Genomic DNA, 224,676 nt, shown 5'->3' on the forward strand with positions numbered 1-224,676 from the left:
GATGACTACTTGGGCAAAGAAATTTCCTACTTAGAAAGCTTTTTGCACAACAACTATGCTGAGTTTCGTGTTAGAGGTGAGTGGTTTGAACTAAATTATGGACACTTATCAGATATAGCAATGTTCTTAGAACTAGATCGTGAGCTAGCATTCAGAGTTTGTTCTGCACCAGAGTTCGCTTGCTACTACAACAGGCAGAATAATTGGGGCGATGTTGATGACTAGCATTTAACTATTTTTAATAGAAATTCGCAATGCGTGGCACTTTCACCATTTATTTAATTTATCGATTAATGTGGTATTCGGCTAGTTCTATAATACGTCGTCCCCATTAATAGTGAATCAAATATTTTTTGGAGTATCGATGTTCAATTTTTTAGTTGGTTGTGTCATAGGCTTCTTTGTTGGCTTCGTATCATTCGTATTGTTTCTTGTTAACGATACTAAATTTGATATGTCGGTGGTAACAAATTTGATCATCGCTGCGGCGACAGTGATGGCGACTATCATCCACTTCAGCTCTATTCGGCAACAAAGGAAAGATAGGCTTTGGGATATTAATAAACCAATCTTACTTGGATTAAGTGAATCTCTATCTGCGGTAATAAAAGCTTCAGAGTACTATCTTCAGAATGAATACGCACGTCAGCATCTAGACGATCCCCCAAATCCGAATGACCAGCCTGAACATAACGTTTATAGGGAATTTGATAAAAAGCGGGAATATGCGCTGCAAGTGTACAAAGAACTTATGGACAAAGAGTTAACTGATGCATTGGAAAAAGCAAAAAAGACTAACGAAAAAATAGTTCGAGACGTCGTTGAATATGGTATCGATAACATTTCAGCATACGAACAATCAATTTCTGCAAATGAAAATCTACAGAGAAAACTTAGTTTTTTTATTGCAAAAATGTCGGGATCCAATGATATATAACAAATTGCTAAATTGTTATTTAGCAGACGTTGGATTTTACTATGTAGAGATTTTAGCCCGTAGGTTCGATTAGCGAAGCGTAATCGGACATTCGCGAAAACAATATTTCTTGATAGTACCAGTTGTCTTTGAGACCGACTTTTATACGGTCACTTTATCCACCTGTAGCTTTGCTTGCGTAACACCCTCCAAGGAGATAAATGAAGGCTGACTTAACCGGCACTCGGATTGTACTGCGCACCATTGGCCCGCAGGATGCCGCCGATCTGTTCGAGATTTATGGCAATCCACTGACCATGGAGTTTGCCTCTGATCCCTGCTTTACCTCTCCCGCCATGGTGGCGCAGATGATGGCGAGCGTGGTGCGGCTGGAACAAACCGGTGAGTCGCTGGAGTGGGCGATTGTCGAGCGGGAGGGCAATAAGGTGATCGGCACCTGCGGCCTGCACAGTTTCAGCGAGGCGGGTCGCTGCTGCGAGGTGGGTTGCCTGCTTAATACGGCCTATTGGCGCAGAGGGTTTATGTCGGAAGCGCTGGGATTGCTGTTCGCCTACGCCAACACACTGGGAGTCACCCGCCTCACCGCAGATATCGATGCAGATAACGTCCGCTCTATCGCCCTGTTTGAAAAGCTGGGCTTCAAGGCGCATGCAGGGCGCTATCAGCGCACGCTCCCCTTTATCTGACCCGAGACCAGAGGCACAACCCCCTCGCCTCTCAGGCCGTTTTGGCAATGTTCAGGCATAAAAAAACCGGAACCCAAGGGTTCCGGTTTTTTTCATTCCAGCCGAGGCTGGCAAACCAGCAAATTAAGCCTGGTTTTTAACTTCTTTCAGACCGCGGAAAGGAGCTTTGGCACCCAGAGCTTCTTCGATACGGATCAGCTGGTTGTACTTGGCAACACGGTCAGAACGGCTCATGGAACCGGTCTTGATCTGGCCAGCAGCGGTACCAACAGCCAGGTCGGCGATGGTCGCGTCTTCGGTCTCACCGGAGCGGTGGGAGATGACGGCAGTGTAGCCAGCGTCTTTGGCCATCTTGATGGCAGCCAGAGTTTCGGTCAGGGAACCGATCTGGTTGAACTTGATCAGGATGGAGTTGGCGATGCCGTTGTCGATACCGCGCTTCAGGATCTTGGTGTTGGTTACGAACAGGTCGTCACCCACGATCTGGATTTTCTTGCCCAGTTCAGCAGTCTGGTAGGCGAAGCCTTCCCAGTCAGATTCGTCCAGGCCATCTTCGATGGAGACGATCGGGAACTTGGTGGTCAGGTCAGCCAGGAAGTCGGAGAAACCGTTGGAGGTGAAGACACGACCTTCGCCTTTCAGGTTGTACTCTTTCTTCTCTGCGTCGTAGAACTCGGAAGCAGCGCAGTCCATAGCCAGGGTGATGTCGGTGCCCAGTTTGTAACCGGCAGCGGCAACGGCTTCAGCGATAACTTCCAGCGCTTCGGCGTTGGATTTCAGGTTCGGAGCGAAACCACCTTCGTCACCAACTGCAGTGTTGTAGCCCTTGGACTTCAGCACTTTGGCCAGGTTGTGGAACACTTCTGCGCCCATGCGAACGGCTTCTTTCAGGGTCTTGGCGCCAACCGGCTGGATCATGAACTCCTGGATGTCGACGTTGTTGTCGGCGTGCTCACCACCGTTGATGATGTTCATCATCGGCAGCGGCATGGAGTAAACACCCGGGGTGCCGTTCAGCTCGGCGATGTGGGCGTACAGCGGCATGCCTTTGGCAGCAGCGGCAGCTTTGGCGTTAGCCAGGGAAACAGCCAGGATGGCGTTGGCGCCGAACTTGGATTTGTTCTCGGTACCGTCGAGGTCGATCATGATCTGGTCGACAGTGGCCTGGTCCTTGGCATCTTTACCCAGCAGAGCTTGAGCGATCGGGCCGTTTACGGCTTCGATGGCTTTCAGCACGCCTTTACCCAGGAAACGGCTCTTGTCGCCGTCACGCAGTTCCAGCGCTTCGCGGGAACCGGTGGACGCGCCAGACGGAGCGGCTGCCATACCAACAAAACCACCTTCCAGGTGAACTTCGGCCTCAACGGTCGGGTTACCACGGGAGTCGATGATTTCACGACCGATCACTTTAACGATCTTGGACATGTGTATTTCCTCAGGTTTCGTAAAAAAACAACAAAAATATGCCAAAAAAAGCGGCTGTGGCACAGTGCCCCAACCGCATTTATTTTCAATTACTTCAAATTACGCTTCTGATACTCGCCTGCCGCCTTCACAAAACCGGCGAACAGAGCGTGGCCATCACGAGGAGTAGAGGTGAACTCCGGGTGGAACTGCGCAGCCACGAACCAGGGGTGATCCGGGATCTCGATGATTTCCACCAACTTCTTGTCGGCGGAGAGACCGGTCACTTTCAGACCTGCCGCTTCAATCTGCGGCAGCAGCTTGTTGTTGACTTCGTAACGGTGACGGTGACGCTCGTAAATGGTCGGGCTGCCGTACATCTGACGCACCTTGGAATCTTCGACCAGGTGGCAGAGCTGGGAACCCAGACGCATGGTACCGCCCAAATCGGACTTCTCGGTACGGGTCTCGACGTTGCCCTCTTCATCCACCCACTCGGTGATGAGGCCGACGACCGGGTACGCGCAATCTTTCTTGAATTCGGAGGAGTGAGCCCCTTCCATGCCCGCCACGTTGCGAGCGAATTCGATCATGGCAACCTGCATGCCGAGGCAGATACCCAGGTAGGGGATCTTGTTCTCGCGGGCATACTGGGCAGCCAGAATTTTGCCTTCCACACCGCGCTCACCGAAGCCACCCGGCACCAGGATCGCGTCCAGACCTTCCAGCAGCTCGGCGCCACGGGTCTCGATATCCTGAGAGTCGATGTACTTGATGTTGACAGAGTGACGGGTCTTGAGACCACCGTGCTTGAGCGCCTCGTTGACGGACTTGTAAGCGTCCGGCAGGGAGACGTACTTGCCGACCATACCGATGGTCACTTCACCAGTCGGATTGGCCTCTTCGTAGATAACCTGTTCCCACTCGGACAAATCAGCTTCTTTGCACTCCAGACCGAAACGCTCGGTGAAGTAGGAGTCCAGGTTCTGGGACTTGAGCAGTGCCGGGATCTTGTAGATGGAGTCGACGTCTTTCATGGAGATGACGGCGCGCTCGGGCACGTTGCAGAACAGGGCGATCTTGGCGCGCTCGTTGGCCGGAATGGCACGGTCAGAGCGGCAGATCAGCACATCCGGCTGGATACCGATGGAGAGCAGCTCTTTGACGGAGTGCTGGGTCGGCTTGGTCTTCACTTCACCGGCAGCAGCCAGGTAAGGAACCAGCGTCAGGTGCATGAACATGGCATTGTTGCGGCCCACTTCGGCAGCCAGCTGACGAATGGCTTCGAGGAACGGCAGGGACTCGATGTCACCTACGGTACCGCCCACTTCGACGATGGCAACCTGATGGCCTTCGGCACCGGCAATCACCCGCTCCTTGATGGCGTTGGTGATGTGCGGGATAACCTGAATGGTGGCGCCCAGATAGTCACCACGACGCTCTTTACGCAGTACGTCGGCGTAGATACGGCCGGTGGTAAAGTTGTTGCGACGGGTCATCTTGGTGCGGATGAAACGCTCGTAGTGGCCCAAATCCAGATCGGTTTCGGCCCCGTCCTCGGTTACGAACACTTCACCATGCTGGGTCGGGCTCATGGTGCCCGGATCCACGTTGATGTACGGGTCCAGTTTCATGATGGTCACATCCAGACCACGGGCTTCCAGAATGGCTGCCAGAGAAGCTGCGGCAATGCCTTTGCCGAGGGATGAAACAACGCCACCAGTAACAAAAATATATTTGGTCGTCATGCTGAACCTGAAAGAAGTTTAGGGAATTTTAAGGGGTGCTTCGGGGATGAAGCAGGACGGGGAAACAGTATACCAAAAACCCCTCTCCCAAACAATGAGCAAAAATCTATCAGGCTCACCGCCCCCCCATCTTGCGCCAAATCAACTTTGCTCGGTTTCCTTCGCCTTATCCCAGGCGGCATCGAGCTTTGCGAGGGTGCAATCGGTCATTTTCAAGCCTTCTGCGGCGATTATCTGCTCAACCTGACGAAAACGACGTTCGAACTTTGCGTTGGCACCTCGCAGTACCTGCTCCGGATCCTTGCCCAGATGACGCACCAGATTGACGGTGGCGAACAAGAGATCGCCGAGCTCGTCGCTCACCCTCGCCTCGTCCACATCGGCCATCAATGCCTCTTCCATCACCTCGTCGATCTCTTCGTGGATCTTGTCCACCACAGGCCCCAGCGTCTTCCAGTCAAAACCGACGGTGGCGCAGCGTTTCTGAATTTTGGCGGCGCGGGTCAGGGCAGGCAGCGCCTGCGGGATGTCATCCAGCACGCTCTCTTTGTCGAGGGCCGCCCGCTCCTTGGCTTTTTCCGCCTCCCAGTTCGCTTTTACCGCCTGCTCGTTGGAGAGGTCTGCATCGGAAAAAACGTGGGGGTGACGACGAATGAGCTTCTCGCTCACCGTATCGACGATATTGGCAAAGTCGAACAAGCCCCGCTCCTTACCCAGCTGGGCGTAAAACACCACCTGAAACAGCAGGTCCCCCAACTCCCCTTTCAGCCCCTGCCAATCTTCGGTCTCGATGGCATCGGCCACCTCGTAGGCCTCCTCCAGGGTGTGCGGCACTATGCTCTGGAAGTCTTGTTTCAGATCCCAGGGGCAGCCGTTTTGCGGATCACGCAAACGAGCCATGATGTCGAGCAGTTGAGGCAGATCGTAACGTTGGGACATGGGATATTCGCTTTCAATTCGTTCAAAAAGGGTCGTAAATACAGACCGGCCACTGGGGCCGGTCGGTTCGCTATCAAAGCCGCTTGGCGCTAATTACGTCATTGAGCTGACTGAGCTTGGCCAACGCCCGGTTGAAGGCGTTGATGTTGTAAATCTCCAGCTCCATGTCGATCTCGGCGGTCTGCTCGCGCACGTTGGAGCGTGAGCGCACCCCCATCACATTGATCTTCTCGTTGGCCAGCACGGTGGTGATGTCCCGCAGCAGGCCGGAGCGATCGTTGGAGATGATCCGGATGGTGAGGCCATAGCCGCCGGAGTAGTTCTCCCCCCACACCGCATCGATCAGCCGCTCCGGGTTGCGCCGTGACAGCTCCTTGAGCTGCTCGCAATCTTCCCGGTGAATGGATACGCCGCGCCCCATGGTAATAAAGCCCTGAATGGAGTCCCCAGGGATCGGCTGGCAGCAGCGGGCAATATGGGTCATCAGGTTGCCGACCCCTTCCACCACGATGTGGTCTTTGGGCTTGTGGCGCATCGGCGCATTGGCCTTCTGCTCCAGCTTCTCCAGCAGGCGGCGATCTTCCTCTTCCGCCGTCGGCTTGTTGTAGCAGGTGTCGAGATAGTTGAGCACCTGGTTGATGCGGATATCGCCGCTGCCGATACCGGCCAGCAGATCGTCGGTGCTCTCCAGATTGAAGCGGCGCAGCATGTTGCCCTTGTCGATCTTGGACATGCTGAGATTGTGGCGATCCAGCTCCTTCTCGAACAGCTCGCGACCGGCCACGATATTCTTGTCCCGATCCAGTTTTCTGAACCAGGTCGCCACCTTGGCCCGCGCCCGGCTGGAGCGCAGGAAGCCGGCGTTGGGGTTCATCCAGTCGCGGCTCGGGTTCGGCTCTTTCTGGGTGATCACCTCCACCTGATCGCCGGTCTGCAGCGCATAGGTAAACGGCACGATGCGGCCATCAATCTTGGCGCCGATGCAGCGGTGGCCGATCATACTGTGGACGTGATAGGCAAAATCGAGCGGGGTGGCGCCTGCCGGCAGGTCGATGACATCCCCTTTCGGGGTGAAGACGTAGACCCTGTCCTCGAACACCTGACTGCGCAGGTCTTCGAGCAGGGAGCCGCTCTCGGAGAGATCTTCCTGCCAGGCGAGCAGCTTGCGCAGCCACTCAATCTTGTCTTCGAAGGTGTTGGCCTTGCCGCCAGCCTGTGCCCCTTCCTTGTAGCGCCAGTGCGCCGCGACGCCGAGTTCGGCATCCTGATGCATCTGGTCGGTACGGATCTGGATCTCGACAGTCTTTCCCTCCGGCCCCACCACGACGGTGTGGATCGACTGATAGCCGTTGGGTTTGGGGTTGGCGACATAGTCGTCAAACTCGCGAGGAATGTGGTGGAACTGGGTATGCACGATACCGAGCGCCGCATAGCAATCCTGCAGCCGCTTGGTCACTACCCGCACCGCGCGCACGTCGAACAACTCGTTGAATTCGAGGTGCTTCTTCTGCATCTTGCGCCAGATGCTGTAGATGTGTTTCGGCCGACCGTACACCTCGGCGTCAACTCCCGCCTCTTTCAACCCATTACGCAGGGATTGCACAAACTCGCGGATGTAGCGCTCGCGGTCGAGCCGCTTCTCGTCGAGCTGCTTGGCGATCTGTTTGTAGGTATCCGGGTGCAGGTAACGGAAGGCGAGATCTTCCAGCTCCCACTTGAGCTGGCCGATGCCCAGACGGTTGGCGAGCGGCGCATAGATATTGGTGATCTCCTGGGCCATCAGCACCCGGGTCTCTTCATCTGCCGTCTTCGCTTCCCGCAGGCAGGCGATCCGCTCCGCCAGCTTGATCACCACGGCGCGCACATCCTCGACCATGGCAAGCAACATGCGACGCACGTTGTCGACCTGCTCCGGCGAGGTTTCGCTGCGATGGAGGGTTTGCAGGGAGCGGATGGCTTCCATCTCCAGCACCCCTTCCACCAGCTTGGCAATCTTGGAGCCGAAGTCCTCGTCCATCCGCTCCTGGCTGATGAGACCGGCTTCGACGAAGGGGTAAATGATGGCCGCTTTGAGAGTGCCGATATCCATGCTGAGCATCTGCAGGATGCCCACCATTTCGATGCCACGCACCAGCAGCTTGCTGGTCAGCGCCTCGTCACCGAGCGTCAGACAATACTGGTAGACGGTTCGCAGCTGATCCTTTTCACTGTCACTCAAGGAGAGCGAGCTGACCCACTCTTCCAGGGTGAAGTTGTCTTTCAAATGAATATCGCGAACCGCAACCATGGTATCAATCCTTTAAATTATCGGGCCGAAAGCTGTCACTTTCCCCCCCTCATGAGATTGCCTCAAATGGGGATATCCAGCGCACTTTTCAAGGCATATTGTCCAGAAAGACAATAGAGCGCGCCAACAGGCCCTGCCGAACGACAAGGGTCTAGATTACCCCAATCACACCCGCTCAAACAGCCGCAGACATGCCAGATTACATATCTGCATCGCCGTACTGATGAGCAGGATTACTTCATATACACACCCGCTCAAACAGACGCAGACATGCCAGATTACATATCCGCATCGCCGTACCGATGAGCAGGATTACTTCATATACACACCTGCTCAAACAGTAACAAACATGCCGGATTGCACATCCGCATCGCCGAACTGATGAGTCATTTACTCCCGTTCAAACAGCGCCATGGACTCCAGATGACCGGTGTGAGGGAACATGTCGAGCATGCCGAGGCGCACCAGACGGTAACCCCCTTTCACCAGCACCTGACTGTCCCGCGCTAGGGTGACCGGGTTACAGGAGACGTAGACCACCCGCTTGGGTGAAAGTTTCACGACGTGTCCCATCACTTCCAGCGCGCCAGGACGAGCCGGATCCAGCAGTACCAGATCAAACCCTTCCCGCGCCCAGGACATGCCGACAATGTCATCGCTCAGGTCGGCTTTGTAGAAACGGGCATTGGTGATGCCGTTGCGACGGGCGTTCTCTTCGGCCCGCTGCACCATGGCCAGTTCACCTTCCACACCCACCACTTCGCGAGCCTGACGGGCCAGCGGCAGGGTGAAGTTGCCGATGCCGCAGAAGAGATCGAGCACCTTGTCATCCTTGCTCGCCCCGAGCCATGTCAGCGCCTGCTCGACCATGTTCTGGTTGATGGGGCCGTTGACCTGAATGAAATCACCGGGAGCAAATGCAAGAGACAGGCCATCCAGCGAGTAGGATGGGGAAAATTGTTGCTGCAGTGCTTCGATGCGATCATCGGCCGCCTGCAGATAGAGGTCGATCCCCTGCGCTTTTGCAAACTCCACCAGCAGGGCGCGATCCGCCTCATTCGGACGGCCGGTGTGGCGCAGCAGCATCATGATCCCCTGCTCGGCCTGGATAAGCTCCGCATGGCCCAGCTCGCGCTGGCTCTTGAGGCGATTGAGGCACTCACGCAGCGGGGCAATCAGCGCAGAGAGCGGCTCGGCCAGCACAGGGCACCCTTCGATTTCCACCAGATCGTTGCTGTTGCGACGGCGGAAACCAACCCGGGTGCAGCGACCGTTCTTGTCAAATTTGATGGCCAGACGACAGACCCGGCGGTAGGCACGATCTTCACCGGTCAGTACCGGCTCCAGCGCCGGCGCCTTGATGTTGCCCAACCGCTCGAACAGGCTGACCAGTCCGGCCGCCTTGGCGGCTTGCTGATCGGCAACCGACATGTGCTGGGCACTGCAACCGCCGCACTCGCGATAGTGGCTGCAGAAGGGGGCGATACGGTTGGCTGCCGGGCTCACCACCTGTTGCAAGGCGGCGTGACCATACTGCTTTTTCTCTTCGGTGATACGTGCCTTGACTGTCTCGCCGGGCAGTGCCCCTTCGACAAAGATCGCCTTGCCCTGATGGCGACCGATACCGACGCAGTGGTGATCGAGGGTGTCTATCGTAAATTCAATGCGTTGGAGCTGGGTGGACTTCTTTTGGGGCTTGAAAAACTGGGCCATAAAACTTGGTGCCTATAGGTGGCTATGTCATGATTGTGGAATCTGCTGCCGGGTATTGTCCCACAAGAATAATAGTATGACCAAATACGGCCACAGAGCCCGTGTATTGCCATCAACCCTATCGCCAACCCTGTTCACTGGTGGCCTGTTCGTATGACCAAATATGGCCTGAGAGCACGCGTTCTCGCCTTTACCATCCTGCCGACCCTGATAATCGGTGGCCTGATGGCCGGTTACTTCACTTTCCACCGCTACCAGCAGCTGGAAAACAACCTCATTGATCAGGGGATCAACATCATCGAACCGCTGGCGATCGCCAGTGAATACGGGATGACACAGCACAGTCGCGAATCCCTCAAGCGGCTGATTGGCCTGACCCACCGCAAGAACTCCCCCTTCATCAAGTCCATCGCGGTTTTCACCCAGGACAACCAGCTGTTCGTCACCTCGAACTACCACCGGGATTTCACCCGGCTCAGGCTGCCCGATGGCGAGCCCATTCCGGATCTGACCAGCGTGACGTTTCAGGGGGATGACATCATTTTGCGCACCCCAATCCAGGCTGAAACCAGTCTGGATGGCTTCCCACTACCCAGCGATGTAGAGCCGCCGATGATCGGCTACATCTCGATGCAGATGGCGACCGACAGGGCCATGCTGCTGCAATACCGCGACACCTTCTTTGCGGTGATCATGGTGCTCATCGGGGTCGCCTTCAGTACCCTGTTTGGCTTCCGGCTGGTCAAGAGCGTGACCCAGCCCATCACCAACATGGTGCAGGCAGTGCACAAAATCAGGGAGGGGCGGCTCGATACCCGGGTCAGCGGCCAGCTCACCGGCGAGCTGGATATGCTGAAAAATGGCATCAACGCCATGGCCAAGGCGCTCTCCGAATATCACGAAGAGATGCAGCAGAATATCGATCAGGCCACCTCTGACCTGCGCGAAACCCTGGAGCAGATCGAGATCCAGAACGTCGAGCTCGACATGGCCAAGAAGCGGGCGCAGGAGGCGGCGCGGGTCAAGTCGGAGTTTCTGGCCAACATGTCCCACGAGCTTCGTACACCGCTCAACGGGGTCATCGGTTTTACCCGCCAGCTGCTGAAAACCAGCCTGACCCCGAGCCAGACCGACTACATGCAGACCATCGAGAAGTCGGCGCGCAACCTGCTTGGCATCATCAACGACATCCTCGACTTCTCTAAGCTGGAAGCGGGCAAGCTGCAGCTGGAACATATCCCGTTCAGCCTGCGCGACACCCTCAACGAGACCATGCACCTGCTCGGCCCCAGCGCCCACGACAAACAGCTGGAGCTCTCCCTGCGGGTGGATGCCGATGTACCGGACTACCTCACCGGCGACCCCATGCGTCTGCAACAGGTGCTGACCAACCTCACCGGCAACGCCATCAAGTTCACCGAGCAAGGCAACGTGGATGTCCATATCGAGCAGACCGGCAGTGGCAACCACAAGGTGAGGCTCAACGTCCAGATCCGCGATACCGGCATCGGCATCTCCCAAGAGCAGCAACATCAGCTGTTCCAGGCCTTCAATCAGGCCGACTCCTCCATCTCCCGCCGTTATGGCGGCACGGGCCTGGGCCTCGTTATCACCCAGAAGCTGGTGCAGCAGATGGGCGGCCAGATCCGCTTTGAATCGGAGCTCGGCAAGGGCTCCATCTTCTCCTTCAGTCTGGATGTAGAGGTCTCCCCCCTGCCCCAGACCGATCAATTGCCACTGGATCGGATCCGTGGCAAACGGCTCTGGCTGCTGGAACCGGATCCCTTCGCGCAAGCCTCCCTGCTCGCCCTGTTGGCGGAGTGGCACCTCGACGTGCACCCACTGACCAGCGATGATCCCTGGCCCGAGATGAGCGAGCAGGAGATGGTGATCATCGGCAGCAGCACCCTGCATACGCCGCAGCAGGTGCTCGGCCGTCTCGACAAACTGAACGGCCAGCAGCAGAACACCATAGTGCTGCTCAGCAGCCACGAGCCGTCGCTCTATGAAGCTATGCTGGCCCATGGCGCCCAGCACTGTCTCTCCAAACCGGTCAACCACCGCAAGCTGCTGCACGCCCTGCTCTCGCCGGAATCGAGCCGCCAGAAGCTGCCTGCTCAGCCTGCGCCGCGCCAGTTGCAGCCGATCAAGGTGCTGGCAGTGGACGACAACGCCGCCAACCTCAAGCTTATCGCCGCCATGCTCAAGGAGATGGTGAGTCAGGTGGTGGTGTGCAAAAACGGCAAGGAGGCGGTCAAGCAGGCACAGAGCCAGCCGTTCGACATCATCTTCATGGATATCCAGATGCCGATCATGGATGGCATCAGCGCCACCCAGGCGATCCGCAACCAGTCCCTCAACACCACCACCCCGATCGTGGCGGTGACCGCTCACGCCATCCCCGGCGAACGGGAGCGGCTGATCCGGCAGGGGATGGACGACTATCTGGCCAAGCCCATCGACGAGAGCATGCTGGCCCAGCTCATCACCGACTTTGCCCATCGGCGCCACCAGAATAATGGTGCCCAACAGATCGACTGGGCACTGGCGGTGCGGCAGGCGGCGGGGAAAGAGCATCTCGCCAGAGAGATGCTGACCATGCTGCTGGCCAGTTTCGACGAAGTGGAACCAGTGCTGGATAGCGCGCTGGCTGGCGAAATTGAAGATAGCGAGGTGCTGGCCCAGCTCCATCGCCTCAACGGTGGCTGTGCCTATTCCGGGGTGCCTGGGCTGCAACGGCTGCTCTCCCAGCTGGAGCAACAGCTGCGTGACGGCGTGCCGGTGAGCGAGCTGGAACCCGAGCTGCTGGAGCTGCAAGATGCGCTGGAACTGGTGCGCCAGGAGGCGCCCCGCTATCTCGGCAAGGCTTGATGAGCTTGACCTGAACTGTATCGGCCCCCGCTTTTTCTGACGCGAGGGCCACCAGATGGTAAAGTTGCGCCGTTTACACAGGAGTCAGCATGACCAACAACGATATTCTGCGCCGTCTGCGCTACGCCCTCACCATCAGCAACGACCAGATGGTCGAGATGTTTGCCAAGGGCAACCTGACGGTCACTCACGCCCAGCTGCACAGCTGGTTGATGAAAGAGGCGGCGGAAGGTGAAGAGCAAGAGGCAGGCTATGTCGCCTGTCCCGACTCGGCCCTGAGCCAGTTCCTCGACGGTTTCATCATCGCCCGCCGCGGCGTGCGGGAAGATGCACCGGCCCAGGTGATCCCGAACCGGATCAACAACAACATGATCCTGCGCAAGCTGCGCATCGGTCTCAACTTCAAGGAAGAGGATATGCTCGGCACCCTCAAGCTCGCCGACTTCAACCTCTCCAAGTCCGAGCTCAGTGCCCTGTTCCGCTCCAAGGATCACAAGCACTATCAGGATTGCGGGGATCAGATCCTGCGCAACTTCCTGATCGGTCTTACGGCCAAATACCGCGGCTAACCAGCCGCGCGACTGACCAGACCGGGCCTTCGACATGTGCCAGCGACTCACTCCTCCCACGCTCAGCAGCTTGGCTGCAGCAAGGGGATGGCGCTGGCGCTGTTTTCTTCCCCTCTTCTTTCTGCCACTGGTTCTGCTGCTGGGTGGTTGTACTCCGTCCGAGTACCAGCTCTCGACCCGCTATCAGAGCGCCAACCAGAACGAGCGGATCGCCTTTCTGATCCTCCACTACACCGATGAAGATGATGCCAATTCCCTGCGCCTGCTGACCGAGCCGGAGCACAAGGTGAGCGCCCACTACCTGATCCCCCGCGACAGCCACGAGAGACCGCTCACCGTCTATCAGCTGGTGCCGGACAGCGCGCGCGCCTGGCATGCCGGACGCAGCCGTTGGCACCAATATGCCGGGCTCAATGCCAGCTCTCTTGGCATCGAGATCGTCAACCTCGGCTATCCAGCAGAAGATGAGCCGCTGGCCCCCGATGCGCGGCGCTGGCAACCCTATACCCCGCAGCAGATTGCTGCCGTCGGCGCCCTCAGCCGGGAGCTGGTCGCCCGCTACCAGATTCCACCGACCCAGGTGCTAGGCCACAGCGATGTCGCCCCCGAGCGCAAGCAGGATCCCGGCCCCCACTTCCCCTGGCGCCAGCTCTATCTGACGTACGGAGTCGGCGCCTGGCCCGATGAAGATCGGGTGGCCGAGATACTGGCCAGCCCTTTGCCCGACTGGGATGCGGCCATGTGGCAGCAGCAGCTGGCCCGCTATGGCTATGGCCTGTCCCGGAGCGGCCAATGGGATGAGCAGAGCCGCGCCGTCATGGGCGCCTTTCAGCTCCACTTTCGCGCCAGCAAGGTCGATAGCAAACCGGACCGCGAGTGTCAGGCCATCCTGATGGCGCTGCTCGAAAAATACTTCCCCTAATCCTCATCCATTGCCCCCGTTGCTGCGTACTGTTTGATAGCCGTTAGCTATCAAACAGTTAGGCACAAGCAATTGTCCCTGCATTTTGCAAGGCGTTACTCTGACTGCGTTCCGAAAGAAAATTTAAAACCGATTTCCAAATCTGGAGGTGAATGATGAAAAGCCCGATTGGTCTTGATACTGCTCAATCACAAACCCTGGCAGCCGAGTTGAATAAATTGCTGGCCAGCTACCAGATCCTCTACATGAACGTACGCGGCTTCCACTGGAATATCCGTGGCAACCAGTTCTTCGAACTGCACCTGAAATTTGAAGAGATTTACAACGACCTGCTGCTGAAAGTCGATGCACTGGCCGAGCGGATCCTGACCCTGGATGGCGTGCCGATGCACAGCTTCAGTGAATACCTGAAAGTCTCTGCCATCCCGGAGCAAAAAGGGCTGCACGATGGCCGCGCCTGTGTCGAATCCCTGCTGGATAGCTTCCGCGAACTGCTGGTCGCCCAGCGCCGTATTCTGGGTCAGGCCGCCGAAGCTGGTGATGAGGGCACTGCCTCCATCCTCTCCGACTATGTGCAGCAGCAGGAAAAACTGGTCTGGATGCTGCGCGCTTATCTGGCCTGATAGTGAACCAAGCCAGCTACAGCGTACGTATGCTGGCTTGAGTAAGTACCGGGCCGAAAGCTCCTGACCAGACCACGGCCCAATCCGTCTGATTGTTATGTTCTGTTGCAAACCTGAGTTGTCTCTCCTTTTATCCACCCGCTTGCCGCCCTGTTTGGGCGGCTTTTTTTGTTTTTGATCTGCATCAAGGGAATCTTAATTGGCAAATTGAATGCCTATTAAGTTTTTCGCGAGAGGAATAGAATCGCCACAAAACAGACAACTGAAATGTCCAATTAGGAGAGACATGATGTTTTGTGTGCAATGTGAACAGACAATTCGTACCCCGGCAGGCAACGGCTGTGCCTACGCACAAGGTATGTGCGGCAAGACGGCGGAAACCTCGGATCTGCAGGATGTACTGATCTACACCCTGCAGGGGCTCAGCGCTTGGGCGCTGGCCGCCCGCGAGCAGGGCATCATGGATCGCGAGGTCGATGCTTTCGTGCCCAAGGCCTTCTTCGCCACCCTCACCAACGTCAACTTCGACTCGAATCGCATCGTGGCCTACGTCAATCAGGCCCTCGCCTATCGCCAGCAGTTAGCCGATCGTCTGACCGCCATGGCGGTGCAGGTCAACGACTTGCCACAGTCCGCTTACTTCGAACCCGGTGCCGAACTGCTGGAACAACTTGCCCATGCCGCACCAGCCGCCCCCAATCGGGGCAAGAGCGAGGTGAACGAAGACATCATGGGGCTGCGCCTGCTCTGCCTCTACGGCCTCAAGGGCGCGGCCGCCTATATGGAGCACGCCCGGGTGCTGGATCAGCAGAGTGACGAGGTGGCCGCCGAATTCCACCGCATCATGAGCTGGCTCAGCACAGACCCGAGCGAAATGGGTCGGCTGTTCAGCTGCGCCATGGAGATCGGTCAGCTCAACTTCAAAATCATGGAGATGCTGGATCTCGGTGAAACCAGCGCCTTCGGCCACCCGGAACCGACCCAGGTACGCGTAACACCCATCCCCGGCAAGTGCATTCTGGTCTCCGGCCACGACATGATGGATCTCAAACTCATTCTGGAGCAGACCAAGGGAACCGGCATTCATGTCTACACCCACGGCGAGATGCTGCCCGCGCTGGCCTACCCCTTCTTCAAGCAGTACCCCCATCTGGTGGGCAACTACGGCTCCGCTTGGCAAAACCAGCAGAAGGAGTTTGCCAACTTCCCGGGCGCCGTAGTGATGACCTCCAACTGCATCATCGACCCGAATGTGGGCAACTACTCGGATCGCATCTTTACCCGCTCCATCGTCGGCTGGCCGGGCGTAACCCATCTGGAGGGAGATGATTTCTCCGCCGTGATCGCCAAGGCCCAAGCGCTGGAAGGCTTCAAGCACACCGAGCTCGAGCACTTCATCACCATCGGCTTTGCCCGCAACGCCCTGATGCAGGCTGCGCCCGCAGTGATTGAGAAGGTCAAAGCCGGGGAGATCAGCCACTTCTTCCTGGTGGGTGGCTGTGACGGCGACAAGGCCGAGCGCGCCTATTTCACCGAGTTTGCCAAAGCGGCGCCGCGCGACAGCCTGCTGCTCACGCTGGGCTGCGGCAAGTACAAGTTCAACAAGCTCGACTTTGGCGACATCGGCGGCATTCCGCGTCTGCTGGACGTGGGTCAGTGCAACGATGCCTACTCCGCCATCCAGTTGGCGCTGGCACTCTCCGAGGCGTTCGAGTGCGGGGTCAACGATCTGCCGCTGACGCTTGTGCTCTCTTGGTTCGAGCAAAAAGCCATCGTCATTCTGCTCACCCTGCTCTCCCTCGGGGTGAAGGACATTCGTACCGGGCCGACCGCCCCCGCCTTCCTCACCCCGGCTCTGCTCAAGGTGCTGGAGGAGCAGTTTGGCCTGAAAGGGACCACCACGGCCGAGGCTGACTTGACCAAGATCCTGACGGCCTGATCGGCACCTCATGTTGTAAGCGTTTGGCGAGCCGCCCGGCTCGCCTTTTTTCTGGATCCGGCTTTTTCATCAGACGTTTTTCAAACCGTTTCAAACCTAAGGAGCCTTGTGATGACCTCTCTCACGCTCACCTGCATTGGCCGCCAACAGAACACCCACGACGTCGTGAGCTGGCAGCTGGCGCCGCTTTCCGGCTGCCTCCCTCCCGTACTGGCTGGCCAGTGCATCACCCTGCATACCGAGATTGACGGCCAACCGGAGTGCCGCGCCTATACCCTCTCCTCCAGCCCGCAGGATGCATGCTGGCAGGTGACAATCAAAGATGTGGGACGGGTCTCTAGCCATCTGCACCAGACCCTGCAGGTGGGAGACAAGATCCGGGTGGATGGTCCCTTTGGCGATTTCAACCTGACCGCCCTGCCTTGCGAGCGGCCACTGCTGCTCAGTGCCGGTTCCGGCATTACCCCCATGTGGGCCATGCTGCGGGACGAGCTCGCCAAACGGCCGGATGCCGATATCCGCTTTATCCATAGCGCCCGCTCGCCAGCAGATGTGATCTTCGCAGATGACTTGGCTACGCTGGCTGCGGCTCATTCAAGCGTGCGCCATGCCCTGATACTGGAAGAGGCCCCTGCAGATCACCCCTGGATTGGCCGACTCACCCCCGCCATGTTGGCCGAACTGGCCCCGGATCTGCGCGAACGCCATGTCTATCTCTGCGGCCCGGCCCCCTATATGGCGGCGGTCAGCACCATGCTGGCAGAGCTGGGATTGCCGCCGGAGCAGCTACATCAGGAGTCCTTCGGTCTTCCTCCCGCAGAGCCCATCAAGACCACCAGCGACCACTTCTGGCTGACCCTGAAAAAGAGCGGCAAAAAGGTGAAGATCCTGCCGGGTCAGACCCTGCTGGCGGCACTGGAAGCTGCGGGCGAAACCATGATGGCGGCTTGTCGCGCCGGAGTATGTGGCAGCTGTCGTTGCACCACCACAGGTGACATCGAGCGACAGAGCGTGATGACCTTGAGTGCGCAGGATCTGGAGAGCGGCGTTGCTCTGGCCTGCTCCTGCACCGCGAAAGGGGATATCAGTCTCGATTATTGAGATACACAAAGGGCTTCATTGGTATCTCAACCTTTTCCCGAGCGGGCAGGACAGGTAGACTCTGCCCCAGTTTCACCAGAACACGGGATAAAAAATGACAATACTGGTCACAGGCGGCGCCGGCTATATCGGCTCCCACACCCTGGTTGAGCTGCTGGGCGCGGGGCAGCAGGTCATGGTACTCGACAACCTCTCCAACTCCTCACCGGAGTCACTCAAGCGGGTCGAGCAGATCACCGGCAAACCGGTCACCTTCGTCGAAGGGGATGTGCTGGACAGAGCCTGCCTGCAGCAGCTGTTCGCCAACCACCAGATCGAATCGGTCATTCACTTCGCCGGCCTCAAGGCGGTCGGAGAGTCGAGCCAGATCCCGCTCACCTACTACCAGAACAACATCAGCGGCACTCTGGTGCTGTGCGAAGAGATGGCCAAAGCTGGCGTTTTCCGGCTGGTATTCAGCTCCTCGGCCACCGTCTATGGCGATCCCGCCTCGGTACCGCTGCGGGAAGATTTCCCCACCAGCGCCACCAACCCCTATGGTCGCTCCAAGCTGATGGTGGAGGAGATCCTGCGCGATCTCGCCAAATCCGATCCCCGCTGGGCTATCGTACTGCTGCGTTACTTCAACCCGGTCGGCGCCCACGAGAGCGGCCTGATTGGTGAAGATCCCAACGGCATCCCCAACAACCTGCTGCCCTATATCAGCCAGGTGGGTGTCGGCAAGCTCAAGGAGCTGGGGGTATTTGGCAACGACTACCCGACCCCGGATGGCACCGGCGTGCGCGACTACATCCATGTGGTGGATCTCGCCATCGGTCACCTGAAAGCACTGGCGCGCATCAAGAGCGACACCGGCGTCTTCACCTACAACCTGGGCACAGGTCAGGGCTACTCGGTACTGGAGATGGTCAAGGCGTTTGAAGCGGCCAGCGGCCGACCCATTCCCTACCAGATCAAACCCCGTCGCCCGGGCGACATCGCCGAGTGCTGGGCAGAGCCGACGCTGGCCCGTGCCGAGCTGGGTTGGCAGGCTGAGCGCGGTCTGGAGCAGATGATGGTCGATACCTGGCGCTGGCAAAGCAACAACCCGAACGGCTATCAAGGCTGATCTCTCGCGGGTGGATGACAAAACGCCCCGACATTTTCATGTCGGGGCGTTTTATTTTGCGACGTTCAATCAGTGGGTCTGACTGCGCAGCAGCGGCACACGGGCCAATCGGGGGGCAATGCGGTCTATCAGCCGATCCGCCAGCGGGGTCAGCAGCAACCAGGGCAGACAGAGGGTCGCCAGCCCCAGTGCGCCGACGTAGACATCGGTAAACCAGTGGGCGCCAGCCAGAATGCGCGGCGCGGAAAAGATCGGCACCATCAGCAATGCGGTGACTCCCGCCCAGCGCGGTAGATAGCGCAAGGCGTAGCCGGCGAAGATCATCAGGAACAGGGCGTGATCGCCGGGGAAGCTGTCACCGGAAGAGTCCTTGGTCGGAATACCGCTGATCTGGGTCACCCGCAGCGCATCAGCCACCATCAGAGTCGGGCTGGGCCGCTCCACCGGCAATCGGTGACCAAGCTGGTTGATCACCAGTGCGCTCAGCAACATCACTATACCCATCGCCACCAGTTGGCGACGACCCGCCAGATCCCGTGCAAAGAAACATCGGGCCAGGATCAACCCCATACAGGCCAACACCGCCAGATCGAACAGCCGATTATTGGTGATGGCCACCAGATCGGCCCACAGAGCCGACTGCCCGAGCCAGCCGTTGACGGTATGAAAAATCGCGAGGTCCCACTGATCCCAGGGACCGTGAGCGGGCAGCGCAGCCCAACTGATGGCCACCAGACCACCGACCAGATAGCAAAGCAGGAACTTGCCCATGGGGACTCTCCTTTAGAAAAGGGCGATATCGTAAAACTGTAGCGTGCGTCACAAAACCGAAGAATTGTAAGAAAGTGCGACACAATATCAAGCCTCAAATAAAGCCCACCAGCCTATTCCAATCTCGCATATCCCAACAGCGCCAAGATTTCTGCCTCCAGTGCTGTATCTGTGGGCCTCTCACCATGAGTGCGGCTTGTGCCACCACCGCAACACCCCCTAGAATGCGCACTTCCCTTTACTGCGAAAGGAAGCGGTATGCATATTCACATTCTCGGGATCTGCGGCACCTTTATGGGTGGTCTGGCGGTGTTGGCAAAACAGCTTGGTTACCGGGTGACCGGTTCGGATGCCAACGTCTATCCCCCCATGAGTACCCAGCTCGAGCAACAGGGCATCGAACTGACCGAAGGCTATGACCCCTCCCAACTCGATCCGGCGCCGGATCTGGTGGTGATCGGCAACGCCATGAGCCGCGGCAACCCCTGTGTTGAATATGTGCTGGACCGTAATCTGCCCTATATCTCCGGCCCCCAGTGGCTGCTGGAGCACGTGCTGCAGGATCGCTGGGTACTGGCCGTTGCTGGCACCCATGGCAAGACCACCACCGCCAGCATGTTGGCCTGGGTGCTGGAGTACGCCAAGCTGGAGCCCGGTTTCCTTATTGGCGGCGTGCCGGGCAACTTCCCGGTCTCCGCCCGTCTCGGCTCCGCCCCCTTCTTTGTCATCGAAGCGGACGAGTATGACTGCGCCTTCTTCGACAAACGCTCCAAGTTCGTCCACTACCATCCGCGCACCCTGGTGATGAACAATCTGGAGTTTGACCACGCGGACATCTTCCCGGATCTCGCCGCCATCCAGCGCCAGTTCCATCACCTGATGCGCACCGTGCCGAGCAACGGCCGGGTGCTGTTCCCGCAAACCGATGACAACCTCACCGCCGTGCGCAAGATGGGCTGCTGGAGCGAAGTAGAGCTGGTAGGTCAGGACGACGCCAAGTGGAAGGCGGTCAAGCTGGCCGATGACGGCTCCGCCTTCGAGGTGTGGCTGGATGGCGAGAAAGAGGGCGAGGTGCACTGGGAGTGCATCGGCGAGCACAACGTCAACAATGGTCTGATGGCTATCGCGGCCGCACGTCATGCTGGCGTGATGGTGGAGCACGGCATCGCCGCCCTCTGCCAGTTCAAATCCCCCAAGCGGCGGATGGAGCTCAAGGGCGAGGTGGCTGGCATCAGTGTCTATGACGACTTTGCCCACCACCCCACCGCCATCGAGACCACCCTCGGCGGTCTGCGCGCCAAGGTGGGCGAGGCCCGTATTCTGGCGGTGCTGGAGCCACGCTCCAACACCATGAAGCTGGGGGTTCACAAGGAGGAGCTGGCTGGCTGCTTCACTGGCGCCGATGAAGTGTTCTTCTTCCAGCCACCCAACATCGGCTGGGATCTCGGCGAGGTGACGGCCCATATGACCCGACCCGCCAAGGTATTCAACGATCTGGAGACCCTGATCAACCGGCTGGTGGCCGAGAGCCGCGATGGCGACCATATTCTGATCATGAGCAACGGCGGCTTCGGTGGCATTCATGACAAGCTGATCGCCCGCCTCAAGGATTACCACGGCGAACTATGAACAAAGCGATCACACTGGCGCTGACCGGCGCCTCCGGCGCCCCCTACGCCCTGCGCCTGCTCCAGTGTCTGGTGCAGGCGGACTATCGGGTCTATCTGCTCGCCTCCTCGGCAGCTCGTGTGGTACTCAAGACCGAGCAGCAGCAGGATTGGCCCGGCTCGCCGAAAGAGCTCTCTGCCTATCTTTGTCGCCAATATGGCGCCATCGATGGGCAGATTGTCGCCTGCGGCAAGGAGGAGTGGTTCTCGCCGGTGGCCTCCGGCTCGGCCGCCCCCAAACAGATGGTGGTCTGCCCCTGCTCCATGGGCACCGTCTCGGCCATTGCCAACGGTACCTCGGACAACCTGCTGGAGCGGGCAGCGGATGTGGTGATCAAGGAGCGCGGCCAGCTGATCCTGGTGCCCCGAGAAACCCCCTTCTCGGCGATCCATCTGGAGAACATGCTGAAACTGGCGCGGCTCGGGGTGACCATCATGCCTGCCGCCCCCGGTTTCTATCATGAGCCGAAAAGCATCGCCGATCTGGTGGACTTTATGGTCGCCCGCATCCTCGATCATCTAGGTGTCGAGCATGAGCTGACCCACCGCTGGGGCTATGGCCACCAGTGAGGTGACCGCCATATCCGGCCATAAAAAAACGGCGCCACTCAATGAGTGACGCCGTTTTTTCGTTAAGCCGTGTTAGCGAGCCTGAATTGGCGCCGTCACGTACTTGAACAGGAAATCAGTCACCTCTTGGCGCACCGGGCGCTGAGGTTGATTGATCATCTGCATCATCACATAGCCAAAACCGGTCAGAGAGCGGGCCAGATCCTGTGCTGACAGCACGCTGGTGATCTCCCCTGCATCCATGGCGGTTTGCAGCTCGCTGGCGATCAGCTCAAGGCACTGATCGAGCAGCCGGGTATAGCGGGGCCATACCTCTTCCCGAACCGATGAGCTCCACTCCAGCCAGATACCGGCATAATCCGGTTGATCGTAGGCGGCATCGACAGAGAGGCGTACATGACGCTGGATCTTGTCGAAAATGGAGCCCTGGTCACCGTATGCCTGCGACAGCATCTGGTTCACAAAGCGTTCGATCTCGGCCAGCACCTCATCTACCAATTCCTCGCGGGTGTTGAAATAGTTGAAGACGGTAGCCACAGAGACCTTGGCCTGTTCGGCTATCTCGGCGTGACCTGCACGGCCAATGCCGCGACGGGAGAACACCTCGATGGCACATTCCATCAATTGGGAGCGACGAGCTTCCGGCGACAGCCGGGTACGACGTCTTATTTCTGCGCGTGGTTCCATAGTTTTTATCATCTAATAGTTATTGATTATGGTGTTTATAGTATTTTAACTAATCATGCCTGAGTGCCTGCTAACTCTATCAATTAAAATAAGCCGATAAAAGCACCACGTATCTCTAGCACCCTTCAACATGAGTGGTAGAATCATCGGTTTTGATATTCATGAACGGCCAAATCCCCTTTGGCCTTATGGGAGTAAGTGATGAAACACACCGTCGAGGTGATGATCTCCGAGGCTGAAGTAGCCGCCCGGATCGCCAAATTGGGTGAAGAGATCACCGCCCGCTATCAGGGTTCTGACGAAGTCGTGATGATTGCGCTGCTGCGCGGTTCCTGCATCTTCCTGGCCGACCTCTGCCGCCAGTGCCAGCTGCCCATCACCCTGGACTTCATGACCGCCTCCAGCTACGGCTCCGGCATGCACAGCACCCGTGACGTCCGCATCCTCAAAGACCTGGACGATGACATCAAGGGCAAGGATGTGGTGATCGTGGAAGACATCATCGACACCGGTTACACCCTCAACAAGGTGCGCGAGATCCTCTCCCTGCGCGAGCCGAAATCCTTGGCCATCTGCACCCTGCTGGACAAACCCTCCCGCCGCGAAGTGCAGGTGCCGGTCGACTGGATTGGCTTCGCCATTCCGGACGAATTCGTGGTCGGTTGTGGCATCGACTACGCCCAGAAGTACCGCAACCTGCCGTTTATCGGCAAAGTGGTACCCCAGGAGTAAGCCAGGTTCAGGAATATCACGGGTGAAGCGGCCTTGCGCCATTTACTCTGTGCAGGCGGCCTTGGCCGCCTTTTCTGTATCGAGCCGGATTCAACCATCACAGAGGTTGCAATGAACGCACTGGAAATCAGCGGCCTGAAAAAGACCTATCAGGGGGGCGTCGAAGCCCTTAAAGGCATCGATCTTACCGTCAGGCAGGGGGATTTCTTCGCCCTGCTCGGCCCGAACGGCGCGGGCAAGTCCACCACCATCGGCGTCATCAGCTCGCTGGTGAACAAGAGCGCCGGCAAGGTGAAGGTATTTGGCTACGACATCGACAGCGATCTGGAACAGGCCAAGGCCCAGCTCGGGCTGGTGCCGCAGGAGTTCAACTTCAGCCAATTCGAGAAGGTGATCCAGATTGTCACCCATCAAGCCGGTTTCTACGGCGTGCCCAAGGCGGAAGCCAAGATCCGCGCCGAGAAGTACCTGCGCCAGCTCGATCTGTGGGAGAAGCGCGACATGCCTGCCCGCACTCTCTCCGGCGGCATGAAGCGCCGCCTGATGATCGCCCGCGCCCTGATGCACGAGCCCAAGCTGTTGATCCTCGATGAACCGACCGCCGGGGTCGATATCGAGATCCGCCGCTCCATGTGGACCTTCCTCAAGGATCTCAACGAGCAGGGTGTCACCATCATCCTCACTACCCACTATCTGGAAGAGGCGGAGATGCTCTGCCGCAACATTGGCATCATCGACAAGGGTCGTCTGATCGAGAACACCAGCATGAAAAACCTGCTGGGCAAGCTGGGTCGTGAGACCTTCCTGCTCGACCTTGCGCCAGGTTCTGCCGTACCTGAGGTACCAGAGTTCAACGGCCGCATGCCGGATGAACGCACCCTGGAAGTGGATCTCGACAAGAGCCAGTCACTCAACAGCCTGTTCGAGCAGTTGTCGAACCAGCAGGTGCAGGTCGTGAGCATGCGAAACAAAGCCAACCGGCTGGAAGAGCTGTTCGTCAATCTGGTCGAAGAGGGGAGAAAAGCATGAATCTGGCCATCTACTACATCGCCTTCAAGAGCATTCTGGCCAAGGAGGTGAGCCGCTTTACCCGGATCTGGATCCAGACCCTGGTGCCACCGGCCATCACCATGAGCCTCTACTTCGTCATCTTCGGCAACCTGATCGGTTCGCGCATCGGTGACATGGGCGGTTTCACCTACATGGAGTTCATCGTGCCCGGCCTCATCATGATGTCGGTGATCACCAACTCCTACTCCAACGTCGCCTCCTCCTTCTTCAGCGCCAAGTTCCAGCGCAATATCGAGGAGATGCTGGTCGCACCGGTGCCCAACTACGTCATCATCGCCGGTTACGTGGGCGGGGGCGTGGCACGCGGCCTCTGCGTTGGCCTTATCGTCACCCTGGTATCGCTGTTCTTCGTGCCGCTGCAGATCCACCACCTGTTCAGCGTCTGCTTCACCGTGCTGCTGACCGCCATCCTCTTCTCGCTGGGTGGACTCATCAACGCGGTGTTTGCCAAGACCTTCGACGACATCAGCATCATCCCCACCTTCGTGCTGACGCCGCTCACCTATCTGGGCGGAGTGTTCTACTCCATCAGCCTGCTGCCCCCCTTCTGGCAGGGTGTCTCCCAGGTGAACCCCATCATCTACATGGTGAACGCGTTCCGTTACGGTTTCCTCGGTATCTCCGACGTGCCGCTCGGCACCGCCTACCTCATCATCATCGGCTTTATCGTGGCCCTCTACGGTATCGCCTGGTGGCTCATCTCCCGCGGCACCGGCCTGCGCCACTGATTGCCAAAACGGGCACCTCGCGGTGCCCGTTTTTTATTCCCCCTGTAGCCCCTTCAACCTGCCAGCCCCCTTCCCAATAACCAGCCTGTTATTAAGGATTTACCTGACGCCTTGTGATCCACCGCAATTTTCGAATTACCCCCAAAGGTATAATTCTCGCGGTTGGATGTGCCGTCACGGATGGCTCGTCCGTCTCTTCATTTCTCTCATCAGGGCAGGATCGCCTATGTCACTTATCACCGAGTTGCCAGCCATATTCGATAGTTTTTCAGATGCCCGTCGTCAGGGCTTTCTGGCTGTAATGGCACTCAAGGAGCGACAGATCCCCCTGGTCGGTACCTACTGCACCTTTATGCCGCAGGAGGTGGCGATGGCCGCCGGCGCAGTGGTGGTCTCGCTCTGCTCCACCAGCGACGAGACCATCGAGGAGGCCGAGAAAGACCTGCCCCGCAACCTCTGCCCGCTGATCAAGAGCAGCTACGGGTTCGGCAAGACCGACAAGTGCCCCTACTTCTACTTCTCCGATCTGGTGGTGGGGGAAACCACCTGCGACGGCAAGAAGAAGATGTACGAGTACATGGCCGAGTTCAAACCGGTGCATGTGATGCAGTTGCCCAACCGGGCCGATGACGAGGCCTCCCGCACCCTGTGGCGCAGCGAAATCGTCCGCTTCAAGGAGTTGCTGGAGCAGCAGTTCGGCAAGCCCATCAGCGAGCAGGCATTGCGAGACGCCATCGTGCTGAAAAACCGCGAGCGCCGCGCGCTGGCCGATTTCTACCGGCTGGGCCAGCTCAATCCGCCGGCACTCAGCGGTACCGACCTGCTCAAGGTGGTCTATGGTGCCACCTTCCGCTTCGACAAGGAGCAGCTCATCAGCGAGCTGCAGGAGATGACCCGCCGCATCAAGGTAGAGTATGCCGAGGGCAAGCGGCTCGATGCCCGCCCGCGCATCCTCATCACCGGCTGCCCCATCGGCGGCGCGGCCGACAAGGTGGTGCGTCTCATCGAGGAGCACGGCGGCTGGGTGGTGGGTTACGAGAACTGCACCGGCGCCAAGGCGACCGAGCAGTGCGTCAGCGAGGAGGGCGATCCGTTCGATGCGCTGACCGACAAGTATCTGGCCATCGGCTGCTCCTGCATCTCCCCCAACCACCAGCGCATGAATCTGCTGAGCCAGATGGTGGAGGAGTATCAGGCGGACGGAGTGATCGATGTGATCCTGCAGGCTTGCCACACCTATGCGGTGGAGTCGCTCGCCATCAAGCGCCATGTGCGCGAACGCCACGGCATCCCCTACATGGCAGTCGAGACCGACTACTCCAGCGCCGACAAGGGACAACTGGCCACCCGGCTGGCCGCCTTTATCGAGATGCTGTAAGGAGGCGCCGTGTCACTCTCCATCGGGATTGACTCGGGCTCCACCGCGACCAAGGGGATCCTGTTCGACAGCCGGGATGGCGGGCGTATCGTCCGCCGTTTTCTGGTGCCGACCCCCTTTCGTCCGCTGGCTGCCATCGAGCAAGGCTGGGAGGAGCTCTCGGCCGATTTTCCCCAACGACCTTATCTGACGCTGACCGGCTATGGCCGGGATCTGGCGTCGTTCGCCGATCGCCGGGTCACCGAGATCTCCTGCCACGGGCTGGGCGCTCGCCTGCTCTGCCCATCGGTACACACCGTCATCGACATCGGCGGGCAGGACAGCAAGGTGATCCAGCTCGATAGCGACGGCAACCTCACCGATTTTCTGATGAACGACAAGTGCGCCGCCGGCACCGGTCGCTTTCTCGAGGTGATTACCCGCACTCTGGGAGCTCGGGTCGAGCAGCTTGACGAACTGCTGCAAGGGGCCGAGCCCCACGACATCAGCAGCATGTGTACCGTGTTTGCCGAATCGGAGGCGATCAGCCTGCGCTCGGCGGGCATTCCGGCCGAGTCAATCCTGGCCGGTATCGTCTGCTCCATGGCCCGGCGCAGTGCCAACTTTATCGGCCGCCTCGGCGCCCGACCGAGCGTACTCTTTACCGGCGGCGTCAGCCACTGCGCCACCTTCCGCCACTATCTGGCCGAAGGGTTGGGCTGCGAAGTGGCCACCCACCCGGATGCCCAGTTTGCCGGTGCGCTGGGTGCCGCCCTGTTCGGCGCGCGCGCCAGCACGGGAGGCAAATCATGAATCAGGAGTTTCTCTACCTGTTCCACTCTACCCTCGGCACGGTCAGACTACGCAAGCGGCTGGAGCAGCACGACCAGTCGTTTCGGGTCTGCGACGTGCCGCGCCTGCTCAGCGCCGGCTGTGGCCTCGCCATTCGCCTCCACTGCCCGCCAGACGAGTGGTCACAGTGGTGCCAAAGCGGTGAAACCGCCGCCGTCTTTCGCTGCGAAGCGGACGGCGACTATCAGGAGCTGGCCCGCTATCCGGCCGATAGCCCGGACATGGCGAAGCAAACGCCAGTGGTTGGCAGTCGGAGTCATGGATGATAAAGAGCTATCCCATGGCTGTTTATCTGCGCATGCTGGCCAATCTGGCGCTGGGGGGATTCTTCCTCGCCTCTGCCGGGTTCAAGCTGACATCCCCCGCCCTGTTTGTCGAACAGATCGCGGCCTTCGGGCTGATCTGGCCGTCACTGATCCCGCCAGTGGCCTGGGGGCTGATCGCCCTTGAGCTCTGTGCTGGGCTTGCGGTCATCGCCAACCGGCGCTGGGGACTCTGGCTGGTGATCGGGCTGCTCGCCCTGTTTATTCCGGTGTTGGGCTATGGCGTTGCCATCGGGCTCGACATCTCTTGCGGCTGTCTGGGCAGGGCTGATCTCAGCTCGTTGCCGGAGGCCATTGTGCGGGATCTGCTGCTACTGACGCTTGCGGGCGCCCTGCTGCGAACTTTCCGCCCCGTTTTTCCCGTTCTAAAGGAGTAGTGACATGATGACATTGCGATCCCGCCCCCTGCTGGCCTCGCTGATCGCCGCCAGCTTTGCCCTCGGTGGCTGTGGCGACAACCAGTTCGAGCAGGAGGTGAAGCTGGAGCAGTCGGCAGTGCAACTGGCACAGGAGGCGCAGCAGGGGGGCTATCAGCTGCTGACCGTAGCCGAGCTGAAGACCCGCATGGACAAGGGCGAGGAGCTGGTGATCATCGACACCATGCCCTATGAGGACTCCTACAAGAAAGAGCACATTCCGGGCGCCAAAAACTTTGTCTTCGTGAAGGAGGCCAAGTCCGGCGATAACTGGAGCGAAATCGTCGAGGGGAGCGGCACGGCGGAGCAGTTCCAGGCGCTGTTGGGTGAAGACAAGTCCCGTCCTGTGGTGATCTACTGCGGCTTCGTCAAGTGCGGCCGCAGCCACAACGCTGCCGCCTGGGCGGTGACTCAGGGCTATCAGCAGGTCTATCGGGTGCCGGGCGGCATCTTTGCCTGGAAAGGGGCCGGTTACCCCGTATCTGCCGAATGACCGCGTCTGCTCACAAGGCAATACAGTCGACATAAAGAAGCCCGCAACTGCGGGCTTCTTTCATATTACGTGGCACTCAGGGTTAGCTGGCGGCCTGCTCCTGCGGCTGCTCCGCTTGGGCCAGCTGCTGCTTGCCCAGCAACCGCTTGGTGATCATGGCCGCCATGATGGAGCCGTTGACGTTGAGGGCGGTGCGGCCCATATCCACCAGCGGCTCGATGGCGATCATCACCCCCACCAGTGCGATGGGGAAGTTGAGGGTGGAGAGCACGATCAGCGCGGCGAAGGTGCCGCCACCGCCGACGCCGGCCACCCCGATGGAGCCCAGCGCAATCACCGGCAGCAGAGTCAGCAGGAACAGGGGATCAAACGGGTTGATACCGAGCATGGGAGCAATCATCGCCACCATCATGGCCGGATAGATGCCGGCGCAGCCGTTCTGGCCGAGGTTGGCACCGAACGAGGCGGCAAAGTTGGCGATGTTGGAGGGCACGCCAAGACGTTGCTGGGTCTCGATACTGAGCGGGATGGAAGCCGCGCTGCTGCGGGAGACAAAAGCGAAGGTGAGCACGCCCCACACTTCCCGCAGGTAGTGCAGCGGGTTCTGACCGATCAGCAGCAGGATCACCATGTGTACCGCAAACATCGCCAGAATGGCGACGTAGCAGACCAGAATAAAGCCGAGCAGACTGAGGATCTCGCTCAGTGGATAGTGAGCCACCACCCGGACGATCAGCGCCATTACGCCATAGGGGGTGAGCGCAATCACCACCCGCACCATCTTCATCACCCACAGTTGCAGGGTGTCGATGGCCACGGCGGCGCGAGCACCGGCCTGTGGATGCTCCGCCTTCAACTGCAGCAGGGCAACCCCCGCCAGCACGGTAAAGATCACCACGCCGATCACCGAGAGGCCGCGGCTACCCGCCATATCGGCGGCAAAGTTGGTGGGCACCAGCGAGAGCAGCAGGGCAGGCAGGGTCTGGGCACTGTCGATGGTGCTCATACTCTGTTGCAGGGCTGCCGTGTCGCTGCCGTGACTCAACAACCCGGCTGCGGTGAGACCGCTCAGGTGGGTAATGGTCATCCCCACCACACCGGCGATCATCACCAACGTCAGCATGGAACAGATCAGCACGGCGCTGATCTTGCCAAGGGACTGGGCCTGCTCCAGCTTGTTGATGGCGGAGAGGATGGAGGTGAACACCAGCGGCATCATCACCACCTTGAGCAGGCTGACATAGCCGCCACCGACGATATTGACCCACTCCAGGGTCTGCTGGACGCCGGCATCATCGGCGCCCCACCCCAGTTGCAGCGCCAGCCCGAACAGGGCGCCAAGCAACAGACCCGCAAGCACCTTGCGCGAGAGCGGCAAACCGGTAGGCAACCGGGTGAGAGCAAAACAGAGCAGACAGAAAACAAGCGATGCAATCAGGACAAACATCATGAATACCTGTAGTGGCCATCAGGCCGAAAGTGGATAGAAACGAAGGGAGATGCGGGCTGGGCCGCAGAACAAAACGCCGGAATGCAGGAGAGTGCAGGCGTGAAAAAGCAGCGGACGCCCGAGGGGCGTCCGCTGGCAATCGGGGGAATTACTTCTTTACGGGGGCGTCGTACTGTTCGGGTTCGTCGCTATAGACGCAGACATTCCACTTGGCGGCCAAACCATCTTCCGCCAGACAGTAACGCTCGAAGAAAGCCTTGATCTCCGCGCGCTGGCAGTGCGCCTCGAAAGAGGCCATATCTTGCCAAATCTCATTGAACACGATGGGGAAACTCTCCCCCTCGGCAAAGGGGCTGGCGATGTGGCGGGTCACCCGATATTGCAGGCAGCCATCCTCACGCAGGGTGTTGGGCTCGAGCGCCTGCAGCACCTGAAACAGGGCTTGCTCCTGACCGGGTTTGGGCAGGAATTGGGCAATGCAGTAAACCTTCTTGGACATGGGATCCTCCTGGTTGTGGCGGGCTCAGGCTTGCTGCAGCGTGACCACTTGATTGTCGATAAGGCGGGCCTTGCCAAGATAAGCGGCCATCAGGATCACCAGCTGCGCGCTCTCGTCAGTGGCGGATTCGAGGGTGGCGGCATCGACGATGTCGATGGCATCGGTACGAAAACCGGCGTTGTCGAGGCGTTGGCTGGCCTGCGCCACCAAGGAGGGCAGGTGGTGGTCACCCGCTTCGATCTGCTCGGCGATCCAGTTCATGGTGCGCGCCAGCTCGGGGGCGATGGCCCGCTCGGCAGCCGTCAGATAGCCGTTGCGGGAAGAGAGTGCCAGCCCGTCTTCGGCCCGCACGGTGGGCACGCCGACGATCTCGATGGGCATCGCCATATCGGCCACCATCTTGCGAATAAGCGCCAGCTGCTGGTAATCCTTCTGGCCAAAGCAGGCCACATCCGGCTGTACCAGATTGAACAGCTTGGTGACGACGGTACTGACACCACGGAAGTGACCCGGGCGCAGCGCTCCCTCCAGCAGATTGGAGAGACCCGGCACCTCGACGAAGGTCTGGCTCGCCAGCCCCTGCGGATACATGATCTCCGGGGTCGGGGTGAACACCATATCGACACCGGCCGCTTCCAGCGCAGCGCAATCCTGCTCCAGAGTGCGCGGATAGTTGGCAAGATCCTCGGCCTTATCGAACTGCATCGGGTTGACGAAGATGCTGACCACCACTTTCTCGGCGTGGCTGTGCGCCTCTTTCACCAGCGTCAGGTGGCCCTGATGCAGATTGCCCATGGTGGGCACGAATGCGATGGCACGCCCTTCACGGCGCCATTGGCTGATCTGCTCACGCAGAACGACGGGATTATTTACGACCAACATCAGCAGTTCACCTTCCGATAAATCAAAAAGAGAGACGGGTTGCATCTACCGGTAGCGCTCGGGCTGGATAGGGCACGAACATGGCTATCAGCAGTTCACCTTTAGATGAATCAATAAGATACGGATTAGCTATACGGATTAACTGTGCAAGGCTGATAAGCAGAGACGGGGGCCGCAGCCCCCATCATGCAACCGCCAGGATCAGTTGAAGCAGTGCTCCGGGCCGGGGAAGCTCCCCTCGCTCACCTGCTGCACATAGAGGCGGATGGCGGCACGCACATCGCCGGTCTCGGCCAGGAAGTTCTTGGTGAACTTGGGCACATAGCCGGAGGTGACGCCAAAGGCATCGTGCATCACCAAAATTTGACCGTCGGTCGCGGGGCCGGCACCAATGCCGATCACCGGGATGCGAAGCGCCTTGGTGATGCGCTCGGCCAGCGCAGTGGGCACACACTCGAGCACCAGCAGCTGGATACCGGCCGCTTGCAGTTCGAGGGCCTGACGGTAGATCTCCTGCGCCTGAAACTCATCGCGCCCCTGCACCTTGAAGCCGCCAAAGACATGAACGGATTGCGGAGTGAGGCCGAGGTGACCGCACACCGGCACCCCGTTGCGGGTGAGGTGGCGGATGGAGTCACACAGCCAGTCGCCCCCTTCCATCTTCACCATGCGGGCACCGGCCGCCATCAGGCGGGCAGCGTTCTGGTAAGTCTGCTCGGGGGTGGCGTAGCTCATGAACGGCATGTCGGCGACCACCAGTGCCTTGCTGGCACCGCGCGCCACACAGCGGGTGTGATAGACCATCTCATCCATGTTGACCGCCAGGGTATCCTGACCCCCTTGCAGCACCATGCCCAGCGAATCGCCGATGAGCAGCACGTGGGAACCCTCGTCGTCGAACAGCTTGGCAAAGGTGGCGTCATAGGCGGTGATGGCGGTGAACTTTTGACCTTCCTGCTTCATCTTCAGCAGGCTGGCGGTGGTGATCTTGCTCATAGAGGCTCCTGTACGTCTGCACGCGGGGCAATGATGGCCAAATCATTGTGCGGGCAGCGGGCAACCAGTCGGGCGAGCGGGGTGCCGCAGGGCAGCACCAGAGCAGGCGCAATTTCGGCAAGGGGCAGCAGCACGAACTCCCGCTCCTTCATGCCGTAGTGGGGTACGATCAGGCGCTCATGGTTGATCACCTGATCCCCATAGAGCAGCAGATCGAGATCCAGAGTTCTCGGCCCCCACCGCTCATCTTTGCGCACACGTCCCTGTTCCAGCTCGATTTTTTGTAATTGATCCAGCAGCGCAAGGGGCGCGAGCCGGGTATTGAGCCGGGCCACGGCATTGACGTAGTCCGGTTGGTCAGCAGGCCCCATGGGGCGGCTGCTGTAAAACGACGAGGCCTCCACCAGCACAGATTCCGGCAACCTTGCCAACGCGGCAACGGCGCGACGAGCCTGACCCAGCGGATCAGACAGGTTGGAACCAATGGCGATGAAGACCTCGGTCATCACGTCTGTTGTCACTCGGCCACTTTCGGTTTGCGGCGACGGGGGCGACGGCGGTTGCGGCTGTTGCTGCTGCGCTTCTCGCCATCGTGGCTGCGAGCCTCGCCGCGCTCACCGCTAGCCGGGCGACGGGTCGCTTCACGCTGCAGTTGCGGGCGCACATCCGGATTGGAGGCAACATAGCGCTCCCACCAGCTGGCCAGCTCACCGAGACCGCGCTCGACCCGGTTGCGCAGCAACAGGAAGTCGAACGCCGCGCGGAACTTGGGATGCTCCATGGCGCGCTCGGGGTGCTTGCCCTGACGACGGGTCAGCCGCTGTTGCAGTGCCCAGATGTCGCGGACATCTGTGGTGAAACGGCGTGGAACGGCGATGATCCGCACCTGATTGTCCAGTACCTCGTTGATCGCCAGCATGAAGGCGTCATACCAGGGCAGGCCGCTCTCGTTCTCCAGCACCCGACCACGGGCCTCGACGCAGCCCCACAGCAGGGTGGCGTAGAGGAAGGCGGGGGTGACGCGCTTGTCTTCACGAACGCGTGTGTCGGTATCGATCAGCGCCTGCTCGATAAACTGTTCGTAAGGCGAGTTGCCATGCGGGGTAAACAGCGCCGCCACTTGCGGGAAGAGCTGTTGGAACAGGCCATACTCGCGCAGCAGTTTGTAGGTCGCCAGACCGTCGCCAGCCAGGAACAGCTTGAGGGTCTCCTCAAACAGGCGGGCAGCAGGGATGTCTTGCAGCAGTGGCGCCAGCTCCTTGATGGGGGCGGCGGTACGCGGGCTGATGGTCATGTCCAGCTTGGCGGCAAAGCGCACGGCGCGCAGCATCCGCACCGGATCTTCACGATAACGGGTCTCGGGATCGCCGATCAGCTCAAGCTTGCGCTCGGCCAGATCTTCCAGACCCCCTTCGAAATCGTGCAGGGTGAAATCTTTGGCGCTGTAGTAGAGGGCGTTGACGGTAAAGTCGCGGCGCTCGGCATCCTCTTCGATGGTGCCGTAGACGTTGTCGCGCAGCAGCATGCCTTCATCAGACTGGGCCGACACATGTTTGCTGGTATTGACCTGATGGTGGTGACCCCGGAAGGTGGCCACTTCGATCACGTCACGACCAAAGACAATGTGGGCCAGGCGGAAACGACGGCCAATCAGGCGGCAGTTGCTGAACAGCGCCTTGATCTGCTCCGGCGTCGCATCGGTTGCGATGTCGAAATCCTTGGGCGTCTTCCCGAGCAGCAGATCCCGGACTCCGCCGCCGACCAGGTAGGCCTCATAGCCCCCTTTGTTCAGGCGATAGAGCACCTTGAGTGCATTCTCGCTGATCTCTTTGCGCGAAATAGGGTGCTGATCACGGCTTAAGGTACGACGTTGACCGGCGACACGGGCTGGAATGGGGGATTCCACCGACTGCTCGCCGTCTTCCTTGCCGAGCACCTTGCGGCAAAAGTTTGCGATCTGGGAAAAAATGGTACACCTCTTCATGACTTCTAAATTGACGGGAGGCCAAAAAATAGCGGCCTATCATAGCTCACGCCTAACCAAATGAAAAACCGTGCTGACAATTGATCCCGCATGAAACCGTCTGCCAGCGAAAATAGCGGTCTATCTGCACATAGCTCACGCCTGCACAAATGAAAAACCATGTGGCTACTTCAGCTCATTTGAATCAAACAGAGCCAAAAAATAGCCGTCTATCTGCGCATAGCTCACGTCCTATTACACGAAAACCGGCTCTTTTTACTCAAGGTCCAGCGGGATTTTCTCGCTGGCGGGCACCCGTTCGAGCTGCCAGTTAGCGATACCCCACCGGATGATCTCGTCAATCCGGCTCGCCATCAGCTCGGGCGGCGGGCACTGGCCGAGGAAGTGCAGCGCCTGCCACAGGGCCGGTCGCACCTCATCGAGCGCCAGGGCCGGCGCATGGTTCTGCTTGGAGAGCTTGTTGCCATCGGCCAGTACCGCCAGCGGCAGGTGCACCCAGTCGGGCACCGGCGCCCCCAGGGTCTGGTAGAGGGCAATCTGGCGCACCGTGGGCTCCAGCAGATCGGCACCGCGCACTATCTCGGTGATGCCGCTGTCCATATCATCCACCACCACTGCCAGGTTGTAGGCGTAAAGCCCGTCGCGGCGGCGGATAATAAAATCCTCCTCGGCAAGCGCCGCCGGGACCGCGATATGGCCCTGCAAGCGATCGTCGAAGTGGTAGACCGGATGGTGCTGGCGCAGCCGGGCGGCGCAACCTTCGGCCGCAAGCCCGAGGGTGCGGCAGTGGCCGCTGTAGAGACCGCCCGCGGCCATGATTTCTCGCCGGGTGCAGCGGCACCAGTAGAGATCCCCCGCCCGATAGAGCTGGTCGATGATCTCGTCATAACGACTATGGCGCGCGCTCTGGAACATCACCTCCCCATCCCACTCGAGGCCATATGCCTCAAGGGTTTTGAGGATCAGGTGCGCTGCCCCCGCCATTTCCCGCGGCGGATCGATATCTTCGATGCGAACCAGCCAGCGCCCCTGCTGCGCTCTGGCCTGCAAAAAGCTGCCGAGGGCGGCGATCAGCGAACCGAAATGAAGCGGGCCTGAGGGTGAGGGGGCAAAGCGGCCGACATAGGGGCGCACAAGGGGTGAGGACGGGAAATTCACTGGCATGACTATTCGGGTAAGCGATTCATTGAGGCTGCATTCTGGGGCGCGACCGCCAAAAGCTCAATAAAAAAGGGAGCCCGCGAGCTCCCTTTTTCATATACCAGAGGGTCGGGATCAACCGGCCATCTGTTTTTCCTTGATCTCGGCCAGCGTCTTGCAATCGACACAGAGGTCGGCAGTCGGACGGGCTTCCAGACGACGGATACCGATCTCGATACCGCAGTGTTCGCAGTAACCGAAATCATCGTCTTCAAGCAGCTGCAAGGTCTTCTCGATCTTCTTGATCAGCTTGCGTTCACGGTCGCGGGTACGCAGTTCAAGAGCGAACTCTTCTTCTTGCGCGGCACGATCCACGGGATCCGGGAAGTTGGCAGCCTCGTCTTTCATATGGTCGACGGTACGATCAACTTCCTGCATCAGTTGGTTGCGCCAGGCACCCAGGATCTTGCGAAAATGCGCCTTTTGTTGGTCATTCATGTACTCCTCACCCGGCTTTTCCTGGTAAGGCGCGACACCCGCAATGGCCAGGGGGCCCAGAGATTTCCTGTTTTCGCCTGTTGGCATGCCCTGTCTCCTAATTCAGCACGCTACCCGTGCCATCCATAAATTGAGGGCGACATCTATAGCAGAAGGGTAACGGGTAAGCAAACGAGCCGTACCAATAATGTTACCCACTCCAATATTTATGCACTCCCCTCGGGTAACAGGTGACCAGATTCAAACGGGATAAACCCTTGAGCCACCATGCCTTGCACCCCAACATGGGGCCGATAGCATAAAATTTCAACCCCCGCCGCGATTGCCTGCTCAATTAGCAGACTATAGTGCGGATCTATATGGGTTGCAGGGCGCATCCGGCTTATTCCGGAGTGCAACACCATAAAGAGCAGCACGGCCCTGTGGCCCGCCGCTTTCATCGCCATCAACTCGCGCAAATGCTTGGCACCACGGGCGGTGACCGCATCGGGGAAGTAGCCCATGCCAGCCTCCTCCCGCTCGTCGAGCAGGGTGACCGATTTTACCTCGATGTAACAATTACCCTTATCGTCATCTTCCAGCAACAGATCGATGCGACTGTTCTCTTCGCCATACTTCACCTCGGTGCGCAACCGGCTGTAACCCGCCAGCGGAGCGATGGCCTCCTGCTCGATCAACTCCCGGGCGATCTGGTTGGCGCGCGCCGTGTTGACGCAGATAAAGTGGCCCGCCGGGCTTTCGGCGATCTCCCAGCTGTTGGGCAGCTTGCGCTTGGGGTTATCGGAGGTGGAGTACCAGACCCGGGTGCCCGGATCGGCACAACCGGTCATGGCACCGGTATTGGCGCAGTGGATAGTAATGACCTCGCCGTTATCGAGTTGCACATCGGTCAGAAAGCGCTTGTAGCGGGCCACCAGCTGGCCCGATTGCAGGGGGGGATCAAAAATCACGGGTTAGCCCTCCGCGCATCTTCTTTTACCCGGGCACGCAGCGGCCAGCAGGCAAGCGGCTCATAGCGCACCCCGTCCGGAGTCGAGATGGATTGATAGAGGCAGAACTCATCGGCCTGCAGCAGAAAATTGGGAGCAGGCTGGATGGCCGGTGCCTCAACCGCCTTGCGCGACAGGGTGACATGGGGGCGATAGCCCTGCTCGCCATTGCCAAGGCGCAGCTTCTCGCCGTGGCGGCGCAGCGCCTTTGCCAGCACGGTCAGCTCGTTGGGCCACTCCTTCGGGCCAATCCAGGCTGCCTTGGCCCGGCTGAACCAGCCGGTCTCATCCAGCCTGATGGAGAGCGGCGGACAGTGCTGACGCTCCACGGCGGCGATCAGGCGGCGGGTGGTCAACTCGTCCGCCTCACCCAGAAAGGCCAGGGTCAGGTGGAGGTTGGCTTGCGGCACCGGCTGACCGGGCCAGGGCAGCTGATCGCGCCAGGCGATGAGCTCGGGGGCGAGCTCCTTGACGGGCAGGGCAAAGAAGAGTTTGGCCATGTGGTGATAATGCCTTTTTCACGCTCATTGGATGGGCCCATTCTATGGCAGCCATCCGGCCATGTCTCGCCACCCTCCCGCCCGAGTGGCCATCTGCGCACATCCACTCACGGTGGCGCGGGTGGCTGTGGCAGAATAGGCGCCGTTTTACCGGTTGCCACAGAAGGTGCTCATCGCTTTGTCCCAGCTCCCCATCGTTTCGGTATTGCCCGAACTCTTTGCCGCCCTCAACAGCCACACCAGCGTGCTCCTGCAGGCGCCCCCCGGCGCGGGCAAATCGACCCTGCTGCCGCTGGAGCTGGTGCGTCAGAACCGGCTGCCCGGCCGCATCATCATGCTGGAACCAAGACGTCTCGCGGCACGCAATATCGCCACTTTTCTGGCGCGCCAGCTGGGGGAGAAGATGGGCGAGCGCATCGGCCTGCGAGTGCGTGGCGAGAGCCGCACCAGCTCAGCGACCCGGCTCGAGATCGTCACCGAAGGGGTGCTGACCCGGATGTTGCAGCAGGACCCTGAGCTGACTGGCGTCTCGCTGGTGATCTTCGATGAGTTCCATGAACGCAGCCTGCACGCCGATACCGCGCTGGCCTTCGCCATCGAGAGCCAGCAGGGATTGCGCGATGACCTCAAGCTCCTGGTGATGTCCGCGACCCTGGATGGCATGGCACTCGAGACCTTGCTGCCGGATGCCCCTGTGGTTCGCTCCGAAGGGCGCGGTTTCCCCATCGACTACCACTACCGCCCCGCCAATCGCCAGCAGTGGCTGGAGCCGCAGGTCGGCGCCGTGGTACTCGAAGCGCTGGCCGAGCAAGATGGCAGCCTACTGGTCTTTCTGCCGGGACAGGGTGAGATCGAGCGGCTGGCGCAATGGCTGGCAGACAAACTGCCGGACGACGTGACCCTCGCCCCCCTCTACGGCCGCCTCGATATGGCGGCGCAGCAGGCGGCCATCGAACCGGCGCCTGCGGGCCGCCGTAAGCTGGTGCTCACCACCAATGTGGCGGAGACCTCCCTCACCATCGAAGGGGTCTCTGTCGTTATCGACAGCGGGCTGGAACGACGGGCCTCCTATGATTTGAAAAGCGGTGTCACCCGACTGGAGACCCGCCAGATAGCCAAATCCTCCGCCACCCAGCGGGCAGGCCGCGCCGGTCGCCTCGGCCCCGGTATCTGCTACCGGCTCTGGAGCAGCGAGGTGCAGGAGCGGCTCGCCGAGCAGAGCCCGCCAGATATTCTCACTCAGGAGCTGACCGGCCTGCTGATAGATGCCGCCCAGTGGGGCGCCAAGGTAGAAGATCTGCCGCTTCTCGATATGCCTCCCGCCGCCGCGGTGGCCAGCGCCCAGAGGTTGCTGGTGGCCCTTGGCGCCATGAAGCCGGAGGGTGAGCAACAACTCACTCCCGCTGGCCGCGCCATGGCCGCCTTCGGTACTCACCCTCGCCTCGCTCGCATGCTGCTGCGCGCCCGCGAGCTGGAAGCTGAAGGTCTGACAGGGATTGTCGCCGATGCCGCTTATCTGGTGGCGTTGCAGGAAGAAGATCTGCGAGGATCAGAGCGCCTCTCTGTGTTGTTCCACCGCCGTCAAAGCGCCCTGCGCCAGAACGCTGCCCGCTGGTTTGAACGGCTTGGCGTGCGCCCTGCCAATGCGCAGGGTCAGTGGCTGGGGCTACTCTGTGCTATCGCCTGGCCGGATCGCATCGGCAAACTGCGTAGCGGCAGTCGCTATCAACTCAGTGGTGGGGTTAGCTGCGATCTGGTAGAAGGTCATCCCTGTGAGGGACAAGCCGCCCTTATCGCCATCGAGATGGGGCAGAACGAGCGCGGTAGCCGCATTTTTATCGCCGAACCGGTCGATCTGGACGAGCTGGTACGCCTGCTGCCGGAGCTGGTGAGCGAACGGCAGTGGTTCGACTGGGATGAGCGGGAAGAGCGGGTGCGCGCCGAGCGCCAGCAGGTGATCGGCGAGCTGGTGCTGAACCAGCGACCGCTGACCGAACTCTCTGACGAGCAGAAAGGGCGCTGCCTGCTGCAAGGCATTCGCCGCAAGGGGCTGCATGTGCTGCCGTGGGACGAGAGCAGCGAAGGGCTGCTGGCCCGTCTGCGCTGCGCCCGCGACTGGCTGCCCGATGAGGGGTGGCCCGCTATGGATGAGGAAAATTTGCTGGCCACGCTGGAACAGTGGCTGCTGCCAGCGGTGAGCGGCATGACCCGGCTGGAGCAGTTGAAAAAGCTCAATATGAGCGACATCCTGCGCCAATCCCTGCCCTGGCCGTTGCCCAAACGGCTGGACGAGGCGCTGCCGAGCCACTTTGCGGCACCGACCGGCAGCCGGGTGCGGATCCGCTATCAACCGGGGCAGGCACCGGTAATCCCGGTGCGCATTCAGGAGATGTTCGGGCAAGGTTCGACCCCCTGCGTGGCCGATGGCCGGGTGCCGCTGGTGGTGGAGCTGCTCTCCCCCGCCCAGCGACCGCTGCAGATCACCGCCGATCTGGCCGCCTTCTGGGCTGGATCCTACGAGCAGGTGAAGAAAGAGATGAAGGGGCGCTATCCCCGCCACTACTGGCCGGATAATCCACTGGAGGCGATGCCGACCAGGGTCACCAAAAAGAAGATGGGCATCTAGGTTCGACGGGTTAATCCCGCTCGGACGTTCGCGAATGCGACATAACAAGCAGAAAGGAAAGCAAAGAGGATTTATGGCAACCCAACGACGCAAGCGTGCCCCCAAGAAGGCAGCGCCCAAACGCACCATCTGGCGCAAGCTGTTCTGGCTTGGCTTCAAGCTCTCTCTGGTGGTGGCGGCCTTTATGGTGGTGTTTGGCATCTACCTCGATACCAAGGTGCGCGAGCGCTTCGATGGCGAGAAGTGGCAGCTGCCGGTGATGGTCTACAGCCGCCCGCTGGAGCTCTATCCCAGCCAGCGCCTGTCGCGGGACCAGATGCTGCGCGAGCTCAACATGCTGAGCTACAAGCAGGTGCGCCAGCCTCACACGCCGGGTGAATACACCATCAACGGCAACCGCATCGAGCTGATTCGCCGTCCGTTCGAATTCTATGATGGCGCCGATGGAGCCCGCGGCCTGCGCCTCACCTTCAACGGCCCGCGCCTTGAGGGGATCCAGTCGCTGGAGAACCAGCGCCAGCTCGGTTACGCCCAGATGGACCCGGTGCTGCTCGATCGCCTCAATACCGAAGATCGGGAAGATCGCCTGCTGGTGCGTATCGCCGAAGTGCCCGACAGCCTACTGGTGACCCTGCTCACCACCGAGGATCGCGACTTCTACCAGCATGGCGGCGTCTCGCCAGTGGCCATCATGCGCGCCATGTTCGCCAACCTGATCGCGGGTCGCACCGTGCAGGGGGGCAGTACCCTGACCCAGCAGCTGGCCAAAAACTTCTTCCTGACCCGTGAGCGCAGCCTGTGGCGAAAACTGCAGGAAGCCTATATGGCGGTGCTGATCGACTATCGCTACAGCAAGGACGAGATCCTAGAATCCTACCTCAACGAGGTCTATCTGGGGCAGAACTTCTCGCAAGGGGTCTACGGCTTCGGGCTTGCCTCCTACTTCTACTTCGGCATTCCGGTCAACGAGCTGGATATCGATCAGGTGGCCCTGCTGGTCGGTCTGGTGAAAGGCCCCTCCTATTACGACCCATGGCGCTTCCCGGAGCGGGCCAAGACCCGCCGTGATCTGGTGCTGAAGCTGCTGATGGATCACGGCAGCCTGACCCAGGCCGAGTATGAACTGGCCAGCCGCCAGCCCCTCGGCATCATCGCCCGCGGCCAGATGAGCTATGGCCGCACCCCGGCCTTTATGGGACTGCTCAAGCGAGAGATCCAGAGCCGCTTCGGCGCCGATCTGCTCAAGCAGTCTGGCCTCAAGATCTTCACCAGCCTCGACCCTATCGCCCAGCATGCGGCCGAGCGCGCGGTCGAATCGGGCCTCGCCGATATCGAGAAACTGCGCGGCAAAAAGAAGCTGGAGGCGGCCATGGTGGTCTCCGACTGGCACAAGGGCGAAGTGGTCGCGCTGGTGGGGGGCCGCGATCCCCGCTACGCCGGGTTCAACCGGGCGCTGGATGCCCGCCGCCAGATCGGCTCGCTGGTGAAACCGGCGGTCTACCTGACCGGTCTCTCCAACGGCCTGACCCTGGCAACCCCACTCAAAGATCAGCCGATCCGTATTCGCGGTCAGGATGGTCAGGTCTGGACGCCGCAAAACTACGATCGCAAGTTCCGCCAGAGCGTGCCGCTGATGGATGCGCTGGCCAGCTCCCTCAACGTGCCGACCGTCAATCTGGGTCTGCAGGTGGGGCTGGAGAAGGTTGTCGATACCCTGCACAAGCTAGGAGTCCAGCAGGAGATCCAGCCCTACCCGTCGCTGGTGCTGGGGGCGGTGGCCCTCTCCCCGCTGGAGGTGAACCAGATGTATCTGCCCATTGCCAATCAGGGGCTCACCCAGCCGTTGTCGGCCATTCGCGCCGTGGTGAACGGGGATGGCAGCCTGCTCTATCAGCATGATCAGACCGCCAAGCGGGTCACCGACCAGCAAGCAAGCTGGCTGACCCTGTTCGCCATGACCAAGACGGTGAGTCAGGGCACGGCCCGCGCGCTCAGTGCCAAGTTCCCCGGCGCCACCATGGCGGCCAAGACAGGTACCACCAACGAGCTGCGCGACTCCTGGTTTGCCGGGATGGACAACAACGAGCTGGTCAGTATCTGGGTCGGTCGCGACGACAACACCCCGGCGGGCTTGACCGGTGCCAGCGGTGCCCTGCAGCTCTTTAGCGGCTACATGAGCCAGCGCGGCGTCAACAGTCTGGGATTGAAGATGCCGGAAGGGGTCACCTGGGCCAACTTCTCCCGCGCCAGCGGCACCCGCGTCACCAGCGACTGCCCGGGCAGCCTGCAGGTGCCGGCCAAGGCATCCACCATGGGCTCCCCGGCCGGCTGCGCCAGCAGCGCGACGCCGCGCAGCGCGCTGGATGACTGGTTCGGCGGTTTCTTCAACTAGATCAACGACACGGGCAGCGCAGGCTGCCCGTTCACTATGCTGCTGACAAGGAAACACCATGACCTTTCCGCTGTTTGACGCCATCCACCATGTGGCCATCATCGCTAGCGATTACCCACGCTCGCGCCACTTCTACCACGAGGTGCTGGGGCTGCCCATCATCGCCGAGACCCTGCGCGAAGCACGCCAGTCGTGGAAACTGGATCTGGCCCTGCCGGACGGCAGCCAGCTGGAGCTGTTCAGCTTCCCCTCGCCTCCCGAGCGCCCCTCCCGCCCCGAGGCGTGCGGCCTGCGCCATCTCGCCTTTCGGGTCAGCGACCTTGACCGGGTCATCGCCCACCTGCGAGCCCATCGGGTCGAGGTAGAGCCGGTACGGGTGGACGAGCTGACCGGCAAGCGCTTTACCTTCTTCGCCGACCCAGACGGCCTGCCGCTGGAGCTCTACGAAGCGCCGCGCTGAGCCTGCATCGACCAAGCAATCAGCCAAACAACAGCCGCCCGGTTGCTACCGGGCGGCTTTTCTTATTGCTTCAGGTCATCAAGCGGTAGTCAGCATAACGACAGCCAGCGCCATCACCATCATGCCAGCCCAACCGATGGGCTTGAGCCGCTCACCGAAGAAGAGCAAACCGCCCAGCGCCGTACCGACGATGCCGATAGCCCCCCAGGTGGCGTAGGCAACAGCCAGGTCAATCTGGCCGCCACTTACCGCTTCCGAGAGCAGGGTAAAGGCGCCGAGTACCAGCATGATCCCCAGGAAGCCCCACCCCTTGTAACGAAAGCCTTTGGAGCGGTTGATAGCCATGTTGGCGCCAATATCGATCAGTGCGGCACCCAGTACAATCACAAACGGACTCATGCTGTGGCCTCCGCTTCTACTGACTTGTCTGCGGGCTCATCATGGGTCTCCCCCATGGTCACCATAACAATCCCCACTATCGCGAGAGCCAGGCCAATCAGCTCCTGAACGGTCACATCGTAACCAAGGAACATGACCGACACTATGGTGATCAAGGAGATCCCGAGCCCCTCCCAAAGCGCAAACGCAATACCAATGGAGATTGTTTTGGCGGCTTTCGCCAGCAACCAGTACGAGAAGCCGATCAACAGCCACATCGGGATGTAATTCATCCAGCCAGCTCCCTGCTCGGGGATCATGGCCATGCTGGAGGTACCGGCGACCTCGGTCACGATGGCGCCGGTCAAAAACAGCCGGGCCAGAAACATACGACTTAATAACATATAAGATGCCTTTGTTGCTTCGACGGGAGAGATGGTAAACGGGGAGAAGCAACTCGCGACAATCGCTCAGCGTCGATTATTCCGACGCCACAGGTTTGCCTTGCCTTGGTTCGGCACGCTAAGGTGATGGTGAAAAACTCCGCCACAGCCTGTAAAAGATGAAGCTATATCAAATAGAACTCTTTGTAGAGTCCGCCAATAGCGGCTCTATTGCCAACACCGCCCGTCGCCTCGGCAAAAGCCGCAGCGCCGTCAGCACCTCCATCGCGGCGCTGGAAGTTGAGCTTGGCGTCGAACTTTTTGAACGAGGTGCCAATCAGAGTCGCCTGACCGAGATCGGCGAGCTGGTGCTGGATGATTGCACCCGCCTGCTGCAGGCAGCCAACAGCCTGCAGCAGAAGTGCAAACATTACGCCTCGGGGGCCGAAGTGGCGCTGCGGGTCGCCCGCGATGACGCGATTCCCGAGCCGGTATGGCGCGAGATGCTGGCCAGCCTGCACAATCAGTTTCCCGGCACCAGTATCTCGCTGGTGCTCGCCTCCCCACCCGAACTACCGGCGCTGGTGGAAGAGGGGTTCGTCGATGCCGCCTTTGGCCTTATCACCGAGGATCAGGAGCGCAGCGGCCTCAATATCGACGTGCTCAACCCGATCCGCACCCTGATGGTGGTGGCCCCCAGCCATCCGCTGGCCGGACTGAAGCGGGTCAAACAGCAGGACCTGACCGATCACACCCAGGTCACCCTCTCGTATGTAGATGAATTTTCTGTAAAAAGCCTGCTACCTGTGGGAGGCCAGCATATCGGTCTCTCCAGCTTCGAGTTGATGCGCAATGCGGTACTGGACGGGCTGGGCTGGGCAGTGCTCCCCTCGCCGCTGATCCAGAGTCAGCTGCGACAAGGCTCCCTGCTGACTCTGAAACACAAGTTCAGCCTGCAGTGGCGGGATTACGGGGTCTATCTGGCGGAAAACGCCTATCACGGCAAGGTGTTGGCCTGGTTGAAGAAGTCGATCCAGGGGTATCTGGAGCCTTTCGAGTAGCGATAAAGAGGCGGAGCCAGCTCACGATATCTACTTATCCTGATGATCCGAGAGGATGTGATCGTGCATACTGTTCACATACTCATTGAGCGCCGGAGGCGTAACCGATATGAGCAGTGCCCAAGACAAGGACGATATCTTGCTGGACGACGACATCATCGAACTCGATGATGAGGAGGTCGTGGTCCCCAAGGCACTCAACCCATGGCAAGTGCTGATCGTGGATGATGAGCCGGATATCCATCATGCCACCCGCCTGGCCCTCTCCAACATTCATTACAAATCCCGTCCGCTGGAGCTGCTCAATGCCTACAGCGGCGCCGAAGCTGGCCGCATGCTGGAGGCCAATCCCAGGATTGCGCTGATCCTGCTCGATGTGGTGATGGAGACCGAAGACGCAGGTCTGCGGCTGGTGCACCGGATCCGCAACGAAATGCACAACTCGCTGGTGCGGATCGTGCTGCGTACCGGCCAACCCGGCCAAGCCCCCGAGCAGCGGGTGATCCTCGATTACGACATCAATGACTACAAGACCAAGACCGAGCTGACGGTACAAAAGCTGTACACCACCGTCATCGCATCCCTGCGTTCATACGAAACCCTCAGTGCCATCGACAAGAGCCGTCAGGGGCTCGGCAAAATTCTGGAAGGAGCGGGCGATCTCTACCATCTTCATTCACTCAAGGAGTTTGCCTCCGGCGTGCTGAAACAGATCAGCGCCATTCTCGATGTGGGCACCGAAGGGGCTATCTGCGCCGAGCGCCGTCCCGGCGAACAGGGGCTGGAGATCCTCGCCGCCACCGGCGACTACGAGACTCTGCTGGATGATGGCAAGATCACCGACTTCCCCACCCTCAATGACTCGGTCATGAAGGCACTGGCGGCGCGCTGCAACCGCTTTGAACACCCGCAGGACTCCCTCTATATCGCCGCCCAGAATGGTCGCGAGTTCGTGCTGAGTTTTACCCCGACCCAGCCTCTCGATCCCCTCGAGTGCGATCTGCTGGATGTCTTCTGCCAGCGCATCTCGGCGGCCTACGACAACCTCTATCTCTACAACCAATTGCTGCGCGCCCAGGAGGCCACCGTGGTGGCGCTGGCGGCGCTGGCGGAGTTCCGCGACTCCGATACCGGCGAGCATGTCTTGCGGGTACAGAAGCTCTCGGATGCCATCGTGGCCGAATTGAAGAAGATGGCGGCCTATCCTGAGCAGCTGACCCCGGAGTTTGTCGAGATGATCGGCATGGCCTCCATCCTGCACGATGTGGGCAAGGTGGGCACCCCGGACCATATCCTGCACAAGCCGGGGCGTTTCGACCCGGAAGAGCGGGCCATCATGGAGCAGCACGCCGGTATCGGCGCCAATATCCTGCACAAGGCGGGTGAAATGGTGGAGGGAACCAGCTACCTCTCTCTCGGCGCCGAAATCGCTCGGGGCCACCATGAACACTTCGATGGCAAGGGCTACCCGCAGCAGCTGGCTGGTCAGCAGATCCCGCTGTCGGCGCGGATTGTGGCGGTAGTCGATGTATTCGATGCCCTACTCAGCAAGCGCCCCTACAAGGAGCCCTGGACGCTGGCGCAGACCATGGAGTATATCCAGTCCCGCTCCGGCACCCAGTTTGACCCTCATGTAGTGACAGCCCTGTCGCGACTGGTCAACGAATCGAGACTCCCCTACTCGCTCTGACCCCCTTTACTCGCAACTCCACATGCCCTGCCGGTGACCAAGGTCAGCGGCAGGGCATCAAAACAGCCGTTTTGTTGCATCCCGCACACATCAAAGTGCCGCAAAGCGGAAACATCCCCCTTCTTTGTTAGCGATATCCGCTGAAATATGGTCATTTAACATCACATCGCTATAATATCGGCCTGCAAACCTGATACTAACAACGAAGGAATTATCATGAGCCTGAACCTGGTACCGGCTGGCAAGAGCCTGCCCGACGATATCTATGTCATCATCGAAATCCCGCAGAATGCCGACCCGATCAAATACGAAGTCGACAAGGACAGCGGTGCTATTTTCGTCGATCGCTTCATGTCTACCCCGATGTTCTATCCGTGCAACTACGGCTACGTGAACGCGACTCTCTCTCTGGATGGTGACCCCGTCGACGTACTGGTTCCGACCCCCTACCCGCTGCTGGCCGGTTCCGTCATTCGCTGCCGCCCGGTTGGCGTGCTGAAGATGACCGACGAATCTGGCGAAGATGCCAAGATCGTTGCAGTACCACACTCCAAGCTGACCAAGCAGTACGACCACATCCAGGATGTGAACGATCTGCCGGAACTGCTGAAAGCCCAGATCCAGCACTTCTTCGAGCGCTACAAAGAGCTGGAAGCGGGCAAATGGGTCAAGGTGGAAGGTTGGGGCGACAAGGCCGCTGCCGAAGCCGAGATCAAAACCTCTGCCGAGCGTTACGCTGCCAAGTAAGCATCACTCGGCTTGTAAAAAAGGCGCCTTATGGCGCCTTTTTTGTCGGTGTTTGCGGCAGCTGACCGGCTGCATCTCCGGCAGGATTGCCCTGAATGTATATTTCACGGCCATCTTTCTGGTAGGGACGATAGTAATCACCGCCACAGCGATAGCCGCCGCCAGGCTGGCTCATCAGCTCGCAGTTGACTGGCAACACCTCCAGCCACTTGATGGCCTGCTGATAGCGCAACCACTCCTGCCATTCGTGCTCGCGTGCCAGCTGATCACGCAGGGCAAAGGTATCCGCAATGGACATCCCCTTGTTGACGATCACTTGACCCGCCATGGCTGGCAGGCTGAGCAGCCCAAACAGCACTATGATCCAAGGCTTCATAACCCCTCCAGAGTGACTTAATTTCACAATTAAATTAAAAGTCACATCAATCTGTTATCCAGATCACAAAACGAAACATCACCAAAGTGGTGCCGGCTCACCTAGTTGTTAATTATCGTCCACGGCAGGAAGCACCACCATGAAGCTGACCCCCGCGCTGTTGCTCAGCCTCACTCTCTGCACCACTCTTGGTGCTACAAGCAACGCCAGCGAGATCAACATGAGCTGGCAGTGGCAATCCACCGATGGCCAGCGAAAGCACTTCCAGCTGACCACCGACGATCAGGTGATGGCCGCCAGTCGCCACGAGATGAGCCTGCTGAAGGCTTCCCTCACCAATCCGCTGGAGACCCTTTACGCCTACATCAGCCCGCGGCTCTACAACAGCATCAACCTGATCAACCAGAGCAGCCCCGAGACCGCGACCAAATTTCGCAATCTGGAGCAGGCCTTCACCCTACGGGACGACAGCATGGAGTCGATGCTGTTTTGGCAAGCCTACCAGCAGTATCAGGAGGATGCCTTCTACCAGATGAGGGTGATCCCCTGCGTCCATCCTGCCAATCGCAAACTGCCTTGCGTGCGACCCGATTACTCCCAGCTCTTCTACCACTTCAAAGGGCACCTCAAGCCACTGGCGCAGCAATTTGCGGCCAAGGATCTCGCCACCAGCGTCAGCCTGCTGCAGGAGTGGCTGAACGCCATCCCCACCCAGCCGGAGCAGCTGGATCACTTCGCGCCGCCGCTGCAGGCGTTGCAGGATAACAAGGCCGACAGCGACGAGAAGGCGCTGCTGATGGCCAGTCTGCTTGCGGAGCTGGCGCCGCAATATGTGCTCAGCATCATCTATCCGGATATTAGCATCGGCAGCGTCTCCCCTGCCTGGCTGGCCATTACGGCAGACAGTGGCGTACCCGGTGATGTGGTGGTGATCAACAATCAGCGTCATGTGCTGCTGACCGGCTCGTCCCTGCTGGCCCAGCAGATGACTATGGCCAAGATCCCCCTCATCAGCGAGTCGCTCTACTGACGCAGACAGCTCAGACCAGCAGCCAATTCATTGATTTTTATCGATGTCATGCCATCCTAGCCGCCCTTGCCAGCCAACCACCTGACTGGCGGGGCGCCGACGCTTCTGAATTGCGATCTTATTTAACACTTTTTAAACAGATCCGATCGGTTTAGGATGAAGCTCGCCCATTCCCTCAATCCGAAACTCGTTATAACATAACAAATGGAGTGTCATCAGGATGAAACATCTCGTACTTACTTTGGCGCTGCTGCCATCTCTGGTCTTTGCTCACAACTTCAAGGATGGCAACCCGGTGCCGCTGGTCAATGTCAGCGACAAGGGTGAGCTGGTACTGAACGGCAAGGATATCGGTTACCAGCCGTGGCAGAGCACCTCGCTCACCGGCAAGGTATTCCTGATCCAGCATATTGCCGGTCGCTCCAGTGCCAAGGAGCTGAACGCCCCGATGATCGAGGCGATCAAGGCCGCCAAGTTGCCGCAAGACAAGTACCAGACCGTTACCGTCATCAACAGCAATGACGCCATCTGGGGCACCTCCGGCTTCGTGAAGAGCAGTGCCGAGGACAGCAAGAAAGAGTTCCCATGGTCCGCCATGGTGCTGGATGCCAAGGGCATGGCGCGCAACGCCTGGGATCTGACGCCGGAAAGCTCGGCGATCATCCTGCTGGATAAAGAGGGCAAGGTGCTGTTTGCCAAAGATGGCCAGCTCGATGCCAACAACATTGCTACCGTGATGGGGCTCATCAAGTCCCATCTCTAAGTCAGAGAGAAAGGGCGCTGATGGCGCCCTTTCCATAAGGGTCTATGGGTCGTATCAAGCTGAAAATCTGGATCTTGCTGCTGGGCTGGTTATGGCTGCAGCCTGCCCTTGCCCGGCACCAGTTTGAATCCGCCCTGCCCGGCCACGACGACCATCACTGTCTGGTTTGCGCCCTCCATCTGGATGGCAAGCAGGTCATCACGGCTACCCCCTATTGTTTCCCCGGTTCAAGCTCTGTTCTGCCCGTCGTTGCAACCATGCAACGCTCGGCGGATACCGCCACGTTTCACAGCTATGCCATCCGTGCGCCGCCCGCCTCTACTTTTCTCTATCCCTTTGTTTAATTTCGCTATTTGTTTTGAAAAAGGATTAAAGATGAAAGCAGTTACTCTGTTGCTGGCCGCAGCGGCCTTTGGCGCACACGCAAATCACGACGAACACGAGAGCCACAGCCACGGCGCCCACGAGCATGGCCACGGCCACCTCAATCTGGTGGTCGATGGCGACCAATTGATGATCGAGCTGCAGGCACCCGCAGCCGATCTGGTGGGCTTCGAGCACGCCGCCAAGAGCGATGAAGAGAAGGCGCAGTATGCCAAGGCGGTCGCCCGCCTCCAGCAGCCTGACGCCCTGTTCCGCTTCGACCCGGCGGCGGGCTGCAAACTGACCCAGCAGGAGCTGCAAGCCGCCAAAGAAGATCATGATCATGACCATGACCATGACCATGACCATGACCATGACCATGACAAGGCTGCCAGCGACAAACATGAAGACCACCATGATCATGACGAAGCGGGCCACGCCGATATGGGCGCCATGTACACCTACACCTGCGCTACACCAGCCAAACTGACCGGCCTCGAGGCAACCCTGTTCAGCGTCTATCCGAGCCTTGAGAAGCTGAGCGTGCAGGGGATCTTGCCCACCGGCCAGACCGCTGGCGAGCTGACCCCGTCCGCCAACAAGCTGAGCTGGTAACGCCATGAAAAAAGCCGTGGTTGAGATCCGCGATCTGGCCTTTGCTTGGCCAGGTGGCGACGCTGTACTCGATCTGCCCGCCCTCACCATCCGCGAGGGTGAGCGGGTCTTTATCAAGGGCCCGTCGGGCTCTGGCAAGTCGACCCTGCTCGGGTTGCTGGCCGGGATCCAGACCGCCAACCACGGCACCCTGGAGGTGCTGGGCCAACCATTGGCCCGGCTCTCTGGCCGTGCCCGTGACCACTTCCGGGCGGCCAATCTGGGTTATATCTTCCAGCAGTTCAATCTGCTGCCCTTTCTCTCGGTGCAGGACAACGTGACCGCGGCCCTCACCTTCTCGCCCGCCAAACGGGCCCGTCTGCAAGGGAGTCCGGAGCAGGAGGCGCGCCGTCTGCTGGCGGAGCTGCAACTGCCGGACGACGCGCTGCACAGACCCGTCCATGCCCTCAGCATTGGCCAGCAGCAGCGGGTTGCTGCCGCACGGGCGCTGATCGGCTCGCCGCCACTGGTGATCGCCGACGAGCCCACCTCGGCACTCGACACCGACAACCGGGCGGCCTTTATCAAGCTGTTGTTCGAGGAGTGCGACAAGCAGGGCTCGACCCTGATCTTCGTCAGCCACGACCCTTATCTCGAACCCCTGTTCCCGCGGGTCGAAAACCTGCAACAGCTCAACCGGAGGGCATCATGCTAAAGCTCGCCCTGCAAAGTCTCTGGGCCCGCCGCCTTACCGCCGGGCTCACCCTGCTGGCCGTCGCCATCAGCGTCACCCTGCTGCTTGGGGTGGAGCGGGTGCGCACCCAGGCCCGCGAAAGCTTCTCCAACACCGTCTCGGGAACCGATCTCATCGTCGGCGCCCGCTCCGGTCAGGTGAACCTTCTGCTCTACTCGGTGTTTCGCATCGGCAACCCCACCAACAACGTGGGGTGGGACTCCTATCAGGCCATCAAGCAGAAACCGGGCGTAGCCTGGACCATCCCGCTCTCCCTTGGCGACTCCCACAAGGGATTTCGGGTGCTCGGCACCAATGGCGACTACTTCACCCACCTGAAGTACGGTCAGCAGCAGTCGCTGCAACTGCGGGAAGGGCGGCCTTTCGAGACGCCGTTTGAAGCTGTGCTGGGCGCTCAGGTGGCCGAGAAGCTCGGCTATCACCTCGACCAATCCATCGTCATCGCCCACGGCGCTGGCAACACCTCCTTCAGCCAGCACGACAATCTGCCGTTCAAGGTGGTGGGTATTCTGGCGCCGACCGGTACGCCCATAGATCGCACCATCCATGTGCCGCTGGCGGGGATCGAGGCGATCCATCTCGGTTGGGACACCGGCCGCCACAGCAAGAACGTGACACCGGAGCAGGCGCTGGCGCAGGATCTCACCCCGAAAACCATCACCGCCTTTATGGTGGGGCTGAGCAACCGCATTCTGGCGTTCCAGCTGCAGCGCAGCGTCAACACCTATCCCAAAGAGCCGCTGATGGCGATCCTGCCGGGGGCCGCCCTGCAGGAGCTGTGGAGCCTGATGAGCGTGGCGGAAACCGCCCTCTCGGTCATCGCCGGTTTCGTGGTGGTGGCGGGCCTGATCGGCATGCTGACTACCCTGCTGGCAGGGCTTAACGAACGACGCCGGGAGCTCGCCATCTTGCGATCCCTCGGCGCGGGCCCTGCCCACCTGTTCCTGCTGCTGGCGCTGGAGGCGATGGCGCTGACCACGGTCGGCATCGCTCTCGGCGTCGCCGTGCTCTATCTGGGACAGGGGCTTGCCTCGCCCTGGCTGCTCAGCCACTATGGCCTGCAACTGAGTCTGGGGCTGCCGAGCACCTACGAGTGGCAGTTGCTGGGGGTAGTGTGGCTGGCAGGCATGGTGATCGGCCTGCTCCCTGCCGCCCGCGCTTACCGCTACAGCCTGAGCGATGGTATGAGCATTCGCGTCTAGCGAGACGCCCAAAAATCGAAACAGAAGGACAGATGATGAAGTGGAAAATTGTGGCGCTGCTCGCCAGCCTGCTGGTGCTGCCCGCCCTGGCCGCCGATTACAAAACCATCGACTGGGATGTACTGATCCCGGAAGGGGAAAAACTGCTGCCACCGCCCCAGGTCAATCACGAAGATCCCATGTCGGTGCCGCAACCGGTGGGCGGGGTAAACAAGAAGCTGGACAACCAGGATGTGCGCATTCCGGGCTTCGTGGTGCCGCTGGAAGGGGATGCCAAGAAGATCACCGCCTTCCTGCTGGTGCCCTACTTCGGCGCCTGCATCCATGTGCCGCCGCCCCCCACCAATCAGGTGATCTATGTGAGCTACCCCAAGGGTGCACCGGTGGATGACCTGTGGGATGCCATCTGGGTGAAGGGCAAGATGCGCACGGTCAGCTCCAGTCACGAGATGGCCACCGCCTCCTATTCGATGGAAGCGGTCGAGGTGAGCGTCTACGAGGAGTAATCCTCCCGTTGCAAAAAAAGCGGCCTCCACGGAGGCCGCTTTGTTATCTTGGCATCCCGGTTGGAGTAACATTCAGCTCCAGAACCTGTGCGAATGGAGTCAGCATGGCAGACCTCCCCCCCCCGAAAAAAGAGAGTTCGATCCTGAGCAGCCAGGAGCAAACCCTGCGTCTGGCCCGCAGTCGCGGCATCGACGGCATGCTCACCCGCAACACCGACAGCACCTTCGAACAGCGCGCCACCTTTCGCCATCTGGCGGATCAGGCCGCTCGCCAGCGCAATCTGGAAGCCATCATGGTGATGGCCTCCCGCCACTGCGAAGAGACCGCGGCTGGCGGCGAGATGGACAGCGACTGGCTGACCCGCTTCCTGCAACTGGCGGAAGATATCAGCATGGTGCCGATGCAGCAGCTATGGGGGCGGATCTTCGCGCTGGAAGTCGCCACGCCGGGCCGCTTCTCCATCCGGGCGCTCGCCACCCTCAAAGAGATGACCCAGCGCGAGGCCCAGCTGTTCCAGCGCATCTGTTCACTGACCTGCCACTACACCGGCAGCGACGAGCAGCGACTGCTGCTGGGGCTGCACAAGGGAGCAACCCTGCTGAGTCGTGCCAAGGCAACGCGCCTTGGCCTTGGCAAATACCGACTGCCCTACAACGCCCTGCTGCAACTGTTTGAGCTCGGGCTGCTGCATCGCGCGGAGCTGGAGTCTGGCCCGCTGCCCGCCGATGGAGTCGAGCTGGAGTTCGGCAACCAGCGCTGGCGGCTGCAATGCAAGCAGAACAACATCACCCTGCTCTACTACCGCCTCACCCCGGTGGGCAACGAGCTTGCCCAGCTGCTGCAAGAGTCGCCGCTGGAGGAGTACCTGCAGGATCTGAAAACCGTGCTGGTGCAGGGTATCCAGATTGAAGTGATGCAGCTCGTCAGCGCCCCCTCCTCACCCGCTCCCGACCCTCTCCCCTGATCTCTGGCGGGGCAGCTGATGCCCCGTCGATTCATGGATCCTTCGCATCAAGCTGCTGGCTCCAAGCTCATGGGCTTGTCCAGAATAGGTTGCAAATTGCAGATGCCGCAGAGGCACACCCCGTCTGCTCCGTTGCATATTGCAAACAACCACGCGTTTTTCCTCTCCAAACCTCGCTAATAACACATCAATCATTAGTTTTTGCCAGCTGGCCCGCCCCTTGCACATGTCTTGATGCAGATCAAAATTCAACCACCACAGCTCGGGAGCAAGGCCATGAGAATCAATCAACCGGTTACCCAAAGAGAACGTCTCTATCCAGACCACCAGAGCCTCATCTCCACCACGGATCTGGAGAGCCGCATCACCTACGCCAACGATGAGTTCTGCGATATTGCAGGCTTCTCGCTCGACGAGCTGAAGGGGGAACACCACAATCTGGTGCGCCATCCTGACATGCCGAAACAGGCCTTTGCCGACCTGTGGGGTCACATCAGGGATGGCAAGAGCTGGATGGGGCCGGTGAAAAATCGCTGCAAGAGTGGCGATCACTACTGGGTCAGCGCCTTTGTCACCCCCATCAAGGATGCCAGCGGCCGGGTGGTGGAGTATCAGTCGGTGCGCACCGCCCCGAGCGAGGAGATCAAACAGCGGGCCGAGAAGGTCTATGCCGACCTTCGCAACAACAAGCTGCCGCTGGCGCTCAAGTTGCCCACCTTCTCCCATACCCTGGCCATCAACCTCTGTCTGCTGCTGAGCCTGCTCGCCATGTTTGCCCTGGGCTACAGCCACGATATGAACTGGCAACTGGCGCTGGCCGCCCTGCCGCTGGCGATAGCGGCCATCACCCTGAATGCCCTCTCCCGTCGCCTCGGCAAGCTCAACAAGATGGCCCGCAGCCGCTTTGACAACCCGCTGATGCAGCTGCTCTACACCAACAAGGTGGACAATATCGCCGCCATCGAACTCTCGATGGTTATGAATCAGGCAGAGTTCAACGCCGTGCTGGCCCGCACCCAACAGACCTGCAGCAAGATCCTGCAAGCCGCCGAGGGGGATCTGCGCAACGCCGAGTCCATCACCGACAACCTGCAACAGCAGCAGGCCGAAACCAATCAGGTAGCGACCGCCGTGACCGAGATGTCGGAATCCATTCGCGAGGTGTCACAAAGCTCGACTGACTCCTCCAGCCTGCTGGATGAAACAGCCGTGCTGTTCAAGAGCGGCAACAGTAGCGTGGCCGAAACCGTGGCTGCCGTGGCGGGTATGAACAGCGAACTTATCACCTCCAAGAGCGTGATCAGTGCGCTGGTCGGCCACTGCCGCGATATCGACGGCATCCTCGATGTGATCAACAACATCGCCAACCAGACCAACCTGCTGGCCCTCAATGCCGCCATCGAAGCGGCCCGGGCTGGCGAAGCGGGTCGCGGCTTCTCGGTAGTGGCCGACGAGATCCGCACCCTCGCCATCAAGACCCAATCCTCGACCAGCGAGATCCAGAAGATGATCACCGAGCTGCAAACCAGCGCCGGGGATGCAGAGCAGGCGATGGAGAAGGGCTGCCAACTTGCCGACAGTTGCCAGCAGAAGGCCACCGCGACCGGCACCATACTCCAGCAGATCAACAACATGTTGCAGCAGGTCGCCTCCGGCAGTAGCCAGATTGCCCAGGCGGTGCAGGAGCAGTCCCACGTTACCGCCGAGATCAACCGCAACGTGCTCAGCATCAAGACCCTGGCCGATGACTCCAGCGTGGGCAGCCAGCACGCCGTGCACGGCATCACCCAGCTGGTCAACCAGTTAAGCGATCTCGACCGGCTGGTACGCCAGTTCCAGAAGGGCGCTCCGGCAACCCAAAGCCGCTACGAAGTGGCCGCCACCCGCGCCGTGCCGGTTCGCCAAGCCAGATAACAACTACCCAAACCATCACCTCAGACAAACCCTATGGGCCCAAGGGCCCATAGGGTTTTTTAGTGTCCACCAACAAGAGGACGATACTCCCGCTTTCACCGTCCGATTTTCCCCAGCTCTGATGGACGCATCTGTTGAAAATTCATATCGCCCCCGTAACTGAGTAGTTTGTTGATCTTGCTCAGGAAATTTTCCACATCTACTTTCTTCCGCAGCCCCATTCGGTAACATAGCCGCTTGGCAACCTCTCGCAGGAGTCAGCCATGAGCCAAGCCATTGCCAAAACGCAGGTAACAAGCAGCAGACTGGAGGCTGGAATTCAGGGGCGGTAGCGTGGTTTTTGTAAGTTGGCACAGCGCGTAGCGAAGACCAACAGACAAGTTCTTCAGCGTTAAAGGGAAAAATATGGATGTCATTAAGGCTTTAGAAATCATCTCAGCATTGTCAGAAGGTGTTAATCCTGAAACCGGTGAAGAGTTATCTGAAGAAAGCTGCTTCAATCAGCCGAAAGTCATTCGAGCTTTATTTATCGCAAAACAGAGCCTCGAAGCATCAATCATTTCTGAAAAGCGTAAATCTGATTTACCAGAAAATGCTGGGAAGCCGTGGAAGCCAGACGAAGATGAGCTATTGGCAAATAGCTTTGATTCAGGCTTAGGTGTTGATGAATTATCAAGAATCCATAAAAGAACAAAAGGTTCCATTTCCTCCAGGTTAGTTCGTCTAGGTAAAATAAATGAGCGTTCCGATATTTGTACTCGGTAGCCTCGTTTTTGTAGGTTGGCGCTGAGCGTAGCGAAGCCCAACAAGCGAGCATGTTCACCTCAACCAGAGCGGAATAAACACGGGTTGGATCGATATAACAAATGTGCTGATACGTTTCGCGGTAAACGTTGGGCTTCACTTCGTTCAGCACCAACCTACGATTTTTAACCCAACATACGAGATGACCCAATCTACACACTAGAAGAGATATATTAATTGAAAGAACTCATTTTTATCTACGATGATCCAATAGAGCTGGATAATTCTACATTAGAGCAAAACATTCAGTTGTCTGGCTCTAACAAGGCGATTGTTAGTGGTTTATTTGGTGCAGCATCTAGTTTTCTAACACCATTAGCCACTTCTACGGCAGCAAGAAGTATAGGGCTGGCAACGTTGGGTGCAAATCCTATTTCATTAGTTTTAGCATTAGCGGTTACATCGGGACCGTTGATATATACTATTTATAAGTCTAAAGGCAAGGAGCTTTCCCCTTCTGAAACTAAGATGCTGGAATTAGAAATCAACAATTTAAAAATAACAAGTAACAAAGCTAGAGAGCTTAATTATAGCTTTCCTCCTGGGCACCCTAAGTCCGGCATCCTTTATCAAAGACATCCACTAGCTAACTTCGTGTCTACTAAGCAACGATGTTACATACCAGAACAGCAATATGAATCAATTTTAACTGAGGAGCGACAATCTGAGTTAATCAGGTTATTGACTGAACTTGGAGCAACAAAAATTGAGATATTGGAATCTTACAAAAATGATAACGACGTCAATTTAAATGCGTCAGTTTCCACTAATGTACATCATTTGGAGTTAGATGCGTCCAAGAAAAATGATAGCAATTACAATGTCAGCACTCACGTAACAAAAAGTTTTAAACTGCTTGGGAAAAAATGGGTGTCAGGGTGGGAGTTCAACAAAAGTACATTCAACTGGTTTGACTTTGAACCCCAATGGCAATCCCTAGTTTACACAAGAACTTTCGGTGGATGTATTGAAGCAACAATAGAGATGCGTGAAGAAAAATCTTTAATATCAGGCTCAGAACTTGCTGTGGCACTTAAAAGTGATTTATCCGCAGCACTTGAGGGGGAAAGAAGATCTGGCTTTCATTCAAGACATCAGAAATTTTATGTAATTAAAATAGAATTTAGAACCCCAGAATAAACAAAGCAAGTTACCCATTTCAGCTAATAGAAAATCGTTATACGCATACAACCACATGCTAACGCCGCTACCCAAACAACACTGAAATGTAGAACGCCCACTATAAATAGAGAATCAACATGTTCAAACTCATAGCCATTACATTATCATTTATATTACCTGCATCTTGTCTATCTGCGGACATTGCAGAAAAAGATATACTTACATGGTTAACTGATAAGTCTACAGAAACTAACATAGTTAATGCTGAACCGATTAGACTAGAAAATGGAGAGCTTGCATTTCTTGCTTCCGCTGAATATCCAAAACAAGGTAATAACTTTTGGAGAGGGTATATTTTGGCTAGGCCGAGTTTAAAAATATCTCAAAAACTAGATGGGTATGGTGGGCAATACAATAATATAACGGTATTCGGAGACCCGAGAGACTCTACACCATCAATCATTATAATTGGCTCAGCTGGTACTGGTCAGGGTTATTTTTCAACCAGCCAGAGTGTGATATCCATTAGAGACTTTCAAGTGATTGAGCATTATAAAGTAGATGACGAAAGCAATATCGGTGCTTGCGGAATAGAATATGAAATGGGTCCTTGTAATATGAATGAGACCTTTCTAAACTTTTCTGAAAACTTAAGTGATACAAACAATGTTACGTTGATACAAACATCAATTAAGCAACGTGGTAAGTCACCAAAGATGCTTCAATCAGAAATTTCCACTAAAGTTATTAAAATACCAACTATTCAATAGCCCGTTGGCTAAAGTTGCGCAGTATATTCTGACAATCGCGAATAACCCCGCCGCGATATAAGCAAGGATCGGAAGATCTTTTTGCGGGGTTGCTATCGGCTGCCTTGGAGTGGCTCAAGGCTCGTCGGTGCCACTATAAGCTGGATTTATGGGTTTTCCGATAATGACCCAACTTTTGCTTATAGTGGCTGCTGCCAGCCCATCAGCGCCTGTGGTGGCCAACTGACCGGCCGCCGGGCGCTTGTTATAGGTTCTTCCGATCCAGCTACAGGCAGTTCCCCTGCCGCAGGGCTGTCAGCAGCTCATCCACCAGCGCAGCGACCGGCTTGCCGGCGTTGAGCAGATGGATTTCCGGCTGCTCCGGTGCCTCGTAGGCGGAGTCGATACCGGTAAAGTTGCGAATTTCCCCTGCCCGCGCTTTTTTATAGAGCCCCTTGGGGTCGCGCTCTTCACAGACGGCGAGCGGCGCATCGACAAAGACTTCGACAAACTCCCCTTCACCCAAGAGGCTGCGCACCAGCGCCCGCTCGGCACGAAACGGCGAGATAAAGGCGGTGAGCACGATCAGGCCCGCATCCACCATCAGTTTCGCCACTTCGCCGACCCGGCGGATATTCTCCTGCCGCGCGGCATCATCGAAACCGAGATCGCCGCAGAGGCCGTGGCGCACATTGTCCCCATCCAGCAGATAGGTGTGCTTGCCTTGTGCCGCCAGCGCCTGCTCCAGCGCCCCCGCCAGGGTCGATTTGCCCGCCCCCGACAGCCCGGTAAACCAGATCACCAGCGGTTTTTGCCCTTTAAGCTCGGCCCGGCTCTGTTTGTCGACGGCATGCTTGTGCCACACGATATTGCTCATCCCACACTCCTTGATTGGCGCTCGCGCCTCAAAACTTAAACTGTCCGGCACCACGGGGAGCCGCCTCGGACTATCCGCCGACAACGTGCTGGTGCCATGGCATTGCTCATCCAACACTCCTTGATTGGCGCTCACGCCTCAAAACTTAAACGGTCCGGCACCACGGGGAGCCGCCTAGGACGATCAGCCGCCAACGTGCTGATGCCATGGTATTGCTCACCCAACACTCCCTGATTGGCACTTACGCCTTAAAACGGAAACAGCAGGGGCACCATCACAATCACCCCGAGGCTATAGGCCAGCGAGACCGGCAGGGCCAGCTTGAGGTAGTCCGGCATCTTGTAGTTGCCTGCGGCATAGACCATCAGGTTGGTCTGGTAGCCGTAGGGCAGGATAAAGCTGGAGCTCGCCCCGAACAGCACCGCCAGAATAAACGGCATGGTCGAGACATCCATGCTGAGCGCCAGCTGGTAACCCATGGGGAAGGCCAGCGCGGCGGCGGCGTTATTGCTCATCAGCTCGGTCAGCACCAGCGTAAACAGATAGATACCGATAAAGGCGATGATGGGGCTGGCGCCGTTGAACTCCCCCATCAGCCAGTCGGCGATAAGCTTGGCCAGCCCGCTCTTTTCCAGCTGATCGGCGATGGCGAGCGCCCCGCCCACCACCAGCCAGATATCCAGCGGGAAGCGGCGGCGGATCTCGTCCAGGGTCAGAATACGGGTGAGCAGCAGCGCCACCAGCATCAGCAGCAAGCCCTTGAACAGCGGCACCAGATCAAACACAGAGAGCGCCAGCACCCCGAGAAACCCCAGCACCACGGCGGCGCTGCGCTTGCCATCGAGGCGGGTGGAGGCTTCCAGCCCGCTCACCACCACAAACTCCCGCCCCAGCGACTTGTTGCGGGCAAACTGGGGGCCGGGGGCCAGCAGCAGGGTATCACCGGCGTGCAGCTCAATCTGGCCGAGGCCGCCGGTGAGCTGGGTTTCACCGCGGCGCACCGCCAGCACCACCGCATCGAAGTGGGTGCGAAATTCGGCATCCTTGATGGTCTGACCCACCAGACGCGAGCTGTGGCTGACGATCACCTCCACCAGATGCTGGCCGTTGAGGCGGTGCTGGCCGTAGAGATCCAGCCCCTTCATCTCCTGCAATACGCCGACGCTTTCCACGTCGCCGCAGAACAGCAGCACGTCCCCTTCGTGCAGCTCGTGTTCCGGCTGCACCGGGCAGATCACCTGATCGCCGCGAATGATTTCCGCCAGATAGAGGCTTTTCAGGCTGCGCAGGCCGTTCTCCTTGACGCTGCGCCCCGCCAGCGGTGAACCGGCGCCCACCTTGGCTTCGAGAAAGTAGCCGGATTCGCGGCTCATCTCGGTATCCTGCACCGGCAGGTGACGGGCAAACAGCAGCACGGCCACCAGACCGGTCAGCAGGGTGCCCGCCCCCACCATAAAGAAGTCGAACATGCCGAGCGGCGGCGCCCCCATCTTGATGAGGAAGCTGTTGACGATCAGGTTGGTGGAGGTGCCGATCAGGGTCAGCACCCCGCCAAAGGTCGCCGCGAAGCACATGGGCAGCAGCAGCCGTGACGGCGCATGGTTGGGGTTGCGTTTGACCGCTCCCAGCATGGAGGCCACCACGGCGGTGTTATTGACGAAAGCCGACAGGAAAGCGGTGGAGAACCACACCTTCACCAGCACCTTGTTGAATGACCCCGTGCCCACCAGATTGGCGAACCAGCTCATGATGCGAGTCTTCTCCACCGCCAGCGACACCAGCAGTAACAGCACCAGCGTCAACAGGGCACTGTTGGTGTAACCCGCCACCACGGCGTTGATATCCGCCAGCCCGCTCAGGTAGGTGATGAGCACGGCGCCCGAGAAGAGCAGCGCCGGGCGGAGTTTGCCCTGGATCAGCAGGGCCACGAGAGCAGCCAGCAGACCCAGCACCAGGAATTGTTGCCAGGTCATGGACTTACTCCTTGCTTGTATCGTTACCGATGGCAAGGGCTTGCCAGTGCGGGAAGTGCTTGCGCACCAGCGCGTTGAGCTCGATCTCAAACTCGCTGTAGTGCCCTTTTACCGCTTTGGCGGCCAAGCCTTCCACTATCATGCCGGCGCCGACGGTGACGTTGGTCAGCCGGTCGATCAGGATAAAGCTGCCGGTATCACGGATCTCCTGATACGGGTCGAACGCCACCGGGTCGGTGAGGCTCAGCTCGCACAGGCCGATCTCGTTGAGCTTGAGCTCGCTCGCAGGCAGCTCGTCCAGCTTGTTGATCTCGATGCGGTGGCGGATGGCCTCCACCTGACCGCGACTCTTCTTGGTGGCCAGTTTGACGTCGTAAACCCGGCCCGGTTGCAGGGACTCCTCCCCCATCCAGACGATATGGGCCAGAACATTCTGGGTCACTTGCGGCTGCTTGGCGGCATCCACCAGCAGGTCGCCGCGGCTGATGTCGATCTCGTCGGCAAAGGTGACCGTGATGGCCTGACCCGGCAGGGCGTACTCCAGATCCCCGTCGAAGGTGACGATGCGGGTCACTGTGCTCTCCTTGCCCGACGGCAGCACCGCCAGCTTGTCGCCCACCCGCAGGATGCCGGAGGCGAGCGTCCCCGCGAAGCCGCGAAAATCGAGGTTGGGGCGGTTCACATACTGCACCGGCAGGCGCACCGGATGACGCTCCAGCTCGCGCTCCACTTCCGCAGACTCCAGCAGAGCCAGCAGGGTTTCGCCTTCGTACCAGGCCAGCTTGTCGCTTGGGTTGACCACGTTGTCGCCGTCCAGCGCCGAGACCGGCACGATATGGATGGTGTCGACGCTGAGCTTCTTGGCGAACTCGCGGTAATCGGCACTGATACGCTCGAACACCTCCTGACTGAACTCCACCAGATCCATCTTGTTGACCGCCACCACGAACTGCTTGATGCCGAGCAGGCTCGCAATAAAGCTGTGGCGGCGGGTCTGATCCAGCACCCCTTTGCGGGCGTCTATCAATATGATGGCCAGATCGCAGGTGGAGGCGCCGGTGGCCATGTTGCGGGTGTACTGCTCGTGGCCCGGGGTATCCGAGATGATAAATTTGCGCTTGGCGGTGGAGAAATAGCGGTAGGCCACGTCAATGGTGATGCCCTGCTCGCGCTCCGCCTGCAGGCCGTCGACCAGCAGCGCCAGGTCCAGCTTCTCGCCGGTGGTGCCGAGCTTCTGGCTGTCGGACTCCAGCGCTTTGAGCTGATCTTCATAAATCTGCTGGGAGTCGTGCAGCAGGCGACCGATAAGGGTGCTCTTGCCGTCATCCACGCTGCCGCAGGTGAGAAAACGCAGCAGACTCTTGTGCTGCTGGGCGTGCAGATAGGCTTCGATGCCCTGTTCGGTGATGGCGGTCTGAATATGGCTGTTCATGCTGACGACTCCTTAGAAATATCCCTGACGCTTCTTCTGCTCCATGGAGCCGGCCTGATCGTGGTCAATCAGCCGCCCTTGCCGCTCGCTCGAGGTGGTGAGCAGCATCTCTTCAATAATTTCCGGCAAGGTGGTGGCATCGGATTCGATGGCCCCGGTCAGCGGATAGCAACCGAGGGTGCGGAAGCGCACCAGCTCCTGCTTTACCTCATCCTCGGCGGTCAGCGGCATGCGCTCGTCATCCACCATGATCTTGATGCCGTTACGCTCCACCACCGGACGCATGGCCGCGAAGTAGAGCGGCACTATGTCGATCTTTTCCAGATAGATGTATTGCCAGATATCCAGCTCGGTCCAGTTGGAGAGCGGGAACACCCGGATGCTCTCCCCCTTGTTGACCTGGCTGTTGTAGACCCGCCACAGCTCCGGACGCTGGTTCTTCGGATCCCAGCGGTGAGACTTGTCACGGAAGGAGTAGACCCGCTCCTTGGCGCGGGACTTCTCCTCGTCACGGCGAGCGCCACCGAAGGCTGCGTCGAAGCCATATTTGTTGAGCGCCTGCTTGAGCCCCTCGGTCTTCATGATGTCGGTGTGCTTGCCGCTGCCGTGCACGAAGGGGTTGATACCCATGGCGAGGCCGTCCGGGTTCTTGTGGACGATCAGATCCAGCCCGTATTTTTTGGCGGTCTCGTCGCGGAACTTGATCATCTCCTTGAACTTCCAGTCGGTGTCGACGTGGAGCAAGGGGAACGGGATCTTGCCCGGATAGAAGGCCTTGCGGGCCAGGTGCAGCATGACGGAGGAGTCCTTGCCGATGGAGTACATCATCACCGGGTTTTCAAATTCGGCAGCCACCTCGCGGATGATATGGATGCTCTCGGCTTCCAGCTGCTGCAAGTGCGTCAATCTTTCACGGTCCATGTTGGTCCTCGGGTCATTGCTTATGCGCCTGCTCGGGGCGCTGGGTGGTTCAGTGCGCGGCCGCACCGGCAGCCGCATCAAATATCTCTTTCCGGGTCAGGCCAGCTGCACCAGCTTGAGGTCGCAGCCATCGAGATCCGGGTTAGCGCGCAGCTGCTCGCCGCCCAGCTCTCCAAACCAGGCCAGCCGCTCGCGCAGGGCGACCACTTCGCCGATGACGATAAGCGACGGGCTCACCGCCTGTTTGGCCAGCTCGGCCAAGTCGGCCAGCGTGCCGGTCAGCACCCGCTGACGGGATGTGGTGCCGCGCTCAATGATGGCGATGGGGGTGGCTTGGCTTCGGCCGTGATCCACCAGCTGCTGCTGGATATGCTCGGAGCGCATCAGCCCCATGTAGATCACCAGGGTCTGACTGGTGGCGGCGAGCTGCTGCCAGTCGGGCTCCTTGCCCTCTTTCTGACAGTGGCCAGTGATAAAGACAGCGCTCTGGGCGTAATCACGGTGAGTGAGCGGAATGCCGGCATAGGCGGTGGCACCGGCAGCGGCCGTGATGCCGGGCACCACCGAGAAGGGGATACCTTCGTCGGCCAGCACTTCCAGCTCCTCGCCGCCCCGGCCAAACATAAAGGGATCGCCCCCTTTCAGCCGCACCACCCGGTTGCCCGCCTTGGCGTATTCCACTAGCAGGCGATTGGTCTCCTCCTGCGGCACGCTGTGGGCGCCCGCCTTCTTGCCGACCGACACCAGAGTGGCGTCGCGGCGCACCAGATCGAGGATCTCGGCGGAGACCAGCTGGTCGTAGAGCACCACTTCAGCCTGTTGAATCTGTTGCAGCGCCTTGAGGGTCAAGAGGCCCGGATCGCCGGGGCCCGCGCCGACCAGCACCACTTCTCCTACTTCGCTTTTCGCCTGGTCGAGGCCATCACTCAGCCACTGCTCGGCACCTGGCCAATCCTCTTTTTCAATCAGGCTGGCGAGAGTGTTGGAGGCAAAGGCGCGCTCCCAGAAGCGGCGGCGATCGGAAATCGAGGAGAGCACCCGCTTGGCCTTGTCACGGACCCGGCCGGAGAGCTCGGTCAGCCCACCAAGATGGCGCGGCAGCAGGCTCTCCAGCCGCTCGCGCAACAGGCGCACCAGCACCGGCGCCTTGCCGCCGCTGGAGACCGCCACCATCAGCGGCGAGCGATCAATGATCGAGGGAAAGATAAAGCTGGAACGCTTGGGGTCATCCACCACATTGACGAACAGACCCAGCTGATTGGCACTTTGATAAACCAGTGCGTTGACTTCGAGGTTGTCGGTCGCCGCCACCACCAGGATCTGGCCTGACAGATGGGCCGGAGTGAAACGCTCCGCAAGATGGGTGAAACGACCGGTGAATTCCGCAAATTCCGTTTCAAGCTCCGGGGAGACCAGGGTCAGCCGGGCACCGGCCGCCAGCAGCAGGCGCGCCTTGCGCAGGGCAACCTCGCCCCCACCCACCAGCAGTACCGGGCGGCCTTCCAACTTGGCAAACATAGGTAAATAATCCATTTCGGCCCATCCCTCGGAACACGACTAATATGGGGCGACTATAGGCAGGGCAGCTTATCCCTCAAAATAATAAAAAATGCTTTTTAATGCGTTTTGGTAATTAGCAAAGCCAATTCATGACAAAGGCGTACGAAGTCACTTGTGGTACCTGACGCCAGACCATAGGCTAGGGACTGTGTTTCATAAGGAGCTAAATGATGAATGAATCATTGATTGTGCTAGGGATTTTCGTGTTCCTGGTGCTCGCCACCCTGAGCGCGGGCATCAAGATAGTGCCCCAGGGCTACAACTGGACGGTGGAGCGCTTCGGCCGCTACACCCGCACCCTGACCCCGGGTCTCAACCTGCTGATCCCCTACGTGGATCGGGTCGGCCACAAGATCATCATGATGGAGCAGGTGCTGGACATCCCGGCACAAGAGGTGATCTCCCGCGACAACGCCAACGTCACCATCGACGCCATCAGCTTTGTGCAGGTGGTGGATGCCCGCAAAGCGGGTTATGAGGTCAACGATCTCACCAGCGCTATCCGCAATCTCACCATGACCAACATGCGGACCGTGCTCGGCGCCATGGAGCTGGACGAGATGCTCTCCCAGCGCGACACCATCAACGAGAAACTGCTGCGCACCATGGATGCCGCCACCGCCCCCTGGGGCATCAAGGTGACCCGCATCGAGATTAAAGATGTGCGCCCGCCGCTGGCACTGGTCGAGGCGATGAATGCCCAGATGAAGGCCGAGCGCCAGAAACGGGCCGAGGTACTGGAAGCCGAAGGGGTGCGCCAGTCCAAAATCCTGAAAGCGGAAGGCGAAAAGCAGTCCCAGATCCTCAAGGCCGAAGGTGAGCGTCAGGCCGCCTTCCTCGCCGCCGAAGCGCGGGAGCGGGCTGCCGAGGCAGAAGCCAAGGCGACTCATATGGTCTCCCAGGCAATTGCGGAAGGAGACCTGCAGGCCATCAACTACTTCGTAGCTCAGAAGTACACCGAGGCACTGGCCCGCATCGGTGAAGGCCCCAACAGCAAGATCATCATGATGCCGCTGGAAGCGGGCAGCCTGATTGGCTCTGTGGCTGGCATGGCCGAGCTGTTCAACAAAGATGGCAAGGGCAGCAAGTCATGACAGCCCTGTTAGAGGGGCTGACCCACTGGCACTGGTTGGGGCTCGGCTTCATTCTGCTGGCCATCGAGGTGCTCGGCTCGGTGGGCTTTTTGCTCTGGACCGGCATCGCCGCGCTGGAAGTGGGCCTGCTGCTGCTGATCTGGCCCTTTGGCTGGCAGGCGCAGTTGCTGCTATTTGCGGTGCAATCCCTGCTCACTACCTGGGCCTGGTGGCGCTGGCAGCACCAGCGCGACAACTCGGGTCAGGATGCCGCCAGCACCATCAACGAGCGGATGCAGAGCTATATGGGCCGCGAGCTGACCCTGCTGGATGATGTGACTCAGGGCACCAGTCGGGTGCATCTGGACGATACGGTCTGGACGGTGCGCTGCGACGAGTCGCTGCCTGCGGGCAGCAAGGTCAGGGTGGTGGGGGCTGACTCCCACATCCTGCTGGTTGAACCCCGCAACTGACGCAACTCTGCCATCGAGTCATAAAAAAGCCCGCGATCGCTCGCGGGCTTTTGTCTCTCTGGCAACGACTCAGGTACGCAGCCGATCGAGCTGACTGGCCAGCGCCGTGGCAGCTTGCTCCAGCGCCTCGCTCAGTTGATGGCTGGAGGTGGCCTCCTGCCCGATCACGTTGGCGGTATCGCCGATCCGCATCAGGTTCTGGTTGATGGTATCGCTCACCGCACTCTGCTGCTCGGCAGCGGTGGCCACCTGACTGATGTGGTCGTGGATCTGCTGGATCTGGGCCACCACCCGATTGAGCGCCTCAAACGCCTGCTCGGTACCCTGCACCGTGGTGGTGGAGCGCTCAATGCCGGTATTCATCAGACGCTGGCTGCTGCTCACCTCGGTCTGCAAACTGCCAATCAGCTGGCCAATCTCGTCGGTCGATTCACGAGTTTTGGTCGCCAGCGCCCGTACCTCGTCCGCCACCACCGCAAAGCCGCGGCCCATGTCCCCTGCCCGCGCCGCTTCGATGGCGGCGTTGAGGGCCAGCAGGTTGGTCTGCTCGGCAATGGCGCGGATCACATCGAGGATCCGGCTGATATTGGTGCTGCGCTGGGCCACCAGCGCCACCGCTTTATCCGCCTCATGCATATCGCCGACCAGAGTATGGATCTCGTTGCGGGCATTGCTGAGGGTCTGCTGGGCGGTATTGATGTGGTGGGTCGCCGCTTCCGACTCCTGCGCCGCCTGCTCGGCATAACCTGCCACGCTGACTGCCGTGGTGCTCATCTGGTGCATAGCGCTCACTACGCTCTCCAGCTCCAGATTCTGCTCGTCCAGACTACTGCGCATGGTGTCGGCGGAATGTTTCATCTCCCGCGCCTGCTGGTAGACCTGCTGACCAATCCCCTTGCTCATTTGCACCATGCCCCGCAGCTTGCCGAGGAAGGCATTGAGCTGGGACCCCAGATCGATAAGCTCCTGATGGGTGTCGATCTCCATCTGCTGGGTCAGGTCCCCCTCGTTGCTGGAGAGATGGCCCACATGACGGCTGATAAGAGAAAGTGGCGCTGTGATGGTCTGGATAAACCAGACCAGCAGCCCCAGCACCAGCAGGGTGATACCGCCCATGGCGATGATCTGCTGCCGCTGGGCATCTACCAGCAGGGCGCCCAGTTCATTGCTGATGGCGTGCGCCTTGCCGAGCGCCAGCGCCTTGGGCACCTTGATCATCAACCACCACTGGGTATTGGCAGCCTCGACCCGGATGGGCTGATGAAGAATGAAGTCACTGTCGCTGCTGACCGGCTGACCGTCAGGCAGGGTCAGGCCTACCTCCTTGAGTGGACGGCCCAGCTTGTCGGCATAGCGGTTGCTGCCCACAATCAGCCCCATCTTGCTGACCAGGGTCACATCCGCCTTGTTGTCATAGAGGCTCTTGCCAAGGTTTTCAGCCAGTTGCTGGAAGATGGGCAGGTTCATATCCACTCCGGCCAGCCCGACAAACTTGCCGTCACGCAGCACGGGCACAGTCAGACTGGTCATCAGCATCTTGTTGCCCGGGCTGATTTCGTAGAGATAAGGCTCCATCAGGCAGGGCTGGCGAGTATCGCGACCACAGAGATACCACTCGCTGTTGCGAATACCGAACTCGTTGAGGGAGGTATCAAACTTGGCCTCACTGGCGGCGGCGTCCACCGCTTGCTGAGCGACTGCCCCTCCCTGATCCTTGGTGAAATAGACCTCCAGACTCCCCTTTCCTGCCACCGAGTGGCTGGCCCCGCCCAGCCAGTTGCCATCCTCGCCATCATAGCCATCCGGTTCAAACTGGGCGTAGATGGAGCTGATCCCGCTCGCCTGCTGCAGGCTGCTGCCGAGCAGAGACTCCACTTGGGGTCGCGACAAGCGCAGTTCCGGTTTGGCCATCCCGGCTTCAATCTGGGCGGTCACGGTCAGGGGGATCTGATAGGAGTTCTGCATCAGCGAGGCAATCTGGATGGCATAGCGCTCTGCCTGATACTGCAGGCTGTGGGAGACCTCCTCTTCCAGTGCATCGCTGGTCTGGGTCATCACCATATTGCGAAGGGAGCTGAAAGAGGCCGATTGCAACAGGGTCATGGCCAGCCCGGTCAGCAGAAACAGCCCCATGGTAAGGCACAACAGCTTGAACTTGAGGGAACGTTGCTTCATGCGACAACTCCTTATGGCAGAATAACAACGAATTACTTGAGTATATTCGCCCACTTGCGCTTCACCCGATTTGTTGATGGGTTTGTGGCAGGCTTCTGGTTATAATTTTTGCCTTCCCGAGCGTTGATGGAACAGTCGCAATGAGCAATGCACTGAGCAGTGTCCCGCCGGTAGTCGCAATGGACTACCCCTTTCCGGCCAAACCTCTTCCCCTGAGTGCCGAGCAGAGAACGACCTTGACCACAGAAATCAAGGCGCTGCTCAAGGAGCGCAAGGCGGTACTGGTTGCCCACTACTACACTGATCCCGAGATCCAGGCGCTGGCCGAAGCCACCGGCGGTTTCGTCGGAGACTCACTGGAGATGGCCCGCTTTGGCCGCGATCATGAGGCACAAACCCTGATCGTCGCCGGGGTACGTTTCATGGGGGAAACCTCCAAGATCCTGAGCCCCCACAAACGGGTGCTGATGCCGACGCTGGAGGCCGAATGCTCCCTCGATCTGGGCTGTCCCATCGAGCAGTTCTCCGCCTTCTGCGATGCCAATCCCGACCACACCGTGGTGGTCTATGCCAATACCTCGGCCGCCGTCAAAGCACGGGCTGACTGGGTGGTGACCTCCAGCATTGCGCTGGAGATCGTCGAGCACCTCGACAGTCTGGGTCACAAGATCATCTGGGGCCCGGATCGCCATCTGGGTGCCTACATCGAGAAGAAAACCGGGGCGCAGATGCTGCGCTGGCAGGGCCACTGCATCGTCCACGACGAATTCAAGGCCCGCGCCCTGCGCGAGCTGAAAGAGCAGAATCCGGATGCCGCCGTGCTGGTTCATCCGGAATCCCCCGCCTCGGTGATTGAGCTGGCCGATGCGGTGGGCTCCACCAGTCAGCTGATCAAGGCGGCCAAGGAGCTGCCCCAGCAGAAGCTGATCGTGGCGACCGATCGGGGCATCTTCTACAAGATGCAGCAGGCCTGTCCGGAGAAAGAGATGGTGGAAGCACCGACCGGTGGCGATGGCGCTACCTGCCGCAGCTGCGCCCACTGCCCCTGGATGGCGATGAACGGTCTGGTGGCGATCAAGGAGGCCCTCACCGACGGTGCCGAGCGCCACGAGATCCATGTCGACGAAGATCTGCGGGTCAAAGCCTTGATCCCCCTCGATCGCATGCTCAATTTCGCCGCCGAACTCAAGCTCAAGACTCAGGGCAACGCCTGATTACCGCCGTCACGAGATGCAAAGAGGGCTCCCGCGGGAGCCCTCTTTATTTATCTGAACCTCATCCTGCTCAGATGATTACGGTGGAGAGACTGTGCTCTTCATCCGGCGCAACGGTCACTCCCGCCTCACCGGCGATGGCCGCTTCGACGCAGAGCATGGTGCGATAGCCATCGTCGCTCATGTCGGCCATGGCGGTGGCCCCTTCCAGCCAGGGGGTCCAGACCACCACGCTGTCGTGGTTGCCGCTCACTACCCGGGTCTCGCGCTCACCATCCTGCACGCTCACCATCGCCTCTGGCTGCCAGTAGACCCGATCCAGCGGCCCGTTCAGGGTCAATGCACCCTGCTGCTTGGCATCCTGCCCGGTCAGCTTGTCGGCATAGGGCTCGCCCAGGCCGGTGACACTCACCGCCTCCGGTGCACTGATCTGCAAATAGGTGTGCAGCGCACCGCTATAAGTCAGCGGCTGAGCACCTGTGTTGCGAGTGGTCAGTACCAGCGAAAGCTCTTTGCCCACCAGCACGTCCAGTTCCAGCTCGAAGGAGTGATCCCACAGGGCACGGGTCGCATCGCTGTCGCGCAGGGAGAGATGAACGAGCGTGCCATCAGCGTGATCGGAGACTCCGTCCAGCATCCAGAGGGTGGTACGGGCAAAACCGTGGGAGGGCTTGCCGCTACCGACGCGGGCGGGCGCCGGGCCAAACCAGGGCCAGCAGATCGGGATACCACCACGAACAGGCTTGCTGCCATCCAGCACCGCTTTGTCACTCAGCCAGATGGAGGCCGGCTCGCCATGACGCTGATAGCTCAGCACATGAGCGCCAAACAGGCTGATCTCGGCCTTGGCATAGTCGTTATTAATGGTGAGAACCGGCAGACCGGCCGCATTGTTGGCAAGCTTGCAATTGGCTGTCAGGGGACGAATGGATTGCATGTGGACTCCTGTCATCAGGGGAAACCGAAAAACAAAAAGGCGGCCAATGGCCGCCTTTTTCAAGCTACGCGATTGCGCATCCCAAATTACTTGGAGATGTGAGCGATCAGGTCCAGAACTTTGCTGGAGTAGCCCATTTCGTTGTCGTACCAGGATACAACTTTAACGAATTTGTCGTTCAGCTGGATACCAGCCTTGGCGTCGAATACGGAGGTCTGACGCTCACCCAGGAAGTCGGTAGATACAACTTCGTCTTCGGTGTAGCCCAGAACGCCTTTCATAGCGCCTTCGGAAGCAGCTTTCATCGCTTCGCAGATTTCTGCGTAGGTGGCAGCTTTCTTCAGGTTAACGGTCAGGTCAACAACAGACACGTCCGGAGTCGGAACACGGAAAGCCATACCGGTCAGCAGGCCTTTCAGTTCCGGGATAACTACGCCAACAGCTTTGGCAGCACCGGTAGAGGACGGGATGATGTTCTGAGCCGCACCGCGGCCACCGCGCCAGTCTTTGGCAGACGGACCATCAACGGTCTTCTGGGTAGCAGTGGTAGCGTGAACGGTGGTCATCAGGCCAGACTCGATACCGAAGGTATCGTTCAGAACCTTGGCGATCGGTGCCAGGCAGTTGGTGGTGCAGGAAGCGTTGGAAACGATGTCCTGGCCAGCGTAGGTAGAGTCGTTAACACCCATTACGAACATCGGGGTAGCGTCTTTGGACGGGCCAGTCAGAACAACTTTCTTGGCACCAGCAGCGATGTGCTTACGAGCAGTCTCGTCGGTCAGGAACAGACCGGTAGCTTCAGCAACAACGTCAACACCGATTTCGCCCCACTTCAGGTTGGCCGGGTCACGCTCAGCGGTAACACGTACGGTTTTGCCGTTTACAACCAGGTTGCCGTCTTTAACTTCAACGGTACCGTTGAAACGACCGTGAGTTGAATCGTACTTCAGCATGTAAGCCATGTAGTCAACATCGATCAGGTCGTTGATACCAACAACTTCGATGTCTGCACGCTCGCAAGCCAGACGGAATACGAAACGACCGATACGGCCAAAACCGTTAATACCTACTTTGATAGTCATATTTAGTTACCTAACTGTTCAGTAGTCAAAGAAAATTCCGCTTGTAAATTTACTAGAACTCTCCGGTGAGTCAACCAACATTCTGTCTGAAATTGCGCTATATCATGAAAAACTGTGAAATTAATTTTCTGTTTATGTAACTGATTACCACGTTTTGACGAAAAAAGTGCCAGATCGTGGCATCGCGCAGATATCCACAATAGTGCCTACTCGGTCACACAACCATTCACAGAGATATGTAAAAATGTGCGCGGTTTAGCATGGCCAAAGAGCCACTGTTCAAGTACCACCCCATAAAAATCAAACAAACAAAATAGTATAGATAGAATCCACAGCGGGAATTCTCAAACTATGACCACCCTGATTGAACAGCTGGCTGCCGCAAAAGGTATCGCCAGCGAGTATGTCGATGCCTGGGGCCACCCGGCCCAGGTATCAGAAGAGAGCAAGGCCGCCATGCTGGGCGCCATGGGCTACCGCGTCGATGACGAGGCCGCACTGGTGCAGCAGCTGGAAGAGGAGCATCGCCAGCACTGGCTGCGGGCGCTGGATCCTGTGATGGTGGTTCGCACCGGCGACGCCGTTATCCTTGAGGTTCGCCTCCCCATTGAATTCGTCAACGACGCCCTCACCTGGCAGCTCCAGCAGGAGCAGGGTGCTGTGTTGTCCGGTCAATTCACCCCCATCGAGGGTGAGCTGGTCGGCGTGGCCGAATTTGAAGAGATGGAGTGCCAGGCCTATCGCGTCACGCTGGATATGGCCCCGGAGCTGGGTTATCACCAGCTGGTGCTGCTGGAAGAGGGCAATGACGAGCCGCTGGCCACCATGCGCCTCATCGTTGCCCCCAAGGCCTGCTACAACAGGCGCCGATTGCCGATGGCCGTAAGGTATGGGGTCCGAGCGTGCAGCTCTACTGCCTGCGCAGCCGCCATAACTGGGGTATCGGTGACTTCAGCGATCTGGGCCAGCTGGTTGAGAAAGCGGCCGCCTGGGGTGCCCACTTCGTCGGTCTCAACCCTATCCACGCCCTCTATCCGGCCAATCCGGAGAGCGCCAGTCCCTACAGCCCCTCTTCCCGTCGCTGGCTCAACGTGGCCTATATCAATGTGGAAGCGGTGCCCGAATTCCAGCAGAGCGCTCGCCTGAAGGCGGAAGTGGCGAGCCCTGCCTTCCAGCAACATCTGGCCGATCTGCGCGCCAAAGAGAACGTCGATTATACCGGCGTGATCCAGACCAAACTCGGCATGCTGCGTCAGGTGTTCGATGAAGCCACCCTGAGCGCCGAGCGTCAGGCCGCCTTTGATGCCTTCGTGGCCGCCGGTGGCGACAGCCTGCAACAGCAGGCAGCATTTGATGCCCTGCAGGCCCACTTCTATGCCAAAGGCGAAAATGCCTGGGGCTGGCCGGTATGGCCGCAGGAGCTGCGCGATTACCACAATCCTGCCGTTGCCGCCTGGATGGCCGAGCACCCGCAAGATGTCAACTTCTACCTCTACCTGCAATTCCTGGCTGACGAGCAGCTGGCGCAAGCCGATGCCCGTGCCAAGGCTGCCGGCATGGTGATGGGGATCTACCGGGATCTGGCAGTGGGCGTCTCCGAAGGCTCCACCGAGATCTGGGCCAACCAGGATCTCTACTGCCCGAAAGCCTCGGTCGGTGCGCCGCCCGATATTCTCGGCCCGCTCGGTCAGAACTGGGGCCTGCCCCCGATGAACCCGAACAAGCTGTTCGAAGCGGCCTATCAGCCGATGGTGGACTTGTTCCGTGCCAACATGCGCTCCTGTGGCGCACTGCGCATCGACCACGTGATGGCCTTGCTGCGCCTGTGGTGGGTACCGCCAGGAGCGTCCGCCGCCAAGGGCGCCTACGTCTACTATCCGGTCAACGATCTGCTGGGCATTCTGGCCCTAGAATCCCACCGCAATCAGTGCCTGCTGATCGGCGAGGATCTGGGTACCGTGCCGGAGGGGATCGACGTGACCCTGAAAGAGAACGGCGTCCACTCCTACAAGGTGTTCTTCTTCGAGCGCTCCAAGGAAGATGGCGGCTTTATCTCCCCGGCGCACTACACAGAGCAGGCGATGTCGGCCCTGACCACCCACGACATGCCGACCCTCAAGGGCTTCTGGCACTGCGACGATCTGGCGCTCGGCCGTCAACTGGGTCTGTATCCGGATGAAGATGTTTTGAAGACTCTGTATGCTGATCGTCACCAGGCCAAACAGCGGATCCTCGACAGCCTGCATGCCCACAAGGTCATCTCTGACAACATCAGTCATGACGTGAACTGGGTCGGCATGAACACCGAACTCAACCACGGTCTGCAGATCCACATGTCCCGCGGCAGCTGCGCCCTGTTCAGTACCCAGCTGGAAGATTGGCTGGAGATGGACAAGCCGGTCAACGTACCGGGCACCAGTTACGAATACCCCAACTGGCGCCGCAAGCTCTCCGCTGATCTGGAAGATATTTTTGCCAATGAGGCACTCAAGGCACTGGCTGGCAAGATGAGCCAAGCCCGTGATGAGGCCAGTCGTTGAGACGCTGTCTCTCACAGCGCTCTCACCTAAATCCACTCCGGCTTCGGCCGGGGTGGATGCTCTGTCATGAAAGGAAATCTCGATGCTCGTTGAACGTTTGGTTGCTGCCCGCTGTTCCGATCCCTTCTCTCATTTAGGCCTGCAGGCCAATCCGGATGGGCTCGGCCTCAAACTGACCGCCTGGTTGCCTGATGCCCTCGAAGTCCGCGTCAAGGATCTCAAGTCGGGCAAAGTCGTTGCCACCCTGGCGCCCACCGATGAATCGGGTCTTTTTGAAACTGTTTTCACCCGCCGCAAAAACTCCTTCCCCTATCAGCTGATCGCCAGCTACCAAGATGCCACCACCGAGGTCATCGACCCCTATCAGTTTCAGGATGCCGCCTGGGCAGGCTTGGCCGAACTGACCGCCCAGCCGGAAAACCTCTACCACACCCTTGGCGCCCAGTTACGCACCGTGGAGCATCTTGGCCAGCAGGTGGAAGGGGTGCGTTTTGCGGTCTATGCACCGAGCGCCACCGCCGTGAGCCTCATCGGCGATTTCAACTTCTGGGATGGCCGCCGCCATCCGATGCAACGCAGCCTCTGCGGTCACTGGGTGCTGTTTGTGCCGGGCCTCAAGGCCGGGGATCGCTACAAGTTCGAGCTCAAGGACCCCATGGGCAACCGGCTGCCCCACAAGAGCGACCCTGTCGGTTTCTACTGCGAGCAGTATCCGTCGTTCGCCTCCGTGGTCTATGACCACGCCCAGTACCAGTGGCAGGATGCCGAGTGGATTGCCAGCCAGCACAACGATAAGCGCGAGCAGCCGCTCTCCATCTATGAGCTGCACGTCGGCTCCTGGAAACGCCACCCCAACGGCGACAGCCTGAGCTGGCGCGAGCTGGCAGTGGAGCTGGTCGCCTACGTCAAGGAGATGGAGTACACCCACATCGAGCTGCTGCCGGTCTCCGAGCACCCCTTCAGCGGCTCCTGGGGCTACCAGCCGGTGGGCATGTTCTCCCCCACCAGCCGCTACGGCACCGCTGATGATTTCAAATACTTCGTCGACCAGTGCCACCAGGCCGGCATCGGCATCATTCTGGACTGGGTGCCCGCCCACTTCCCGTCCGATGCCCACGGCCTGGCCCGTTTCGATGGCACCCCGCTCTACGAATATGAAGATCCGCGCCGTGGCTGGCACCCGGACTGGAACTCCTACATCTACGACTTTGGCCGCGACACAGTGCGCCAGTTCCTGGTGGCGAGCGCCCTGTTCTGGCTCGACAAGTTCCACATCGACGGCCTGCGGGTGGATGCGGTCGCCTCCATGCTCTATCTGGACTACTCCCGCAACGCCGGTGAGTGGGTACCGAACGTCGATGGCGGCAACCATAACTACGAGGCGATCAGTCTGCTCAAGTGGACCAACGAGGAGGTCTACGGCAAGTATCCCCACGCCATGACCATAGCCGAAGAGTCCACCGCCTTTGCCGGTGTCTCCCGCCCCACCTTCCTCGGCGGCCTCGGCTTTGGCTTCAAGTGGAATATGGGCTGGATGCACGACACCCTCACCTATATGCAGAAAGAGCCGATCCACCGTCGCTACCACCACAACGACATGACCTTCTCCATGGTTTACCACTATGACGAGAACTTCATCCTGTCGCTCTCCCACGACGAGGTGGTACACGGCAAGCACTCCATGCTCTACAAGATGCCGGGCGACGAGTGGCAGCAAGCCGCCAACCTGCGGGCCTACATGGGCTTTATGTACGCCCACCCGGGCAAGAAGCTCAACTTCATGGGCACCGAAATCGCTCAGAGCAACGAGTGGAACCACGATGCCCAGCTGCCATGGCATCTGCTGCAATATCCCAAGCATGCCGGTCAGCAGCGGCTGATCCACGATCTCAACCACCTCTACCGTCATGAGCCTGCCTTGTATCAGGCCGATTATGAGCAGACCGGCTTCCGCTGGCTGGATCACAACGATGCCGACAACAGCATCTTTGCCTGGCTGCGGGCGGATAAAGAGGGCAAGCAGGCTATTGTGGTGGCTTGCAACTTCACCCCGGTGCCTCGTCTCGAATATCGGATCGGCGTCCCTGCGACGGGCCACTATCGGGTGGTGCTTAACACCGACAGCGAGTATTACTGGGGCAGTAACTATGATGTAGGTCTGGTGTTCGCTGCCGAGCCGACCCCCTGGCAGGGGATGGCACACAGCATAGTGCTGGATCTGCCGCCGCTGGCGACCTTGTTTATCAAACAGGAGTCTTGATGCTTGTAATGGAAAAAGGGGTGGGCCACCCGCTGGGGGCTCGCCTTGACGAGAACGGTTGCCACTTCTGCGTCTGGGCCCCCCAGTCGGACAAGGTGGAGCTCTGCCTGTACGACGAGCAGGAGCAGGAGCTGATGCGGCTGGAGTTGCCCGGCCGCCGTGGCCAGTATCGCTTTGGCTACGTGCGCGGTGTAAAGGCCGGTCAGCGCTACGGCTATCGGGTCTATGGCACCCCGCAGGAGGGGATGCTGTTCGATCCGCAAAAACTGCTGATTGACCCCTACGCCAGGGCGCTCAGCCGTCCCACCTATTGGGATGAAGCCCTCTATCAGGGGGACAGTGCCGGGATGATTGCCAAGTCGGTGGTAGTGGATGACCGTTTTGACTGGCAAGGGGTTGGCAAACCCGGGATCAGTCCAGCCCGCACCATTATCTACGAGACCCACGTCAAAGGCTTTACCAAGCAGCACCCGGGGATCCCAAAAGCGCTGCAGGGCACCTACCTTGGCATCTGTCACCCGCTGGTTATCGAGCACATGAAGAGCCTCGGTATCACCTCGGTGCAGCTGATGCCGGTGGCCGCCTTCATGTCGGAACCGCGACTGGAGCAGCTGGGACTGACCAACTACTGGGGCTACAACCCCATCGCCTTCTTCGCCCCGGAGCCGCGTTACAGCACCAAGGCAGACGAGGCGGTGACCGAGTTCAAGACCATGGTGCGCGAGCTGCACCGGGCCGGGCTCGAGGTGATCCTGGATGTGGTCTACAACCACACTGCCGCCTCTGGCTTCGACGGCCCTACCCTCTCGTTCAAGGGCTTTGACAACGCCGGTTACTACGCCTTCGAAGCGGGTCCCCACGGCCCGGACTACACCCGTCACGCCAACGTGACCGGTTGTGGCAACAGCGTCAATCTGGATCACCCCAACACCCTGCGACTGGTGCTCGATGCTTTGCGCTACTGGGTCACCGAGATGCAGGTGGATGGCTTCCGTTTCGATCTGGCGGTGACGCTGGCGCGGGAAGCGGGGGAGTTCGAGCCCATGGGCGCCTTCTTCAAAGCCGTGATGGCCGACCCAGTGCTGTCACAGGTCAAGCTCATCGCCGAACCCTGGGATATCGGTCCCTTCGGCTACCGGCTGGGTCAATTCCCGAGCCAGTGGCAGGAGATCAACGACCGCTACCGCGATACGGTGCGCGCCTTCTGGCGCGGTGATGCGGGCAAGATGGGGGACTTTGCCACCCGCTTGGTGGGGTCGCGGGATATCTTCCCGAAGAACTGGCGCTCCCCCCACACCAGCGTCAACTACCTCTGCTATCACGACGGTTTCACTCTGGAGGATCTGGTCTCCTACAACCAGCGCCACAATCAGGCCAATGGTGAGGACAATCGGGATGGCCACGGCAACAACCTCTCCTATAACCACGGGGTGGAGGGGCCGACTCTGGATCCGCGGGTCAACAGCCTGCGCCAGCAGCAGAAACGCAATCTGATTGCCACCCTGCTGCTCTCCCAAGGCACTCCCCACTTCCTCGCCGGCGACGAGATGGGACGCAGCCAGCTTGGCAACAACAACGCCTACTGTCAGGACAACCAGATCAGCTGGGTCAACTGGCAGTTGCGCCCGGAGGATGAGCGGCTGTTAGCCTTCACCCAGCAGATGATGGCGCTGCGGGCGGAGTCCTGCGTCTTTTCCAACCTGCAACTGAGCGACGACAGTTGGAATGGCACCCCGTCCAGCTGCCATCAGGTCAACTGGTATCACCCGGACGGCCACCAGCTCACCGATCAGGATTGGCACGCCCCCATGGGGCAGGCGTTCGCCATGGATATCGGCATGATCAACTGTGTCGGCGAGCGCTGGTACGTGCTGTTCAACGCCAGCGACTATGATATCCAGTTCCGCCTGCCACCGCCGGGGGAAGGGCTGGAGTGGATCCAGACCATCGACACCGCCACCAACGATGGGCTGCCTTTCCTGCCGGATGACATCAAACGGCAGGTGGCAGTCGGCCGGGCCCACTCCCTCAAACTGCTGGAGCGGGTGGCGCTGGCCAGCACCTCGGAGGATGCCCAGCCACCGCAGCAGGAAATTCTCCCTGCATCCGGTGAGGAGATGGTTGCCACCTCGATCACAGATACAGGCAAAGCATAAGAGGCATGCTGGAGTCAGCTTTACGGAGCCGTTATGCTGGGCTCCGGTATGGATGGCAAGGAGTCGGTATGAGCAGTAACAATCCGGAACAGTGGCGCAGCAAACTGACCCCCGAGCAGTTTCACGTCTGCTGGGAGAAGGGCACCGAGCGCCCCTACAGCGGCGCCCTGCTCCACAATCGCAAGAGCGGCGACTACCTCTGTGTCTGCTGCAAGAGCGTGCTGTTTCACTCAGGAGCCAAGTTTGATTCCGGCTGCGGCTGGCCCTCGTTCGACAAGGCCATCGAGGGGACGGTGGAGTACACCGAGGACAACAGCCACGGCATGAAGCGAGTGGAGATCACCTGCCGCCAGTGCGGCTCTCACCTCGGTCACGTCTTCCCCGACGGACCGACCGAGACAGGCCAGCGCTACTGCGTCAACAGCCTGAGTCTGGATTTCGATCCCGACGCTTAAGCGGCTGACCCATTGCAATAAAAAACGGCGCCTCCATCACGGAGGCGCCGTTTTTTATCGGGATTTCACCGCGTTCACGCCAGCAGGATAGCAGCCATCACCAACAGGGCCGCGATGGCCGGCACCGGCAACTTCAACACCCGCTGCAGATAAAAGCCGATGGCCGCCAGCGCCAGATCGGTCGGCGCCAACACCGCGCTCTGCCACACCGGCTGATAGAGGGCCGCCAGCAACAAGCCCACCACGGCGGCGTTGATTCCGGTGACGGCCCCCGCCAGACGGGGGCAGGCCAGCCACTGTTGCCAGCAGGGGCCCACCGCCCAGAGCAGCAGAAAGCCGGGTGCAAAGAGCGCCAGGGTCGCCGACACTGCACCGAGCAGTGGCGTCCCTGGCAACAACTGGGCGCCAAGATAGGTGGCAAGGGTAAACATGGGGCCCGGCACCAACTGCGCCAGGCTGTAACCGGTCAGAAACTGCTGCTCGTTGAGAGTGTGGCCCACGCTCTCTTGCAGTAGCGGCAACACCACATGACCACCGCCAAACACCAGACTACCGGCGCGATAGAAGTCGGCAGCCAGCTGGCCAATCGGGCTAGCGAGCAGCGGCAGACCGATAAAAAGGATGCCAAACAGCAGCAAGGTCGGCCAATGAGGCTGACTGCTGGCGGCAGAAGGCAGCTCGGCGGAGGCTGGCACACTACCCGCCCCGCGCTGGCTGCGGGCGCAGATCAGCGCCGCTCCCGCCAGCATCAACAGTTGAGTCAGCAGACCGGGCTGCCACCAGAGTGCAGCAGCGGTCACCACCATGATCCCTTGGGTCATTCCCGTGGCACAGAACTGACGACTCATGGTGAGCACCGCATCGGCCACCACGATGAGCGCCAGCAGCTTGAGGCCGTGCAGCGCCGCATCAAGCCACAGATTGCTGCCCAGCTGGCCGATACCGATCGCAGCCGCCAGTAGCAGAAGAAATGAGGGAAGCGTGAAGCCAAGAAAAGCTGAGAGCGCCCCGCCCAGACCGGCGCGATGACGACCGATGGCGAAACCCAGCTGGCTGGAGGCGGGCCCCGGCAGCAGCTGGCACAGCGCCAGCAAGCGGGCAAACTCGGCCTGTGTCAGCCAGCCGAGCCGCTGGACGAAGGTACGCTGGAAATAGCCGATATGAGCGGCCGGGCCGCCAAAACTGATGCATCCCAGCCATAAAAACTGAATAAATACCTGTCCCACGCTCTTCTCCCTCATCCCTCTTCTCCCGATGGAGAGGGGATATTATGACAGCGCGATGATCGTTTTATGACAATCAGGCTGATTCGGCCGACACCATGGGCATATCACCCGGCAGATAGCAGCGTCCCGCCAGCCAGCAGGCGATGGACTGACGGCTGGCGTCGAAATGGGGCTCGGGCAACTCGCGCGGATCGCACCAGACCCAGCCTTCGCACTTCTCCGGCTCCAGCAGCTGCGGCTCACCATCGGCCTTAGCGTGCAGCGTCACCGAGATATAGTGCAGCCCGCTCTCGCGCCAGGTCTCCAGATTGTTGGTCACCGCCACCACCTCGGGCCCGTGGATCTCAAGTCCCGTCTCCTCGGCCACCTCGCGGATCGCCGCCGACTCGAAGCTCTCCCCCAACTCCAGATGACCACCCGGGATCGACCAGTAGGGGGCATGGCTCCCTTTGCGTTTGCCAAGCAGCACCTGGCCTTGGGGGTTGGTCAGGATGACGCCGACCCCGACGCGGGGATAGAGAGTGGACATGAAAACGCTCCTTCAATAAGGCAGTAAAACGGCCCCACCTTAGGCCCAAGGAGGGCACAGGGCAAGCCCCAACTGCACGGCACCTGCGGCCGTCAGTGGTCCCTCCCCTTGCCCCTTAACCGGTTATCACTGATGCTGGGGAGTGGAGAGGTCATCCCAATCCTCTCAGTCCCCCATCACCCCGAGGAGTCCGCCATGAAAAAATTGCTCCCCCTGTGCGCTCTGCTGCTCACGGCTTGCCAAACCACGCCGCCCCCCAACTCGCTCGCCATCGATGATGCCGACGCCTGGCAGGCCATTTGCAAAGATGGCACCCGGGTTCGCGCCGTGGTGGCAGAGGGGATCTGTGGGAATCATCGCGGGGTAGCCATGTGGACGAATAAGCCAAGAGCTGAACGGATGGCAGAAGAAGCCGCCAAATAGTGTGATCCAGGCACCATAAAATGACACTGCCGGCCAATTGGCCGGATTTTTTCGCGATCTCGCCAGCACTTTGCCACCTTGTTCATGGTGCGCTCAGTTTTCTGTTCCCATACTGGCCCTACAGTTCCAAAAGAGGAGAGACAAGATGCAAACATCCATCGTCGGGCTCTCCATTCTGTGGGGGCTAGCCAGTTTTGGTGTTCAGGGGGATTTCATCGAGAGCCGTGATTCCGTTGCGCCATCCTGGCAAGCCGAGTCTAGAGTGGAGATGGAAGGTTATCTGATTGAATCGCTTGGCGAAGATCGCTGGCTGTTCGACAACGGCAGCGAGAGCCTGCTGGTCTCCCTGCCCGAGGGGCAGTGGGTGCCGACCGGCGAGCGGCTGCGGGTCAGCGGCGAACCGCAGCAGGAGCAGAGCGGCTGGCTGCTGCAGGTGGAAGACATCAGCCAGGTCAGCGTCTGACCACGGCAGTCACCCCGTCACCGCGACAGCTAATCCAGACCGATAACCACGACCGAATAACCAAGAGCGAATAGCAAAAGAGGAGGCCACTGGCCTCCTCTTTCTGTTTATATGAGCGGCTTGCGCGGGCTCACCCCAGATGGTTGAGCGGCAGCGCCGTCTTGTGCTTGATGCGGCGCAGCACGAAGCTGGAGCGCACCCCGGTCACCCCCGGGATGTGGGTCAGCTTGTCCAGCAGGAAGTGCTGGTAGTGTTCCATGTCCCGCACCACCACCTTGAGCTGGTAGTCGGCGTCGTTGCCGGTGATGAGATCGCACTCCAGCACCTCGGGCAGATCCTTGACCGCGTTGTCAAAGTTCTCGAACCGCTCCGGGGTGTGCCTGTCCATGGAGATGTGAATGTAGGCGGTGAGAGTCAGCCCCAGCTGGCGGGCATTGAGCAGGGTAACGTGGGTGTCGATGAGACCGGCATCCTCCAGCGCCTTGACCCGGCGGGAGCAGGGGGACGGCGAGAGCCCGACCAGCTCGGCCAGTTCCAGATTGCTGATGCGGCCATTCTCCTGCATCAGCTCGAGAATATGTCTGTCTATGCGATCAAGTTTCAGCATTTACCCTTCCTCGTTGCAATGACTAATCCACTTTTCCTAGATTAAGGGTGAACTATTGCAAAAACAACCGAAATAAGTGGTTACTTTGCAACCACTCACCGGCATGGGAGGGATACTATGGTTACATCTTCCGGTGGCAAAGCAGATACCTGACCGGGTCTCTGCGGTGAAGGACCTTACCGGGTCAAGAGCCCCATCAGCCGTCTTACCTTATCGGGAAACGACGGGCTGGAACGAGAGAACCCCCTCCCCGAAGGCAACAAAGCAGGCATCCCGGCGCCTGCTTTGTTGTTTTTGGGCGTTTGATGAAATCAGAGCGCGGGCGGCGTGATGCGATAGAGGCAGCGATGCGCCCCCTCCAGCAGATATTGCTCCCGCTCCACCGTCGCTGGCGCCAGCAGCTGGCGAAACAGCGCCAGTTCGCTGCGACAGAAACCGCGGCAGGTGCGCGCCGCCGCACAGATGGGGCAGTGGCTCTCCCACAGCAGCCAGCTGCCATCCTCCTCACGGCGGATTTCCGCCATATAGCCTTCGCGGCTGCGCAGCTCCTTGAGCGCCGCCAGCCGTCCAGAGAGATCATGGGTCCCCAGCGCCTCCTGATAGCGCGTCAACATCTGCTGCTCTCGCTGCAAGATCAGCCGCTCCATCCCCTCCTCGCCAAACAGCTCGCGCACGTTGTCGATCAGTTGCACGGTCAGGTCGCTATGGCTATCGGGGAAGCGCTGCCAGGCCTGCTCGGTGAGCTGCCACAGCCGCACGGGACGACCGCGCCCGCGCGCCTCGTCGCTGAATGTGACCCACCCCTCCTGCTCGAGCGTGAGCAGGTGCTGGCGGGCGCCCATGGAGGTCATCTGCAACTGCTCCCCCAGCGCGGCGGCGCTCTGCGGGCCATGGCTCTTGAGCAGAAACAGGATCTTGTCGGTGCTTGCGTTCATGATCTCATTATGGGGAGCGCCCTTTATTAAATCAACAATTCACTTTACTTAATCACGTCTATGAATCAGCATAAATAAACCAATAACTTTACTTAATGGGTGCGACATGGAGAAACACGGGCACAAAAATCCCCTCTGGGTGCTGGTCATGACGGTCACGCTGGCAGTTGCAGGTTTCAGTCTCCCCTCCCCGGTGTTGGCACCTTTGCTGCTGGATCCGGCCCACGGCATGCTGACGCCGGAAGCCTCCGACTGGAGCCGCAAGGTGTGGCTGGGGGTCATCATGGGGCTCTATCCCCTGTTCCAGCTGGTGGGCAGCCCCTGGCTCGGTCGCCTCTCCGACCGCTATGGCCGCAAGCCACTGCTGTTGCTCTCGCTGGCGGGGGTACTGGCAGGCTATGCCCTGATGGCACTCGGTATCGCCTGGCGCTCCCTCCCCCTTTTGCTGCTCAGCCGGATTGTGGAGGGGCTGTGCAACGGCAACATCGCCATCGTGCAGGCGATGGCGGCAGATCTCGCCGGCAAGGAGCACAAGGCGCGCAGCTTCGCCTGGATCAACATCGGCATGAATCTGGGCTGGGTAGTGGGGCCGATGATCGGGGGCTACGCCGCGGTGATCTCGGGGGATTACAGTCTGGCCGCCTGGCTGGCGGTAGGAATGACCCTGCTCAACCTGCTGCTGGTCTACTGGCTGATCCCCTATCGTCCGCCGGTGGCGGCCACCCGTCAGGCTGTGACCCTCTCCAGCCGCCAGCTATTGCTGCAACCGGCCCTGCTGCCCTACTTCGCACTCACCCTGATCAGCTATGGCGCCGTGCAGCTCTATTTCACCTACTTCAATATCTGGCTGGTGGAGCGGCTGTCCTGGGATCCGGCCCAGCTGGCGCAGGCGGCGGTGCTGGTGAGCCTGCCCATGATGGCGGGCTCCTGGCTCGGCTCTCGCATCGCCCGCCACTGGCGCGGCAGCTCCCTCGGGATTGTCGGCCATCTGGTGATGGCGAGCGGCATGCTGCTCTTTATCCTGCCCGTGCACTGGTGGGGACTGGCGCTTACCTTCGTTCCCGCTGGCATCGGCATGAGTCTGGGGGAGCTGGCCACCTCGGTGGCAATCTCCAACCGCAGTCACCCGGAGCAGCAGGGGCAGGCGATGGGGCTCTACCGCGCCCTCGCCGTGGGCAGCGAGATCCTGGCGGTGCTGCTCGGCAGTCTGGTGCTGCTGGCCGGTACCGAGTGGCCCTTCTATCTCGCCACCCTCTGCTCCCTTGCCAGTGCCGCCGGTTTCTATCTGCTGCGTCGCCGTGCCGACCGTCGTCAACAGCTGGCCAACTGCACCTGAGCCACGAAGGGATCACAGTTCGGTGCTTCGGCCGCGGACAAGACTTGCATCGGGGCACCGGGTTTGGGACGGTAAAGCTCTTTACGGATTTGTTCGATGCTGGAGGAGCTATGAGTGAGTACAAGGCCATCGCGCTCGATATGGATGGCACCCTGCTGACCCGGGATCACAAGATCTCGTCGGCCACCCGGGCAGCCCTGGCGCAGGCCCGCGCCCACGGCATCAAGGTGCTGTTGGTCACGGGGCGCCACTATATGACGGCGCGTCCCTTCCACCACGAGCTGGCCCTCGATACCCCCCTCATCTGCAGCAATGGCGCCTATCTCTATGATCCGGTGCAGAACCGGATCCTCAGCGGCGACCCGCTGGCGGTCGCCCCGCTTACCGAGCTACTGGCCGCGGTCGAGGCGCAGCAGATGGGCGCCCTGTTCCACCTGAGCGAGGGGATCGGCTACATCGGCTGCGAAGAGCATGTCACCCGCATCCGCCACTGGTCGACCAATCAGCCGGACCACCTCAAGATCGCCCTCCACCCGGTTGAGGAGCTGGCAGGCTGGCTCGACAACCCGGTCTGGAAACTGGAGCTGTTCAATCAGGATCCGGCACGCCTGCACACCTTTATGGGCGAGGTGGTCGAACAGATGCCCTTTACCCGTGACTGGGCGGCCCCCTATGCGGTGGAGCTGGTACAGCCCGGTTGCAGCAAGGGCAACCGGCTGGCCCAGTGGGCCGCCAGTGAAGGGATTGCAATGGAGCAGGTGGTGGCGTTTGGGGATAACAACAACGACATCAGCATGTTCGAGCAAGTTGGGCTGGCGGTGGCCATGGGCAATGCGGCCCCGCAAATCCAGAGTCATGCCCATCGGGTCACGGCCGATCACAACGAAGATGGCATCGCACTGGCGCTGCAGCGCTGGGTTCTGCCCTGAGCGACAAGATGCAACATGGCCAGCACACGGGCTGGCCATGAAGAGAGGGATTAACCGCCGAAGGAGAACTGGATCACCCGATCCGGATAACGCAGACGGTTGTACTCCCGGCGCAGGGATTCGTAGTGGCGAATGGCCCGATCGCGCTTGGCACGGTAGTAGTCGCGCTGTTCCGTGTTGGTTTCGTTGCGGATGCTGCGCTCCAGCGTATCGATATCCCGCTCGGTACGCTCCAGCTCGTCGCTGATCTCCCGCATGCGGGCAGCCAGTTTGTACTCTTCGTAGCCGCGCTGATACTGCTTGAGGAAGCTGGCGTCATTGGGGCATACCCCCAGATAGGCCTGCCCCTCCTTGCCCTTGCTGTAAGCCAGCTCGGGAATGCAGTAGAGCTCCAGCCCCTTGTCGTAGCCCCGTTTCCACTCGGCTTCATCCACTTTGAGGCCATATTCGCTGCAAGACGAAACGTAATCGCGGGTCGCCTGACGGGTTTTGCCTTCCGATCCATCCTGATAACCCAGGTTGTACCAGCTCATGGTGCGGCACTCATCTTCTGACAGGGCACTGCATCCCGCCAGCAATACCGGCAGGGTCAGCAACAGGATTTTGGGGGACATGAACAGACTCCGGAAAAGATAGTGAGCGGCATTCTAGAGAGGATAAAAGGCCATAACAAGGGATGCGCTCCCGTGCGGTCTGGCGCGGTTTATTTGATGTCTTTGTCACTATTCGCGACCACGTCAGACGGGGCAGCCAACCCGCTTTCCTTGTTATCAGGTGCAAGGTAAACTGCGCCATCTTTTAACTGGCGCGCAACAAAAACAATGAAAGTCCTGACCGTCGATTACCGCTCACCCGATGCGGCCCAACGCTTCACCGAATCCCTGCGAACCACCGGCTTTGGCGTGTTGACCAACCACCCCATTCCGAAAGAGCTGGTGCAGTCCATCTACGACAACTGGTATCGCTTCTTCATGAGCGAGCAGAAGCAGGATTTCCTGTTCAACCGCGAAACACAGGATGGCTACTTCCCGCCGTCGGTCTCCGAGGTGGCCAAGGGCCATAGCCAGAAAGACATCAAGGAGTACTTCCACATCTACCCCTGGGGCCAGATGCCACAAGAGCTGAAGGAGCAGGCGATGGAGTACTACCGTCTCGCCAACGGTCTGGCCGCCGAGCTGCTGGGCTGGGTCGAGCAGTATACCCCGGCCGATATCGCCGCTCACTACAGCTGCCCGCTCTCCTCGATGATCGAAGAGAGCCAGAAGACCCTGCTGCGGGTGCTGCACTATCCGCCGTTCGATGGCACCGAGGAGCCGGGCGCCATCCGCGCCGCCGCCCACGAAGATATCAACCTGCTCACTATTCTGCCCGCCGCCAACGAGCCAGGGCTGCAGGTGAAGGGCTCCGACGGCGAGTGGATGGACGTGCCGTGCGACTTTGGCACCCTCATCATCAATATCGGCGACATGCTGCAGGAGGCCTCTCGCGGCTACTACCCCTCCACCACTCACCGCGTCATCAACCCGACCGGTGGCAGCGCAGCCAAGTCACGCATCTCGCTGCCGCTGTTCCTCCATCCGCGCCCGGATGTGGTGCTCTCCGAGCGCCATACTGCCCACAGCTACCTGATGGAGCGGCTGCGGGAGCTCGGGGTGATCTAGTCCGCCGACGAACCGTTGTCAGAGACAAAACCGGAGCAATCTCGCTCCGGTTTTGATTTGGTGGCAGGATTGGGCAAAAAACAGAATTAAATTAGCCAATCGTACCAATAAATCGCATTTATACCCGATAACCGTCGTAGTGATTGCGCCGTGACCTCCGTAACATGAGCGCCATTCTGCCCCTGCCAAGGGGCGCTCGATTGGAGTTCTTATGAAGCAGTCCCAATGGTCATCCCGACTCGGCTACATCCTCGCCGCAGCGGGTTCCGCGGTCGGTATCGGCGCAATCTGGAAATTCCCCTATGTCACCGCCGTCAACGGCGGCGGCGCCTTCCTGCTGGTCTTTCTGCTGTTCAGCTTCACCCTGGGGGTTGCGGTACTGATGGGGGAGACCCTGCTCGGCAGCATGAGTCGCCGCGGGGTAGTCGGTGCCTTCTCCGATCTGCTCGGCAAACAGTGGCGCTGGGTTGGGGTAATGGGGGTGATCTCTACCCTGCTCATCTACTGCTTCTACAGCGTGGTGGGCGGCTGGACCCTGGGTTATACCGGCATGGCCATCTCCGGCGATCTCAACCATGGTGATGCAGCAGCCCTCACCGCCCGCTTCAATGACTATGTCAGCGGCGACGTCTGGCCCATTCTCACCCATCTGCTGTTTGCCGCCCTCACCTGGATGGTGGTGCAAGGAGGCATTCAGAAAGGGGTGGAGCGCACCTTGCGATGGATGATGCCGGCCCTGTTCCTGATGATCCTGATGCTGGTCGCCTTTGGCCTCACCCTGCCCAATGCGATGGCGGGAGTACGTCACTTCCTGATGCCCGACTTCAGCAAGCTGGGGATGTCTGGCGTGCTCGATGCCATGGGACTGGCCTTCTTCTCCCTCTCCATCGGTCTGGGCATCCACACCACCTACGGCGCCTATCTGCCGACCAGCGAAGGGGTTGGTCGCTCCAGCCTCTGGGTGGTGCTGCTGGCCAGCATGGTGGCAGTGCTGGCGGGTTTGATGATCTTCCCGGTGCTGGCCTCGACCGGTATCGACCCGGCCTCCGGCCCCGGTCTCACCTTTATGACCATGCCGGCGGTATTTCAGCTGCTGCCCTTCGGTCAGGTGCTTGAGGTGATCTTCTTCGCCCTGCTGGTCTTTGCGGCGCTCTCCTCCGCCATCTCTCTGCTGGAGCATTTGCAGTGCTTCCTGTGCGAGACCTGGGGTTGGTCACGCCGCACAGCCTGCAGCGCCATCACTGGATTCGTCATGGTTAGCGGTGTTCCGGTCAGCCTGTCGTTTGGCCCGCTGCAACACGCAACCCTGTTTGGCAAAACCATCTTCGAGCTGCTGGACTTTGTCACCTCCAACCTGATGATGCCGCTGTTCGGCCTGATGCTGACGCTGCTGCTGGGCTGGAAGCTGGGACGCAAGGCGCTGCCGCAGGGGATTGCCAGCCACTGGCATCACTTGCTGATGAACTGCTGGCGCTGGATTGCCCCCTTGCTGATCGGCGGGATCTTGATTCGCGGTCTGGTGTGACGGTTACTCTTCGCGGGTGGGCTCATCGGCCCGCCCCTGGGCGGCTCTGACGGCCTCCAGGGCATGCTGCCAGCGGGTGATCTCGGCATCATCCGTTCCCTTGGAGAAGACGATATAGAGACCGGCCTGATGAAGCAGCACGCCACTGCTGACGATGCTGCGCCGGGATAACCCCATCTTGTCGAGGGTGGCCTCCATTACCAGCTCCGCCATCGGCAAGGCATCGATCTTGCCCAGCATCAGCCGCTCTATCGCCTCCCCAACCGTCTTGTAGCGCACCAGATTGGTGTAGCCCTCATGGGTCAGCCGCACATCATCGGCGTTACCCAGCACGACCCCCACTCTGGGCAGCTCCCGCAGCTGCGCCAGCGAGGTCAGCGGGTGGCGACTATCCGGCGCCTGATAGATAAAGACCCGATTGATAAAGAGCGGGCCAACCCATTTGAAATGGGACTCCCGCTCCGGGAGCCGCTGTACCACGAACAGTCCATAGCCGGGCTCGACCCGTGCCAGCGCCAGCGCCCGTTTGAGCGGGTAAATCCGCACCGGATAGCGGGTGCCAAGCTCCTCCTGCACCTCATCAATCAAACGAATAGCGAATCCGTCGAGCTTGCCGTCGCGGTATTCGGTAAAGGGGGGTAAGTCGTGACTCAGCAGGGTTAATCCGGGCTGCGCCGACACACTCAGGCTGATCAATAACCAGGGCAGCACCATCCATCTCATACGACATCCTGTCTCATCGTTGTTCCCGTCAGCGCCATGTCGCGGTCACTAGTTCCAGAAGAAGCTACGTCGATTATCGCCCAGTAAATAGCCACAAGGTAGAAAAGATACGGCCCGGCGAGGTTTTCCCCCATTGAGTTGTACGTATAGCCAGAGTGGTGACAGCGGCACACAAAAAAATTTTTGATTTTATGTGTCAATTATTCTTTCCGTGGTTTAGGCTGTTTCCTCATTCATTGGTCAGGTTGTCACCTCATGTCTGCCATCCTCGTGCTGTTTGGTCGATTTTTTAGCTCGCAAGAGAGGTGACCTTGCACGCACAGTTTTTCTGAATGTTCATTGCAAAGGTCGCCTCAGGCGGCCTTTTTTATGGTCTGTCGTTTATTGCTACAGAGGAGTATTGCTTCGATGTCGTGTTACCCGGAGGTTGTATGAGCCAGGTTCAGTGGTCTTCCCGTCTCGGTCATGTGCTGGCCGCAGCAGGCACAGCGATTGGCCTTGGTGCCATCTGGAAGTTTCCCTATGTGACCGCCACCAATGGCGGTGGTGCCTTTCTGCTGGTGTTTCTGCTGTTCAGCTTCACCCTGGGAGTAGCAGTACAGGTCGGCGAAACCCTGCTCGGCAGCCATAGCCAGCGCGGGGTGCTCGGCGCCTTTCGCAAACTGGTGGGGCCGAACTGGCGCTGGATGGGGTATATGGGGATCGCCTGCGGCTTCTTTATCTACAGCTTCTACAGCGTGGTCGGTGGCTGGACCGTGGGTTACGCCGCGCTGGCGATGGCTGGCAAGCTCAACCTGAGCGAGGGGAGCGCCCTCACCGCCCTGTTCAACGGCTATGTCAGCAACCCCTGGTGGCCGGTGCTGACCCATCTGATCTTCGCAGGCCTGACCTGGTGGTTCGTGCAGGGGGGTATTCAGAAAGGGGTTGAGCGGGCACTGCGCTGGATGATGCCCGCGCTCTTCATCATGATGTTGCTGCTGGTGGGGGTTGGTCTCTCCATGCCGGGCTCCATGGCGGGTGTGCGCCAGCTGCTGCTGCCGGACTTCTCCATGCTGACCGGCCAGAGCGTGCTGGACGCGCTGGGGCTGGCCTTCTTCTCCCTCTCCATCGGGCTCGGGGTACACACTACCTATGGCGCCTACCTGCCCAATAGCGAAGGGGTGCTGCGCTCCGGGGTCTGGGTGGTCACACTGGCAAGCCTTATCTCGGTGCTGGCGGGCTTGATGATCTTCCCGGCGCTGGCCTCCACCGGCATCGATCCCACCGCAGGCCCAGGGCTCACCTTTATGACCATGCCTGCCGTGTTCAGTCATCTGCCGTTCGGTCAGGGGCTGGGGGTGGTCTTCTTCCTGTTGCTGCTGGTCGCAGCTCTCTCCTCCTCCATCTCCATGCTGGAGCATCTGGTGCGCTTCACTACCGAGGAGTGGGGTTGGTCGCGTCGTGGCGCCTGCCGGGTACTGACCCTGCTCATCATGGCCTCCGGCATTCCGGTGAGCCTGTCGTTTGGCCCCTGGAGTGATCTGACCCTGTTTGGCAAGACCATCTTCGAGCTGCTCGACTATCTGACCTCCAACCTGATGATGCCGTTGTTTGGTCTGGTACTGACCCTGCTGCTGGGCTGGCGATTGGGTGATGCCATATTGCCTGCGGGCCTGTCACCCGCCCTGCGTCTGGCGCTGCTCTGGTGCTGGCGCGTGGTGGCGCCGCTGCTGATCAGCGGGATCCTGATCCGCGGGATCATGTAGCACCTTGCGCATCTTTGTGGGCAGGCCTTGGCCTGCCCTTTTTATTGCTGGCATTTACTGTATTACAGGCGTTCATATGAACAGCATCACGATGGACAGGAGTGAAGTCAGTGGCCGTCGAACAATCTCGGAAGAGCGGGATGAAGAAGGATCGGAGTGACAGAGTGGCACATTAAGAGGTGGCGTTCGGCTCGCCACAACGGCAACAGAAGAAGCTGGAGTACTGAATTGCGGGCAAAAAAAATCCCCATCTGAATGGGGACTTTCTCTGCAATCGCAGCTGATATCTCAGCCTCGCTTGCGAATATGGTGGTCGTTACTGGGATCGAACCAGTGACCCCCTCCTTGTAAGGGAGGTGCTCTCCCAGCTGAGCTAAACGACCTGGGATTCTTGAAATGATGGTGGGTCGTGCTGGATTCGAACCAGCGACCAATTGATTAAAAGTCAACTGCTCTACCGACTGAGCTAACGACCCATCTAAGTCATTTTTTTCTACAAACTGGTGGTCGTTACTGGGATCGAACCAGTGACCCCCTCCTTGTAAGGGAGGTGCTCTCCCAGCTGAGCTAAACGACCTGGGATTCTGAAATGATGGTGGGTCGTGCTGGATTCGAACCAGCGACCAATTGATTAAAAGTCAACTGCTCTACCGACTGAGCTAACGACCCATCTAAATCATTTTTTTAAACTTTTTACTGCAAATATGGTGGTCGTTACTGGGATCGAACCAGTGACCCCCTCCTTGTAAGGGAGGTGCTCTCCCAGCTGAGCTAAACGACCTGGGATTCTGAAATGATGGTGGGTCGTGCTGGATTCGAACCAGCGACCAATTGATTAAAAGTCAACTGCTCTACCGACTGAGCTAACGACCCATCTAAATCATTTTTTTACAAACTGGTGGTCGTTACTGGGATCGAACCAGTGACCCCCTCCTTGTAAGGGAGGTGCTCTCCCAGCTGAGCTAAACGACCTGGGATTCTTAAATGATGGTGGGTCGTGCTGGATTCGAACCAGCGACCAATTGATTAAAAGTCAACTGCTCTACCGACTGAGCTAACGACCCATCTAAATCATTTTTTACAAACTGGTGGTCGTTACTGGGATCGAACCAGTGACCCCCTCCTTGTAAGGGAGGTGCTCTCCCAGCTGAGCTAAACGACCTGGGATTCTTAAATGATGGTGGGTCGTGCTGGATTCGAACCAGCGACCAATTGATTAAAAGTCAACTGCTCTACCGACTGAGCTAACGACCCATCTAAATCATTTTTTTTACAAACTGGTGGTCGTTACTGGGATCGAACCAGTGACCCCCTCCTTGTAAGGGAGGTGCTCTCCCAGCTGAGCTAAACGACCTGGGAATTCTGTCTCCACCGAGTGGAGAAAATGGTGGGTCGTGCTGGATTCGAACCAGCGACCAATTGATTAAAAGTCAACTGCTCTACCGACTGAGCTAACGACCCTCACCACGACCAGTTCCGACTGCATTACTGCTTCGGCTCTGACGGCGGCCTATATTACGGATTTAAATTTCCGGTGCAACAGAAAATTCGTAATTTAAATCCGTTTGCTCACTGTGCGTACAAATGCAGGCTGTTTTTACAGTAGCGTTACGAAAACAGTGACATACAGCAATGTTACAGCTTGGCCTGGCTCTGCTCGGCAAGCTTGGCTGACGTTGTGCCAGGATAGCCCTTGATCACCTGCTCATAGAAGGATTTGGCTTCCGCCTTCTTGCCATCCAGCTGCGCCAGCATACCCAGCTTCAGCAGCGCATCGGCTCGCTTGGGGGATTTGCTGTATTTGTTGGCCACGGTCGAAAACTGGGCCGAGGCACCGGCTCTGTCACCCTTGTTGAACAGCAACTGGCCGAGCCAGTAGTGTGCATTGGGAACATAGCCCGAATTGGGGTACTGCTTGATGAAGCCCTGGAAAGCCGGAATGGCTTTGTCATAGTTCTTCTCTTTGAGCACCATGTTGACCGCTGCGTCGTAAGCCTGATTCTCATCCTGATTGGTTGAGTAATTGGCAGCAGCAGCCGGTGTGGCAGCAGCAGGGGCCGGGGCGGCTGGAGCAGCCTGCTGGCTGCTGGCGACCTTGTCGAGCTCCTGGTAGAGCTGACGCTGGCGCTCTTGCGACTGTTCCATCTGGTAGGTCTGCTGCTCCAGCTGACCACGCAGCTCGGAGACCTCCCCTTGCAGGGAGTCGACCTGTTGCTGCAATTCAGCTTGCAGTCGCAGACGGGCATTGAGGGTGCGCTCCAGCAGGGCAACCCGATCTTCCAGGCTACCGGTGGGAACGATGGCGCCGTTGTTGCCACTAAGGACAACGCCACCACCCGAGTCTCCACCCAGATCGCTGACCGGTGCCGCAGCTTGCGCATTCAGAGCAACCATTACGGCCAGCGCAACGACAGCTTGCTTGTACACAGATTTCATTCGGATCAAACCTTAGCGTTTAGTACAGATAAAACGGCCAGCGCCATCGTCGCTCGCATATACAGATTTCATTCGGATCAAACCTTGGCGTTTAGTGCAAATAAAACGGCCATCGAAATGGCCGCTTGCATATAAACGAACTTCGTTCGGTTTAAACCTTAGTAAACCAGAACCGCGCGGCGGTTTTTGGCAAAGGCATCCTCGGTGTGAGACATGTCCAGCGGCTTCTCTTCGCCATAGCTGACGATAGAGAGCTGCTCGGCCTGCACACCCAGGGTTTGCAGATACTTGGCAACAGCCTTGGCACGACGCTCGCCCAGGGCGATGTTGTACTCCGGAGTACCGCGCTCATCGGCGTGACCTTCGATCAGGACTTTAACGCTCGGGCGCTCGCGCAGGTAGCTGGCATGGGCATCCAGCAGATCAGCGTACTGACCCTGGATATCGTAACCGTCGAACGGGAAGTAGATTACGTTGTCACGCTGCAGTGCTTCGAACTTCTGACGCATCTGCTCTTCCGGGGACAACATGCCGTTGGCGCCGCCGGTTTGTACACCGCCCATGCCGTCGGTCATACCTGATTCAGCGCCTGCGGCGTCGGAATCAGAAGAAGAACTACAAGCGGCCAGGGTGAACAGTGGCAGTGCGATGGCCAAACCCTTGAGCAGTTTATTGAGTTGCATGCTATTTCCTTAAACCTTTATAACAAAACAAAAAACAATTGGATTTTTATCAATTCAAGAAGGGCGACCAAGCTGGTGCACGAATTTCACCGCTACTGGTCGGAAGCACAGCCTTGAAGCGACCATCAGTCGACACCAACGCGAGACTCTTACGACCCTGATAGATGGTGGCATAAATGATCATGCTGCCATTGGGAGCCACACTTGGCGACTCATCCAGAGCACTCTGGGTAAGGACCAACAGGGCATTGTTTTCCATGTCCTGACGGGCAATACGATACTGTCCCTGAACACGGGTCACCATCACCATGATTTTGCCATCAGGAGTGATGGATGCACCCTGGTTGGATTCACCTTCCCAAGTCATCCGGCGAGTCATACCAGTCGCCAAATTTACGCTATAAATCTGGGGTTTGCCACCACGTTCAGAGGTGAACAACAAATTTTGCCCATCCGGCATCCAGGAGGGTTCGGTGTCGATCACACGGCTGGTTGTGACGCGGGTCAGCTGCTTGCTAGCGACATCAACCACATAGAGGTTTGGTGAACCATCTTTGGAGAGAACGATAGCCAGACGACGACCATCCGGAGACCACTCCGGCGCCCCGTTAATACCGCGGAAACTGGTGATCAGGCTGCGCTGCTGGGTGTAGATATCCTGCACATAGATTTCGGACTTCTGGTTCTCGAAGCTCACATAAGCCAGCTTGCTGCCATCCGGCGACCAGGCCGGAGACATCAAGGGCTCGCGGGAGCGCAGCAGGGTCTTCTCGTTGTAACCGTCGTAGTCAGAAATACGCAGCTGGTACGGGAACTGGGTACCCTGCTGTACGGAGACGTAAGCCAGACGGGTCAGGAAGGCACCGCGCTCGCCAGTCAGACGCTCATAGACGATGTCGGAGATACGGTGGGCAAACTGGCGCATCTGGGCACCCGGGATGGTCGCCATGCGGCTATCCAGGATGTAACCGTTGCTCTCGCCACCTTGTGCCTTGGCCAGCTGGCCTTTCAGCACATCGACCAGCTCGAAGTTGACCTTGTAGGTGCCGTCACCGACTGCCGAAATGGAACCCACCACCACGGCTTCAACCCCTTGGGAGGCCCAGGGAGCGAAGTTGATCTCGCTGCTGCTGCTCGGGGTCTGCGGCATCTGGCCACGGGCCAGCGGCTTGAACTTGCCGCTGCGCATCAGGTCGTTGGAGACCACTTCCGCGATGTCCTGCGGCAACTGCCCGTTACCTTCCCACTTGAAGGGGGCGACAGCGATGGGGCGTGCGCTATCAATACCGCCGGTGATGACGATGTCCAGGGCCGCCTGGGCACTCTGGCCCAGCAACAAACAGCCAACCAAAGCAAAAAATACTTTTCTGATCATGGCTTAAATACTCGGTTCCAATATAGATGAGAGGTTAAATTCCTTTCTCGGCGAGAGGTTGCCAACCGGAGGCAAGCAACCTCGTTTTATCACGCTTAGATACTAGGTTCTAACTTCAGGTTAAATTCCTTCAACATCTCGAATGCCGCAGGATCCTTGGGCACAGGCAGTTGATTGGCTTTCAGAACAGCCGCCTTACCGGAACGACAAACCGCCGGGTCACCCTGGCCGTTATCTACCGATATGACAAAGCCACTGCTCGCAAGACGTACGCCGATAGTACATGTTTTGCCCCGCATGGTGGGATCCAAAATCATATACCGCTCAACAGTGGCCTTGATGAGCGCCGCATATTTGTCGACTTCGCCCTGGGCTGCTGCCGATGCCGCCTGACTGCGAGCATTGGCCTCAGCCGACAGCTGCTGCTGCATCATCTCTTCCATCTCCTTTTGCAGCTTGGCCTGCTCGGCGGCTTTACGCTTGCGCTCAGCCGCGATCTTGGCCTGCTTTTCGGCCTCTGCCTTGGCTTTCTTCTCTGCGTCAGCTTTTGCCTTTTTCTCAGCCTCTTCCTTGGCCTTCTTCTCGGCCTCGGCTTTGGCTTTTTTCTCTGCTTCTGCCTTGGCTTTCTTCTCGGCTTCGGCTTTGGCCTTCTTGTCAGCTTCCGCTTTCTTGGCCTTGGCTTCTGCCGCCTTTGCCTTCTCTTCGGCCTCTTTCTTCTCTTGTTCCTTTTTCTTCTTCAACGCCAACGCCTTGCTCTCGGCTTCCGCCGCTTTACGCTCGGCTTCGGCCTTCTTGGCCTTCTGCTCTTCCAGCTTGCGGGCTTCCTCGGCTTTTTGGGCCTTCTCTTCCGCCTGCTTCTGCTCGGCAACCTTCTTCTGCTTCTCGGCCTCGGCTTTGCGAGTCGCCTCTTCGGCCTGCTTGCGCTTGGTCTCGGCGATGCGAAGCTGCTCCTGTTTCTGAGCCAGCTCGCGCTTGGCGAGATCCGTGTCTTCCTTATCCTTCTCTTTCTCTACCTTTTGAGGCTTGGGCTGAGATTTCTGCTGCTGGATCTGCTTGGCCTGCTCGTTGAGGAAGTTCTCATCGAGCATGACGGCATTGACGATCTGCCCCTTCGATTCGGGTCGTTTCGGTTTGCTGAAATCGAGCCCGACAAACAGGATGATGCCGATGATCAGGTGCAGCAGAAACGACGCGATGAGATAACCGGAAATACCACGCTTCACATCCATCTCCGTTAGTTCACCGGATCTGTCATCAGGCCAACCTGAGGCACACCCGCATTCTTGAGGGCCACCATCAACAGGATCACCTCTTCGTAGCGCACGGCCTTGTCACCCGCGACCACCACGGGGGCATTCTGGTTGATCGCCAGATAGCCCATGGCTTTTTCGGTGATGTATTGCTGCATCGCCTCTGGCGTGCCACTTGGCACCGGCTCGTCATCGGCTTCGCCAGCCTTGATGACATACTCGCCTTCGGTATTGACGCTGACGATGAAGGGTGGCTTGGCATCTTCCGGCAACTGCTCGGACTCAGCCTGTGGCAGATCCACCTTGACCCCTTGCGTGATCACCGGCGTGACCGCCATAAAGATGATAAGCAGCACCAGCATGACGTCGATATAGGGAACCACGTTGATCTCGGCCACCTTCTTGCGCCGGATCCGCTGATAGGTTTGCATTACTGATCACCCTGCTGCTGTGCAATTTGACGGTTCAGAATGGTAGTGAACTCGTCCATGAAGTTGGCGTAGGCGTTCTCCAGCCGCTCGACCTTGTTGGAGAAGCGGTTGTAGAAGATAACCGCCGGGATAGCGGCAAACAGACCCATGGCGGTGGCGATCAGCGCTTCCGCGATACCCGGCGCCACCATTTGCAGGGTGGCCTGCTGAACCTGACCCAGGGCGATAAAGGCGTTCATGATCCCCCATACGGTACCGAACAGACCGATATAGGGGCTGATGGAGCCGATGGTCGCCAGCACCGGCAGATTGGATTCCAGATCATCCACTGCGCGGGAGAGGGAGACGCGCATGGCGCGGTAGGTACCATCCATCACCGCATCCTGACCACGGGCACCGGCCTTGAGCAAGCGGGCATACTCCTTGAAGCCGGAGTAGAAGATATCTTCCATGCCTTCGATATCATCGCGGCGGGAAGAGGACTCCTGATAGAGGCGATTGAGATCGACCCCTGACCAGAAGCGATCTTCAAACTGTTCCGATGCGAGATTGGCCGCCTTGATCGCCTTTGAACGCTGGATAATCAGCGCCCACGAGACAATAGACATGCTCATCAGGGTCATCATGACCAGTTTTACCAACAGGCTGGCTTGCCAAAACAGGCCAATAAACGAAATTTCAGCGTGCACTTAACAGCACTCCCTTGATTTTTTCAGGTATAGCTACAGGTTTCATTTGCGGATGACTGACACAGGCTATCTGTACCATGGCCTGGGTGATCAGTCGTCCATCAGCCGCCAGGATCTGCTGCGAAAAGCGCAGGGATGCGCGTTTCACTTCAATCACTTGCGTTAATACATTCAATAGTTCATTAAAACGGGCCGCCGAGCGGAAATCGATCTCAGTTCGGCTCACCACGAAGGCATATCCCTCCTGCAGCCAGACGTCCTGTTCGACCCCTTTGGCACGAAGAAACTCGGTGCGAGCACGTTCCATAAACTTGAGATAATTGGCGTTGTAGACGATGCCCCCGGCGTCGGTGTCTTCGTAGTAGACACGCACCGGAAACTCAAAGACTTCCCCCATAACAATCTGTGATCCATTCGACAGTCAGATGGGGGGCTATCATAGCGCAGGGCTGAATAGGAAAGAAGCAGGGGGAGACAGGGAAATCCTGCCTCCCCCCGTTTTTTATGAAAGGAAATATGAATGTGTCAGCCAGAGGCCATACAACAAACTGGGCCAGGCGAGCCAAGGGTTGAACAGCACACGTCCGGGCAGGCTTTTCAGATGAAAGCCAAGCCCGTTAAGTACGCCACAACAGACGGCCCACATCAGCCAGGGAGCAAGCCAGAGACCATGCTCGCTGGTGTTGGCCGCGATCAGATTGGGGGCCTGTAAAATAGCGACGGCCAACAAGGCCGCCGCGAGTAACATCAACCCCTGCCACGGCTGCCGCTCCAGTGGAGCAGCCAGCCTGGCGAGTCGATCACTTGTTTTCATCGATCTGACGATCCATGTTCTCGGTGTGTTCCAGCCACAGCGCATTGATGATGCCAAATGCACAGGCCAGCAACAGTCCCAGGATCCAGGTGAAATACCACATTGTCAGCGCACCTCTTAATAGAGAGATTGTTGGTTATCTTCGATGTGCTTGTTGGTTACCCGGCCAAACATCTTGATGTAAGTCCAGATGGTGTAACCCAGCACAATCGGTACGAAGATCGCTGCAGCCACAGTCATCACCTGCAAGGTGTTGAAAGAGGCGGTAGCATCCCACATGGTCAGGCTCAGTGACGGCTCAAGGCTTGAGGGCATCACGAACGGGAACATGGAGAAACCGGCAGTGAGGATGACCCCGGCAATCGCCAGCGAGGAGCTGGTAAACGCCAGCCAGCCGATGTTCATGCGGGCAAACAGCGCAGTCAGCAGGCTCATGGCCAGGCCCAGTACAGGGGCAGCCACCATCCACGGATAGAGGGTGTAGTTGTTCATCCAGGCACCAGCCTGCAGGACAACTTCCTTGTTCATCGGGTTGGATACTGCGTCAGTCGCGGCAGCCTTGACGATGACATACCCTTCCATACCGCTTACCCACCAACCCGCGGCAGCAAACAGCACCAGGGTCAGCAGTGAGCAGATCATGGCGGCAGTGCGGGAACGCGCCAGCACTTCACCGTCGGTCTTCATCATCAACCAGGTTGCGCCCTGGGTGAGCAGCATGAACAGGCTCACCAGACCAGCCAGAATGCCGAACGGGTTAAGCAGGCCGAAGAAGTTGCCGTGATAGGTCAACATCATGAACTGGTTAAACTCGAACGGAACGCCTTGCAGCAGGTTGCCAAAGGCCACACCAAAGACGATGGGCGGTACGGCGCTACCGGCGAACAAGGCCCAATCCCAGTTGCTGCGCCATTTGGCATCAGCACGCAGGGAGCGGTACTTGAAACCGACCGGACGCAGGAACAGCGCCATCAGCGTCAGGATCATGGCGATGTAGAAGCCGGAGAAGGTCGCGGCGTACACCATCGGCCAGGCGGCGAACAAGGCGCCACCGGCAGTGACCAGCCAAACCTGGTTTCCTTCCCAGTGCGGCCCCATAGTGTTGAGCATCACACGGCGCTCGACATCTTTCTTGCCGACGAACGGGAGCAGTGCGCCTACCCCCATGTCGAAGCCGTCAGTGATGGCAAAACCGATCAGCAACACGCCGACCAGAGCCCACCAGATGACACGCAGAGTTTCGTAATCAAACATGGTCGCTCTCCTTATGCCTTGATCTGTTCAAAGTGATACTTGCCAGTCTTCAGGCTGCTGGGGCCAAGACGGGCATACTTGAACATCAGGTACATCTCGATAACCAGAAGTACGGTATAGAACAGGCAGATACCGATCAGAGAGAACCAGATCTCGGCTGCAGGCAAATTGGATGCAGAGAGGGAAGTCGGCAACACCTCTGCAATGGTCCACGGTTGGCGACCATATTCAGCAACAAACCAGCCAGCTTCGATAGCGATCCACGGCAGCGGAATACCCCACAGCAGACCCTTGAGCAGCCACTTGCGCTTGCCGATCTGGTGGCGGGCACTGTCATAGAAGGCCATACCAATCAGCACCAGCATCAGCATGCCGACGGCAACCATGATGCGGAAGGCGAAGAACAGCGGCAGTACCTGCGGGATGGAGTCATCCACGGCGGCCTTGATCTGCTCGTCGGTAGCATCGGTCACGTTGCTGGTGTAGCGCTTGAGCAGCAGACCGTAGCCCAGATCCTGCTTCACTTCGTCGAAACGAGCGCGGGTCTCGTCAGACTTGTCACCGGATTGCAGCTTGGTCAGCAGGTCGTAAGCGGTCATACCGTTGCGGACGCGCAGTTCGTGCTCGCTCTTCAGATCCTTCAGACCGGTTACCTGACCGTCCAGAGAACGGGTCGCGATAATGCCCAGTGCATAGGGGATCTTGATGGCGTAGTCGGTGCGCATCTCTTCCTGATTCGGAATACCGAACAGGGTAAAGGCGGCCGGAGCAGGTTCAGTTTCCCACTCGGCTTCTATAGCGGCCAATTTCACCTTCTGCACTTCACCGGTCTCGTAACCGGATTCGTCACCGAGGATCAGCACGGACACGATGGAAGCCATACCGAACGCAGCGGCAATGGCGAAGGAGCGACGGGCAAACGCCACATCACGATTCTTCAGCAGGTAGTAGGAGGAGATACCCAGCACAAACATGGCGCCACAGGTATAACCAGCCGCCACAGTGTGGACGAACTTGACCTGAGCAACCGGGTTGAGCACCACGTCAGCGAAGCTCATCATCTCCATCCGCATGGATTCGAAGTTGAACTCGGCACCGACCGGGTTCTGCATCCAGCCGTTGGCGACCAGGATCCAGAGGGCGGAGAGGTTGGTACCCAGCGCCATCAACCAGGTGGCAGCCAGATGCTGATGCTTGCTCAGACGATCCCAACCAAAGAAGAACATACCTACGAAGGTGGACTCCAGGAAGAAGGCCATCAGCCCTTCGATAGCCAGCGGGGCCCCGAAGATATCGCCGACATAATGGGAGTAGTAAGCCCAGTTCGTCCCGAACTGGAACTCCATGGCCAGACCTGTGGTGACCCCCAAGGCAAAGTTGATACCAAACAACTTACCCCAGAATTTGGTCATGTCCCGGTAGATGGTGTTGTTGGTCATCACATAGACGGATTCCATGATCGCCAGGAGAAAGGCCATTCCCAGCGTCAGGGGTACAAACAAAAAGTGATAAAGGGCCGTCGCAGCGAACTGGAACCGCGATAGGTCTACCACATGCTCAGCAATCATGATGTTTCCTCACCGATTATTGGCACGGCTATTTTAAGTTTTAAGCACAAAGCTTCCGTTGGAGGTTAGCGAATGAGCCTTATTGGGACGTGTCACAACAAAACGCGTTCAGTAACCACTGGCATTAACAACAAGGCAATACGAGAACACAAATAAAGCTAATGTTTAACAATTCCAAAACAATCAGCCTAAATTTATTCTCGCCCATGATGACCGGGTTTTTATATCACCTTTATTTGATTGAAATCAATGTAAAAGGACCCGCCATACATGGCTTTGAAAGGCATTTTTAATCTATTTCACGATTATTGACGCGAGCCAGATCACAAAACACGATAAAGCGTAAAACATTGATTTAAATCAATTTAAGAATTTAACATCCCGCTGCTCGGTTTAATTTGAAAAGCGTGAATGACGCGCCTTTTTCCATGTTATCCGAGTCAGGCAATCTGATTCGAAAACTCAATTTAAAATTGCAAAGAATGCATACTCATGCGAACCAATTTCATCAACAGAGACATTAGATAAACTAATTTGAAGAGTGCAATTTTTCTTGTTTGCCGGGGTCGATTCGAACTCCTACAATGCGCCTCGCAGTGAGGGCATACCCTTGGATACAGGCCGGTTAATCCGGGTTCACGGTACGTATTCGACCATCAATTTGAACCTGTCTATTGGAATCGAAGATGAAAAAGTTTGTTGCTAAAACCATCCGTTACTACAAGCTTTCCTTTGTTCAGCTCTATCAACTGAACCGACTCTGAGAGCTCGCGACGGCTCACCTGTTTATTTTCCGGTCTGTGTCCAGACGCACTCACTGTCTGTGAACATCCATCCTGAATTGTCTTTGCCCACCGCATCCGCCGTGGGCTTTTTTTTTGCCCGGATAACAAAAAACCGCCTTTGACGGCGGTTTCATGTTCAAACGACTGTTTTTACTTCTCATCTGGTCGCTGAAGACCGAAATGAGCGTAGGCTCGTGTGGTCGCAATCCGTCCTCTGGGTGTACGTTGCAGATACCCTTGCTGGATCAGATAAGGCTCCAGCACATCTTCGATAGTATCTTTCTCTTCCCCGATCGCGGCAGCCAGATTATCGAGACCCACCGGGCCCCCCATAAACTTGTCTATCACAGCCAACAATAACTTGCGGTCCATGAAGTCAAAACCTTCGTTATCGACATCCAGCATGTCCATGGCACGAGCAGCAATGGGGCCGTCGATCCGGCCATCGGATTTCACCTGGGCAAAGTCGCGCACCCGCCTTAACAAACGGTTAGCAATCCGCGGCGTGCCGCGAGAGCGACGGGCGACCTCAATGGCACCATCTTCCGTCATGTCTAGCCCCAGACAACGGGCACTGCGGGAGACGATATCGGTCAGGTCCTTGACGTTGTAGAACTCCAGCCGCTGGACGATACCGAAGCGATCCCGCAGCGGGCTGGTGAGTGAACCTGCCCGGGTGGTGGCGCCAATCAGGGTAAAGGGAGGCAGATCCAGCTTGATGGAGCGAGCTGCGGGTCCCTCCCCGATCATGATGTCGAGCTGGTAATCCTCCATCGCCGGATAGAGCACCTCCTCCACCACCGGGCTGAGGCGATGGATCTCGTCGATGAACAGCACATCGTTCGGTTCAAGGTTGGTGAGCAGCGCCGCCAGATCCCCTGCTTTCTCCAGTACCGGGCCGGAGGTGGTCTTGATATTAACCCCCATCTCGTTGGCGACGATGTTGGCGAGGGTAGTCTTGCCCAGACCCGGCGGGCCGAAGATCAGCAGGTGATCGAGCGCTTCACCCCGCTGACGGGCCGCTTCGATAAAGATCTCCATCTGCTCGCAGACGGTATCCTGACCGGTGTAATCAGCCAGCTTCTTGGGGCGGATAGCCCGGTCAATAATGTCATCCTCACGGGCGGCACTGGCCGAAATGAGGCGGTCTGCTTCAATCATCAACTACCTCATACCAGGCTACGCAGGGATTCACGGATGATATCTTCCACCGACATCCCCTCTTTGGCGATCTTGCTGACAATCTGACTCGCCTGCTGCGGCTTGTAACCGAGGGCCACCAGCGCACTGGCCGCCTCTTCGGTCACATCAGGTGCCCGCAATTCGGGCTCACTGGCTGGCAAGGTGACCATGGCCGGGGAGAAGAGGTCGTGACTGACCCACCCCTTGAGGCGATCCTTCATCTCCACCACCAGACGCTCGGCGGTCTTCTTGCCGACTCCCGGCAGTTTGACCAAAGAGCTTATCTCTTCACGTTCGACACTCAGCACAAACTGGGTAGCTGTCATGCCGGAGAGAATAGCCAGCGCCAGCTTGGGGCCGACTCCGTTGGTCTTGATCAGCTCGCGGAACAGTGCCCGCTCCTGTTTGTGGTTGAAACCATAGAGCAACTGGGCATCTTCCCGCACCACGAAGTGAGTATGGATGGTCGCTTCCTTGCCGATCTCCGGCAAATCATAGAAGCAGCTCATCGGCATCTGTACCTCATAGCCAACCCCGCCCACTTCCAGCAGGACCTCGGGGGGCTGCTTTTCAATGACAATGCCTCTCAAGCGACCAATCACGGCTCTCTCCTCACCAATACAACTATTCGTAAATTGGCTCATAGCATAAAGAATAACTGGATAAGTATCCAGCATAGGGCAGCAACACCCGCGTAGTCAGAGAGGCTTTTTATCCCATTTTCCACCATGCTTGATCGGGTGCAGCCAGTGCACGGGATGTTTCAGCGCCGCACCGGCCCCCGAGCGGGGGATAAACCACTACACTAAACCCGTTCGGAACCGAAACTGGTGCCAATGTCGATACCAAGGAAGGCCATCACATGAAAATTGTTACCACCTCCAATCTGGGTCTTGCCATATTGCTCGGCTGTACGCTGGGCATGGGGGTCGTTGGCTGGTATGGCAGCCAGCGGCTAGCCAATCTGCTCTCCTACGTACTGGGCGCCGCCTGGCAGACCGCCGACGGTGCCATGGAGGGCTCCATAGAGCTGGGCAACCAACAGCTACAGATTCAGAAGATGCAAAACGGAACCCCGCTCAATCGCGCCGAACTCGATGCTGCCAAGGCGGCGACCGATGACGCGCTGGCCCGGGTCAGCCAGGGGCAGCTCATTGATGGTGCGGCCCTTGCCACCATGGAACAGCACAAGCAGGACTATCAACAGCAACAAGAGAAGCTGCTGGCGCTCTATCACGCCTATACCGAGGTGGATCAGGCACTGCATCACAACGCCGATCTGATGGCCCGCCTCTCAACCCAGCTGGAGGTGATTGGCGATGGCGCGGTCGAGGCGCTGACCCAATCCCCCGACCAGACCATTAGCTGGAACAGCGGCCTCTCCACCCGCTGGGAAGCGGCCGATGGGGGGATGGAGTCCAACATCGGCTTTTTGCGCCAGCTCTATGCGCTGGAGAAGATGCGCAGACAAGGAGTCACAGAGGCGATCAAGGCCGAGCTGAAAGAGGCGACCGATTTCTACCACGAAGCGGTCGACAGCATGCTCGGCACCGGGCTGTTCGATATCGAGGGAACCGGCGAATTTGCCGGCAAGACACTGTCGGCAGAGTATCGCGCCCTGTTGGCCCGGCATCAGCAACTGATGGGACAGTGGGTCGATGCGCTCGGCAGCTATCAGGCCCAGCAGTCCGTCTATGAGGTCAGTGCCGATGAGCTGCGACAACAGCTGGTTGCCATCGAGGAGAGCGGCGATGCCACCGTCGAGGATCAGGTGGCCCAGCTCAACGGCATCATCAGCCAGACCCGAACCCTGCTGCTGGGTGGCCTGCTGCTGAGCCTGATCATGGTCACCCTCTGCGGCTTCTGGCTGACCCGCAAACTGGTAACCCCGCTGCTGCAAGTGGACAAACGAATGCAGGATATCGCCGCCGGCGAGGGAGACCTCAACGCCCGCATCAACCTGCAACGGGATGACGAGATAGGCTCGCTGGCAAACAGCGTGGATCGTTTCATCGAGAAACTGCAGAAGATGATCAGCTCCACCATGGACAACAACCAACACATCAGCGAGCACGTTCACACCTCGGTCAATCGGGTGGAGGCAATCAGCCAAAGCAGCCGCCAGACCGCCGAACATGCGCTGGCCCTGCACCACGACAGTGAACAGATGGTACAAGTCGCCACCGGTATCTCGGACAACTGCAGCATGGCGGCCCACAATGCCAATGAGGTGCGCCAGCTGACCACCGAGAGCAGCCAGTATGTCGCCTCCGCCAGCGCGGGCATGCAACGGGTGGTACAGGAGGTGAGCGAGTGTGCCATCGCCATCAACTCCCTCAAGGAGCAGGCAGGTCAGATTGGCCAGATTATTTCCACCATCAGCGGTATCTCGGAACAGACCAACCTGCTGGCCCTCAATGCGGCCATCGAAGCGGCCCGCGCGGGGGAGATGGGGCGTGGCTTTGCGGTGGTTGCGGACGAGGTGCGCACCCTGGCCAATCGCACCGCAACATCGAGCGCCGAAATTAGCCAGGTGATCAGCAGCATCCAGCAGCAGACCGAGACCGCCTACCTGATGATGCAGCGCAACCTCAAGACGGTGGAGTCTGGCATGCAGGACTCCGAGAACACCAAGCAGATCCTGTTCAAGGTGGAAGGCGCCATCGACCAACTGGCCGACATGGTACAGCAGGTGGCCGTGGCTACCGGGCAACTGTCACACACCCTGAGCCACTCCTCTGACAAGGTCTCCGGCATCAGTCTGCAAGCCAGAACCGGCGAACAGGAGGCACAGGAGTGCCTGCAACTCGCCTCCTCGCTCCATCAGGCCAGCCTGCTGCAGCAGCGCCTGCTCTCCCAGTTCAGGGTCTGACCCCTTTCAATAGCAAAGATGCCACTCATATGAGTGGCATCTTTTTGTTACCGGTCGCTCATTCCTGCCGCCTTAACTTCCTCAACCTGCTATGGCCAGTTGAATAGCCAGGCTCAGCATGATGATGCCAACCAGCAGATCGATCCCCTGCTGCACCCGACTGCGGGCCAACCAGGGCGCCAGCGCCGCGGCCCCCAGCGCCAGCGAGTAGAACCACACCAGCGAGGCTAGCATGGCCCCTGCAGCAAAGGCCGGACGCAGGGACTCACTCACCTGACTGCCAAGGGAGCCGAGCAGCATCAATGTATCGAGATAGACGTGAGGATTGAGCAGCGTAACTCCCAGCGTCATCGCCAGCACGCTTTTGACCCCCATCTGCTGAGCAGAATCGGCAAGTCCCTCCCCTTTACCGCGCCAGGCACTGAGCAGGGAACGTCCACCAAACCAGCCGAGAAACAGCACGCCACCCCAGGTGAGTAGCGCCATGCCGAAGGGGCTGGCGGCCAGCACATTGGCCCCGCCAAATACGCCGATAGCAATCAGGGTGAGATCGCAGAAACTGCAGAGCGTGGCCGTCAGCAGATGGTGATTGCGATGGATGCCCCGACTCAGCACAAAGGCATTCTGGGCGCCGATGGGGATGATCATGGCCAGACCGATGGTGAAGCCTTGCAGTGTCGTTGCGAGCATCCTGGAGAGTACCGTTCGAAATGATGAATGAGCGGCACTATAGCGATGGTAGTTCCTTCTTAGAAATTCATTGATTTACTTATTGATTCATTTTGCTAATAAAAACCGGCATACCTACTGCTGTTCCAGCCCTTGTCAATTACCGGATCTGACAATTGTGACCCTCAGAGTGCGGCAGGAGAATCTGTTGCGCCTGTGGGCTCAGCCTACTGCAGCAATCTGGGGAAGTTGGTCACCACAACTTGCTCCAGATTGGGCAGCAACAGCCCCGTACTAACCCCTTTGGCAATGGCCTGATAGCGGTTCATGGAGCCGGTTTTGCGGGTGACCTGATTGAGATGGTAATTGACCGTGCGCTCCGTGATCCCGAGGATGCAGGCGATCTCGCTAGAGGTCTTCCCTTCGCTGGCCCAGAACAGGCACTCGGTCTCGCGCTCGGTCAAGGGGTCTTTACCCGCACTGTCCATCATGCTGAAACGCACCACCCGAATGGCCGCCTCGAAGATGTAATTGGACATCCAGGAGAGGATCGGCGAGGACTCCAGCAGCAGGTCGCTCGAGGCCCGCTCGGAGGTGATGAAGGAGAGAATACCGTTCTCCCCGGCAGCACCGTGCAGAGGGAAGGAGATGCCGTTACGCAAACCGAACTCGGCTGCCAACCCCATCACATCCATGGTTCCCTCCTGCAGAAAACTGGCCCGCTCATCGAGGCGGTTCCAGTAAATGGGCAGCGTCTGCTTGCGTGCCAGCCGGATCACCGGATCGCACGCCAGCATGTTGTTTTCGGTATAGGCCTGAACCCAGGAATCGGGGCACTGGTTGAACAGCACCACCTTGGGCCTTTGCATCGACATCGGCAGGATCAGGGCGAAGCGATAGTAGTCATAGCCCATCCCGAGCGTAAAGCGACCGATCAGTTCGGCCAGACGATTGCCGTCCGTCACCGAAGTGAAATGTTCGAGGTACTCAAGCAGTTGGTCTCTGTTCATATGAAAGCCCCCTTGGCCAGACATGTGATTATAACGGCGAATAGCAAGATAGAGGGTCCATAATGTTGGTTTTTAAAGGAAAATTGAGAGAACATCCACGAAACGAGGTGGAGAATGAACTCTATCGCTTTCGAAATCGCGTCTTTTCCGACCGGCTAGGCTGGGATGTCGAGTCTCATCGGGGCCTGGAGCGTGACAGCTTCGACACGCCAGACACCCATTGGGTTCTGATCGAGGACGAACAAGGGCTGTGTGGCTGTATTCGTCTGCTCAACTGTGCCGATGCCTATATGCTGCCCACCATCTTCCCCACCGCCCTTGCCGGTGAAAGCGCGCCACGCACCCCCGATGTCTGGGAACTCACCCGTCTGGCTATCGATGCCCAGCGCGCACCGCGCATGAGCAATGGCGTCAGTGAACTCACTTGTGTCATCTTCCGCGAGGTCTATGCCTTCGCCCATGCCCACGGGATCCGCGAGCTGGTCGCCGTCGTCAGCCTGCCGGTGGAGCGCATCTTCCGCCGACTTGGCCTACCCATCGAGCGGCTCGGTCATCGTCAGGCGGTCGATCTGGGGGCGGTAAGGGGCGTTGGCATCCGCTTCCATCTGGATGAGCGCTTCGCGCAGGCGGTCTCCCAACCTCTGCTGGGCCATTATCAAACCAGCCATTATCCACAGCAGCAACCGTCACCAGTGTTGGCAGTTCACTCATAAAAAATCCCGGGAAAACAGACCCGGGATAAAGATGTCGCTACGATCTGCGCAGGGCTACCCCATGCGGCACCAGAGAGTATCCTCCCTCAATGGCCTGACCACTACTGTCAAAGATCACAGCGCAACGCCCCTTCCACCGCCCATTGTTGTCCCCTGCCGAGTGACGTAGAGTCAGCCCTTGGGCAACGGAAGGGGGAGAAGATGAAAGAGCTGGATTACAAACTGCTGCGGGCGCTGGATGCGGTACTGCAAGAGCAGAACTTCGATCGGGCGGCCAAGTCGCTCCATATCACCCAGTCGGCCATCTCCCAGCGGATCAAGCAGCTGGAACAGCAGTTTGCCGAGCCGCTACTCATTCGCAGCCAGCCGCTGCAGGCCACGCCACTCGGCCAGAAACTGCTGGCCCACTATCGGCAGGTACACCAGCTCGAACTCGAACTGGCGGGGGAGCTGACTCCCGATGAGCCGCAGGGGCCAATCCGGATCAGCATCGCAGTCAACGCCGACAGCCTGGCCACCTGGTTTTTGCCCGCCATTGCCCCCTTGTTGAAACAGCACCCCATCGAACTCAACCTGCAGGTCGATGACGAGAGCCGCACCCTCGACAAGGTCCGCGAGGGTCAGGCCTTTGGCGCGGTCAGCCTGCATCCCCAGCCGCTGGCGGGTTGCTGCGTCGACGAGCTCGGTGAGATGAACTATCTGCTTACCGCCAGCCCCGCCTTCGTAGCCCGCCACTTCCCTCGCGGCCTGACTCGTGAGGCGCTGGCCAAGGCACCGGCGGTGGCGTTCGATCAGCGCGATGACATGCATGTGAGCTTTATGAGGGAGCACTTCGGGCTGGAGCCGGGCGGTTACCCCTGCCATACGGTCCACTCGTCAGAGGCCTTCGTCGCCATGGCCGAGCAGGGGTTGGCCTACTGTCTCATTCCCGAATTGCAGATAAGAGGCCAGCTCGCAGGCGGGTCACTGCTCAACCTCAGTCCCGACCACGTCCTGACGGAACGCCTCTACTGGCACCGCTGGGTACTGGAAAAAGGGGTTCACAAGCAGCTCTCCCAACGCCTTATCGACCATGCCAGATCGCAGTTGAAACCACGCTGAGCAGGCCATTCACCTTGGCTTTGCAGGGCTAAAAACGTATAGTGCTGGGCGATCCTTCATCAGGTCTCCACCCAGGTTTTCACTTCAGGTTCCTCACTTATGTTCCAAGACAATCCGCTGCTGGCCCAGCTCAAGCAACAAATCCGCGAAAACATCCCGAAGAAAGAGGGTGTGATCCGCGCCTCGGACCGGGGCTTCGGCTTTCTGGAAGTCGATGAGAAGACCAGCTATTTCGTGCCGCCTCCCTACATGAAGAAGGTGATGCACGGTGACCGGGTGACCGCCCTGATCCGCACTGAAAAAGAGAAGGAAGTGGCCGAGCCGGATACCCTGCTGGAGCAGTCCGTCACCCGCTTCGTGGCCCGGGTCAAGATGTTCCGTGACCGCCTCAACGTGGTTGCCGACCATCCGCTGATCAAGGATGCCATCAAGGCCCGCGTCAAGAAGGGTCTGGATGAGAAAGAGTTCAAGGAAGGTGACTGGGTGGTGGCGACCCTCAAGCGCCATGCGCTGGTCGACGGCAACTTCTCGGCCGAGATTATCCAGAAGATCGCAGCCCAGGAAGATCACAATGTGCCCTGGTGGGTAGTGCTGGCGCGCCACAATCTGGCCCAGGTCGAGCCGGCTGACTTGCCGGAGTGGAAGGTGATCGAAGAGGAAGAGCTGCCCCGTCGCGATCTGACCGCAGTCCCCTTCTTCACCATCGACGGTGCCAAGACCAAGGATATGGACGATGCGCTGGCCATCACCAAGCTGGACAACGGCTGGGAGCTGCTGGTCGCCATCGCTGACCCGACCGCCTATGTGGCCGAAGGGAGCGAGCTGGACAAGGAAGCCGCCCAGCGCGCCTTTACCGTCTACATGCCGGGCCGCAACGTGCCGATGATCCCGCGCACCCTCTCCGACGAGCTCTGCTCCCTGAAAGAGGGTGAGGAGCGCAACACCCTGTGCGCCCGTCTGCTGATCGCCGAAGATGGTCTGCTACTGGAGGAGACCGAGTTCTTCGCCGCCCGCATCTGCTCCCACGCCCGTCTCAACTATGACGACGTCTCCGACTGGGCCGAGCATGGCAAAGAGCTGTCCATCGACGCAGGCGTACTGGCCCAGCTGCCGCTGATGAAGGCGATGACCGAAGCACGCATCGCGTGGCGCACCGAGCATGCGCTGGTATTCCCGGATCGTCCCGACTACGACTTCGAGCTGGGCGAGAATGGCGAAGTGCTGGCCATCCACGTCGAACCGCGCCGCATCGCCAACCGCATGGTGGAAGAGTCGATGATCGCCGCCAACATCTGCGCCGGTCGCGTGCTGGGCAAGAGCGTCGGTTACGGCATCTTCAACGTTCACACCGGCTTTGACGAAGAGTCCCTCGACGGCGCCATCGACCTGCTGAAGAGTGCCGAAGCCCCGTTCGAGCGCGACGAGATCGCCAGCCTCTCCGGCTTCTGCGCCCTGCGCCGCTGGATCGACAACCTCGACACCCGCTGGCTGGATGGCAAGATCCGCCGCTTCCAGAGCTATGCGCTGATGTCCTCCGAACCGGGCGCCCACTACGGCCTGGGTCTGGATGCCTACGCCACCTGGACTTCACCTATTCGCAAGTACGGCGATATGGTCAACCATCGTCTGCTCAAAGCCGTCATCGCCGGCAAGACCCCGGGTGAGCGCCCGAGCACCGAGCTCACCGAGCATCTGACCGCCTGCCGCCGTCTGCACCGCATGGTGGAGCGTGACATCGGCGACTGGCTCTATGTTCGCTACCTGAAAGCCGCCGCTGGCACCGATCAGGTGTTCAACGCCGAGATCATCGACGTGATGCGTGCCGGCCTCAAGCTGCGTCTGCAGGAGAACGGCGCCGTGGTCTTCCTGCCTGCCCGCCATATTCTCGACAACAAGGATCGACTGGAGTGCAACTGGGACAACGGTCGCGTCTATCTGGACAAGACCGAAGTGGTCTACGAGCTCGGCCAGATCATCGAGGTCAAACTGACCGAAGCGGTGGAAGAGACCCGCTCCCTTATCGCCAAACCGGCAGTGGATCTGGTGCCTGGCCCGGCACCGGAAGCCCCGGCGGCCGAGAGTGCGCCAGCCGATAGCAGTGAAACACCCGCTGAGGCTGCCCCCAAGGCAGAATAAGCCGCGCAGAATCATCTGATCTGCCCGAGAGCCCGCCATCGTGCGGGCTCTTTTTTGCCCAACACCCCGCCCTACAAGCTGCCATAAATACCGTTATGGCACACAGTTCTAGCCACGGTTGACAGAGAACACAGTGAATGTCTCCACCAGCAGGGCTGAAAGCAACCATTATGTGCGCCGCCTCTCCTTTCTGACATATTAATCAAGGAGAAATATGTCTATACTCGCTTGGGTACAATCCAAGGGATATTGGTATGCTGGAATGGGACCCGGAACACTTCACCAACTTCGCTCAGTTATGCGAAGTGAGCCTCGCCACCATCCGTGAAAAGACCGATGCCGAACGCCTCTACCTCTGGCTGAAAGCCCCCGAACCGCAGCTCTACAGTTTTCAGCTCGATCACGGGCTGACCACGCTTGATCTCGCCCATCTCGGTCAACTGACCCTGCCCCACCACCTGATCGACAAGGCGATGGAGAAGGGACAACTGGTGATCGAACAACTCCAACCTCCGCCGGATCCCGGCGAAAATGTGGAGCCCGCCCAGCCGCAGTTACGCGCCTGTTTCCCTCTCAAGCGTCACATGAAACTGGAAGGGGTCATCTATCTGGAGACCCGCCGCCGCATCGATCGCCTCTCCTCCCACCAGCGTCAGGGCATCCAGCTCCTTATCCACTATCTGACTGCCGAGCTCAGCAATCACCTGCTCTCCAGCCAGGTCAATCAGGAGCGGGACCAGCGGCTCCATACCCAGACCGATCTGGTACAGAGTCAGGCACTGCAGGGCTCCTTCCTCACCATGTTGCAGGCGCTGCACATGGTCAGCGTCACCCTCTCCCGCAGTCGCAGCGAGAACGATCTGCTGCGGGATGCCGTGCTGCTGGCCCGCAAGGAGCTGCAGTTCGATCGGGTTGCCATCTTCCTGATCGAACCCGATGGCAAGACCATGCGCGGCACCTGGGGCACCAGCGAAGAGGGCGAGCTGATGGATGAACACAACTTCATCAGCCCCATTCCAGATCACCCCACGGTGCAAGAGGCGCTCAGGCGCAAAGATTACGTGCTGGTGATGGAAGATACCCCCCTCTACTACGAGAAGCAGCAGGTGGGCCGTGGCTGGAACGCCATGGTATCGCTATGGGATGGCACTACCCCCATCGGCTGGATCGCCGCCGACAACCTGCTCTGGCACCGTCCGCTCAAAGCCTATCAGAGCGAGATCTTCAAACAGTACGCCGCCATCCTGTCGCAACTGCTGATCCGCCAGCGCACTCAGGAACAGCTGGAAACCCTCAACCGCCAGCTGGAGGCCCGGGTCGCCGAGCGCACCATGCAGCTGGCCGAGACCAACCGTGCGCTGGAGGAGGCCAATCACCGCCTCTCCCTGCTGTCGCTGGAAGATCCCCTCACCGGCATCGCCAACCGGCGCCAGTGGGACATCACCATGCAGCGGGAGTGGGAGTGGGCACGACGCACCCAGAACCTGCTGGCGGTATTGATGATCGACGTCGACGAGTTCAAGGCCTACAACGACCACTTCGGCCATGCCAAGGGGGATCTCTGCCTGCAACAGGTGGCCCATGTGCTGCGGGATGCAGAGCGGCGCTGTACCAATCTGGTCGCTCGTTACGGCGGGGAGGAGTTCGTCATTCTGCTCTGCGCCCCGCAACCCGGTGAGGCCGAACAGCTGGCCGGACGGATCCACGATGGTCTTGCCCGCTTGAAAATGCCCCATCCCGCCTCGCGGGTTGCTGATTTCATTACGGTTAGCATAGGCTTTAGCTATCTGGTTCCATCCCTGGACGGAGCATGGCAGACCCTGACTGAACAGGCTGACCAGGCGCTCTACCACGCCAAGTCACAAGGGAGGGCCCGCACTCTGGCCTATCGGTGATCCCATGCTGTTGCGTCGCTACCCTATCTTCAATCGTCGCCTGGCTCTGGTGGCCTACGGCATCGACTATCAGCTCAGCTCACCGGCCGAATGGCCTTCACTGGCGCAACATTGCCGCCTGCTGGCACAGGGGCGTCAATATCTGGTGCCCTTCACCCACGAACAGCTCGATGAACAACGTCCCATGCTGCTGGATCAGGACGCGATCCCGCTGGTTGAAGCCTCCAGTGAACGCCAGCCCAACTCGTTCCCGGTGCTGGAGCAGTGGCGCGACAGTCGGCGCAGACTGGCGGTGCACGGCGCCAACCGGGATCCACGCTGGCTCGGCGCCAGCCGCCTGCTGGTGTACTGGATGGGAGAAGAGGGGATCTGCCAGCCCACCGAGCACAAGCGGATGGCGCTGAACATCGAGACCTGGGCGGATTTTCTCCCGCTGCGGGAGGCGGGGGTCGACTTCTTTGCCGGCGGCTTTCTCGCCCGTCCGGAGCTGGTTAATCAGCGGGCCAACCAGCCCGATATGGCGCTGGTACAGCAGATCCTCCAGCTCATCTGCCACGAAGAGTTCTCCTTCGCCCAGGTAGCCCGCCTGCTGGAGCAGGATGCCTGGCTGCCCGGCCTGCTGCTCACCTACGTCAACGCCCCCGGCTTCGATCATGCCGCCCCCATCACCTCGGTACCCCGCGCCCTCTCCTATCTGGGGGAGCAGGAGATCCGCAAGTTCGTGTTGATCAACGGTCTGGCCCGGGTGAGCCAGCACATGCCGGAGGCTTGCACCCGCATGGCCATCGCCCGCGGCCGCTTCTGCGAGTTGATTGCCCTCACGGCGCTGGGTAAAGCGGAGGCAAGCTGGGCCTTTCTGGTGGGACTGGTGCTCGATGGCTCCCTGCTGTCGGAGCCGTTGATGGCCCACCTGCCCAAGAGCGTGCAGCGCGCCATCGAACTGCACGAAGGGCCACTCTTTCATCTGTTTCAGCTGGTCAGCACCTATGAACAGGGCAACTGGGCCCTGCTGGAGCAGCTTGCCCCCAAATACCAGCTCGATCCGGCCCAGCTCACCCCCGTCTATTTTCAGTCACAAATGTGGGGGCAAGCGTTTCTCACCAGCTAGGTGATGGCGAGGCGGGGAGCCACTGGCTAGAATGGGCTCCCTTTTTTCAGAGACTGACCCGTACCATGACGCTTTCCGGATTCCAAGGCCTGGTCTTTGACCTTGATGGCACCCTGGTCGACTCCATGCCGCTGCACCTCGCAGCCTGGGAACACACTGCCCGCGAGTTTGGCTTTCGCTTCGATGCCGACTGGTTCTATGAACTGGGTGGCATGCCGAGCCGCAAGATAGCCCTGCTGGTGGCACAGGAGCAGCAGATCCCCCTCGACCCGCTCGAAGTCACCCGCTGCAAGACCGCCCACTATGTGGCCAACCTGCACAAGGCGACCGTCTTTCCGGCCATGCAGGCGCTGGTCGAGCGCTATCATGGCGTCATCCCGATGGGGATTGGCACCGGCTCGCCCCGCGTCAACGCCGAAGCGGTGCTGCGCAACACCGGGCTGGATCGCTACTTCTCTGTGGTGGTCACCGCAGACGATGTGGAGCTGCACAAGCCCAATCCGGACACCTTCCTGCTGGTCGCCAGCAAGCTGGGGGTCGAGCCATCAGGCTGTCTGGTGTTTGAAGATACCGGTATCGGGGTACAGGCCGGAGAAGCGGCGGGTATGCAGACCTGCATGGTCAAAGAGGGTCAACCGGTTGGCATAACCGCGTAGTGCGGAAAAAAATATCGCCCAGCAAGGGGCGATAACCGGAACCAGCTCTCATACGGGACATGAATGAAAATGAGAGCAGGTTCCGTCAGCCGCTGACGCAGAGCGCGTCAACGGGGCGCGCGGGGCAGACGATTACTCGTTGTTGCCGCCGCCCTGATTGTCGTCATAACGACCCGGCGCACCGTGGGGGCGCGGCGCCATGGAGACACGCGGCTTGCGAGCACGCTGGATGTTCACCTGCGGACGGCCGGTGTGCATGGCGATGGTGGAGATCTTGGCCTTGTAGACCAGCTGCTGGTTACCATGAGCATCGGTCAGCAGCACGCTGTACTGGTCGAACCCGCTGATGGTGCCTTCCAGCTTGATGCCGCTCACCAGAAAAATAGCGACCTGACTGCGGTTCTTGCGCAACCAGTTGAGGGCAGAATCTTGCCCGTTCCCGAGGGAGAAGGCTTGCTCAATCGTGGAGTAGCTGGGGGATTCAGTTGTCATAAATTATTGTCCCGCGGAAAAAAAGTGGCGTTTGATTGTGCTAAATGGGCACTGGCTTGTCAAAGTCATTCTCACTCCCGCCAGCAATAGCGGCCTCCGGGGGCTGGTCGCTGACCAGCACAACTGCGATAATCGCCAGCTCTGGCTCTACCACGGGCCTTATCTGGGGTTTTATCTTGCATCCGGTTTCACACCAACACCACACCACCTATGTCCATGATGCCACTGCCTGCGAAGAGTGTGACCTGCTGATACCGGCCACACCGCTCGAGGTGGGACAGGCCAGCTGCTGCCCCCGTTGCGGACACACCCTGAGTCGCCACCTGCCACAGCAGGAGTTGCGGCCGATCTCCTACGGGTTCGCGGCACTCATCATGTTCGTGCTCGCCAATGCCTTTACCTTTATGTCCTTCTCGGCCAAAGGGGTGGGCCAGGAGATGACTTTTCTGCAGAGCATCACCACCCTGGTGGATGAGGGCTATCTGTTTCTCGGCGCGGTACTGAGCCTGACCCTGATCGGCCTGCCACTGGTTTATATGGGCTCCATCATGCTGGTGCTGTGGCGGGTCGATAAAGATCTGCACAGCAATGCCCTGCGCTCCCTCGGTCGTCTGCTCTGCCGGATCAAACCCTGGCTGATGGTGGATGTCTTTCTGGTGGGGGTGCTCATCTCGCTGGTCAAGCTGATGGGGATGGCCGACATCAAGATGGGGCTGTCATTCTGGGCTTTCGTCGGTTACACGGTGCTGCTCATCAAGATGATCTCCTCGCTGGATCAGATGTGGCTGTGGCAGCGGCTGTTCGGCCCAACCGAGTCACGGGAGATCGACCCGGAAGCGGGCGCGCTGGAGTCCGGTCTGGTGGGCTGCCATGTCTGTGGCGCCCTGAGCGAGGTGGGTAGCCACAGCTGCTCCCGCTGCGGCGGCAAGCTGCATGCCCGCAAGCCGGGCGGCCTCAACCGTACCTGGGCGCTGCTGTTTACCTCCGCCATCCTCTACATTCCGGCCAACGTCTATCCCATCATGGATACAGTGTTCCTCGGTGATGACAGCCCCTCCACCATCCTCGGCGGTGTGGTGCTGCTCTGGGCCATGGGCTCCTACCCCATAGCGGCGGTGATCTTTTTCGCCAGCGTGGTGGTGCCGCTGGTGAAAATACTGGCGCTATTCTGGCTTTGCTATATGGTGCAGCGCGGCAATGTCACCTCCCCCCTTGGCAAGCTCAAACTCTATCGCATGACCGAATTTGTCGGACGCTGGTCGATGATCGACGTCTTCGTGGTGGCCATTCTGGCGGGCCTGATCCGGCTCGACAATCTGATGACCATCTACCCCGGCCCTGCGGCCGTCGCATTTGCAGGTGTGGTGCTGATCACCATGGTCGCCGCCATGAGTTTCGACTCTCGCCTGATCTGGGATTTACAACAAGGAGAACGCGAACGTGAGTGAGCGTAAAAAAAGGTGGAAACCGGGCTCTGACTTTCTGAGCTCTGCCGCCGCAATCTGGATGGTGCCCTTGCTGGCGCTGTTCATCGGTCTCTGGATGCTGTTCCAGCACTGGTACTCCCAGGGCCCGAGTTTCACCCTGACAGTCGCCACTGCCGAGGGCATAGTCGCTGGCAAGACGGTGATCCGTTCCCGCGAAGTGGACGTCGGCCGCATCGAGGCCGTCGAGCTGAGCGATGACTATAGCCATGCGGTGCTGAAAGGACGGCTGACCAATGCCGCCTCCGGCATGCTGCGCGGTGACAGCCAGTTCTGGGTGGTCAAACCCAGAGTGGGCCGTGAAGGAGTATCGGGTCTGAGCACCCTGCTCTCCGGCGCCTATATCGAGCTCGCCCCCGGCAAGAAAGGTCGGGCGCGGGACGAATACGCCATGCTCGACAAACCGCCGCTCGCCTCCCTCGATGCCAAGGGGCTGCGTCTCACCCTCAGTAGTCGCGACACCCGCGCGCTGGGAGAAGGCTCCCCCATCAACTATCAGGGCTTCACCATAGGTCAGGTGGAAGAGGCGAAGTTCCTGCCGGAAAAGAGCGAGATGCAGTATCAAATCTTCATCCACGCCCCCTATGACATTCTGGTGAGCAGCAACTCCCGCTTCTGGATGACCCCGGGCTTCGAGGTCTCCATGAGCAGCGAGGGGATGAAGGTGAAGATGGATTCGCTGGAGAGCCTGATCGATGGCGGCATCACCATGGGTCTGCCACCCGGCTGGGCGCCTGGCGAACCGGTCAAACAGATGGAAGGGTTCACCCTGTTCCAGGATGAGGCGAGCGTGCTGGCCGGTAGTCTGGATCAGTTCATCGACTACGTCTTCCTGTTCGATGACAACGTGGGTGGCCTGCACCCGGGCGCGGCGGTGCAGTATCGCGGCATCCGGGTCGGTACCGTCATCTCCGCCCCCTACCTCATCGAGGACAAGGGCGTGCAGATCTTCAAGAGCCGCCAGATCCCGGTGCTGGCTCGCATCGAGGTACAGCGCCTCTCCCACCGCTATGCCAAGGCGGAGAAGGATCAGTGGCGTGCCCTGTTCGGCAAGCAGTTCAAGGAGGGGTTGCGTGCCAGCCTCAAGACCTCGAGCCTGCTGACCGGCGGCAAGATCATCGATCTCAACTTCTATCCGGACGCGCCACGTTTCGAGCAGGCCAAGCTGGCCGGTTATCAGGTCTTCCCCACAGTGCCGGGTGGGTTGGATCAGATCGAGCGCAAGGTGAACCTCATCCTCGACAAGTTTGTCGACATGGACATGGCGACCACCCTGACCAAGGTCAACGGGTCACTCACCACCCTGGATGGCACCCTGAAGAACATCAGTGCAGTCAGCGCCAACCTGAACAAGCTCACTGCCAAGGATTCCACCCAGCAGCTGCCGGCCTCGCTCAACGAGAGCCTCAAGCAGTTGCAGGAGACCTTGCAGGCCTATGATGCCCAGTCGCAGACCAATCAGGACCTGCGTCAGTCGGTGCAGACCCTCAATCAGTTGATGCGCGAACTGCAGCCGCTGGTGCACTCCCTCAACGAGCAGCCCAGCTCGCTGATCTTCGATCGCGCGCATCCATCGGACCCTGAGCCCAAGCGAGGCAAACAATGAAAAAAGAGATCCTGACGCTGGCCCTGCTGGGCCTGCTGGCGGGTTGCAGCAGCCAGCCAAGCCTGCACTACTACTCGCTCGATGCCGACAACCAGCAACCCGTAACGGCACCGGCCCAACCGCAGCACCAGCTGGTGCTGCGCCCGGTGGCGCTGGCCAGCCAGCTCGACCGGATCAGTCTGGTCTATCAGCTGGAAGGGCAAGAGCTGCACTTCACCGAGTACCATCGCTGGGCCGGTGCGCTGGACGATCAGCTCAACCAGCTCACCCTCAATGGCCTCTCCACCCGCCTGCCGGGGTGGGTGGTACGGCAAGATGGCGCCCGCAAGGGGCCGGTGCTGACCATTCTGGTGGAGCGCTTTCAGGGCCGTCATGACGGCAGCGCCGTGCTGAGCGGTCGCTGGCGCCTGCTGGCGGAAGATGGCACCGTGCTGCGCGATGCCCCCTTCCGTCAGGAGCGGGTGCTGCCGGCCGATGGCTATAACGCGCTGGTGAACGAGCTGGGTCAGGGCTGGCAACAGCTGCTCGACCAGATCGCCGCCGAGGTGCGCCAGAGCGCCAGCTAATCGCCCATCCGCCGATTGCAGAGATAAAAAAACGACGCCAGCTGGCGTCGTTTTTTATGGGCAAGAGTCGGGAGCGACTTATGCCTTGGCAGGCAAGCTCAAGCGGGCAACCGCTTCGACGTGCATGGAGTGCGGGAACATATCGACCGGTTGCACCTCGTCCAGCACGAAGCCTTGCTTGACCAGCCAGGCGAGGTCGCGGGCCAGGGTCTGCGGGTTGCAGGAGACATAGACCAGACGGCGGGGCGCCATGGCGACCAGGGTCTGCAGCACCGCCTTGTCACAGCCTTTGCGCGGCGGATCCATCACTACCACGTCAGCGGTCACACCCTGGGCGTGCAGCTCGGGCATCAGCTGCTCGGCCTTGCCAACGTGGAATTCGGTGTGCTCGATACCGTTGAGGGCGGCGTTGCGACGGGCATCGCTGATGGCGCTCTCCACCGACTCGATCCCGACGACCTTGGCGGCCTTGCCAGCCAGGAACAGGGAGATGGTGCCGATACCGCAATAGATGTCGAACACCGTCTCGTTGCCGGTCAGCTCGGCATACTCGAGGGCACTGGAGTAGAGCACATCGGTCTGGGTCGGGTTGTTCTGGAAGAAGGAGAGCGGCGAGATCTCGAATTCGAGTTCGTGGATCTTGTCGCGGATCACCCCTTCGCCGAGCAGCACTCGGTTGGTGGCGCCCAGAATGCGGTTGGTGCGCTCATCGTTGATGTTCTGCACCAGGGTAGTGACCGGCAGATCGCTCAGGGCTGCCAGCAGCTCGGCTTCGAACGGCAGCTCCTCGCTCAGGGTCACCAGCACCACCATCAGCTCGCCGCTCTTGAAGCCCTTGCGGGTCATCAGGTTGCGCACGCAGCCGCTGTGGTTTACTTCGTCATAAGCGGCGATGTCATGCGCGCGCATCCAGTTGCGCACCCGGGCGTTGAGCTCGACGTGCAACGGATCCTGCACCGCACAGTCATCGGCGGTGATGAGATCGTGGGAGTGCTTGCGATAAAAACCGATCTCGGCACCGGCGTCACAGCCACGCACCGCATATTGCGCCTTGTTGCGATAGGCGAACGGACTCTCCATGCCAAGGATATCCTTGACCGGAGTATCACCCAGCCCAGCCTGCTCCAGTGCGCTCTGCACCAGTGCCTGCTTGAGCTTGAGCTGGGCCGGATAGGCCAGCGGGCGCACCTGACAGCCACCGCACTCGGTGTTGGGGCAGAAATCGGCAACCCGATCTGCAGAAGGTTGGAGCAGCTCGGCAACCTTGCCGTGCAGATAGTTCGGCTTGACCTCGGTCAACTCCACCAGCGCCTGCTCACCGGGCAGCAGACCTTCGACAAACAGGGGGCGATCGAACAGGCGTCCTTTGCCATCTCCTTTGTCGGTCAGTTCCAGGATCTCGATCTGGTGTTGATGTCCCACTAACGGCATGAGCGGCTCCAAAAGTACTAAAAATGGGGGGTGATGAACGCGGCAAAGCCATGCCCATCGAGAAAAGGTGGCAGAGTTTAGCGGAGATCCGGCCAAATTGCAGGCATAAAAAGCCTGCTTGTTGCAATGGTCATTGCCCCTGGCCATCTGCCGGGCGTGGCCACCTTTCGGGTTGCGGCAAATTTAGCCCTTGGGCCGCAACGCCCAGCCTGTTAAAATTCCGCCCTTGAAATTATCCTGGGCCCCGCGCCCGTTCTAGCTAAGGTCTACCGCGATGCGTACCAGCCAATATCTGCTTTCCACTCTCAAGGAAACCCCCTCCGACGCTGAAGTTGTCAGCCACCAGCTGATGCTGCGCGCCGGGATGATCCGTAAACTGGCCTCCGGCATGTATGCCTGGTTGCCAACCGGTCTGCGGGTACTGAAGAAAATCGAGAACATTGTTCGCGAAGAGATGAACAATGCTGGTGCCGTCGAAGTCTCCATGCCAGTAGTGCAACCCGCCGAGCTGTGGCAGGAGTCCGGCCGCTGGGATGACTACGGTCCCGAGCTGTGCCGTCTGACCGACCGCCACAACCGTCCCTTCGTGCTGGGCCCGACCCACGAAGAGGTGATCACTGCGCTGGTGCGTTACGAAGTGAACAGCTACAAGCAGCTGCCGCTCAACCTCTACCAGATCCAGACCAAGTTCCGCGACGAAGTACGCCCCCGTTTCGGCGTGATGCGTGGCCGCGAATTCCTGATGAAGGATGCCTACTCCTTCCACATCGACAAAGAGTCTCTGGTCGATACCTACGAGAAGATGCACGCCGCCTACTGCAAGGCGTTCACCCGCATGGGTCTGAACTTCCGTCCGGTGCAGGCCGATACCGGCTCCATCGGTGGTACCGGTTCCCACGAATTCCAGGTGCTGGCCGAGAGCGGTGAAGATCTGATCGCCTTCTCCGACAGCTCCGATTACGCCGCCAACATCGAGATGGCCGAAGCGCTGGCACCGGCTGGTGAGCGCGCTGCCGCCACCGCAGCCCTGACCAAGGTTGCCACCCCGAACGTCCACACCATCGACGAAGTGGCTGCCTTCCTGAACGTGGCACCGACCGCCATCGCCAAAACCCTGCTGGTACTGGCAGAGGAGGATGAGCACGGCAAGCAGGCCGTCATTGCGCTGGTACTGCGTGGCGACCACGAGCTGAACGAAATCAAGGCTGAGAAACTGGCTGGCGTGGCTAACCCGCTGACCTTCGCTAACGACGAGCAGATTAAAGCTGCCGCCGGTTGCGATGCAGGCTCCATCGGCCCGGTCGGCTTTGCCGGTCGCATCATCGTCGATCGCAGCGCCGCCCATCTGGCGGACTTCGTCTGCGGCGCCAACGAGACCGGCTTCCACCTGACCGGTGCCAACTGGGATCGCGACATCACCGCTTACGAAGTTGCCGACCTGCGCAACGTGGTGGAAGGCGACCCGAGCCCGTGCGGCCAGGGCAAGCTGCTGCTCAAGCGCGGCATCGAAGTGGGCCACATCTTCCAGCTGGGTACCAAGTACTCCGAAGCGATGAAAGCAAGCGTGCTGAACGAAGCTGGCAAGTCCGTCACCATGGAGATGGGTTGCTACGGTATCGGGGTTTCCCGTCTGGTAGCTGCCGCCATCGAGCAGAACAACGACCAGTACGGCATCATCTGGCCGGACGCCATCGCCCCGTTCGAAGTGGCCATCGTGCCGATGAACATGCACAAGTCCGAGCGCGTGGCCGAGCAGGCACAGCAGTTCTACGCCGAGCTGAAAGCCGCCGGTGTGGACGTGCTGTTCGACGACCGTAAAGAGCGCCCGGGCGTGATGTTCGCCGACATGGAGCTGCTGGGCATCCCGCACGCCATCGTCATCGGCGATCGCGGTCTGGACAACGACGTGGTGGAGTACAAGTGCCGCCGCACCGGCGAGAAGCAGGAAGTGGCCATCAGCGACATCATCGCCATGCTCAAGGCCAAGCTGGGCCGTTAATCCCGCCCTCTTCCCGATATAAAAAAGCGCGCCATTTGGCGCGCTTTTTGTTTCTGTGTGCTGACGACGGCAACCGGATGAAGGGTTGCCTCAGGGATTGCGACCGATAAAGAGGTCAGTCACGTGGCAGCTGCTTCTGGCTTCCAGTGCGTCGAGCATATAGGCCGCCGCATCTTCCGGGGTCATGAAACCGCTCGGGTCCACATGATCCGAGTTATCCCAGAATTCGCTGCGGATCCCGCTCGGGTAGAGGTTGACCAGCCGCAGTGGCGAGCCTTTCAGCTCGGCGCGCAGTGACTCCAGAAAGCCGCGCATCCCCCATTTGGAGGCGCAGTAGAGGCTCTCGTTGGCCTTGCCCACCTGAGCGGCGGAGGAGAGCACATTGGCCAGCACTCCGCCTTTCTCACCGATAAGCCGCACCGTCTGCTGGGCCACCAGAATGGTGGAGATAAGGTTGCTCTCCACCACCCGGCGGATCTGTTCAGCGGTGTAGACACCGACCGGGCCAAACTCGCCCACCCCGGCGCAGTGGATCACCATGTCTGGCTGCCCGCCCCACTCCACCGCTGCAGCGAAGGCGACGTCAACCTCTTCATGGTGCGCCAGATCGGCCGCGATGCCGATCACCGCGCTGCCGAGCAGTTGTTCCTGCTCCTGCAGTCGCTGATAACGGCGCCCCATCATGGAGACCTGATGGCCCCGCTCAACCAGACCTATGGTCAGCGCCCGGCCGAGACCAGAACCGGCGCCTGTCACTATGATGTGGCCCATGATTGCTCCTCGCCGTCAGCTGACGGGCAGATTAGAAGGTGAATTCGCCGCCCATGAACCAGCCATCGACAGAACGCTCTGATAGCTATTGGCGAAGAATATCCCCCCCGTTGTCAGACAACGTCAGATTAGAAAGTGAATTCGCCGCCCATGAACCAGCCATCGACAGACTGGTCGATATTGGCGAAGTCGACCTTGGCTTCACGCCAGCCGGCACGCAGCTTGATCGGCATGGAGGAGAACTTGTAGGAACCACCCAGACGGTAGTCATAGTTGTCCGCATCGTGAGTGCGCAGATCGCCGAAGAAGGCGATGCCGGTGCCCGGGATCTTCACTTCGCTGCCGGCATAGGCCATCAGGGTATCTTCGTCATAACCCTTGCGACCGAAGTAGACCTGCTCGCCATCGTAGTGACGACCGGTCATACCCAGATCGATCTTGAACAGATCGTTGTTGAACAGACGGTAGTAGAGGCTCAGATCGTAGGCAGTCAGATCGTTCTTGAAGTTGCCGCCGGAGGTGCTGAAATCGGAGACTTCAAACTTGGCGTTCGGCAGGAAGATGATGCCGTGTTCCAGTTGCAGATAGCCGTTCCAGTTGTAGCTGTCGTCATAGCTGCCATCAGCACTGGTGCCATAAGCCTGACCACTGCCCTTGGCGGCCCATACGTCGGCACCGGCGGCAAAACGCCAGTCGTCAGCGGCCATGGCACTCTGGCTGCACAGAGCCAGCACAAAACCGGCAATCAGCGTCTTTTTCATTACGTCACTTCCTCTTGCATACATGGAAAAGAGCACTATTTTACTCGGTGCAGCCAAAATACCCAGCGTCAATCCTGAACAAACGACGACAAATGTCAGTGCTTCATATGCTTCATCTCTGCCATCGGCTCAATCGGCTTCACCGACAGTGACAGATCCAGCTTCTGACCATCGTCCATGGTGAGGGTGAGCGGGAAAGGGGTCTGCTCGGAGAGCGTGCCCACCTCGAACAACATGATGTGCAGGCTGCCCGGTTTCAGCACCGCTTCGCCCTTGGCCGGGATCTCGATATTCTCGACCTGACGCATCTTCATCACGCCATTTTCGTGCAGATGAGTGTGCAGCTCGGCACGCCCGGCCGCAGCAGAAGCCGCCGCCACCAGCTTGACCGGCTGGTCGGCGTCATTCTTGAGCACCATAAAGGCGGCAGTGTTGGGGGAGCCCGGCGGCAACAGGCGCACATAGCCGTCGACAGCCTCGACCTTGGCCAGTGCAGGCGCAGTCATCCCCAGAACCAGCAGAGAATAAAACGCACGTTTAAACATGGTTGAAATCCTTTTATGATGTTGTTAAACGGCGCCAAGATTACCCCAGCAGCAACCTTTTTTGCACCTTTCAATAACAAGGATTTAGACATGGCCCCCATTCTCATTGCCGAGCAGCAGGATGGCTTGCTCACCCTGACCCTCAACCGCCCCGACAAGCGCAACGCCCTCAATACCGAGCTCTATAAGCAACTGGTGGCAGCGCTGCGAGAGGCGGCAGCCGATGAGGAGGTGCATGTCCTGCTGTTGCAGGGGCAGCAAGATTGCTTTACCGCGGGCAATGATCTGGCCGACTTTATGGGCAAGAGTTCGCTGGAGCCCGACGACCCCATACTGCAGTTCCTCCACACCCTGGCCGATTTCCCCAAACCCGTGGTCACCGCCGTTGCAGGCCCGGCGGTGGGGATCGGTACCACCATTCTGCTGCACTGCGATCTGGTCTATCTAGGGGATAACGCCCGCTTGCAGCTTCCTTTCGTCGAGTTGGGTCTGGTGCCGGAGTTTGCCTCCAGCCTGCTGCTGCCGCGTCTGGTGGGGCACCTCAAGGCGGCGGAGCTGTTGCTGCTGGCCGAGGCGATGGATGCCGAGGAGGCGCTGCAACTCGGGCTCGCCAACAAGGTGGTGGCGGCCGATGGATTGCTCTCCTTTGCCCGCGAGCAGGGGCTGAAGCTGGCGGCCAAGCCGCCCAGAGCGCTGCAAAAGAGCAAGGCGCTACTGAAACAGGAGCTCAAACAGGCGGTGCACTTTGTCATCGATCTGGAGGCGCGCGCCTTCGCCCAGGCACTGCAAGGGGAAGAGGCGCAGCAGCGCATCGCCCAGAAACTCAAACGGCGGGGCTGAGCCGCGCCCACATCCGTTCAGTTGAGGCGAAAACGGCCGATCAGCTCGCAGCCCTGCACCTTGTCCTGCAGCTGGATCAGCCGGGCAATTTCCGGATTGGGGTGACGCTTGAGAAACGCGAGCAGGGCTCCTCGACAGCAACCCAACTCGCTGATCAGCGCCTCGCACTCCCGGTTGGGGCATTGTGGCACCAGCGCAGTGACCAGCTCGGAGGCAAGTTTCAGGTAGCGCAGCTCGTAAGTCGGCTCATCCATCGCCCGCCAGAAGTCGGCCAGCCGGTGACAGGTGGCGACCCGCATGGTGGCCAGTTCGGTCAACTCGACCTGGGTCATCTCGTAAACATCCCCCAGCGCCTGCTGATAAAAGCAGATCGCCGCCCCCAGCGAACCGGCCTGCCAGGCACGTTCCGCCTCCAGCATGTATCGTTGCCAACTTTGCGGTGTCATTTCGCTCTCCCGAGTCCGTCATGGTGGGAGTGCTATCATGGCTAATTGAGAATAAATATCAACCAGAGGGTTAGTGCAGGATCTCTGCGCAACCTTGGCAAACCCGGCGCCCGACCTTATGATCGCGCCCTTCCCTCTTATCTTTAGAGCACACCACAATGCAACCTCGCCTCCCGCAGATGCTGGGCTGCTCCCTGCTCTGCGTGCCCCGCATGCTGGTCTGGATCTATTAGCTTCGCTCACGCGAACGCAACCCATCCGATCCATTCAGCAAAGGAGTACCAGCATGAACACCTGCCAACACTGGTCGCAGGTCGAATACCTGCACCTGACGGTGACCAATCCCAATATCTGCCTCAAGGGGCAGCACAGCTACTACTCGGGCGCCTGGGATGGCCCCTTCGAAGAGATGGCGGTGCGCTACCTCCATGGCGATCCCTTCAGCCGCAGCCCGGAAACCGGCTGGGAGCCGCTCTGGCATATCGACCGTCTCCATATCGGCGACTATGTGCAGATTGCCGCCGGGGTAAAGATCATCATGGGCGGCAACCACACCCACAACACGTCCTTCATCAGCACCTATCCGTTCGCCGATCTGGACGCGCTCCAGCGCAGCTACCACCCCGCAGGTGATACCCGCATCGGCAACGATGTCTGGATCGGCATGGAGGCGATGATCATGCCCGGTGTCACTATTGGCGATGGCGCCATCATCGCCGCCCGTTCGCTGGTCAATCAGGATGTGCCGCCCTATGCCATGGTGGCGGGCACCCCGGCCAGGGTGGTGCGGATGCGCTTTGGCGAGGAGGAAATTGCCCGGCTACAGGCCCTCGCCTGGTGGGATTGGCGGGATCAACAGGTCAACGATCTGCTACCGCTGATCCAGCAAGGTGACGTCGCCCTGCTTGAACAGGCGGCTGCCCACTGGGCGGAGCGCCATGAGTGACCACCGTTAACCAGTAGCTGACAGCATAAGGGCGACCCCGGGGTCGCCCTCTGTTATCTCCGGCATGCTCTGGACGCCGTCATCGCACATCCACTCACTGCGCGCTTTTGGACTGGTTGAGGCTGCACTGCTTGCCGGGATAACCGGGCAAGTCACTGGCATCGCTGCCGCAGGCGAGCCGTTTGGCCTGTTGCAGGCGGGCCGCCAGATTGGCGCTGTCCACCGGCATCCATTGCATCTGCTTGCCGAGCCAGCTGGCCCAGGCAAACTCGACGAAATAGACCTGTTTGTCCTTACGAAAGTAGCCCGCATTCTGCAGCAGTCCGGCGAGGGTGCGATAGGGATAATCAGGCAGCTTGTCGATACTGGTCGGCAACTGCTCCGGAGTCAGCGGCTGTCCCTTCTCATCCTTGAGCCAGGCCCAGTGGTTGTTCTGCATCTGGCTCCAGAAGTTGGCTTTGTCCTGCAGGCGGCCAATCACCTTGACCCGCGCATCCTTGACGCCCTGCTGCCACAAAGCCTTGGTGAGATGGTGTCTGTCCACCAGCCAGTAACTGCCATCCGGCGCAATCACCACGGGGATCTCTTTCTTTTTCATCAACTTGTCGAGCTGCTTTGCGCTCATGCCAGCCAATGTGGCCTGGGTCTCATCGACCTGGATCTGGCCGACGCCCCCCTGAGTCGGGTGCAAGGCATCGATGCCGATCTCGCACCAGTTGCCCACCGCCGTGTCGCTCTGGCACAGGGCCAACGCCCAGGCACCCTGGCTCAACACACAGGCCAGCAATAACCATGCTTTCATCGTTTGACACTCCTCACCACATTGAATTGCACAGACGCCGGGAACGCTCTTCTACCCCGATTGGGAGTGAGAGTCGAATGCTGGCGGTCAGACCAGCAAACGGGATATCATGATTTCCCATCTGTCGGCGATATTTTCTCGCCGAGTTTTCTCCCCGCTTCACACTATTTGAAGGATCCGACCCATGAAAGGATGGACCCCCTTGCTGGCCCTGCTGGGCTGTGCTGCTGTCCAGGCTGCCGATATTCCCGCCGGAACACAACTCGCCGCCGAGCAGATTGTCGTTCGCCACCTCAAGGATGAACCTGCGAGCCTGAGCCCGCTCAAGCTGGTCGGCCTGCCGGAGTTGCAGGTACTGCGGGATCTGTTCGAGGGGCTGCTGACCCAGGGGCCGGATGGCAAACCGGTTGCCGGGGTGGCGGCCAGCTGGGAGAACAACGGCAACCAGTTCTTTACCTTCCATCTGCGCCCGGATGCGCGCTGGTCCAACGGCGATCCGGTCAAGGCCGGTGACTTCGTCTACGGCTGGCGCAAGCTGGTCGACCCGAAAGAGGCGGCCACCTTCGCCTGGTTCGCCCAGCTGGCCCGTTTCGACAAGGTGGACGAAATAGTCGCTGGCAAATTGCCTGCCAGCGAACTGGGGGTCAAGGCCCTTGATGACCACACCCTGCAGGTGACCCTCTCCCAACCGGTGCCCTACTTCCTGAACCTGCTGAGCCACCCCAGCCTGTCGCCGCTCCATCAGGCCAGCATCGAGCAGTACGACAACCTGTGGACTCAAGCCGGCAAACTGGTAGGCAACGGTGCCTTTGTGCTGAACAACCGGGTGGTCAACGAGAAGCTGGAGCTGACCCCCAACCCTTATTACTGGGATCGGGCCCATACCGTATTGACCAAGGTGATCTTCATGCCGATCAATCAGGAGAGCGCGGCGACCAACCGCTATCTGGCTGGCGATCTGCATATCACCGAATCCTTCCCCAAAGAGCAGTACGACAAGCTGAAGCAGCAGATCCCGAATGAGGTCTACACCCCGGATCAGCTCGGTACCTACTACTACGCCTTCAATACCAAGCAGGCGCCGCTCGACGATGTGCGGGTGCGCAAGGCGCTCTCCTACACCATCGACCGCGCTCTGATCGCCGACAAGGTGCTCGGCACCGGCGAGAAACCGGCTTATCACTTCACTCCGGATGTGACGGCCAGTTTCACCCCGGCCGCCAACCTGCTCTCCATCAGCAGCCAGCCAACGCTGGACAGCAAGGCCAAGGCCCTGCTCAAGGAGGCCGGTTACGGCCCGGACAAGCCGCTCAAGCTGACCCTGCTCTACAACACCGCGGAAATTCACAAGAAGATGGCGCTGGCGATTGCCAGCATGTGGAAGCAGAAGCTGGGCGCCGAGGTCGAGCTGACCAATCAGGAGTGGAAAACCTATCTCGACAGTCGCCAGAGCGGTCAGTTCGAGGTTATCCGCTCCTCCTGGGTCGCCGATTACAACGACCCTTCAGCGTTCCTCGGCCTGTGGGGCTCCCGTCACAGCGGCAATATGGCTGGCTTTGCCAATGCCCGTTATGACCAGCTGCTGGCAGAGGCGGCCAGCACCCAGGATACCACCAGTCGCAGCAAGCTGTTTGGCGAGGCGGAGGCGATCCTGCTGGATCAAGCCCCCATCGCCCCCATCTACCAGTACACCAATGCCCGACTCATCAAGCCATGGCTCAAGGGCTACCCCATCAACAACCCGGAAGATGTGGCCTACAGCCGCCAACTCTACCTCGTCAAACACTGACACCGGCCACAACGATGCGAGGCCCCGCAGGGCCTCGCTATTGATACTGTTCACACCCCGATTTCCAGCCTAAAATGCCGCCCCTTCTGTTCAATTAATCTTCAATACCCAGCCAGACATGCGTTATTTGATACTGCTCTCGTTGTTGTGGACCCTGCCTGCGCAGGCCAATAGCGAATCCCAATGCCAGCAAGAGTTTGTCGGCTGGATGCTGCATCAGCAGCAACAGTTCAGCGATCGCAAGTCTGACAAGATGGAGCGGCGCCGGGCCGAGCGGGCCATCGAGTTGGCTCGTCAGGAGTACGACAAACAAGCCAGCTTCTGCAAAACCATGCAGCTTGTACATGAGTACAAAGATGATGATCCTCGCCTCGCCCCAAGAAAGGGTGAAGTTCACGATTTCACCCCGGCCAGCTGACCCTCACTTCATCAATTCATTGTGTTGATTAATTGACCCAAGCCAAGTTCGGGGCACTGAAGAGCCTTAGAATGATTAACTGAGAACGACAATAAAAAACATAGTTATCAGTTGGTTGGCTTTTTCAGGAACGACACATGACCAAACTCCATCAGGAGGGGGAGATACACTTCCCCGACAACATCGCACTCATCTCGACCACGGATCCCGTCAGTCACATTACCTATGCCAACCAGCACTTCTGTGATGTGGCCGGGTATGGTGCGGCCGAAATGGAAGGGGTACCCCACAATCTGGTGCGACACCCCGACATGCCCAAGGTGGCCTTCGCCGACATGTGGCAGCGGCTGCGACAGGGCAAAAGCTGGATGGGGCTGGTCAAGAACCGCGCCAAAAGCGGCCAGTTCTATTGGGTAAACGCTTACGTCACCCCGATCCTCAATGCGCAGAAGGAGATCGTCGAGTTCCAGTCGGTACGCACCAAACCCGCCGCCAGCGATGTGGCCTGGGCCGAGCAGCTCTATGGCCTGCTGCGCAGCGGCAAGGCGCTTCCCTGGCTGAGCCGCTTTCACATTGAACCGGGTCGGCTGACCCTCTGGCTCTCCGTTTCTGCCTTGTTCACCACCCTTGCTACCTTTGCCACCGGCAACCTGTTATGGCTGCTGCCCACCGCCTTGTTGCTGTTGGCACAGGCAATCCACGGCTGGCGATTGCAGCAACGGCTGGCTCATCTGCTCACCCTTGCCGATCAAGACAAGGGAACCCGCCTCTGTCAGGTGCTCTACACCCGACGGCGCGACACCCTGGCGGCCGTTGAACTGGCCTTGCGGATGAAGCAGGCCGAGCTCAAGGCTGTGATCGGGCGCAGTGCCGACACCAACCAGCAGATCCTGCAGGCAGCCGAAGATGACCGGGGCAATATCCAGACCATTGATACTCATCTGCAGCAGCAGCGCGCCCACAGCGAGCAGCTGGCGACCGCCATCACCGAGTTGAGCCACTCCATTCGGGATGTGGCCCACAGTGCCCATGAGGCGAGCAATCTGGTTATAGAGGTACAGCAGGTATCCGATGAGGGGCTGCAAGCATTGGCGACCACCCGTTCTGCCGTCAACCAACTCCATCAGGAGCTGGATGCCAACCACGCCGTGCTGGCCCAGCTCACCAGCGACAGCCAGAAGATCAGCGGCATTTTAGAGGTGATCAGTCAAATCGCCGACCAGACCAACCTGCTCGCCCTCAATGCGGCCATCGAGGCCGCCCGGGCGGGCGAACAGGGGCGCGGTTTTGCCGTGGTGGCGGATGAAGTGAGGGCGCTGGCCCAGAAGACCCGAGCCTCGACCAGCGAGATCCACGAGATGATCCAGGCGCTGCAACAGACTACACGACAGCTGTCGGAGGGGATGACACAAGGGGCGCAGACCTCGGTGCGCTGCCAGCAGCACGCGGGCACCACCGCCGATGTGCTTACCCAGATAAACCAAATGTTGGGGCAGGTAACCCGCACCAGCGACGAGATCGCCCAAGCGGTGAGTCAGCAGGCCGACGTCACGGCGACGCTCGATGAAGGGGTGCACCAGATCCACCAACTGGCCAGCCACACTGCCGACAACAGCAGGCAGGCCCTCGATGGCATCACCCTGCTGGTAGAGCGGCTGCAGGATCTCTCGCTGCTGATCAACCAGTTCAGATATTGAAGCGACAGCGATCAAAAAAGCGCGTCAACTGACGCGCTTTTTGGCTGCTCTTGCCTTGGCACAATTGGCTTATTCGGCCGTCTCGCTGGCGGCAAACTCCGGCACCTTGGCCATGGCATCCAGCACCACCTGAATACCGGCGCCCGGTTTGCAGGCGTTCTCACTCAGGTGACGACGCCAGGCGCGGGCACCCTGCATGTTCTGGAACAGCCCCAGCATGTGGCGAGTCATGTGGGAGAGGTAGTTGCCCTTGGCCAGCTCCTGCTCGATATAGGGCAGCATCATCCGCACCACCTCATGGCGGCTAGGCACGGCGTTATTCTGGCCGAACACCAGATTATCCACCTGCGCCAGAATGTAGGGGTTCTGATAGGCTTCACGCCCCATCATGACGCCATCGACGTGTTGCAGGTGCTCAAGGGTCTGCTCCATGGAGGTGACGCCGCCGTTGAGGGCGATGGTCAGCTCCGGGTAATCCTGCTTGACCCGATAGACGCGGGGATAATCGAGGGGCGGGATCTCGCGGTTCTCCTTGGGGCTCAGGCCACTCAGCCACGCCTTGCGGGCATGGACGATGAAGGTGTCGCAACCAGCATCGCGCACCTGTTCGATAAAGGCCTGCAAAAACTCGTAAGAGTCCTGATCGTCGATACCGATACGGGTCTTCACCGTCACCGGAATATCGACCACATCGCGCATCGCCTTGACGCAGTCCGCCACCAGCGCCGGTTCACCCATCAGGCAGGCACCAAAGCGACCGTTCTGCACCCGATCGGAGGGGCAGCCGACGTTGATGTTCACCTCGTCATAGCCGCGCTCCTCGGCCAGCTTGGCACAGCGCGCCAGATCGGCCGGATTGCTGCCACCCAGCTGCAGAGAAATGGGATGCTCCTGCTCGCTGTAACCCAGATAATCCCCCTTGCCGTGGATGATGGCACCGGTGGTCACCATTTCGGTATAGAGCAAGGTCTGGCGGCTCATCAGTCGATGAAAGTAACGGCAATGCCGATCAGTCCAGTCCAGCATGGGGGCGATGGAAAAACGCTGCGCCTGCATAAAAATCATCCGGGTTGGCTAAAGAAAGGGGCGGATTTTATCACAACGTGAAGCAGCCCCAGAAAATGAATTTTGTCGCCGCGCCATGCGAGGCCCTGTGATAGTATCCGGCTAATAGAAAGGGTATCTGCGCGATCATGAATCAAGACCAACTTTTACAACGAGCCGAGCGACTCTGTATACAGCGAGGGATCCGCTTCACCCCGACCCGACGTCAGGTATTTCGCCTGCTGGCGGCACACGGCAACGCCATCAGCGCCTATGATTTGTTGGCCCAGTTGCAACAAACCGAAGCCAATGCCAAGCCGCCAACCGTCTATCGGGCACTCGATTTTTTGCTCGAACAGGGCTTTGCTCACAAGGTGGAATCTCTCAACGCGTTTATCTTCTGCTGCCACTTCGATCACGCTCACCCGATGCAGTTGCTGATCTGCGACGAGTGCGGGGATGTGGTCGAGCTTCACGATACGGCGATCGATAGCGCGTTTTCCGAGCAGGCCCACTTGCATGGTTTTACTATTACCAATAAGACGATAGAGGCACATGGCCAATGTGCCCGTTGTACGCCCACTGTAGGAAGTCATCATGAAGGCTGATTTTGTAAATCCGTTCCTGCTATCCCTGCTCAATGTGCTCTCGACCATGGCACAGCTGGAACTCAAACCGGGCAAACCGAAACGCAAGATGGATGAGCTGGCGCGCGGCGACGTCTCCGGCCTGATCGGCATGGTCGGCCCGCAGACCCGTGGTTCCCTCTCCATCAGCTTCGAGAAGGGACTGGCACTGGAGATCATGCGCCGCATGCTGGGGGAAGCGCCCGCCAACATCAACGAAGAGGTGACCGACATGGTCGGTGAAATCACCAACATGGTGACCGGCGGTGCCAAGCGGATGCTGGGCGAGAAGGGCTACGAGTTTGACATGGCGACCCCCATCATCGTCTCCGGCCCCAACCACACCATTACCCACCGTGCCGATGGCACCAAGATCATGATGCCGTTCGAATCGGATTTCGGTCGCGCCACTATCGAAATCTGCTTCGAGTAACCCTATGTGGACAGCATTGAAATGGATTTTCATCTGCTGGGCCCTGCTGTTGATCCTGTCGGACATTCAGATCAGCACCTCCCTCTACAAGTACGAAGATAACCGGGTGCTCATCAACTTCCCGCGCTGGGAAGCCAAGCAGCCCTGGGGCACCTTCGAGTGGCATGCCGGACGGGTAGAAACCCACTGGTATGGTCTGGAGGGCAAACCCAAGCCGTCAGGCCCGCAAATCTGATCCGGTAACGGATCCGGCAGAAACAGAAGAGGCCAGCAGTTGCTGGCCTCTTTGCTATCTCGTTGTTTCTGAATCAAGCCGCTTCGGCCGCCAACTTCCCGCTTGGTCGCACCAGGATGCCGACGATGCAGGCCAGCAGAGTCGGCAGCAGCCAGGCAAGCCCCTTGTCGAACAGCGGCAGGAAGGCAAAGCCCTCCATCGCCATCCCGGCAGCCCCCAGCCCATCGAGGCAACCAAACAGAAAGGCGACCGTCAGCACGCCGCGAAACGCCAGCCGTGGCTGGGCAAACCATCCCTTGAGGAAGGTCACCAGCACCAGCGCGATGGCAACCGGATAGATGGCCACCAGCACCGGAATCGAGAGGCCGATCAGCTCGCTCAGCCCCACATTGGCCACTACTGCACAGAGCGCCCCCAGCAGCATCACCCAGTTGCGATAGGCCCAACCTGTCAGGCCATGGAAGTAGTCGGCACCGGCACAGAGCAGGCCGACCGCACTGGTAAAACAGGCCAGGGTGATGATGGCAGCCAGAATAAACTGACCCGGTTGACCAAACAGACTCAGGACGTAAGCATTGACGATGGCGCCGCCGTTGCTGATATCGCTTGCGACCCCACCGGCGCTGTTGCCCAGCTGAAAGAGCGAGACATACACCGCCGACAGCCCGACTGCCGAGATCAAGCCTGCGATGGTCAGATATTTGAACTGGCTGCGATAATCCTCGATCCCCTTCTGGCGCAGCAACCCGATGATCAGGGCACCAAACATCAGGGAGGCCAGGGTATCCATGGTGTTGTACCCCTCCAGCATTCCTTTGGTAAGAGCCGCATCTATGTACTCACCGCTGGCATCAGGCATGGTGCCCTGCGGCGTCATAAAGACCCCGACCGCCAGAATAAGCAGCATTGCCATCAGGGCTGGGGTCAGATACTTGCCGACCGCATCAAGCAGCTTGCCCCGATCAAGCGCCACCAGGATCACCAGCGCAAAGAAACTCAGGGTGTAGATCAGCAGCCCCGCATGACCGGTATCGCCAAGCCAGGGCTTGAGCCCCATCTCGTAGGCGACCAGACCGGTGCGGGGAATGGCAAAGGCGGGCCCCATGATGATATAGATGGCGATGGCCAGCGCCGTCGCCGCCCCGGCGGGCAGATAGCGGGTCATTCCGGTCCAGCCACTCGCGCCGCCCCCCGAACTCCCCTTGGCCACCGCAATCAGGGTGATCAGCGGCAAACCCACCGCCGTTAGCAAAAAGCCGCACATGGCGGCCAGCAGATGCTCACCAGCCATAAAACCGGCCAGCGGCGGAAAAATGATATTGCCAGCCCCCAGATAGAAGGCAAACGTCATAAACCCCAATCCGAATACGTCGGACAACTTCAATGATTTCGTCAAACTCAACCTCATCTGCCTTATCAGCTTGTTATTGATTGCACCCACTGCCTGGCAGATAACCGGTAACAATACCTCTCGCCCCCACACGGCCCGCGGACCGGATGAGGCGCACCACCTTTAGCATAAAGAAGAGGAGTTCGATCTCAATCACCAATTAATATCTTGAAACAATTTACCGCTGTGGAATTAATCGCCGAACAACTCAGCGCACCATAAAGAGGTGTCACACGTAGGTATGGAAGGCAAGAAGAGGGGAGTGGGTTATAGCGGCAAAATACGGCTGCTCAGATGCTATCTGCGTACGGTGACAATTACGGCAGCAAAGCGAGGTGAAATGCGAGGTTCACAGAAAACAAAAGAGCCTGCACGGGGCAGGCTCTTGGCAATATCAGATCGGGTGTGATCAGGCAGCTTCGGCAGCCATCTCGGTCGGACGCACCATCACGCCAACTACGCAGGCCAGCAGGGTCGGCATCAGCCAGGCGAGGCCCTTGTCGAACAGCGGCAGGAAGGCAAACGCATCCATCTTCATACCGGCAGCACCCAGACCATCCAGGCAACCGAACAGGAAGGCAACCATCAACACCCCACGGAACACCAGACGGGGACGACCGAAGTAACCCTTCAGGAAGGTGACCAGTACCAGCGCCACGGCAACCGGATAGATGGCAACCAGCACCGGAATGGAGAGGCTGATCAGCTGGCTCAGGCCCACGTTGGCCACCACGGCACAGATAACGCCCAGCAACACCACCAGCTTTTTGTAAGCCATGCCGGTCAGATTGTGGAAGAAATCGGAACAGGCGGAGATCAGACCGACTGCAGTGGTAAAGCACGCCAGAGTGATGATGGCCGCCAGAATGAACTGACCCGGCTGACCAAACAGGCTCAGTACGTAGGCGTTGACGATGGCGCCACCGTTGCTGACATCGGTCGCCACACCGGCGGCCGTGTTACCCAGCTGGAACAGGGAGACGTACACCACGCTCAGACCAACGGCAGAGATAAGGCCGGCAATGGCCAGATACTTGAACTGGCTCTTGTAATCGTTGATGCCTTTCTGGCGCAGTAGATCGACGATCAGGGCGCCAAACATCAGGGACGCCAGGGTGTCCATGGTGTTGTAGCCTTCCAGGATACCTTTGACGAAGGGGCTGTTCTGATAGTCACCGGACGCATCAGGCATGGAGCCTTGCGGCGCGACAAATACCCCGATAGCCAGAGTCAGCAGCAGCAGCATCAGTACCGGAGTCAGGTATTTGCCGATGGCGTCCATCAGCTTGCCCTGGTTCATGGAGACCAGAATGGCCACACCAAAGAAGATCACGGTATAGGCAGCCAGACCAACCTGACCCATGTCACCGATGAACGGCTTGAGGCCCATCTCGTAGGCAACCAGACCGGTACGGGGCGCGGCAAAGGCTGGGCCTATGATGATATAGATGGCAACGGCCAGCGCAGTCGCGACACCGGCAGGCAGCAGTTTGGTCATGCCAGCCCAACCGTTACCGGCTTTCGCCACGGCCAGAATGGTTACCAGAGGCAGGCCCACGGCAGTGACCAGGAAGCCAAACATCGCCAGGGAGAGGTGCTCACCAGCCATGTAACCGGCCAACGGCGGGAAAATGATGTTACCGGCGCCCAGGTAGAAGGCGAAGGTCATAAACCCTAATCCGAGTACATCGGACAATGTGAGTGATTTCGTCAAGTTCAACCTCGTCTGTCTTGTAAATTATTGCTTGTTATAGTTTTTATCGGTCGCTGACCGAGTGTGTTCAGGGGGTATAAAAAAAGAGCCCCGCATGTTTTTTCATCGCAACCAGTGGTTTTAGCTGGTCTGGAGCGGGCGCTCGATCTGGAACCAGCATAATGGCGTGAAAAAATAGTTCAAGACGAAATTTACATCTTCAAATAGAAGGGCTTGGTCAGTTGGATATATCTGTCGGAATAGGCCCCATCAGCAGAATGGATCACAATTTCACCCCTCTCACACCTGTTTAATCCTCTGCCAAGTAGCAATAAAACACGATTTGCCTCTTTACCCTGTCTGGTGATAACAGCTGTATAACAAATGCCATGCAGATCATAATTCGCCGAAATGCATAAAATTTCATCGGCCATCGCCGTCGGCAGCACCAGCGCCACCTGCCCGTTCGGGCTCAGCAAACGATCGCAGGCCGCCAGTAATGCGTGGCTGTCGAGGGCGCCGGTATGGCGGGCCAACGCCCGCGCCGGATCGCTAAATGACTGGCCTGCCACGAAATAGGGAGGGTTGGAGACGACAAGATCATAAGGGTCGGCCTGATAATCCTGAATAGCGCTCTCTATGACGGTCACCCGATCGGCCCAGGGAGAAGCAGCCGCATTCTCCCGCGCCTGACTGGCCGCATTAATATCCAGCTCGACCGCATCAAGACGGCAGTCAGATCTGCTGCGCTGGGCCAGCATCAGGGCGATCAGGCCGCTGCCGGTGCCGATATCGAGCACTCGACGCGCCTGTTCGACCGGCGCCCAGGCACCGAGCAAAATGCCATCGGTACCCACCTTCATGGCGCAGCGATCGTGATTGATATGGAACTGTTTGAAGGTAAATCCGCGACTACGTCCCATCTGGCCCCCGTCATCTGCAAAAATGGTGGGCGATTATAGCGGCTAAGACACACTCACCAATAGGAGCCGACGAGATAATCGCCTATAATCTGCCGTTTCCTTAATGACCGAGTATTGCCATGAGCCAGTCCTTTGATGATTTCGACCTGCACCCCGCCCTCAACCGGGCCTTGGCCGAGATGGGATTCACCCGCCCCACCACCATCCAGCAGATGGTGCTGGAGCCAGCCTTGGACGGCCGCGATATTCTGGCATCCGCACCGACCGGTACCGGCAAGACCGCCTCTTTCCTGCTGCCGGCACTCCAGCACCTGCTGGACTTCCCGCGCCGCAAGCCGGGCCCCTGCCGCATGCTGATCCTGACCCCGACCCGTGAGCTGGCGCTGCAGGTGACCGCCCACGCCAAGGCGCTGGCGGCTCACACCAACCTCAGCATCGAGACCATCATCGGCGGCGTCAGCCATGAAGAGCAGCTGCCTGCCCTGACCAAAACCACCGACATCGTGGTGGCCACCCCGGGCCGTCTGCTCGAGTACATCGAGAAAGAGGAGTTCGAGAGCCACGACATCGAAGTGCTGGTGCTGGATGAAGCGGACCGCATGCTGGACATGGGCTTTATCAAGGATGTGAACCGCATCGTGGAAGAGGCGCGCTACCGCAAGCACACCATGCTCTTCTCCGCCACCCTGGAAGGGGCTGGTCTCGAGAAGTTCGCCAACGAGATCCTCAAGGATCCGGTGGAGCTGCACGCCGAACCGCCCCGCAGCGAACGTCGACCCATTACCCAGTGGATCCATCTGGCTGATGACGCCGCCCACAAGCTGGCGCTGCTGACCCATATCCTGAAAGATCCGGAAACCCAGAAAGCCATCATCTTCGTCAAGACTCGCGAGCGTCTGGCGGAGCTCTCCGGCCAGCTGCAGGCGGCAGGTATCTCCTGCGCCTGGATCCGTGGCGAGATGGAGCAGAGCAAGCGTATCGAGTCGATCCGCAAGTTCCACGAAGGGGAAGTGCCCTTCCTGATCGCCACCGACGTCGCCGCCCGCGGCATCGACCTGCCGAACGTCAGCCATGTCATCAACTACGACATGCCCTACGGCGCCGATGTCTACGTCCACCGGATTGGCCGTACCGGCCGCGCTGGCAACCGTGGCTGTGCCATCAGCCTGGTGGAAGCCCACGACATGGCGATGGTCGCCAAGATCGAACGCTACACCGAGGAGCGCCTCAAGCGCCGGGTGATCGACGAGCTGCGCCCGAAACACAAGGAAGCGCGGGTACCGGTGAAGAAGAAAAAGCCGGTCGACAAGAAGAAGTCCGCCAAGAAGAAAAAGAAGAAGTGATCGCCTGGCGATAAAGAGAAGGGCCATCCCGCGGGATCGCCCTTCTGCATTCTGAATCACTCTGACGAGTGGTTATGCCACCACTCTGCGCATCCCCATATGGGGGATATCATCTTCGAGATAGCCTTCCCCTTCCGCCACAAAACCGTGCTGGCCGTAGAAGCCCTGCAGATGGGCCTGAGCACCAAGCCAGATGCTGTGGGTCGGCCAGTGTGCCTCGCACGCTTTGACCGCCTCGCTGATCAGCTGGTGACCGAGACCACCGCCACGCGCCTTGGGTGAAGTTACCACCCGGCCGATGGCGGCACCGCTCTCATCACCTATGCCGGGCGCCATGATCCGCGCATAGGCGGCCAGCAGCTCGCCCTGATAACCGAGCAGGTGCCAGACCCCCTCGCGGCGATCGAGCCCGTCCAGATCCTGAAAGGGGCAGGTCTGCTCCACCACGAACACCTCGGCCCGCAGCGCCAGCAACTCATACAACTCGTCAGTGGTCAGTTCAGACCAGGGTTTCAGGATCCAGTTCATCGGCAACTCCTTATCAGTTCGGCCTGCCAGCATAATCGTGGCGCCAGCGCCCCGCATTAACCTTTGTTAAGTTCTTTCAGCCGTTTGCGAATGCGGCTCAGGCTGATGGGTGTGATACCGAGATAGGCGGCGATCTGGTGGTCAGGCACTCTGGCATCAAGTGCGGGAAAGCTGTCCAGAAAGTGCTGATAGCGTGCCTGCGGGCTGCCGGTCAGCAGCAACTGCTCCTTCTCCTCCTTGATGCGCAGCTGCACCTCCAGCAGGTGCTGATACCAGCGCGGCCAGCCGGGCAGCTGGCGCAGGTCGGCCAGACTGAACAGCTGCAGACTGCAAGACTCCAGCGCCTCCACGCTGTAGCGGGCCGGCTCGCCACTGAGCAGGTGGTGGAAATCGAGAAACTCGTCCCCCTCCCAGTAGAACTCCTTGATGTACTCGCGGCCATCCTCCAGCACCAGCTTGGCCCGCAGCAGCCCCTGCTCCACCCTGACCAGCAGATCCGGGCTGTCGCCGGCGTGCCAGAGGCAGCTTTTCGGGCTGAGGGTCAGCGGGCGGGCAAAAGAGAGGAGGCGCGCGGCCTCCTCTTTATCTGCGACCTGCGCCCAATCGAAGGGGGGTCTGTCAGTCAGCATGATTAACCGCGACGCTGACGCACGGCTTCAAACAGGCAAACGCCGGTTGCCACCGAGACGTTGAGGCTGGATACCGCCCCCGCCATCGGGATGCTCACCAGCTCGTCGCAATGTTCGCGGGTCAGACGGCGCATGCCTTTACCTTCAGCCCCCATCACCAGCGCCATCGGGCCGGTCAGTTTGGCCTGATAGAGGTCGTGATCGGCCTCGCCAGCGGTGCCGACAATCCAGACGCCGCGCTCCTGCAATTCGCGCAGGGTGCGGGCCAGGTTGGTGACCTGAATGAGCGGCACCACTTCGGCCGCGCCACAGGCAACCTTGCGCACGATTGGGGTAAGACCCGTGGCCTTGTCCCGCGGCACGATGACAGCATGAGCCCCGGCAGCATCGGCGCTGCGCAGGCAGGCGCCGAGATTGTGCGGATCGGTCACGCCATCCAGCACCAGCAGGAAGGGCTGGTTCTGTTGTGCCGCCAACTCATCCAGCAGGCTAGCCAGATCGTGCTCGGCGAGCTTCGGCGCCTCTTTCACCCGGGCCATAATGCCCTGGTGATTGTTGCCTTCCGCTTTGTCATCAAGGGTCTTGCGGTTCACGCTCTGCACCTTGAGGCCGAGGGATTCCAGCTCGGTCAGCAGGGGTTGCAGCCGGTCGTCATCGCGCCCCTTGAGGGCCCACACTTCGATAAAGCGCTCGGGTGTGCGCTCCAGCAGCGCGGTGACAGCGTGAATGCCGTAGATCAGTTCAGTACTCATTTAGTGCTCTTGGCCTTATCGCGAGCCTTTTTGCTCGGTCGTCTGTTGCTGGGTTTGGCGCGGCCACCCTTGTCGGATTTGCCGTGATCCTTGCCCTCTTTACGTTTTTCGTGGCGCTGGGCGCTCTTGGCCTTCTCTTTCTTGATCTCGGCCTGCTTGCGCGCCATCTCTTTGGCGTTCTTGCCGGTGGCCTTGAGCGGCTCTTCCACCATCACGAAGTCGATCTTGCGATCATCCAGGTTCACGCCCATCACCTTGACCCGCACCTTGTCGCCCAGACGGTAGCGACGGCGGAAGTTCTCGCCAATCAGCTGCATGTGCAGGGGATCAAACTGGTAGTAGTCGTTGGTGAGGGTGCTGACGTGCACCAGACCATCGATGTGGATCTCCGCCAGACGCACGAAGAAGCCAAAGCCGGTGACGCTGGCGATGACGCCGTCAAACTCGTCACCCACGTGATCCAGCATGTACTCGCACTTGAGCCAGTCGGCCACGTCGCGAGTCGCATCGTCGGCACGGCGCTCGGTCATGGAGCAGTGCTCGCCCATCGGGTCCACTTCTTCCAGCTGGTAGTGATAACCACCGCTCGGGGTCCACTTGTGGCGCAGGTTGCCCTGCTGCTCCTTGGCGGTCTGATACTTGATCGCCCGGTGCAGGATCAGGTCGGGATAGCGACGGATTGGCGAGGTGAAGTGCGCGTAGGACTTCAACGCCAGACCGAAGTGACCGATGTTGTCGGCCTGATAGATGGCCTGACGCATGGAGCGCAGCAGCATGGTGGAGAGCAGCTCCGCATCGGGGCGCCCTTCAAACTTGGCGGCCAGCTCGGCAAAGTCTTTCGGCTCGGGCTCGAGTCCGCCTTTAAGCTCCAGACCCAGTTCGGCCAGGAAATCGCGGAAACCGGTCAGACGCTCTTCGCCCGGACGGTCGTGGACCCGGAACAGGGCAAAGGCTTCGTTCTTCTCGATGTAACGGGCAGCAGCCACGTTCGCCTGGATCATGCACTCTTCGATGATCTTGTGGGCATCGTTGCGCACCAGCGGCACGATGCGGTCGATCTTGCGCTGGGCGTTGAAGATGAAGCGGGTCTCTTCGTTCTCGAACTCCACCGCACCACGCTGGTGGCGGGCATGCTTGAGCGCCTTGTAGAGGTTGTTGAGTTCCTCAATATGGCCCACCAGCGGGTCATACTGCTGGCGCAGCTTGGGATCCCCGTCGAGGATCGCCGCCACCTTGGTGTAGGTCAGACGGGCGTGAGAGTTCATTACCGCTTCGTAGAACTTGTAGCCAGACATACGGCCAGCGGCGGAGATGGTCATCTCGCACACCATGCAGAGACGGTCAACTTGCGGGTTCAGGGAACACAGGCCGTTGGAGAGCACCTCCGGCAGCATGGGCACCACGAACTCGGGGAAGTAGACGGAGTTGCCGCGCTGATACGCTTCGGCATCCAGCGCCGTGCCGGGCTTCACGTAAGCGGAGACGTCTGCAATGGCAACCCACAGACGCCAGCCACCACCGCGTTTGGCTTCACAGAAGACGGCGTCATCGAAGTCGCGGGCATCTTCGCCGTCGATGGTCACCAGCGGCAGGGCGCGCAGGTCGATGCGGCCCTCTTTGGCTTTCTCCGGCACCTGCTCGCCGAGACCGGCAACCTCTTTGGTCACCTCTTCCGGCCAGGTGTGCGGGATACCGTGGGTACGCAGGGCAATTTCGATCTCCATGCCCGGCGCCATGTTCTCGCCCAGCACTTCCAGTACTGTGCCGACGGCATTGATGCGGGAGGTGGCGCGCTGATTGATCCGCACAACCACGACCTGGCTCTGACGAGCCCCTTTGTTTTCCCCTTCCGGGATGATGATGTCCTGGCCGATACGGCTGTCATCCGGCACCACGAAACCAACGCCATTCTCGACGAAGTAACGGCCGACAATATCTGCCTCACGGGACTTGAGCAGGCGCACCAGACGCGCTTCCTGACGACCCTTGCGGTCGATCTCGGTCGGTTGCACCAGCACGTAATCGCCATGCATCAGGCGTTGCATCTCTCGGTTGTTCAGATACAGATCCGGACCACCACCTTCCGGACGCAGAAAACCGAAGCCATCCTTGTGGCCGATTACATAACCTTTGACCAGATTCAGGCGATCCGGCAGGGCATAGCATTGGTTGCGAGTGAATACCAGTTGTCCATCACGCTCCATGGCGCGCAGACGACGACGCAAGGCTTCCAACGGCTCTTCATCTTTCAGCTTGAGGACCTTGGCCAACTCTTCACGGGACATGGGCTTTTCATGGCCCTTGATGAGTTCCAGGATCAACTCGCGACTGGCGATGGGGTTATCGTATTTTTCGGCCTCGCGTTCGAGGAAAGGATCTTTTTGAGACATAAGCAGGCCTTAGGGTAGGTGGTAACGGTGCCATTATATCGGAGGGGGGGGCGAATGGCATCCATCGGCTGCCTTTTGGCCAATCTCTCTGTCATACTATCTTCAGTTCGCTGGCATGATGAGACACAGAACTCATGAGTAAGGATACATTTGCCCAATCCGCCGCCTATCTCAAACAGGCGGTTCCTTTGATGATCAAGTACCAGATCCCCACGACGCCGGACAATTACCACCTGTGGTACAACTATGTCTCGGCCAGCATGCCCGAGCTCAACCAGGCGATCGATCAGGCAGTCAAAATGCAGGGAACCTGCTCGCTCACCACCTGCGAGCGACTCTATCACCAGTATCTGGCCGCTCAGGACGAGAAGCAGATGGAGGCGATGAAACTGAGCCTCGCCGCCATGGCCAACGAGCTCGGCCACTCCATGCAGGACGCCATCTCCGATACCGGCATGTTTCAGGAGATGCTCGACAAGAGTTTTGACAAGCTCAGCCGCATTGATGACGAGGGCTTCAGCCTGGAAGACACCATGGGGATCCTGCGGGAGCTGGTGCGCGAATCACGGGACGTGCGCATGTCCACCATGCACTTTCGCAACCAGCTCAGCAATGCGGAGAAAGAGATCAAGGAGCTGCGGGCGGCGCTCAACGAGACACGCAAACTGGCCAACGAAGATGCCCTCACCAACCTGCTCAACCGCCGCGCCTTCGATCTGGAGCTGGAGGGGTTGATCCGCAGCCAGCACCCCTTCTCGCTGATCCTTGCTGATATCGATCGCTTCAAGAACTTCAACGACGAATATGGGCACCTGCTCGGCGATCAGGTGCTGCGCGCCTTCAGCAAACGGCTGCGCGATGCCTGCAAGGAGGGAGTCACCGCCTATCGGCTGGGTGGGGAGGAGTTCGCCATGCTGGTCCCCCATCGCTCGCTGGCGCTGGCCAGACAGATGGCGGAAAGCATGCGCCGCGCTATCGAGCGGATGTCGATTCTGGATCGCAAATCGGGCCGTCGCATCGACCACATCACAGCCTCGTTTGGCGTGGGTGAGTTCAACGGTCAGGAGAGCGCAGACTGTCTGGTCGAACGTACCGACAAGCTGCTCTACAAGGCCAAGGAGCTGGGGCGCAACCGGGTGATGCCGCTCCCTTCCTGATTTAGTCCCCTGCCCGACCGCAATGCCAATGTAAAAAGCCAGTCAGATCAACTGACTGGCTTTTTGGTCTCTCTTGCTCCGACAGGGGCTGTTCATTCCAGTCCCAGTGGAACGCTGCTCAGTGTGAAGGATTACTCCTGCACCTCGCTAACACCTTCGACTTTCACATCAACACGGCGATCCGGAGCCAGGCAGACGATCAGCTCACGCTTGGACTTGCTGACGCAGCTGTCGCCGGTAACCGGTGAGGATTTACCACGCCCTTCCACATTGATCTTGGCGGCCGGGATCCCTTTACCAACCAGATAGTTGGCAACGGTCTGGGCACGCTGCTCGGAGAGCTTCTGGTTGTAGGCATCGGAACCGATACGGTCGGTGTGCCCAATTACGGTTGCTACGCCATCTTTGGGTCGTGCTTCTTCAATCTGGCTATAGAGGCTATCCAGTGCCTGACTGGCCTCTGGCTTGAGAGTCGCCTTGTTGAAGTCAAACAGCACATCGGAGCTCAGGGTGAACTGCTTCTCAACCATCACAGGTGCAGGAGCAGGTTCCGGAGCCGGGGCGGGCGCCACAGGGGCAACCTGACCAAAGCGATAAACCGCTGCCAGCGAGAGCAGGCCATTATCCATTCTCAAACCGGTATCATCACGACTGCCATACGGGGTGGTGTACTGATACTCCAGGCGAGCTGCCCAGTCGAGGTTGAATGCATACTCGGCACCCAGCGCGCTGACAAAGTTGAACCGGCCATCACCCCCTTTCAGGTCACTGTTAGCGGCCGCATAACCACCGCCGATACGTCCGTACAGGTCGAGGCTATCAGTTACAGGGAAGCCCAGCTTCAATGATAAATGAATAAGTTGGGCCTGAACTTCATCTTGAAACGCTGCGCCCGTGGCTGAGCGGGCATCATATTTGTACTTACCCAGATAATCGTAGCCATATTCGATGCCCAGGTTCTTGTTAAGTTGATAGCCGGCAAATACACCAGCCCCAAGAGCATCATTGGTCTCATTGCCGAGGGTAAAGCTGTTGCTTTCATCAATGCCGTAGAAGTTGGACCAACCCAGTTTGGCACCGCCATACCAGGTGTTGTCTTGACCGGCAGCCTGGGCATTGGCCGCCAGCAAGCCGGTAACCAGCAAGGTAATCAATGATTTTTTCATGTTTGAGCCTCTGCAACTTTATGTAGGAGGAGGTTGATTGATATCACCTCGTCTTATAGGTGCAACCACCCAAAAGCGATCGCAGCATATCAACGTTAGCCTATTTTCAAGTCACTGATATCAATTAACAAAAAACACTCTAACGCAACCACGTTACAAAAACAGCAACAAACGTTTGTTATTTGAACTGAATGTGACGCAAAAAGACGCACAAATGAGGGCAGATAGGAGAAAAAGGCCAGCAACATGCTGGCCCGAAGCGATATCAGTGACGAACAAACTCGTAGTGCTGATCGATAAAGTCAGCAACACGCTGGCTCAGTACCTTGTGCACCGTCCTGGTCGGATGCACCTGATCCCAGAACATATGCTCATCGCAGTTGAAAGTCGCTGCTCGCCCTTTTGCCTGCCCGCTCACCACCGCCTGCGCCAGGATCGGGTTACCGGCAATAGCCACTCTTTCGGAGACGCTCAAAGCCGGGGTCGCAGCCACCTCGGCGGCGCTGCCGGAGAACGGCTTCCACGTATAGCCGCCACCGTAGCAAGCGTGTTCTGTGTCACTCAGCCCGAACTGCTGAGGATCGCGCATCATCTCGTCAAACTGCTTGTCCACTTCGAACAGCTTCACGATGCCAAGGGGAGCCAGCTCTCGAGTGAGGTTCTGCAACTTCTGGTTGTGGTAACTGGCCACATGGCGCACCTTCTCCACCACCTTCATGCTGCGGGCTGACGGGGTCTGCCCCAGATCAGGAATGTTGAACAGCAGGATCTGCTGCGCGCCGTTGAGCACCAACCGGTTGGATGCCAGCCGGATGGTATCGATCACCCGATCCGCATCCCGCTCGGTGTTCCAGCCATAGGCCAGATAGTCGTTGGCACCGACCCAGATCACCACCAGATCATCGGGACGGAACTTGTCCTTTTTCAGGAACTGATCGATCTCGTAATCGAGATTGTTGATCACCTGATATTTGGGATCCCAGGACCAGAAACCGAGCCAGCCATTCAGAGCCCCCAGATGGTTATAGGCCACCGCGGTTGCACCGCCTTCCGCCTCGTTGGCCACGACCAGACCGGGGAAACGCTCGTCACCCAACTGCTCCAGCCACACTGGGCCGTTGCTGAAGCGCCCGTTGAAGTAGGGTGGGCTGGAGGGGAGATACCCTCGCATCTTTTTGTACATCTTGCCGGTGTCGGAGAGGCTGTCACCAAACATCACAACCCGGGAAAAAGGTTGGCGTCCCTCTGCCGCTTGCGCGGTCAATGCCATTAACCCCAATAAACAAACAAGCCATTTTTTCATATTATTATGCTCTTCGATTAAGCAGGTGAGACCTGCGGACTTCTCCTCGAGTGGCGACAGGCATGGGAAGAGTCTGCTGCCACTGACTTCTGGTGAAGGCGACAGATTACAGTTCCAGATGAAATCACACATGTTCCGACACCGATGAAATCGCTTGCGCTCACAAAACAGACAATCACACCAGCCTATTTCTTTCACGCTTGTTTCACGCCCCCCCCGGCACAATGCACTCATACCAACGACAGGAGTATGAAATGAACAAGGCAAGCGCAAGCGTAATCGGACTGTTGACCCTGATGTCTGTCTCCTCTTTTGCCATGGCGGCCTATACCGGTCCGCAAGAGCAGAACAAGGTTTCCGTTGCTCAACTGAAAGATCTGGCCGATGACAGCTGGGCCACCCTGGAAGGTAAACTGGTCAAGCACCTGGGCGGCGAGAACTATCTGTTCCGCGATGCCAGCGGTGAGGTGGAGGTCGAAGTGGATCAGGATGTGTGGCGTGGCACCGAAGTGGGCCCGGATGATCAGATCCGCATCCGTGGTGAAGTGGACCACAGCTGGAACAAGACCGAAGTGGAAGTGAAAACCCTGGAGAAAGTGGGCGCGGCCCCGCAGACCAAGGGCGGCTTTATCGCCAAATAAGGCCACTTCAACGACGAACTGGCCAGACGTTAAAAGGGCGCTTGATATCAAGCGCCCTTTTGTATGGTTAACCCAGCATCACCGCTTAACCGGCCCGACTGGCAAAGGCTCTCTTGAAGCCCTTCTCGGCCTGATTGACCTTGTAGAGGTAACGGCGCGCCTCCTCTTTGGGATGTTGCTCGGTCAACACCTGATAGACCGCCTCGGGGGAGAGCCGGTTGATCCGGCCCGGCGCCGCCTTGCGATCGCTGGAGAAGGTATTGAGTACCCCGCCAGCGCCACCGTTATAGGCGGAGATCACCGCATAGCGACGGGAGCGCGGATCCTGAATATCCGCCAGATAGACGGTCTGCAACAGGTGCAGATAGGCGGTACCGACATCGATGTTGTAGGCCGGGTTGAACAGCTCCTCCCGGGTCGGCTGGCCGTTCTTGCCCTTGACCCGCACATAGACGTCACGACCGGCAGTGGCCGGGATCACCTGCATCAGGCCATAAGCGTTGGCATGGCTCACCGCATAGGGGTTGAAGCTGCTCTCGGTCTTGATCACCGCATAGATCAGGCTCTCCGGCACGCCGTATTTGCGCGACGCTTCCCGGATGATCCCCGCATACTTGTAGCCCCGTCGATCTTCATGGTTGGCCACCATGGGTATATCGACGAAGAAGATGGTGCGAATACCCAGAGTGCGCTTCTTCATCGCCGTGTTGAGCAGGTAATCGGCATAACGCTCGGCGCGCCAGGAGGCTCGGATTGGCTGGCGCTGATTGTCCAGCACCTGACCATAGAGGAAAGGCTCGCCGCCGGTCAGAATTTCCCGGTCGGAGTAAAGATCCACTTCGGCCGGATCGTCCGGGGTCAGCAGGGTCTCGATGATGGCGCGACGCAGGTGAGCACGGGGATCGATGCCCGAGACCGTCTCCACCATGATGTGGCCGCTGGAGAAGTCAATGTGGGCCCGGCTCTTGTACTGATCCGTGTATTTTACGTAGTCAAACTTGCCCGCAAACAGCGCCTCCCGCCCCCATATCTCGTTCACGTTATGGGAGAGCGCGCTGATCATGTGTTCAAAACCGCGGATGTCCTTGCCGTTGACCAGATCGTCATCCTCACTCCCGCTGGGCTTGGGGGAGGATGAGCAGGCAGAGAGAAACAGCAGGGTGCACAGCAGCCAAAAAATTCGGCCCATAGGATCCTCAAACTGGGCAGCAGAGCTGCCCATCATTCATTTGCTGCGACTTCAGGAGCGGTCACGCCAGTGTGGCGCCATTACCGCACCTGTTCACACGTACAACAGCCGGAGAGCTTACTGGGCAGGCGGGGTGTAACCTTCGATCTGCACTTCACCTGCATCAAACAGGTAGCTGACCATCTCTTTTTCCAGCAGTTGGCGATGCTCAAGATTCATCATGTTGAGCTTTTTCTCGTTGATCAGCATCACCTGCTTCTTCTGCCACTCGGCCCAGGCTTCCTTGCTGATGTTGTCAAAAATCCGCTTGCCGAGCTCACCGGGATAGAGTTGGAAATCCAGACCCGGGCCCTCTTTTTTCAGGCGTTGGCAAAATACAGTACGGCTCATGTTGACCTCTATGGTTGTAACTCTGGATAGGCGAGCAGACGGGCCGTGGCGGCCGCCAGCCCCACCTCGGCAGGATGGCGTAAGTTATACCAGAGTCGGTTATCTGCTTCCATGAGCCGCAGCGGCTGCGCCTCATCAATGTCAATCAGCAGCGGCTGAATATCGAGATGGAAGTGGCTGAAGGTATGGCGAAAACCGGCCAGTTCCCGATAACCGTGATGGCTCAGGCCAAGGGACGCCAGCAGACCATCCACCTCCGCCAGCGAGGCCACTTGCGGGAAGCAGTAGAGCCCGCCCCAGATCCCCTGTGGCGGCCGCTTCTCCAGCAGCAGCTCATCACCGTGACGGATCAGCAGCATGATGCCATCGCGGGCCGGAATGCTCTTCTTGGGCTTGCTGTTGGGATAAGCGGTAGGCTTGCCTTGCGACAGCCCCTGGCAATCGGCCCGCACCGGACAGCGATCACAGGCAGGCTTGCTACGGGTGCAGATCGTCGCCCCGATATCCATCATCGCCTGGTTGTAGTGCGCCACACCCAGCTTGGGGGTCAGTCGGATGGCGATCTCCCACAGCTCGTTCTCCACCGGTTTCAGGCCCGGCCAGCCCGGCAAGGCCAGCCAGCGGGTGAGCACCCGCTTCACGTTGCCATCAAGGATGGCGTGGGGCTGACCGAGGGAGAGCGACAACACGGCCCCGGCGGTTGAACGGCCAATCCCCGGCAGCGCCATCACCTCGTCAAAACTCTCGGGAAAGAGACCATGGTGGTGATCGCGGATCTGCTGGGCCGCCTTGTGCAGGTTGCGGGCCCGGGCGTAGTAGCCAAGCCCGGTCCAGTGGTGCAGCACCTCATCGACAGGGGCATCGGCCAGCGCCACCACATCGGGGAAGCGCGCCATAAAACGCTGGTAATAGGGGATGACTGTGGCGACCTGGGTCTGCTGCAGCATGATCTCCGAGACCCAGACCCGGTAAGGGGTCTTCTCCTGCTGCCAGGGCAGGGTTTTGCGGCCATGAAGCTCGTACCACTCCAGAACCCGGCTTGCGAAGGTTGATTGATTCACGTTGTTCTCATGTCGTTGATATAAGGGGAACTCTGCGGTTCCTTCGGCTCATCTGGCCTGCGCGGGCATAAAGTCATCCCGCAGCACAGCGCCAGCTGTCTGGTGCGGCAGCGTAAGGCCTCGTCACGCCCAAGTCAAAGCCGCGCTGACTGGCACCGCGGCCAGGTGGTGGTCAGGCAGCAAAGCGGTAACAAAGACGATATACTCGGCCCCACAATTGATGACGGGAGAGACGGTTTGCAGACTTATCTGGTTGGGGGCGCAGTGCGGGATCGCCTGCTAGGATTGCCGCAGGGCGACAGGGATCATCTGGTGGTCGGCGCCACCGTGGAACAGATGCTGGCGTTGGGTTTTACCCAGGTCGGTCGCGACTTTCCCGTGTTTCTTCACCCCAAAACCCAGCAGGAGTATGCCCTCGCCCGTACCGAACGCAAACAGGGTCAGGGCTACACCGGTTTTGTCTGCCACGCCGCCCCCGATGTGACGCTCGAGCAGGATCTGCTGCGCCGGGATCTCACCATCAACGCCATCGCCGAAGATGAACAGGGAGAGCTCCACGACCCATACGGTGGCATTGAGGATTTGAAAAAACGGCTGCTGCGCCACGTCTCCCCCGCCTTTGCCGAAGATCCGCTGCGCATCTTGCGGGTCGCCCGCTTCGCCGCCCGCTTCCACGCTCAGGGCTTTACCATAGCGCCGGAGACCCTCACCCTGATGAGCGAGATGACGGCCGCTGGCGAGCTGGCCCACCTCACGCCGGAGCGAGTCTGGAAGGAGCTGGAGAAGGTACTGCTGGGGCCGACCCCACAGATCTTTATCGAGGTGCTGCGCCAGTGCGGCGCCCTCAAGGCACTCTTCCCCGAAATCGACGCTCTGTTCGGCGTCCCCGCCCCGGCCAAGTGGCACCCGGAGATCGACACCGGTATCCACACCCTGATGGTGCTGGAGCAGGCGTGCCGGATCTCCCCCGAGCTGACCGTCCGCTTTGCCGCCCTCTGCCACGACCTTGGCAAGGGAGTCACCCCCAAGGAGTTCTGGCCAAGCCATCACGGTCACGGCCAGAAAGGGCTGCCGCTTATTCGCGCTCTGTGCGAGCGGTTCCGGGTTCCCAACGAGTGCCGGGATCTGGCGCTGCTGGTGAGCGATCTGCATACCCACATCCACATCGCCTTTGAGCTCAAACCCGCCACCCTGCTCAAGGTGTTCGACAAGGCTGATGCCTGGCGTCGCCCCGAGCGCTTTGCTCAGTTGCTGGATGCCTGCCGCGCCGACTTCCACGGCCGCACCGGTTTCGAGGAGCGGGTCTACGCCGAGCCGGACTATGTGGCCGAAGCGCTGGCTGCCGCCCAGGCGGTGCCGGTGAAAGAGATAGTGGCGGCCGGTTTCAAAGGGGAAGAGATCAAGGAACAGCTGGCCAAAAAGCGCACTGATGCCATCAGCCGCATCAAGGATGAGTGGACCTTTATCGAAGAGTAACCTCGGCCCCATAACAGACGGCCGCCCTGATGATGAGCTCCGCAAGGAGAGCATCGCCAGGGCGGCCGTTTTGCATCCAGGTTTATATATAAAGGGGCGCTAACCCCTGCTGGTGCTGTTATGCCGGACCAATTCGCTCCATCAGGCTCATATGGGATGAGCCATCGTGACGCTTGAGATTCTGGCGATATTCGAACTGGCGCTGGCTCTCCTGCTTGAGCCCCAGCATCAGCGAATAGCACATCGCCAGCATGATCACCGAGAAGGGCAGCGCCGCTATGATGCTGGCCGCCTGCAAGGCCGCCAGGCCGCCGGAAACCAGCAGGATGGCCGCAACCAGCCCCTGCCCCAGACCCCATACGGCGCGGTGCAGAACCGGCGGCTCCTGATCACCGATGGAGAGCAGAGTCGTGATGACCAGCGTACCCGAGTCACTGGAGGTGATGAAGTAGGTGCAGATGAGCAGGGTCAGCACAGCTTTGGCAATCCAGCCGAAGGTATCCCAGTGCAGCAGCTCGACCGTCTTGTAGAGCGCCAGCGTCACATCCTGATTGACCGCAGCGACCACGCCGCCGCCACCGAACAGCTCCAGATTCATCGCCGTGCCGCCAAACACGGTGAGCCAGAACATGCCGAGCAGCGAGGGTACCAGCAACACACCGAGCACAAACTCGCGGATAGTACGCCCCTTGGAGATGCGGGCGATAAACATGCCGACAAACGGCGCCCAGGCAATCCACCAACCCCAGTAAAACGCCGTCCAGCTCGACTGCCAGGCCGAAGTGCCGTTGGCCTCGGTGTTGGTCCAGAAGCTCAGTTTGACGATGTTCTGCAGGTAATCACCGATGTTCTGTACATAGGCGTTGAGGATATAGGTGGTCGGCCCCAGCACCAAAAAGAGTGCGAGAACGAAGACGCTCAGCCAGATATTGAGCTCGGAAAGGATCTTCACTCCGCGCCCGACCCCGGAAACCGCCGACAGAGTGGCGATCAGGCTGATACCGCCAATCAGCCAGAGCTGGTTGGACTGCGACACCGCCATACCAAACATCTGGTTGAGGCCGGTATTCATCTGGGAGACCCCCAGACCAAGGGAGGTCGCCACCCCGAACACGGTGCCGAACACCGCCAGCACATCGGCCGCATGGCCCCAGAAACCGTAGATTCGCTCGCCAAGGATGGGGTAAAGCACAGAGCGGATCGCCAGCGGCAACTTGCGCCGGTAGCTGAAAAAGGCAAGTGACAGGCCGACGATCACATAGATGGCCCAGGGGTGGAGGCCCCAATGGAAAAAGGTGAGGCGCATGGCGATCTGGGCCGCTTCCGGGGTCATCCCTTCGGTAATGAACGGATTGCCCTGCAGATGGTTCATCGGCTCGGCGATGCTCCAGAACACCAGACCGATACCCATGCCTGCGCTAAAGAGCATGGAGAACCAGGCGAAGTAGCCGAACTCCGGTACCTGGTCGTCGTCACCCAGCCGGATGCTGCCAAAACGGCTGAACATCAGGTAGACAGCGAAGAACAGGAACAGGGCGACCACCAGAATGTAGTACCACTTGAACCCGGCAATAATCTGATCCTTGGCACCGACAAACCAGGCGGCCGCGGTATCGGGAACAAATACGCCAAACAGCAAAAACAGGGTGATCACGGTGAGGGCCGTCATGGCCATGGTCGGGTTGAGGCCTTTCAATAGCCCTTTGCTTGCTCGCATCCAGCCTCCTTAGTCGTTGTTGAAAAAATCTTCGCCCACATGATCACCGGCACCGCCGATGGCGCGATAGACCAGCTTGCCAGCCGCCTGTTCGCGGTGATCCACCAGCGAAACCGAGGGCTGGCCATTCACGGCGTGACGCTTGCCAAGGAAAATGGCCATGGGGACGCCCAGATTGGAGATACCGCTGGTGATCCAGAGGCGATTAAAGTCGTAAGAGCCACCGATGAACTCCAGCTGGGCCAGGCCGGTATCGAGGCCGGTCAGATAAAAGTTCATGGCACTTTCGTCAGGAAAGAGGTGCACCAGCATATAAGCGTAGCGCAATTCATTCACCAACTCCTTTAGGTTGAAAGTACCTGTCTCACTGCAAGAGAGGGGTAACTCACCATCATAGTGGTGTACCTTGAGGTTGTTGGGGTCTTCATCATAGGCAGGCTGATAGCGCACAAAAGCAGAGGTGTCCGGCAGTTCATAGCGCACTCTGACCACACGTAACTCGGCCACCAGAGACTTGATATCCAGCTCGTCATTCATCATTTAGCTCCTCAAATGTCAGGGTGAATTCCGTGAAATGCCCGTCAACCTAACACAAAATTAATTAGAGCAGAAATTATTACAACAAAAACCATATTGACCTTGTGACGAATTAGGCGGAAAATTTTGCGCCTCTACATAGCCCTCCAATGACGCACACCCCATGGAAAAACATGATGAAGTGCTGGTCGCCCTGCGCCAGATTATTCGTGCCATCGACATGCACTCCAGGCGCTTGATCAAAGAAGCCGGGCTAACTTCTCCGCAACTCTTGCTGCTCAAAGGGATCGACGAGCTGGGACAGATCTCCATGCGTCAGCTGGCCGATCACACCAACATGAGCCAGGCCACCGCCACCACCATCATGGACCGATTGGAGAGCCGCCAACTGGTGCAGCGCGTTCGCAGCAATACCGACAAGCGCAAGGTTCACGCGACACTGACTGACGCAGGCCGCGCCCTGCTGGCCCAGGCCCCGACCCCGCTGCAAGAGCGCTTCATCCAGCGTTTTCAGGCACTGGAAGCGTGGGAGCAGACCCTGCTGCTCTCTTCCCTGCAACGCATCTCCTCCATGATGAATGCAGACGAAATCGACGCGGCCCCGGTGCTGAGCGTCAGACCCCTCACCGAAGAGCAGGCATAAGCTGCTGAACAATTTCAGGCATAAAAAAAGCTCCCGAAAGGGAGCTTTGTTCTATCAGGGGTCGTAGAGGATTACTCTTCCAGGCTGATCCCGATATTGGAGACGCCATCCTGAGAGGCGAATACTCTGATGGCCAGAATACGATCGCTGTCGCGCTCATGGGCAACCCGCTTGAGCAGTTCAACCTGGAACTCCAGCTCGGCTTCCATGTACTCGTGCTCGTAGAGCTCATCTTCGGTCAGATCCCGCTCTTCCAGCAGCTCGATAAAACCGGCCACGGTACCGACTGACGCATGGCTGGCATCGTTGGCCTCTTCGCCGACCCGGCAGATCACCGAGTTGTAGGCGCAGCCCAGCGCAACACAGGCATCAAGCGCCGGATAGGCACCGTAGGACTCAAACTTGCGGGGATCCGGAATGTGAGACTCGAACTCTTCGAGAATGGCACCCAGATTGACCCGGGATCCCTTGACGGTGAGGTAGACCCACATCTGATCCAGCGCATGCCGGAAAGCGCCTGCATTGCCAAAGCCGGAAGCCTGACAGAACAGGGCATAGTTGGGGTACATGCGCTCTGCCAGCGCCAGGGTGTAGACGGTCTGTTGCCAAGGCTGTAGCTCGGCCAGTCGCTTATAAAACTTGTCACCAAACACTGGAGTCGGATCCTTTGCAAAATGTGGGGCAGATTGTAGCCCACGAGGGGCGCGGCGAAAACGAAAAAGCGCCCTGGTCGGCTATGTTGCGATATGAAGTCAGGTAAGATGGGTCGAGAGCGGCATCTTGTTGCGCCGCAAATTCTGATAAGGAACAAGAGTATGAGCCAACGTACCCTTCTTTTGCTCAGCCAGGATAATGCTCACTACGAACGGCTGCTCAAGGCCGCCAACCTCCCCCATCTGCGCATTCTGCGGGCCGATAACCAGAGCGATGCCGAGAAGCTGATCGGCGAAGCCCATATTCTGATGGCCGAACCGGCCCGTGCCAAACCGCTGCTGCCCAAAGCCAACAAGCTGAGCTGGTTCCAGTCCACCTATGCGGGAGTCGATGTGCTGCTCGATCCTGACAGTCGTCGCAACTATCAGCTCACCAATGTACGCGGCATCTTCGGCCCGCTGATGAGCGAGTATGTCTTTGGTCATCTGCTCAGCCTGATGCGCCAAATTCCTCTTTATCGGGAGCAGCAGAAACAGCGGCTGTGGCAAAGCCACCCCTATCAGGGCCTCAAGGGGCGCACCATGCTGATCCTGGGGACCGGCAGCATTGGCCAGCATATCGCCCACACCGGCAAACATTTTGGCATGAAGGTGCTGGGCATCAGCCGCAGTGGTCGGGAGCGTGCCGGGTTTGACCAGGTTTATCAGCTGCCTGCACTCAACAAGATGCTGGCGCAGGCCGATGTCATCGTCAGCGTGCTGCCTGCCACCCGCGATACCCGTCATCTCTTCAATGCCGCCCGCTTCGAACACTGCAAACCGGGCGCCATCCTGTTCAACGTCGGTCGTGGCAGCGCTGTACACTCGGGCGATTTGCTCACCGCACTGCGTACCGGCAAGCTGGCAATGGCGGTGCTGGATGTATTCGAGCAGGAGCCGCTGCCCGCCGACAGTCCACTGTGGGGCCAACCCAACCTCATCGCCACCCCCCACAACAGCGCCTACAGCTTTCCAGAGGATGTGGCCCAGATATTTGTACGCAACTACATTCGCTTTATCGATGGCCAGCCACTGGATGGCAAGATTGACTTCGACAAGGGTTACTGACCAACACTGCGCATGCAAAAAAGCCCCGCCAGTCTGGCGGGGCCTTTTCATTTCAGCTAGTGGCTACAGCGATTAACCGGCGGCCAGCTCCTTGCGGTAGCTCTTCACCTTGGCCAGGAACTGGCGACGCTCCTTGCCACTGAGCGGTTCAGCCATCGGCAGCTTGGCGGTCATGGCATTAACCGGACGGTTGTTGATCCGCAGCTCGTAATGCAAGTGAGCACCAGTCGAGCGACCGGTATTGCCGGAGAGGCCGATCTTGTCGCCCATCTTCACCCGCTGACCGGTTTTGACCAGCAACTTGCTCAGGTGCAGATAACGGGTAGAGAGGGTTCGACCGTGCTTGATGACGATATAGGTGCCCGCCAGCGGGTGGCTGGTTGCCTTCTGGACGACGCCATCGCCGGTCGCCAGCACTGGCGTACCCACCGGCACTGCGAAGTCGGTGCCCTCGTGAGGACGCACCATACCGGTTACCGGATGTTTGCGCGCCGGGTTGAAATTGGAGCTGATCCGATAGCGGCTATGGGTCGGGTAGCGGCGGAATCCGCGCTCCAGACTGTTGCCCTGACCGTCGTAATAGTTGCCGTCATCGGATAGCCAGGCCGACACCGTCTTGCCCTGGCTGGTCACTTCCACACCTAGCAGCTGGCTGTTGCCAGTGCTCTTGCCTTCCACTGTCTCCTGGCGTACCAGCACTTTGAACTTGTCGCCCTTCTGAAGATCCTTGGCGAAATTCATTCGCCACTGGAACAGGTTGGCAATTTTCTGGATATGGTTGGCTGGAATCCCCGCATTGCGGGCACTGACATAGAAGCTGCCGTTGATCACGCCGTTGTAACGCTGCGGTTGCCACTCAACCTTCTCATTGATCATGGAGGCGGTATAGGCATCGTCGCTGCGCGCCATCACCAGCGTCTGCTTGATGTTCAGGCGGATTTTGAGTTGCTGCAGGATGTTGTCCTGATCGATCAGCAGCTCGATATTCTGGCCCGGTTTGAGGCGCGCCAGATAGTTCTTGTTGTCCGCGTCCAGCACCTTGTAGAGGGTGGTGGTGGAGAGACCGAGATTGTTAAAAATGGCGGTCAGGTTTTCGCCGTTGCGGACCCGGTAATCCTGCCACTGGGGGGTGGTGTCGACCGGGATGTCGTCATCCGGCGCACTCTGATCAACCAGTTCGTGATCGGGAATTTCGTTAAAGTCGGTGTTGTTTTCGTTGGTTGCCGTACCTGCGGTATCAATGGGCAACTCAAGACGCAGCGGCCGCTCGAGGATGTCACCCGGAGCTGGCAATAATGCCACTGCTGACAGGGTCATGGCCGTCAGCATCAGCATGGCGTAAAAGTGTTTGCGGGGAACCGGTGGTTCCCAATTGGCAGCCCGTACTACCAAGGGACGGAGACGTTTCATCCGCTATCCTGTATTTAGATCTAAAGAGTGTGAGTTGCGATGTCAGTTGTGACAAAACCGTATAAAACTGTTTGTTGGACACAAATAGTTACAAATAGTTCATCACAATCTGCATGAACCTCACATTTTATGCATAACCCGCCCGGATGGGCAGAAATGATCGTCTTTTTTAACCATTTTTTCCTATTTTTAAGAACCGGGTCGGATTCGATACTGAATAGAAACCCAAAATGTTGCGATAACTTTTCCATGGAGTGGATATGTCGTTAGCAAAACTGTTAATCAGAATAATTGTCGTCCTGTTCCTGATCGGTGCAGCGCTGCTGTTTGCACTGGAAGTCACGACGGTCCGCCAATCCATCCTCGACCAGATGTCAGCCAACCTGGAAACCGCCATCACCGCTCTCGGGCTGGTGCTGCAAGGAACCCTGCTCAATGACGACAATGTGCTGGCCGAGACCATCGTCAATGCCATGTTCGATGGCGGCTTCGTCAGCTCGGTCACCCTGATCGATCCCGATGGCCAGTTGCTGTTTCAGAAGGTCTTCCACTCTACCCAGCAAAATGTCCCCGGCTGGCTTCCCTCGGTTATCGGCATGCCCCCCGTCAAGATTGAGCAAGAGTTGACCGATGGCTGGCGCATGCTGGGCACTCTGACCCTTGAGGGGCATAGCGGCTACGCCTATCAGCATCTGTGGAATGCCATCAGTCGCACCGGTCTGGCGCTGTTGGCGGGCCTCGTCGTATTTACCCTGATCATCTCCCTGGTGTGCCAACGCCTGCTGCAGCCCCTGGAGCAGATCAACCTGCAGCTGATCCGTATCCGCAAACACCAGTTCAACAGCACCCTGCCCACTCCCTGGTTGCAAGACCTCAAAGAAGTGGCACTTTCCATCAACCAATTGGTTTCCGAACGCAAACGGGATCTGCTGCAACAACGACTCAAGATCACCCAGCTGGGAAAACAGCTGCCACTGACGACCCCACAGCCGCTGCAAGGAGTGAGCCCACTGCCGGAAGGCGGGCAACTGCAAAAATTTGTCTCCACACAAGGGGAGATCGCCCTCTATCAGCGTTTCTTGCCCAGTCAGCCCCTCGGTGCCGACAGCGATCTCGCAACCATCCAGAGCGCCCTGCAACAGTGGCAGCACTCTCATATAGAAGGGGTCTTGCTGCCCCTCTCCCTGCTCAATCACCCGCAATGGTCCGAGATCGCCCCTCTGCTAAGCCAGGGCCACGGCAAAACACTGGATTGGCGCTGGGATGTGGTCACCTTTCCCGCCCACGGCCAAGCCACATTGGCTGCGTTGCAGGAACAGGGGTGTGAGCTCGCCTTCAGCGCCATTCCTCTCAATGCGGATACCTTCAATCAACTTGACCCGCTCAATCCCATTTTTATCAGCTGTCAGCTGACCGATGAGCCGCTCTACTGGAATCTGCTCTCCCAGACCATGCATGCCGCCGGTTATACCCTACTGGCAGAATCGGGAGAGTGTAACGACATCGACAAACTACGGACCTGGGGTATCGATGGTTATGCCAAGGAGGCGCAATCATGAAGAAGCTCGCCATGCTGTTGCCCCTGATGTGGCAACCCTGCCTGATGGCTGAAACCGTCACTATCACCACCGGGGGTGAGCAGGGGATTTATCACCAGATAACCAAAGAGTTTTGCCGTCTGGCCCATGAGGTCGATGAGCAACTTGCGTGCACATTGCAGAGCTCATCGGGTTCAATAGAAAACCTGAAGCAGCTGAAGAGTGGCGAGACCTCCTACGCCATGGTGCAGTCAGACTGGCTATATCAGGCAAGCCAGGGCTTGGGCCCTTTTGCCACGCAGCCGCAACCTGAGCTGCGCGCCCTGTTTGCCACCCATGCCGAGCCCTTCACCATAGTGATCCGTGCCGATGGCGATATCACTTCACTGGAACAGCTCAAGCTCGCCCCCATCGACATGGGGTTGAAGAACTCGGGAACACGCCAGACGGCGCTGACCCTGTTCAACATCTTGGGAGCGAAAGAGCAGGATCTCGATCTGAAGAGCATGGCCAACCTGCCGGATGCGCTCTGCAGCAAGCAGATCGACGCATTTGCACTGGTGATGGGACACCCTAACCGGATTGTGCTCGACACCGCCAAACGTTGCGCGGTCAGTTTCCTCCCCATTGATGGGGCCACCCGAGATCAATTACTCAAAGGGGTCAAATATTACCAGCGCAGTCAGGTGCCCGCCCGCATCTACCCCGGCAATCTGAAGGCGACCCCTACCTTTGCCATTGCCGCCACCCTGGTTACCAATGCCAGCATGCCGGAAGAGTCTGTCTATCGCCTGACCAAGGCCATGCTGACCCAGCAAACCAAGTTCAATGAGCAGACTTATGGCTACGCCAATATGTTTCACCGGGCACGCAATAAAACCGGCCCGGTGCTGAGTGTTGAACAGCATCCGGGCGCAGCGAAATATTTCGATGAGTTGAAGGCGGCGGGCAAGCTATAACTGACGACGGGGAGAGCGCAGTTGCTCGCTGGAGAAACGGGTCTTCATCGATGTCCACTGCGCCAACCGATCGGCACTCCCCGCCAGCGTCCCTTCCCGCCGTGACTTCATGATCCAGATGCTTTTGGCATCGAAACTGTAAACGGGAATGAGGTCGGTACGCTTGCTGCCCGGCAGGATCCGGCTGTTGATGTTGTCGAGCACCAGTGGATCAGCCTTGGGCGTCGGGAAGTAGAGCGTCACCATGTGGAATTGGTTGTAACGCACCGCCTTGACGTAGGCCAGTCGCAGCTTCTTCTCATCCACCCCCAGCTCCATCAGGGTGTAGTACTTGGAGATGCTGTAATCCTCGCAATCCCCACCCCGGGCACCGATGAACTCCAGCGGATTGGCCCAGTAATCCTCATCTCCCCACAGCTTGGGATCCTCGCTATAGGTCAGATTGTTGAAGTAGTTGTTCACCAGCTCGATCTTCTGCTGGTCGGTTGTACCCGCTCTGGGAGTGAGCAGGCGAGAGAATGCCTCGGCCCGTTGAATGGCGCGGCCACCATACACTTCCTGCAGCTTGGCCCGCAGATCCGGACTGGCAATATATTCGGAAAGACGCGAAGCCTGCACGTTGGCGCAACATAGCGCCAACGTGCAGGCCGGGATCAACAACCATTTCATACCGGACACTCCATGTCAGATGCTGGAGGTCAGTATAGCCCCTCCGGATGAGAGACTCAGCCGCTGATCAGCGACATTGGGCAAATGCGTCTGCCAGTTGCTGCATGAATTGGGGATAACCATCCGGGCCGAGCGGTACCTGTTCACCCACCTCATCAAGCAACAGCACCTTGGCGCCGGTATTGCGTGCCACCGATTCGATCACAGCCGGTGAGAATTGCGGCTCGGCATAAATGCAGCTCGCCTGCTTCTCTTCCAGTGCCTTGCGAATATCCACCAGGGTCTTGGCGCCAGGGCGACGCTCAGGGCTCACGGTAAAGTGACCCTTTGAACTCATGCCGTAGTGGCGCTCCCAGTAGCCATACGCCTCGTGGAATACAAAGTACCCCTTCTCATTCACCGCCTTCATCTGGCCGGCAATCACCTTGTCTTTGGCATCCACCTTGGTATCAAATGCCGCGAGGTTGGCGTCATAGCGAGCCTGATTGGCCGGATCCAGCTTGCCCAATTCACTTGCGATCGCCTTGGCAATCACTTTGGACTGCGTCGGGCCAAGCCAGATATGGGGATCGACCCCTTCGTGATGATGTCCTTCATGCCCTTCATCATGGTCACCGTGCTCGTGGGCGGCATGATCGTGATCATCATGGTCATGGGAGTCGTGACTATCCTGAGTCGCGTAGTTGAACAGCGGCATCCCCTCAACCTGAGTCAGGGCCAGAGCATGGGGATGGTTGGCCAGCGGCTTGGCCATAAAACCTTCCAGCTCGGGGCCAACCCACACCACCAGATCGGCACTGTTGATGCTGCGAATATCGGACGGACGCAGGGAGAAATCGTGGGGAGAGGCACCGGTCGGCAGCAATACCTTGGGCTCGCTCACCCCGTCAGTGATCGCTGCTGCGATGAAGCCAAGGGGCTTGATGGTGGTCAGTACCTCAATGGCACGAACAGGCAAACTCACCGCCAGCAGGGCAGTGAAAAGCGCAATAATTCTCATTGGTGAATCTCGTCAGGGGGTGAGTATGTGATAATATAACAGCCGCTTTTTGTTATATTATAACTCTCACTGGCTGTAAACCCCGGAGTTGTCATGAGCCAACTGGTAGAGCTGAAAGAGGTCTCTCTCTCGTTTGATGGACGCTCTGTGCTCGACAAGGTCTCCTTTACCCTCAATAAAGGCAAAATCACCACGCTCGTCGGCCCCAACGGGGCGGGCAAGAGCACCCTGAGCAAGCTGGTGCTGGGTCTGCTCACCCCAGATTCGGGCAAGATCACCCGCAGCCGCGATCTGAGAGTCGGCTATGTGCCCCAGCGCCTCTATCTGGATCCCACCCTGCCGCTGACAGTGCGTCGCTTCCTGCAACTGGGCAAAAACAGCCGCCTCTCCATCGAGGAAGCGCTAGCCCGGGTTGGCGCAGAAGGGTTGCTGGAAAACCGGATGCAGAAGCTCTCCGGTGGTGAGATGCAGCGCGTGCTGCTGGCCCGCGCCCTGCTGGTCAAGCCCGAGCTGCTGGTGCTGGACGAGCCGGTGCAAGGGGTCGATATCACCGGCCAGATCGAGCTCTACGCCCTGATCGGTCAGCTCGCCGCCGAGTTCAATTGCGCCGTGCTGATGGTCTCCCACGACTTGCATCTGGTGATGGCCAGCACCCACGAGGTGATCTGCCTCAATCGCCATGTCTGCTGTCATGGCGAGCCGGAAAGCGTGGCGCGCCACCCCGAATTTGCCCGCCTGTTCGGGCGACCGGAGCAGGAGGTGCTGGCGGTCTATACCCACCATCACCACTGCGACGGCGAACACCACCATCATGAACCGCAGGCTCCCGTCATCCGCCTGCCCTCTCGCAACAACGCTCACAGCAAATAGCGCAAGCAACAGGACATTCAAGTGGACAGCTTTCTGTTATACGCCCTCGCGGCCGGTCTCGGCATCGCCCTGCTGGCCGGTCCCCTAGGTAGCTTCGTGGTATGGCGCAAGATGGCCTACTTTGGCGACACCCTCTCCCACGCCTGCCTGTTCGGCATCGCGCTGGGCATCCTGCTGCAGGTCGATCTCACCCTGGCGGTGGTGGTCTGCTGCCTCGCCATGGCGATGCTGCTGGTGATCATGAGTCGCAACCAGCAGGTGGCGACCGATACCCTGCTCGGCATTCTGGCCCACAGCGCCCTGTCGCTCGGTCTGGTTACCTTGAGTTTTATGGATAACGTGCGGGTGGATCTGATGGCCTACCTGTTCGGCGACCTGCTCTCGGTGCAACCGATAGATCTGCTCTGGATCTACGGCGGTGGCGCGCTGGTACTGCTCACCCTGTGGCGACTGTGGGATCCCCTGCTCTCCATGACCATCTCGGAAGAGCTGGCAAGGGTAGAGGGGATCCGGGTCGATGTGCTGCGCTGTGTATTGATGCTGCTGATCGGGCTGGTGATTGCCGTAGCGATGAAGTTTGTCGGGGCGCTGATCATCACCTCCCTGCTGATCATTCCCGCCGCCACCGCCCGCCGCTTCAGCCAGACGCCGGAGCAGATGGCTGGCTTTGCCGCACTGATTGGCTGTCTCGCCGTACTCGGCGGGCTGACCCTCTCCTGGTATCAGGACACCCCGGCTGGGCCTTCGGTCGTCGTCTGTGCCACCAGCCTGTTTGTGCTGAGCCAGTTCAAGAGAGCGTAACGGTGCAGGCTAGAGCGGCATGCTCTGGCGTGTCTCCATCATCAGCCACTGGCGCAACCGGCTGATGGCAGGCTCATGAGCCCGCGAGCGCTTGCAGGTGAAGTAGAAGGCATCCCCCGTCTCCAGCTGATGTACCGGCAAGGCCACCAGCTGGGGATCATCGGGCCGCAGCATGTAGTCATTCACGAATGCCACCCCCTGATCCCAGGCTGCCGCCTCCATCGCCAACAGCACATGGCTGAAGTGGTGCATCCGCGCCTCGTCCGGAATCACCAGCCCGCCAGCCTTGGCCCAGCGCTGCCAATCCTCCCCCCGCGCCTTGTAAATGGACTGCACCGAGAGCAGCGGCAGCTGCCAGATGGCCTCAGGCCACTCCCCGCTGACCTGCTGCAACAGACGGCGACTGCAGACCGGAAAGAGCCGCTCCTGATAAATAAGATCGTGGCAATAGCCGCGTCCGTGGGGAGACACAGTGATAAAGCAGTCTGCCACCCGATCAGATAGCTCGGGATCCTCCGCCACCATCTCCAGACTCAAATCCAGCTCGGGGTAGAGCTGGCGTAATCCGGCCAACCGCGGGATCAGCCACTTCACAGCAAACGAGCTGTAGACTGCGAGCCGGACTCGCATCTCGCCACCACCGCGCAGCTGTTCGCTGCTCTGGGCAATCTGGCTGAGTCCGGCGGCAATCCCCTCGAAGTAGCTCTCCCCCTGCGGCGTCAGCGAGAGCAGCCGACCCTGACGTAGCAGCAAGCGCTCACCCAGAAAATCCTCCAGCAGGCGGATCTGGTGGCTGACCGCACTCTGGCTGACGTTCAGTTCAAGGGCGGCGCGGGAGAAGCTGAGCAAGCGTGCCACCACCTCGAAATATTGCACCGCACGCAGGGGAGGAAGCTTCATTATCTAAATATCTCATGAGTGGTCATTTTTTATCATTTTACTGGATAGCAACCGGCACGCTACCCTCCCCCTCATCTGAAGTGGGAGGTGGTATGAATGCAGTAGGGATCGGCATCCTTTATCTGGTGCTGGGCAATATGGTGGCAGTTTTTTCCGATGCGCTGGTCAAGGTGCTGGATCCGGATCAGCCCATCTTCCAGTTTGTCTTTTTCCGCCAGCTCTCGGCCGCCATTCTGCTGATGCCCTGGCTGCTCTGGTCATGGCGCCGCAACCCGCCGGTGGCCATCAAGTGGCACCTGCTGCGGGCCCATATTTGGGCGGTCGGCGTCTGCCTGATGGTGGTCGCCCTCACCCGCTTGCCGCTCGCCACAGCCAATGCCCTCTTCTATGCCGCCCCCCTGATGATGGTGCCGCTGGCGGTGTGGATGGCGGGGGAAGCGATCTCGCGCCAGAAGGTGCTGACCGCAGTCATCGGATTTATCGGGGTTTTGATCGTGCTGCGCCCGACTGAAGTGAACTGGGCCGCACTGGCGGCGCTCGGGGTGGCGCTGTCGATGGCGCTCAACAATCTGCTGATCAAGCGGATCCCGCTCAAGCAGCCCATCGCCCAGACCCTGTTTTTCACCAACGTGCTGAGCATGCCCTTCATTCTGGCGCTGGCATTATGGGAAGGGGGCGACTGGCAATGGCAGATGTGGTGGCCCGCTTTCGGCTCCTCGGCGCTGATCATGGTCTATGCGGGATTGTGCGTGGTGGCCTATCGCAAGGCGGAGGCGAGCAAGATCGCCTCGGCGGAGTACACCGGTCTGCTGATGGCGGTGGCCATCGGGGTGTGGCTGTTTGGCGAGCAGCCCGGTCTGCCGCTGCTGCTGGGCTGTATCTGCATCGTCCTGCCGCTCATCGCCATGGCGCGCAGCAAGCCAAAACCGCTGGCCGAGCCAGCGCTCTAATACTCAGGGTCTCCCCAGAAGCGGGGCGACCCTTTGCTGCAGATGGGGGACGATCTCCTGCTCGAACCAGGGGTTCTTCCTCAGCCAGAGGGTATTGCGCGGGGAGGGATGCGGCAACGGCAGCCAGCCGGGGCCATAGTCGGCCCAGCTGCGCACCGTTTCGGTGAGCGAGCCCCTGGCAGCCCCCCGCAGATAGTAGGCTTGTGAATATTGGCCGATCAGCAGGGTCAGTTCGATGTTGGGTAACAGCATCAGTACCTTGTCATGCCAGGTGGGCGCGCACTCGGGTCTGGGCGGCAGATCGCCCGACTTGCCCTTGCCGGGATAGCAGAGACCCATCGGCATGATGGCGATGCGGGATTGGTCGTAGAAGGTGGTTTTATCGACCCCGAGCCACTGGCGCAGCCGGTCACCGGAGGGGTCATCCCACGGGATACCGCTGGCATGCACCCGGGTGCCGGGCGCCTGACCGATGATCAGCAAGCGGGCACTCTCGGCCCCGCGGATCACCGGACGAGGCCCCAGCGGCAAATGAGCCTCGCACAGACGGCAGGCCCTGATTTGCTCAAACAACTTATCGATTCGCTGCATGACGTTGATAGTACCAGCATTTCCCTGTTTTCCCTCTTGTGGAAACAGGGCACGCCCCCTACTATCGCCATGAATGTTTAATTTAATAAACGGATAATAATGAAAAACTGGCTAGGTACCGGCACCGCGACCCTCTCCTTCATCCTGTGGGGGATGCTACCGCTCTATTATCAATTCATGCCCGAGGTCAACATGTGGGAGCTGATCTCCCACCGGGTGCTCTGGTCTGTGGTGCTGCTGGGCGCCCTGTTTTTGCTGCTTGGCCACAAGGTGCCCTGGGCACAACTGCGCAGCGAGCCGCGCCAGCTCGGCCTCATTCTGCTGGCGGGCCCCGTCATGTCCATCAGCTGGTGCATGTTCACCTGGTGCCTCACTACCGGGCAAGTGCTGACCACCAGCCTCGCCTTCTTTATGACCCCGCTGTTCAATATCGTATTCGCCGTCATCTTCCTCAAAGAGCGACTCACCCCGCAAAAGCATCTGGCGGTCGCCCTGGCGCTGGCGGGTCTCGCCTACATGCTCTTCTGCTACGGCCAGCTCCCCTGGTTCTCCCTCATCATGGGGGCCAACTTCGCCTGCTATGGCCTTATCAAGAAGAAGATCCACTACGACACCGGCACCAGCCTCTATCTGGAAGCCATGGTGCAACTGCCCGTCGCGCTGATCATCATCGGTACGCTGGCATGGCACGGGGAAGGGGCATTCGTGAACGGAGATCTGGCTGACAAGCTGCTGCTGATGGGCAGTGCGCCCGCTACTCTGCTGCCGGTGGGGCTCTTCTGCTATGCGGTGGCGAGAACCCGGATGAGCACTGTGGGGCTGCTGCAATATATCGAGCCCAGCCTCGCCTTCCTGCTCGCCATCTACTGGTTTGGTGAGGCGCCGGACCCCATCAAGGCGGTCGGTTTCGCCTTTGTCTGGGCAGGTCTGCTGGTGAGCCTGTTGCCGCTGCACCGACTCAAGCGCCGCCCTCATGGCGTACCGCGATAGGACTCCAGCACCTTGTGCCAACGGGTATCTCTGTCCATCTGCTCGGCGATGTCGTTGAGGGTGGCATGCAGCTCGGGACGGGATTTGGGCAGCAGGATATGGCGGGTATAGCTGGATTGGGGGAAGGGTGAGATAAACAGCTTGCCCTGATAGTGCTGTGAGTCGATGAAAAAGCCCAGCGATGAACCACTCACCAGCGTCACATCGATGCGACCGCGCACCAGCAGCTCAAGATTGGTCTTCACCTTCTTGGCATCCTGACGTACCAGCTCCCCGCGGCCAGCCGCATCATCGATCCCCTGATAGCGGTAACCCTCCACCCCGCCAAACACCAACCCCTTGAGGGAGTCGGGCCCGCGATAGGTGACCGGGTTGTCAATGTTCGAGACCAGCTCGTTGGTGTCGCGCATCACCGGGAAAGTCCAGAGATAGCGCTCGCGATGGGGATCCCCCACCCAGGCGGGATTGACCCAGACCACCAGACCGTCAAAGTCGGGATCCGCCATCTCCAGCGCCAGCCGGGCCCGATTGACCAGCCAGAGCTCGATTCTGGGTTCACCCCCCAGCTTTTCATTGAGATACTTGACCAACTCGCGGCTCAGCCCTGCATCCACTCCGGTGTTGAAGGGGGGATGCTGATGGTAATCGTAGAGACGGATCGTCTCCCCCAGAGCCGGGACCGACAACAGTAACCACAACCAAAACCAGACTCTCATCGCACCTCCTTGAGCTGCCTCTGAGTTTGGCACAGAGAATTTGAATGAGAGAACCCGCGACCACCACTCCAGCGCCGCAACCATCCGCCCCTTCCCGCTGGTCAGTCTATATGGTGCGTACTGCCACCGGCCTGCTCTATACCGGGATCAGCACGGATCCGCTGCGCCGTCTGGGCCAGCACCAGAGTGGCAAGGGCGCTCGCGCCCTGCGCGGCAAGGGGCCACTGACACTGGCATGGCAACAGGAAGTCGGCGAGAAGGGGGCGGCCCTGCGCATCGAATATCGCCTCAAGCAGCAGCCGAAATCCTTCAAGGAGCAGCTGATCCACAGCCCGGCACTCTGGCAGAGCTGGAGCCCCCAGTGGTTACCCGCAGCCACCCAGCCTTGAGGACGACAGGCAAAAAAAGGCCACTCGATGAGTGGCCGGAAAGGGGAAATCAGGGAGCATCACACAACGTCTTGCACAATCTCAGGCGGGTTAGAGGTAGGTATTGGAACGCTTGCTGCGGTTGCTGATCAGCCAGCAAACCGCCAGCACCAGCAGCAACCAGGGGGCCAGCTTGATGATCAGAGCAAGCATGCCACCCAGCGCCCCAAGCAGCACAAACAGGCCGCTCACCAGCAACATGGCTACCAGGGTAAAACCGGTCAGTGCCATGACCAGCAGCACCACCAGCAAGATGAAAAATTCCAGCATAACTTGCTCCTTATCAGTACCTTGTCTGCCGGCTTGGCAACCCTTCGGTCAATCCAGCCAGCGCTTCAATTCATAACGGGGCGGCATCATCAGCACCGCCAGCAGATAGGCGGCCAGTGCCAGCGGCGGCATCAGGATCAGGGCGAGCAGTGCCACCACCCGCACCGTGACTCTGGAGACCCCCAACCGCCTGGCAATACCGGCACAGACCCCGGTCAGCTTGCGATGCACCAGATCCTTGGGCCAGGGGCTCATGATTACACCTCCGCTTTCTGGCCTTTGAGGCGAGCCAGCTCGCGCTCGATCTCGTCATTGAGCTCCAGCTCGCGGAACTGGGCCTCCAGCGAGGGATTCTGCCCCAGGGTGGCCGCCTCCAGCTGGGCTTCCAGCTGATCGACCCGGCCCTGAAAACCGTCAAAGCGCGCCATCAGCTCATGCATCCGCTGGTTGTCCACCTGGGCGCGGGCACGAATGCGGCTATGGGCGGTCTGCTCGCGCAAGGTCAGCAGTTTCTGCTTCTCGCGCGCCTCGGTCAGCTTGGCCGCCAGCCGCTCGCTGTCGGCGGTAAGCTGGGCCAGCACCTCGGCGACCCGGGCCTTGTCCTGCTCCAGCTGTTCACATTTTTTGACCTCCGCCAGCTTCTCGGTGAGGGCGGCGCGGGCCAGATCCTCACGTCCCTTCTGGATGGCGAGCTCGGCCTTGGCCGACCACTCCAGGATCTGCGCCTGCAACGCCTGCTGGTGACGCTCCAGCTGCTTCTGTTCGGCAATCACGCGGGCGGCCTGGGTACGCATCTCGACCTGCACCTGCTCCATCTCTTCGATCATCAGGCGCAGCATCTTCTCCGGCTCTTCACTCTTGTCGAGCAGGCTGTGCAGGTTGGCATTAATCACGTCGGTCAGGCGGCTGAATACGCTCATGGTCTGGCTCCTTGTTGATGGGATGGCTATCTCTTCCCATTGCATTACAAGAGCCGTGCCAAGAAAAATTATTGTTGTTTTACATATGGATGGGAATTTACCGAGGAAATTCAAGAAGCGTTTATTGGTGAGAATAGCCAACCTGGTGGTGATTTTTACCAACAAAAAAGGGAGCCTGTGGCTCCCTTGTCGATTCGTCTGCGCTATCCGTCAGGCGGCGTGGCTGTGGCCCAGCTTGCTGTCCAGTTCGGCCAACTTGGCCTCCATCCGGGCGCGGCAGGTGTCGGAGAGATCGCGAATGCCGCTGGCACCATGCTCCTTGCTGCAGACCGGAGCCATCACTTCCACCAGCACTTCGCCGTTGTCCCAGCGATTGAGATCGACCTGACCGAAGTAGCTGGAGCAGACGATGGGCACCACGGGCACTTCAGCCTGTACCGCAGTGTGGAAAGCGCCCGCCTTGAACGGCAGCAGGCCACGCCCCTGGGAGCGGGTCCCTTCCGGGAACATCCAAATTGAGGTGCCACGGTTCTTGATGCGATCCACCACCTGACCTATGGTGCCGATAGCACGGGAGCGGTTGGAGCGGTCGATCAGCACGTTGCCGGAGAGCCAGAAGATAAGGCCGAACAGCGGCAGCCAGAGCAAGCTCTTTTTGCCCACCGCCACCACGCCAGGCTGCACCGCACCGGTCACGGTGAAGATGTCGAAGTTGCTCTGGTGGTTGCAGACGTAGACCGCCGGGCCGACCGATTTGACCTCGTCGGCCACCGTCACCTTGACTCGCAGCCCGATCAGCGGGCAGACCGCGTGATACATGCGGGCGAAGACATAGACGTTGTTGGGATGGCGCGGACGAACCAGACAGAGCAGCAGGCCGAACAGGAACCAGAAAATGAGCAGCAGACCAAGCAGCAGCACACGGGCAATTTTGAGCATCGAACACCTCGAGTTTTAACTCGGCGCAGTATACTGATCCCCCTTTTAGCGAACAAGCGTTCGCCAAACAGAACCGACCACCCCGTCGCGCCACCCACATTGCTGCTCATCAATACGCCGCCGACTTGCCCCACCCGCCATTGGTCGTTAGGATGGCCCCATCTTGATGGACGGGGCGAACATGATGTTGCAACAACGGGTAGCGAAACATCTCCTGCTGCTGGTCTGCCTGCTGGTGCTCAATTGTGCGGCCCAGCCGCTGGCCCGGCTTGCCCTGCTCGATCACGCCCTCAGCTGTCAGGCACTGCCCGTTCCAGGCTCGGCAACAGATCAAGAGGATGCCAAACCGGCCAGCCCGCAACCCACCAGCTGCCAACTCAACGGCAAGTGGCTAAGCGCCGCCACCCTGCTCTGCGTCGAACAGCTCTTCTTTGCCGTGGCCGTGCTGATCGCCCTGCTGGCCCCCCTTTGGCGCTACACACCGCCACTGCCCCCTCCCAGAGTCATCTCGCCGCCCGAGCGGCGTCTGCACCTCACCCTCTGCGTCTGGCGGGAATGAGTTCGGCAGCGTTCTTTCGTTAGCTGTCACTCAATTTTTGCGAGACCAAAAAGATGTCGAATCTCTTCAAGACGGCCCTGCTACTGGGCGGTCTGCTGTGGCAATCCATGGGATTGGCCAGCGACACGGGCTGGCTCACCAGCCCACAGAATGATCACGCCCGGGTACGGCTGCAGGCCGACCGCAGCACGGCAGATCAGACCCGCATCCTGCTCGATGTGGAGCTGGAGTCGGGCTGGAAAACCTACTGGCACAGCCCGGGAGAAGGGGGCATTGCCCCCCAGATCCTGTGGGACGAGCCGGTCGGAGACTTTCAGTGGCGCTGGCCGGTGCCACGTCACTTCGAGGTAGCCGGGCTCAGCACCCAGGGTTATCAGGGTGAGGTGACCTTCCCCCTCAGCCTCAACTATCCCGCCGGGCAACCGCTCAAGGGGACTCTACGCCTCTCCACCTGCAGCAATGTCTGCATCCTGACCGACTTCCCCTTCACCCTCGCGGTGGATAGCGCCGCCCCGGCCGACTTCGATTTTGCCTGGGCGAAGGCGATGAGTACCCTGCCCCAGCAATTGCCTGCCGAAACCTGGGTCGAGCTGGGTTATCAGCACAACCAGCTGCAACTGCGCGCCGAGCGGGCAGAGAGCTGGCAATCACCAGCGCTCTTTATCGACGCTCTGGAGGGTGCCGAGTTTGGCAAACCGGCGCTTGAGGTCGAAGGCAACACCCTGATCGCCCGGGTGCCGGTGAGCGATGGCTGGCAGGGGGATGCACCGGATCTGCGTGGCCAATCCCTCGGCCTGCTGCTCACCAGTGGCGAACAGGCGTGGCAGGGCAGGGGGACGATCGGCGCGCCACTCGCACTGCCCAACCAGAGTCATTCGCTGTTCTGGCTGCTGGGAGCAGCGCTGCTCGGCGGCCTGATCCTCAACCTGATGCCCTGCGTGCTGCCGGTGCTGGCGCTCAAGCTGGGAACTGTGTTGCAACATCAGGAGCGTGAACAGGGAACGGTACGCAAGCAGTTCCTCGCCGCCAGCGCCGGGATCATCGCCTCCTTCTGGGTGCTGGCGGCCATGAGCAGCCTGCTGCGCGCCACGCAAGGGGCCGTCGGCTGGGGCATCCAGTTCCAGAGCGCCGGTTTTATCGGCTTGATGGTGCTGGTCACCCTGCTGTTTTGCGCCAACCTGTTGGGGCTGTTCGAGATCCGCCTGCCCAGCGCCCTCAGCACCCGCCTTGCCACCAGCGGCGGCAACGGCCTCAGCGGTCACTTCCTGCAGGGGAGCTTCGCCACTCTGCTGGCGACCCCCTGCTCGGCCCCCTTTCTCGGCACTGCAGTGGCCTTTGCGCTGGCGGCGCCACTCGGCCAGCTCTGGCTCATCTTCACAGCTTTGGGGATTGGTATGAGCCTGCCCTGGCTGCTGGTGGCGGCCCTGCCACGGCTCGCCCTCTGGCTGCCGAAACCGGGGCGCTGGATGAATCATCTGCGCATCCTGCTCGGCCTGATGATGCTGGGCTCCAGTCTCTGGCTCACCAGTCTGCTCGACAACCATCTCGGCAGCTATGCCACCGGCTGGCTGATGGTTGCCATGCTGCTGGCACTGCTGATTGGCATCATCTGGCGTTACGGCATGCGCGGCTTCACACTGGCGATCGCCCTCGCCGCCCTGATTGGCAGCCCCCTGCTGCTGAGCGGCGCCTTTAGCGCTCAGGGCTCGGCCAGCGTTGACAAGGTGGTCTGGCAGCCGCTCTCTGAACGCGCCATCACCGATGCGCTGGCCCAGAACAAGCGGGTCTTTATCGATGTCACCGCCGACTGGTGCGTTACATGCAAGGCCAACAAATACAACGTGTTGCTGCGCGATGAGGTGCAACAGGCCCTCTCTGCTCCCGATGTGGTGGCCCTGCGCGGCGACTGGAGCAAACCAAGCGACACCATCGCCGCCTTCCTGCGTAAGCGGGGCGCGGCGGCCGTCCCCTTCAACCAGATTTACGGCCCGGAGTTGCCGCAGGGGGTCACGCTGTCACCCCTGCTCGACAAGGACGATCTGCTGACCACATTGCACAAGGCTGGCCTGCTTCAGGCTGGCACCACCCGATTTTAAGGAGTAATCATGAAACCGACTCTGAGCGCCCTGACCCTGCTGGCCTCCCTTTCCGCAGCCCTGCTGGCTCCGGCCCTGCACGCCGCCCCCTTCACCCCGGAGCAGGAGGCGCGCATCAAGGAGCTGATCCGCGAGACTCTGATCGCCAACCCCAAGATCCTCGACGAGGCAGCCGAATCCTGGGAGAAGCAGAACGCGGCAGCCCAGGAGGCGCAGCTTGGCAACTTCATCAAGGGCAACAAGGATGTGCTGTTCAACAGCGCCACCAGCCCGCGCCTCGGCGCCAAAAACCCCAAGCTGACGCTGGTGCTGTTCACCGACTACAACTGCCCCTACTGCAAGCAGTTCGATCCCCAGCTGACCAAACTGCTCAAGGCCTATCCGGACGATCTGGGGCTGGTGATCAAGCTGCTGCCGTTCAAGGGGCAGACCTCCGCCAAAGCGGCCCAATACAGCCTGACCCTGTGGCAGCAAGATCCCGCCCGCTTCCTCACCCTGCACGACAAGCTGATGAGCAAGCAGGGGATGCTGACCGAGGCGGACATCAACAAGGCGCTGGCCGCCACCGGCAACACCGCGCTCAAACCGGCCGCCAAGGCGACCGAAGAGCTGCGCAACAGCCTGCGCATCGGCACCATTCTGGGGGTACAGGGCACACCGGCGACCCTGATTGGCAACCAGCTAGTGCCGGGCGCCATCCCCTATGAGGAGCTGGAGCAACTGGTGCAGGCCGAACTGGCCAAGCAGGGGTAAAGGATGACTACCAACCCTCAACCCCGCTGGCGCCGCTGGGGCAAGGAGGCACTCTGGCTGCTGCTGATGGCGCTGGTCATCTCGACCCTGCTGGATCTGTGGCGCAGCCCAACCCTGCCAGAGGGGGCGATGAGCGCCCCCGTCACCCTGCAGGATGGCAGCAGCACGGATCTCGCTACCTTAAGTCAGGGCAAGCCGCTGCTGGTCTACTACTGGGCCAGCTGGTGCGGGGTGTGCCGTTTCGCCACCCCGGCCGTGCAGCAGCTCTGGCAAGAGGGGGAAAACGTGCTGACGGTGGCGCTGCGCTCCGGCAATTCGGAGCAGTTAGCCAAAGGAATGAGCAACAAGGGGCTCACCTTCCCGACCCACAACGACGAGTCGGGAGCGCTGGCAGCCAAGTGGCAGGTGGGGGTCACCCCGACTTTCCTCGTCATCAAGGATGGCAAGCTGGTGAGCAGCACCACCGGCTGGAGCTCGAAGTGGGGCTTGCAGCTGCGGCTCTGGTGGGCGTCGCTCTAGCCACGCAACAACATTGCCTCAACAGGGCCATCCCACCGGATGGCCCTTTTTTATGCCGACATTTTTATCCCGACATCAGACGGGGAGCTGCATCCCGCGCACCTGCTCCAGCAGGGCGGTCACCGCCGCCGAGCGTAACGCATCGGGGGCGTAGCAGAGCCCCACCCGCCGCTTGAAGGAAGAGGCCGCCAGCTCGGCGACTGTACAGCCGGGCGGACAAAGGGAATGGGGCAACCAGGCGATCCCCGCCCCGGCGGCCACCATGGTCGCCGCCAGTCGCAGCGACCCCGCCCGCCGTGGATAGAGCGGCGCCTGATTGCCGAGAATGGCGATCAGCCGCAGGTGGGAGTCATGGCGCGGGCAGGTTACCCAGGGCTCGTCCGCCAACGCTGCCGGGGTGAGCGTCCCCTTGCCCGCCAGCGGGTGATCCGGCGGCAGCACCAGCACAAACTCCTCCTCCAGCAGGGGGATAAAGAGCTCGTCGCCACAACGCAGGGATTCGCACCCCAGCCGCACATCGCCACAGCATCCCTCCTCCAGGGTCAGCAGGATCTCCTCGTGGGCGAGCGTACCTTGCACCAGCGCCCCCACCACGCCATCGCCAAGGTCTGCCTCAATCCCCACCGTCAGCTCGAGGCAGGGGGAGGTTTCACGAAACTCGCGGGCGAGGGAGTCGGTATCGGCGATCAGCCGCTTGGCACGGGGATAGAGCCGGTGCGCCGCTTCAGTCCCCTCCACCCCGCGCGCCTGCCGCACAAACAGGGTCACCCCCAGCTCATCCTCCAGCGTCTTGATGGTGGTGGAGAGGGTGGGCTGGGTAATGAAAAGACGGGTGGCCGCCGCCGTGATGTTGCGCTCCTCGAAGACAGCCACAAACGCACGCAGGGTTCGCACATCCATAGAATTCACCTATACCAGACAGTCATAAAAGCCATTTTTCACGGCGACACTGGGCAAATATAGTGGCTTACCTGCCACAAGGCATCCCAATTTTCTATATCATCGTCTATCAACACAGCCAGGAGCCATCATGCGCCATCTCTCTGTCATCGGCCTCGGGGCCATGGGCTCCGCCCTCGCCACCACCTTGCTCAAGGCGGGCCATCCGGTCACCGTCTGGAATCGCAGCGCCGCCAAGGCGGCCCCGCTGCAAGCGCTGGGCGCGACTCTCGCCCCCTCGGTTGGCGCAGCTATTGCCGCAAGTGATATCACCCTTGTCTGCGTCGATAACTACGCCGTCAGCCAGCAGTTGCTGGACGAGGCGAGCGATGCGGTGGCGGGCAAGCTGCTGGTGCAGCTCTCCACCGGCAGCCCGCAGGGGGCCAGAGCGCTGGAGAGCTGGAGCCACGCCCGCGGCGCCCGTTATCTCGATGGCGCTATCCTCTGCTTCCCGGATCAGATCGGCACCACTGATGCCAGCATCATCTGTTCGGGGGCCAGCGATGCCTTTAGCGAGGCCGAGCCGGTGCTGCGCCTGCTCGCCCCCACCCTCGACCATGTGGCCGAGGCGGTGGGCGCCGCCGCGGCGCAAGATTGTGCCGTCGCCGCCTACTTTGCCGGTGGTCTGCTCGGTGCCCTGCACGGCGCGCTGATCTGCGAGGCGGAAGGGCTGCCGGTGGCCAAGGTGTGCGCCCAGTTCAGCGAGCTCTCGCCCATTCTCGGTGGCGATGTGGCCCACCTTGGCAAGACGCTCGCGAGCGGCGATTTCGATCACCCCTACGCCAGTCTGAAAACCTGGAGCGCCGCCATCAGCCGCTTGGCCGGTCATGCCACCGATGCAGGGATCGACAGCCGCTTCCCGCGCTTTGCCGCCGACCTGTTTGAAGAGGGGGTGTTGCAAGGATTTGGTCAGCAGGAGGTGTCGGCCCTCATCAAGGTGCTGCGGGCGCGCAATGGAGCGGCACAATGAACGAGTTGACCAACCACACCCCAATTGCACTGGTCACCGGCGCCGCTGGCGGGATTGGCCGCCAGCTCTGCATCGGGCTGGCCGAGGCGGGTTATCGGGTGATCGCCACCGATCTGGCTCCTCACGCTTTTGACCATCCCGAGATCCACTTTCACCCGCTCGACTTGCGGGACGAGCAGGCCATCGAACGCCTCTTTGCCGAGGTGCGCGCGCAGCATGGCGGCGTCCATCTGCTGATCAACAACGGCGCCATCAGCAAGTTCCACACCCGCTTCGAGGATCTGAGCGCAGCCCAATTCGATCAGGTGATGACGGTCAATGTGCGCGGCGCCATGCTCTGCGCCCGCGCCTTTGTGCAGGCCAACCGCGGGTTGCCCTATGGTCGCATCATCAATATCGCCTCCACCCGCTGGCAGCAGAACGAACCGGGTTGGGATGCCTACGGCGCCTCCAAGGGGGCGCTGGTCGCCCTCACCCAGTCCCTCGCCAACTCGCTGGCCGACTACCCCATCACGGTCAATGCCATCAGTCCGGGCTGGATCCAGGCGGAGGATTACCACACCCTGACCGAAGCGGATCATCGCCAGCACCCGAGTGGCCGGGTCGGTCGCCCCGACGACATCACCCGCGCCAGCCTCTTTCTGGCGGATCCTCGCAACGACTTTATCAACGGTGCCAATTTGGTGATCGATGGCGGGATGAGCAAGAAGATGATCTACCACACCTCCGCCTCCTTCTGGGAGGAGTAACCCCTTCGGCGGCAGCCCGATTTGCGCTGCCGCCGCCATCTCACCCCACACTCGCCCCTGACCATTTTTTCATCGCCTTCCCGTGCCCGCCCCTTGCACTGGCCAGACCGACTGGCAACAATAGACGCTCAACTGACACCTCTTCATCTCGCCCGTTAATTGATCGCCCAACTCATCGCGTTGGCGGGCTGTTTCCGTTAAAATGACGGGTTTTTGCCGTGCCTGGTTTGCCAATCCCCACCATCAGGCACTCGCAGCGTGAATCCTATGATGCCAGTGATGCAGGATCTGCCATGAACAACTACTTTCGGGTGCTGGGCGTCAAGTCCAACGCCAGCGAAAACGACATCAAGAAAGCCTATCGTCGGCTGTCAAACCAGTACCACCCCGACAAACTGCACGGGGCCAGTGAAGAAGAGAAAGAGCAGGCAGCCATCAAGCTGCACCAGGTAAAGCAGGCCTATGAAGTGCTGTCCGATCCGAAACAGCGAGCCGCCTTTATCAAGGATTTCAACAACGTCATCGTGACCGACCCCGCCTCCGCCATGCAGGAGATGTGGGATCAGTTCTACCCCTGAAACAGCAGGCAGAAAGAGCAACTATGCAAAAGAGATGGGACCAGGCGCGGCTCAAGTCGCTGCAAAGCGATGCCAGCGAAAACATCGAATCCTACCGGGATCAGGACGACCCCAAGGGGCTGGAACAGTTCACCGACCAGATGAAGAGCCTGCTGCTGGCCGACATGAGCATGCTGGAGTTTATGCCCGAGTATCTGCCGCTGGCCCTCTATGGCCGGGTGCAATTCCCGGCCAAGGCCAAGTCGCAGTGGAACAAGTGGCTCACCAGCGGCGAGCAGCCGAGCTGGGACGAGTTCAAGGTGAGCGTCGGCTTCAACAACGCCGCCCTGCCGCTGGTCAAGGCGGTGCGGGCCCAGAGCGAAGATCAGCTGATGGAAGCCTGCGCCGTGCTGTTCCTGCTCGACAACCCGCTACCCCGCGGTAGCCACCGCGGCGATGACGACTATGAGCTGCGCGACGAAGAAGATGAAGACGGGGAAGATGCCGACGCCGACTACCATGGCGGCAGTGACCGCTATGGTGATGACGACGGCGATCAGGATATGTACGACGAAGTCCGTTTCTAATTGGGGCAAGGCATGAGCAACAGTCTGATAGAAATTACCGCCATCGAGATCAAAGAGCTGGCCGTTATCGAGCCGAAGCAGGCCAGCGAGAAGTTCGAGCTGATCGCCAAGACCATGTCTGACGACCAGCTGGCAGAAGTGATTGAAAATATTGATATCGTTACCCTGACCCAGATTAACGGCCAGCACGATATCTCCTTCCCCTCCATCATCTCCGAGCTGATGACCCCGGAGCGGATCCGCGACATCGTCTGCCAGCAGCCGCTCTATTGGGAAGAGGCGATCAAGAACAACGCCGACGAGCTGCAACAGCACACCTTCGACTTCCTCAACTACCTGATCCGCACCCAGGATAGCGAAGCCAAGCAGCGCGAGATCCTCGAGTGCGTGGCCGAAGATCCGGCCGGTCTCTTCTACCTCGCCATCCCCTTTATCGAGTTCTATCGTGGCGATCGCTATGAAGAGGACGAAGGATATCGCGACGTGCTGCACGCCGAAGAGGAAGATCTCGAAGAGTCCCTGCGCTACAGCGAGCGCCAGCAGAGCGAGGATGTCCACGACTACGCGCTGGACGACCCGCGCAGCCTCTTGATGCTTATTCGCGAGCTGGCCCCCGAGGTGGAGAAAGCCATCAAGGCACTGCTGCGCAACGAGCACTCCACCTGGGACGGCATCATCAACAAGTTTGCCGCCGAGCTGGTGATGCAGGCCAAAGAGAAGAACAAGGTCGAGGAAGACGAGTACGGCGACGTCGACGACATGTTCAGCTTTCTGGATTAAGGAGCCCATTCATGCAGTTAGTCATTCGCGATGCCAACCAGGGCCCCTATCTCACCCAGGTGCTGCGCTTTGGCCGCGACAACGAACTCTTGAGTCAGCAACAGCTCGCCGCCATCAAGGGCAAGGCGGTGCTGATGAGCCTCAAATTCGCCGACAAGTACTACAACAAGTACAAGATGCACCTGCTGGAGCAGGCGGCCCACGACGTCATCGGCGTGGTGAGCCTCGGCCTGCAGGAGCTCTCGGCGCGGGATCCGGCCAAGGCGCTGGCGCTGCTGCAGGCGCCGGAAGGCCCCATCAAGCCGTTCCAGAAAGGCTGGTCGATGCTCATTACCGTCAGCCCCAAGCAGGCTGGCAACAGCCTCTACGGTGACGTGGATGCCCGGCTCTTGGACAAGATCTCGAGCCCGCCCGATGTGGAGGAGTGGCAAGGGTGGCAGGAGTACGAGAAGGCGCTGACCGAGCACAACAAGAGCCGCCTGATGGAGCTCATCGACCAGCACTTTTTCGCCTGCGAAAGCGACCACCCCACCATGGAGGACAAGCTGGCCGAAGCGCTGCTCTACCGCATCCTCTGCGGCAAGGGCAGTGGCGCCGCCCCTCTCAAGGTGAAGCAGGATCTCAAGCGCAAACTGGCGCGGGAGATTGAGCTCGACGAGAGCTGGTACGACACCGACTACCTCGCCGCCCAGCTCGCCCTGATGCTGAATGCGCTACCCGCCGACATGGCCACCGCCCTGCGTCAGGAGCTGAGCCCGGGCTTTGTGCCCAACCTGCTGCACACCCTCGGCTTTGTGCGCCAGTACCAGCTGCTGCAAAAAGAGAACGCCTCGCCGGAGAAGCTCGACAACACCGAGATGCGCGCCGGACTCAAGCACCCGCTGCTCGGCTGGCCGCTCTACCACAACTTCTAGGGCGCGCTTCGCCGCCTCTTTTTTGCCCCCAATGTGGGATGACCCAACGCCCGGCCCGCCGGGCGTTGTTCTATCCTCCCCTCCCCCTCTCCCAAGCAAAGAGAGAACACGCGCAAGTCACCCCGGGGCTGGCTCTGCTCTTACCGATATTTATTCACTCAATACCCAAGGATGAATAAACAACCTGCAATACAACAACTTGGCGCCAGCTGCGCTTCGGGGCAACAAAGCGGGACGCAGATCCCGCTACAGCGCCAGAATCAGCACCAAATAGCCGACTGGATCACATCAACCGTGCCGCAATCGCGTGGTAAGTCGAGCTAAAACCACGGCTCAATCACGCATAAAAAGGCGAAATAGATCAATAAAAAGCAATTAATCGCGCCGGATTAAATTTCAGGTATGGCTATTTGCACCGCTTGGCCGCTAAATGACAGACCGGCCTTCAGACCAGCATGGAAGCGCACAAGGCTAGCCGGCAACAGACCGGTTCGCTCTCAGGACGAGTAATGACTTTCTTCTCTCACAGGAGACAGACCGTGAGCGCTTCGAATCAACACCCCACCATTCCCCCCGGCTCCGGGGCGCTGTTCTTTATCCAGACCTTCTCGACCATGGGGTTTGCCGTGCTCTACTCCACGCTGGTGCTCTACGCCACCAAGCGGCTCGGCTTTAGCGAATCCCAGGCCAACGCCATGATGGGGGTCTTCGGGGCCTTCAACTATGGCCTGCACCTGTTTGGCGGTTATCTCGGCGGGCGCTACCTCAGCAACCGCAACCTGTTCGTGATGGGGATGGTGCTGCAGGTGATCGGCTGCTACTTCATCGCCGAAATGGGGATCACCGGCCTCTATTGGGGGCTCGCCATGTTCCTCACCGGCAGCGGCCTCAACGTCACCTGCCTCAACATGATGCTGACCCAGCGCTTCGCCCCGGATGATCACCGCCGCGAGAGCGCCTTCCTGTGGAACTACGCCGGGATGAATCTGGGCTTCTTTATCGGCTTCACGGTGGCGGGCTACTTCCAGCTCACCGAGGATTACCGCACCCTCTTCCTCTTTGCGACGCTGGGCAACATCATCGCCATTATCGCCACCTTCGCCTGCTGGCCGATTCTGGCGGATATCAGCACCCCGTTGCGCCATGTCAAAGGGAGCGGCTTCTACCGCCGCATGCTGGCCGGTATCGCCATTCTGGCCATGCTGGTGCCGGCGCTGCGCCTGCTGCTGACCCACGCCAGCTTTAGCGGCAGCTTCGTGCTGATCCTGGGCGCCGTGGTGCTGGTACTGCTCTGCGTGATGACCGCCCGCCATCCGGACGCCGCCGAGCGCAGCCGCATGGTGGCCTACCTGATCCTCGCCCTTGGCTCCCTCATCTTCTGGTCGCTCTACCAGCTGGCGCCCATGGGGCTGATGCTCTTCTCCGAGCACAACATCAACCTCAATGTGTTCGGACTGCGGGTCGCCCCCCAGTGGATCCAGAACATCAACACCCTTGTCATCGTCATCGGCGGCCCCCTGATGGCGCTGCTGTTCAAGCGACTGCGCGAACAGGGCTGGAATATCGATATCCCCTCCCAGTTTGCCGCCTCGCTGTTTTGCATGGGGCTCGGCATGCTGGTGCTGCCGATCGGCATCCATCTGGCGGGTGCCGACGGGCTGGTCGCCTTCAAGTGGATCGCCATCAGCTATGTGCTGCAGAGTTTTGGCGAGCTGCTGATCTCCCCCATCGGCTACGCCATGATCGGCAAGCTGGCCCCCGCCAGCCTGCAAGGCTTGATGATGGGCTGCTGGATGATGGTGACCGGCGTCGCCTCGGTGCTGGCGGGCTATGTCTCCGGCGCCATGCCGCAGAATATCGGCAGCACCCCGGTCGCCACCAATCCGGGTTACAGCTCGGTATTCAATATGCTCGGCTGGGGCTCGCTGGCGGGCGGCGTGGTGTTGCTCCTGCTGGTGCCCCGCCTGCGCCAGCTGATCACCTCCAAGCTCACCCCGCCACCGGCGGCGACAGCCATTCCTGTCTAATCGGGTTCGGGCCAGCCATTTCAGTGGCCCCTGCCAGTGCGAACGGTTGAATAAGCAACGCGGCTGATAATGCAAAGGGCCCCGCCATCATGGATGGCGGGGCCCTTCTATTTTGGCTGGATGGATGGCTCTTTTTCAGGCGGGCAATCTGACGCTCGCTGTAGCGTTTGCCCTATTGTCAGCTTTCCCTCACCCTAACCCTCTCCCAAGGGGAGAGGGGATCAGCGCCTGCCAACCTGTAGCCCTAGCTGTCACTCCATTTAAAAATTACCGCAATCTGGGCTCCCTTCTCCCCTTGCGGGAGAAGGGGCGGGGATGAGGGGCCACAAAAATAGAATTACCGATCACGTTGAGACAATAGGTTTTCACGATAGTCCAATTACGCTTCGCTAATCAAGCCTACGATTCACAATATTATCCTCAGCTATGAGGAGTTAATCCCAAAAAAGCTTCATAGTTGAAAAGCTTCTTAATACCTTCAATCTCTGCTCCTCATTAAGATTACAAACCCCATGCTGATAAAGATATTCTTTTTCCTTCTGATATTCATTGTCAGGATATATATTTAATCCAGTGTAATGCATATCTAGATCATCAGCATCATTAATTAAATCGATTGGTATTCTATAATTAACCTCAGCATCATTATTAAAATCGCTGTCTTTTTCTGTGCTATTTTTATCCAAAGGTCTCAACAATGTTATGGATGAAAGATATTCATGCCACTTCATATTTTGGGGATTAATCTTGGATAACATTTCTAGCTCTTCTTCTGTCTGAGCATTAACGACCCCCGGATAACAAGTTGACACATTGTCCATGAAGAAGCTCTTTGCCATAGATTGGGTTTGTATTAAATCTATATTTGCAGGCGCATTTTCTTTATCCACTGACTTATAAAGAGATTTAACCAACTCCTCTAGTTTATCTGTTGTAACAACAAGTGCATCAACAGACTTTAATGTATGAGTTATTTGTTTAGATATCTCTCTATTTTTTAGAAAATCAAAAAACATTGCCGCCCATTGTTTGCGCAAATGATTTTCTATGTCACTGGCTAATTCAAATGGCTCATAAGCATTATTCACTGATGCTTTACGAACATAGTTTATAAAGTTAAATATACTCAGCGCATCTTTTGACTGTTCTATGGCAGGAAATGTCATCTCTGTTATAAATGATTTATCTTTGTTCTCCTGGTATATATAATGGTTATCCAAAACGTTCCTTTTAATATAGGTAAATACAGGAATATTAGCCTTTACTGCTGCATCATATTCAGCATTGGTTATTGATTTAGACTTATCATAAACATATTTCCCGCCAAACCGACCACCTATTAACAAAAGAAACATTTGACAGTTCGAAACTTCATTAATGCAAGCTTCATGGGTATGCAAATCAGGATGATAAAAAACATCTCCATTTTCACTTAAAACAGGTTCAAATCCAAACCCCTTTATAAAAGTACATAATGAATCCCTTATTTGTTGTAAGTCGTAGCATGTTGAACTAACAAAAACTTTTGGTTTAGCCATGTCAAATCTCTATTTGTTCATGTCACATATCAGGAAATAAAAATAAAGTGGCTCTCGCCACTTTATTTCTTAATTAAGCCAAATTCTCCTCCGCGACCGGCTCGGCACCGGCGGCGGGTTCAATCTCGATGCGATCCACGCGCTGCAAACCGCGGGGCAGCTTGGCGCCGCGACGGCCGCGCTCGCCGCGGTAGTAGTCAAGATCAGATGGCTTAAGAGTGAGCTTGCGCTTACCGGCAAACAGGGTGACCGACTGGCCCTGCGGAATGACGGCGGCCATCACCACAAACTCTTCCCGCGCCTTCACGCGCGCCGACGGAATGCTGATCAGCTTGTTGCCCTTGCCCTTGCCGAGCACCGGCAGGGTGTTGAGCGGGAACAGCAGCATGCGCCCTTCGTTGGAGATGGCCATGCAGAGATCGGTCTCTGGCGAGCCGATCTTCTGGGGTGCCATCACCAGACCCCCTTCCGGCACGGTGAGCAGCGCCTTGCCGTTCTTGTTCTTGCCGATGAGATCGTCATAGGTGCAGACAAAGCCGTAACCGGCGTCGCTGGCGATCAGATACGGCTCGCCTTCGTTGCCCATCACCAGATGGCGCACCTCTTCCCCTGCCCCCAGCGCAAAGCGGCCGGTGAGCGGTTCGCCCTGACTTCGCGCGGATGGCAAGGTGTGAGATTCGAGGGCGTAAGTTCGGCCCAACGTGGAGAGGAACACCGCCTGCTGGTTGCTGCGGCCACAGGCGTGGGCCAGATAGCTGTCCCCCGCCTTGTAGGAGAGCCCCTCGACATCCACGTCGTGGCCCTTGGCGGCACGCACCCACCCCTTGTCAGAGAGGATGACGGTGACCGGTTCGCTCGGCACCAGCTCTTTCTCGGTCAGCGCCACGGCGGTAGCACGCTCCACCAGCGGGGTGCGGCGATCGTCGCCGTACTTCTCGGCATCGGCCAGCAGCTCTTTCTTGAGCAGGGTGTTGAGGCGACGCTCGGAGCCCAAAATGAGTTCCAGCTTGTCGCGCTCTTCGGCCAGTTCGTTCTGTTCGGCGCGCAGCTTGAACTCTTCGAGCTTGGCCAGATGGCGCAGTTTCAGCTCGAGGATCGCTTCGGCCTGGGTCTCGGTAATGTTGAAACGCTCCACCATCACCTTGCCCGGCTCATCCTCGGTGCGGATGATCTCGATCACCTCGTCGATGTTGAGGTAGGCAATCAGCAAGCCTTCGAGGATGTGCAGGCGAGCCAGCACCTTGTCGAGGCGGAACTGCAGGCGGCGACGCACGGTCTCGCGGCGGAACTGGATCCACTCGCTGAGGATGGTTTTGAGGCACTTCACCTGCGGCCGGTTGTCGAGGCCGAGGATGTTGAGGTTGACCCGGTAGTTCTTCTCCAGATCCGTGGTGGCGAACAGGTGGGCCATCAGCCCCTCTACATCCACCCGGTTGGAGCGCGGCACGATCACCAGACGGGTCGGGTTCTCGTGGTCAGATTCATCGCGCAGGTCGGTGACCATCGGCAGCTTTTTCGCCACCATCTGGGCGGCAATCTGCTCCATGATCTTGGCGCCGGAGGCCTGATGGGGCAGCGCGGTGATGACGATGTCGCCATCCTCCTCGCTCCAGACCGCCCGCTGCTTGATGGAGCCCTTGCCGGTCTCGTAGATTTTGCGGATATCGTCGCGCGGGGTGATGATCTCGGCGTTGGTCGGGTAGTCCGGCCCCTGAATGTGCTGCATCAACACATCCAGCCCCGCATTGGGGTTGTCGAGCAGCTCGGTACAGGCGTAGGCCACTTCCCGCGCGTTGTGGGGCGGGATGTCGGTCGCCATGCCCACCGCGATACCGGTCACACCATTGAGCAGGATGTGGGGCAGACGGGCGGGCAGCACCACCGGCTCTTTCATGGTGCCGTCGAAGTTCGGCGTCCACTCCACCGTGCCTTGGCCGAGCTCTGAGAGCAGCAGCTCGGAGAAGCGCGACAGCCGCGCTTCGGTATAACGCATGGCCGCGAAGGATTTGGGATCGTCCGGCGCACCCCAGTTACCCTGACCATCCACCAGCGGGTAGCGGTAGGAGAAGGGCTGGGCCATCAGCACCATGGCTTCATAACAGGCGATGTCGCCGTGGGGGTGGTACTTACCCAGCACGTCACCCACGGTACGGGCGGATTTCTTGTGCTTGGAGAGGGCCGACAACCCCAGCTCGCTCATGGCGTAGATAATGCGCCGCTGCACCGGTTTGAGGCCATCGCCAATATGCGGCAAGGCCCGATCCATGATGACGTACATGGAGTAGTTCAAGTAAGCCTGTTCGGTAAAGGTGCGCATTGGCTGGCGCTCTACCCCGTCCAGACTGAGCTCGATAGCATCACTCATGTGATTTTCTCTTTCGGTTCGGGAGCCGCCACAGGGCGACTCCGGCTAAATGCTTGCTGGCCCAGTGCGGGCCAGCCGACGGCTTAAATGATGGCGAGGTTGCCCTTCTCTTCGAGCCATTCGCGGCGATCGCTCGCCCGCTTCTTGGCCAGCAGCATGTCCATCAGCTGCAGGGTCTCGTCAGCCGCATCCCCTTCGCTCTCTCCTGCCGGCTCCATGGTGAGCTGCACCAGACGGCGAGTGTTGGGATCCATGGTGGTTTCCCGCAGCTGCTTCGGGTTCATCTCACCCAGACCCTTGAATCGGGTCACCATCACCTTGCCCTTCTTCTTCTCGGCTTCGACCCGCTGCAGCACGCCGTTCTTCTCGTCCTCGTCGAGGGCGTAGTAGACCTCTTTACCGATATCGATCCGGTAGAGGGGCGGCATGGCGACATAGACGTGACCCTTCTCCACCAGCGTGCGGAAATGTTTCACGAACAGGGCGCAGAGCAGGGTGGCGATGTGCAGACCGTCCGAGTCCGCATCCGCGAGGATGCACACCTTGCCGTAGCGCAGGCCGCTGAGATCCTCGGAGTCGGGGTCGAGCCCGATGGCGACCGAGATGTCGTGCACTTCTTGCGAGGCGAGCACCTGACCGGCCTCCACCTCCCAGGTGTTCAGGATCTTGCCGCGCAGCGGCATGATGGCCTGAAACTCGCGATCCCGCGCCTGCTTGGCACTGCCGCCCGCGGAGTCACCCTCCACCAGGAACAGCTCCCCCTGCATGGGGTCGGCGCAGTTACAGTCGGTCAGCTTGCCGGGCAGCGCCGGGCCCTGGGTAATCTTCTTGCGCACCACCGTCTTGGCGGCGCGCATCCGGCGCTGGGCGCTGCTGATACAGATCTCGGCGATCTGCTCTGCCAGCTCGGTGTTGCTGTTCAGGTAGAGGCTGAAGGCATCCTTCACCACACCGGAGACAAACGCCGAGCTCTGGCGGGAGGAGAGGCGCTCCTTGGTCTGACCGGCGAACTGCGGATCCTGCATCTTGATGGAGAGGATGTAGGCGCAGCGATCCCAGATATCTTCCGGAGTCAGCTTGACCCCGCGCGGCAGCAGGTTGCGGAACTCGCAGAACTCGCGCATGGCGTCGAGCAGGCCCTGACGCAGACCGTTGACGTGAGTACCGCCCTGCGCAGTGGGAATGAGGTTCACATAGGATTCGGCGAGGCATTCACCCCCTTCCGGCAACCAGCAGAGCGCCCAGTCCACCGCCGACTGTTCGGAGCTGAACGAGCCGATAAAGGGCTGCTCCGGCAGGCAGGTGAACTGCTTGACCGCATCGACCAGATAATCCTTGAGGCCATCTTCGTAGCACCACTCCAGCTTGATGCCGGTGTTCTTGTCGAGGAACTTGATGGTGAGGCCGGGGCAGAGCACGGCCTTGGCTTTGAGCAGGTGCTCCAGCTTGGTGACCGAGAACTTGGGCGAATCGAAGTAGCTCGCCTGCGGCCAGAAGCGCACCCGGGTGCCGGTGTTGCGGCGGCCGCAGGTGCCGGTGATGGTCAGCTCCTGCACCTTCTCGCCACGCTCGAAGGCGATGTCGTAGACCTGACCGTCGCGACGCACCGTCACCTCGACCCGATCGGAGAGGGCGTTTACGACCGAAATACCCACCCCGTGCAGACCGCCGGAGAACTGGTAGTTCTTGTTGGAGAATTTGCCGCCCGCGTGCAGCTTGCAGAGGATCAGCTCTACCCCGCTGACCCCCTCTTCCGGGTGGATATCGACCGGCATGCCGCGGCCGTCGTCGATCACTTCGAGGGACTGGTCTTCATGCAGGATCACCTCCAGATTGCGGGCGTGACCTGCCAGCGCTTCATCGACGCTGTTGTCGATGACCTCCTGGCCGAGGTGGTTGGGCCGGGTGGTGTCGGTATACATGCCGGGGCGGCGACGCACCGGCTCAAGGCCATTGAGGACCTCAATGGCATCCGCATTGTATTGAGTAGACATGGAGGGCCTTGCGAATTGACGTTTGGAGGGAATCTTAACTGCTAGGCGGGGGTAGAACAAACTCCCCGCACCGAAAGCTTGATCTGGAGAAGAACAAGCAGGGCGAGACCGCCCTTATTGACTCAAACCTGACTATAACCCGAGGAAACGGATGATCTGGGCGGGGTAGCGCTCGAACGCCACGAAGGCGTGGTTGCCGCCACACTCTAGCGAGAGGCGGGCAAAGCGGTATTCATCCAGCGCCTTGCGATAATCGAGCACCTCATCCCCCTGCTGTTGCAGGATCCAGAGTCGCTCCGGCGCCGTCACCGGTACCGCCAGTGCCCGCAGCTCATCCATATGTTCAGGCCGCAGTTCGTACTGCTCACCCGTATAGGGATTGGTCTGGGGGCCAAGGTAGTCACAGAGCAGCTCGTGCGGGCGCACCGCCGGATTGATCAGCGCAGCGCGGCAGCCGTACCGCTCGCTCACCCGGGTCGCCATAAAGCCACCAAGGGAGCTACCCACGGTGCCGAGCTTGAATTCACTACCATAACGACGCTGCAGATCGGCAATGGTCTGCTCGATAGCCGCCCAGGCCGCCGCCGGGGTGTTGGGCTGGGCCGGAATGATCACCTCGATGTCGGGCCGGTTGGCGGCCACCCAGGCAGCCATCTGCTGCGCCTTGGCGGAGCCCGGTGAGGAGTTGAAACCGTGCAGATAAAGGAGAACCGACTTCATGGAATGCTCTCCTCAATAACCGGTAGCGTTGGGGTCAGGCACAAACTGCCCCACCGGCAGGCGCCACACCTCGCTGGCCACCCGCCCATCCGGATAGAGGGTGAGATAGCGCCAGCCCGGGCCGGATTCATCCAGCGCGAAGCCGTCGGATAGCGGTTTGAACTGAATGCAAGTCGATGGGCTGGCAATCAGCCGCACCCCGCGGTGCACCTCGTCAAACTCCTGATGAACGTGGCCGAACAGGATGGTCTTCTGCTGCGGATGACGAGCCAGCACGGCGAACAGGTCGTCGGCATTCTTGAGATTGTGCTGATCCAGCCAGGCGCAGCCCACCGGCACCGCCTGATGGTGCAGGGTGATAAGAGCGTGGCGCTCAGGATATTGACGCAGGGCGCGGTCGAGGGCGGCCAGCTGGTGATCGCCAATCATGCCGTGGGGTTTGCCGCGCACCTGGGTGTCGAGCAGGATCACCTGCCAGTGGTCGCCCACCAGCTGTTTGGATTCGCTGATCCCGGCGGCATGGAGATATTCGGTCATCAGCGGGCTGTCATCGTGATTGCCCGGCAGCCAGTAGATGGGGCGGCCAAGGGGCGCCATCATGGAGGCGAAACGCTGATAGGATTCCGGACTGTGATCCTGCGACAGATCGCCGGTCGCCAGAATCACCTCGTAGGGGTGTTCATTGGCCTGCACCTGTTCCAGCACGGCGGCCAGACTCTCTGCGGTGCGCACAGCCAACAGCCGCCCTTCGGCACTCGCGAAGAGGTGGGTGTCGGTAATTTGCAACAGGCGCACACTGCCGTCCTGCGCCTGGGGGAGCTCTGTTTCCAAAATCACGCTTCTTTTTATTTGTTCAACTGGAGATATTGATCGGGCTGGTACCATGTCTGAGACAAAATTTTAGCCATTCGGCCAGAAACAGATTTACCTGCTCCTTTTCATCCCGCTGGTGCATCTTTTTATTGGGATAATCATAACGTGGTTGCAAACGGGAAATCTGTTGCGCTGCACACACTTCCGCCATCCGCACATCATGATACAAACGAATCTCTATCTGAGCTTGTAAATATTCGGGCAATTCGGGGTTGTGCTGGCTCAGGATCACCTGATTGGTGAAGCGACTCTCGCCAATGATGGTGAGCTGGAACTGCAGATCGTTGCCGACCCGATAGCGACGCTCGGCTCCCACCTCCCCATCTGGCGGCAGCAGTTTCATCAACGCCATGTAGTTGACCTCGCAGGTACGCTGCAAAGACATCAAATCCGGCACATAACGTTTGGTCCGGGATTGAACTAACGGCATCGCAAAGCTCCATCAATCAACACCCGTGAGTAGTTGACCTCGCAGGTACGCTGCAAGGACATCAGATCAGGCACATAGCGCCTGCTCTGTTGCAGGGTCAGCGCCACCTCAGCGATCCGCCAGCCAGCGGGCACGCAACTCGCCATGGTTGAGGGCCAGCCACTGCAGGGCAATGACCGAGGCCGCATTGTCGATGCGCCCCTCTTTGAGCCAGGCATAGGCCTGTTCGCGGCTCACCACGTGCACCCGGATATCCTCGCCCTCATCAGCCAGACCGTGCAGCCCCTCGGCCTTGCTGGCATCCACCTCGCCCACAAAGACCTCGATCCGCTCGGTGCTGCCGCCCGGGCTCACCAGATAGCTGATGGCATGCTCGCAGCGGGCCACCTCGATCCCGGCCTCCTCCACCGCTTCGCGGCGCACTACCGCCTCGGCGCTCTCACCTTCGTCAATGATGCCGGCCACCAGCTCCAGCAGCCAGGGGGTCGGGCTGGTCTCCATGGCGCCGATACGGAACTGCTCCACCAGCACGATCTGGTCGCGCACCGGATCATAGGGCAGCAGTGCGGCGGCATGACCCCGCTCGAACAGCTCGCGCACGATGGGCTGGTTCCAGCCGCCCGCAAATAACCGATGCTGCAGACGATAGACATTCACCTTGAAGAAGCCGTTATATCCAGCTGATTTTTCAATGATTTTCACATCATCGGCGGCGTAATGCCGATCTTGCGGCAAGGGTTGCTGCGACATCCGGGGCTCCCGTCAGCTTGACTTGTATCAGTTTGACCATAAAATCCGAGGAACATGAATGAACGTTCATTCACTCGGTGTGCCATGGTAATGAGGGGTGGATTTTAGCAGCCACAGACCATTTGGCTAGGCACGCGGGGAGAAAACTGCGTCCGGTTCTTGACGTTCCCGTCACCGGACCTGAGACTCTTAGCATTAAATTTTGCTTATAGTAGAGTGATTAAGCTGCAATCAAGCTTGGTCGGTGACAATATTTGCCTCTCCAGCAACCAGTTTGGGTTACTACATAAGGTTAAAACGATCTATGAAAAGAACACTTTTGTCAGTCATGGTGTTGCTGGGCGTCAGTGCCGGTGCCCATGCCGAAAACCTGCTCGACATCTACCAGCAAGCCCAGATCAAAGACCCGCAGTTGCTGCAGTCCAAAGCCGTTCGCGACCAGGCCTTCGAGAAGATCAACGAATCCCGTGCTCCTCTGCTGCCCCAGATCGATCTGGGTGCCGGGCTCAATTATCTGCAAAACAAGAACGATACCCAGAGCAATACCAACGCCAAGGGCGAGGTGACGCTGTCGCAATCCCTCTATCGTCGCAGTAACTGGGTCAATCTGGATATCAGCGAGAAGCAGGCCACCCAGTCTGATGTTGCCTACAACCTCGAAATCCAGAACCTGATGGTGCGCACCGCCAAAGCCTACTTTGATGTGCTCAAGGCGATGGATACCCTGGAGTTCGTCCGTGCCAACAAGGTTGCGGTAGAGCGTCAGCTGGAGCAAACCCAGCAGCGTTTCGAAGTGGGCCTGACCGCCATCACCGACGTCCATGAAGCCGAAGCCTCCCGCGACCAGGCGCTGGCTGACGAGATCAATGCCGAAAACTCGCTGGACAACAGCTACGAGACCCTGCGCGAGCTGACCGGTATCGATCACCGCAATCTGGACGTGCTGAACACTGATCGTTTCAGCCCGCAGAAGACCGCCTTCGGCTCCGACAAGTGGCTGGAGCTGGCGCTGGACAAGAACCTGCAACTGCACAGTGCCCGCATCAGCAAGGACATTGCCAAGGAGCAGATCGATCTGGCCAAGACCGGCCATGAGCCGACGCTGGATCTGGGTGCCGGACTGCAAACCAGCAATACCGATTACAAGCTTGATAGCATTCAGAGCGGTGGCAATGACAATCAGGCCAATATCGGCCTGACCTTCAAGCTGCCGATTTACAGTGGTGGCGCCACCAGCTCCAAGGTGAAGCAGGCTCAGTACGACTACGTGGCGGCCAGCGAACTGCTTGAGAAGAACTTCCGCTCGGTGCAGAGCACAGTGCGCTCCTCCTACAACAACGTGAACGCCAGCATCGGCTCGGTGCGTGCCTACAGCCAGTCTGTGGTCTCCGCCGACAGCGCCCTGAAGGCGACCGAAGCCGGTTACGAAGTGGGTACCCGTACCATCGTCGACGTGCTGGACTCCACTCGCAAGCTGTACGAGGCCAAGCAGAAGCTCTCCGAAGCCCGTTACAACTACATTCTCAATATCCTGAGCCTGAAACAGGCTGCCGGTATTCTGGAAGCGCAGGACCTGGTGGAAGTGAACCAGGGCCTGATGCCTGCCACGGCAAAAGCCAAAGGCTGATAGCCGCCATCGTGCATGAAAAAGGCGACCGCAAGGTCGCCTTTTTGTTATCCGTATTTCTGCCGGCTTGCTACCGCCGATAATGAGCCCCGCCAGATTGCGGGGCCAGCAGAACGTTAGCCGCGCTCGCGGATCGTCTTGATGATGTCGGTGGTAGAGCAGCCATCCTCGAAGTTGAGAACGCGCACCTCACCGCCGTTGGCGGTCACCTCGGCGTAACCGGCGATATCTTCCGGCTTGTAGTCACCCCCCTTGACCAGCAGATCCGGCAGGATCTCGGCGATCAGACGCTGCGGGGTATCCTCGGAGAAGGGCACAACCCAGTCCACCGCGCCCAGCGCAGCCAGTACCGCCATGCGACGCTCGGTCGGGTTGACCGGACGACCCGGCCCTTTCAGACGGCGAACCGACTCGTCGGTATTGACCGCCACGATCAGGCGATCCCCCAGCTTGCCGGCGTTGGCCAGATAGGAGACGTGGCCGGCGTGCAGGATGTCGAAGCAACCGTTGGTCATCACCACCTTCTCGCCACGCAGACGGGCGGCACGAACCGCCACTTTCAGCTGGGCTTCGGACATGACGCCAAAGCCTGTCTCCTGCTCGGTGTAGAGGGCGTTGGCCAGCTCGACCGGGCTGACGGTAGAGGTACCCAGCTTGCCGACCACGATACCGGCAGCGGTATTGGCCAGCGCACAGGCTTCGTCCAGGCTCTTGCCTGCCGCCAGTGAGGTAGCCAGAGTGGAGATGACGGTATCACCGGCACCGGTCACATCGTAAACCTCGTGGGCCTGAGCCGGCAGATGCAGCTCCGGCTGACCTTCGCGGATCAGGGTCATGCCGTTCTCGGAACGGGTGACCAGCAGGGCATCCAGCTCGAAGCGTTTGACCAGCTCCAACCCCTTGGCGACCAGCTCTTCTTCGCTCTTCACCTTGCCTACCACAGCCTCGAATTCGGACATGTTGGGGGTCAGCAGGGTGGCACCGCGATACTTCTCGAAGTCGGTCCCCTTGGGGTCGACCAGCACCGGAATACCGGCGGCACGGGCGCGCTGGATCATGCCGGGCACGTCGTTGAGAGCACCCTTGCCGTAGTCGGAAAGGATCATCACGTCGCTATTCGGCAGCGCCTGCTCCACCTTGCTCATCAGCAGGGTGGCATCGACGGAGTGGAAGGGCTCTTCAAAGTCCAGACGCAGCAGCTGCTGGTTGCGGGACAGCACCCGCAGCTTGGTAATAGTCGGGAAGTCGGCCAGACGAACGAAATCACAGGCCACCTTGACGCCAGCCATCTGGCCGGCCAGCGCATCGGCCGCTTCATCCTGACCGGTCAGGCCAAGCAGCACGGCGTGGGCGCCCAGCGCAGCGGAGTTGAGAGCAACGTTGGCCGCGCCACCGGGACGCTCCTCAATGTGTTCAACCTTGACCACGGGCACCGGTGCCTCGGGGAGATCCGACCGGTAGGGCCATGCCAGTAACGGTCCAACATGACATCGCCAACGACCAGAACGCGGGCTTTTTCAAAATCGGGCAGGGTGATCTTCATCTGTATCGACTCTCAAAACCTGAAAAATCAGTCGCCGATTTTATCACACTCTTTTATCCGGTGTAGAAAAAGCCGACCGCAGTTGCCGCCGCTGTCACGCTAACCGGACGCAGGCTACCCCTCTGACCAGCACACAGCCATTCGCCCCCGCCCCCCCTTTTCGGCTAGAATCCCCCGATTGTGTTTGCGAACAAGAGATTAGCCATGGCCCATGACAACGCTCCCCGCCTGGAGCCCCGCCTGTTTCATCCCCGTTACTGGGCCAGCTGGTTCGGCCTCGGCCTGCTCTGGCTGCTGACCCTGCTGCCGTGGCGTAGCCAGATGTGGCTGGGCCGTCAGCTCGGTCGTCTCGCCGCCAGGATATTGAAGTCCCGGGTCAAGATTGCCCGTCGCAATCTGGAGCTGGCGATGCCCGAGCTGACCCGGGATGAGCGGGAGAAACTGCTTAAGGCAAACTTCGAGAGCGTGGGCTGCGCCGTGTTCGAGGTGGGGATCGCCTGGTTCTGGCCAGACTGGCGGATGCGCAACCTGATGAAGGTGGAAGGGGAAGAGCACGTCATCGCCGCCATGGAAAAAGGTCAGGGCATGCTGCTGCTCTCCTGCCATTTCCTGACGCTGGAACTCAACGCCCGCTGTTTCGGGCTGGTCCGCCCCGGGGTCGGGGTCTATCGCCCCAACACCAACCCGGTGCTGGAGTATGCCCAGTACCACGGTCGCTGCGCCTCCAACAAATATCTGGTGGACCGGATGGATGTGAAGGGGATGATCAAGGCGCTGCGCAACGGTGACGCCCTCTGGTACGCGCCGGATCACGACTACGGCTCCCACGCCAGCGTGTTCGTGCCCTACTTCGCGGTAGAGCAGGCGGCCACCATCACCGGCACCGCCACCCTGGCGCGGGTGAAGAACACCGTTACCCTGCCCTGCTACAACATCCGCACCAGCGAGGGTTACACCCTGCATATCGGCGCGCCGCTCGCCGACTACCCCAGCGGGGATGATATGGTCGATGCCGCCCGCGCCAACCACGAGATTGAAGCCGCCGTACGCAAGGCGCCGGAGCAGTACATGTGGCTCCATCGCCGCTTCAAGACCCGCCCCTTCCCCGAAGATGCCGGATTCTACTAAGCCGCAGCCCCTACAGGGGCCGGATCGCAAAAACCGACAAACCGCCTGCTGGCGGTTTGTTTTTATCTGCAGTCTGGCCTGCGCGGCAAACAAGCGCTCCGAACATCTGCCGCTCGATAACATCCTGCATGTTGGCGCCCATTCCCATCAATCAGCCGCAAAAGAGCCCTCATCACCGACCGTAAAAACTGAAAGCGGGTTACAAATTTATTGATTCATTGGTAAGCAATGGAGTATTTCGATAGATCCATCGCCACTACCCACTGATGAGTAATTGAGTGACTTGTCCCATTCGAATACAAAAATCGAATTTGTGACGAAAGTCATCATTCAACAAGAGAGCCACAAAACAACTTTGGTGATTTGAGTCACAAAAAATGACCATGCAAAACAGAAAAGATCGAAATGTAGCCGAATTACAGCATGGGAATGTGATGCGGGTCACTGGTTATGGAGGGGATATCGCTGGGTATCTGAGAGGTGGATCACAAGACACCCCGTTTTCAGCCTAATTTGATATCAAGCTGGTAGATTGAAGTTGCTTAGACGACCGGGATGGCGGTTCGGCAAAACTAGCCATCCCGACTACCACTTTTAATCAAACAGGCTTAAAACGGGGTCCCGACATGTTATCACCGGATACCAAAGTCAAGATACAGAATTTTGGACGCTTCCTGTCCAATATGGTCATGCCCAACATAGGCGCCTTTATCGCCTGGGGCTTTATTACCGCCCTCTTCATTCCCACCGGCTGGCTGCCCAATGAAACCTTGGCCAAGCTGGTCGGCCCCATGATCACCTACCTGCTGCCGCTGCTGATTGGCTACACCGGCGGCAAACTGATGGGCGGCGAGCGCGGCGGCGTGGTCGGAGCCATCACCACCATGGGTGTCATCGTGGGAACCGATATCCCCATGTTCATGGGCGCCATGATGGTCGGCCCGCTCGGTGGCTGGGCCATCAAGCGCTTCGACAAGGCGATGGACGGTCGCGTCAAGAGCGGCTTCGAGATGCTGGTCAACAACTTCTCCGCCGGGCTTATCGGCATGCTGCTGGCGATCCTCGCCTTCTTCGTGATTGGCCCCTTCGTCAAGGTGCTCTCCGGCCTGCTGGCCGGTGGCGTCGGCTTCCTGGTGGAAAACCACATGCTGCCGCTCACCTCCATCTTCGTCGAACCGGCCAAGATCCTGTTCCTCAACAACGCCATCAACCACGGCATCTTCTCGCCGCTGGGGATCCAGCAAGCCACCGAGCACGGCAGCTCCATCTTCTTCCTGATTGAAGCGAACCCGGGCCCGGGCATGGGCGTGCTGCTGGCCTACATGGTGTTCGGTCGTGGTGCGGCCAAGCAGTCCGCGGCTGGCGCCTCCATCATTCACTTCTTCGGCGGCATCCACGAGATCTACTTCCCATATGTGCTGATGAACCCGCGCCTCATTCTGGCGGTGATCGCCGGTGGCATGACCGGGGTCTTTACCCTGACCCTGTTCAATGCCGGTCTGGTCTCCCCCGCGTCGCCGGGCTCCATCTTCGCCGTGTTGTTGATGACGCCGAAAGCCTCCCTGATCGGGGTCGCCCTCTCCATCATCAGCGCCACTCTGGTCTCCTTCCTGGTCGCCGCCGTATTCGTTCGCGCCCAGCAGCCGGAAGCCGACGAGGCCGATGCCCTCGGTGAAGCCACTCGCAAGATGAAAGCCATGAAGGGCGGCAAGCCCGAAACCACAGCGGCCAAGAAGCCGGGCGGCGAACTGATGGCAGTGCGCAATATCGTGGTTGCCTGCGATGCGGGGATGGGTTCCAGCGCCATGGGCGCCGGCATGCTGCGCAAGCGGGTGCAGGCCGCAGGGCTCGATATCAGCGTCACCAACCGCGCCATCGATCAGCTCGACGATCAGGTGGATTGGGTCATCACCCACAAGGATCTGACCGAGCGGGCCCGTCGCCATGCGCCGAACGCTCACCATATCTCGCTCACCAACTTCCTCGACAACGGCCTCTATCAGGAGCTGGTACAGAGCCTGAGCCGCGCTGCCAACGATGACGTCGCCAACCCGCAGCTGCTGGTGGCGGCCAACGACGACAGCTACGAGCCACAGGCCGCCGAAGTCTTTACCCTGAGCCGTCATGACGTGCATCTGGGACTGAAAGCGGACAACAAGGAGGCCGCCATCCTGACCGCTGGCCGACTGCTGGCAGAGCGCGGCTACGTGGCGCCCGACTACGTCAACGCCATGCTGGAGCGCGAACAGCTGGTCTCCACCTACCTCGGCGAATCCATCGCCGTGCCCCATGGCACCATCGCCGCCAAAGAGTTTGTGAAGCGCACCGGCATCGTCATCTGCCAGTACCCGGCCGGGGTCGCCTTTGGCGAGGCTGCCGATGAGGTGGCGCGGCTGGTGATCGGCATCGCCGCCCGCAACGACGAACACATGCAGGTGATAACCCGCCTGACCAATGCACTGGATGAACCCGGTCTCATCGACCGGCTGGCCAGCACCACGGATCCCCAGGCCTTCCTGGATCTGCTGGGTGCCGAACAGGCTGCGTAATCATCTTTCATCGTCTTTGGTTCAAGAGGTTAATATCATGAAAACATTGCATTTTGGTGCTGGTAACATCGGTCGCGGCTTTATCGGAAAAGTGCTGGCGGATGCCAGCCATCAGGTCACCTTCGCCGACGTCAACGACACCCTGATCGACCAGCTCAACCACCGTCAGGAGTACAAGGTCCATGTAGTAGGGGCGGATCAGAAGCTGGACGTGGTGCGCAACGTGGCGGCGGTCAGTTCCGCCGGTCACGAGGTGATCGCCCGTATCATCACTGCCGATCTGGTCACCACGGCAGTAGGCCCCAACATTCTGGACAAGATTGCCAGCACCCTGGCCAAGGGGCTGCAGGCCCGTTTCGATGCCGGCAACCTGACCCCGCTCAACGTCATCGCCTGCGAAAACATGGTGCGCGGCACCAGCCACCTCAAGCGGGAGGTACTCAAGTACCTCCCGGTCGCGTATCATGCCACGCTCGAATCCTGTATCGGCTTCGTCGACTCAGCGGTGGATCGCATCGTGCCGCCCGCCGCGGCTGCCAACGATGATCCGCTGGAAGTGACGGTCGAGAGCTTCAGCGAGTGGATCGTCGATCAGACCCAGTTCAAGGGGGAGCTGCCACAGGTGGCGGGCATGGAGCCCACCGACAACCTAATGGCCTTCGTCGAGCGCAAGCTGTTCACCCTCAACACCGGCCACATCGTCACCGCCTATCTCGGCAAGTTACGGGGCTACCGCACCGTCCGCGAGGCGATCGAGGATCCGGTGATCCGCAGCAAGGTACGCCGCGCCATGGAGGAGAGCGGTGCCGTACTGGTGAAACGCTACGGCTTCGACCCGCGCCTGCACGCCGCCTACATCGAGAAGATCCTGGCCCGCTTCGCCAACCCCTATCTGGTGGACGAGATTGACCGGGTCGGTCGTCAGCCGCTGCGCAAGCTGGCGGCGGGAGATCGACTGGTGAAGCCGCTGCTGGGCACCCTGGAGTACGGCCTGCCCAACGAGCAGTTGCAGGAGGGGATCGCCGCGGCGCTCCACTATCGCAATGTCGATGATCCGCAGGCGGTGGAGCTGCAAGCCCTGCTGGCGGAGCTTGGCCCGGCCAAAGCGCTGGCCCGCGTCACCGGACTGGATGAAGAGAGCGAAGTGGTTCGCGCCATCGTCGCCCGTTACGAAACCCTGTAATAACCCTGCTTGCGGCGCATTCAGCCATCACTGATAGCGCGCCAAGCGCTTGAATGGCAAGGGAATGTGCCCCATATGATAAAAACCGGGAGAGAGGCTGACTCTCTCCCTGTCAGCTGGACCCAATGCACCTATGACCACACACCAGGAAGATGAAGTACTGGAACGACTGAACGAGCAGGATGGCCCCCGCGGCTTCTTTCTCGAAGCCGTGACCATCCTGGAAGAGGCGGTCGACTCCCTGATGCGACGCGCGTTTCGTCAGGAGGAGTATGCCGTCAAATACGCCATCGAACCCCTGCTCAACCAGAGCGGCCCCCTCGGCCAGCTGGAGGTGCGCCTCAAGCTCATCTTCGCCCTCGGTCTCATCTCACTCGAGCGCTATCAGGATATCGAAGCCTATATCAAGATCCGCGACTTTCTGGTGCGCGACCCCAAGGATTACCGCTTCAGCGACAAGCCGATCCGCGATCTGCTCGACCGCCTGCACGGGGTCAATCAGGGCGGCATGATGAAGCTGGAGCCCCCCGCCAGCGAAGAGGATTGGGCCTTCTACCAGATGCAGCTAAACCGGCTCGATCAGATGGTGCGCTCCGCACTGGTACTGGCGCTGGCCGACTGTGTCGGCGAGCTCCACAAGGAGAGCCCCATCTAATCCGGCCCCAAGGCCACCCCATCACCACGGTTGGCGTCTGGCTGGCGCCCTGCACACCACAGCCAGCCACCATGACGCCGACTGTCGCACATCTCCCCATCCCGGCCATGATGCTCGCGCCTTCGGGTGTCAATCTGACCAACTTAGCCACTACACTAGCTCCATACTCACTGCCTGAATCGAGGTCTGCATGATTGCCCTCTCTCTGGCCGGGATCGCCCTGGTCTCCGTGCTGGCCCAATGGCTTGCCTGGTCGCTGCGGGTACCCGCCATCCTGTTTCTGCTGCTCACCGGCCTGACTCTGGGCCCGGTCAGCGGCCTGCTCGACCCCGATGCCCTGCTCGGGGATCTGCTGTTTCCGCTGGTCTCCCTGTCGGTGGCCATCATCCTGTTCGAGGGGGCCCTGACCCTCCATCTGGCCGAGCTCAAGGGGATCGGCAAGGTGGTGCGCAATCTCTGCTCCACCGGCATGCTGGTCAGCTTCGCCGTCATCGGCAGCGCCGGTTACTTCCTGCTGGGGCTGGACTGGCGGGTCGCCACCATGCTCGGCGCGGTACTGGTGGTAACGGGCCCCACCGTGATTGCACCCATGCTCAACGTGATCCGCCCCACCCGGGAGGTAGACCGCATCCTGCGCTGGGAGGGGATCGTCATCGACCCCATCGGCGCCCTGTTTGCGGTGCTGGTGTTCGAGGCGGTGCGCCTTGGCAGTCAGGGGGATCTCATCAGCCATACCCTGCTGGCGCTGGGCAAGACAGTGCTGGTCGGTTCCCTGATCGGGGTGGTGGCAGGCTGGCTCACCACCCTGCTCATTCGCAAGGACTGGCTACCGGTCAGCCTGCACAAATTCGGCGTGCTGGCGCTGGTGCTGGTCACCTTCAGCCTCTCCAACTGGCTGAGCCACGAATCGGGCCTGCTGGCGGTGACCGTGTTCGGCATCTGGCTCGCCAATCAGGAGGGGCTGGATCTGGAGGAGGTGCTGGCGTTCAAGGAGGATCTCGCGGTCATCCTTATATCCAGCCTGTTTATCCTGCTGGCGGCCCGCCTCGATCTGGCACAGCTCTGGCAGCTCGGCCCCATGGTGCTGGCGCTGCTCTGCGTGGTGCAGTTTGTGGCGCGCCCGCTCTGTATTCTGGTCTCGACCTGGGGCTCGGATCTCTCCTGGCGAGCTCGCGCCCTGCTAAGCTGGATCGCCCCACGTGGCATAGTCGCAGCGGCAGTCAGTGCCTCGTTTGCCATCAGCCTGCATCAGGCCGAGATCCCCGATGCCGACAAGCTGGTGCCGCTGGTATTTGCGGTGATCATCTCCACCGTGGTGTTGCAGAGCCTCACCTCGGCACCGCTGGCCAGCCTGCTCAAGATGCGCCAGAGCACCCCCAATACCTGGCTCATCATAGGGGCCAACTCTGTGGCGCGAGCCATAGGCCGGGCGCTGGCGGATCAGGGTGTGCCGGTGCAACTCTGCGATCCCGCCTGGGAGTTCTGCAAACAGGCGCGGATGAGCAACCTCCCCTGCTACTTCGGCAACCCCCAGTCAGAACATGCCGAGCTGCACCTGCCGCTTACCAGCATCAGTACCGTGCTGGCGCTCTCCCCCAATCGCCACAACAACGCCCTCGGGGTACTGCACTTTGCCCACCTCTACGGCGAGGAGCAGGTCTACTCCCTGCGCTCCAGCGAGCAGCACGGCAAGGCTAACCGGGAGAGCGCCACCTTTCGCGCTCGCCAGAACCTGTTCGGCCCCGACATCAACTATGCCAGGCTGAGCAGCCTGCTGAGCCGGGGCGGCCAGATCAAGGCGACCCGCCTGAGCGAGGCGTTCGACTGGGCCCAGTATCAGACCGCCAATCCCGGCGCCATCCCGCTGTTCATCATGGATGGCAAGGGCAAGCCCCAGATCGTTACCGGCCCCGTCACCCCGCAGGCGGGTGAGCTGCTGATCGCCCTGCAGCCGCCCAGAGAGCAGGGCGCCGAATGAACGAAGCCAACAACAATCCGCTGATCGCCCCTCTGCTGGTGCTGCTGCAACAGGCGGCGGGTAGCTACAAGGTTCATGAACTGATGGCTGCTCTGCGCCAACAGGGGGCAATTCCGGTACTGACCGACGATGAGCAGCTGCAGCTGTTTCGGGTCAACTTCCTGATCATGAACGCCCTCTACCAGTTGCAGGCCGAGCTCTGGCAAGAAGGATGGTGGCTGGTGATCAGCACCCTGGATATCCGGCTCGAACCGCTGGTCGGGAACCAGGAGGCCAACCACGGCTTTGCCCTTGGCGAAAATCTGCGTGGCTACTATCTCGACTGGCAGGTGTTCTGGCAGACCGATCGTGCCGAAGTGGAGGCCCTGCTCAACCGCTTCTGGCACGCTTATGACGGTGAGGGGCACAAAGCCGAGGCGTTGGCCCTGTTCGAGTTGAATGAAGGGACGAGTCAGGAGGCGATCCGCCGCCGCTGGCGGGAGCTGGCACTGCAGCACCATCCGGATCGGGGTGGCAATGCCGAGACCTTTGTCCGCATCCGCTGGGCATGGGAGGTCCTGCGGGGATGATCCCGTTGCCGCACCACTGTTGCCGCACATAAAGGGCAGGCATAGACTGGAGCTGGATATTCCCCACAGGAGAGCATCATGACAGTCAGTGAACTTCGTAAGCTCTATCAGCAACAGATCCTGCAAGAGGCCGAAATACTCCACGATGTGGCTATTCCCGGCTGGCTCATCGAATTCAGAGGCAAGGATGGCGCCCTCTACGAGCTGACCGACACCCTCGGCTGCCCGGTCAGTTTCGGCACCGTTGAGCAGGCCCGCGAACATCTGCATCAGGTTGCCGACTGCCCGGTTCAGGTGGAGCACCTCTACCGCTTCTTCGAACGCTAGCCCCACCCACCACACAATAAAAAGGCTCCCGAGGGAGCCTTTTTATTATTCCGGTTGCTTTCTATTCCGGTTGCAGCGGTTCCGCCACCTTGCCCTCCAGCTTCCTGACCGGCTTTTGCAGGATCAGGTTGGCCGGATAGGTGACCAGATCGCCGTTGTCATCACGCACCCGCACATAGAAGAGACCGATCTCGGTGATGACGCCGGTGACCGAATCATCCTTGTCGAGGATGCGGATCCGGTCGCCAATCTTGTAGGGGAAGGCAAAGAAGATGGTGATGCTGGCGGTGATGTTGGAGAGGATCGACCACTGGGCCACCATGGCGACCCCCAGTACCGCAAAGAAGGAGGAGGCGAGCACTACCAGTCGGGAGAAGTCGAGCCCCCACACCCCGGCCAGCACCAGCAAGGTGGCGCAACCGAGCAGGAAGTGGAATACATGGGCCACGTAGAGCACCCGGTTCTCGCTCACCTGCCTGCTCTGACCGAGCGCCAGCAGGCTCTTGTGAATCAGCCGCCGGATCAGGGTATGCCCCAGCAACAACAGCAGGGTCAGGCCAATTGATTGCCACATGGGTTATGCCTCCTTACCACCAGCGCCGATGCTTGAGCCAGATAGCCAGCCCGCTTGCCAGCGCCACCAAGGATCCGCAGAAGACCCAGAAGGCGGTCGGATTCTCGGCCCCGGGGATACCGCCGAGGTTGATGCCAAACAGACCGGTCAGGAAGCTGGCAGGCAAAAAGAGCAGCGCCATCACCGACATCTGGTAGGCGCGGCGGTTGGTCGCCTCCGCCATCAGATTGTTGATCTCGTCTGCCAGCACAGCGGTGCGCGCCACCCCGGCATCGAGGTCATCGAGCCAGCGCCGCAGCCGATCGGCGATATCGAGCAGGCGACGGCGGTCATCCTCATCCAGCCAGCTGATCTTCTCGTTGGCAAGGCGCGCCACCAGATCCCGCTGCGGCGAGAGGTAGCGGCGGATCATAATGAGCTGCTTGCGGATCAGCGCCAGTCGGCCATTGGCGGGCATGTCGCGCATCAGCACCATCTCCTCCAGGTCGAGGATCTTGTCGTGCAGCTCCTCGACAAACTCCCCCGCCCGGTCGGTCAGGGCATCGCAGATCTCTACCAGCCAGTCGGCCGGGGTATCGGCGCCGCCCCCCAGCTTGAGCTGGTTGAAGACATCCTGTTCTGAGAGCAGCGGACGACGACGGCTGCTGATGATGAGATCCGGGGTGATGAAGATGCGCAGCGCCACCATCTCTTCGGGCCTGTGATCCTTGTTGTGGTTGATGCCGCGCAGGATCAGCAGCACCGTCTCCCCCATCCGCACCAGCTTGGGACGATTGCTCTGGCCGAGCAGCGACTCCCTGGCCGCCTCACTGAGCAAGGGGGTCTGCAACAGCCAGCGCGCCGAATCGGGATTGCCGTAATCCAGATGCAGCCAGCCGGGATGTGCCGCCGGGACTTCGCTTCCCGCCGTCAGCGGCGCCATGCCACCCTTGCCATCCAGAGTCAGGGCATAAATCACTTCACCGGGCACCCGATCCATCTCGTCTCCTTCTCGTTTCATGTGCTGGCCCCAGCTTACACCAAAGGCGGGGCCGACTCAGCCCCGCGCCGGGAAGGGAGGCCTGTGTTAACATGCCCGCTCTCGTTTTCCATCCACTTTCACTACAGGAAACCATGCCATGCCCATCTGGGTTGATGCCGATGCCTGCCCCATTCCGGTCAAGGAGATCCTCTACCGCGCCGCCCACCGCGCCCAGATCGTCACCACCCTGGTGGCCAATCAGGGATTGCGGGTGCCCCCCTCGCCTTTTATCAAAACCCAGCAGGTGGAGAAGGGATTCGATGTGGCAGATCATGTCATCGCCCAGCAGGTTCAACCCGGCGATCTGGTGATCACCGGCGACATCCCTCTCGCCTCCTGGGTGATCGATGCCGGTGGCGAGGCGCTCAATCCCCGTGGCGAGACCTACACCCGCGAGACCATCAAGGCGCGGCTCGGCATGCGCAACTTTATGGAAGAGCTGCGCTCGGCCGGCGTGCAGACCGGCGGCCCGGCCCCCTTCAATGCCGCTGACAAACAGCGCTTCGCCAACGCCCTCGACAAGTGGCTGGTCAAAGGCAAGCTGTAAAGAGACCCTAAAGGCGCCCAACATGGGCGCTTTTTCGCCGTAACATCCTGATTTTTAAAATAACAGCTGACCACAACCGTCAGGCTGGTAAGATGCGCCGCCATCTTGTCCACGCCGTAATCATCATGACCGCCCAAGGGCACCTGCTCTTCTCCGTTACCTGCACCCTGATCGCCCACAAACTGCAGCTCACTCCGGCCCTGGCCGATGCCAGCCTGTGGCAGACCATCCCTGCCGCGCTGGCCAGCGCCCTGTTGCCCGACCTCGACCACCCCAAATCGGTGCTGGGGCAGCGCCTGCCGTGGATCTCGAAACCTCTGTCGCGGCTGTTCGGCCATCGCGGTTTCACCCACAGTCTGCTGGCGGTCGCCGCTGCCGTCTGGGGGCTGAACCAGAGCCTGCCGCCGGACACCCTGCCCATGGGGGTCAAGGATGCACTTATCGTCGGCTACCTCAGCCATCTGCTGGGGGACTGGCTCACCCCGGCGGGCATTCCGCTCTTCTGGCCCATCAAACGCCGTTACCGCCTGCCGGGCTGGCCGCTGCGCAGCGGCGGCGCCATCGAAACCGGCTTTTGCACCCTCACCCTGCTGGTCGCCGGCTGGTGGTGCGGCTGGCGGCTGTGAGCAAGAAACAAAAAAGCCCCTGACGAGGTCAGGGGCTCAAACCGTGGCGGGTGCCGCCAGAGGATCAGATCATGATGCCAGCGATAACAGCAGAGAGCAGGCTGACCAGGGTAGAACCGTAGACCAGCTTCAGACCGAAGCGGGAAACCATGTTGCCCTTCTCTTCGTTCAGCGCTTTTACCGCACCGGCGATGATGCCGATGGAGCTGAAGTTGGCGAAAGAGACCATGAAGATGGAAAGGATGCCGACGGTGCGCGGAGAGAGCTCGGCAGCCACCTTGCCCAGATCCATCATCGCCACGAACTCGTTGGTCACCAGCTTGGTCGCCATGATGGAGCCGGCTTGCAGTGCTTCACCACTCGGGATACCCAGGATCCAGGCGATCGGGTAGAAGAGGTAGCCCATGACGAACTGGAAGTTCACGCCAAATGCCATCTCGAACAGGTAGTTGATCAGGGCGATCAGGGCGATAAAGCCCACCAGCATGGCACCCACGATAACGGCAACGGTGAAACCGGCCATGATGTACTCACCCAGCATCTCGAAGAAGTTCTCTTTCTTCGGGGTGTGGTGCTCGTCACCTTCGGCAATGGCCTTGATGTCGGTCACGGAGTTATCCGGCTCGTAGGGGTTGATCAGAGAGAGCACCACGAAGGTACTGAACATGTTGAGCACCAGCGCGGCAACCACATAGCGCGGCTCGATCAGCTGCATGTAAGCACCGACGATGGACATAGAGACGGTAGACATGGCCGTCGCCGCCAGGGTGTACATCTGCTTCTCGTTCAGGTGCGGCAGGATGTTCTTGAGGGCGATGAAGTTCTCGGACTGGCCGACGATCATCGAGCTGATGGCGTTGAAAGACTCCAGCTTGCCCATGCCGTTGATCTTGGCCAGCACGGTACCGATACCGCGGATCACCAGCGGCAGCAGGCGGATGTACTGCAGAATACCGATCAGCACGGAGATGAAGACGATGGGCATCAGCACCATCAGGAAAAAGGAGAAGGCCCCTTCGTTGACCAGACCACCGAACACGAAGTCGGTACCCTGTTTGGCAAACTCCATCAACTTGGTGAAGCCGGCCGCAAAGCCCCCCACCACCGCCAGACCCACTTCAGAGTTCAGCATGAACCAGGCCAGCGCCAGTTCGACCACCAGCAGCTGGCCGATATAACGCAGCTTGATCTGTTTCCAGTTGTGGCGGTTCGCCAGCAGAGAGAGAGCAAGGACCATCACCAGTCCGAGCACAAAGTGAACGTATTCCATACCTGTAGCACCTGAGTAAATTGTAATTTTTGACCGGCGCCATCATAGACATTTGCACATTTAAAAATCAGATAGCCATCACAATCCCGCGCAATATTATGGAGGCAGGATAATACAAACGTTTTTAAATTAATTGTGCAATGAACTGATATTAATCGCGCAACACGGATAACATAAATCCTTTTAAAACATAATGTTGAGTAATGGTGGCGCCGTTTTCATGTTCTTTGAAAATATTTAATCAGCATTTTCGCAACATTCCCTGTGGCGCAGTAACTGCTCGTAGAATATTTTCCAGTCATTATATTAAAATACTGAAAATAGAAAACGTTTATCCGCGATAAATAATTAGATGTGTGTTTGAAAAATAGTCCTTATTACATTGTCAGTGCTCGCCCGCGATCGGTTTGGCAACAAATGAACCTTTCATGTCCCCTCGTGACAAGCCGTTCAAAAATCCGCCACATCCGGTGCCACATTCTGGTATGATGCGCGGCCTTAGCGCTCGCGCATCCCCGTTTTCTCCGAAATAGAGTCCTTTTGTGAACAACAGCGAATTTAGCAGCCTCAATCTCTCCCCCGCCCTGCAAGAGAACCTCACCAGCCTGGGTTACCTGCAGATGACCCCGATCCAGGCCCAGAGCCTGCCCCTGGTGCTCGATGGCAAAGACCTGATCGCCAAGGCAAAAACCGGCAGCGGCAAGACCGCCGCCTTCGGCCTCGGCCTGCTGGCCAAGCTCAACGTCAACCGCCTCGAAGTGCAGGCGTTGGTGCTCTGCCCGACCCGCGAACTGGCGGATCAGGTGGCTACCGAGATCCGTCGTCTGGCGCGCGCCCTGCCCAACGTCAAGCTGGTGACCCTGTGCGGCGGCACCCCGACCGCACCGCAGTCCGCCACCCTGAGCTTTGGTGCCCACATCGCCGTCGGTACCCCGGGTCGCATTCTCAAGCATCTGGAGCAGGGCACGCTGGAGCTATCCGGCCTCAAGACGCTGGTGCTGGATGAAGCGGATCGCATGCTGGACATGGGCTTTGGCGAAGATATCAACCGGGTCATCAGCTATGCACCCCAGCAACGTCAGACCCTGCTCTTCTCCGCCACCTATCCGGAAGGGATCGCCCAGATGAGCCGCGGCGTGCAGCGCAATCCGGTCGAGGTGAGCGTGGAGTCCCTGCACGAGGGGAGCGCCATCGAACAGAAGCTCTATGAAGTGCCTGCCGGTCAGCGCCTCGACGCCCTCACCTGGCTGCTGAGTCACTACCAGCCAAGCTCCTGCGTGGTGTTCTGCAACACCAAGCGCGCCTGCAACGACGTGGCCGACCATCTGGCCGCCAAGGGCTTCTCGGCGCTGGCGCTGAACGGCGATCTGGAACAGCGCGAGCGGGATCAGGTGCTGGTGCGCTTTGCCAACGGCAGCGCCACCATTCTGGTGGCCACCGATGTGGCGGCCCGCGGCCTCGACATCAAGGAGCTGGGCGCCGTCATCAACTACGAGCTGACCTATGATCCGGAAGTGCACGTACACCGCATCGGTCGTACCGGTCGTGCCGGCCAGCAAGGTCTGGCCCTGAGCCTCTATCAGCCGAACGAGGCCCAGCGCGTCAACTTTATCGAAGAGTACCAGCAGGCTCCGATGCCGCTGGGTGATCTCGACAGCATCGGCCGCGATATCAAGCCGATCGCCCCGCAGATGGTGACCCTCTCCATCGATGCAGGCCGCAAGACCAAGGTGCGGGCCGGTGACATTCTGGGCGCCCTGACCGGTGAAGGCGGCATTGCCGGCGCCGACGTGGGCAAGATCCAGATCTCCGAGCAGTACTCCTACGTCGCCGTGAAGCGCAGCGTGGCGAGCGCCGCCCTCAAGCGGTTGCAGGAAGGCAAGATCAAGGGTCGCAGCTACCGCGCCCGCAAACTGGGCTAAGGTTCTTTGCAAGCTGTTAGCCAGACCACAGGCGCCTGACAGGCGCCTGTTTCATATCTCCGATGCCGCCATGCGGCAAGACAGGCACCATGACCCAAGCAATCCAAACCGATGTGAGCTGCCAGAACTGCGAAGCCTGCTGCTGCCGCCTCGAAGTGATGCTCTTTACCGATACCGGCGTGCCGGACCGTTATGTACTGGAACGGGAAGGCGAGATACCGGTCATGCGCCGGCTGGACGATGGCTGGTGCGCCGCCCTCGACCGCAACACCATGATGTGCCGTATCTACGAGGTGCGACCGCTGATCTGCCGCGAATTCCAAATGGGTGAACCCGACTGCGTCGACGAACGGGACAAGTGGTTTATCAAGCTGGAGTGAAGCCCGCCCAAGCGGTGGACGGGGTCGTCAAGCGCTCGCAGGTTCACAGGGAGCGGTGTTGAGCTGCTCCCCCAGCCACTGGATGGCCGCAGCCTCCTGCTCGAAGTAACGTACCGCCCGAAAGGGCAATCCCTTGAAGATATTATCCGCCAGATAGCGCTTGAAGCCCCCCACGAAGACCACCGCCAGAAACTGACAGCCACTCTCGGCACACCAGCCAAACTGGCGACGAAAACGGGCCAGCACCTCGGGCCCGGCCGCTTCAAACTCGGTCGCGACCTCGACAATCCCCCAGGGGCCATCCATCAGACCGGCCAGTTCGTGACGAAAGCGCGCCTCATAGGCCATGGCGCCTGCCAGATTGAAGGGGCCACTCGGGCGGCAGATCAGCATCTGGCCACTGCGCTCCATGTCGAATTGCCCATGTGGCTGCATGACTGCTCCCATTCCGTTACCACCACCATCGCCTGCAAATTGTTACCACAAGGTAATAATTTATAAGGAAAAGTCCAGCAGCAAACAGGCTTTCCCCAAAGCGGGCTCATCCTATCCAGCAAGCCGTCGGCACCTTATGTTACCGACATCCCGCACTGAATCGATCTCAAGATGTGCGATTGCAGTTAACGAAACGTTACTGCTATTATCCGCGCCGCCACAAACATTCCACCAGCCGAAAGGTTTAGCGCCCCAACAAGGATGTGCAATGAAAAACAGGGACTCGAGTCATTACCAACGGATCTGGCGCTGGCACTTCTACGCCGGTCTCTTTGTCGCCCCTTTCCTGATCCTGCTGTCACTGACCGGGATCGTCTATCTGTTCAAACCCCAGCTCGACAACCTGATGTACCCCGAGTTGATGAAGGTCACCCCCGCCAGCCAGACCCTGAGTGCCGACCAGCTGCTGGCCAAGGCGATGATCGCCATGCCGGACGCCAGCCTGCGCAAATATCTGCCGCCCGCCAGCCCGGATGCCAGCGCCCAGTTCATCGTCAATCAGGGGGACCGCGAACTGACCCTGTTTCTCGATCCCGCCAGCGGCGCCCTGCTCGGCACCATGGATAACAAGTGGAATCTGCAGGCGGTCGCCCGCGCCCTGCACGCCGACCTGCTGCTCGGCACCACCGGAGATCGGCTGATCGAACTGGCTGCAGGCTGGGGGCTGGTACTGCTGCTGAGCGGCCTCTACCTCTGGTGGCCACGCAAGGGGCCCGGGGTGGGCGGCATCCTCTGGCCCAGAGTGAGCCAGCGCGGACGTCTCTGGTGGCGGGATCTGCACGCTGTGGTCGGCTTCTGGGGCGCAGGTTTCCTGCTGCTGTTACTGCTGAGCGGCATGACCTGGACCGGTTTCTGGGGCGATCAGTTTGCCGCAGTCTGGAACCGCTTCCCCGCCGCCATGTGGAACGAGGTGCCCAAATCGGCACCGCTGGCCCGCAGCCTGAATCAGGCCCACGAGCAGACGGTTCCCTGGGCGGTGGAGAGCACTCCCATGCCCAGCTCGCAGCCGGTCGATGAGGGGCACGATCACGGTGCCATGAACCACGGCGAGCATGAGGGAGTTGTGATGGCAAGCCAGCGCATTGCGCTGCAACAGGTGGTCGAGACAGCTAGTGAACGGGGAGTCAAACCGGGTTACAGCATCACTCCGCCGGTCGGTGACACCGGCGTCTACACCATCGCCCTGTTTGCCGACGATCCGCGCAACGACGCCACCCTGCATATCGATCAATACAGCGGCAAGGTGCTGGCCGATGTGCGCTGGCAGGATTACGGCCCGGTCGCCAAAACGGTGGAGAGCGGCGTCATGCTGCACATGGGCAAGCTCTACGGCTGGCCCCATCAGCTCGCCATGCTGCTCATCTGCCTGATGGTGCTGGCCAGCGCCGTGAGTGGTCTGTGGATCTGGTGGTGCCGTCGTCCGCAGGGCCGTCTCGCCGCGCCGCCGCTACCTGCCAAACTCCCGCCGATGCGAGGTGCCATCACCCTGCTTATCCTGCTGGGGATCGCCTTCCCGCTGGTGGGCGCCTCCATGGTCGCCATCTGGCTGCTGGATACCCTGATTTTCTCCCGCCTCCCCCTCAGGGTGGTGCGCGCCAGCTAAACCCGCCAAAACCAACAAGGGCTCCCATCTCGAGAGCCCTTTATTGTTCGCCTTGGCGAGCTGCGACCAGCGGTCAGGAGAGCGCCAACCCGATGGAGAGCAGCAGGCTGAACAGAAACGCGCTGATGGCGGTCTTCTTGAGGGAACCGGTCAGCACCTCGCCATCGTAGCTTTCGCGAAGGGTCTTGGCCGCATCGCTGAGAGGCTTCATGGCGGGCAAGAAGATCCACGGCCAGAAACTGGCGGGCTGGATCAGGATAAAGACGATGGTCGCCAGCAGCGCCGCCCCCAACAGTACCCAGTGATAAGCGATGGCCCGGTTGCGGCCAAGGCGTACCGCCAGAGTGATCTTGCCGCTGGCGGCGTCGGTCTCGATATCGCGCACATTGTTGATATTGAGCACGGCGGTGGCCAGCAGACCACAGGCGGTGGCAGGCAATAGCAGATCCCACTCCAGCGTCTTGGTGAAGAGGTAGTAGGAGCCGAGCACCCCGAGCAGGCCGAAGAAGAGGAACACAGAGATATCGCCAAACCCGCGATAGCCGTAAGGAGTCTTGCCGACCGTGTAGGTCACCGCCGCAACGATGGCCGCGCCACCCAGCACCACAAATGCCAAAATCTGCAGCCACTGGCCGCCGAAGGCACAGCCCAGCAGCAGCAGGCCACTGGCCACCGCCGCCAGCGCGGTCAGCCCCATCGCCACGCACATCTGCTTTTTGGTGATAAGACCGGAGACCACCGCCCGCTGCGGGCCGATCCGCTCACCGTTGTCGGCGCCGGAAACCGCATCGCCGTAATCGTTGGCCAGATTAGAGAGGATCTGCAGCAAGATGGCGGTCAGCAGGGAGAGCGCCATGATGGTGCCATCAAAGGCGCCACGACTGGCAGCCAGCCCCGAGCCCAGCAGGATGGAAGAGCAGGCGAGCGGCAATGTTCGCAAACGCGCCGCCAGCAACCAAACAGAGAAGGTATTTGTCATTTTGTGATGGCCAAACAATCGGATATTGATCGTGTTAAGGGTTATCGAACCGGATTTGGGTATACTTGGCCCCGGAGAGTGAAGCTCCCGCGGGCGATTTACATGGACGAATGGGCAGATAATATATAGGAAATCATCGCCCTTTGGCATAAACCTACGGCATCCAGCTACCGGATCGCTCGTTACTACCCGGCTCAGACAAGAATCCATGTTGGCTCAGACCCATATCAAGCAACAACTGGACGCCCTGCGTCACAGCAACGTCAGCGGCTTCGTACGGTTGCGAGTGGCGATCGAAATCCGCTCCTTTCTGGGCTGGCTCGCGGCGCAAACCCTCTATCCCCGCATCTACTGGCAGGCCCGTGGAGAGGCTCGTCCCGAGTATGTCGCGCTGGGCGCCATCCATGAACTGACCGAGCCGCACGCCATCAAGCAGGTGTGCACGAACACAGCCAACCAGCATCATGACGACAGCCCTCGCTACTATGGCGGACTGGCGTTCGATCCGGCCCAGTCCGGCTGGCAAGGGTTTGGCCCCTGCCGTTTCGTGCTGCCCCGCATCGAGCTGGTGCGCCGTGGCGAGTGCGTCAGTCTCTGCCTCAACCTCTGGCTGGATGAAAACAACCTCGAGGCCGAACTGCGGGCGGCCGAAGCCGCCCTCGATGCCCTGCGCCCGGAAGCCCCGCTGCCCACCCTGCAAAAGCAGCCCTGGCAGCGACAGGATTGTCCCGGTCCCGCCCAGTGGCAGACGCTGGTGGAGCGCGTCACCGCCTCCGATTTTCAGGCACACACTCCCAAGGTGGTACTGTCGCGGGAGAGCGTGCTGACCAGTCCGAACCATGATGCGGATATCAATCCCTGGGCCATGCTCGACCAGTGGGCCCGCCACGCCCAGGACTGCTTCCACTTCGGTTTTCAATTCTCCCCCGAGCAGGCATTTATCGCCTGTTCTCCCGAGCGGCTCTACCGCCGGGAAGATCGCCACCTCTTTACCGAGGCGCTGGCAGGCACCATCCGCCGCTCCGGCGATGAAGAGGTGGATGCCCAACTGGCCGCCGAGCTGCTGGCCGACAGCAAGAACCGGCTGGAAAACCGACTGGTACACGCCGACATCCTGAGCCGTCTGGCACCACTGACCCACGATGCCACCCTGACCGAGCCGCGCATTCTCAAACTGCGGCTGCTGCAACACCTCAAGTGCGATATCGAAGCCGAGCTCAAGCCCGGGGTCTGCGACTGGCAGTTGCTCGACGCCCTCCACCCGACGCCGGCGGTGGGCGGCGCTCCGCGCGAGGCAGCGCTCGCCTTTATCCGCGAGTTCGAGCCCTACGATCGGGGCTGGTACGCCGGTGCCTGCGGCATGTTGAGCCGGGAGACCTCGGAGTTCTCGGTCGCTATTCGCAGCGCCCGCATTCAGCCGGGCAGCGTCACCCTGTTTGCCGGTGCCGGCATTGTCGCCGGTTCCGAGCCTGTCGCCGAGTGGGCCGAACTCGACAACAAGATCGCCAATGTGCTCTCCCTGCTGGGATAGTCATTCACCCTTTTCACGCTACGAGAGCCCCTATGCCCACCCGTAAAGAGCCTGCCAGCGAAGAGTTTGCCTGCCCCCCGTTTTCGAGCCAGCACGCCACCTTCAACCACGTCTGGTCCTCCCTCTTGCTGGAGGAGCTCTTTCGCCTCGGGGTGCGCGATATCGCGCTGGCCCCCGGCTCCCGCTCTGCGCCGCTGACCATGGCCGCCGCGGCCCATCAGGGCTTTCGTCGTCACTTGCACTTTGACGAGCGCGGCCTCGGCTTTATGGCGCTGGGGCTGGCCAAGGGGAGCAACCGGCCGGTGGCTGTGATCATGACCTCGGGCACCGCGGTAGCCAACCTCTGGCCCGCCGTGGCAGAGGCCCAGCTCACCGGCGTGCCGCTGATTATTCTCTCCGCCGATCGCCCTCACGAGCTTATCGACAACGGCGCCAATCAGGCGATCGACCAGCAGGGGCTCTTCGGCCGCTACCCCGTCTATCAACAGAACCTGCCGAGCCCCACCCCGACCATTCCGGCTGCGTTTGTGCTGAGCTCAGTGGATCAGGCGCTGGCCAAACAGGCGCTCACCCCCGGGGTGGTGCACTTCAACTGCATGTACCCCGAGCCCCTCTATCCGGGCGAGCACTATCAGGATTTCTCCGACTATCTGGCCCCCCTCAGTGACTGGCTCGGCTCGCGCAAGCCATGGAGCCCGTGGCAGCAAAACGAGCCGACCTGCCCCCCTCAGGCGGAGTGGGAAACCTTTCGGCAACAGCGCGGCATTATTGTCGCCGGCAGGATCACTGACACCGAACAGGCACAAGTGGTCGCCGAACTGGCAGAGCAACTTGGTTGGCCGCTGCTGGCGGATCTGCAGAGCCAGATCCGCTTCGACAGCCGCAACCTCATCCACATGGATATGGCGCTCAACGACCCTGAATTCGTCGCCGAGCTGGGCCGTGCCGAGGTGCTGCTGCAATTTGGCGCGCGGCTTCTCTCCAAGCGGCTTGGCCAGTTCATCAAGCACCATTCATGGCAGGATTACTGGCTGGTGGATCCGCAACCGGCGCGGCTCGATCCCGACTACCGGCTGCGCAACCGGCTGCTCTGCAGTGCCAGCGCCTTTGCTGCGGCCCATCCGGTCACCACAGCGCAGGCCCCTTGGCACCGGCTGGCCGAGCTGCAACATAACGCCAGCCAGCAGATCGCCGCTGCCTGCGAGCACTTCTCCGAACTTGGGGTCTGCCATCGCCTTAACCGCCTGATTGAAGGGCAACTGTTTGTCGGCAACAGCATGCCAGCCCGACTGATGGATATGCTCGGCGAAACGGGCAAGGGGCCGAGCCGGGTGATGACCAACCGCGGCGCCTCCGGCATCGATGGCCTGATCGCCACCGCCTACGGGTTTGCCCAATCGATAGAGCCGGGCAGCGATGAGCCCACCACCCTGCTGCTTGGCGATCTCAGCGCCCTGCACGATCTCAATAGCCTCGCCCTGCTCAGCAAGGCGAGCCGACCGCTGGTGGTGATCCTGCTCAACAACGATGGCGGCAGCATCTTCCGTATGTTGCCGGTGCCCACCGAAGGGGAGCTGCTGGAGAGCTACTACCGGCTGCCCCACGGCCTCAGTTTTGAACATGCTGCCGCCATGTTTGGTCTCGCCTATCGGGCGCCGACCACCCTGCCCGAGTTCGAACGCGATTACAGCGCCGCCCTCCAACATGGCGTTACCTTGATCGAGATCCGGGTACCGAGCGAGCAGGTGGCCGATGATCTCAAGGCGCTGGGGGCCGCCATCCGTGGCAAATAAAGATGCCAATGTGCCGCTGGTGTTGCTGCACGGCCTGCTGGGGGATGGCGGCGACTGGCAACCGGTGATCGACCGGCTGCCCGCCATCCGCTGCATCGCCCTCGACCTGCCGGGTCACGGCCAGCATAGTGCTCTCACCGTCAGCGACTTTGAACAGAGCCACCAGTGGCTGGTTGCCGAGCTGGCCAGCCGCAATATTGAACGCTATCTGCTGGCGGGTTACTCGCTTGGTGGGCGACTGGCCCTCTATCACGCCAGCCGCGAGCCCGCCGGGCTGCGGGGGCTGCTGCTGGAGAACTGCAACCCGGGGCTACCAGACAATGAGCGGGCCGCCCGTATCCAGCACGATGAACAGTGGGCGCAGCGCTTTGAGCGTGAGCCCCTGGCTGACGTGCTGGCAGACTGGTACCGGCAAGGGGTGTTTGCCGATCTTGACGATGCGGCCCGGGCCCGCCAGATCGCCCACCGCCTTGGCAACGACGGCCTGGGCATCGCCACCATGCTGCGCGCCACTTCGCTCGGCAAGCAGCCGGATCTCGCCCCCTGGCTCATGGCGAGCCAGCTGCCGGTTACTTATGTGAGTGGCAAGCGGGATCACAAATTCCATCAGCTGGCTTGCCAGCTGGCGAACCAAAATCGCAGAATCAACCACTTGGTGCTGGATGGCGGCCATAATCTGCACGCCCATCAGCCTGATAACTTCGCCCGACTCCTCGCGGAGTGGGTCAACCAACAAGAAGAGACGAGTCATGATTGAAGCAATGACGGAAGCTGAACTGTATGCACCTGTTGAATGGCAAGATTGCTCCGCCGGTTACGAGGACATCCTCTATCACAAGTCCAACGATGGCATTGCCAAGATCACCATCAACCGTCCCCAGGTGCGCAACGCCTTCCGCCCCCGCACCGTCAAAGAGATGCTGCAGGCGCTGGCCGATGCCCGTTATGACGATCAGATCGGCACCATCATCCTGACCGGTTTTGGCGAGAAAGCCTTCTGCGCCGGCGGCGACCAGAAGATCCGTGGCGACTACGGTGGATACCGGGATGACGAGGGGACTCACCACCTCAATGTGCTCGACTTCCAGCGCGACATCCGCACCTGCCCGAAACCTGTGGTTGCCATGGTGGCCGGTTACGCAGTCGGTGGCGGCCACGTGCTGCACATGATGTGTGACCTGACCATCGCCGCCGACAACGCCCAGTTTGGCCAGACCGGCCCGAAAGTCGGCTCCTTCGATGGCGGTTGGGGTGCTTCCTACATGGCTCGTATCGTCGGCCAGAAGAAGGCCCGCGAAATCTGGTTCCTCTGCCGCATGTACGATGCCCAGCAAGCCCTCGACATGGGTCTGGTCAACACTGTTGTGCCGCTGGCGGAACTGGAGCGCGAAACCGTGCGCTGGTGCCGTGAAATGCTGCAAAACAGCCCGATGGCGCTGCGTTGCCTGAAAGCCGCCCTCAACGCTGACTGTGATGGTCAGGCGGGCTTGCAGGAGCTGGCGGGCAATGCCACCATGCTGTTCTACATGACCGAAGAGGGTCAGGAAGGCCGCAACGCCTTCAACGAAAAGCGTCGCCCCGACTTCTCCAAATACAAGCGGAACCCCTGATGACACTAGCCCTGTATCGCTATCAACTGCCTTTTACCCAGCCCCTGACCTTTCACGGCAAGGTGGAGGTGGCGCGAGAGGGGCTGTTGGTGCGCATCAACGACGGCTGGGGGGAAATCGCCCCCCTGCCCGGCTTCTCGAAAGAGAGCCTGCAACAGGCAGAGGCAGAAGCCCTTGCCACGCTGGCAGCCCTGGCCGCTGGCGACACCCCGAACCCCGTGCTGCCGTCGGTGCAATTTGGCCTCGACTGCGCGCGCCGGACATGGCCCGAGCAGCGCAACCCGCTGCCGGAGCCCTATCCCCTCATTCAAGGCTCCCCCCAGGAGCTGCTGCGCAACTGGAAAGAGTGGCTGCACCGCACGCCCGGCAAGGCCAAGCTGAAGGTGGCACGCTACCCGATGCGTGACGAGCTGGCGCTGATCCGCCTGCTGTGCGACCGCCTTCCCTCCATCAAGCTGGTGCTGGATGCAAACCAAGGCTGGACTCGCGAGGAGGCCTGGACCTTCTGCGGCCACCTCGACCCGAATCGCATCGAGTATCTGGAAGACCCCTGCGCCGACTTTGCCGACATCGCCTTTGTCGCCAACCGCACCGGCATGCCGGTGGCGCTGGACGAACTGCTGGCACAAGGCAAGCCGTGGGAGCCGATCCCGCAACTGCGCGCGCTGGTGCTCAAGCCTACCCTGCTCGGTTCACTCGCCAACTGCGAAGCGCTGATCGCCCGCGCCCGCGAACTGCGGCTCAAGGTGATCATCTCCTCCTGCTTCGAATCGGATCTGGGCCTGAACCAGCTGTTTCATCTGGCTGGCGAATGGGCTCCCGAACAGGCGCCGGGTCTGGATACCCGCCGCTGGATGGCAGGCAACCTGCTGGGGAAAGATGGCAAACCGGATCTGAGTCGACTGGAGCAACTGTATTACCGTGATTGACCCCTCCCGTTCACCCGAACAGACACCTTGCCCGGTACGCCACCGGGCAATCTCAGCCCCGAACCGCATTGCCATCCACACCGCCTCGCCTCTCAGTTACCGCAAACTCGATGCCCGCCTCAACAGCCTGTGCCAACAGCTGGAAAAAGCCGGAGTGCGTCGTGGCGATCATCTGACAGCAGTGGTGCGCGGTGCGCTGGAAGATGTGCTGCTGGCGTGGGCCTGCGTGCGCAGCGGCGTGGTGTTCTGCCCGCTCAATCCCGCCTTTCCTCTCGAAAAGCAGCGTGAGCTGGCGGTGCAACTCGATGCCGATGCCTTCTGGTCGGCAGGGGAGATCCCGGCAGGCAACTGGCAGCCCTTGCAGCTCGACTTCACACGCGAACTGCCGGCAAGAGAGGAAGCGTGGCCGCTGGAATCGACCCAACTCAACAATATGATCCTCACCTCCGGCTCCAGCGGTACGCCGAAAGCTGTGGTGCACCGGCTCTGCAACCACCTTGCCTCGGCGCGCGGCTCTGCCACCCTCATTCCCCTCGATGATGCCTGCGGCTGGCTGCTCTCCCTGCCGCTGTTCCATGTCGGCGGCTACGCCATCCTGTTTCGGGTCTTTCTGGCGGGCGCCACGCTGGTGCTGGACGATCGCAGTCAGCGGCTCAAGGCGCGGCTTGAACAGCAACCCATTACCCATCTCTCGCTGGTGCCGACCCAGCTCTGGCGCCTGCTGGCAGAGGGTTTTGATCCCGCCCGTACCCGCCTGCGCGAATTGCTGCTCGGTGGCGCCGCCATCCCGCAGCCGCTGGTAAGTCGCCTCTGCGCCATGGGGCTCGAACCCAAGGTGAGTTATGGTCTCTCCGAGATGGGCAGTCAGGTCTGCACCGCTATCCCCGGCGATGCTGGCGTAGTTGGCAAACCGCTACCGGGACGGGAGGTGTGCATCCGGGAGCAGGAGATCTGCGTGCGCGGCACCACCCTATTCGCCGGTTACTACCGAGATGGCGAGCTGGAACGACCCCTCGATGACGAGGGCTGGTTTCATACCCGCGACAAGGGAAGGTTCACTACGGCAGGGGAACTGCTGGTAGAGGGACGGCTCGATAACCTCTTTATCTCGGGTGGCGAAAACATCCAGCCCGAAACCATCGAGCAGCGACTGGTAGATCATCCCTCTGTCGCCCAGGCGCTGGTGGTGCCGGTACCGAGCGACGAGTGGGGGCAACGCCCCGCCGCCTTTATCGACTGGCACGGCGAGCCGGTTCCCGACTCCGAACTGGCAGCCTGGATCCGTAGCGCCCTGCCCGGCTTTATGGTGCCCGACCACTGGCTCCCCTGGCCCGACCTTGGCGGCAATCTCAAACCCTCCCGCCAACTGCTGGGCAAGGTAGCCCGACAACAAACCACTCGGGCACGACAAGCTGAATGAGATCGGACTCACAATTTACCGATCTTCTTTGAAAACAAAAAAGAAACATGTGAGTCCTTACTGCGGCACCAACCCACGATAATTCGATCAGACTCAAAAAGTCACCATCTTATTGATTTATCTGATTTTTAATTGGCAATTGATATCCCTTTGGAACTGTTTAAATTGCCTTGCGATTACTCGCAAGACAATACACAAACAAGAACAAAGGGATAAAAATGAACCGTTCAGGTACCGGGTGGCTGCTGCTGGCAGGCCCCCTGCTTTTGGCTACATCCTCGGCGCAAGCCAACTACTCCCCCAATGACTGGCGACAGTATCAGCTGACTGGCGAATCGAGCCGGCAACTGGCCGCTCGCATCACCGAGATCACTTACGAGCTCAAGGCGCGCAGCAGCAACGCCCCCTATCAGCAGCTCAGGGTCTACCGTCGCTTCGACTGGCAGAGCAGCGATCTCGCTGCACTGGCCGAACAGCAGTGTGGCGAGCCGCAGCTCAAGGTAGATGCGGGCTGGCAGATCCGCTTCGTGCGCTGTGAAGATCGGATTCCGGCGGGCAAGCTCATTCCCGCCAGCAGTTATGACTTTGGTTATGGCCTCAAGCAGGGTCGCTGGGAGCAGCTGGCGGGCACGCCGACCGCCCAGCGGCAGGATCGTCTGCCACTGCCACAAGCCATCATCCTGGGTCAGAGCGAAAGGGAGCTGGATCGCTGCGAACTCAACGCACAAGGCCGCTGCGCAGAGTCGGAGTGGCACTATCAGCCGCAGGATTGGCAGCAGTTGCAGGTACTTGAAGAGACCCCGAGTGAGCGGGATGGCCGGTTGGAGCAGATCTTCTTCCGCCTGCAGCCGGTGGCAGGCAGTCAGGCTGCCGCTCAGGTCAGCGAGATCCATGTCTGGCGCCGCTATCAGTGGCAGCTGGATCAGCTCACGCCTCAGCAGGAGTGTGATGAGCCGCAGGAGCGCAAGGAGGGGAGCAACACCATCCGCTATCGCATCTGCCGTCAGGTGATCCCCGCTGGCAGCGAGGTTCAGGTGACGCTGCAGGATAACGGCTACCAATACCCGGTCGCTGGCGGCGAGTGGCAACCCCTGCCAGAGAGCAAAGAGTGGCAGGAGAGCCGGGTGCTCAATCGCCCCATCGTGCTGGCCAGCAAGGAGGAGCAGCTGGAGTGCCGCCGCGCCAACGGTCGTCTCTGCTCCGAGCCCGAGCAGCCCGATGTGGATCTGCTCGACAGCGATGCCGCCAAACTGGTAGCCGACGTGAGCGGCCAGAACAGTCCTGCCTGGCAGGCGGATTACGGCCACGATGACGCCAAGCTGATGGCGGTGGTGCGCGGCATGCGTGCTCTGCTGGCGGCCAACCAGCCGACCCATCCGGCAATGGACAAGCTGCTCTACTATGTGCGCGCCCACAACTACCACGGCGGCGTTGGCAAAGAGAGTGATCAGGCTGCCCGGGCACTGGCCGGGGTAATGATTGATCTGCTCAACCACCCATTGCTGCTGGGAGCTGAACCGCAGGATCAGGCTGGCACAGTGCTGGAAGCCTGGAGCGTGGCAGCGCAGGGACAACTTGGGCAAGCCGCCTTCCGCCAGAGTGCCGCCCCCATGCTGGCCCAGCTCAACCAGGTGCTCGGCTATGCGGTGCAACATGCGGCGCAGATCAATGGCCACAAACCCTGGGCCGACGGCCTGTTCGAGCTGCTCAATCTGGTCGATCAGAGCGCCTCTTACGGTCAGCAGGCTGACTTCAGCGCAGCTGTGCTGCAACAGGAGGCGGCATTGCGCCAGAGCCTGCTGCAACTGGGCCTGAGCGAGCTGGCCCTCTGGAAACAGCGCGATGGCTCACGGGATCTGTTTATCTTCAACAACATCCTCGATGCCCACAGCCGCCTCTATCAGATGATGCGCTACCTCCATCACACCAGTCCGGATAAGGCGATTGCCTATCGCCAGCAGCTGGATCGCGATGTCATCGCCATCATGCGCCAGCAGGGACTTGTCCCGGGCGGCCAGCATCCGGCTGCCATGCTGGAAGAGGTATCCCTGACCCTCTCCAGCTACTACCTCACCTACACGGATCGCACCAGCGAAGCCTGTGTCAGCGGCGAGTTTGCCGAGCTTTGTACCGCGATCCGCATGGAAGATATTCTGCCGTTCGAGCACACCTGCTCACCTACCCTGCGTCTGCGCGCCCAGGATCTGACCCAGGCTCAGGCCGAAGGGATCTGCCGCGAGCTGGGTGATGAAGAGCAGCGCTTCCACCAGCAGATGGAGACTGGCTGGCAACCGGTAGCCGATGATCACAACGAAGCGCTGGAGCTGGTGATCTTCAACTCCTCCGCCGACTGGGGCCGCTACGGCAGCGCGCTGTTTGGTGTCTCCACCGACAATGGCGGCATCTATATCGAGGGGGATCCGGCTCGCCCCGGCAATCAGGCCCGCTTCTTCGCCTATGAGGCGGAGTGGAAACGCCCTGCCTTCCAGGTGTGGAACCTGCGCCACGAGTACGTTCACTATCTGGATGGTCGCTTCAACCAGTACGGCAGTTTCGGCCACTATCCGCTAAACCGCACTACCTGGTGGGCCGAGGGGATTGCAGAGTACATCGCCCACGGCCAGTGCTTTGCCCGGGGTCTGGATAACGTGGCAAACCGCCCCGCCAACCAGCGCCCAACACTGGCGGCGATCCTCCACCTTGACTACGACCAGGGTGGTGAGATGGTCTACTCCTGGTCCTATACCGTGCACCGCTTCCTCAACGATACCGGTCGCGGCGCCAGCTGGCTGGCGCTGGCACAGGCGCTGCGCAATCCGGATCGGCAGCAGGCGATGAGCGACTTCGAAGGGGAGCTGGACCGGCTGATCGCCAACGACAGCGACGCCTATCAGGCGTGGCTCGCCCGGGATCTGCTGCCCTGGTGGCAAGCCAACAAGGAGTCCGATGCCTGCAAGGGTAACGACTCCGCCCACTGATAGACCTTCACCGACCAGAGGGGCTGCCACCGCAGCCCCTCGCTTTATCCTCCCGCTCTCCCGGCCTCTGCTGCGACAACCTCTGCCCGAATGAGGTGCCCGCCCGTTATCAAGCCTGACGCCAGCGGCCGAGTTGTAATAGAATGCCGATAGCCACTCCCAACTTCAGACCCTGACCGCACCGCGCATGAAGAAGTTTGCCAAGATCCTCCTCGCCTGCCTCGTTTTGCTGCTGGCCCTGATTGCCATGCTGCTGGGCTACAGCGAGTGGATCGTCTCGGACGCCCGTCACTACACCTACGATCAGGTGGACAAGGTGCCCTACAACCGGGTTGCGGTGGTGCTGGGTACCTCCAAATATCTCTCCGGTGGCGGCCCCAACCACTACTTCAAATACCGCATCAAGGCGGCGGCCGAGCTCTACAACAATGCCAAGGTGGACTTCATCATCGTCTCCGGTGACAACGCCACCGTGCAGTACAACGAGCCACGCCAGATGCGCCGCGCCCTGATCAAGGCGGGCATCCCCGCCTCCGCCATCTATATGGATTTCGCCGGATTCCGCACCCTCGACTCAGTTGTTCGCGCCAAAGAGGTGTTCGGCCAGGATCGCTTTACCGTGGTCTCCCAGGGCTTTCATAACGAGCGGGCCATTTTCATCGCCCGCCATTTCGGTATCGATGCGGTCGGCTTCAATGCCGAGGATCCCAGCGCCTATCAGGGGATCCGCACCCGGGTGCGGGAAGTCTTTGCCCGCCTGATGGGGCTGCTCGACCTCTATGTACTGGACAAGGGGCCCATTCCTCGGGGCACCGGTCCCCATCGGTCTGCCTGTGCCTTGCCAGTCACTGAGCACCATCGGCAGCCTGCAACCCTGCCTCAAACAGCCCAAACCGGCGGTGGATGAGGCCAAGCCAGCGGCAGTTTCTGCCGCAGTTGCCACCGAGTCGGCAACTTCGTCTGCCTCGGCCACGACTGAACCAGTCACTCCTGCTTTATCCGCTGCGGCGACGACCGAGCCGGTCACTTCCGCTAAACCCGCGGCAGAAACCGCCGCAGAGATGCCCAGCGCGGCCTTGCCCACATTGCCGATGACCCCTTCAGCCGCCAGTGTCAGCACAGCCACACCATAAACAGACGACCCGCCAACTGGCGGGTCTTGTTATTACAGCGCGGGTTGTGGCGGCTGTACTGCAAACCAATTCCCAGCGACCAAGTCAGCCTCGCACCGCCTGATAGCGGCGGGCCACTTCGGCCCAATCCACCACCTGATAAAAGGCTGCGATATAGTCAGGACGCTTGTTCTGGTACTTGAGATAGTAGGCGTGCTCCCACACATCCAGCCCCAGGATCGGGGTATGGCCATGCATCAGGGGACTATCCTGGTTGGCACTGCTCTCCACCTGCAATCTGCCAGCCTTGTCCAGCACCAGCCAGGCCCAGCCGCTACCAAAGCGGCTCAGGGCCGCCTGAGTGAAGGCCTGCTTGAAGGCATCGAATCCCCCCAATTCCCGCTCGATGGCCAGAGCCAGCTCACCACCCGGCTCACCGCCCCCCTGCG

210 protein-coding genes, 12 tRNA genes and 3 pseudogenes (2 of these 225 cut by a window edge) are annotated in these 224,676 nt (G+C 59.6%); 116 read left to right on the top strand and 109 right to left on the bottom strand.

Going from position 1 to position 224,676, the window contains the following annotated elements:
* From ACTG2S_RS18360 to ACTG2S_RS18370, 3 genes are all read left to right on the top strand, one after another.
* Positions 1–225 carry the 3' portion of a GIY-YIG nuclease family protein gene (locus ACTG2S_RS18360; protein ID WP_439983077.1) on the top strand. Its footprint begins 288 nt before the window's first position, so the window shows 225 of its 513 coding nt (coding positions 289–513); its start codon lies off the left edge, out of view; its stop codon occupies positions 223–225.
* A gap of 139 nt (positions 226–364) precedes the next feature.
* Positions 365–937 carry a hypothetical protein gene (locus tag ACTG2S_RS18365; protein ID WP_439983079.1) on the top strand — a complete coding sequence of 191 codons (573 nt, stop codon included), beginning with the start codon at positions 365–367 and terminating at the stop codon, positions 935–937.
* 200 nt (positions 938–1,137) lie between these two features.
* Positions 1,138–1,623 (top strand): GNAT family N-acetyltransferase, encoded by a 486-nt coding sequence (locus ACTG2S_RS18370; protein WP_439983081.1) that lies wholly within the window; start codon positions 1,138–1,140, stop codon positions 1,621–1,623.
* A gap of 123 nt (positions 1,624–1,746) precedes the next feature.
* Here ACTG2S_RS18370 and eno read toward each other — a convergent pair whose 3' ends face one another.
* The 5 genes from eno to rlmD (ACTG2S_RS18395) form a co-directional block, all read right to left on the bottom strand.
* Positions 1,747–3,048, bottom strand: coding sequence for a phosphopyruvate hydratase (gene eno, locus ACTG2S_RS18375; protein WP_005335583.1), 1,302 nt, complete (start codon positions 3,046–3,048; stop codon positions 1,747–1,749).
* An 89-nt stretch (positions 3,049–3,137) separates the two neighbouring features.
* Positions 3,138–4,775, bottom strand: coding sequence for a glutamine hydrolyzing CTP synthase (pyrG, locus tag ACTG2S_RS18380; RefSeq protein ID WP_005335584.1), 1,638 nt, complete (start codon positions 4,773–4,775; stop codon positions 3,138–3,140).
* Between the two features lie 141 nt (positions 4,776–4,916).
* Positions 4,917–5,714, bottom strand: coding sequence for a nucleoside triphosphate pyrophosphohydrolase (mazG, locus tag ACTG2S_RS18385; protein WP_274160866.1), 798 nt, complete (start codon positions 5,712–5,714; stop codon positions 4,917–4,919).
* 73 nt (positions 5,715–5,787) lie between these two features.
* The gene (gene relA, locus ACTG2S_RS18390) at positions 5,788–8,001 is read right to left on the bottom strand and encodes a GTP diphosphokinase (protein ID WP_005335588.1); all 2,214 of its coding nucleotides are present in this window, start codon (positions 7,999–8,001) and stop codon (positions 5,788–5,790) included.
* Positions 8,002–8,391: 390 nt separating this feature from the next.
* A complete protein-coding gene (rlmD, locus tag ACTG2S_RS18395; RefSeq protein ID WP_224969482.1) occupies positions 8,392–9,714 on the bottom strand; it encodes a 23S rRNA (uracil(1939)-C(5))-methyltransferase RlmD in 1,323 nt (440 codons plus the stop codon).
* Positions 9,715–9,867: 153 nt separating this feature from the next.
* On the opposite strand from rlmD (ACTG2S_RS18395), the gene barA reads away from it, so the two are divergent.
* From barA to galE, 7 genes are all read left to right on the top strand, one after another.
* Positions 9,868–12,585, top strand: a complete 2,718-nt coding sequence (gene barA, locus ACTG2S_RS18400) for a two-component sensor histidine kinase BarA (protein ID WP_179902517.1) — start codon at positions 9,868–9,870, stop codon at positions 12,583–12,585.
* An 89-nt stretch (positions 12,586–12,674) separates the two neighbouring features.
* Positions 12,675–13,154, top strand: coding sequence for a DUF1456 family protein (locus ACTG2S_RS18405; RefSeq protein ID WP_005335594.1), 480 nt, complete (start codon positions 12,675–12,677; stop codon positions 13,152–13,154).
* A 34-nt stretch (positions 13,155–13,188) separates the two neighbouring features.
* Entirely contained in the window at positions 13,189–14,076 is an 888-nt protein-coding gene (locus ACTG2S_RS18410; RefSeq protein WP_439983084.1) for an N-acetylmuramoyl-L-alanine amidase, read from the top strand.
* A 155-nt stretch (positions 14,077–14,231) separates the two neighbouring features.
* The gene (locus tag ACTG2S_RS18415; RefSeq protein WP_439983262.1) at positions 14,232–14,699 is read left to right on the top strand and encodes a Dps family protein; all 468 of its coding nucleotides are present in this window, start codon (positions 14,232–14,234) and stop codon (positions 14,697–14,699) included.
* Positions 14,700–14,988: 289 nt separating this feature from the next.
* Positions 14,989–16,638, top strand: coding sequence for a hydroxylamine reductase (gene hcp / locus ACTG2S_RS18420; RefSeq protein WP_439983263.1), 1,650 nt, complete (start codon positions 14,989–14,991; stop codon positions 16,636–16,638).
* 111 nt (positions 16,639–16,749) lie between these two features.
* Positions 16,750–17,739 carry a hybrid-cluster NAD(P)-dependent oxidoreductase gene (locus ACTG2S_RS18425; RefSeq protein WP_194494636.1) on the top strand — a complete coding sequence of 330 codons (990 nt, stop codon included), beginning with the start codon at positions 16,750–16,752 and terminating at the stop codon, positions 17,737–17,739.
* A gap of 94 nt (positions 17,740–17,833) precedes the next feature.
* The gene (gene galE / locus ACTG2S_RS18430) at positions 17,834–18,847 is read left to right on the top strand and encodes a UDP-glucose 4-epimerase GalE (RefSeq protein ID WP_157161991.1); all 1,014 of its coding nucleotides are present in this window, start codon (positions 17,834–17,836) and stop codon (positions 18,845–18,847) included.
* Positions 18,848–18,916: 69 nt separating this feature from the next.
* On the opposite strand, the gene ACTG2S_RS18435 is transcribed toward galE, so the two are convergent.
* The gene (locus tag ACTG2S_RS18435; protein WP_118854606.1) at positions 18,917–19,618 is read right to left on the bottom strand and encodes a phosphatase PAP2 family protein; all 702 of its coding nucleotides are present in this window, start codon (positions 19,616–19,618) and stop codon (positions 18,917–18,919) included.
* Positions 19,619–19,876: 258 nt separating this feature from the next.
* On the opposite strand from ACTG2S_RS18435, the gene mpl reads away from it, so the two are divergent.
* Together mpl and ACTG2S_RS18445 are read left to right on the top strand one after the other, a co-directional pair.
* Positions 19,877–21,247 carry a UDP-N-acetylmuramate:L-alanyl-gamma-D-glutamyl-meso-diaminopimelate ligase gene (gene mpl / locus ACTG2S_RS18440; protein WP_439983087.1) on the top strand — a complete coding sequence of 457 codons (1,371 nt, stop codon included), beginning with the start codon at positions 19,877–19,879 and terminating at the stop codon, positions 21,245–21,247.
* Positions 21,244–21,855 (top strand): flavin prenyltransferase UbiX, encoded by a 612-nt coding sequence (locus ACTG2S_RS18445; protein ID WP_429187953.1) that lies wholly within the window; start codon positions 21,244–21,246, stop codon positions 21,853–21,855. The genes mpl and ACTG2S_RS18445 overlap by 4 nt, the downstream gene beginning before the upstream one ends.
* Positions 21,856–21,927: 72 nt before the next feature.
* On the opposite strand, the gene ACTG2S_RS18450 is transcribed toward ACTG2S_RS18445, so the two are convergent.
* Positions 21,928–22,542 (bottom strand): TetR/AcrR family transcriptional regulator, encoded by a 615-nt coding sequence (locus ACTG2S_RS18450; RefSeq protein WP_005335617.1) that lies wholly within the window; start codon positions 22,540–22,542, stop codon positions 21,928–21,930.
* A 201-nt stretch (positions 22,543–22,743) separates the two neighbouring features.
* Here ACTG2S_RS18450 and hpt point away from each other — a divergent pair, with 201 nt between their 5' ends.
* The 8 genes from hpt to ACTG2S_RS18490 all read left to right on the top strand — a co-directional run bounded on the left by hpt (position 22,744) and on the right by ACTG2S_RS18490 (position 28,514).
* Entirely contained in the window at positions 22,744–23,274 is a 531-nt protein-coding gene (gene hpt, locus ACTG2S_RS18455) for a hypoxanthine phosphoribosyltransferase (RefSeq protein WP_005335618.1), read from the top strand.
* 111 nt (positions 23,275–23,385) lie between these two features.
* Positions 23,386–24,303, top strand: a complete 918-nt coding sequence (locus tag ACTG2S_RS18460; RefSeq protein ID WP_005354634.1) for an ABC transporter ATP-binding protein — start codon at positions 23,386–23,388, stop codon at positions 24,301–24,303.
* The gene (locus ACTG2S_RS18465) at positions 24,300–25,073 is read left to right on the top strand and encodes an ABC transporter permease (protein ID WP_019445351.1); all 774 of its coding nucleotides are present in this window, start codon (positions 24,300–24,302) and stop codon (positions 25,071–25,073) included. The genes ACTG2S_RS18460 and ACTG2S_RS18465 overlap by 4 nt, the downstream gene beginning before the upstream one ends.
* 226 nt (positions 25,074–25,299) lie before the next feature.
* The gene (locus ACTG2S_RS18470; RefSeq protein WP_206901151.1) at positions 25,300–26,451 is read left to right on the top strand and encodes a double-cubane-cluster-containing anaerobic reductase; all 1,152 of its coding nucleotides are present in this window, start codon (positions 25,300–25,302) and stop codon (positions 26,449–26,451) included.
* Positions 26,452–26,460: 9 nt separating this feature from the next.
* Positions 26,461–27,243 (top strand): acyl-CoA dehydratase activase, encoded by a 783-nt coding sequence (locus ACTG2S_RS18475; protein WP_439983089.1) that lies wholly within the window; start codon positions 26,461–26,463, stop codon positions 27,241–27,243.
* Entirely contained in the window at positions 27,240–27,548 is a 309-nt protein-coding gene (locus ACTG2S_RS18480; RefSeq protein ID WP_274160856.1) for a DUF3343 domain-containing protein, read from the top strand. Before ACTG2S_RS18475 ends, ACTG2S_RS18480 begins: the two co-directional genes overlap by 4 nt.
* Positions 27,549–27,562: 14 nt before the next feature.
* Positions 27,563–27,982 carry a MauE/DoxX family redox-associated membrane protein gene (locus tag ACTG2S_RS18485; RefSeq protein ID WP_274160855.1) on the top strand — a complete coding sequence of 140 codons (420 nt, stop codon included), beginning with the start codon at positions 27,563–27,565 and terminating at the stop codon, positions 27,980–27,982.
* 4 nt (positions 27,983–27,986) lie between these two features.
* On the top strand, positions 27,987–28,514 hold the full coding sequence (locus ACTG2S_RS18490; protein WP_274160854.1) for a rhodanese-like domain-containing protein: 528 nt from the start codon (positions 27,987–27,989) through the stop codon (positions 28,512–28,514).
* A gap of 82 nt (positions 28,515–28,596) precedes the next feature.
* On the opposite strand, the gene ACTG2S_RS18495 is transcribed toward ACTG2S_RS18490, so the two are convergent.
* From ACTG2S_RS18495 to thpR, 10 genes are all read right to left on the bottom strand, one after another.
* A complete protein-coding gene (locus ACTG2S_RS18495) occupies positions 28,597–29,964 on the bottom strand; it encodes a cation:dicarboxylate symporter family transporter (protein WP_274160853.1) in 1,368 nt (455 codons plus the stop codon).
* Positions 29,965–30,112: 148 nt separating this feature from the next.
* Complete coding sequence (locus tag ACTG2S_RS18500) at positions 30,113–30,463, bottom strand: putative quinol monooxygenase (protein ID WP_005335638.1); 351 nt, start codon at positions 30,461–30,463, stop codon at positions 30,113–30,115.
* Positions 30,464–30,487: 24 nt separating this feature from the next.
* Positions 30,488–31,345 carry a pantoate--beta-alanine ligase gene (gene panC, locus ACTG2S_RS18505; protein ID WP_005335639.1) on the bottom strand — a complete coding sequence of 286 codons (858 nt, stop codon included), beginning with the start codon at positions 31,343–31,345 and terminating at the stop codon, positions 30,488–30,490.
* Between the two features lie 201 nt (positions 31,346–31,546).
* Positions 31,547–32,341, bottom strand: coding sequence for a 3-methyl-2-oxobutanoate hydroxymethyltransferase (gene panB, locus ACTG2S_RS18510; protein ID WP_274160852.1), 795 nt, complete (start codon positions 32,339–32,341; stop codon positions 31,547–31,549).
* Complete coding sequence (folK, locus tag ACTG2S_RS18515) at positions 32,338–32,847, bottom strand: 2-amino-4-hydroxy-6-hydroxymethyldihydropteridine diphosphokinase (protein WP_005354659.1); 510 nt, start codon at positions 32,845–32,847, stop codon at positions 32,338–32,340. Before folK ends, panB begins: the two co-directional genes overlap by 4 nt.
* Before the next feature lie 11 nt (positions 32,848–32,858).
* A complete protein-coding gene (gene pcnB, locus ACTG2S_RS18520; RefSeq protein WP_005335642.1) occupies positions 32,859–34,325 on the bottom strand; it encodes a polynucleotide adenylyltransferase PcnB in 1,467 nt (488 codons plus the stop codon).
* 255 nt (positions 34,326–34,580) lie between these two features.
* Positions 34,581–35,489 (bottom strand): tRNA glutamyl-Q(34) synthetase GluQRS, encoded by a 909-nt coding sequence (gene gluQRS, locus ACTG2S_RS18525; protein WP_151287394.1) that lies wholly within the window; start codon positions 35,487–35,489, stop codon positions 34,581–34,583.
* 111 nt (positions 35,490–35,600) lie between these two features.
* Positions 35,601–36,050, bottom strand: a complete 450-nt coding sequence (dksA, locus tag ACTG2S_RS18530; RefSeq protein WP_005335644.1) for an RNA polymerase-binding protein DksA — start codon at positions 36,048–36,050, stop codon at positions 35,601–35,603.
* A 119-nt stretch (positions 36,051–36,169) separates the two neighbouring features.
* Positions 36,170–36,913, bottom strand: a complete 744-nt coding sequence (sfsA, locus tag ACTG2S_RS18535; RefSeq protein WP_274160850.1) for a DNA/RNA nuclease SfsA — start codon at positions 36,911–36,913, stop codon at positions 36,170–36,172.
* Positions 36,910–37,452: an RNA 2',3'-cyclic phosphodiesterase gene (thpR, locus tag ACTG2S_RS18540; protein ID WP_042079954.1), complete on the bottom strand. Its 543-nt coding sequence runs from the start codon at positions 37,450–37,452 to the stop codon at positions 36,910–36,912. The genes sfsA and thpR overlap by 4 nt, the downstream gene beginning before the upstream one ends.
* A 178-nt stretch (positions 37,453–37,630) precedes the next feature.
* On the opposite strand from thpR, the gene hrpB reads away from it, so the two are divergent.
* The 3 genes from hrpB to gloA2 all read left to right on the top strand — a co-directional run bounded on the left by hrpB (position 37,631) and on the right by gloA2 (position 42,930).
* A complete protein-coding gene (gene hrpB / locus ACTG2S_RS18545; RefSeq protein ID WP_274160849.1) occupies positions 37,631–40,078 on the top strand; it encodes an ATP-dependent helicase HrpB in 2,448 nt (815 codons plus the stop codon).
* A 73-nt stretch (positions 40,079–40,151) separates the two neighbouring features.
* A complete protein-coding gene (gene mrcB / locus ACTG2S_RS18550) occupies positions 40,152–42,470 on the top strand; it encodes a penicillin-binding protein 1B (RefSeq protein ID WP_042052390.1) in 2,319 nt (772 codons plus the stop codon).
* Between the two features lie 58 nt (positions 42,471–42,528).
* Entirely contained in the window at positions 42,529–42,930 is a 402-nt protein-coding gene (gloA2, locus tag ACTG2S_RS18555) for an SMU1112c/YaeR family gloxylase I-like metalloprotein (protein ID WP_115544320.1), read from the top strand.
* A gap of 78 nt (positions 42,931–43,008) precedes the next feature.
* On the opposite strand, the gene ACTG2S_RS18560 is transcribed toward gloA2, so the two are convergent.
* Together ACTG2S_RS18560 and ACTG2S_RS18565 are read right to left on the bottom strand one after the other, a co-directional pair.
* A complete protein-coding gene (locus ACTG2S_RS18560) occupies positions 43,009–43,329 on the bottom strand; it encodes an SMR family transporter (protein WP_005335659.1) in 321 nt (106 codons plus the stop codon).
* On the bottom strand, positions 43,326–43,712 hold the full coding sequence (locus ACTG2S_RS18565; protein ID WP_139739808.1) for a DMT family transporter: 387 nt from the start codon (positions 43,710–43,712) through the stop codon (positions 43,326–43,328). The genes ACTG2S_RS18560 and ACTG2S_RS18565 overlap by 4 nt, the downstream gene beginning before the upstream one ends.
* A gap of 158 nt (positions 43,713–43,870) precedes the next feature.
* Between ACTG2S_RS18565 and ACTG2S_RS18570 the strand changes: the two genes are divergently transcribed.
* From ACTG2S_RS18570 to ppa, 3 genes are all read left to right on the top strand, one after another.
* Positions 43,871–44,752: a LysR family transcriptional regulator gene (locus tag ACTG2S_RS18570; RefSeq protein WP_021229560.1), complete on the top strand. Its 882-nt coding sequence runs from the start codon at positions 43,871–43,873 to the stop codon at positions 44,750–44,752.
* A 109-nt stretch (positions 44,753–44,861) separates the two neighbouring features.
* A complete protein-coding gene (locus tag ACTG2S_RS18575) occupies positions 44,862–46,442 on the top strand; it encodes a DUF3369 domain-containing protein (RefSeq protein ID WP_236356782.1) in 1,581 nt (526 codons plus the stop codon).
* A 216-nt stretch (positions 46,443–46,658) separates the two neighbouring features.
* Complete coding sequence (gene ppa / locus ACTG2S_RS18580) at positions 46,659–47,189, top strand: inorganic diphosphatase (RefSeq protein WP_005335667.1); 531 nt, start codon at positions 46,659–46,661, stop codon at positions 47,187–47,189.
* Positions 47,190–47,217: 28 nt separating this feature from the next.
* On the opposite strand, the gene ACTG2S_RS18585 is transcribed toward ppa, so the two are convergent.
* A complete protein-coding gene (locus ACTG2S_RS18585) occupies positions 47,218–47,565 on the bottom strand; it encodes a hypothetical protein (RefSeq protein WP_076492509.1) in 348 nt (115 codons plus the stop codon).
* Between the two features lie 139 nt (positions 47,566–47,704).
* Here ACTG2S_RS18585 and ACTG2S_RS18590 point away from each other — a divergent pair, with 139 nt between their 5' ends.
* The 12 genes from ACTG2S_RS18590 (at position 47,705) to ACTG2S_RS18645 (ending at position 58,352) form a co-directional block, all read left to right on the top strand.
* Positions 47,705–48,595, top strand: coding sequence for a hypothetical protein (locus ACTG2S_RS18590; RefSeq protein WP_043821720.1), 891 nt, complete (start codon positions 47,705–47,707; stop codon positions 48,593–48,595).
* Positions 48,596–48,815: 220 nt separating this feature from the next.
* A complete protein-coding gene (locus ACTG2S_RS18595) occupies positions 48,816–49,358 on the top strand; it encodes a YtfJ family protein (protein ID WP_005343253.1) in 543 nt (180 codons plus the stop codon).
* Positions 49,359–49,402: 44 nt separating this feature from the next.
* Positions 49,403–49,702 (top strand): DUF2607 family protein, encoded by a 300-nt coding sequence (locus ACTG2S_RS18600; protein ID WP_042063149.1) that lies wholly within the window; start codon positions 49,403–49,405, stop codon positions 49,700–49,702.
* A 31-nt stretch (positions 49,703–49,733) separates the two neighbouring features.
* Positions 49,734–50,336, top strand: coding sequence for a DUF2796 domain-containing protein (locus ACTG2S_RS18605; protein WP_407970039.1), 603 nt, complete (start codon positions 49,734–49,736; stop codon positions 50,334–50,336).
* A gap of 4 nt (positions 50,337–50,340) precedes the next feature.
* A complete protein-coding gene (locus tag ACTG2S_RS18610; protein WP_005335686.1) occupies positions 50,341–51,030 on the top strand; it encodes an ABC transporter ATP-binding protein in 690 nt (229 codons plus the stop codon).
* Positions 51,024–52,271: an ABC transporter permease gene (locus tag ACTG2S_RS18615; protein WP_005354695.1), complete on the top strand. Its 1,248-nt coding sequence runs from the start codon at positions 51,024–51,026 to the stop codon at positions 52,269–52,271. The genes ACTG2S_RS18610 and ACTG2S_RS18615 overlap by 7 nt, the downstream gene beginning before the upstream one ends.
* Before the next feature lie 32 nt (positions 52,272–52,303).
* Positions 52,304–52,777: a DUF3299 domain-containing protein gene (locus tag ACTG2S_RS18620; RefSeq protein ID WP_026034852.1), complete on the top strand. Its 474-nt coding sequence runs from the start codon at positions 52,304–52,306 to the stop codon at positions 52,775–52,777.
* Between the two features lie 104 nt (positions 52,778–52,881).
* Positions 52,882–53,742, top strand: a complete 861-nt coding sequence (locus ACTG2S_RS18625) for a TIGR03899 family protein (RefSeq protein WP_047439578.1) — start codon at positions 52,882–52,884, stop codon at positions 53,740–53,742.
* A gap of 276 nt (positions 53,743–54,018) precedes the next feature.
* Complete coding sequence (locus tag ACTG2S_RS18630; protein WP_439983092.1) at positions 54,019–55,656, top strand: methyl-accepting chemotaxis protein; 1,638 nt, start codon at positions 54,019–54,021, stop codon at positions 55,654–55,656.
* 405 nt (positions 55,657–56,061) lie between these two features.
* Positions 56,062–56,421, top strand: coding sequence for a hypothetical protein (locus tag ACTG2S_RS18635; protein WP_139739801.1), 360 nt, complete (start codon positions 56,062–56,064; stop codon positions 56,419–56,421).
* Between the two features lie 216 nt (positions 56,422–56,637).
* Positions 56,638–57,600: a hypothetical protein gene (locus ACTG2S_RS18640; protein ID WP_274160846.1), complete on the top strand. Its 963-nt coding sequence runs from the start codon at positions 56,638–56,640 to the stop codon at positions 57,598–57,600.
* A gap of 119 nt (positions 57,601–57,719) precedes the next feature.
* A complete protein-coding gene (locus ACTG2S_RS18645) occupies positions 57,720–58,352 on the top strand; it encodes a hypothetical protein (protein WP_139739799.1) in 633 nt (210 codons plus the stop codon).
* Between the two features lie 265 nt (positions 58,353–58,617).
* Here ACTG2S_RS18645 and cysC read toward each other — a convergent pair whose 3' ends face one another.
* The 5 genes from cysC to cysG all read right to left on the bottom strand — a co-directional run bounded on the left by cysC (position 58,618) and on the right by cysG (position 65,067).
* The gene (gene cysC, locus ACTG2S_RS18650; protein WP_439983094.1) at positions 58,618–59,208 is read right to left on the bottom strand and encodes an adenylyl-sulfate kinase; all 591 of its coding nucleotides are present in this window, start codon (positions 59,206–59,208) and stop codon (positions 58,618–58,620) included.
* A 248-nt stretch (positions 59,209–59,456) separates the two neighbouring features.
* Positions 59,457–61,181: an SLC13 family permease gene (locus ACTG2S_RS18655; RefSeq protein ID WP_047439587.1), complete on the bottom strand. Its 1,725-nt coding sequence runs from the start codon at positions 61,179–61,181 to the stop codon at positions 59,457–59,459.
* Between the two features lie 4 nt (positions 61,182–61,185).
* Entirely contained in the window at positions 61,186–62,613 is a 1,428-nt protein-coding gene (cysN, locus tag ACTG2S_RS18660; protein WP_236351065.1) for a sulfate adenylyltransferase subunit CysN, read from the bottom strand.
* Between the two features lie 12 nt (positions 62,614–62,625).
* Positions 62,626–63,558 carry a sulfate adenylyltransferase subunit CysD gene (gene cysD / locus ACTG2S_RS18665; RefSeq protein WP_371317202.1) on the bottom strand — a complete coding sequence of 311 codons (933 nt, stop codon included), beginning with the start codon at positions 63,556–63,558 and terminating at the stop codon, positions 62,626–62,628.
* 72 nt (positions 63,559–63,630) lie between these two features.
* Positions 63,631–65,067: a siroheme synthase CysG gene (gene cysG / locus ACTG2S_RS18670; RefSeq protein WP_257124345.1), complete on the bottom strand. Its 1,437-nt coding sequence runs from the start codon at positions 65,065–65,067 to the stop codon at positions 63,631–63,633.
* Positions 65,068–65,264: 197 nt separating this feature from the next.
* Between cysG and ACTG2S_RS18675 the strand changes: the two genes are divergently transcribed.
* Positions 65,265–66,188, top strand: a complete 924-nt coding sequence (locus tag ACTG2S_RS18675; RefSeq protein WP_005335703.1) for an SPFH domain-containing protein — start codon at positions 65,265–65,267, stop codon at positions 66,186–66,188.
* Complete coding sequence (locus tag ACTG2S_RS18680) at positions 66,185–66,640, top strand: NfeD family protein (protein WP_005335704.1); 456 nt, start codon at positions 66,185–66,187, stop codon at positions 66,638–66,640. The genes ACTG2S_RS18675 and ACTG2S_RS18680 overlap by 4 nt, the downstream gene beginning before the upstream one ends.
* A 69-nt stretch (positions 66,641–66,709) precedes the next feature.
* Here ACTG2S_RS18680 and ACTG2S_RS18685 read toward each other — a convergent pair whose 3' ends face one another.
* Positions 66,710–68,815 (bottom strand): methyl-accepting chemotaxis protein, encoded by a 2,106-nt coding sequence (locus ACTG2S_RS18685; protein WP_274160841.1) that lies wholly within the window; start codon positions 68,813–68,815, stop codon positions 66,710–66,712.
* Between the two features lie 140 nt (positions 68,816–68,955).
* Here ACTG2S_RS18685 and nadA point away from each other — a divergent pair, with 140 nt between their 5' ends.
* On the top strand, positions 68,956–70,029 hold the full coding sequence (nadA, locus tag ACTG2S_RS18690; protein ID WP_005335706.1) for a quinolinate synthase NadA: 1,074 nt from the start codon (positions 68,956–68,958) through the stop codon (positions 70,027–70,029).
* Positions 70,030–70,099: 70 nt separating this feature from the next.
* On the opposite strand, the gene ACTG2S_RS18695 is transcribed toward nadA, so the two are convergent.
* Positions 70,100–70,966: a D-hexose-6-phosphate mutarotase gene (locus tag ACTG2S_RS18695; RefSeq protein WP_274160840.1), complete on the bottom strand. Its 867-nt coding sequence runs from the start codon at positions 70,964–70,966 to the stop codon at positions 70,100–70,102.
* An 86-nt stretch (positions 70,967–71,052) separates the two neighbouring features.
* Positions 71,053–72,048, bottom strand: a complete 996-nt coding sequence (gap, locus tag ACTG2S_RS18700; RefSeq protein WP_005335708.1) for a type I glyceraldehyde-3-phosphate dehydrogenase — start codon at positions 72,046–72,048, stop codon at positions 71,053–71,055.
* Positions 72,049–72,399: 351 nt separating this feature from the next.
* Between gap and malQ the strand changes: the two are divergent.
* The 4 genes and pseudogenes from malQ (at position 72,400) to msrB (ending at position 79,459) form a co-directional block, all read left to right on the top strand.
* Positions 72,400–74,588 (top strand): annotated as a pseudogene (gene malQ / locus ACTG2S_RS18705) (4-alpha-glucanotransferase).
* A gap of 82 nt (positions 74,589–74,670) precedes the next feature.
* Positions 74,671–76,848 (top strand): 1,4-alpha-glucan branching protein GlgB, encoded by a 2,178-nt coding sequence (gene glgB, locus ACTG2S_RS18710; RefSeq protein WP_274160838.1) that lies wholly within the window; start codon positions 74,671–74,673, stop codon positions 76,846–76,848.
* Positions 76,848–79,004 (top strand): glycogen debranching protein GlgX, encoded by a 2,157-nt coding sequence (gene glgX, locus ACTG2S_RS18715; RefSeq protein WP_439983096.1) that lies wholly within the window; start codon positions 76,848–76,850, stop codon positions 79,002–79,004. Before glgB ends, glgX begins: the two co-directional genes overlap by 1 nt.
* 68 nt (positions 79,005–79,072) lie before the next feature.
* Positions 79,073–79,459, top strand: a complete 387-nt coding sequence (gene msrB / locus ACTG2S_RS18720; protein ID WP_005354730.1) for a peptide-methionine (R)-S-oxide reductase MsrB — start codon at positions 79,073–79,075, stop codon at positions 79,457–79,459.
* A 74-nt stretch (positions 79,460–79,533) separates the two neighbouring features.
* Here the strand turns inward: msrB and chrA are convergent, their stop codons facing one another.
* Entirely contained in the window at positions 79,534–80,685 is a 1,152-nt protein-coding gene (gene chrA, locus ACTG2S_RS18725) for a chromate efflux transporter (RefSeq protein WP_113739913.1), read from the bottom strand.
* 73 nt (positions 80,686–80,758) lie between these two features.
* Positions 80,759–81,214 carry a nucleotide triphosphate diphosphatase NUDT15 gene (locus ACTG2S_RS18730; protein ID WP_113739819.1) on the bottom strand — a complete coding sequence of 152 codons (456 nt, stop codon included), beginning with the start codon at positions 81,212–81,214 and terminating at the stop codon, positions 80,759–80,761.
* 195 nt (positions 81,215–81,409) lie between these two features.
* On the opposite strand from ACTG2S_RS18730, the gene ACTG2S_RS18735 reads away from it, so the two are divergent.
* Together ACTG2S_RS18735 and ACTG2S_RS18740 are read left to right on the top strand one after the other, a co-directional pair.
* Positions 81,410–81,637 carry a hypothetical protein gene (locus ACTG2S_RS18735; protein ID WP_274160836.1) on the top strand — a complete coding sequence of 76 codons (228 nt, stop codon included), beginning with the start codon at positions 81,410–81,412 and terminating at the stop codon, positions 81,635–81,637.
* Between the two features lie 145 nt (positions 81,638–81,782).
* Positions 81,783–82,100 carry a hypothetical protein gene (locus ACTG2S_RS18740; RefSeq protein ID WP_005343224.1) on the top strand — a complete coding sequence of 106 codons (318 nt, stop codon included), beginning with the start codon at positions 81,783–81,785 and terminating at the stop codon, positions 82,098–82,100.
* Between the two features lie 130 nt (positions 82,101–82,230).
* Here the strand turns inward: ACTG2S_RS18740 and ACTG2S_RS18745 are convergent, their stop codons facing one another.
* Together ACTG2S_RS18745 and ACTG2S_RS18750 are read right to left on the bottom strand one after the other, a co-directional pair.
* A complete protein-coding gene (locus tag ACTG2S_RS18745) occupies positions 82,231–82,707 on the bottom strand; it encodes an Lrp/AsnC family transcriptional regulator (RefSeq protein WP_042074137.1) in 477 nt (158 codons plus the stop codon).
* A 311-nt stretch (positions 82,708–83,018) separates the two neighbouring features.
* Complete coding sequence (locus ACTG2S_RS18750; protein WP_257124340.1) at positions 83,019–83,642, bottom strand: helix-turn-helix transcriptional regulator; 624 nt, start codon at positions 83,640–83,642, stop codon at positions 83,019–83,021.
* 106 nt (positions 83,643–83,748) lie between these two features.
* Between ACTG2S_RS18750 and ACTG2S_RS18755 the strand changes: the two genes are divergently transcribed.
* Both ACTG2S_RS18755 and ACTG2S_RS18760 read left to right on the top strand, forming a co-directional pair.
* Positions 83,749–84,978 (top strand): MFS transporter, encoded by a 1,230-nt coding sequence (locus tag ACTG2S_RS18755; RefSeq protein ID WP_439983100.1) that lies wholly within the window; start codon positions 83,749–83,751, stop codon positions 84,976–84,978.
* Between the two features lie 110 nt (positions 84,979–85,088).
* Complete coding sequence (locus ACTG2S_RS18760; RefSeq protein ID WP_374836802.1) at positions 85,089–85,907, top strand: Cof-type HAD-IIB family hydrolase; 819 nt, start codon at positions 85,089–85,091, stop codon at positions 85,905–85,907.
* A 50-nt stretch (positions 85,908–85,957) separates the two neighbouring features.
* Here ACTG2S_RS18760 and ACTG2S_RS18765 read toward each other — a convergent pair whose 3' ends face one another.
* Positions 85,958–86,521, bottom strand: coding sequence for a DUF2799 domain-containing protein (locus ACTG2S_RS18765; protein ID WP_069554893.1), 564 nt, complete (start codon positions 86,519–86,521; stop codon positions 85,958–85,960).
* A 207-nt stretch (positions 86,522–86,728) separates the two neighbouring features.
* Between ACTG2S_RS18765 and ACTG2S_RS18770 the strand changes: the two genes are divergently transcribed.
* Positions 86,729–87,568, top strand: coding sequence for an isopenicillin N synthase family dioxygenase (locus ACTG2S_RS18770; RefSeq protein WP_103250910.1), 840 nt, complete (start codon positions 86,729–86,731; stop codon positions 87,566–87,568).
* A gap of 211 nt (positions 87,569–87,779) precedes the next feature.
* Positions 87,780–89,093, top strand: a complete 1,314-nt coding sequence (locus tag ACTG2S_RS18775) for a sodium-dependent transporter (RefSeq protein WP_069554891.1) — start codon at positions 87,780–87,782, stop codon at positions 89,091–89,093.
* 3 nt (positions 89,094–89,096) lie between these two features.
* Here ACTG2S_RS18775 and ACTG2S_RS18780 read toward each other — a convergent pair whose 3' ends face one another.
* Complete coding sequence (locus ACTG2S_RS18780) at positions 89,097–89,816, bottom strand: substrate-binding periplasmic protein (RefSeq protein WP_167565460.1); 720 nt, start codon at positions 89,814–89,816, stop codon at positions 89,097–89,099.
* A 431-nt stretch (positions 89,817–90,247) separates the two neighbouring features.
* Between ACTG2S_RS18780 and ACTG2S_RS18785 the strand changes: the two genes are divergently transcribed.
* Positions 90,248–91,561 (top strand): sodium-dependent transporter, encoded by a 1,314-nt coding sequence (locus ACTG2S_RS18785; RefSeq protein WP_058056587.1) that lies wholly within the window; start codon positions 90,248–90,250, stop codon positions 91,559–91,561.
* A 307-nt stretch (positions 91,562–91,868) separates the two neighbouring features.
* Here the strand turns inward: ACTG2S_RS18785 and ACTG2S_RS18790 are convergent.
* From ACTG2S_RS18790 to ruvA, 25 genes are all read right to left on the bottom strand, one after another.
* Positions 91,869–91,944, bottom strand: a tRNA-Val gene (locus ACTG2S_RS18790).
* A gap of 17 nt (positions 91,945–91,961) precedes the next feature.
* Positions 91,962–92,037, bottom strand: a tRNA-Lys gene (locus ACTG2S_RS18795).
* A 25-nt stretch (positions 92,038–92,062) separates the two neighbouring features.
* Positions 92,063–92,138 (bottom strand) — tRNA-Val (locus ACTG2S_RS18800).
* Between the two features lie 16 nt (positions 92,139–92,154).
* A tRNA-Lys gene (locus tag ACTG2S_RS18805) sits at positions 92,155–92,230 on the bottom strand.
* 36 nt (positions 92,231–92,266) lie between these two features.
* A tRNA-Val gene (locus ACTG2S_RS18810) sits at positions 92,267–92,342 on the bottom strand.
* A gap of 16 nt (positions 92,343–92,358) precedes the next feature.
* A tRNA-Lys gene (locus ACTG2S_RS18815) sits at positions 92,359–92,434 on the bottom strand.
* Between the two features lie 23 nt (positions 92,435–92,457).
* A tRNA-Val gene (locus tag ACTG2S_RS18820) sits at positions 92,458–92,533 on the bottom strand.
* 16 nt (positions 92,534–92,549) lie between these two features.
* A tRNA-Lys gene (locus ACTG2S_RS18825) sits at positions 92,550–92,625 on the bottom strand.
* Positions 92,626–92,647: 22 nt separating this feature from the next.
* Positions 92,648–92,723: transfer RNA gene (locus ACTG2S_RS18830), tRNA-Val, on the bottom strand.
* Between the two features lie 16 nt (positions 92,724–92,739).
* Positions 92,740–92,815 (bottom strand) — tRNA-Lys (locus tag ACTG2S_RS18835).
* Positions 92,816–92,839: 24 nt separating this feature from the next.
* Positions 92,840–92,915 (bottom strand) — tRNA-Val (locus tag ACTG2S_RS18840).
* Between the two features lie 31 nt (positions 92,916–92,946).
* A tRNA-Lys gene (locus ACTG2S_RS18845) sits at positions 92,947–93,022 on the bottom strand.
* 174 nt (positions 93,023–93,196) lie between these two features.
* Positions 93,197–93,997 carry a tol-pal system protein YbgF gene (ybgF, locus tag ACTG2S_RS18850; RefSeq protein ID WP_201990065.1) on the bottom strand — a complete coding sequence of 267 codons (801 nt, stop codon included), beginning with the start codon at positions 93,995–93,997 and terminating at the stop codon, positions 93,197–93,199.
* 158 nt (positions 93,998–94,155) lie between these two features.
* Positions 94,156–94,680 carry a peptidoglycan-associated lipoprotein Pal gene (gene pal / locus ACTG2S_RS18855; protein WP_005304908.1) on the bottom strand — a complete coding sequence of 175 codons (525 nt, stop codon included), beginning with the start codon at positions 94,678–94,680 and terminating at the stop codon, positions 94,156–94,158.
* 49 nt (positions 94,681–94,729) lie between these two features.
* On the bottom strand, positions 94,730–96,055 hold the full coding sequence (gene tolB, locus ACTG2S_RS18860; protein ID WP_005335728.1) for a Tol-Pal system beta propeller repeat protein TolB: 1,326 nt from the start codon (positions 96,053–96,055) through the stop codon (positions 94,730–94,732).
* 95 nt (positions 96,056–96,150) lie between these two features.
* Entirely contained in the window at positions 96,151–97,284 is a 1,134-nt protein-coding gene (tolA, locus tag ACTG2S_RS18865; RefSeq protein ID WP_013723471.1) for a cell envelope integrity protein TolA, read from the bottom strand.
* 5 nt (positions 97,285–97,289) lie between these two features.
* Positions 97,290–97,736: a protein TolR gene (gene tolR, locus ACTG2S_RS18870; protein WP_005335733.1), complete on the bottom strand. Its 447-nt coding sequence runs from the start codon at positions 97,734–97,736 to the stop codon at positions 97,290–97,292.
* Entirely contained in the window at positions 97,736–98,425 is a 690-nt protein-coding gene (gene tolQ / locus ACTG2S_RS18875; protein ID WP_005335735.1) for a protein TolQ, read from the bottom strand. Before tolQ ends, tolR begins: the two co-directional genes overlap by 1 nt.
* Positions 98,415–98,822: a tol-pal system-associated acyl-CoA thioesterase gene (ybgC, locus tag ACTG2S_RS18880; protein ID WP_005335737.1), complete on the bottom strand. Its 408-nt coding sequence runs from the start codon at positions 98,820–98,822 to the stop codon at positions 98,415–98,417. Before ybgC ends, tolQ begins: the two co-directional genes overlap by 11 nt.
* Before the next feature lie 105 nt (positions 98,823–98,927).
* Positions 98,928–99,239, bottom strand: a complete 312-nt coding sequence (locus ACTG2S_RS18885) for a cyd operon YbgE family protein (RefSeq protein ID WP_041202810.1) — start codon at positions 99,237–99,239, stop codon at positions 98,928–98,930.
* Positions 99,226–99,342 (bottom strand): cytochrome bd-I oxidase subunit CydX, encoded by a 117-nt coding sequence (cydX, locus tag ACTG2S_RS18890; RefSeq protein WP_005304933.1) that lies wholly within the window; start codon positions 99,340–99,342, stop codon positions 99,226–99,228. Before cydX ends, ACTG2S_RS18885 begins: the two co-directional genes overlap by 14 nt.
* A 14-nt stretch (positions 99,343–99,356) precedes the next feature.
* A complete protein-coding gene (cydB, locus tag ACTG2S_RS18895) occupies positions 99,357–100,493 on the bottom strand; it encodes a cytochrome d ubiquinol oxidase subunit II (RefSeq protein ID WP_005335741.1) in 1,137 nt (378 codons plus the stop codon).
* 11 nt (positions 100,494–100,504) lie between these two features.
* The gene (locus tag ACTG2S_RS18900) at positions 100,505–102,061 is read right to left on the bottom strand and encodes a cytochrome ubiquinol oxidase subunit I (RefSeq protein ID WP_005335743.1); all 1,557 of its coding nucleotides are present in this window, start codon (positions 102,059–102,061) and stop codon (positions 100,505–100,507) included.
* A gap of 935 nt (positions 102,062–102,996) precedes the next feature.
* On the bottom strand, positions 102,997–104,007 hold the full coding sequence (ruvB, locus tag ACTG2S_RS18905; RefSeq protein WP_005335744.1) for a Holliday junction branch migration DNA helicase RuvB: 1,011 nt from the start codon (positions 104,005–104,007) through the stop codon (positions 102,997–102,999).
* An 8-nt stretch (positions 104,008–104,015) separates the two neighbouring features.
* Positions 104,016–104,630, bottom strand: coding sequence for a Holliday junction branch migration protein RuvA (gene ruvA, locus ACTG2S_RS18910; RefSeq protein ID WP_005335746.1), 615 nt, complete (start codon positions 104,628–104,630; stop codon positions 104,016–104,018).
* 260 nt (positions 104,631–104,890) lie between these two features.
* On the opposite strand from ruvA, the gene ACTG2S_RS18915 reads away from it, so the two are divergent.
* Positions 104,891–106,900 (top strand): methyl-accepting chemotaxis protein, encoded by a 2,010-nt coding sequence (locus ACTG2S_RS18915; RefSeq protein WP_201904407.1) that lies wholly within the window; start codon positions 104,891–104,893, stop codon positions 106,898–106,900.
* 81 nt (positions 106,901–106,981) lie between these two features.
* Here the strand turns inward: ACTG2S_RS18915 and lysE are convergent, their stop codons facing one another.
* Together lysE and ACTG2S_RS18925 are read right to left on the bottom strand one after the other, a co-directional pair.
* Entirely contained in the window at positions 106,982–107,590 is a 609-nt protein-coding gene (gene lysE, locus ACTG2S_RS18920; protein WP_129503281.1) for an L-lysine exporter, read from the bottom strand.
* 206 nt (positions 107,591–107,796) lie between these two features.
* Positions 107,797–108,579: a LuxR family transcriptional regulator gene (locus ACTG2S_RS18925; protein WP_005335753.1), complete on the bottom strand. Its 783-nt coding sequence runs from the start codon at positions 108,577–108,579 to the stop codon at positions 107,797–107,799.
* A 62-nt stretch (positions 108,580–108,641) separates the two neighbouring features.
* Here ACTG2S_RS18925 and ACTG2S_RS18930 point away from each other — a divergent pair, with 62 nt between their 5' ends.
* From ACTG2S_RS18930 to ACTG2S_RS18955, 6 genes are all read left to right on the top strand, one after another.
* Entirely contained in the window at positions 108,642–109,292 is a 651-nt protein-coding gene (locus ACTG2S_RS18930; RefSeq protein WP_201946706.1) for an acyl-homoserine-lactone synthase, read from the top strand.
* 201 nt (positions 109,293–109,493) lie between these two features.
* A complete protein-coding gene (locus tag ACTG2S_RS18935) occupies positions 109,494–110,393 on the top strand; it encodes a LysR family transcriptional regulator ArgP (protein WP_201946708.1) in 900 nt (299 codons plus the stop codon).
* 99 nt (positions 110,394–110,492) lie between these two features.
* Positions 110,493–112,529, top strand: coding sequence for an exoribonuclease II (locus ACTG2S_RS18940; protein ID WP_139495069.1), 2,037 nt, complete (start codon positions 110,493–110,495; stop codon positions 112,527–112,529).
* A gap of 254 nt (positions 112,530–112,783) precedes the next feature.
* Positions 112,784–114,424, top strand: a complete 1,641-nt coding sequence (locus ACTG2S_RS18945) for a sensor domain-containing diguanylate cyclase (RefSeq protein WP_279498743.1) — start codon at positions 112,784–112,786, stop codon at positions 114,422–114,424.
* 4 nt (positions 114,425–114,428) lie between these two features.
* Positions 114,429–115,532, top strand: a complete 1,104-nt coding sequence (locus tag ACTG2S_RS18950; RefSeq protein ID WP_005363003.1) for an EAL and HDOD domain-containing protein — start codon at positions 114,429–114,431, stop codon at positions 115,530–115,532.
* 65 nt (positions 115,533–115,597) lie between these two features.
* A complete protein-coding gene (locus tag ACTG2S_RS18955; RefSeq protein ID WP_064339401.1) occupies positions 115,598–116,188 on the top strand; it encodes an HAD family hydrolase in 591 nt (196 codons plus the stop codon).
* A 132-nt stretch (positions 116,189–116,320) separates the two neighbouring features.
* Here ACTG2S_RS18955 and hfq read toward each other — a convergent pair whose 3' ends face one another.
* Positions 116,321–116,680, bottom strand: a complete 360-nt coding sequence (gene hfq, locus ACTG2S_RS18960) for an RNA chaperone Hfq (protein WP_005335772.1) — start codon at positions 116,678–116,680, stop codon at positions 116,321–116,323.
* 176 nt (positions 116,681–116,856) lie between these two features.
* On the opposite strand from hfq, the gene ACTG2S_RS18965 reads away from it, so the two are divergent.
* Genes ACTG2S_RS18965 through ACTG2S_RS18975 form a run of 3 tightly spaced genes read left to right on the top strand, consistent with a single transcriptional unit; the run spans position 116,857 to position 120,336 of the window.
* On the top strand, positions 116,857–118,128 hold the full coding sequence (locus tag ACTG2S_RS18965; protein WP_274161128.1) for a paraquat-inducible protein A: 1,272 nt from the start codon (positions 116,857–116,859) through the stop codon (positions 118,126–118,128).
* A complete protein-coding gene (gene pqiB / locus ACTG2S_RS18970) occupies positions 118,121–119,770 on the top strand; it encodes an intermembrane transport protein PqiB (RefSeq protein WP_259585028.1) in 1,650 nt (549 codons plus the stop codon). Before ACTG2S_RS18965 ends, pqiB begins: the two co-directional genes overlap by 8 nt.
* Positions 119,767–120,336 (top strand): PqiC family protein, encoded by a 570-nt coding sequence (locus ACTG2S_RS18975; protein ID WP_040066980.1) that lies wholly within the window; start codon positions 119,767–119,769, stop codon positions 120,334–120,336. The genes pqiB and ACTG2S_RS18975 overlap by 4 nt, the downstream gene beginning before the upstream one ends.
* 78 nt (positions 120,337–120,414) lie before the next feature.
* On the opposite strand, the gene rlmD (ACTG2S_RS18980) is transcribed toward ACTG2S_RS18975, so the two are convergent.
* The gene (gene rlmD / locus ACTG2S_RS18980) at positions 120,415–121,767 is read right to left on the bottom strand and encodes a 23S rRNA (uracil(1939)-C(5))-methyltransferase RlmD (protein ID WP_100652771.1); all 1,353 of its coding nucleotides are present in this window, start codon (positions 121,765–121,767) and stop codon (positions 120,415–120,417) included.
* 274 nt (positions 121,768–122,041) lie between these two features.
* Between rlmD (ACTG2S_RS18980) and ACTG2S_RS18985 the strand changes: the two genes are divergently transcribed.
* On the top strand, positions 122,042–123,766 hold the full coding sequence (locus tag ACTG2S_RS18985; RefSeq protein WP_274161127.1) for a proline--tRNA ligase: 1,725 nt from the start codon (positions 122,042–122,044) through the stop codon (positions 123,764–123,766).
* Between the two features lie 90 nt (positions 123,767–123,856).
* On the opposite strand, the gene ACTG2S_RS18990 is transcribed toward ACTG2S_RS18985, so the two are convergent.
* The 3 genes from ACTG2S_RS18990 to ACTG2S_RS19000 form a co-directional block, all read right to left on the bottom strand.
* Entirely contained in the window at positions 123,857–124,537 is a 681-nt protein-coding gene (locus ACTG2S_RS18990) for an SDR family oxidoreductase (protein ID WP_042052437.1), read from the bottom strand.
* A gap of 128 nt (positions 124,538–124,665) precedes the next feature.
* Positions 124,666–125,298 (bottom strand): TIGR04219 family outer membrane beta-barrel protein, encoded by a 633-nt coding sequence (locus tag ACTG2S_RS18995; protein ID WP_005354809.1) that lies wholly within the window; start codon positions 125,296–125,298, stop codon positions 124,666–124,668.
* Between the two features lie 95 nt (positions 125,299–125,393).
* On the bottom strand, positions 125,394–125,843 hold the full coding sequence (locus ACTG2S_RS19000) for a copper chaperone PCu(A)C (RefSeq protein WP_274161126.1): 450 nt from the start codon (positions 125,841–125,843) through the stop codon (positions 125,394–125,396).
* A 90-nt stretch (positions 125,844–125,933) separates the two neighbouring features.
* On the opposite strand from ACTG2S_RS19000, the gene ACTG2S_RS19005 reads away from it, so the two are divergent.
* Positions 125,934–126,683 carry an enoyl-CoA hydratase-related protein gene (locus ACTG2S_RS19005; RefSeq protein WP_274161125.1) on the top strand — a complete coding sequence of 250 codons (750 nt, stop codon included), beginning with the start codon at positions 125,934–125,936 and terminating at the stop codon, positions 126,681–126,683.
* Positions 126,684–126,700: 17 nt separating this feature from the next.
* Here the strand turns inward: ACTG2S_RS19005 and ACTG2S_RS19010 are convergent, their stop codons facing one another.
* Positions 126,701–127,129, bottom strand: coding sequence for a DUF2753 family protein (locus ACTG2S_RS19010; RefSeq protein ID WP_005335785.1), 429 nt, complete (start codon positions 127,127–127,129; stop codon positions 126,701–126,703).
* A gap of 286 nt (positions 127,130–127,415) precedes the next feature.
* On the opposite strand from ACTG2S_RS19010, the gene ACTG2S_RS19015 reads away from it, so the two are divergent.
* Positions 127,416–128,075 (top strand): CatB-related O-acetyltransferase, encoded by a 660-nt coding sequence (locus ACTG2S_RS19015; RefSeq protein ID WP_274161124.1) that lies wholly within the window; start codon positions 127,416–127,418, stop codon positions 128,073–128,075.
* Between the two features lie 94 nt (positions 128,076–128,169).
* Here the strand turns inward: ACTG2S_RS19015 and ACTG2S_RS19020 are convergent, their stop codons facing one another.
* Entirely contained in the window at positions 128,170–128,877 is a 708-nt protein-coding gene (locus tag ACTG2S_RS19020; RefSeq protein ID WP_439983105.1) for a ParB-like protein, read from the bottom strand.
* 184 nt (positions 128,878–129,061) lie between these two features.
* Here ACTG2S_RS19020 and ACTG2S_RS19025 point away from each other — a divergent pair, with 184 nt between their 5' ends.
* From ACTG2S_RS19025 to ACTG2S_RS19035, 3 genes are all read left to right on the top strand, one after another.
* Entirely contained in the window at positions 129,062–130,666 is a 1,605-nt protein-coding gene (locus ACTG2S_RS19025; RefSeq protein ID WP_274161123.1) for a peptide ABC transporter substrate-binding protein, read from the top strand.
* A 118-nt stretch (positions 130,667–130,784) separates the two neighbouring features.
* Positions 130,785–131,084, top strand: coding sequence for a hypothetical protein (locus ACTG2S_RS19030; protein WP_013723462.1), 300 nt, complete (start codon positions 130,785–130,787; stop codon positions 131,082–131,084).
* Between the two features lie 137 nt (positions 131,085–131,221).
* Complete coding sequence (locus ACTG2S_RS19035) at positions 131,222–132,781, top strand: methyl-accepting chemotaxis protein (RefSeq protein WP_274161122.1); 1,560 nt, start codon at positions 131,222–131,224, stop codon at positions 132,779–132,781.
* Positions 132,782–132,850: 69 nt separating this feature from the next.
* Here ACTG2S_RS19035 and dusA read toward each other — a convergent pair whose 3' ends face one another.
* Positions 132,851–133,837 (bottom strand): tRNA dihydrouridine(20/20a) synthase DusA, encoded by a 987-nt coding sequence (gene dusA / locus ACTG2S_RS19040; protein WP_075115995.1) that lies wholly within the window; start codon positions 133,835–133,837, stop codon positions 132,851–132,853.
* Between the two features lie 137 nt (positions 133,838–133,974).
* Between dusA and zur the strand changes: the two genes are divergently transcribed.
* Genes zur through ACTG2S_RS19055 form a run of 3 tightly spaced genes read left to right on the top strand, consistent with a single transcriptional unit; the run spans position 133,975 to position 135,119 of the window.
* Positions 133,975–134,433 (top strand): zinc uptake transcriptional repressor Zur, encoded by a 459-nt coding sequence (gene zur / locus ACTG2S_RS19045; protein WP_005335805.1) that lies wholly within the window; start codon positions 133,975–133,977, stop codon positions 134,431–134,433.
* Positions 134,423–134,884, top strand: coding sequence for a chemotaxis protein CheX (locus ACTG2S_RS19050; RefSeq protein ID WP_005335807.1), 462 nt, complete (start codon positions 134,423–134,425; stop codon positions 134,882–134,884). Before zur ends, ACTG2S_RS19050 begins: the two co-directional genes overlap by 11 nt.
* A 4-nt stretch (positions 134,885–134,888) precedes the next feature.
* Positions 134,889–135,119, top strand: coding sequence for a hypothetical protein (locus ACTG2S_RS19055; protein ID WP_439983107.1), 231 nt, complete (start codon positions 134,889–134,891; stop codon positions 135,117–135,119).
* A gap of 73 nt (positions 135,120–135,192) precedes the next feature.
* Here ACTG2S_RS19055 and brnQ (ACTG2S_RS19060) read toward each other — a convergent pair whose 3' ends face one another.
* The 3 genes from brnQ (ACTG2S_RS19060) to ACTG2S_RS19070 form a co-directional block, all read right to left on the bottom strand.
* Positions 135,193–136,470 carry a branched-chain amino acid transport system II carrier protein gene (gene brnQ, locus ACTG2S_RS19060; RefSeq protein ID WP_274161131.1) on the bottom strand — a complete coding sequence of 426 codons (1,278 nt, stop codon included), beginning with the start codon at positions 136,468–136,470 and terminating at the stop codon, positions 135,193–135,195.
* 448 nt (positions 136,471–136,918) lie between these two features.
* Complete coding sequence (brnQ, locus tag ACTG2S_RS19065) at positions 136,919–138,223, bottom strand: branched-chain amino acid transport system II carrier protein (RefSeq protein ID WP_040067130.1); 1,305 nt, start codon at positions 138,221–138,223, stop codon at positions 136,919–136,921.
* A 191-nt stretch (positions 138,224–138,414) separates the two neighbouring features.
* On the bottom strand, positions 138,415–139,125 hold the full coding sequence (locus tag ACTG2S_RS19070; RefSeq protein ID WP_274161121.1) for a tRNA1(Val) (adenine(37)-N6)-methyltransferase: 711 nt from the start codon (positions 139,123–139,125) through the stop codon (positions 138,415–138,417).
* Between the two features lie 119 nt (positions 139,126–139,244).
* Between ACTG2S_RS19070 and srmB the strand changes: the two genes are divergently transcribed.
* Complete coding sequence (srmB, locus tag ACTG2S_RS19075; RefSeq protein ID WP_005335816.1) at positions 139,245–140,468, top strand: ATP-dependent RNA helicase SrmB; 1,224 nt, start codon at positions 139,245–139,247, stop codon at positions 140,466–140,468.
* Positions 140,469–140,540: 72 nt separating this feature from the next.
* Here the strand turns inward: srmB and ACTG2S_RS19080 are convergent, their stop codons facing one another.
* The 4 genes from ACTG2S_RS19080 to rnr are packed head-to-tail and all read right to left on the bottom strand — an operon-like array spanning position 140,541 to position 144,767.
* Positions 140,541–140,996: a GNAT family N-acetyltransferase gene (locus ACTG2S_RS19080; RefSeq protein ID WP_201946733.1), complete on the bottom strand. Its 456-nt coding sequence runs from the start codon at positions 140,994–140,996 to the stop codon at positions 140,541–140,543.
* A 56-nt stretch (positions 140,997–141,052) separates the two neighbouring features.
* Positions 141,053–141,625, bottom strand: a complete 573-nt coding sequence (locus ACTG2S_RS19085) for a Crp/Fnr family transcriptional regulator (RefSeq protein ID WP_201946734.1) — start codon at positions 141,623–141,625, stop codon at positions 141,053–141,055.
* Between the two features lie 2 nt (positions 141,626–141,627).
* Positions 141,628–142,377 carry a 23S rRNA (guanosine(2251)-2'-O)-methyltransferase RlmB gene (gene rlmB / locus ACTG2S_RS19090; protein WP_069530024.1) on the bottom strand — a complete coding sequence of 250 codons (750 nt, stop codon included), beginning with the start codon at positions 142,375–142,377 and terminating at the stop codon, positions 141,628–141,630.
* Complete coding sequence (gene rnr / locus ACTG2S_RS19095) at positions 142,374–144,767, bottom strand: ribonuclease R (protein ID WP_274161120.1); 2,394 nt, start codon at positions 144,765–144,767, stop codon at positions 142,374–142,376. Before rnr ends, rlmB begins: the two co-directional genes overlap by 4 nt.
* Before the next feature lie 134 nt (positions 144,768–144,901).
* Here rnr and ACTG2S_RS19100 point away from each other — a divergent pair, with 134 nt between their 5' ends.
* The gene (locus ACTG2S_RS19100) at positions 144,902–145,924 is read left to right on the top strand and encodes a GGDEF domain-containing protein (protein ID WP_019445736.1); all 1,023 of its coding nucleotides are present in this window, start codon (positions 144,902–144,904) and stop codon (positions 145,922–145,924) included.
* A gap of 131 nt (positions 145,925–146,055) precedes the next feature.
* On the opposite strand, the gene ompA is transcribed toward ACTG2S_RS19100, so the two are convergent.
* Together ompA and ACTG2S_RS19110 are read right to left on the bottom strand one after the other, a co-directional pair.
* The gene (gene ompA, locus ACTG2S_RS19105; RefSeq protein WP_139437008.1) at positions 146,056–147,090 is read right to left on the bottom strand and encodes a porin OmpA; all 1,035 of its coding nucleotides are present in this window, start codon (positions 147,088–147,090) and stop codon (positions 146,056–146,058) included.
* A 265-nt stretch (positions 147,091–147,355) separates the two neighbouring features.
* Positions 147,356–148,393 carry an SGNH/GDSL hydrolase family protein gene (locus ACTG2S_RS19110; protein ID WP_274161119.1) on the bottom strand — a complete coding sequence of 346 codons (1,038 nt, stop codon included), beginning with the start codon at positions 148,391–148,393 and terminating at the stop codon, positions 147,356–147,358.
* A 254-nt stretch (positions 148,394–148,647) separates the two neighbouring features.
* Here ACTG2S_RS19110 and ACTG2S_RS19115 point away from each other — a divergent pair, with 254 nt between their 5' ends.
* Positions 148,648–149,034: a YgiW/YdeI family stress tolerance OB fold protein gene (locus tag ACTG2S_RS19115; RefSeq protein WP_005335826.1), complete on the top strand. Its 387-nt coding sequence runs from the start codon at positions 148,648–148,650 to the stop codon at positions 149,032–149,034.
* An 85-nt stretch (positions 149,035–149,119) separates the two neighbouring features.
* Here ACTG2S_RS19115 and mltC read toward each other — a convergent pair whose 3' ends face one another.
* The 3 genes from mltC to mutY all read right to left on the bottom strand — a co-directional run bounded on the left by mltC (position 149,120) and on the right by mutY (position 151,674).
* The gene (mltC, locus tag ACTG2S_RS19120) at positions 149,120–150,223 is read right to left on the bottom strand and encodes a membrane-bound lytic murein transglycosylase MltC (RefSeq protein ID WP_005354839.1); all 1,104 of its coding nucleotides are present in this window, start codon (positions 150,221–150,223) and stop codon (positions 149,120–149,122) included.
* A 117-nt stretch (positions 150,224–150,340) separates the two neighbouring features.
* A complete protein-coding gene (locus ACTG2S_RS19125) occupies positions 150,341–150,613 on the bottom strand; it encodes an oxidative damage protection protein (RefSeq protein WP_005335828.1) in 273 nt (90 codons plus the stop codon).
* Between the two features lie 8 nt (positions 150,614–150,621).
* Complete coding sequence (gene mutY, locus ACTG2S_RS19130) at positions 150,622–151,674, bottom strand: A/G-specific adenine glycosylase (RefSeq protein WP_204480962.1); 1,053 nt, start codon at positions 151,672–151,674, stop codon at positions 150,622–150,624.
* A gap of 237 nt (positions 151,675–151,911) precedes the next feature.
* Here mutY and ACTG2S_RS19135 point away from each other — a divergent pair, with 237 nt between their 5' ends.
* Entirely contained in the window at positions 151,912–153,150 is a 1,239-nt protein-coding gene (locus ACTG2S_RS19135) for a multifunctional CCA addition/repair protein (RefSeq protein ID WP_088868443.1), read from the top strand.
* Positions 153,151–153,268: 118 nt separating this feature from the next.
* Here the strand turns inward: ACTG2S_RS19135 and ACTG2S_RS19140 are convergent, their stop codons facing one another.
* Positions 153,269–154,867 carry a BCCT family transporter gene (locus ACTG2S_RS19140; protein ID WP_005335834.1) on the bottom strand — a complete coding sequence of 533 codons (1,599 nt, stop codon included), beginning with the start codon at positions 154,865–154,867 and terminating at the stop codon, positions 153,269–153,271.
* Positions 154,868–154,876: 9 nt separating this feature from the next.
* Positions 154,877–155,404, bottom strand: coding sequence for a hypothetical protein (locus tag ACTG2S_RS19145; protein WP_274161130.1), 528 nt, complete (start codon positions 155,402–155,404; stop codon positions 154,877–154,879).
* 163 nt (positions 155,405–155,567) lie between these two features.
* Here ACTG2S_RS19145 and ACTG2S_RS19150 point away from each other — a divergent pair, with 163 nt between their 5' ends.
* Positions 155,568–156,047 carry a MarR family winged helix-turn-helix transcriptional regulator gene (locus ACTG2S_RS19150; protein WP_013723454.1) on the top strand — a complete coding sequence of 160 codons (480 nt, stop codon included), beginning with the start codon at positions 155,568–155,570 and terminating at the stop codon, positions 156,045–156,047.
* Between the two features lie 71 nt (positions 156,048–156,118).
* Here the strand turns inward: ACTG2S_RS19150 and ACTG2S_RS19155 are convergent, their stop codons facing one another.
* Positions 156,119–156,700 (bottom strand): YjaG family protein, encoded by a 582-nt coding sequence (locus ACTG2S_RS19155; protein WP_274161118.1) that lies wholly within the window; start codon positions 156,698–156,700, stop codon positions 156,119–156,121.
* Between the two features lie 162 nt (positions 156,701–156,862).
* Between ACTG2S_RS19155 and ACTG2S_RS19160 the strand changes: the two genes are divergently transcribed.
* Entirely contained in the window at positions 156,863–157,807 is a 945-nt protein-coding gene (locus ACTG2S_RS19160; RefSeq protein WP_439983108.1) for a D-2-hydroxyacid dehydrogenase, read from the top strand.
* Positions 157,808–157,879: 72 nt separating this feature from the next.
* On the opposite strand, the gene mepM is transcribed toward ACTG2S_RS19160, so the two are convergent.
* The gene (mepM, locus tag ACTG2S_RS19165) at positions 157,880–159,217 is read right to left on the bottom strand and encodes a murein DD-endopeptidase MepM (protein WP_274161116.1); all 1,338 of its coding nucleotides are present in this window, start codon (positions 159,215–159,217) and stop codon (positions 157,880–157,882) included.
* Between the two features lie 260 nt (positions 159,218–159,477).
* Between mepM and ACTG2S_RS19170 the strand changes: the two genes are divergently transcribed.
* Both ACTG2S_RS19170 and ACTG2S_RS19175 read left to right on the top strand, forming a co-directional pair.
* Positions 159,478–160,776 carry a LapD/MoxY N-terminal periplasmic domain-containing protein gene (locus tag ACTG2S_RS19170; RefSeq protein WP_274161115.1) on the top strand — a complete coding sequence of 433 codons (1,299 nt, stop codon included), beginning with the start codon at positions 159,478–159,480 and terminating at the stop codon, positions 160,774–160,776.
* Positions 160,773–161,714 (top strand): TAXI family TRAP transporter solute-binding subunit, encoded by a 942-nt coding sequence (locus ACTG2S_RS19175; RefSeq protein ID WP_274161114.1) that lies wholly within the window; start codon positions 160,773–160,775, stop codon positions 161,712–161,714. The genes ACTG2S_RS19170 and ACTG2S_RS19175 overlap by 4 nt, the downstream gene beginning before the upstream one ends.
* On the opposite strand, the gene ACTG2S_RS19180 is transcribed toward ACTG2S_RS19175, so the two are convergent.
* Together ACTG2S_RS19180 and znuA are read right to left on the bottom strand one after the other, a co-directional pair.
* Positions 161,709–162,383: a transglutaminase-like cysteine peptidase gene (locus ACTG2S_RS19180; protein WP_005335848.1), complete on the bottom strand. Its 675-nt coding sequence runs from the start codon at positions 162,381–162,383 to the stop codon at positions 161,709–161,711. The genes ACTG2S_RS19175 and ACTG2S_RS19180 overlap by 6 nt on opposite strands.
* A 67-nt stretch (positions 162,384–162,450) precedes the next feature.
* Complete coding sequence (gene znuA, locus ACTG2S_RS19185) at positions 162,451–163,383, bottom strand: zinc ABC transporter substrate-binding protein ZnuA (protein WP_088868439.1); 933 nt, start codon at positions 163,381–163,383, stop codon at positions 162,451–162,453.
* A 93-nt stretch (positions 163,384–163,476) separates the two neighbouring features.
* On the opposite strand from znuA, the gene znuC reads away from it, so the two are divergent.
* Together znuC and znuB are read left to right on the top strand one after the other, a co-directional pair.
* Positions 163,477–164,253 carry a zinc ABC transporter ATP-binding protein ZnuC gene (gene znuC, locus ACTG2S_RS19190; RefSeq protein ID WP_005354861.1) on the top strand — a complete coding sequence of 259 codons (777 nt, stop codon included), beginning with the start codon at positions 163,477–163,479 and terminating at the stop codon, positions 164,251–164,253.
* A gap of 21 nt (positions 164,254–164,274) precedes the next feature.
* Positions 164,275–165,054 (top strand): zinc ABC transporter permease subunit ZnuB, encoded by a 780-nt coding sequence (gene znuB, locus ACTG2S_RS19195; RefSeq protein ID WP_042019412.1) that lies wholly within the window; start codon positions 164,275–164,277, stop codon positions 165,052–165,054.
* 9 nt (positions 165,055–165,063) lie between these two features.
* Here znuB and ACTG2S_RS19200 read toward each other — a convergent pair whose 3' ends face one another.
* Positions 165,064–165,954, bottom strand: coding sequence for a LysR substrate-binding domain-containing protein (locus ACTG2S_RS19200; protein WP_042656430.1), 891 nt, complete (start codon positions 165,952–165,954; stop codon positions 165,064–165,066).
* A 92-nt stretch (positions 165,955–166,046) separates the two neighbouring features.
* On the opposite strand from ACTG2S_RS19200, the gene ACTG2S_RS19205 reads away from it, so the two are divergent.
* Entirely contained in the window at positions 166,047–166,904 is an 858-nt protein-coding gene (locus ACTG2S_RS19205; protein WP_274161113.1) for a DMT family transporter, read from the top strand.
* Positions 166,905–166,907: 3 nt separating this feature from the next.
* On the opposite strand, the gene ACTG2S_RS19210 is transcribed toward ACTG2S_RS19205, so the two are convergent.
* Entirely contained in the window at positions 166,908–167,495 is a 588-nt protein-coding gene (locus ACTG2S_RS19210; RefSeq protein ID WP_274161112.1) for a uracil-DNA glycosylase family protein, read from the bottom strand.
* Positions 167,496–167,594: 99 nt separating this feature from the next.
* Here ACTG2S_RS19210 and rarD point away from each other — a divergent pair, with 99 nt between their 5' ends.
* Entirely contained in the window at positions 167,595–168,485 is an 891-nt protein-coding gene (rarD, locus tag ACTG2S_RS19215) for an EamA family transporter RarD (protein ID WP_167557651.1), read from the top strand.
* On the opposite strand, the gene ACTG2S_RS19220 is transcribed toward rarD, so the two are convergent.
* Positions 168,467–169,201, bottom strand: a complete 735-nt coding sequence (locus tag ACTG2S_RS19220) for a substrate-binding periplasmic protein (protein WP_274161111.1) — start codon at positions 169,199–169,201, stop codon at positions 168,467–168,469. The two genes, rarD and ACTG2S_RS19220, sit on opposite strands and share 19 nt — an antisense overlap.
* Before the next feature lie 44 nt (positions 169,202–169,245).
* Here ACTG2S_RS19220 and ACTG2S_RS19225 point away from each other — a divergent pair, with 44 nt between their 5' ends.
* The gene (locus ACTG2S_RS19225) at positions 169,246–169,590 is read left to right on the top strand and encodes a GIY-YIG nuclease family protein (protein WP_100652727.1); all 345 of its coding nucleotides are present in this window, start codon (positions 169,246–169,248) and stop codon (positions 169,588–169,590) included.
* 90 nt (positions 169,591–169,680) lie between these two features.
* On the opposite strand, the gene pspG is transcribed toward ACTG2S_RS19225, so the two are convergent.
* The 4 genes from pspG to ACTG2S_RS19245 all read right to left on the bottom strand — a co-directional run bounded on the left by pspG (position 169,681) and on the right by ACTG2S_RS19245 (position 171,758).
* Positions 169,681–169,899: an envelope stress response protein PspG gene (pspG, locus tag ACTG2S_RS19230; protein WP_005335871.1), complete on the bottom strand. Its 219-nt coding sequence runs from the start codon at positions 169,897–169,899 to the stop codon at positions 169,681–169,683.
* Positions 169,900–169,947: 48 nt separating this feature from the next.
* Entirely contained in the window at positions 169,948–170,154 is a 207-nt protein-coding gene (locus tag ACTG2S_RS19235) for a PspC domain-containing protein (protein ID WP_043826074.1), read from the bottom strand.
* A 2-nt stretch (positions 170,155–170,156) separates the two neighbouring features.
* On the bottom strand, positions 170,157–170,819 hold the full coding sequence (gene pspA / locus ACTG2S_RS19240; protein WP_019446683.1) for a phage shock protein PspA: 663 nt from the start codon (positions 170,817–170,819) through the stop codon (positions 170,157–170,159).
* A 210-nt stretch (positions 170,820–171,029) separates the two neighbouring features.
* Positions 171,030–171,758: a 1-acylglycerol-3-phosphate O-acyltransferase gene (locus ACTG2S_RS19245; protein WP_019446682.1), complete on the bottom strand. Its 729-nt coding sequence runs from the start codon at positions 171,756–171,758 to the stop codon at positions 171,030–171,032.
* Positions 171,759–171,939: 181 nt separating this feature from the next.
* On the opposite strand from ACTG2S_RS19245, the gene ACTG2S_RS19250 reads away from it, so the two are divergent.
* Genes ACTG2S_RS19250 through ACTG2S_RS19265 form a run of 4 tightly spaced genes read left to right on the top strand, consistent with a single transcriptional unit; the run spans position 171,940 to position 175,685 of the window.
* Positions 171,940–172,317: a hypothetical protein gene (locus tag ACTG2S_RS19250; RefSeq protein WP_005354882.1), complete on the top strand. Its 378-nt coding sequence runs from the start codon at positions 171,940–171,942 to the stop codon at positions 172,315–172,317.
* 53 nt (positions 172,318–172,370) lie between these two features.
* Positions 172,371–174,413: a protein-disulfide reductase DsbD family protein gene (locus tag ACTG2S_RS19255; RefSeq protein WP_439983110.1), complete on the top strand. Its 2,043-nt coding sequence runs from the start codon at positions 172,371–172,373 to the stop codon at positions 174,411–174,413.
* 9 nt (positions 174,414–174,422) lie between these two features.
* Complete coding sequence (locus ACTG2S_RS19260) at positions 174,423–175,166, top strand: DsbA family protein (protein ID WP_064341631.1); 744 nt, start codon at positions 174,423–174,425, stop codon at positions 175,164–175,166.
* A 3-nt stretch (positions 175,167–175,169) separates the two neighbouring features.
* On the top strand, positions 175,170–175,685 hold the full coding sequence (locus ACTG2S_RS19265; RefSeq protein WP_439983112.1) for a protein disulfide oxidoreductase: 516 nt from the start codon (positions 175,170–175,172) through the stop codon (positions 175,683–175,685).
* 75 nt (positions 175,686–175,760) lie between these two features.
* Here the strand turns inward: ACTG2S_RS19265 and ACTG2S_RS19270 are convergent, their stop codons facing one another.
* On the bottom strand, positions 175,761–176,585 hold the full coding sequence (locus ACTG2S_RS19270) for a LysR family transcriptional regulator (protein ID WP_439983113.1): 825 nt from the start codon (positions 176,583–176,585) through the stop codon (positions 175,761–175,763).
* Between the two features lie 130 nt (positions 176,586–176,715).
* On the opposite strand from ACTG2S_RS19270, the gene ACTG2S_RS19275 reads away from it, so the two are divergent.
* The 7 genes from ACTG2S_RS19275 to ACTG2S_RS19305 all read left to right on the top strand — a co-directional run bounded on the left by ACTG2S_RS19275 (position 176,716) and on the right by ACTG2S_RS19305 (position 183,208).
* Complete coding sequence (locus tag ACTG2S_RS19275; protein WP_439983114.1) at positions 176,716–177,594, top strand: NAD(P)-dependent oxidoreductase; 879 nt, start codon at positions 176,716–176,718, stop codon at positions 177,592–177,594.
* Positions 177,591–178,343: an SDR family NAD(P)-dependent oxidoreductase gene (locus ACTG2S_RS19280; RefSeq protein WP_179903114.1), complete on the top strand. Its 753-nt coding sequence runs from the start codon at positions 177,591–177,593 to the stop codon at positions 178,341–178,343. Before ACTG2S_RS19275 ends, ACTG2S_RS19280 begins: the two co-directional genes overlap by 4 nt.
* 293 nt (positions 178,344–178,636) lie before the next feature.
* Entirely contained in the window at positions 178,637–178,921 is a 285-nt protein-coding gene (gene atcJ, locus ACTG2S_RS19285; RefSeq protein ID WP_005343121.1) for a cold adaptation protein ActJcold adaptation protein ActJ, read from the top strand.
* A 23-nt stretch (positions 178,922–178,944) separates the two neighbouring features.
* Positions 178,945–179,487 carry a cold adaptation protein AtcA gene (gene atcA / locus ACTG2S_RS19290; RefSeq protein WP_040067053.1) on the top strand — a complete coding sequence of 181 codons (543 nt, stop codon included), beginning with the start codon at positions 178,945–178,947 and terminating at the stop codon, positions 179,485–179,487.
* A 12-nt stretch (positions 179,488–179,499) separates the two neighbouring features.
* On the top strand, positions 179,500–180,267 hold the full coding sequence (gene atcB, locus ACTG2S_RS19295) for a cold adaptation protein AtcB (RefSeq protein WP_005335887.1): 768 nt from the start codon (positions 179,500–179,502) through the stop codon (positions 180,265–180,267).
* 11 nt (positions 180,268–180,278) lie between these two features.
* Positions 180,279–181,181: a cold adaptation protein AtcC gene (gene atcC, locus ACTG2S_RS19300; RefSeq protein WP_439983117.1), complete on the top strand. Its 903-nt coding sequence runs from the start codon at positions 180,279–180,281 to the stop codon at positions 181,179–181,181.
* Between the two features lie 539 nt (positions 181,182–181,720).
* A complete protein-coding gene (locus ACTG2S_RS19305; RefSeq protein ID WP_274161103.1) occupies positions 181,721–183,208 on the top strand; it encodes a peptide MFS transporter in 1,488 nt (495 codons plus the stop codon).
* A 434-nt stretch (positions 183,209–183,642) separates the two neighbouring features.
* Here ACTG2S_RS19305 and ACTG2S_RS19310 read toward each other — a convergent pair whose 3' ends face one another.
* The 7 genes from ACTG2S_RS19310 to nudF form a co-directional block, all read right to left on the bottom strand.
* Complete coding sequence (locus tag ACTG2S_RS19310; protein WP_439983118.1) at positions 183,643–184,746, bottom strand: DUF4062 domain-containing protein; 1,104 nt, start codon at positions 184,744–184,746, stop codon at positions 183,643–183,645.
* Positions 184,747–184,819: 73 nt separating this feature from the next.
* Positions 184,820–187,111: a DNA topoisomerase IV subunit A gene (gene parC / locus ACTG2S_RS19315; protein ID WP_439983119.1), complete on the bottom strand. Its 2,292-nt coding sequence runs from the start codon at positions 187,109–187,111 to the stop codon at positions 184,820–184,822.
* A gap of 83 nt (positions 187,112–187,194) precedes the next feature.
* On the bottom strand, positions 187,195–189,105 hold the full coding sequence (gene parE / locus ACTG2S_RS19320; protein WP_005335894.1) for a DNA topoisomerase IV subunit B: 1,911 nt from the start codon (positions 189,103–189,105) through the stop codon (positions 187,195–187,197).
* Between the two features lie 132 nt (positions 189,106–189,237).
* On the bottom strand, positions 189,238–189,825 hold the full coding sequence (locus tag ACTG2S_RS19325; protein WP_279498758.1) for a YqiA/YcfP family alpha/beta fold hydrolase: 588 nt from the start codon (positions 189,823–189,825) through the stop codon (positions 189,238–189,240).
* 12 nt (positions 189,826–189,837) lie between these two features.
* Positions 189,838–190,656 (bottom strand): 3',5'-cyclic-AMP phosphodiesterase, encoded by an 819-nt coding sequence (gene cpdA, locus ACTG2S_RS19330; RefSeq protein ID WP_160880987.1) that lies wholly within the window; start codon positions 190,654–190,656, stop codon positions 189,838–189,840.
* Between the two features lie 22 nt (positions 190,657–190,678).
* On the bottom strand, positions 190,679–191,128 hold the full coding sequence (locus ACTG2S_RS19335; RefSeq protein ID WP_042052480.1) for a DUF1249 domain-containing protein: 450 nt from the start codon (positions 191,126–191,128) through the stop codon (positions 190,679–190,681).
* 108 nt (positions 191,129–191,236) lie between these two features.
* Entirely contained in the window at positions 191,237–191,878 is a 642-nt protein-coding gene (nudF, locus tag ACTG2S_RS19340; RefSeq protein ID WP_064339350.1) for an ADP-ribose diphosphatase, read from the bottom strand.
* A 304-nt stretch (positions 191,879–192,182) separates the two neighbouring features.
* Between nudF and tolC the strand changes: the two genes are divergently transcribed.
* Complete coding sequence (tolC, locus tag ACTG2S_RS19345) at positions 192,183–193,505, top strand: outer membrane channel protein TolC (RefSeq protein WP_439983121.1); 1,323 nt, start codon at positions 192,183–192,185, stop codon at positions 193,503–193,505.
* A 116-nt stretch (positions 193,506–193,621) separates the two neighbouring features.
* Here the strand turns inward: tolC and hldE are convergent.
* A pseudogene (hldE, locus tag ACTG2S_RS19350) lies at positions 193,622–195,048 on the bottom strand (bifunctional D-glycero-beta-D-manno-heptose-7-phosphate kinase/D-glycero-beta-D-manno-heptose 1-phosphate adenylyltransferase HldE).
* A gap of 204 nt (positions 195,049–195,252) precedes the next feature.
* Here hldE and lpxL point away from each other — a divergent pair.
* The 7 genes from lpxL to ACTG2S_RS19385 all read left to right on the top strand — a co-directional run bounded on the left by lpxL (position 195,253) and on the right by ACTG2S_RS19385 (position 203,437).
* Positions 195,253–196,176, top strand: coding sequence for an LpxL/LpxP family Kdo(2)-lipid IV(A) lauroyl/palmitoleoyl acyltransferase (gene lpxL, locus ACTG2S_RS19355; protein WP_274161333.1), 924 nt, complete (start codon positions 195,253–195,255; stop codon positions 196,174–196,176).
* Between the two features lie 626 nt (positions 196,177–196,802).
* On the top strand, positions 196,803–198,725 hold the full coding sequence (locus ACTG2S_RS19360) for a PTS mannitol transporter subunit IICBA (RefSeq protein WP_236563477.1): 1,923 nt from the start codon (positions 196,803–196,805) through the stop codon (positions 198,723–198,725).
* A gap of 37 nt (positions 198,726–198,762) precedes the next feature.
* Positions 198,763–199,908 carry a mannitol-1-phosphate 5-dehydrogenase gene (locus ACTG2S_RS19365; RefSeq protein WP_042053607.1) on the top strand — a complete coding sequence of 382 codons (1,146 nt, stop codon included), beginning with the start codon at positions 198,763–198,765 and terminating at the stop codon, positions 199,906–199,908.
* A 133-nt stretch (positions 199,909–200,041) separates the two neighbouring features.
* Positions 200,042–200,563, top strand: a complete 522-nt coding sequence (locus ACTG2S_RS19370) for an MltR family transcriptional regulator (RefSeq protein ID WP_005335907.1) — start codon at positions 200,042–200,044, stop codon at positions 200,561–200,563.
* A 190-nt stretch (positions 200,564–200,753) separates the two neighbouring features.
* Positions 200,754–202,541 (top strand): cation:proton antiporter, encoded by a 1,788-nt coding sequence (locus tag ACTG2S_RS19375; RefSeq protein WP_274161334.1) that lies wholly within the window; start codon positions 200,754–200,756, stop codon positions 202,539–202,541.
* A complete protein-coding gene (locus tag ACTG2S_RS19380) occupies positions 202,538–203,110 on the top strand; it encodes a DNA-J related domain-containing protein (RefSeq protein WP_274161335.1) in 573 nt (190 codons plus the stop codon). The genes ACTG2S_RS19375 and ACTG2S_RS19380 overlap by 4 nt, the downstream gene beginning before the upstream one ends.
* A 78-nt stretch (positions 203,111–203,188) precedes the next feature.
* A complete protein-coding gene (locus tag ACTG2S_RS19385; protein WP_005363113.1) occupies positions 203,189–203,437 on the top strand; it encodes a hypothetical protein in 249 nt (82 codons plus the stop codon).
* 61 nt (positions 203,438–203,498) lie between these two features.
* On the opposite strand, the gene ACTG2S_RS19390 is transcribed toward ACTG2S_RS19385, so the two are convergent.
* Both ACTG2S_RS19390 and zntB read right to left on the bottom strand, forming a co-directional pair.
* A complete protein-coding gene (locus ACTG2S_RS19390; protein WP_005354921.1) occupies positions 203,499–204,011 on the bottom strand; it encodes a mechanosensitive ion channel domain-containing protein in 513 nt (170 codons plus the stop codon).
* A 13-nt stretch (positions 204,012–204,024) separates the two neighbouring features.
* Positions 204,025–204,990, bottom strand: a complete 966-nt coding sequence (gene zntB, locus ACTG2S_RS19395) for a zinc transporter ZntB (RefSeq protein WP_005341467.1) — start codon at positions 204,988–204,990, stop codon at positions 204,025–204,027.
* A 139-nt stretch (positions 204,991–205,129) separates the two neighbouring features.
* Between zntB and ACTG2S_RS19400 the strand changes: the two genes are divergently transcribed.
* Both ACTG2S_RS19400 and ACTG2S_RS19405 read left to right on the top strand, forming a co-directional pair.
* On the top strand, positions 205,130–205,579 hold the full coding sequence (locus ACTG2S_RS19400) for a YaiI/YqxD family protein (RefSeq protein WP_274161336.1): 450 nt from the start codon (positions 205,130–205,132) through the stop codon (positions 205,577–205,579).
* Positions 205,580–205,704: 125 nt separating this feature from the next.
* A complete protein-coding gene (locus tag ACTG2S_RS19405) occupies positions 205,705–206,205 on the top strand; it encodes a metal-dependent hydrolase (protein WP_041234360.1) in 501 nt (166 codons plus the stop codon).
* Positions 206,206–206,269: 64 nt separating this feature from the next.
* On the opposite strand, the gene ACTG2S_RS19410 is transcribed toward ACTG2S_RS19405, so the two are convergent.
* Positions 206,270–207,475, bottom strand: coding sequence for a NupC/NupG family nucleoside CNT transporter (locus ACTG2S_RS19410; protein ID WP_005363118.1), 1,206 nt, complete (start codon positions 207,473–207,475; stop codon positions 206,270–206,272).
* Positions 207,476–208,017: 542 nt separating this feature from the next.
* Here ACTG2S_RS19410 and dbpA point away from each other — a divergent pair.
* Both dbpA and ACTG2S_RS19420 read left to right on the top strand, forming a co-directional pair.
* On the top strand, positions 208,018–209,397 hold the full coding sequence (gene dbpA / locus ACTG2S_RS19415; RefSeq protein ID WP_042053613.1) for an ATP-dependent RNA helicase DbpA: 1,380 nt from the start codon (positions 208,018–208,020) through the stop codon (positions 209,395–209,397).
* Between the two features lie 89 nt (positions 209,398–209,486).
* Entirely contained in the window at positions 209,487–209,777 is a 291-nt protein-coding gene (locus tag ACTG2S_RS19420) for a YkgJ family cysteine cluster protein (RefSeq protein ID WP_181269317.1), read from the top strand.
* Between the two features lie 27 nt (positions 209,778–209,804).
* Here ACTG2S_RS19420 and ACTG2S_RS19425 read toward each other — a convergent pair whose 3' ends face one another.
* Positions 209,805–210,212: a hypothetical protein gene (locus ACTG2S_RS19425; RefSeq protein WP_181269316.1), complete on the bottom strand. Its 408-nt coding sequence runs from the start codon at positions 210,210–210,212 to the stop codon at positions 209,805–209,807.
* A gap of 268 nt (positions 210,213–210,480) precedes the next feature.
* Here ACTG2S_RS19425 and ACTG2S_RS19430 point away from each other — a divergent pair, with 268 nt between their 5' ends.
* Positions 210,481–211,875 (top strand): PepSY-associated TM helix domain-containing protein, encoded by a 1,395-nt coding sequence (locus ACTG2S_RS19430; RefSeq protein ID WP_439983125.1) that lies wholly within the window; start codon positions 210,481–210,483, stop codon positions 211,873–211,875.
* A 73-nt stretch (positions 211,876–211,948) separates the two neighbouring features.
* On the opposite strand, the gene ACTG2S_RS19435 is transcribed toward ACTG2S_RS19430, so the two are convergent.
* Positions 211,949–212,854, bottom strand: a complete 906-nt coding sequence (locus ACTG2S_RS19435) for a 1,4-dihydroxy-2-naphthoate polyprenyltransferase (RefSeq protein WP_181281657.1) — start codon at positions 212,852–212,854, stop codon at positions 211,949–211,951.
* Positions 212,855–213,062: 208 nt separating this feature from the next.
* Here ACTG2S_RS19435 and ACTG2S_RS19440 point away from each other — a divergent pair, with 208 nt between their 5' ends.
* From ACTG2S_RS19440 to ACTG2S_RS19475, 8 genes and pseudogenes are all read left to right on the top strand, one after another.
* On the top strand, positions 213,063–214,385 hold the full coding sequence (locus tag ACTG2S_RS19440) for an isochorismate synthase (protein WP_274161339.1): 1,323 nt from the start codon (positions 213,063–213,065) through the stop codon (positions 214,383–214,385).
* A gap of 32 nt (positions 214,386–214,417) precedes the next feature.
* Positions 214,418–216,178: a 2-succinyl-5-enolpyruvyl-6-hydroxy-3-cyclohexene-1-carboxylic-acid synthase gene (menD, locus tag ACTG2S_RS19445; protein ID WP_274161340.1), complete on the top strand. Its 1,761-nt coding sequence runs from the start codon at positions 214,418–214,420 to the stop codon at positions 216,176–216,178.
* A complete protein-coding gene (gene menH / locus ACTG2S_RS19450) occupies positions 216,138–216,935 on the top strand; it encodes a 2-succinyl-6-hydroxy-2,4-cyclohexadiene-1-carboxylate synthase (protein WP_274161341.1) in 798 nt (265 codons plus the stop codon). The genes menD and menH overlap by 41 nt, the downstream gene beginning before the upstream one ends.
* A complete protein-coding gene (menB, locus tag ACTG2S_RS19455) occupies positions 216,928–217,788 on the top strand; it encodes a 1,4-dihydroxy-2-naphthoyl-CoA synthase (RefSeq protein WP_005354934.1) in 861 nt (286 codons plus the stop codon). The genes menH and menB overlap by 8 nt, the downstream gene beginning before the upstream one ends.
* Positions 217,788–218,717: an o-succinylbenzoate synthase gene (gene menC / locus ACTG2S_RS19460; RefSeq protein ID WP_274161342.1), complete on the top strand. Its 930-nt coding sequence runs from the start codon at positions 217,788–217,790 to the stop codon at positions 218,715–218,717. The genes menB and menC overlap by 1 nt, the downstream gene beginning before the upstream one ends.
* Positions 218,710–220,137, top strand: a complete 1,428-nt coding sequence (gene menE / locus ACTG2S_RS19465) for an o-succinylbenzoate--CoA ligase (protein ID WP_439983128.1) — start codon at positions 218,710–218,712, stop codon at positions 220,135–220,137. Before menC ends, menE begins: the two co-directional genes overlap by 8 nt.
* A 218-nt stretch (positions 220,138–220,355) precedes the next feature.
* Positions 220,356–223,115: a collagenase gene (locus ACTG2S_RS19470; protein ID WP_274161344.1), complete on the top strand. Its 2,760-nt coding sequence runs from the start codon at positions 220,356–220,358 to the stop codon at positions 223,113–223,115.
* 187 nt (positions 223,116–223,302) lie between these two features.
* Positions 223,303–224,248, top strand: a pseudogene (locus ACTG2S_RS19475) (ElyC/SanA/YdcF family protein).
* Positions 224,249–224,332: 84 nt separating this feature from the next.
* On the opposite strand, the gene ACTG2S_RS19480 reads toward ACTG2S_RS19475, so the two are convergent.
* Positions 224,333–224,676: the 3' portion of a superoxide dismutase gene (locus ACTG2S_RS19480; protein ID WP_201953375.1), read on the bottom strand. It continues 271 nt past the right edge of the window; 344 of the gene's 615 nt are visible here — the last part of the coding sequence; the start codon falls outside the window, past its right edge; its stop codon occupies positions 224,333–224,335.

The organism is Aeromonas sp. 82P (assembly GCF_051919365.1).
Lineage (GTDB): Bacteria > Pseudomonadota > Gammaproteobacteria > Enterobacterales > Aeromonadaceae > Aeromonas > Aeromonas veronii.

What these genes read in the sequence shown, in the direction of transcription:
- ACTG2S_RS18365 (WP_439983079.1), top strand. Translation starts at nt 365, where the DNA reads ATGTTCAATTTTTTAGTTGGTTGTGTCATAGGCTTCTTTGTTGGCTTC.
- ACTG2S_RS18370 (WP_439983081.1), top strand. Translation starts at nt 1,138, where the DNA reads ATGAAGGCTGACTTAACCGGCACTCGGATTGTACTGCGCACCATTGGC.
- eno (WP_005335583.1), bottom strand. Translation starts at nt 3,048, where the DNA reads ATGTCCAAGATCGTTAAAGTGATCGGTCGTGAAATCATCGACTCCCGT.
- pyrG (WP_005335584.1), bottom strand. Translation starts at nt 4,775, where the DNA reads ATGACGACCAAATATATTTTTGTTACTGGTGGCGTTGTTTCATCCCTC.
- mazG (WP_274160866.1), bottom strand. Translation starts at nt 5,714, where the DNA reads ATGTCCCAACGTTACGATCTGCCTCAACTGCTCGACATCATGGCTCGT.
- relA (WP_005335588.1), bottom strand. Translation starts at nt 8,001, where the DNA reads ATGGTTGCGGTTCGCGATATTCATTTGAAAGACAACTTCACCCTGGAA.
- rlmD (WP_224969482.1), bottom strand. Translation starts at nt 9,714, where the DNA reads ATGGCCCAGTTTTTCAAGCCCCAAAAGAAGTCCACCCAGCTCCAACGC.
- barA (WP_179902517.1), top strand. Translation starts at nt 9,868, where the DNA reads ATGACCAAATATGGCCTGAGAGCACGCGTTCTCGCCTTTACCATCCTG.
- ACTG2S_RS18405 (WP_005335594.1), top strand. Translation starts at nt 12,675, where the DNA reads ATGACCAACAACGATATTCTGCGCCGTCTGCGCTACGCCCTCACCATC.
- ACTG2S_RS18410 (WP_439983084.1), top strand. Translation starts at nt 13,189, where the DNA reads ATGTGCCAGCGACTCACTCCTCCCACGCTCAGCAGCTTGGCTGCAGCA.
- ACTG2S_RS18415 (WP_439983262.1), top strand. Translation starts at nt 14,232, where the DNA reads ATGAAAAGCCCGATTGGTCTTGATACTGCTCAATCACAAACCCTGGCA.
- hcp (WP_439983263.1), top strand. Translation starts at nt 14,989, where the DNA reads ATGTTTTGTGTGCAATGTGAACAGACAATTCGTACCCCGGCAGGCAAC.
- ACTG2S_RS18425 (WP_194494636.1), top strand. Translation starts at nt 16,750, where the DNA reads ATGACCTCTCTCACGCTCACCTGCATTGGCCGCCAACAGAACACCCAC.
- galE (WP_157161991.1), top strand. Translation starts at nt 17,834, where the DNA reads ATGACAATACTGGTCACAGGCGGCGCCGGCTATATCGGCTCCCACACC.
- ACTG2S_RS18435 (WP_118854606.1), bottom strand. Translation starts at nt 19,618, where the DNA reads ATGGGCAAGTTCCTGCTTTGCTATCTGGTCGGTGGTCTGGTGGCCATC.
- mpl (WP_439983087.1), top strand. Translation starts at nt 19,877, where the DNA reads ATGCATATTCACATTCTCGGGATCTGCGGCACCTTTATGGGTGGTCTG.
- ACTG2S_RS18445 (WP_429187953.1), top strand. Translation starts at nt 21,244, where the DNA reads ATGAACAAAGCGATCACACTGGCGCTGACCGGCGCCTCCGGCGCCCCC.
- ACTG2S_RS18450 (WP_005335617.1), bottom strand. Translation starts at nt 22,542, where the DNA reads ATGGAACCACGCGCAGAAATAAGACGTCGTACCCGGCTGTCGCCGGAA.
- hpt (WP_005335618.1), top strand. Translation starts at nt 22,744, where the DNA reads ATGAAACACACCGTCGAGGTGATGATCTCCGAGGCTGAAGTAGCCGCC.
- ACTG2S_RS18460 (WP_005354634.1), top strand. Translation starts at nt 23,386, where the DNA reads ATGAACGCACTGGAAATCAGCGGCCTGAAAAAGACCTATCAGGGGGGC.
- ACTG2S_RS18465 (WP_019445351.1), top strand. Translation starts at nt 24,300, where the DNA reads ATGAATCTGGCCATCTACTACATCGCCTTCAAGAGCATTCTGGCCAAG.
- ACTG2S_RS18470 (WP_206901151.1), top strand. Translation starts at nt 25,300, where the DNA reads ATGTCACTTATCACCGAGTTGCCAGCCATATTCGATAGTTTTTCAGAT.
- ACTG2S_RS18480 (WP_274160856.1), top strand. Translation starts at nt 27,240, where the DNA reads ATGAATCAGGAGTTTCTCTACCTGTTCCACTCTACCCTCGGCACGGTC.
- ACTG2S_RS18485 (WP_274160855.1), top strand. Translation starts at nt 27,563, where the DNA reads ATGGCTGTTTATCTGCGCATGCTGGCCAATCTGGCGCTGGGGGGATTC.
- ACTG2S_RS18490 (WP_274160854.1), top strand. Translation starts at nt 27,987, where the DNA reads ATGATGACATTGCGATCCCGCCCCCTGCTGGCCTCGCTGATCGCCGCC.
- ACTG2S_RS18495 (WP_274160853.1), bottom strand. Translation starts at nt 29,964, where the DNA reads ATGATGTTTGTCCTGATTGCATCGCTTGTTTTCTGTCTGCTCTGTTTT.
- ACTG2S_RS18500 (WP_005335638.1), bottom strand. Translation starts at nt 30,463, where the DNA reads ATGTCCAAGAAGGTTTACTGCATTGCCCAATTCCTGCCCAAACCCGGT.
- panC (WP_005335639.1), bottom strand. Translation starts at nt 31,345, where the DNA reads ATGTTGGTCGTAAATAATCCCGTCGTTCTGCGTGAGCAGATCAGCCAA.
- panB (WP_274160852.1), bottom strand. Translation starts at nt 32,341, where the DNA reads ATGAGCAAGATCACCACCGCCAGCCTGCTGAAGATGAAGCAGGAAGGT.
- folK (WP_005354659.1), bottom strand. Translation starts at nt 32,847, where the DNA reads ATGACCGAGGTCTTCATCGCCATTGGTTCCAACCTGTCTGATCCGCTG.
- pcnB (WP_005335642.1), bottom strand. Translation starts at nt 34,325, where the DNA reads ATGAAGAGGTGTACCATTTTTTCCCAGATCGCAAACTTTTGCCGCAAG.
- gluQRS (WP_151287394.1), bottom strand. Translation starts at nt 35,489, where the DNA reads ATGCCAGTGAATTTCCCGTCCTCACCCCTTGTGCGCCCCTATGTCGGC.
- dksA (WP_005335644.1), bottom strand. Translation starts at nt 36,050, where the DNA reads ATGCCAACAGGCGAAAACAGGAAATCTCTGGGCCCCCTGGCCATTGCG.
- thpR (WP_042079954.1), bottom strand. Translation starts at nt 37,452, where the DNA reads ATGGCCAAACTCTTCTTTGCCCTGCCCGTCAAGGAGCTCGCCCCCGAG.
- mrcB (WP_042052390.1), top strand. Translation starts at nt 40,152, where the DNA reads ATGGCAACCCAACGACGCAAGCGTGCCCCCAAGAAGGCAGCGCCCAAA.
- gloA2 (WP_115544320.1), top strand. Translation starts at nt 42,529, where the DNA reads ATGACCTTTCCGCTGTTTGACGCCATCCACCATGTGGCCATCATCGCT.
- ACTG2S_RS18560 (WP_005335659.1), bottom strand. Translation starts at nt 43,329, where the DNA reads ATGAGTCCGTTTGTGATTGTACTGGGTGCCGCACTGATCGATATTGGC.
- ACTG2S_RS18565 (WP_139739808.1), bottom strand. Translation starts at nt 43,712, where the DNA reads ATGTTATTAAGTCGTATGTTTCTGGCCCGGCTGTTTTTGACCGGCGCC.
- ACTG2S_RS18570 (WP_021229560.1), top strand. Translation starts at nt 43,871, where the DNA reads ATGAAGCTATATCAAATAGAACTCTTTGTAGAGTCCGCCAATAGCGGC.
- ACTG2S_RS18575 (WP_236356782.1), top strand. Translation starts at nt 44,862, where the DNA reads ATGAGCAGTGCCCAAGACAAGGACGATATCTTGCTGGACGACGACATC.
- ppa (WP_005335667.1), top strand. Translation starts at nt 46,659, where the DNA reads ATGAGCCTGAACCTGGTACCGGCTGGCAAGAGCCTGCCCGACGATATC.
- ACTG2S_RS18585 (WP_076492509.1), bottom strand. Translation starts at nt 47,565, where the DNA reads ATGAAGCCTTGGATCATAGTGCTGTTTGGGCTGCTCAGCCTGCCAGCC.
- ACTG2S_RS18590 (WP_043821720.1), top strand. Translation starts at nt 47,705, where the DNA reads ATGAAGCTGACCCCCGCGCTGTTGCTCAGCCTCACTCTCTGCACCACT.
- ACTG2S_RS18595 (WP_005343253.1), top strand. Translation starts at nt 48,816, where the DNA reads ATGAAACATCTCGTACTTACTTTGGCGCTGCTGCCATCTCTGGTCTTT.
- ACTG2S_RS18600 (WP_042063149.1), top strand. Translation starts at nt 49,403, where the DNA reads ATGGGTCGTATCAAGCTGAAAATCTGGATCTTGCTGCTGGGCTGGTTA.
- ACTG2S_RS18605 (WP_407970039.1), top strand. Translation starts at nt 49,734, where the DNA reads ATGAAAGCAGTTACTCTGTTGCTGGCCGCAGCGGCCTTTGGCGCACAC.
- ACTG2S_RS18610 (WP_005335686.1), top strand. Translation starts at nt 50,341, where the DNA reads ATGAAAAAAGCCGTGGTTGAGATCCGCGATCTGGCCTTTGCTTGGCCA.
- ACTG2S_RS18615 (WP_005354695.1), top strand. Translation starts at nt 51,024, where the DNA reads ATGCTAAAGCTCGCCCTGCAAAGTCTCTGGGCCCGCCGCCTTACCGCC.
- ACTG2S_RS18620 (WP_026034852.1), top strand. Translation starts at nt 52,304, where the DNA reads ATGATGAAGTGGAAAATTGTGGCGCTGCTCGCCAGCCTGCTGGTGCTG.
- ACTG2S_RS18625 (WP_047439578.1), top strand. Translation starts at nt 52,882, where the DNA reads ATGGCAGACCTCCCCCCCCCGAAAAAAGAGAGTTCGATCCTGAGCAGC.
- ACTG2S_RS18630 (WP_439983092.1), top strand. Translation starts at nt 54,019, where the DNA reads ATGAGAATCAATCAACCGGTTACCCAAAGAGAACGTCTCTATCCAGAC.
- ACTG2S_RS18635 (WP_139739801.1), top strand. Translation starts at nt 56,062, where the DNA reads ATGGATGTCATTAAGGCTTTAGAAATCATCTCAGCATTGTCAGAAGGT.
- ACTG2S_RS18645 (WP_139739799.1), top strand. Translation starts at nt 57,720, where the DNA reads ATGTTCAAACTCATAGCCATTACATTATCATTTATATTACCTGCATCT.
- cysC (WP_439983094.1), bottom strand. Translation starts at nt 59,208, where the DNA reads ATGAGCAATATCGTGTGGCACAAGCATGCCGTCGACAAACAGAGCCGG.
- ACTG2S_RS18655 (WP_047439587.1), bottom strand. Translation starts at nt 61,181, where the DNA reads ATGACCTGGCAACAATTCCTGGTGCTGGGTCTGCTGGCTGCTCTCGTG.
- cysN (WP_236351065.1), bottom strand. Translation starts at nt 62,613, where the DNA reads ATGAACAGCCATATTCAGACCGCCATCACCGAACAGGGCATCGAAGCC.
- cysG (WP_257124345.1), bottom strand. Translation starts at nt 65,067, where the DNA reads ATGGATTATTTACCTATGTTTGCCAAGTTGGAAGGCCGCCCGGTACTG.
- ACTG2S_RS18675 (WP_005335703.1), top strand. Translation starts at nt 65,265, where the DNA reads ATGAATGAATCATTGATTGTGCTAGGGATTTTCGTGTTCCTGGTGCTC.
- ACTG2S_RS18680 (WP_005335704.1), top strand. Translation starts at nt 66,185, where the DNA reads ATGACAGCCCTGTTAGAGGGGCTGACCCACTGGCACTGGTTGGGGCTC.
- ACTG2S_RS18685 (WP_274160841.1), bottom strand. Translation starts at nt 68,815, where the DNA reads ATGAAGCAACGTTCCCTCAAGTTCAAGCTGTTGTGCCTTACCATGGGG.
- nadA (WP_005335706.1), top strand. Translation starts at nt 68,956, where the DNA reads ATGAGCAATGCACTGAGCAGTGTCCCGCCGGTAGTCGCAATGGACTAC.
- ACTG2S_RS18695 (WP_274160840.1), bottom strand. Translation starts at nt 70,966, where the DNA reads ATGCAATCCATTCGTCCCCTGACAGCCAATTGCAAGCTTGCCAACAAT.
- gap (WP_005335708.1), bottom strand. Translation starts at nt 72,048, where the DNA reads ATGACTATCAAAGTAGGTATTAACGGTTTTGGCCGTATCGGTCGTTTC.
- glgB (WP_274160838.1), top strand. Translation starts at nt 74,671, where the DNA reads ATGCTCGTTGAACGTTTGGTTGCTGCCCGCTGTTCCGATCCCTTCTCT.
- glgX (WP_439983096.1), top strand. Translation starts at nt 76,848, where the DNA reads ATGCTTGTAATGGAAAAAGGGGTGGGCCACCCGCTGGGGGCTCGCCTT.
- msrB (WP_005354730.1), top strand. Translation starts at nt 79,073, where the DNA reads ATGAGCAGTAACAATCCGGAACAGTGGCGCAGCAAACTGACCCCCGAG.
- ACTG2S_RS18730 (WP_113739819.1), bottom strand. Translation starts at nt 81,214, where the DNA reads ATGTCCACTCTCTATCCCCGCGTCGGGGTCGGCGTCATCCTGACCAAC.
- ACTG2S_RS18735 (WP_274160836.1), top strand. Translation starts at nt 81,410, where the DNA reads ATGAAAAAATTGCTCCCCCTGTGCGCTCTGCTGCTCACGGCTTGCCAA.
- ACTG2S_RS18740 (WP_005343224.1), top strand. Translation starts at nt 81,783, where the DNA reads ATGCAAACATCCATCGTCGGGCTCTCCATTCTGTGGGGGCTAGCCAGT.
- ACTG2S_RS18745 (WP_042074137.1), bottom strand. Translation starts at nt 82,707, where the DNA reads ATGCTGAAACTTGATCGCATAGACAGACATATTCTCGAGCTGATGCAG.
- ACTG2S_RS18750 (WP_257124340.1), bottom strand. Translation starts at nt 83,642, where the DNA reads ATGAACGCAAGCACCGACAAGATCCTGTTTCTGCTCAAGAGCCATGGC.
- ACTG2S_RS18755 (WP_439983100.1), top strand. Translation starts at nt 83,749, where the DNA reads ATGGAGAAACACGGGCACAAAAATCCCCTCTGGGTGCTGGTCATGACG.
- ACTG2S_RS18760 (WP_374836802.1), top strand. Translation starts at nt 85,089, where the DNA reads ATGAGTGAGTACAAGGCCATCGCGCTCGATATGGATGGCACCCTGCTG.
- ACTG2S_RS18765 (WP_069554893.1), bottom strand. Translation starts at nt 86,521, where the DNA reads ATGTCCCCCAAAATCCTGTTGCTGACCCTGCCGGTATTGCTGGCGGGA.
- ACTG2S_RS18770 (WP_103250910.1), top strand. Translation starts at nt 86,729, where the DNA reads ATGAAAGTCCTGACCGTCGATTACCGCTCACCCGATGCGGCCCAACGC.
- ACTG2S_RS18775 (WP_069554891.1), top strand. Translation starts at nt 87,780, where the DNA reads ATGAAGCAGTCCCAATGGTCATCCCGACTCGGCTACATCCTCGCCGCA.
- ACTG2S_RS18780 (WP_167565460.1), bottom strand. Translation starts at nt 89,816, where the DNA reads ATGAGATGGATGGTGCTGCCCTGGTTATTGATCAGCCTGAGTGTGTCG.
- ACTG2S_RS18785 (WP_058056587.1), top strand. Translation starts at nt 90,248, where the DNA reads ATGAGCCAGGTTCAGTGGTCTTCCCGTCTCGGTCATGTGCTGGCCGCA.
- ybgF (WP_201990065.1), bottom strand. Translation starts at nt 93,997, where the DNA reads ATGAAATCTGTGTACAAGCAAGCTGTCGTTGCGCTGGCCGTAATGGTT.
- pal (WP_005304908.1), bottom strand. Translation starts at nt 94,680, where the DNA reads ATGCAACTCAATAAACTGCTCAAGGGTTTGGCCATCGCACTGCCACTG.
- tolB (WP_005335728.1), bottom strand. Translation starts at nt 96,055, where the DNA reads ATGATCAGAAAAGTATTTTTTGCTTTGGTTGGCTGTTTGTTGCTGGGC.
- tolA (WP_013723471.1), bottom strand. Translation starts at nt 97,284, where the DNA reads ATGGATGTGAAGCGTGGTATTTCCGGTTATCTCATCGCGTCGTTTCTG.
- tolR (WP_005335733.1), bottom strand. Translation starts at nt 97,736, where the DNA reads ATGCAAACCTATCAGCGGATCCGGCGCAAGAAGGTGGCCGAGATCAAC.
- ybgC (WP_005335737.1), bottom strand. Translation starts at nt 98,822, where the DNA reads ATGGGGGAAGTCTTTGAGTTTCCGGTGCGTGTCTACTACGAAGACACC.
- ACTG2S_RS18885 (WP_041202810.1), bottom strand. Translation starts at nt 99,239, where the DNA reads ATGAAAACAAGTGATCGACTCGCCAGGCTGGCTGCTCCACTGGAGCGG.
- cydX (WP_005304933.1), bottom strand. Translation starts at nt 99,342, where the DNA reads ATGTGGTATTTCACCTGGATCCTGGGACTGTTGCTGGCCTGTGCATTT.
- cydB (WP_005335741.1), bottom strand. Translation starts at nt 100,493, where the DNA reads ATGTTTGATTACGAAACTCTGCGTGTCATCTGGTGGGCTCTGGTCGGC.
- ACTG2S_RS18900 (WP_005335743.1), bottom strand. Translation starts at nt 102,061, where the DNA reads ATGATTGCTGAGCATGTGGTAGACCTATCGCGGTTCCAGTTCGCTGCG.
- ruvB (WP_005335744.1), bottom strand. Translation starts at nt 104,007, where the DNA reads ATGATTGAAGCAGACCGCCTCATTTCGGCCAGTGCCGCCCGTGAGGAT.
- ACTG2S_RS18915 (WP_201904407.1), top strand. Translation starts at nt 104,891, where the DNA reads ATGAAAATTGTTACCACCTCCAATCTGGGTCTTGCCATATTGCTCGGC.
- lysE (WP_129503281.1), bottom strand. Translation starts at nt 107,590, where the DNA reads ATGCTCGCAACGACACTGCAAGGCTTCACCATCGGTCTGGCCATGATC.
- ACTG2S_RS18925 (WP_005335753.1), bottom strand. Translation starts at nt 108,579, where the DNA reads ATGAACAGAGACCAACTGCTTGAGTACCTCGAACATTTCACTTCGGTG.
- ACTG2S_RS18930 (WP_201946706.1), top strand. Translation starts at nt 108,642, where the DNA reads ATGTTGGTTTTTAAAGGAAAATTGAGAGAACATCCACGAAACGAGGTG.
- ACTG2S_RS18935 (WP_201946708.1), top strand. Translation starts at nt 109,494, where the DNA reads ATGAAAGAGCTGGATTACAAACTGCTGCGGGCGCTGGATGCGGTACTG.
- ACTG2S_RS18940 (WP_139495069.1), top strand. Translation starts at nt 110,493, where the DNA reads ATGTTCCAAGACAATCCGCTGCTGGCCCAGCTCAAGCAACAAATCCGC.
- ACTG2S_RS18945 (WP_279498743.1), top strand. Translation starts at nt 112,784, where the DNA reads ATGCTGGAATGGGACCCGGAACACTTCACCAACTTCGCTCAGTTATGC.
- ACTG2S_RS18950 (WP_005363003.1), top strand. Translation starts at nt 114,429, where the DNA reads ATGCTGTTGCGTCGCTACCCTATCTTCAATCGTCGCCTGGCTCTGGTG.
- ACTG2S_RS18955 (WP_064339401.1), top strand. Translation starts at nt 115,598, where the DNA reads ATGACGCTTTCCGGATTCCAAGGCCTGGTCTTTGACCTTGATGGCACC.
- hfq (WP_005335772.1), bottom strand. Translation starts at nt 116,680, where the DNA reads ATGACAACTGAATCCCCCAGCTACTCCACGATTGAGCAAGCCTTCTCC.
- ACTG2S_RS18975 (WP_040066980.1), top strand. Translation starts at nt 119,767, where the DNA reads ATGAAAAAAGAGATCCTGACGCTGGCCCTGCTGGGCCTGCTGGCGGGT.
- rlmD (WP_100652771.1), bottom strand. Translation starts at nt 121,767, where the DNA reads ATGCCGTTAGTGGGACATCAACACCAGATCGAGATCCTGGAACTGACC.
- ACTG2S_RS18985 (WP_274161127.1), top strand. Translation starts at nt 122,042, where the DNA reads ATGCGTACCAGCCAATATCTGCTTTCCACTCTCAAGGAAACCCCCTCC.
- ACTG2S_RS18990 (WP_042052437.1), bottom strand. Translation starts at nt 124,537, where the DNA reads ATGGGCCACATCATAGTGACAGGCGCCGGTTCTGGTCTCGGCCGGGCG.
- ACTG2S_RS18995 (WP_005354809.1), bottom strand. Translation starts at nt 125,298, where the DNA reads ATGAAAAAGACGCTGATTGCCGGTTTTGTGCTGGCTCTGTGCAGCCAG.
- ACTG2S_RS19000 (WP_274161126.1), bottom strand. Translation starts at nt 125,843, where the DNA reads ATGTTTAAACGTGCGTTTTATTCTCTGCTGGTTCTGGGGATGACTGCG.
- ACTG2S_RS19005 (WP_274161125.1), top strand. Translation starts at nt 125,934, where the DNA reads ATGGCCCCCATTCTCATTGCCGAGCAGCAGGATGGCTTGCTCACCCTG.
- ACTG2S_RS19010 (WP_005335785.1), bottom strand. Translation starts at nt 127,129, where the DNA reads ATGACACCGCAAAGTTGGCAACGATACATGCTGGAGGCGGAACGTGCC.
- ACTG2S_RS19015 (WP_274161124.1), top strand. Translation starts at nt 127,416, where the DNA reads ATGAACACCTGCCAACACTGGTCGCAGGTCGAATACCTGCACCTGACG.
- ACTG2S_RS19020 (WP_439983105.1), bottom strand. Translation starts at nt 128,877, where the DNA reads ATGAAAGCATGGTTATTGCTGGCCTGTGTGTTGAGCCAGGGTGCCTGG.
- ACTG2S_RS19025 (WP_274161123.1), top strand. Translation starts at nt 129,062, where the DNA reads ATGAAAGGATGGACCCCCTTGCTGGCCCTGCTGGGCTGTGCTGCTGTC.
- ACTG2S_RS19030 (WP_013723462.1), top strand. Translation starts at nt 130,785, where the DNA reads ATGCGTTATTTGATACTGCTCTCGTTGTTGTGGACCCTGCCTGCGCAG.
- ACTG2S_RS19035 (WP_274161122.1), top strand. Translation starts at nt 131,222, where the DNA reads ATGACCAAACTCCATCAGGAGGGGGAGATACACTTCCCCGACAACATC.
- dusA (WP_075115995.1), bottom strand. Translation starts at nt 133,837, where the DNA reads ATGCAGGCGCAGCGTTTTTCCATCGCCCCCATGCTGGACTGGACTGAT.
- zur (WP_005335805.1), top strand. Translation starts at nt 133,975, where the DNA reads ATGAATCAAGACCAACTTTTACAACGAGCCGAGCGACTCTGTATACAG.
- ACTG2S_RS19050 (WP_005335807.1), top strand. Translation starts at nt 134,423, where the DNA reads ATGAAGGCTGATTTTGTAAATCCGTTCCTGCTATCCCTGCTCAATGTG.
- ACTG2S_RS19055 (WP_439983107.1), top strand. Translation starts at nt 134,889, where the DNA reads ATGTGGACAGCATTGAAATGGATTTTCATCTGCTGGGCCCTGCTGTTG.
- brnQ (WP_274161131.1), bottom strand. Translation starts at nt 136,470, where the DNA reads ATGACGTTTGCCTTCTATCTGGGGGCTGGCAATATCATTTTTCCGCCG.
- ACTG2S_RS19070 (WP_274161121.1), bottom strand. Translation starts at nt 139,125, where the DNA reads ATGGGACGTAGTCGCGGATTTACCTTCAAACAGTTCCATATCAATCAC.
- srmB (WP_005335816.1), top strand. Translation starts at nt 139,245, where the DNA reads ATGAGCCAGTCCTTTGATGATTTCGACCTGCACCCCGCCCTCAACCGG.
- ACTG2S_RS19080 (WP_201946733.1), bottom strand. Translation starts at nt 140,996, where the DNA reads ATGAACTGGATCCTGAAACCCTGGTCTGAACTGACCACTGACGAGTTG.
- ACTG2S_RS19085 (WP_201946734.1), bottom strand. Translation starts at nt 141,625, where the DNA reads ATGCTGACTGACAGACCCCCCTTCGATTGGGCGCAGGTCGCAGATAAA.
- rlmB (WP_069530024.1), bottom strand. Translation starts at nt 142,377, where the DNA reads ATGAGTACTGAACTGATCTACGGCATTCACGCTGTCACCGCGCTGCTG.
- rnr (WP_274161120.1), bottom strand. Translation starts at nt 144,767, where the DNA reads ATGTCTCAAAAAGATCCTTTCCTCGAACGCGAGGCCGAAAAATACGAT.
- ACTG2S_RS19100 (WP_019445736.1), top strand. Translation starts at nt 144,902, where the DNA reads ATGAGTAAGGATACATTTGCCCAATCCGCCGCCTATCTCAAACAGGCG.
- ompA (WP_139437008.1), bottom strand. Translation starts at nt 147,090, where the DNA reads ATGAAAAAATCATTGATTACCTTGCTGGTTACCGGCTTGCTGGCGGCC.
- ACTG2S_RS19110 (WP_274161119.1), bottom strand. Translation starts at nt 148,393, where the DNA reads ATGAAAAAATGGCTTGTTTGTTTATTGGGGTTAATGGCATTGACCGCG.
- ACTG2S_RS19115 (WP_005335826.1), top strand. Translation starts at nt 148,648, where the DNA reads ATGAACAAGGCAAGCGCAAGCGTAATCGGACTGTTGACCCTGATGTCT.
- mltC (WP_005354839.1), bottom strand. Translation starts at nt 150,223, where the DNA reads ATGGGCCGAATTTTTTGGCTGCTGTGCACCCTGCTGTTTCTCTCTGCC.
- ACTG2S_RS19125 (WP_005335828.1), bottom strand. Translation starts at nt 150,613, where the DNA reads ATGAGCCGTACTGTATTTTGCCAACGCCTGAAAAAAGAGGGCCCGGGT.
- ACTG2S_RS19140 (WP_005335834.1), bottom strand. Translation starts at nt 154,867, where the DNA reads ATGCGAGCAAGCAAAGGGCTATTGAAAGGCCTCAACCCGACCATGGCC.
- ACTG2S_RS19145 (WP_274161130.1), bottom strand. Translation starts at nt 155,404, where the DNA reads ATGAATGACGAGCTGGATATCAAGTCTCTGGTGGCCGAGTTACGTGTG.
- ACTG2S_RS19150 (WP_013723454.1), top strand. Translation starts at nt 155,568, where the DNA reads ATGGAAAAACATGATGAAGTGCTGGTCGCCCTGCGCCAGATTATTCGT.
- ACTG2S_RS19160 (WP_439983108.1), top strand. Translation starts at nt 156,863, where the DNA reads ATGAGCCAACGTACCCTTCTTTTGCTCAGCCAGGATAATGCTCACTAC.
- mepM (WP_274161116.1), bottom strand. Translation starts at nt 159,217, where the DNA reads ATGAAACGTCTCCGTCCCTTGGTAGTACGGGCTGCCAATTGGGAACCA.
- ACTG2S_RS19170 (WP_274161115.1), top strand. Translation starts at nt 159,478, where the DNA reads ATGTCGTTAGCAAAACTGTTAATCAGAATAATTGTCGTCCTGTTCCTG.
- ACTG2S_RS19175 (WP_274161114.1), top strand. Translation starts at nt 160,773, where the DNA reads ATGAAGAAGCTCGCCATGCTGTTGCCCCTGATGTGGCAACCCTGCCTG.
- ACTG2S_RS19180 (WP_005335848.1), bottom strand. Translation starts at nt 162,383, where the DNA reads ATGAAATGGTTGTTGATCCCGGCCTGCACGTTGGCGCTATGTTGCGCC.
- znuA (WP_088868439.1), bottom strand. Translation starts at nt 163,383, where the DNA reads ATGAGAATTATTGCGCTTTTCACTGCCCTGCTGGCGGTGAGTTTGCCT.
- znuC (WP_005354861.1), top strand. Translation starts at nt 163,477, where the DNA reads ATGAGCCAACTGGTAGAGCTGAAAGAGGTCTCTCTCTCGTTTGATGGA.
- ACTG2S_RS19200 (WP_042656430.1), bottom strand. Translation starts at nt 165,954, where the DNA reads ATGAAGCTTCCTCCCCTGCGTGCGGTGCAATATTTCGAGGTGGTGGCA.
- ACTG2S_RS19205 (WP_274161113.1), top strand. Translation starts at nt 166,047, where the DNA reads ATGAATGCAGTAGGGATCGGCATCCTTTATCTGGTGCTGGGCAATATG.
- ACTG2S_RS19210 (WP_274161112.1), bottom strand. Translation starts at nt 167,495, where the DNA reads ATGCAGCGAATCGATAAGTTGTTTGAGCAAATCAGGGCCTGCCGTCTG.
- rarD (WP_167557651.1), top strand. Translation starts at nt 167,595, where the DNA reads ATGAAAAACTGGCTAGGTACCGGCACCGCGACCCTCTCCTTCATCCTG.
- ACTG2S_RS19220 (WP_274161111.1), bottom strand. Translation starts at nt 169,201, where the DNA reads ATGAGAGTCTGGTTTTGGTTGTGGTTACTGTTGTCGGTCCCGGCTCTG.
- ACTG2S_RS19225 (WP_100652727.1), top strand. Translation starts at nt 169,246, where the DNA reads ATGAGAGAACCCGCGACCACCACTCCAGCGCCGCAACCATCCGCCCCT.
- pspG (WP_005335871.1), bottom strand. Translation starts at nt 169,899, where the DNA reads ATGCTGGAATTTTTCATCTTGCTGGTGGTGCTGCTGGTCATGGCACTG.
- ACTG2S_RS19235 (WP_043826074.1), bottom strand. Translation starts at nt 170,154, where the DNA reads ATGAGCCCCTGGCCCAAGGATCTGGTGCATCGCAAGCTGACCGGGGTC.
- pspA (WP_019446683.1), bottom strand. Translation starts at nt 170,819, where the DNA reads ATGAGCGTATTCAGCCGCCTGACCGACGTGATTAATGCCAACCTGCAC.
- ACTG2S_RS19245 (WP_019446682.1), bottom strand. Translation starts at nt 171,758, where the DNA reads ATGCTCAAAATTGCCCGTGTGCTGCTGCTTGGTCTGCTGCTCATTTTC.
- ACTG2S_RS19250 (WP_005354882.1), top strand. Translation starts at nt 171,940, where the DNA reads ATGATGTTGCAACAACGGGTAGCGAAACATCTCCTGCTGCTGGTCTGC.
- ACTG2S_RS19255 (WP_439983110.1), top strand. Translation starts at nt 172,371, where the DNA reads ATGTCGAATCTCTTCAAGACGGCCCTGCTACTGGGCGGTCTGCTGTGG.
- ACTG2S_RS19260 (WP_064341631.1), top strand. Translation starts at nt 174,423, where the DNA reads ATGAAACCGACTCTGAGCGCCCTGACCCTGCTGGCCTCCCTTTCCGCA.
- ACTG2S_RS19265 (WP_439983112.1), top strand. Translation starts at nt 175,170, where the DNA reads ATGACTACCAACCCTCAACCCCGCTGGCGCCGCTGGGGCAAGGAGGCA.
- ACTG2S_RS19270 (WP_439983113.1), bottom strand. Translation starts at nt 176,585, where the DNA reads ATGGATGTGCGAACCCTGCGTGCGTTTGTGGCTGTCTTCGAGGAGCGC.
- ACTG2S_RS19275 (WP_439983114.1), top strand. Translation starts at nt 176,716, where the DNA reads ATGCGCCATCTCTCTGTCATCGGCCTCGGGGCCATGGGCTCCGCCCTC.
- ACTG2S_RS19280 (WP_179903114.1), top strand. Translation starts at nt 177,591, where the DNA reads ATGAACGAGTTGACCAACCACACCCCAATTGCACTGGTCACCGGCGCC.
- atcJ (WP_005343121.1), top strand. Translation starts at nt 178,637, where the DNA reads ATGAACAACTACTTTCGGGTGCTGGGCGTCAAGTCCAACGCCAGCGAA.
- atcA (WP_040067053.1), top strand. Translation starts at nt 178,945, where the DNA reads ATGCAAAAGAGATGGGACCAGGCGCGGCTCAAGTCGCTGCAAAGCGAT.
- atcB (WP_005335887.1), top strand. Translation starts at nt 179,500, where the DNA reads ATGAGCAACAGTCTGATAGAAATTACCGCCATCGAGATCAAAGAGCTG.
- atcC (WP_439983117.1), top strand. Translation starts at nt 180,279, where the DNA reads ATGCAGTTAGTCATTCGCGATGCCAACCAGGGCCCCTATCTCACCCAG.
- ACTG2S_RS19310 (WP_439983118.1), bottom strand. Translation starts at nt 184,746, where the DNA reads ATGGCTAAACCAAAAGTTTTTGTTAGTTCAACATGCTACGACTTACAA.
- parC (WP_439983119.1), bottom strand. Translation starts at nt 187,111, where the DNA reads ATGAGTGATGCTATCGAGCTCAGTCTGGACGGGGTAGAGCGCCAGCCA.
- parE (WP_005335894.1), bottom strand. Translation starts at nt 189,105, where the DNA reads ATGTCTACTCAATACAATGCGGATGCCATTGAGGTCCTCAATGGCCTT.
- ACTG2S_RS19325 (WP_279498758.1), bottom strand. Translation starts at nt 189,825, where the DNA reads ATGAAGTCGGTTCTCCTTTATCTGCACGGTTTCAACTCCTCACCGGGC.
- ACTG2S_RS19335 (WP_042052480.1), bottom strand. Translation starts at nt 191,128, where the DNA reads ATGCCGTTAGTTCAATCCCGGACCAAACGTTATGTGCCGGATTTGATG.
- nudF (WP_064339350.1), bottom strand. Translation starts at nt 191,878, where the DNA reads ATGTCGCAGCAACCCTTGCCGCAAGATCGGCATTACGCCGCCGATGAT.
- tolC (WP_439983121.1), top strand. Translation starts at nt 192,183, where the DNA reads ATGAAAAGAACACTTTTGTCAGTCATGGTGTTGCTGGGCGTCAGTGCC.
- lpxL (WP_274161333.1), top strand. Translation starts at nt 195,253, where the DNA reads ATGGCCCATGACAACGCTCCCCGCCTGGAGCCCCGCCTGTTTCATCCC.
- ACTG2S_RS19360 (WP_236563477.1), top strand. Translation starts at nt 196,803, where the DNA reads ATGTTATCACCGGATACCAAAGTCAAGATACAGAATTTTGGACGCTTC.
- ACTG2S_RS19365 (WP_042053607.1), top strand. Translation starts at nt 198,763, where the DNA reads ATGAAAACATTGCATTTTGGTGCTGGTAACATCGGTCGCGGCTTTATC.
- ACTG2S_RS19370 (WP_005335907.1), top strand. Translation starts at nt 200,042, where the DNA reads ATGACCACACACCAGGAAGATGAAGTACTGGAACGACTGAACGAGCAG.
- ACTG2S_RS19375 (WP_274161334.1), top strand. Translation starts at nt 200,754, where the DNA reads ATGATTGCCCTCTCTCTGGCCGGGATCGCCCTGGTCTCCGTGCTGGCC.
- ACTG2S_RS19380 (WP_274161335.1), top strand. Translation starts at nt 202,538, where the DNA reads ATGAACGAAGCCAACAACAATCCGCTGATCGCCCCTCTGCTGGTGCTG.
- ACTG2S_RS19385 (WP_005363113.1), top strand. Translation starts at nt 203,189, where the DNA reads ATGACAGTCAGTGAACTTCGTAAGCTCTATCAGCAACAGATCCTGCAA.
- ACTG2S_RS19390 (WP_005354921.1), bottom strand. Translation starts at nt 204,011, where the DNA reads ATGTGGCAATCAATTGGCCTGACCCTGCTGTTGTTGCTGGGGCATACC.
- zntB (WP_005341467.1), bottom strand. Translation starts at nt 204,990, where the DNA reads ATGGATCGGGTGCCCGGTGAAGTGATTTATGCCCTGACTCTGGATGGC.
- ACTG2S_RS19400 (WP_274161336.1), top strand. Translation starts at nt 205,130, where the DNA reads ATGCCCATCTGGGTTGATGCCGATGCCTGCCCCATTCCGGTCAAGGAG.
- ACTG2S_RS19405 (WP_041234360.1), top strand. Translation starts at nt 205,705, where the DNA reads ATGACCGCCCAAGGGCACCTGCTCTTCTCCGTTACCTGCACCCTGATC.
- ACTG2S_RS19410 (WP_005363118.1), bottom strand. Translation starts at nt 207,475, where the DNA reads ATGGAATACGTTCACTTTGTGCTCGGACTGGTGATGGTCCTTGCTCTC.
- ACTG2S_RS19420 (WP_181269317.1), top strand. Translation starts at nt 209,487, where the DNA reads ATGACCCAAGCAATCCAAACCGATGTGAGCTGCCAGAACTGCGAAGCC.
- ACTG2S_RS19425 (WP_181269316.1), bottom strand. Translation starts at nt 210,212, where the DNA reads ATGCAGCCACATGGGCAATTCGACATGGAGCGCAGTGGCCAGATGCTG.
- ACTG2S_RS19430 (WP_439983125.1), top strand. Translation starts at nt 210,481, where the DNA reads ATGAAAAACAGGGACTCGAGTCATTACCAACGGATCTGGCGCTGGCAC.
- ACTG2S_RS19435 (WP_181281657.1), bottom strand. Translation starts at nt 212,854, where the DNA reads ATGACAAATACCTTCTCTGTTTGGTTGCTGGCGGCGCGTTTGCGAACA.
- ACTG2S_RS19440 (WP_274161339.1), top strand. Translation starts at nt 213,063, where the DNA reads ATGTTGGCTCAGACCCATATCAAGCAACAACTGGACGCCCTGCGTCAC.
- menD (WP_274161340.1), top strand. Translation starts at nt 214,418, where the DNA reads ATGCCCACCCGTAAAGAGCCTGCCAGCGAAGAGTTTGCCTGCCCCCCG.
- menH (WP_274161341.1), top strand. Translation starts at nt 216,138, where the DNA reads ATGATCTCAAGGCGCTGGGGGCCGCCATCCGTGGCAAATAAAGATGCC.
- menB (WP_005354934.1), top strand. Translation starts at nt 216,928, where the DNA reads ATGATTGAAGCAATGACGGAAGCTGAACTGTATGCACCTGTTGAATGG.
- menC (WP_274161342.1), top strand. Translation starts at nt 217,788, where the DNA reads ATGACACTAGCCCTGTATCGCTATCAACTGCCTTTTACCCAGCCCCTG.
- ACTG2S_RS19470 (WP_274161344.1), top strand. Translation starts at nt 220,356, where the DNA reads ATGAACCGTTCAGGTACCGGGTGGCTGCTGCTGGCAGGCCCCCTGCTT.